Annotated in this window: 226 protein-coding genes, 4 tRNA genes and 6 pseudogenes (2 of these 236 cut by a window edge); 135 read left to right on the top strand and 101 right to left on the bottom strand. The window is 68.8% G+C overall.

Annotated elements, in window-relative coordinates; genetic code table 11:
• Together ACWEIJ_RS08670 and ACWEIJ_RS08675 are read left to right on the top strand one after the other, a co-directional pair.
• On the top strand, positions 1–125 hold the end of the coding sequence (locus ACWEIJ_RS08670) for a sensor histidine kinase (protein ID WP_449836560.1). It extends 1,051 nt beyond the left edge of the window; only the last 125 of its 1,176 coding nucleotides appear in the window; the start codon falls outside the window, past its left edge; its stop codon occupies positions 123–125.
• Positions 126–134: 9 nt separating this feature from the next.
• Entirely contained in the window at positions 135–791 is a 657-nt protein-coding gene (locus tag ACWEIJ_RS08675) for a response regulator (protein WP_030465720.1), read from the top strand.
• On the opposite strand, the gene ACWEIJ_RS08680 is transcribed toward ACWEIJ_RS08675, so the two are convergent.
• Genes ACWEIJ_RS08680 through ACWEIJ_RS08690 form a run of 3 tightly spaced genes read right to left on the bottom strand, consistent with a single transcriptional unit; the run spans position 788 to position 2,698 of the window.
• Entirely contained in the window at positions 788–1,708 is a 921-nt protein-coding gene (locus ACWEIJ_RS08680) for an SDR family oxidoreductase (RefSeq protein WP_449836561.1), read from the bottom strand. The two genes, ACWEIJ_RS08675 and ACWEIJ_RS08680, sit on opposite strands and share 4 nt — an antisense overlap.
• Positions 1,692–2,171 (bottom strand): pyridoxamine 5'-phosphate oxidase family protein, encoded by a 480-nt coding sequence (locus ACWEIJ_RS08685; protein WP_449836562.1) that lies wholly within the window; start codon positions 2,169–2,171, stop codon positions 1,692–1,694. Before ACWEIJ_RS08685 ends, ACWEIJ_RS08680 begins: the two co-directional genes overlap by 17 nt.
• Positions 2,171–2,698 carry a TetR/AcrR family transcriptional regulator gene (locus ACWEIJ_RS08690; RefSeq protein ID WP_449836563.1) on the bottom strand — a complete coding sequence of 176 codons (528 nt, stop codon included), beginning with the start codon at positions 2,696–2,698 and terminating at the stop codon, positions 2,171–2,173. Before ACWEIJ_RS08690 ends, ACWEIJ_RS08685 begins: the two co-directional genes overlap by 1 nt.
• A gap of 48 nt (positions 2,699–2,746) precedes the next feature.
• Here ACWEIJ_RS08690 and ACWEIJ_RS08695 point away from each other — a divergent pair, with 48 nt between their 5' ends.
• The gene (locus tag ACWEIJ_RS08695) at positions 2,747–3,529 is read left to right on the top strand and encodes an HAD family hydrolase (RefSeq protein WP_449836564.1); all 783 of its coding nucleotides are present in this window, start codon (positions 2,747–2,749) and stop codon (positions 3,527–3,529) included.
• Here ACWEIJ_RS08695 and ACWEIJ_RS08700 read toward each other — a convergent pair.
• Positions 3,474–4,376, bottom strand: a complete 903-nt coding sequence (locus ACWEIJ_RS08700) for a LysR family transcriptional regulator (protein WP_449836565.1) — start codon at positions 4,374–4,376, stop codon at positions 3,474–3,476. The genes ACWEIJ_RS08695 and ACWEIJ_RS08700 overlap by 56 nt on opposite strands.
• A 75-nt stretch (positions 4,377–4,451) precedes the next feature.
• Between ACWEIJ_RS08700 and ACWEIJ_RS08705 the strand changes: the two genes are divergently transcribed.
• On the top strand, positions 4,452–4,811 hold the full coding sequence (locus ACWEIJ_RS08705; RefSeq protein WP_449836566.1) for a darcynin family protein: 360 nt from the start codon (positions 4,452–4,454) through the stop codon (positions 4,809–4,811).
• Between the two features lie 4 nt (positions 4,812–4,815).
• Here the strand turns inward: ACWEIJ_RS08705 and ACWEIJ_RS08710 are convergent, their stop codons facing one another.
• The gene (locus ACWEIJ_RS08710; protein WP_449836567.1) at positions 4,816–5,250 is read right to left on the bottom strand and encodes a PPOX class F420-dependent oxidoreductase; all 435 of its coding nucleotides are present in this window, start codon (positions 5,248–5,250) and stop codon (positions 4,816–4,818) included.
• Positions 5,251–5,381: 131 nt separating this feature from the next.
• Here ACWEIJ_RS08710 and ACWEIJ_RS08715 point away from each other — a divergent pair, with 131 nt between their 5' ends.
• The 3 genes from ACWEIJ_RS08715 (at position 5,382) to ACWEIJ_RS08725 (ending at position 8,046) form a co-directional block, all read left to right on the top strand.
• Complete coding sequence (locus ACWEIJ_RS08715) at positions 5,382–6,293, top strand: ABC transporter ATP-binding protein (RefSeq protein WP_449836568.1); 912 nt, start codon at positions 5,382–5,384, stop codon at positions 6,291–6,293.
• Between the two features lie 6 nt (positions 6,294–6,299).
• Positions 6,300–7,049, top strand: a complete 750-nt coding sequence (locus ACWEIJ_RS08720; RefSeq protein ID WP_449836569.1) for a hypothetical protein — start codon at positions 6,300–6,302, stop codon at positions 7,047–7,049.
• A gap of 94 nt (positions 7,050–7,143) precedes the next feature.
• Positions 7,144–8,046 carry an ABC transporter ATP-binding protein gene (locus ACWEIJ_RS08725; RefSeq protein WP_449836570.1) on the top strand — a complete coding sequence of 301 codons (903 nt, stop codon included), beginning with the start codon at positions 7,144–7,146 and terminating at the stop codon, positions 8,044–8,046.
• Here the strand turns inward: ACWEIJ_RS08725 and mycP are convergent.
• Entirely contained in the window at positions 8,012–9,160 is a 1,149-nt protein-coding gene (gene mycP, locus ACWEIJ_RS08730) for a type VII secretion-associated serine protease mycosin (protein WP_449836571.1), read from the bottom strand. The genes ACWEIJ_RS08725 and mycP overlap by 35 nt on opposite strands.
• A gap of 155 nt (positions 9,161–9,315) precedes the next feature.
• On the opposite strand from mycP, the gene ACWEIJ_RS08735 reads away from it, so the two are divergent.
• The 7 genes and pseudogenes from ACWEIJ_RS08735 (at position 9,316) to ACWEIJ_RS08765 (ending at position 17,267) form a co-directional block, all read left to right on the top strand.
• Positions 9,316–9,828 (top strand): hypothetical protein, encoded by a 513-nt coding sequence (locus ACWEIJ_RS08735; protein ID WP_449836572.1) that lies wholly within the window; start codon positions 9,316–9,318, stop codon positions 9,826–9,828.
• Positions 9,829–9,896: 68 nt separating this feature from the next.
• Positions 9,897–10,541, top strand: coding sequence for a tRNA (guanosine(46)-N7)-methyltransferase TrmB (trmB, locus tag ACWEIJ_RS08740; RefSeq protein WP_449836859.1), 645 nt, complete (start codon positions 9,897–9,899; stop codon positions 10,539–10,541).
• 132 nt (positions 10,542–10,673) lie between these two features.
• A complete protein-coding gene (locus ACWEIJ_RS08745; protein ID WP_449836573.1) occupies positions 10,674–11,780 on the top strand; it encodes a nitric oxide synthase oxygenase in 1,107 nt (368 codons plus the stop codon).
• A 296-nt stretch (positions 11,781–12,076) separates the two neighbouring features.
• Complete coding sequence (locus ACWEIJ_RS08750) at positions 12,077–13,234, top strand: sensor histidine kinase (RefSeq protein WP_449836574.1); 1,158 nt, start codon at positions 12,077–12,079, stop codon at positions 13,232–13,234.
• Between the two features lie 445 nt (positions 13,235–13,679).
• The gene (locus tag ACWEIJ_RS08755) at positions 13,680–14,987 is read left to right on the top strand and encodes an amidohydrolase family protein (RefSeq protein ID WP_449836575.1); all 1,308 of its coding nucleotides are present in this window, start codon (positions 13,680–13,682) and stop codon (positions 14,985–14,987) included.
• 12 nt (positions 14,988–14,999) lie between these two features.
• Positions 15,000–15,308 (top strand): annotated as a pseudogene (locus tag ACWEIJ_RS08760) (restriction endonuclease); the annotation flags it as partial.
• A gap of 33 nt (positions 15,309–15,341) precedes the next feature.
• Positions 15,342–17,267, top strand: a complete 1,926-nt coding sequence (locus tag ACWEIJ_RS08765) for an nSTAND3 domain-containing NTPase (RefSeq protein ID WP_449836860.1) — start codon at positions 15,342–15,344, stop codon at positions 17,265–17,267.
• Positions 17,268–17,321: 54 nt separating this feature from the next.
• Here the strand turns inward: ACWEIJ_RS08765 and ACWEIJ_RS08770 are convergent, their stop codons facing one another.
• Positions 17,322–17,999 carry an SDR family oxidoreductase gene (locus ACWEIJ_RS08770; protein ID WP_449836576.1) on the bottom strand — a complete coding sequence of 226 codons (678 nt, stop codon included), beginning with the start codon at positions 17,997–17,999 and terminating at the stop codon, positions 17,322–17,324.
• A gap of 14 nt (positions 18,000–18,013) precedes the next feature.
• Between ACWEIJ_RS08770 and ACWEIJ_RS08775 the strand changes: the two genes are divergently transcribed.
• Positions 18,014–19,189: an MFS transporter gene (locus ACWEIJ_RS08775; protein WP_449836577.1), complete on the top strand. Its 1,176-nt coding sequence runs from the start codon at positions 18,014–18,016 to the stop codon at positions 19,187–19,189.
• Here the strand turns inward: ACWEIJ_RS08775 and ACWEIJ_RS08780 are convergent.
• The 4 genes from ACWEIJ_RS08780 to ACWEIJ_RS08795 all read right to left on the bottom strand — a co-directional run bounded on the left by ACWEIJ_RS08780 (position 19,162) and on the right by ACWEIJ_RS08795 (position 25,413).
• Complete coding sequence (locus tag ACWEIJ_RS08780) at positions 19,162–19,701, bottom strand: DUF3455 domain-containing protein (protein WP_449836578.1); 540 nt, start codon at positions 19,699–19,701, stop codon at positions 19,162–19,164. The two genes, ACWEIJ_RS08775 and ACWEIJ_RS08780, sit on opposite strands and share 28 nt — an antisense overlap.
• A 282-nt stretch (positions 19,702–19,983) precedes the next feature.
• A complete protein-coding gene (locus ACWEIJ_RS08785; RefSeq protein WP_449836579.1) occupies positions 19,984–22,086 on the bottom strand; it encodes a PhoX family protein in 2,103 nt (700 codons plus the stop codon).
• Between the two features lie 129 nt (positions 22,087–22,215).
• Positions 22,216–24,231, bottom strand: coding sequence for a PhoX family protein (locus tag ACWEIJ_RS08790; RefSeq protein WP_449836580.1), 2,016 nt, complete (start codon positions 24,229–24,231; stop codon positions 22,216–22,218).
• Between the two features lie 15 nt (positions 24,232–24,246).
• Positions 24,247–25,413 carry an MFS transporter gene (locus tag ACWEIJ_RS08795; RefSeq protein WP_449836581.1) on the bottom strand — a complete coding sequence of 389 codons (1,167 nt, stop codon included), beginning with the start codon at positions 25,411–25,413 and terminating at the stop codon, positions 24,247–24,249.
• Between the two features lie 67 nt (positions 25,414–25,480).
• Here ACWEIJ_RS08795 and ACWEIJ_RS08800 point away from each other — a divergent pair, with 67 nt between their 5' ends.
• Complete coding sequence (locus ACWEIJ_RS08800; RefSeq protein WP_449836582.1) at positions 25,481–26,110, top strand: HAD family hydrolase; 630 nt, start codon at positions 25,481–25,483, stop codon at positions 26,108–26,110.
• Here ACWEIJ_RS08800 and ACWEIJ_RS08805 read toward each other — a convergent pair.
• A complete protein-coding gene (locus ACWEIJ_RS08805) occupies positions 26,059–26,640 on the bottom strand; it encodes a hypothetical protein (protein ID WP_449836583.1) in 582 nt (193 codons plus the stop codon). The two genes, ACWEIJ_RS08800 and ACWEIJ_RS08805, sit on opposite strands and share 52 nt — an antisense overlap.
• 95 nt (positions 26,641–26,735) lie before the next feature.
• Between ACWEIJ_RS08805 and ACWEIJ_RS08810 the strand changes: the two genes are divergently transcribed.
• Positions 26,736–27,470, top strand: coding sequence for an SDR family NAD(P)-dependent oxidoreductase (locus ACWEIJ_RS08810; protein WP_449836584.1), 735 nt, complete (start codon positions 26,736–26,738; stop codon positions 27,468–27,470).
• Between the two features lie 41 nt (positions 27,471–27,511).
• Here ACWEIJ_RS08810 and ACWEIJ_RS08815 read toward each other — a convergent pair whose 3' ends face one another.
• Positions 27,512–28,594, bottom strand: a complete 1,083-nt coding sequence (locus ACWEIJ_RS08815) for an inositol-3-phosphate synthase (protein ID WP_355448469.1) — start codon at positions 28,592–28,594, stop codon at positions 27,512–27,514.
• 30 nt (positions 28,595–28,624) lie between these two features.
• Positions 28,625–29,170: a PadR family transcriptional regulator gene (locus ACWEIJ_RS08820; RefSeq protein WP_355448466.1), complete on the bottom strand. Its 546-nt coding sequence runs from the start codon at positions 29,168–29,170 to the stop codon at positions 28,625–28,627.
• A 165-nt stretch (positions 29,171–29,335) separates the two neighbouring features.
• On the opposite strand from ACWEIJ_RS08820, the gene ACWEIJ_RS08825 reads away from it, so the two are divergent.
• The 3 genes from ACWEIJ_RS08825 (at position 29,336) to ACWEIJ_RS08835 (ending at position 34,323) form a co-directional block, all read left to right on the top strand.
• Positions 29,336–29,734, top strand: a complete 399-nt coding sequence (locus tag ACWEIJ_RS08825; protein WP_382372346.1) for a DUF5318 domain-containing protein — start codon at positions 29,336–29,338, stop codon at positions 29,732–29,734.
• 413 nt (positions 29,735–30,147) lie between these two features.
• A complete protein-coding gene (locus ACWEIJ_RS08830) occupies positions 30,148–32,628 on the top strand; it encodes a transglycosylase domain-containing protein (RefSeq protein WP_449836585.1) in 2,481 nt (826 codons plus the stop codon).
• Positions 32,629–32,730: 102 nt separating this feature from the next.
• A complete protein-coding gene (locus tag ACWEIJ_RS08835) occupies positions 32,731–34,323 on the top strand; it encodes a glycosyltransferase family 87 protein (protein WP_449836586.1) in 1,593 nt (530 codons plus the stop codon).
• Here the strand turns inward: ACWEIJ_RS08835 and ACWEIJ_RS08840 are convergent.
• From ACWEIJ_RS08840 to ACWEIJ_RS08850, 3 genes are read right to left on the bottom strand one after another with little or no spacing between them, the layout of a single operon-like run.
• Complete coding sequence (locus ACWEIJ_RS08840) at positions 34,235–35,242, bottom strand: GDSL-type esterase/lipase family protein (protein WP_449836587.1); 1,008 nt, start codon at positions 35,240–35,242, stop codon at positions 34,235–34,237. The two genes, ACWEIJ_RS08835 and ACWEIJ_RS08840, sit on opposite strands and share 89 nt — an antisense overlap.
• A gap of 19 nt (positions 35,243–35,261) precedes the next feature.
• The gene (locus tag ACWEIJ_RS08845; protein ID WP_449836588.1) at positions 35,262–36,638 is read right to left on the bottom strand and encodes a glycosyltransferase family 87 protein; all 1,377 of its coding nucleotides are present in this window, start codon (positions 36,636–36,638) and stop codon (positions 35,262–35,264) included.
• 23 nt (positions 36,639–36,661) lie between these two features.
• Positions 36,662–37,432, bottom strand: a complete 771-nt coding sequence (locus ACWEIJ_RS08850; protein WP_449836589.1) for a deoxyribonuclease IV — start codon at positions 37,430–37,432, stop codon at positions 36,662–36,664.
• A 132-nt stretch (positions 37,433–37,564) separates the two neighbouring features.
• On the opposite strand from ACWEIJ_RS08850, the gene ACWEIJ_RS08855 reads away from it, so the two are divergent.
• From ACWEIJ_RS08855 to dnaB, 6 genes are all read left to right on the top strand, one after another.
• A complete protein-coding gene (locus ACWEIJ_RS08855; protein ID WP_449836590.1) occupies positions 37,565–38,503 on the top strand; it encodes a hypothetical protein in 939 nt (312 codons plus the stop codon).
• 101 nt (positions 38,504–38,604) lie between these two features.
• Entirely contained in the window at positions 38,605–38,913 is a 309-nt protein-coding gene (gene rpsF, locus ACWEIJ_RS08860; RefSeq protein WP_081901884.1) for a 30S ribosomal protein S6, read from the top strand.
• A 29-nt stretch (positions 38,914–38,942) separates the two neighbouring features.
• Complete coding sequence (locus tag ACWEIJ_RS08865; protein ID WP_204761238.1) at positions 38,943–39,443, top strand: single-stranded DNA-binding protein; 501 nt, start codon at positions 38,943–38,945, stop codon at positions 39,441–39,443.
• 57 nt (positions 39,444–39,500) lie between these two features.
• Positions 39,501–39,740 (top strand): 30S ribosomal protein S18, encoded by a 240-nt coding sequence (rpsR, locus tag ACWEIJ_RS08870; protein WP_030465683.1) that lies wholly within the window; start codon positions 39,501–39,503, stop codon positions 39,738–39,740.
• Positions 39,741–39,758: 18 nt separating this feature from the next.
• Entirely contained in the window at positions 39,759–40,217 is a 459-nt protein-coding gene (gene rplI, locus ACWEIJ_RS08875; RefSeq protein WP_112276253.1) for a 50S ribosomal protein L9, read from the top strand.
• Positions 40,218–40,895: 678 nt separating this feature from the next.
• A complete protein-coding gene (dnaB, locus tag ACWEIJ_RS08880; RefSeq protein ID WP_449836861.1) occupies positions 40,896–42,854 on the top strand; it encodes a replicative DNA helicase in 1,959 nt (652 codons plus the stop codon).
• Between the two features lie 349 nt (positions 42,855–43,203).
• On the opposite strand, the gene ACWEIJ_RS08885 is transcribed toward dnaB, so the two are convergent.
• The 3 genes from ACWEIJ_RS08885 to ACWEIJ_RS08895 are packed head-to-tail and all read right to left on the bottom strand — an operon-like array spanning position 43,204 to position 45,074.
• Complete coding sequence (locus ACWEIJ_RS08885) at positions 43,204–43,614, bottom strand: PPOX class F420-dependent oxidoreductase (RefSeq protein WP_449836591.1); 411 nt, start codon at positions 43,612–43,614, stop codon at positions 43,204–43,206.
• Positions 43,611–44,264, bottom strand: coding sequence for a TetR/AcrR family transcriptional regulator (locus tag ACWEIJ_RS08890; RefSeq protein ID WP_449836592.1), 654 nt, complete (start codon positions 44,262–44,264; stop codon positions 43,611–43,613). The genes ACWEIJ_RS08885 and ACWEIJ_RS08890 overlap by 4 nt, the downstream gene beginning before the upstream one ends.
• A 42-nt stretch (positions 44,265–44,306) precedes the next feature.
• On the bottom strand, positions 44,307–45,074 hold the full coding sequence (locus ACWEIJ_RS08895; protein ID WP_449836593.1) for a PIG-L deacetylase family protein: 768 nt from the start codon (positions 45,072–45,074) through the stop codon (positions 44,307–44,309).
• Positions 45,075–45,126: 52 nt separating this feature from the next.
• On the opposite strand from ACWEIJ_RS08895, the gene ACWEIJ_RS08900 reads away from it, so the two are divergent.
• From ACWEIJ_RS08900 to ACWEIJ_RS08925, 6 genes are read left to right on the top strand one after another with little or no spacing between them, the layout of a single operon-like run.
• Positions 45,127–45,597 carry an N-acetyltransferase family protein gene (locus ACWEIJ_RS08900; protein ID WP_449836594.1) on the top strand — a complete coding sequence of 157 codons (471 nt, stop codon included), beginning with the start codon at positions 45,127–45,129 and terminating at the stop codon, positions 45,595–45,597.
• On the top strand, positions 45,588–46,304 hold the full coding sequence (locus ACWEIJ_RS08905; protein ID WP_449836595.1) for an MBL fold metallo-hydrolase: 717 nt from the start codon (positions 45,588–45,590) through the stop codon (positions 46,302–46,304). Before ACWEIJ_RS08900 ends, ACWEIJ_RS08905 begins: the two co-directional genes overlap by 10 nt.
• Before the next feature lie 39 nt (positions 46,305–46,343).
• Positions 46,344–46,556, top strand: coding sequence for a hypothetical protein (locus ACWEIJ_RS08910; RefSeq protein ID WP_449836862.1), 213 nt, complete (start codon positions 46,344–46,346; stop codon positions 46,554–46,556).
• Complete coding sequence (locus tag ACWEIJ_RS08915; RefSeq protein WP_449836596.1) at positions 46,553–47,005, top strand: Clp protease N-terminal domain-containing protein; 453 nt, start codon at positions 46,553–46,555, stop codon at positions 47,003–47,005. Before ACWEIJ_RS08910 ends, ACWEIJ_RS08915 begins: the two co-directional genes overlap by 4 nt.
• Complete coding sequence (locus ACWEIJ_RS08920; protein WP_449836597.1) at positions 47,002–47,595, top strand: DUF998 domain-containing protein; 594 nt, start codon at positions 47,002–47,004, stop codon at positions 47,593–47,595. The genes ACWEIJ_RS08915 and ACWEIJ_RS08920 overlap by 4 nt, the downstream gene beginning before the upstream one ends.
• Positions 47,596–47,604: 9 nt before the next feature.
• Positions 47,605–47,961, top strand: coding sequence for a hypothetical protein (locus ACWEIJ_RS08925; protein WP_449836598.1), 357 nt, complete (start codon positions 47,605–47,607; stop codon positions 47,959–47,961).
• 71 nt (positions 47,962–48,032) lie between these two features.
• Here ACWEIJ_RS08925 and ACWEIJ_RS08930 read toward each other — a convergent pair whose 3' ends face one another.
• The 3 genes from ACWEIJ_RS08930 to ACWEIJ_RS08940 form a co-directional block, all read right to left on the bottom strand.
• Positions 48,033–51,107, bottom strand: a complete 3,075-nt coding sequence (locus ACWEIJ_RS08930) for a beta strand repeat-containing protein (RefSeq protein ID WP_449836599.1) — start codon at positions 51,105–51,107, stop codon at positions 48,033–48,035.
• Positions 51,108–51,354: 247 nt separating this feature from the next.
• Positions 51,355–52,113: a hypothetical protein gene (locus ACWEIJ_RS08935; protein ID WP_449836600.1), complete on the bottom strand. Its 759-nt coding sequence runs from the start codon at positions 52,111–52,113 to the stop codon at positions 51,355–51,357.
• A gap of 161 nt (positions 52,114–52,274) precedes the next feature.
• A complete protein-coding gene (locus ACWEIJ_RS08940; protein WP_449836601.1) occupies positions 52,275–54,452 on the bottom strand; it encodes a hypothetical protein in 2,178 nt (725 codons plus the stop codon).
• Between the two features lie 79 nt (positions 54,453–54,531).
• On the opposite strand from ACWEIJ_RS08940, the gene ACWEIJ_RS08945 reads away from it, so the two are divergent.
• The gene (locus ACWEIJ_RS08945; protein ID WP_449836602.1) at positions 54,532–55,683 is read left to right on the top strand and encodes an AI-2E family transporter; all 1,152 of its coding nucleotides are present in this window, start codon (positions 54,532–54,534) and stop codon (positions 55,681–55,683) included.
• Here the strand turns inward: ACWEIJ_RS08945 and ACWEIJ_RS08950 are convergent.
• The gene (locus ACWEIJ_RS08950; protein ID WP_449836603.1) at positions 55,680–56,876 is read right to left on the bottom strand and encodes a diguanylate cyclase; all 1,197 of its coding nucleotides are present in this window, start codon (positions 56,874–56,876) and stop codon (positions 55,680–55,682) included. The genes ACWEIJ_RS08945 and ACWEIJ_RS08950 overlap by 4 nt on opposite strands.
• A gap of 141 nt (positions 56,877–57,017) precedes the next feature.
• On the opposite strand from ACWEIJ_RS08950, the gene macS reads away from it, so the two are divergent.
• The 12 genes and pseudogenes from macS (at position 57,018) to ACWEIJ_RS09010 (ending at position 67,700) form a co-directional block, all read left to right on the top strand.
• Positions 57,018–58,178, top strand: coding sequence for a MacS family sensor histidine kinase (macS, locus tag ACWEIJ_RS08955; protein WP_449836604.1), 1,161 nt, complete (start codon positions 57,018–57,020; stop codon positions 58,176–58,178).
• Positions 58,179–58,189: 11 nt separating this feature from the next.
• Entirely contained in the window at positions 58,190–58,837 is a 648-nt protein-coding gene (locus ACWEIJ_RS08960) for a response regulator (protein WP_449836863.1), read from the top strand.
• A 20-nt stretch (positions 58,838–58,857) separates the two neighbouring features.
• Positions 58,858–59,367 (top strand): DUF1707 SHOCT-like domain-containing protein, encoded by a 510-nt coding sequence (locus ACWEIJ_RS08965; RefSeq protein ID WP_449836605.1) that lies wholly within the window; start codon positions 58,858–58,860, stop codon positions 59,365–59,367.
• A gap of 36 nt (positions 59,368–59,403) precedes the next feature.
• Positions 59,404–60,840 (top strand): annotated as a pseudogene (locus ACWEIJ_RS08970) (DUF2867 domain-containing protein).
• A 36-nt stretch (positions 60,841–60,876) separates the two neighbouring features.
• On the top strand, positions 60,877–61,908 hold the full coding sequence (gene tdh, locus ACWEIJ_RS08975; RefSeq protein WP_449836606.1) for an L-threonine 3-dehydrogenase: 1,032 nt from the start codon (positions 60,877–60,879) through the stop codon (positions 61,906–61,908).
• Positions 61,908–63,086 (top strand): glycine C-acetyltransferase, encoded by a 1,179-nt coding sequence (locus tag ACWEIJ_RS08980; RefSeq protein ID WP_449836607.1) that lies wholly within the window; start codon positions 61,908–61,910, stop codon positions 63,084–63,086. Before tdh ends, ACWEIJ_RS08980 begins: the two co-directional genes overlap by 1 nt.
• A 67-nt stretch (positions 63,087–63,153) precedes the next feature.
• Entirely contained in the window at positions 63,154–63,627 is a 474-nt protein-coding gene (locus ACWEIJ_RS08985; protein WP_449836608.1) for an RNA polymerase sigma factor, read from the top strand.
• Positions 63,612–64,625 (top strand): hypothetical protein, encoded by a 1,014-nt coding sequence (locus ACWEIJ_RS08990; protein ID WP_449836609.1) that lies wholly within the window; start codon positions 63,612–63,614, stop codon positions 64,623–64,625. The genes ACWEIJ_RS08985 and ACWEIJ_RS08990 overlap by 16 nt, the downstream gene beginning before the upstream one ends.
• A gap of 68 nt (positions 64,626–64,693) precedes the next feature.
• Complete coding sequence (locus tag ACWEIJ_RS08995; protein WP_449836610.1) at positions 64,694–65,755, top strand: alpha/beta hydrolase; 1,062 nt, start codon at positions 64,694–64,696, stop codon at positions 65,753–65,755.
• Positions 65,752–66,603 carry a LysR family transcriptional regulator gene (locus ACWEIJ_RS09000; protein WP_449836611.1) on the top strand — a complete coding sequence of 284 codons (852 nt, stop codon included), beginning with the start codon at positions 65,752–65,754 and terminating at the stop codon, positions 66,601–66,603. Before ACWEIJ_RS08995 ends, ACWEIJ_RS09000 begins: the two co-directional genes overlap by 4 nt.
• 115 nt (positions 66,604–66,718) lie before the next feature.
• A complete protein-coding gene (locus tag ACWEIJ_RS09005; RefSeq protein ID WP_449836612.1) occupies positions 66,719–67,522 on the top strand; it encodes a helix-turn-helix domain-containing protein in 804 nt (267 codons plus the stop codon).
• Between the two features lie 13 nt (positions 67,523–67,535).
• Positions 67,536–67,700 carry a DUF397 domain-containing protein gene (locus ACWEIJ_RS09010; protein ID WP_449836613.1) on the top strand — a complete coding sequence of 55 codons (165 nt, stop codon included), beginning with the start codon at positions 67,536–67,538 and terminating at the stop codon, positions 67,698–67,700.
• Here ACWEIJ_RS09010 and ACWEIJ_RS09015 read toward each other — a convergent pair.
• Genes ACWEIJ_RS09015 through ACWEIJ_RS09025 form a run of 3 tightly spaced genes read right to left on the bottom strand, consistent with a single transcriptional unit; the run spans position 67,662 to position 71,163 of the window.
• Positions 67,662–68,627, bottom strand: coding sequence for a phosphotransferase family protein (locus ACWEIJ_RS09015; RefSeq protein WP_449836614.1), 966 nt, complete (start codon positions 68,625–68,627; stop codon positions 67,662–67,664). The two genes, ACWEIJ_RS09010 and ACWEIJ_RS09015, sit on opposite strands and share 39 nt — an antisense overlap.
• Before the next feature lie 10 nt (positions 68,628–68,637).
• A complete protein-coding gene (gene ptsP, locus ACWEIJ_RS09020) occupies positions 68,638–70,269 on the bottom strand; it encodes a phosphoenolpyruvate--protein phosphotransferase (protein ID WP_449836615.1) in 1,632 nt (543 codons plus the stop codon).
• Between the two features lie 39 nt (positions 70,270–70,308).
• The gene (locus ACWEIJ_RS09025) at positions 70,309–71,163 is read right to left on the bottom strand and encodes a Dyp-type peroxidase (RefSeq protein ID WP_449836616.1); all 855 of its coding nucleotides are present in this window, start codon (positions 71,161–71,163) and stop codon (positions 70,309–70,311) included.
• A 47-nt stretch (positions 71,164–71,210) separates the two neighbouring features.
• On the opposite strand from ACWEIJ_RS09025, the gene ACWEIJ_RS09030 reads away from it, so the two are divergent.
• Together ACWEIJ_RS09030 and ACWEIJ_RS09035 are read left to right on the top strand one after the other, a co-directional pair.
• Positions 71,211–72,425, top strand: a complete 1,215-nt coding sequence (locus ACWEIJ_RS09030; RefSeq protein ID WP_449836617.1) for a right-handed parallel beta-helix repeat-containing protein — start codon at positions 71,211–71,213, stop codon at positions 72,423–72,425.
• Positions 72,422–73,102 carry a hypothetical protein gene (locus ACWEIJ_RS09035; protein WP_449836618.1) on the top strand — a complete coding sequence of 227 codons (681 nt, stop codon included), beginning with the start codon at positions 72,422–72,424 and terminating at the stop codon, positions 73,100–73,102. Before ACWEIJ_RS09030 ends, ACWEIJ_RS09035 begins: the two co-directional genes overlap by 4 nt.
• Here ACWEIJ_RS09035 and ACWEIJ_RS09040 read toward each other — a convergent pair.
• From ACWEIJ_RS09040 to ACWEIJ_RS09060, 5 genes are read right to left on the bottom strand one after another with little or no spacing between them, the layout of a single operon-like run.
• The gene (locus ACWEIJ_RS09040) at positions 73,080–73,958 is read right to left on the bottom strand and encodes a ribokinase (RefSeq protein WP_449836619.1); all 879 of its coding nucleotides are present in this window, start codon (positions 73,956–73,958) and stop codon (positions 73,080–73,082) included. The genes ACWEIJ_RS09035 and ACWEIJ_RS09040 overlap by 23 nt on opposite strands.
• Positions 73,955–74,875, bottom strand: a complete 921-nt coding sequence (locus tag ACWEIJ_RS09045; protein ID WP_449836620.1) for a substrate-binding domain-containing protein — start codon at positions 74,873–74,875, stop codon at positions 73,955–73,957. Before ACWEIJ_RS09045 ends, ACWEIJ_RS09040 begins: the two co-directional genes overlap by 4 nt.
• Before the next feature lie 31 nt (positions 74,876–74,906).
• Positions 74,907–75,812: an ABC transporter permease gene (locus ACWEIJ_RS09050; protein WP_449836621.1), complete on the bottom strand. Its 906-nt coding sequence runs from the start codon at positions 75,810–75,812 to the stop codon at positions 74,907–74,909.
• Positions 75,809–77,218, bottom strand: a complete 1,410-nt coding sequence (locus ACWEIJ_RS09055) for a sugar ABC transporter ATP-binding protein (protein ID WP_449836622.1) — start codon at positions 77,216–77,218, stop codon at positions 75,809–75,811. Before ACWEIJ_RS09055 ends, ACWEIJ_RS09050 begins: the two co-directional genes overlap by 4 nt.
• Positions 77,215–78,180, bottom strand: coding sequence for a LacI family DNA-binding transcriptional regulator (locus ACWEIJ_RS09060; protein ID WP_449836864.1), 966 nt, complete (start codon positions 78,178–78,180; stop codon positions 77,215–77,217). The genes ACWEIJ_RS09055 and ACWEIJ_RS09060 overlap by 4 nt, the downstream gene beginning before the upstream one ends.
• A gap of 103 nt (positions 78,181–78,283) precedes the next feature.
• On the opposite strand from ACWEIJ_RS09060, the gene ACWEIJ_RS09065 reads away from it, so the two are divergent.
• Together ACWEIJ_RS09065 and ACWEIJ_RS09070 are read left to right on the top strand one after the other, a co-directional pair.
• Positions 78,284–80,110 (top strand): DUF2339 domain-containing protein, encoded by a 1,827-nt coding sequence (locus ACWEIJ_RS09065; protein WP_449836623.1) that lies wholly within the window; start codon positions 78,284–78,286, stop codon positions 80,108–80,110.
• Positions 80,111–80,194: 84 nt separating this feature from the next.
• Entirely contained in the window at positions 80,195–81,274 is a 1,080-nt protein-coding gene (locus tag ACWEIJ_RS09070; RefSeq protein ID WP_449836624.1) for a YncE family protein, read from the top strand.
• Here the strand turns inward: ACWEIJ_RS09070 and ACWEIJ_RS09075 are convergent.
• Positions 81,205–83,274, bottom strand: a complete 2,070-nt coding sequence (locus ACWEIJ_RS09075; RefSeq protein ID WP_449836625.1) for an MMPL family transporter — start codon at positions 83,272–83,274, stop codon at positions 81,205–81,207. The genes ACWEIJ_RS09070 and ACWEIJ_RS09075 overlap by 70 nt on opposite strands.
• Before the next feature lie 165 nt (positions 83,275–83,439).
• Between ACWEIJ_RS09075 and ACWEIJ_RS09080 the strand changes: the two genes are divergently transcribed.
• Positions 83,440–84,153 (top strand): TetR/AcrR family transcriptional regulator, encoded by a 714-nt coding sequence (locus ACWEIJ_RS09080; protein ID WP_449836626.1) that lies wholly within the window; start codon positions 83,440–83,442, stop codon positions 84,151–84,153.
• A 45-nt stretch (positions 84,154–84,198) separates the two neighbouring features.
• Here the strand turns inward: ACWEIJ_RS09080 and leuS are convergent, their stop codons facing one another.
• Entirely contained in the window at positions 84,199–86,976 is a 2,778-nt protein-coding gene (leuS, locus tag ACWEIJ_RS09085) for a leucine--tRNA ligase (RefSeq protein WP_449836627.1), read from the bottom strand.
• Between the two features lie 249 nt (positions 86,977–87,225).
• On the opposite strand from leuS, the gene ACWEIJ_RS09090 reads away from it, so the two are divergent.
• Positions 87,226–87,630, top strand: a complete 405-nt coding sequence (locus ACWEIJ_RS09090) for an SdpI family protein (protein WP_449836628.1) — start codon at positions 87,226–87,228, stop codon at positions 87,628–87,630.
• An 18-nt stretch (positions 87,631–87,648) separates the two neighbouring features.
• On the opposite strand, the gene ACWEIJ_RS09095 is transcribed toward ACWEIJ_RS09090, so the two are convergent.
• Entirely contained in the window at positions 87,649–88,221 is a 573-nt protein-coding gene (locus tag ACWEIJ_RS09095; protein ID WP_355448331.1) for a YqgE/AlgH family protein, read from the bottom strand.
• Between the two features lie 237 nt (positions 88,222–88,458).
• Between ACWEIJ_RS09095 and ACWEIJ_RS09100 the strand changes: the two genes are divergently transcribed.
• Entirely contained in the window at positions 88,459–89,799 is a 1,341-nt protein-coding gene (locus tag ACWEIJ_RS09100; RefSeq protein ID WP_449836629.1) for an MFS transporter, read from the top strand.
• On the opposite strand, the gene ACWEIJ_RS09105 is transcribed toward ACWEIJ_RS09100, so the two are convergent.
• Both ACWEIJ_RS09105 and ACWEIJ_RS09110 read right to left on the bottom strand, forming a co-directional pair.
• Positions 89,728–89,997, bottom strand: a complete 270-nt coding sequence (locus tag ACWEIJ_RS09105; protein WP_355448325.1) for a helix-turn-helix domain-containing protein — start codon at positions 89,995–89,997, stop codon at positions 89,728–89,730. The two genes, ACWEIJ_RS09100 and ACWEIJ_RS09105, sit on opposite strands and share 72 nt — an antisense overlap.
• A gap of 81 nt (positions 89,998–90,078) precedes the next feature.
• Positions 90,079–91,515, bottom strand: a complete 1,437-nt coding sequence (locus ACWEIJ_RS09110; RefSeq protein WP_449836630.1) for a CCA tRNA nucleotidyltransferase — start codon at positions 91,513–91,515, stop codon at positions 90,079–90,081.
• 42 nt (positions 91,516–91,557) lie between these two features.
• On the opposite strand from ACWEIJ_RS09110, the gene ACWEIJ_RS09115 reads away from it, so the two are divergent.
• The 9 genes from ACWEIJ_RS09115 (at position 91,558) to ACWEIJ_RS09155 (ending at position 101,743) form a co-directional block, all read left to right on the top strand.
• Positions 91,558–92,073: an NUDIX hydrolase gene (locus ACWEIJ_RS09115; protein ID WP_449836631.1), complete on the top strand. Its 516-nt coding sequence runs from the start codon at positions 91,558–91,560 to the stop codon at positions 92,071–92,073.
• Positions 92,070–94,373: a DUF6049 family protein gene (locus tag ACWEIJ_RS09120; protein WP_449836632.1), complete on the top strand. Its 2,304-nt coding sequence runs from the start codon at positions 92,070–92,072 to the stop codon at positions 94,371–94,373. The genes ACWEIJ_RS09115 and ACWEIJ_RS09120 overlap by 4 nt, the downstream gene beginning before the upstream one ends.
• Positions 94,370–96,010, top strand: a complete 1,641-nt coding sequence (gene murJ / locus ACWEIJ_RS09125; protein ID WP_449836633.1) for a murein biosynthesis integral membrane protein MurJ — start codon at positions 94,370–94,372, stop codon at positions 96,008–96,010. The genes ACWEIJ_RS09120 and murJ overlap by 4 nt, the downstream gene beginning before the upstream one ends.
• Before the next feature lie 37 nt (positions 96,011–96,047).
• A complete protein-coding gene (locus ACWEIJ_RS09130) occupies positions 96,048–97,565 on the top strand; it encodes a protein kinase family protein (RefSeq protein ID WP_449836634.1) in 1,518 nt (505 codons plus the stop codon).
• 45 nt (positions 97,566–97,610) lie between these two features.
• Positions 97,611–98,228, top strand: coding sequence for an RNA polymerase sigma factor SigM (gene sigM / locus ACWEIJ_RS09135; RefSeq protein ID WP_449836635.1), 618 nt, complete (start codon positions 97,611–97,613; stop codon positions 98,226–98,228).
• Positions 98,225–98,968 (top strand): hypothetical protein, encoded by a 744-nt coding sequence (locus ACWEIJ_RS09140; RefSeq protein ID WP_449836636.1) that lies wholly within the window; start codon positions 98,225–98,227, stop codon positions 98,966–98,968. Before sigM ends, ACWEIJ_RS09140 begins: the two co-directional genes overlap by 4 nt.
• Before the next feature lie 78 nt (positions 98,969–99,046).
• Entirely contained in the window at positions 99,047–100,027 is a 981-nt protein-coding gene (trxB, locus tag ACWEIJ_RS09145) for a thioredoxin-disulfide reductase (RefSeq protein WP_449836637.1), read from the top strand.
• Positions 100,028–100,055: 28 nt separating this feature from the next.
• The gene (gene trxA, locus ACWEIJ_RS09150; RefSeq protein WP_382414970.1) at positions 100,056–100,385 is read left to right on the top strand and encodes a thioredoxin; all 330 of its coding nucleotides are present in this window, start codon (positions 100,056–100,058) and stop codon (positions 100,383–100,385) included.
• Between the two features lie 218 nt (positions 100,386–100,603).
• Complete coding sequence (locus ACWEIJ_RS09155) at positions 100,604–101,743, top strand: N-acetylmuramoyl-L-alanine amidase (protein ID WP_449836638.1); 1,140 nt, start codon at positions 100,604–100,606, stop codon at positions 101,741–101,743.
• Positions 101,744–101,794: 51 nt separating this feature from the next.
• Here ACWEIJ_RS09155 and ACWEIJ_RS09160 read toward each other — a convergent pair whose 3' ends face one another.
• Positions 101,795–102,427, bottom strand: coding sequence for a GNAT family N-acetyltransferase (locus ACWEIJ_RS09160; protein ID WP_449836639.1), 633 nt, complete (start codon positions 102,425–102,427; stop codon positions 101,795–101,797).
• A 135-nt stretch (positions 102,428–102,562) separates the two neighbouring features.
• Here ACWEIJ_RS09160 and ACWEIJ_RS09165 point away from each other — a divergent pair, with 135 nt between their 5' ends.
• Together ACWEIJ_RS09165 and ACWEIJ_RS09170 are read left to right on the top strand one after the other, a co-directional pair.
• Positions 102,563–103,879: an aminotransferase-like domain-containing protein gene (locus ACWEIJ_RS09165; RefSeq protein WP_449836640.1), complete on the top strand. Its 1,317-nt coding sequence runs from the start codon at positions 102,563–102,565 to the stop codon at positions 103,877–103,879.
• A 21-nt stretch (positions 103,880–103,900) separates the two neighbouring features.
• Positions 103,901–104,845: a D-alanine--D-alanine ligase family protein gene (locus ACWEIJ_RS09170; protein WP_449836641.1), complete on the top strand. Its 945-nt coding sequence runs from the start codon at positions 103,901–103,903 to the stop codon at positions 104,843–104,845.
• Positions 104,846–104,933: 88 nt separating this feature from the next.
• On the opposite strand, the gene ACWEIJ_RS09175 is transcribed toward ACWEIJ_RS09170, so the two are convergent.
• The 3 genes from ACWEIJ_RS09175 to rsmG form a co-directional block, all read right to left on the bottom strand.
• Positions 104,934–105,899, bottom strand: a complete 966-nt coding sequence (locus tag ACWEIJ_RS09175; protein ID WP_449836642.1) for a ParB/RepB/Spo0J family partition protein — start codon at positions 105,897–105,899, stop codon at positions 104,934–104,936.
• A complete protein-coding gene (locus ACWEIJ_RS09180) occupies positions 105,896–106,771 on the bottom strand; it encodes a ParA family protein (RefSeq protein WP_449836865.1) in 876 nt (291 codons plus the stop codon). Before ACWEIJ_RS09180 ends, ACWEIJ_RS09175 begins: the two co-directional genes overlap by 4 nt.
• 98 nt (positions 106,772–106,869) lie before the next feature.
• Positions 106,870–107,517 carry a 16S rRNA (guanine(527)-N(7))-methyltransferase RsmG gene (gene rsmG, locus ACWEIJ_RS09185; protein WP_449836643.1) on the bottom strand — a complete coding sequence of 216 codons (648 nt, stop codon included), beginning with the start codon at positions 107,515–107,517 and terminating at the stop codon, positions 106,870–106,872.
• Between the two features lie 209 nt (positions 107,518–107,726).
• Between rsmG and ACWEIJ_RS09190 the strand changes: the two genes are divergently transcribed.
• Positions 107,727–108,179 carry a protein-tyrosine phosphatase family protein gene (locus ACWEIJ_RS09190; RefSeq protein WP_449836644.1) on the top strand — a complete coding sequence of 151 codons (453 nt, stop codon included), beginning with the start codon at positions 107,727–107,729 and terminating at the stop codon, positions 108,177–108,179.
• Positions 108,180–108,238: 59 nt separating this feature from the next.
• Here ACWEIJ_RS09190 and ACWEIJ_RS09195 read toward each other — a convergent pair whose 3' ends face one another.
• Genes ACWEIJ_RS09195 through rpmH form a run of 5 tightly spaced genes read right to left on the bottom strand, consistent with a single transcriptional unit; the run spans position 108,239 to position 110,629 of the window.
• Entirely contained in the window at positions 108,239–108,802 is a 564-nt protein-coding gene (locus ACWEIJ_RS09195; RefSeq protein ID WP_355447936.1) for a Jag family protein, read from the bottom strand.
• A gap of 31 nt (positions 108,803–108,833) precedes the next feature.
• Positions 108,834–109,859, bottom strand: a complete 1,026-nt coding sequence (gene yidC, locus ACWEIJ_RS09200) for a membrane protein insertase YidC (protein WP_449836645.1) — start codon at positions 109,857–109,859, stop codon at positions 108,834–108,836.
• A gap of 4 nt (positions 109,860–109,863) precedes the next feature.
• Positions 109,864–110,121 carry a membrane protein insertion efficiency factor YidD gene (gene yidD / locus ACWEIJ_RS09205; RefSeq protein WP_030480223.1) on the bottom strand — a complete coding sequence of 86 codons (258 nt, stop codon included), beginning with the start codon at positions 110,119–110,121 and terminating at the stop codon, positions 109,864–109,866.
• The gene (rnpA, locus tag ACWEIJ_RS09210; RefSeq protein ID WP_355447930.1) at positions 110,118–110,459 is read right to left on the bottom strand and encodes a ribonuclease P protein component; all 342 of its coding nucleotides are present in this window, start codon (positions 110,457–110,459) and stop codon (positions 110,118–110,120) included. Before rnpA ends, yidD begins: the two co-directional genes overlap by 4 nt.
• 26 nt (positions 110,460–110,485) lie before the next feature.
• Positions 110,486–110,629, bottom strand: coding sequence for a 50S ribosomal protein L34 (rpmH, locus tag ACWEIJ_RS09215; RefSeq protein WP_090060594.1), 144 nt, complete (start codon positions 110,627–110,629; stop codon positions 110,486–110,488).
• A gap of 349 nt (positions 110,630–110,978) precedes the next feature.
• Here rpmH and dnaA point away from each other — a divergent pair, with 349 nt between their 5' ends.
• The 11 genes and pseudogenes from dnaA (at position 110,979) to ACWEIJ_RS09270 (ending at position 123,322) form a co-directional block, all read left to right on the top strand.
• Positions 110,979–112,583, top strand: coding sequence for a chromosomal replication initiator protein DnaA (gene dnaA, locus ACWEIJ_RS09220; RefSeq protein ID WP_449836646.1), 1,605 nt, complete (start codon positions 110,979–110,981; stop codon positions 112,581–112,583).
• 670 nt (positions 112,584–113,253) lie between these two features.
• Positions 113,254–114,378 (top strand): DNA polymerase III subunit beta, encoded by a 1,125-nt coding sequence (gene dnaN, locus ACWEIJ_RS09225; RefSeq protein ID WP_449836647.1) that lies wholly within the window; start codon positions 113,254–113,256, stop codon positions 114,376–114,378.
• A 41-nt stretch (positions 114,379–114,419) separates the two neighbouring features.
• Positions 114,420–115,301 (top strand): phosphogluconate dehydrogenase (NAD(+)-dependent, decarboxylating), encoded by an 882-nt coding sequence (gene gnd, locus ACWEIJ_RS09230; RefSeq protein WP_449836648.1) that lies wholly within the window; start codon positions 114,420–114,422, stop codon positions 115,299–115,301.
• The gene (gene recF, locus ACWEIJ_RS09235; protein ID WP_449836649.1) at positions 115,302–116,408 is read left to right on the top strand and encodes a DNA replication/repair protein RecF; all 1,107 of its coding nucleotides are present in this window, start codon (positions 115,302–115,304) and stop codon (positions 116,406–116,408) included.
• Between the two features lie 97 nt (positions 116,409–116,505).
• On the top strand, positions 116,506–117,039 hold the full coding sequence (locus tag ACWEIJ_RS09240) for a DciA family protein (RefSeq protein WP_449836650.1): 534 nt from the start codon (positions 116,506–116,508) through the stop codon (positions 117,037–117,039).
• Between the two features lie 228 nt (positions 117,040–117,267).
• Entirely contained in the window at positions 117,268–119,238 is a 1,971-nt protein-coding gene (gene gyrB, locus ACWEIJ_RS09245; RefSeq protein ID WP_449836651.1) for a DNA topoisomerase (ATP-hydrolyzing) subunit B, read from the top strand.
• A gap of 54 nt (positions 119,239–119,292) precedes the next feature.
• Entirely contained in the window at positions 119,293–121,848 is a 2,556-nt protein-coding gene (gene gyrA / locus ACWEIJ_RS09250) for a DNA gyrase subunit A (RefSeq protein ID WP_449836652.1), read from the top strand.
• Positions 121,849–121,881: 33 nt separating this feature from the next.
• Complete coding sequence (locus ACWEIJ_RS09255) at positions 121,882–122,814, top strand: DUF3566 domain-containing protein (protein WP_449836653.1); 933 nt, start codon at positions 121,882–121,884, stop codon at positions 122,812–122,814.
• Between the two features lie 75 nt (positions 122,815–122,889).
• Positions 122,890–122,963, top strand: a tRNA-Ile gene (locus ACWEIJ_RS09260).
• Positions 122,964–123,095: 132 nt separating this feature from the next.
• Positions 123,096–123,215: pseudogene (locus ACWEIJ_RS09265) on the top strand (DLW-39 family protein); the annotation flags it as partial.
• Between the two features lie 34 nt (positions 123,216–123,249).
• A tRNA-Ala gene (locus tag ACWEIJ_RS09270) sits at positions 123,250–123,322 on the top strand.
• A gap of 167 nt (positions 123,323–123,489) precedes the next feature.
• On the opposite strand, the gene ACWEIJ_RS09275 is transcribed toward ACWEIJ_RS09270, so the two are convergent.
• Positions 123,490–123,885, bottom strand: coding sequence for a DoxX family protein (locus ACWEIJ_RS09275; RefSeq protein ID WP_449836654.1), 396 nt, complete (start codon positions 123,883–123,885; stop codon positions 123,490–123,492).
• A gap of 92 nt (positions 123,886–123,977) precedes the next feature.
• Here ACWEIJ_RS09275 and ACWEIJ_RS09280 point away from each other — a divergent pair, with 92 nt between their 5' ends.
• The 3 genes from ACWEIJ_RS09280 to ACWEIJ_RS09290 all read left to right on the top strand — a co-directional run bounded on the left by ACWEIJ_RS09280 (position 123,978) and on the right by ACWEIJ_RS09290 (position 128,049).
• The gene (locus ACWEIJ_RS09280; protein ID WP_449836655.1) at positions 123,978–124,511 is read left to right on the top strand and encodes a DUF2020 domain-containing protein; all 534 of its coding nucleotides are present in this window, start codon (positions 123,978–123,980) and stop codon (positions 124,509–124,511) included.
• A gap of 104 nt (positions 124,512–124,615) precedes the next feature.
• Complete coding sequence (locus ACWEIJ_RS09285) at positions 124,616–125,314, top strand: hypothetical protein (protein WP_449836656.1); 699 nt, start codon at positions 124,616–124,618, stop codon at positions 125,312–125,314.
• Positions 125,315–125,439: 125 nt separating this feature from the next.
• Complete coding sequence (locus ACWEIJ_RS09290) at positions 125,440–128,049, top strand: hypothetical protein (RefSeq protein ID WP_449836657.1); 2,610 nt, start codon at positions 125,440–125,442, stop codon at positions 128,047–128,049.
• Between the two features lie 73 nt (positions 128,050–128,122).
• Here the strand turns inward: ACWEIJ_RS09290 and ACWEIJ_RS09295 are convergent, their stop codons facing one another.
• Positions 128,123–128,692 carry a hypothetical protein gene (locus tag ACWEIJ_RS09295; RefSeq protein WP_449836658.1) on the bottom strand — a complete coding sequence of 190 codons (570 nt, stop codon included), beginning with the start codon at positions 128,690–128,692 and terminating at the stop codon, positions 128,123–128,125.
• 94 nt (positions 128,693–128,786) lie between these two features.
• Here ACWEIJ_RS09295 and ACWEIJ_RS09300 point away from each other — a divergent pair, with 94 nt between their 5' ends.
• Together ACWEIJ_RS09300 and ACWEIJ_RS09305 are read left to right on the top strand one after the other, a co-directional pair.
• Positions 128,787–129,335, top strand: a complete 549-nt coding sequence (locus tag ACWEIJ_RS09300) for a peptidylprolyl isomerase (RefSeq protein WP_449836659.1) — start codon at positions 128,787–128,789, stop codon at positions 129,333–129,335.
• The gene (locus ACWEIJ_RS09305) at positions 129,332–130,255 is read left to right on the top strand and encodes a rhomboid family intramembrane serine protease (protein ID WP_449836660.1); all 924 of its coding nucleotides are present in this window, start codon (positions 129,332–129,334) and stop codon (positions 130,253–130,255) included. Before ACWEIJ_RS09300 ends, ACWEIJ_RS09305 begins: the two co-directional genes overlap by 4 nt.
• Here the strand turns inward: ACWEIJ_RS09305 and ACWEIJ_RS09310 are convergent, their stop codons facing one another.
• Both ACWEIJ_RS09310 and crgA read right to left on the bottom strand, forming a co-directional pair.
• Positions 130,256–130,651: a PH domain-containing protein gene (locus ACWEIJ_RS09310; RefSeq protein WP_449836661.1), complete on the bottom strand. Its 396-nt coding sequence runs from the start codon at positions 130,649–130,651 to the stop codon at positions 130,256–130,258. It abuts the gene before it with no gap.
• A gap of 243 nt (positions 130,652–130,894) precedes the next feature.
• Positions 130,895–131,161 carry a cell division protein CrgA gene (crgA, locus tag ACWEIJ_RS09315; RefSeq protein ID WP_355447887.1) on the bottom strand — a complete coding sequence of 89 codons (267 nt, stop codon included), beginning with the start codon at positions 131,159–131,161 and terminating at the stop codon, positions 130,895–130,897.
• Between the two features lie 433 nt (positions 131,162–131,594).
• Between crgA and ACWEIJ_RS09320 the strand changes: the two genes are divergently transcribed.
• Positions 131,595–132,551, top strand: coding sequence for a class E sortase (locus tag ACWEIJ_RS09320; RefSeq protein WP_449836662.1), 957 nt, complete (start codon positions 131,595–131,597; stop codon positions 132,549–132,551).
• Entirely contained in the window at positions 132,551–132,706 is a 156-nt protein-coding gene (locus ACWEIJ_RS09325) for a hypothetical protein (RefSeq protein WP_449836663.1), read from the top strand. Before ACWEIJ_RS09320 ends, ACWEIJ_RS09325 begins: the two co-directional genes overlap by 1 nt.
• 82 nt (positions 132,707–132,788) lie before the next feature.
• Here the strand turns inward: ACWEIJ_RS09325 and ACWEIJ_RS09330 are convergent, their stop codons facing one another.
• Together ACWEIJ_RS09330 and ACWEIJ_RS09335 are read right to left on the bottom strand one after the other, a co-directional pair.
• A complete protein-coding gene (locus ACWEIJ_RS09330; protein ID WP_449836664.1) occupies positions 132,789–132,920 on the bottom strand; it encodes a hypothetical protein in 132 nt (43 codons plus the stop codon).
• 314 nt (positions 132,921–133,234) lie between these two features.
• A complete protein-coding gene (locus tag ACWEIJ_RS09335; protein ID WP_449836866.1) occupies positions 133,235–134,551 on the bottom strand; it encodes an FAD-dependent oxidoreductase in 1,317 nt (438 codons plus the stop codon).
• A gap of 104 nt (positions 134,552–134,655) precedes the next feature.
• Here ACWEIJ_RS09335 and ACWEIJ_RS09340 point away from each other — a divergent pair, with 104 nt between their 5' ends.
• Complete coding sequence (locus ACWEIJ_RS09340; RefSeq protein ID WP_449836665.1) at positions 134,656–135,297, top strand: aminodeoxychorismate/anthranilate synthase component II; 642 nt, start codon at positions 134,656–134,658, stop codon at positions 135,295–135,297.
• Positions 135,298–135,348: 51 nt separating this feature from the next.
• Here the strand turns inward: ACWEIJ_RS09340 and pknB are convergent, their stop codons facing one another.
• From pknB to ACWEIJ_RS09375, 7 genes are read right to left on the bottom strand one after another with little or no spacing between them, the layout of a single operon-like run.
• On the bottom strand, positions 135,349–137,355 hold the full coding sequence (gene pknB, locus ACWEIJ_RS09345; protein WP_449836666.1) for a Stk1 family PASTA domain-containing Ser/Thr kinase: 2,007 nt from the start codon (positions 137,353–137,355) through the stop codon (positions 135,349–135,351).
• A 58-nt stretch (positions 137,356–137,413) separates the two neighbouring features.
• On the bottom strand, positions 137,414–138,922 hold the full coding sequence (locus ACWEIJ_RS09350) for a serine/threonine-protein kinase (protein ID WP_449836667.1): 1,509 nt from the start codon (positions 138,920–138,922) through the stop codon (positions 137,414–137,416).
• The gene (locus tag ACWEIJ_RS09355) at positions 138,922–140,397 is read right to left on the bottom strand and encodes a peptidoglycan D,D-transpeptidase FtsI family protein (protein ID WP_449836668.1); all 1,476 of its coding nucleotides are present in this window, start codon (positions 140,395–140,397) and stop codon (positions 138,922–138,924) included. Before ACWEIJ_RS09355 ends, ACWEIJ_RS09350 begins: the two co-directional genes overlap by 1 nt.
• The gene (locus ACWEIJ_RS09360) at positions 140,394–141,869 is read right to left on the bottom strand and encodes an FtsW/RodA/SpoVE family cell cycle protein (RefSeq protein WP_449836669.1); all 1,476 of its coding nucleotides are present in this window, start codon (positions 141,867–141,869) and stop codon (positions 140,394–140,396) included. Before ACWEIJ_RS09360 ends, ACWEIJ_RS09355 begins: the two co-directional genes overlap by 4 nt.
• A gap of 3 nt (positions 141,870–141,872) precedes the next feature.
• Positions 141,873–143,318, bottom strand: coding sequence for a PP2C family protein-serine/threonine phosphatase (locus tag ACWEIJ_RS09365; protein ID WP_449836670.1), 1,446 nt, complete (start codon positions 143,316–143,318; stop codon positions 141,873–141,875).
• Positions 143,315–143,776, bottom strand: a complete 462-nt coding sequence (locus ACWEIJ_RS09370) for an FHA domain-containing protein FhaB/FipA (RefSeq protein ID WP_030465595.1) — start codon at positions 143,774–143,776, stop codon at positions 143,315–143,317. The genes ACWEIJ_RS09365 and ACWEIJ_RS09370 overlap by 4 nt, the downstream gene beginning before the upstream one ends.
• A 51-nt stretch (positions 143,777–143,827) precedes the next feature.
• Positions 143,828–145,060, bottom strand: coding sequence for a DUF3662 and FHA domain-containing protein (locus ACWEIJ_RS09375; protein WP_449836671.1), 1,233 nt, complete (start codon positions 145,058–145,060; stop codon positions 143,828–143,830).
• A 117-nt stretch (positions 145,061–145,177) separates the two neighbouring features.
• Between ACWEIJ_RS09375 and ACWEIJ_RS09380 the strand changes: the two genes are divergently transcribed.
• The 4 genes from ACWEIJ_RS09380 to ACWEIJ_RS09395 all read left to right on the top strand — a co-directional run bounded on the left by ACWEIJ_RS09380 (position 145,178) and on the right by ACWEIJ_RS09395 (position 147,763).
• Positions 145,178–145,260, top strand: a tRNA-Leu gene (locus ACWEIJ_RS09380).
• An 89-nt stretch (positions 145,261–145,349) separates the two neighbouring features.
• Positions 145,350–146,159, top strand: coding sequence for an NADP-dependent oxidoreductase (locus ACWEIJ_RS09385; RefSeq protein WP_449836672.1), 810 nt, complete (start codon positions 145,350–145,352; stop codon positions 146,157–146,159).
• Positions 146,160–146,473: 314 nt separating this feature from the next.
• Positions 146,474–147,091, top strand: a complete 618-nt coding sequence (locus ACWEIJ_RS09390; RefSeq protein WP_355447852.1) for a hypothetical protein — start codon at positions 146,474–146,476, stop codon at positions 147,089–147,091.
• Between the two features lie 15 nt (positions 147,092–147,106).
• The gene (locus ACWEIJ_RS09395; RefSeq protein ID WP_449836673.1) at positions 147,107–147,763 is read left to right on the top strand and encodes an NAD(P)H-binding protein; all 657 of its coding nucleotides are present in this window, start codon (positions 147,107–147,109) and stop codon (positions 147,761–147,763) included.
• Here ACWEIJ_RS09395 and ACWEIJ_RS09400 read toward each other — a convergent pair.
• Entirely contained in the window at positions 147,760–149,052 is a 1,293-nt protein-coding gene (locus ACWEIJ_RS09400; RefSeq protein ID WP_449836674.1) for a D-arabinono-1,4-lactone oxidase, read from the bottom strand. The two genes, ACWEIJ_RS09395 and ACWEIJ_RS09400, sit on opposite strands and share 4 nt — an antisense overlap.
• 74 nt (positions 149,053–149,126) lie before the next feature.
• Between ACWEIJ_RS09400 and ACWEIJ_RS09405 the strand changes: the two genes are divergently transcribed.
• Positions 149,127–150,308, top strand: a complete 1,182-nt coding sequence (locus ACWEIJ_RS09405) for an amino acid deaminase/aldolase (RefSeq protein ID WP_449836675.1) — start codon at positions 149,127–149,129, stop codon at positions 150,306–150,308.
• Here ACWEIJ_RS09405 and ACWEIJ_RS09410 read toward each other — a convergent pair.
• Positions 150,305–150,949, bottom strand: coding sequence for a TetR/AcrR family transcriptional regulator (locus ACWEIJ_RS09410; protein WP_449836676.1), 645 nt, complete (start codon positions 150,947–150,949; stop codon positions 150,305–150,307). The two genes, ACWEIJ_RS09405 and ACWEIJ_RS09410, sit on opposite strands and share 4 nt — an antisense overlap.
• Positions 150,950–151,031: 82 nt before the next feature.
• Here ACWEIJ_RS09410 and ACWEIJ_RS09415 point away from each other — a divergent pair, with 82 nt between their 5' ends.
• The 3 genes from ACWEIJ_RS09415 to ACWEIJ_RS09425 are packed head-to-tail and all read left to right on the top strand — an operon-like array spanning position 151,032 to position 154,268.
• A complete protein-coding gene (locus ACWEIJ_RS09415) occupies positions 151,032–152,288 on the top strand; it encodes a GH1 family beta-glucosidase (protein ID WP_449836677.1) in 1,257 nt (418 codons plus the stop codon).
• A gap of 40 nt (positions 152,289–152,328) precedes the next feature.
• Positions 152,329–153,489, top strand: a complete 1,161-nt coding sequence (locus ACWEIJ_RS09420) for an MFS transporter (protein ID WP_449836867.1) — start codon at positions 152,329–152,331, stop codon at positions 153,487–153,489.
• A complete protein-coding gene (locus tag ACWEIJ_RS09425; protein WP_449836678.1) occupies positions 153,489–154,268 on the top strand; it encodes an SDR family NAD(P)-dependent oxidoreductase in 780 nt (259 codons plus the stop codon). Before ACWEIJ_RS09420 ends, ACWEIJ_RS09425 begins: the two co-directional genes overlap by 1 nt.
• Before the next feature lie 869 nt (positions 154,269–155,137).
• Here ACWEIJ_RS09425 and ACWEIJ_RS09430 read toward each other — a convergent pair.
• Together ACWEIJ_RS09430 and ACWEIJ_RS09435 are read right to left on the bottom strand one after the other, a co-directional pair.
• Positions 155,138–155,497, bottom strand: a complete 360-nt coding sequence (locus tag ACWEIJ_RS09430) for a hypothetical protein (RefSeq protein WP_035909125.1) — start codon at positions 155,495–155,497, stop codon at positions 155,138–155,140.
• A gap of 13 nt (positions 155,498–155,510) precedes the next feature.
• Positions 155,511–155,774: a hypothetical protein gene (locus ACWEIJ_RS09435; RefSeq protein WP_449836679.1), complete on the bottom strand. Its 264-nt coding sequence runs from the start codon at positions 155,772–155,774 to the stop codon at positions 155,511–155,513.
• A 216-nt stretch (positions 155,775–155,990) separates the two neighbouring features.
• Between ACWEIJ_RS09435 and ACWEIJ_RS09440 the strand changes: the two genes are divergently transcribed.
• Both ACWEIJ_RS09440 and ACWEIJ_RS09445 read left to right on the top strand, forming a co-directional pair.
• Positions 155,991–157,373: a helix-turn-helix domain-containing protein gene (locus ACWEIJ_RS09440; RefSeq protein ID WP_449836680.1), complete on the top strand. Its 1,383-nt coding sequence runs from the start codon at positions 155,991–155,993 to the stop codon at positions 157,371–157,373.
• A gap of 153 nt (positions 157,374–157,526) precedes the next feature.
• Complete coding sequence (locus tag ACWEIJ_RS09445) at positions 157,527–157,808, top strand: hypothetical protein (protein WP_109632983.1); 282 nt, start codon at positions 157,527–157,529, stop codon at positions 157,806–157,808.
• Positions 157,809–157,890: 82 nt separating this feature from the next.
• Here ACWEIJ_RS09445 and ACWEIJ_RS09450 read toward each other — a convergent pair whose 3' ends face one another.
• Entirely contained in the window at positions 157,891–158,610 is a 720-nt protein-coding gene (locus ACWEIJ_RS09450) for an SDR family oxidoreductase (protein ID WP_449836681.1), read from the bottom strand.
• A gap of 87 nt (positions 158,611–158,697) precedes the next feature.
• On the opposite strand from ACWEIJ_RS09450, the gene ACWEIJ_RS09455 reads away from it, so the two are divergent.
• A complete protein-coding gene (locus ACWEIJ_RS09455) occupies positions 158,698–159,525 on the top strand; it encodes a LysR family transcriptional regulator (protein WP_449836682.1) in 828 nt (275 codons plus the stop codon).
• On the opposite strand, the gene ACWEIJ_RS09460 is transcribed toward ACWEIJ_RS09455, so the two are convergent.
• The 4 genes from ACWEIJ_RS09460 to ACWEIJ_RS09475 form a co-directional block, all read right to left on the bottom strand.
• Positions 159,518–160,537, bottom strand: coding sequence for a copper resistance D family protein (locus ACWEIJ_RS09460; protein WP_449836683.1), 1,020 nt, complete (start codon positions 160,535–160,537; stop codon positions 159,518–159,520). The two genes, ACWEIJ_RS09455 and ACWEIJ_RS09460, sit on opposite strands and share 8 nt — an antisense overlap.
• Positions 160,534–161,061 (bottom strand): copper resistance CopC family protein, encoded by a 528-nt coding sequence (locus ACWEIJ_RS09465; protein WP_449836684.1) that lies wholly within the window; start codon positions 161,059–161,061, stop codon positions 160,534–160,536. Before ACWEIJ_RS09465 ends, ACWEIJ_RS09460 begins: the two co-directional genes overlap by 4 nt.
• The gene (locus tag ACWEIJ_RS09470; protein ID WP_449836685.1) at positions 161,058–161,771 is read right to left on the bottom strand and encodes a YcnI family copper-binding membrane protein; all 714 of its coding nucleotides are present in this window, start codon (positions 161,769–161,771) and stop codon (positions 161,058–161,060) included. The genes ACWEIJ_RS09465 and ACWEIJ_RS09470 overlap by 4 nt, the downstream gene beginning before the upstream one ends.
• 66 nt (positions 161,772–161,837) lie before the next feature.
• The gene (locus tag ACWEIJ_RS09475; RefSeq protein ID WP_449836686.1) at positions 161,838–162,353 is read right to left on the bottom strand and encodes a hypothetical protein; all 516 of its coding nucleotides are present in this window, start codon (positions 162,351–162,353) and stop codon (positions 161,838–161,840) included.
• A gap of 58 nt (positions 162,354–162,411) precedes the next feature.
• On the opposite strand from ACWEIJ_RS09475, the gene ACWEIJ_RS09480 reads away from it, so the two are divergent.
• Complete coding sequence (locus ACWEIJ_RS09480; RefSeq protein ID WP_449836687.1) at positions 162,412–164,049, top strand: BCCT family transporter; 1,638 nt, start codon at positions 162,412–162,414, stop codon at positions 164,047–164,049.
• Here the strand turns inward: ACWEIJ_RS09480 and ACWEIJ_RS09485 are convergent.
• A pseudogene (locus ACWEIJ_RS09485) lies at positions 163,930–164,358 on the bottom strand (DUF6474 family protein); the annotation flags it as partial. The gene ACWEIJ_RS09480 and the pseudogene ACWEIJ_RS09485 sit on opposite strands and share 120 nt — an antisense overlap.
• 82 nt (positions 164,359–164,440) lie before the next feature.
• Here ACWEIJ_RS09485 and ACWEIJ_RS09490 point away from each other — a divergent pair.
• Positions 164,441–166,084 (top strand): TM0106 family RecB-like putative nuclease, encoded by a 1,644-nt coding sequence (locus tag ACWEIJ_RS09490; RefSeq protein ID WP_449836688.1) that lies wholly within the window; start codon positions 164,441–164,443, stop codon positions 166,082–166,084.
• On the opposite strand, the gene ACWEIJ_RS09495 is transcribed toward ACWEIJ_RS09490, so the two are convergent.
• Positions 166,081–166,839: an SDR family NAD(P)-dependent oxidoreductase gene (locus ACWEIJ_RS09495; protein ID WP_449836689.1), complete on the bottom strand. Its 759-nt coding sequence runs from the start codon at positions 166,837–166,839 to the stop codon at positions 166,081–166,083. The genes ACWEIJ_RS09490 and ACWEIJ_RS09495 overlap by 4 nt on opposite strands.
• Positions 166,840–167,191: 352 nt before the next feature.
• Between ACWEIJ_RS09495 and ACWEIJ_RS09500 the strand changes: the two genes are divergently transcribed.
• Positions 167,192–168,973, top strand: coding sequence for a gamma-glutamyltransferase family protein (locus ACWEIJ_RS09500; protein ID WP_449836690.1), 1,782 nt, complete (start codon positions 167,192–167,194; stop codon positions 168,971–168,973).
• On the opposite strand, the gene ACWEIJ_RS09505 is transcribed toward ACWEIJ_RS09500, so the two are convergent.
• The 3 genes from ACWEIJ_RS09505 to ACWEIJ_RS09515 form a co-directional block, all read right to left on the bottom strand.
• The gene (locus tag ACWEIJ_RS09505; RefSeq protein ID WP_449836691.1) at positions 168,970–169,182 is read right to left on the bottom strand and encodes a hypothetical protein; all 213 of its coding nucleotides are present in this window, start codon (positions 169,180–169,182) and stop codon (positions 168,970–168,972) included. The two genes, ACWEIJ_RS09500 and ACWEIJ_RS09505, sit on opposite strands and share 4 nt — an antisense overlap.
• Positions 169,183–169,270: 88 nt before the next feature.
• On the bottom strand, positions 169,271–169,615 hold the full coding sequence (locus ACWEIJ_RS09510; RefSeq protein ID WP_449836692.1) for a hypothetical protein: 345 nt from the start codon (positions 169,613–169,615) through the stop codon (positions 169,271–169,273).
• Positions 169,616–169,680: 65 nt separating this feature from the next.
• Positions 169,681–169,938 (bottom strand): hypothetical protein, encoded by a 258-nt coding sequence (locus ACWEIJ_RS09515; RefSeq protein WP_449836693.1) that lies wholly within the window; start codon positions 169,936–169,938, stop codon positions 169,681–169,683.
• Between the two features lie 73 nt (positions 169,939–170,011).
• Between ACWEIJ_RS09515 and ACWEIJ_RS09520 the strand changes: the two genes are divergently transcribed.
• Together ACWEIJ_RS09520 and ACWEIJ_RS09525 are read left to right on the top strand one after the other, a co-directional pair.
• Entirely contained in the window at positions 170,012–170,824 is an 813-nt protein-coding gene (locus ACWEIJ_RS09520; protein ID WP_449836694.1) for a helix-turn-helix domain-containing protein, read from the top strand.
• Between the two features lie 8 nt (positions 170,825–170,832).
• Positions 170,833–171,012 carry a DUF397 domain-containing protein gene (locus ACWEIJ_RS09525; protein WP_449836695.1) on the top strand — a complete coding sequence of 60 codons (180 nt, stop codon included), beginning with the start codon at positions 170,833–170,835 and terminating at the stop codon, positions 171,010–171,012.
• 7 nt (positions 171,013–171,019) lie between these two features.
• On the opposite strand, the gene ACWEIJ_RS09530 is transcribed toward ACWEIJ_RS09525, so the two are convergent.
• From ACWEIJ_RS09530 to ACWEIJ_RS09560, 7 genes are all read right to left on the bottom strand, one after another.
• Positions 171,020–171,394 carry a hypothetical protein gene (locus ACWEIJ_RS09530; protein WP_449836696.1) on the bottom strand — a complete coding sequence of 125 codons (375 nt, stop codon included), beginning with the start codon at positions 171,392–171,394 and terminating at the stop codon, positions 171,020–171,022.
• 325 nt (positions 171,395–171,719) lie between these two features.
• The gene (locus tag ACWEIJ_RS09535) at positions 171,720–173,468 is read right to left on the bottom strand and encodes a glycosyltransferase family protein (RefSeq protein ID WP_449836697.1); all 1,749 of its coding nucleotides are present in this window, start codon (positions 173,466–173,468) and stop codon (positions 171,720–171,722) included.
• The gene (locus ACWEIJ_RS09540; protein ID WP_449836698.1) at positions 173,465–173,989 is read right to left on the bottom strand and encodes a hypothetical protein; all 525 of its coding nucleotides are present in this window, start codon (positions 173,987–173,989) and stop codon (positions 173,465–173,467) included. Before ACWEIJ_RS09540 ends, ACWEIJ_RS09535 begins: the two co-directional genes overlap by 4 nt.
• The gene (locus ACWEIJ_RS09545; RefSeq protein WP_449836699.1) at positions 173,986–175,869 is read right to left on the bottom strand and encodes a glycosyltransferase family 4 protein; all 1,884 of its coding nucleotides are present in this window, start codon (positions 175,867–175,869) and stop codon (positions 173,986–173,988) included. Before ACWEIJ_RS09545 ends, ACWEIJ_RS09540 begins: the two co-directional genes overlap by 4 nt.
• Positions 175,866–176,645, bottom strand: a complete 780-nt coding sequence (locus ACWEIJ_RS09550; RefSeq protein WP_449836700.1) for a class I SAM-dependent methyltransferase — start codon at positions 176,643–176,645, stop codon at positions 175,866–175,868. The genes ACWEIJ_RS09545 and ACWEIJ_RS09550 overlap by 4 nt, the downstream gene beginning before the upstream one ends.
• Entirely contained in the window at positions 176,642–178,231 is a 1,590-nt protein-coding gene (locus tag ACWEIJ_RS09555; protein ID WP_449836701.1) for a methyltransferase, read from the bottom strand. Before ACWEIJ_RS09555 ends, ACWEIJ_RS09550 begins: the two co-directional genes overlap by 4 nt.
• Entirely contained in the window at positions 178,228–179,397 is a 1,170-nt protein-coding gene (locus tag ACWEIJ_RS09560) for a hypothetical protein (protein WP_449836702.1), read from the bottom strand. Before ACWEIJ_RS09560 ends, ACWEIJ_RS09555 begins: the two co-directional genes overlap by 4 nt.
• A gap of 273 nt (positions 179,398–179,670) precedes the next feature.
• On the opposite strand from ACWEIJ_RS09560, the gene msrA reads away from it, so the two are divergent.
• The 5 genes and pseudogenes from msrA (at position 179,671) to ACWEIJ_RS09585 (ending at position 182,655) form a co-directional block, all read left to right on the top strand.
• Positions 179,671–180,330 (top strand): peptide-methionine (S)-S-oxide reductase MsrA, encoded by a 660-nt coding sequence (gene msrA, locus ACWEIJ_RS09565; RefSeq protein ID WP_449836703.1) that lies wholly within the window; start codon positions 179,671–179,673, stop codon positions 180,328–180,330.
• Positions 180,331–180,421: 91 nt separating this feature from the next.
• Complete coding sequence (locus ACWEIJ_RS09570) at positions 180,422–181,138, top strand: DUF433 domain-containing protein (RefSeq protein ID WP_449836704.1); 717 nt, start codon at positions 180,422–180,424, stop codon at positions 181,136–181,138.
• Positions 181,139–181,148: 10 nt separating this feature from the next.
• On the top strand, positions 181,149–181,565 hold the full coding sequence (locus ACWEIJ_RS09575; protein WP_449836705.1) for a PIN-like domain-containing protein: 417 nt from the start codon (positions 181,149–181,151) through the stop codon (positions 181,563–181,565).
• A gap of 25 nt (positions 181,566–181,590) precedes the next feature.
• Positions 181,591–181,704, top strand: a pseudogene (locus tag ACWEIJ_RS09580) (peptide-methionine (S)-S-oxide reductase MsrA); the annotation flags it as partial.
• Positions 181,705–182,655, top strand: a complete 951-nt coding sequence (locus ACWEIJ_RS09585; protein ID WP_449836706.1) for a hypothetical protein — start codon at positions 181,705–181,707, stop codon at positions 182,653–182,655. It abuts the pseudogene before it with no gap.
• Positions 182,656–183,093: 438 nt separating this feature from the next.
• On the opposite strand, the gene ACWEIJ_RS09590 is transcribed toward ACWEIJ_RS09585, so the two are convergent.
• Genes ACWEIJ_RS09590 through ACWEIJ_RS09605 form a run of 4 tightly spaced genes read right to left on the bottom strand, consistent with a single transcriptional unit; the run spans position 183,094 to position 187,376 of the window.
• A complete protein-coding gene (locus tag ACWEIJ_RS09590; protein WP_449836707.1) occupies positions 183,094–183,450 on the bottom strand; it encodes a septal ring lytic transglycosylase RlpA family protein in 357 nt (118 codons plus the stop codon).
• 45 nt (positions 183,451–183,495) lie between these two features.
• Positions 183,496–183,888 carry a contact-dependent growth inhibition system immunity protein gene (locus tag ACWEIJ_RS09595; protein ID WP_449836708.1) on the bottom strand — a complete coding sequence of 131 codons (393 nt, stop codon included), beginning with the start codon at positions 183,886–183,888 and terminating at the stop codon, positions 183,496–183,498.
• 28 nt (positions 183,889–183,916) lie between these two features.
• Positions 183,917–184,546, bottom strand: a complete 630-nt coding sequence (locus ACWEIJ_RS09600) for a hypothetical protein (protein ID WP_449836709.1) — start codon at positions 184,544–184,546, stop codon at positions 183,917–183,919.
• Positions 184,547–184,586: 40 nt separating this feature from the next.
• Complete coding sequence (locus tag ACWEIJ_RS09605; RefSeq protein WP_449836710.1) at positions 184,587–187,376, bottom strand: BTAD domain-containing putative transcriptional regulator; 2,790 nt, start codon at positions 187,374–187,376, stop codon at positions 184,587–184,589.
• Positions 187,377–187,755: 379 nt separating this feature from the next.
• On the opposite strand from ACWEIJ_RS09605, the gene ACWEIJ_RS09610 reads away from it, so the two are divergent.
• Complete coding sequence (locus tag ACWEIJ_RS09610) at positions 187,756–188,475, top strand: cytochrome P450 (protein WP_449836711.1); 720 nt, start codon at positions 187,756–187,758, stop codon at positions 188,473–188,475.
• Here the strand turns inward: ACWEIJ_RS09610 and ACWEIJ_RS09615 are convergent.
• From ACWEIJ_RS09615 to ACWEIJ_RS09625, 3 genes are all read right to left on the bottom strand, one after another.
• Positions 188,450–188,878 carry an OsmC family peroxiredoxin gene (locus ACWEIJ_RS09615; RefSeq protein WP_355447752.1) on the bottom strand — a complete coding sequence of 143 codons (429 nt, stop codon included), beginning with the start codon at positions 188,876–188,878 and terminating at the stop codon, positions 188,450–188,452. The two genes, ACWEIJ_RS09610 and ACWEIJ_RS09615, sit on opposite strands and share 26 nt — an antisense overlap.
• 144 nt (positions 188,879–189,022) lie before the next feature.
• A tRNA-Gly gene (locus ACWEIJ_RS09620) sits at positions 189,023–189,095 on the bottom strand.
• Between the two features lie 32 nt (positions 189,096–189,127).
• A complete protein-coding gene (locus ACWEIJ_RS09625; protein WP_449836712.1) occupies positions 189,128–189,526 on the bottom strand; it encodes a DUF7674 family protein in 399 nt (132 codons plus the stop codon).
• Between the two features lie 173 nt (positions 189,527–189,699).
• On the opposite strand from ACWEIJ_RS09625, the gene ACWEIJ_RS09630 reads away from it, so the two are divergent.
• The 3 genes from ACWEIJ_RS09630 (at position 189,700) to ACWEIJ_RS09640 (ending at position 192,442) form a co-directional block, all read left to right on the top strand.
• A complete protein-coding gene (locus tag ACWEIJ_RS09630) occupies positions 189,700–191,028 on the top strand; it encodes a sigma-70 family RNA polymerase sigma factor (protein WP_449836868.1) in 1,329 nt (442 codons plus the stop codon).
• Between the two features lie 94 nt (positions 191,029–191,122).
• On the top strand, positions 191,123–191,560 hold the full coding sequence (locus ACWEIJ_RS09635) for a DUF983 domain-containing protein (protein WP_449836713.1): 438 nt from the start codon (positions 191,123–191,125) through the stop codon (positions 191,558–191,560).
• 15 nt (positions 191,561–191,575) lie between these two features.
• On the top strand, positions 191,576–192,442 hold the full coding sequence (locus tag ACWEIJ_RS09640; protein WP_449836714.1) for an Fpg/Nei family DNA glycosylase: 867 nt from the start codon (positions 191,576–191,578) through the stop codon (positions 192,440–192,442).
• On the opposite strand, the gene ACWEIJ_RS09645 is transcribed toward ACWEIJ_RS09640, so the two are convergent.
• From ACWEIJ_RS09645 to ACWEIJ_RS09655, 3 genes are read right to left on the bottom strand one after another with little or no spacing between them, the layout of a single operon-like run.
• Positions 192,435–193,013, bottom strand: a complete 579-nt coding sequence (locus ACWEIJ_RS09645; protein WP_449836715.1) for a LutC/YkgG family protein — start codon at positions 193,011–193,013, stop codon at positions 192,435–192,437. The genes ACWEIJ_RS09640 and ACWEIJ_RS09645 overlap by 8 nt on opposite strands.
• Positions 193,006–194,424, bottom strand: a complete 1,419-nt coding sequence (locus ACWEIJ_RS09650) for a LutB/LldF family L-lactate oxidation iron-sulfur protein (protein WP_449836716.1) — start codon at positions 194,422–194,424, stop codon at positions 193,006–193,008. Before ACWEIJ_RS09650 ends, ACWEIJ_RS09645 begins: the two co-directional genes overlap by 8 nt.
• Entirely contained in the window at positions 194,406–195,113 is a 708-nt protein-coding gene (locus ACWEIJ_RS09655) for a (Fe-S)-binding protein (RefSeq protein WP_449836717.1), read from the bottom strand. The genes ACWEIJ_RS09650 and ACWEIJ_RS09655 overlap by 19 nt, the downstream gene beginning before the upstream one ends.
• A 111-nt stretch (positions 195,114–195,224) precedes the next feature.
• Here ACWEIJ_RS09655 and ACWEIJ_RS09660 point away from each other — a divergent pair, with 111 nt between their 5' ends.
• Positions 195,225–196,487: a sensor histidine kinase gene (locus ACWEIJ_RS09660; RefSeq protein ID WP_449836718.1), complete on the top strand. Its 1,263-nt coding sequence runs from the start codon at positions 195,225–195,227 to the stop codon at positions 196,485–196,487.
• A gap of 212 nt (positions 196,488–196,699) precedes the next feature.
• Here ACWEIJ_RS09660 and ACWEIJ_RS09665 read toward each other — a convergent pair whose 3' ends face one another.
• Complete coding sequence (locus tag ACWEIJ_RS09665; RefSeq protein ID WP_166048541.1) at positions 196,700–196,867, bottom strand: hypothetical protein; 168 nt, start codon at positions 196,865–196,867, stop codon at positions 196,700–196,702.
• Positions 196,868–196,965: 98 nt separating this feature from the next.
• Here ACWEIJ_RS09665 and ACWEIJ_RS09670 point away from each other — a divergent pair, with 98 nt between their 5' ends.
• The 14 genes from ACWEIJ_RS09670 to ACWEIJ_RS09735 all read left to right on the top strand — a co-directional run bounded on the left by ACWEIJ_RS09670 (position 196,966) and on the right by ACWEIJ_RS09735 (position 208,008).
• Positions 196,966–197,826, top strand: a complete 861-nt coding sequence (locus ACWEIJ_RS09670; RefSeq protein ID WP_449836719.1) for a S49 family peptidase — start codon at positions 196,966–196,968, stop codon at positions 197,824–197,826.
• 63 nt (positions 197,827–197,889) lie between these two features.
• A complete protein-coding gene (locus tag ACWEIJ_RS09675) occupies positions 197,890–198,759 on the top strand; it encodes a LytR/AlgR family response regulator transcription factor (protein ID WP_449836720.1) in 870 nt (289 codons plus the stop codon).
• Positions 198,756–199,184 (top strand): hypothetical protein, encoded by a 429-nt coding sequence (locus ACWEIJ_RS09680; protein WP_355447722.1) that lies wholly within the window; start codon positions 198,756–198,758, stop codon positions 199,182–199,184. Before ACWEIJ_RS09675 ends, ACWEIJ_RS09680 begins: the two co-directional genes overlap by 4 nt.
• Position 199,185: 1 nt before the next feature.
• A complete protein-coding gene (locus ACWEIJ_RS09685; protein ID WP_449836721.1) occupies positions 199,186–200,985 on the top strand; it encodes a sodium/solute symporter in 1,800 nt (599 codons plus the stop codon).
• A gap of 258 nt (positions 200,986–201,243) precedes the next feature.
• The gene (locus ACWEIJ_RS09690) at positions 201,244–201,594 is read left to right on the top strand and encodes a DUF485 domain-containing protein (protein ID WP_449836722.1); all 351 of its coding nucleotides are present in this window, start codon (positions 201,244–201,246) and stop codon (positions 201,592–201,594) included.
• A complete protein-coding gene (locus tag ACWEIJ_RS09695) occupies positions 201,591–203,183 on the top strand; it encodes a solute symporter family protein (RefSeq protein WP_449836723.1) in 1,593 nt (530 codons plus the stop codon). The genes ACWEIJ_RS09690 and ACWEIJ_RS09695 overlap by 4 nt, the downstream gene beginning before the upstream one ends.
• A gap of 118 nt (positions 203,184–203,301) precedes the next feature.
• Positions 203,302–203,808, top strand: a complete 507-nt coding sequence (locus ACWEIJ_RS09700; RefSeq protein ID WP_449836724.1) for a SigE family RNA polymerase sigma factor — start codon at positions 203,302–203,304, stop codon at positions 203,806–203,808.
• Positions 203,805–204,620, top strand: a complete 816-nt coding sequence (locus ACWEIJ_RS09705; protein WP_449836725.1) for a hypothetical protein — start codon at positions 203,805–203,807, stop codon at positions 204,618–204,620. Before ACWEIJ_RS09700 ends, ACWEIJ_RS09705 begins: the two co-directional genes overlap by 4 nt.
• A 59-nt stretch (positions 204,621–204,679) precedes the next feature.
• Positions 204,680–205,018 (top strand): rhodanese-like domain-containing protein, encoded by a 339-nt coding sequence (locus tag ACWEIJ_RS09710; protein WP_449836726.1) that lies wholly within the window; start codon positions 204,680–204,682, stop codon positions 205,016–205,018.
• A 2-nt stretch (positions 205,019–205,020) separates the two neighbouring features.
• Positions 205,021–205,926 carry a DUF4328 domain-containing protein gene (locus ACWEIJ_RS09715; RefSeq protein WP_449836727.1) on the top strand — a complete coding sequence of 302 codons (906 nt, stop codon included), beginning with the start codon at positions 205,021–205,023 and terminating at the stop codon, positions 205,924–205,926.
• Positions 205,927–205,988: 62 nt separating this feature from the next.
• A complete protein-coding gene (locus ACWEIJ_RS09720) occupies positions 205,989–206,168 on the top strand; it encodes a hypothetical protein (protein ID WP_449836728.1) in 180 nt (59 codons plus the stop codon).
• Positions 206,165–206,818, top strand: coding sequence for a DUF5753 domain-containing protein (locus tag ACWEIJ_RS09725; protein WP_449836729.1), 654 nt, complete (start codon positions 206,165–206,167; stop codon positions 206,816–206,818). Before ACWEIJ_RS09720 ends, ACWEIJ_RS09725 begins: the two co-directional genes overlap by 4 nt.
• A 12-nt stretch (positions 206,819–206,830) precedes the next feature.
• A complete protein-coding gene (locus tag ACWEIJ_RS09730) occupies positions 206,831–207,016 on the top strand; it encodes a DUF397 domain-containing protein (protein WP_449836730.1) in 186 nt (61 codons plus the stop codon).
• A gap of 23 nt (positions 207,017–207,039) precedes the next feature.
• Positions 207,040–208,008 (top strand): glycerophosphodiester phosphodiesterase, encoded by a 969-nt coding sequence (locus ACWEIJ_RS09735; protein WP_449836731.1) that lies wholly within the window; start codon positions 207,040–207,042, stop codon positions 208,006–208,008.
• Here ACWEIJ_RS09735 and ACWEIJ_RS09740 read toward each other — a convergent pair.
• The gene (locus ACWEIJ_RS09740) at positions 208,005–208,211 is read right to left on the bottom strand and encodes a hypothetical protein (protein ID WP_449836732.1); all 207 of its coding nucleotides are present in this window, start codon (positions 208,209–208,211) and stop codon (positions 208,005–208,007) included. The two genes, ACWEIJ_RS09735 and ACWEIJ_RS09740, sit on opposite strands and share 4 nt — an antisense overlap.
• A pseudogene (locus ACWEIJ_RS09745) lies at positions 208,208–208,450 on the bottom strand (prealbumin-like fold domain-containing protein); the annotation flags it as partial. The gene ACWEIJ_RS09740 and the pseudogene ACWEIJ_RS09745, both read right to left, overlap by 4 nt.
• A gap of 236 nt (positions 208,451–208,686) precedes the next feature.
• Between ACWEIJ_RS09745 and ACWEIJ_RS09750 the strand changes: the two are divergent.
• On the top strand, positions 208,687–211,605 hold the full coding sequence (locus ACWEIJ_RS09750; RefSeq protein WP_449836733.1) for an NACHT domain-containing protein: 2,919 nt from the start codon (positions 208,687–208,689) through the stop codon (positions 211,603–211,605).
• Here ACWEIJ_RS09750 and ACWEIJ_RS09755 read toward each other — a convergent pair.
• Entirely contained in the window at positions 211,565–212,749 is a 1,185-nt protein-coding gene (locus tag ACWEIJ_RS09755; protein WP_449836734.1) for a cytochrome P450, read from the bottom strand. The genes ACWEIJ_RS09750 and ACWEIJ_RS09755 overlap by 41 nt on opposite strands.
• A gap of 89 nt (positions 212,750–212,838) precedes the next feature.
• On the opposite strand from ACWEIJ_RS09755, the gene ACWEIJ_RS09760 reads away from it, so the two are divergent.
• The 9 genes from ACWEIJ_RS09760 (at position 212,839) to ACWEIJ_RS09800 (ending at position 219,496) form a co-directional block, all read left to right on the top strand.
• Positions 212,839–213,582: a glycerophosphodiester phosphodiesterase family protein gene (locus ACWEIJ_RS09760; RefSeq protein ID WP_449836735.1), complete on the top strand. Its 744-nt coding sequence runs from the start codon at positions 212,839–212,841 to the stop codon at positions 213,580–213,582.
• Between the two features lie 28 nt (positions 213,583–213,610).
• Positions 213,611–214,546, top strand: a complete 936-nt coding sequence (locus ACWEIJ_RS09765; protein WP_449836736.1) for a DUF5926 family protein — start codon at positions 213,611–213,613, stop codon at positions 214,544–214,546.
• A gap of 38 nt (positions 214,547–214,584) precedes the next feature.
• A complete protein-coding gene (locus tag ACWEIJ_RS09770; protein ID WP_449836737.1) occupies positions 214,585–214,920 on the top strand; it encodes a DUF952 domain-containing protein in 336 nt (111 codons plus the stop codon).
• 164 nt (positions 214,921–215,084) lie between these two features.
• Complete coding sequence (locus ACWEIJ_RS09775; RefSeq protein ID WP_449836869.1) at positions 215,085–215,531, top strand: SigE family RNA polymerase sigma factor; 447 nt, start codon at positions 215,085–215,087, stop codon at positions 215,529–215,531.
• 3 nt (positions 215,532–215,534) lie between these two features.
• Complete coding sequence (locus ACWEIJ_RS09780; RefSeq protein WP_449836738.1) at positions 215,535–216,335, top strand: hypothetical protein; 801 nt, start codon at positions 215,535–215,537, stop codon at positions 216,333–216,335.
• Between the two features lie 198 nt (positions 216,336–216,533).
• Entirely contained in the window at positions 216,534–217,133 is a 600-nt protein-coding gene (locus ACWEIJ_RS09785) for a hypothetical protein (protein WP_449836739.1), read from the top strand.
• 149 nt (positions 217,134–217,282) lie between these two features.
• Complete coding sequence (locus ACWEIJ_RS09790; protein WP_449836740.1) at positions 217,283–217,837, top strand: hypothetical protein; 555 nt, start codon at positions 217,283–217,285, stop codon at positions 217,835–217,837.
• Between the two features lie 103 nt (positions 217,838–217,940).
• On the top strand, positions 217,941–218,378 hold the full coding sequence (locus tag ACWEIJ_RS09795; RefSeq protein ID WP_449836741.1) for a YciI family protein: 438 nt from the start codon (positions 217,941–217,943) through the stop codon (positions 218,376–218,378).
• Positions 218,351–219,496 carry an RNA polymerase sigma factor gene (locus tag ACWEIJ_RS09800; RefSeq protein WP_449836742.1) on the top strand — a complete coding sequence of 382 codons (1,146 nt, stop codon included), beginning with the start codon at positions 218,351–218,353 and terminating at the stop codon, positions 219,494–219,496. The genes ACWEIJ_RS09795 and ACWEIJ_RS09800 overlap by 28 nt, the downstream gene beginning before the upstream one ends.
• Before the next feature lie 49 nt (positions 219,497–219,545).
• Here the strand turns inward: ACWEIJ_RS09800 and ACWEIJ_RS09805 are convergent, their stop codons facing one another.
• The 4 genes from ACWEIJ_RS09805 to ACWEIJ_RS09820 form a co-directional block, all read right to left on the bottom strand.
• Positions 219,546–220,106: a ferritin gene (locus ACWEIJ_RS09805; protein WP_449836743.1), complete on the bottom strand. Its 561-nt coding sequence runs from the start codon at positions 220,104–220,106 to the stop codon at positions 219,546–219,548.
• Positions 220,107–220,206: 100 nt separating this feature from the next.
• Complete coding sequence (locus ACWEIJ_RS09810; protein ID WP_449836870.1) at positions 220,207–221,394, bottom strand: arginine deiminase; 1,188 nt, start codon at positions 221,392–221,394, stop codon at positions 220,207–220,209.
• 147 nt (positions 221,395–221,541) lie between these two features.
• Positions 221,542–222,240 carry a CPBP family intramembrane glutamic endopeptidase gene (locus tag ACWEIJ_RS09815; protein ID WP_449836871.1) on the bottom strand — a complete coding sequence of 233 codons (699 nt, stop codon included), beginning with the start codon at positions 222,238–222,240 and terminating at the stop codon, positions 221,542–221,544.
• A gap of 85 nt (positions 222,241–222,325) precedes the next feature.
• On the bottom strand, positions 222,326–223,090 hold the full coding sequence (locus ACWEIJ_RS09820; protein ID WP_449836744.1) for a DUF2470 domain-containing protein: 765 nt from the start codon (positions 223,088–223,090) through the stop codon (positions 222,326–222,328).
• A 78-nt stretch (positions 223,091–223,168) separates the two neighbouring features.
• On the opposite strand from ACWEIJ_RS09820, the gene ACWEIJ_RS09825 reads away from it, so the two are divergent.
• Positions 223,169–223,633 (top strand): hypothetical protein, encoded by a 465-nt coding sequence (locus tag ACWEIJ_RS09825; RefSeq protein WP_449836745.1) that lies wholly within the window; start codon positions 223,169–223,171, stop codon positions 223,631–223,633.
• Entirely contained in the window at positions 223,630–224,094 is a 465-nt protein-coding gene (locus ACWEIJ_RS09830; RefSeq protein WP_449836746.1) for a hypothetical protein, read from the top strand. The genes ACWEIJ_RS09825 and ACWEIJ_RS09830 overlap by 4 nt, the downstream gene beginning before the upstream one ends.
• Positions 224,095–224,154: 60 nt before the next feature.
• Here ACWEIJ_RS09830 and ACWEIJ_RS09835 read toward each other — a convergent pair whose 3' ends face one another.
• The 3 genes in view from ACWEIJ_RS09835 to ACWEIJ_RS09845 are tightly spaced (each overlapping or abutting the next) and all read right to left on the bottom strand, a layout consistent with a single transcriptional unit that may run on beyond the window.
• Complete coding sequence (locus ACWEIJ_RS09835) at positions 224,155–225,297, bottom strand: VWA domain-containing protein (RefSeq protein WP_449836747.1); 1,143 nt, start codon at positions 225,295–225,297, stop codon at positions 224,155–224,157.
• Positions 225,294–225,926: an IclR family transcriptional regulator gene (locus tag ACWEIJ_RS09840; RefSeq protein WP_449836748.1), complete on the bottom strand. Its 633-nt coding sequence runs from the start codon at positions 225,924–225,926 to the stop codon at positions 225,294–225,296. The genes ACWEIJ_RS09835 and ACWEIJ_RS09840 overlap by 4 nt, the downstream gene beginning before the upstream one ends.
• Positions 225,926–226,813 carry the 3' portion of a fumarylacetoacetate hydrolase family protein gene (locus ACWEIJ_RS09845; RefSeq protein ID WP_449836749.1) on the bottom strand. The gene runs 276 nt beyond the window's last position, so the window shows 888 of its 1,164 coding nt (coding positions 277–1,164); its start codon lies beyond the right edge, outside the window; its stop codon occupies positions 225,926–225,928. Before ACWEIJ_RS09845 ends, ACWEIJ_RS09840 begins: the two co-directional genes overlap by 1 nt.

Genomic DNA, 226,813 nt, shown 5'->3' on the forward strand with positions numbered 1-226,813 from the left:
TGTCCGGCGGCAACGGGCTGATCGGCATGAGGGAAAGGGCTGCGGTGCTGGGCGGCGAGTTCGAGGCGGGCCCCAACCCCGGCGGGGGCTGGCGTGTGCGCGCGAGCTTCCCCCTGGCCGCATAGGGTGATCGAGTGATTCGGGTGCTGCTGGTCGACGACCAGGAACTCATGCGCATGGGCTTCCGCATGGTGCTGGGGGCGCAGGAGGACATCGACGTCATCGGGGAGGCCGCCGACGGCCTCGACGCGGTGCAGATGGCCGACAAGCTGCGCCCCGACGTCGTGCTGATGGACGTCCGCATGCCCGTGCTCGACGGTGTGGAGGCGACCAAGCGGATCACCGAGGCCGACACGGCCAAGGTGCTGGTCATGACCACGTTCGACATGGACGAGTACGCGTTGTCCGCGCTGCGCAACGGCGCCAGCGGGTTCCTGCTGAAGGACACCCCGCCGTCCGACCTGGTGTCGGCGTTGCGCGCGGTGGCCTCCGGTGACGCCGTGGTGTCGCCGTCGGTCACCAAGCGGCTGCTGGGCCGGTTCCTCGGCGACGGCGGCGGTGAGCTGCGGGACGCCACCGTGCTGGACGTGCTGACCGAACGCGAGCGCGAGGTGCTCGTGCTGATCGCGAAGGGCCTGTCCAACACGGAGATCGCCCGCAAGCTCTTCCTGTCGGAGGCGACGGTGAAGACGCACGTCGGACGGATCCTCGCCAAGCTGGAGCTGCGAGACCGGGTGCAGGCCGTGGTGCTCGCCTACGAGACCGGTCTCGTCCGCCCCGGCGACGCCTAGCGGTAGTCCGCGGGGTCCGCGGCCACGACCGTCCCCGCGATCCGCGGCTTCACCACGTCGTCCCACCACCGGCCCCAGTCCGGCTGCGAGCCGTCGAGGTCGGTGAACCCGTACTCGCGCTTGAGCCGCCACGACGACAGGCACTGCCCGGCGAACCTGCGGCGGTCCGGGTCCGCGGCGAGGTGTGCGATCCCGCGGCCGAGGTAGTGCGGCGTCTCGGACAACGCGTAGTCCGGCACCTTCTCGATCGCGTCCCGCCAGTTCTCCTCGGTGACGCCGAACGTCTCCAGCATCTGCTCGGACCGCAGGAACCCCGGCGTCGCGGCGACCGCCGTCACGTTCGGGAAGTCCTTGAGGTCCTTCGCGAGCACCTCGCCGAACCGCCGCACGGAGTTCTTCACGGCGTCGTAGGTGAGGTTCACGAAGTAGGCCTCGCCGTCCTCGCCGTCGGTCACCTCGACCACGAGCCCGTCGTCGGAGCGGATCAGGATCGGCATCAGCCTGTGCAACGTGACGAGGTGGGTCTCGATGCCGTTGCGCCACATGTGCAGCTGCCGGTCGAGGTCGTGCTCCCAGAACCTGCCCCACTCGACGAGGCTCTCGCCGCCCCACGCGTTGTCGACGAGGACGTCGAGCCGGTCGAGGCGCGCCGCGAAAGCGTCCACATCGGACGGATCGGTGAAGTCGCACCGGATGGCGATGCCCTTGCCACCGGCCTTGGTGACCAGGTCCGCGGTGTCCTCGATCGTCTCCGAGCGGCCCACCTCGGACTGCTGTTCCCGCGTGGTCCGGCCGCCGACGAACACGGTCGCACCGGCCGCGCCGAGCTCGATCGCGATCGCCCGGCCCGCACCGCGCGTGCCACCCGTGACGACGGCGACCTTGCCGCTCAGATCCGGTTCACTTCTTGGCGACACGTCGAGTGCCCCTTCCCTCGTGCCAGGACAGGACGACCATCTCGTCGCCCTCGACCGTGAGCGACACGACCTCGGTGACGTTCAGCCGGAACAGGTCGAGCTCGCCGCCCTCGGGCATCCACCCGGTGCGGTCGTAGAGGTCCTTGAGGTAGTCGTCCTTCTCCAGCCAGAACTCGGCCGTCCCGCTGATCTTCGCGTCGCCCGCCGCGGTCATCGAGGCCGTGGTCGTGGTGCAGTGCAACGAAAAACGCGGGTCGCGACGCAGATCGCGCGACTTCAGCGAGTCGAGCATCATGCCGACCCACAGCTCACCGCGCGCGAAGTCCGGCTCCACGCCGCTGATCCGCGGTGAGCCGTCCTTGCGCAGCGTCGCGATCAACGCGTGCCGGTCCGCCGCGAACCGGCCCTGCGTGAACGCGGCCAGGTCGGGCTCCTCCGCCGCGAACTGTGCCCAGGTAGCCATCAGCGCATCCCCTTCAACACCAGGTCGATGTCTTCCTCCATGCGTGCCAGCAGCTCTCCACGTGGTCGTACCGACCAGTCCATCGCGATCCCGTACACCAGCGCGGCCAGCACGCGAGCCGCGTTCGGTGGCAGCTCCTCGGCCGCGCACAGGACTTCCAGCTCCGTCTCCAGCACCGCGTAGTGGCGAGCCAGCAACGCCCTCAGCTCGGGATCGATGAGGTCGACACCGAGCTGCGCGAGGTTGTTCGTCGCGACCACCGGGTCGGCCAGCCGGTCGAACCAGGTCAGCAACGCCTCGCGCACCGAGCCGGCCGCGCGCATCCGGCGCGTGACCTCCTCGCTGCCCGCCCGGGTCAGCGCCTGCAGCAGGCCGCTCTTCGACCCGAACCGCTTCGCCACCGCCCCGACCGACACCCCGGCCTCCGCCGCCACGTCCGCGACCGTGAACTCCGGTCCGCGCCGGTCGATGACCGTCGCGGTCGCACTGAGGATCCGCTCGTCGGAGATGGTGCGAGGTCGTGCCACCCCATTAGTGAACCACAATTCACTAACCTTCGCCTAGGGTGGTGTCACGTGAACTGGAGACCCCGGCTGGTAGCGCTGGACATCGACGGCACCCTCACCCACGTCGGCTCGAACGACATCTCACCCGCCGTGAAAGCGGCCGTCACGCGCGCTGCCGAACATGGCGCGCACGTCGTGCTCTGCACCGGCCGCAGCCTGGTCGGCACGACCCCGATCACCCCGCAGGTGCCCGTGTCGCTCGCGCTGTGCTCGAACGGCGCGGTGTGGTGGGACCCGGCGCGGGACGAGATCACCAAGCGCACGACGTTCGACCCCGGCCCGACGATCAAGACCCTGCAGGCGCTGCTGCCCGGCTCGGTGTTCGCGGCCGAGCAGACCGGCGTCGGCAGCCTCTCGCTCGGCCGGTTCCTGCCGAACGACCTGTGGGGCGTGGCGACGGACGCGACGTTCGACGAGATCGCGGCCACGCCGACACCCCGGCTGGTCATGCGCTGGCACGACCGCACACCCGCCGAGCTGGCGTTCGCGGTGCGGGAGCTGGAACTGCCGGGTGTCTCCTGGACGGTCGACCACACCGAGGCGTGGCTGACGGCGGTGCCGCAGGACGTGACGAAGGGGTCGGCGCTGGAGGAGCTGCGGGTGTCGCTGGGCGTCAGCGCCGACGACACGCTCGCGATCGGCGACGGGTCCAACGATGTCGAGATGCTGCGGTGGGCGGCGTGCGGCATCGCGATGGGTCAGGCGCCGGCGACCGTGCAGGCGGCCGCCGACGAGGTCACCGCGACCGTGCTGGAAGACGGTGCGGCGCAAGCGCTTTCGCGGTTCTTCTGACCACGTCCCGCAGCCAGCGCTGGGCGGGATCGACGTCGAGGCGCGCGTGCCAGTGCATGCGCACGTCGACCTCCGGCAGATCGGCGTCGACCGGGAACCACCGCAGCGTCCGATGATGCTCTTCCGCCAGCCGCTGCGGGATCAGTCCGATGTGGTCGGTCGATCCCACCAGCGCTGCCGCGGCCGCGTAGAACGGGACGACCGCGCCGACGTGACGTTGCAGGCCTCGCGCCTGCAACGCCACGTCCAACGGCCCGTGCGTGCGGCCGCGCCGCGAGACGCTGACGTGCGGGTACTTGCACAGCTGGGCCAGCGTGGCCTTCTTCAACGGATGGCCGATGCGCACCACGCCGACCATCCGTTCCGTGAAGAGCGCCTCGGACCTGATGTCGGCGTCGACGTCCGACCCAGCGCCGAGGTCCAGGTCGACCGTGCCGTCCCTGAGCGGCTCGACGCTCTCGTCGCCCTCGGCCACGAACCGCAGCACCACGTGCGGCGCCGCTTCGGCCACCGCCCCGACCAGCGGCGTCACCACCCCGTCGCCGACGCGGACGGTGAACGTGCGGCGCAACCGCGCGACATCGAGTTCTTGGTCGTTGACCAGCGCCGACGCCTCGTCCAGCAGCGAGCGCACCCGCGGGGCCGTCCGCAGGGCGAACGGCGTGGGCACGAGGCCCCGGCCGGCCCGCACGAGGATCGGGTCGCCCATGGCACGCCGCAACCGGGCGAGCGCCCTGCTGGTCGCGGGGACGGACAGGTGCAACAGCTCGGCGGCATCCGTGACGCTGCCTGCCCGCAGCAGCGCGTCGAAGACGCGGAGGAGGTTCAGATCGAGCTGATCAGGCACCTTTGCATCGTACGCAACTGTGTCTTGCCGAAGTTGCGTGGCGAGCAAGGGTCGCGCGTTTCTAGCGTTGCCGTCATGACAACCTTCGAGGCCAACCTGACCGCGTTCATGCTCGTCAAGACCACCAGGAAGTGGCTGGACCTGACCCTCGCCCAGCGGATCGAGGTGCTGGAGACGCGGGTGCTGCCCGCCATCAAGGAGAGGACGGAGGGCGTCCGCTCCCGCTTCTACGACACGGAGTTCTACTCGGCGCGGGTGACCGACATCTGGGTGTGGGAGGCGCGTGACCACGAGGCCTACCAGCAGCTCGTCGAGGCGTTGCGGGACTCGCCGTTCTGGGACGACTACTTCGAGGTGGTGGAACTGCTCGTCGGGGTGGAGAACGGGTACGCGCGCAACAACAACGTGGACCCGCTCGCCACCATCGAGGTCTAGCGCCCTAGTCCGAGACGTTCACCTTGGCGACGACCTTGTCGACCTTGACCCGGACGACCATCTCGCCGGGCACGCCGTTGCGCTCGGCGAACTCGTCGGCGCGGTCGGCGCCCATGTAACGAGCGGCGGTGCGCCCCGCCCAGTACTTCAGCTGGTCCGGATCCTCGTCGACCTGGGCCTGGCCGGTGATGGTCACGAAGCTGAAGGGCGGGGCCTCGTCGTCGAAGCACAGGGCCACGCGGCCGTCGCGCAGGATCGACTTGCCCTTGATCGTGTCGCGCGAGGTCAGGAAGACGACGTCCGGGCCGTCGAGGTCCACCCACACCGGGGCGACGTGCGGCGAGCCGTCCTTGCGGGTGACCGCGAGTTTGCCGGTGCGGGCGGGCGTGGCCAGCACGAACTCGCGCCACCAGCCTTCTGGAGCTTCGGTGTAACCCATGAGCAGCATTCAACTACGACTGAGGTAGGGGCACCGGACGACTGAAGTTGACGGTGGCCGCAGACCGCAGGGCGATGTGGCAGACCCCCTCGGCGCAGGAGAGTTGTCCCCGACACCGAGAGGGGACGCTGATGATCGAGGCAATCGGCCTCACCAAGAGATACGGCAGGACGGTCGCGGTCGACGACCTGTCGTTCACCGTCCAACCTGGACGGGTGACCGGGTTCCTCGGTCCGAACGGCGCGGGCAAGTCCACCACGATGCGGATGATCCTGGGGCTCGACCGACCGACGGCAGGCCGCGTGCTGATCGACGGGAAGCCCTACACCGAGCTGAACCGTCCACTGCGGACGGTCGGCGCGTTGCTCGACGCGAAGTGGGTGCACCCCAACCGGTCGGCGCGGGCCCACCTGAAGTGGCTCGCGGTCTCGAACGGGCTGCCGGCCGAGCGCGTGGACGCGGTGCTGGAGGCCGTCGGTCTCACCCAGGTCGCCAACAAGAAGGCCGGCGGGTTCTCGCTCGGCATGTCGCAGCGGCTGGGGATCGCCGCGGCACTGCTGGGCGACCCGCGGGTGCTGCTGTTCGACGAGCCCGTCAACGGCCTGGACCCCGAGGGCATCCTCTGGATCCGCACGTTCATGCAGAACCTCGCCGCCGAGGGCCGCACGGTCCTGGTGTCGAGCCACCTGCTGTCCGAGATGGCGCTCACGGCGAGCGAGCTCGTGGTGATCGGCAAGGGGAAGCTGATCTCGCAGGGCAGCACGTCGGAGTTCATCGACCGCTCGACGGGCAACTCCGTGCTCGTGCGCAGCCCGCAGCTGTTCAAGCTCGGGCCGTTGCTCGTCGACAAGGGATTCACGGTTCGTGACGGCGCGGACGGGGCATTGTCCGTATCGGGTGCGACGAGTGACCAGATCGGGGACATCGCCGCAGCGAACGGTGTCGTCCTGCACGAACTGAGCCCGCAGCGCGGCTCGCTCGAAGAGGCGTTCATGCAGTTGACCGGCGATGCTGTCGAGTACCACGCAGAGATCGGGAAGTGAGTGGCGATGACCCTGTTGGCAGTTGAGAGAATCAAGCTCTTCTCGACCCGCTCGCCGTACTGGTGCACGGCGCTCGCGATCGCCATGTCGGTCGGCTTCGCCGCGCTCCTCGCGGCGAACGCGGACCAGGTCGGCGTCGGCCTCACGCAGGCGGGCACGCGGCTCGCGCTCGTCGTCGTGCTGGTGCTCGGCGCGCTCGCGGTCACCACGGAGTACCGCTTCAGCACGATCCGGGCGACGTTCCTCGCGGTACCGGGCCGCACGTCGGCGCTCGTCGCCAAGACCGTCGTGGTCGCGCTGGTCGCGGGCGTGATCGGCGAGATCGCCGCGTTCGGCTCGTGGGCCATCGCGAAGGTGATCAAGCCGAGCGCCGACCTCGCGATCAACACCTCCGCGGAATGGCGGACCGTCGCCGGCGTCGGCCTGACGTTCGCGATCGGCGCGATCCTCGCGATCGCCGTCGGCATCCTGGTCCGCCAGACCGCGGGCGCCGTGGCGATCCTGCTGGTCTGGTCGATGCTCGCGGAGAACCTGGTCGGGCTCATCCCCAAGGTGGGCGTCAAGATCCAGGCCTGGCTGCCTTTCATGAACGCCGACAACTTCCTGGCCGGGGACAGCCCCGCCGGGGCGGACGGCGAGGCCGCCGGTGGTGTCGTCTTCAAGCTGAGCCACTGGGGCTCGCTCGGCTACTTCGCCGGCATCGCGGTCGCGCTGCTGGTGGTCGCGCTGGTCGTCGCCAAGCGCCGGGACGCGTGACCGGTTCTCAGATGAAGGGGGAGCGGGGCGTGGGTCATCCATCGGGGGGATGACCCACGTCCCGATCAGTTCTTTCGAGCAGGCGGGAGAGGCCATGATCCAGGCAGTGCGGTTGCGCAAGGACTACGGCAGGACGAAGGCGGTGGACGACCTGTCGTTCGTCGTCAAACCCGGCCGCGTCACGGGCTTTCTCGGACCGAACGGCGCCGGGAAGTCCACGACCATGCGGATGATCCTCGGCCTCGACACCCCCACCGGTGGCGACGTCACGATCGACGGCAAGTACTACGCCGAGCTCAAGCACCCGCTGCGCAAGGTCGGCGCGTTGCTCGACGCGAAGTGGGTGCACCCCAACCGTTCCGCGCGCTCGCACCTGAAGTGGATGGCCGTCTCCAACAAGATCCCGGTCAGCCGGGTCGACGAGGTGCTGGCGATCGTCGGCCTCACCGAGGTCGCGCACAAGAAGGCGGGCGGCTTCTCGCTCGGCATGGCGCAGCGGCTCGGCATCGCGGGCGCGCTGCTCGGCGATCCCGAGGTGCTGCTGTTCGACGAACCGGTCAACGGCCTGGACCCGGAGGGCATCCTCTGGATCCGCCAGTTCATGCACCGGCTCGCGGACGAGGGCCGCACGGTGTTCGTGTCGAGCCACCTGCTCTCGGAGATGGCGCAGACCGCCCAGGACCTCATCGTCATCGGCAAGGGCCGGCTGATCGCGCAGACCACCACCGAGCAGTTCATCAGCGACGCCACCCAGGACCACGTGCGGGTGCGGTCACCACAGGCCGTGCAGCTGCGCGAGATCCTCGCGGCACACGCGACGGTCACCGAGGACGCGGTCGACGGAGCCCTTGTGGTGCACGGGATTCCGGCGCCGCAGATCGGTGAGATCGCGGCGGAGAACCGGATCGTGCTGCACGAGCTCAGCCCTCAGCGCGGTTCGCTGGAGGAAGCCTTCATGCAGCTCACCAAGGAGTCGGTGGAGTATCACGCGCACTGACGACGGGCTTGGGCCGCCGTGACCTGATGGCGGGCAGCGCGATCAGCAGCGCCGTCAGCAGGGCGGTTCCGCCCGCGACACCGGCGACGAACGGCAGCCGGTCCCCGATCTGGGCGACCGGCCGCACCGGACGTTGCGCGGCGAGCGTCGGTGTCGGTGGCGTGGTCGAGGGCTTCGGCGGCGGCAGCAGCGGGTTCCGCTCCACCGGCGGGAACTGCGCGGTGAGCGCGCCCATCGGGTTGACCATGCCGAACCCGGTCGTGGCGTCGCGGCCGGGTTCCGCCATGTCCTTCGCCGTCCTGATCAACGTGTTGACCACGTCCTTGGCGGCCATGTCCGGATGCTTCGCACGTACCAACGCGGCGACACCGGACACGATGGCCGACGCCGCGCTCGTACCGTCCATTTCGGCGTAACCGCTGGCGTAGACGCTTTCCGGCGCGGCCGTGACGATGCCTTCCGCCGGCGCCGCGAGCACCGTGTCCGCGCCGACGTTGGACGACTTCCACGGCTTGCCCTCGCGGTTGGTGCCCGCGACCGCGATCACCCCTCCGATGTTGGCCGGCGCGGAGACCTCCTTGCCGTCGTTGCCGGTGGCGGCGACGAGGACGACGTCCTTGTCGATCGCGTAGTTCACGGCCTTCACGAGCGTCGGCGTCATCGAGCTGGAGAAGCCCAGCGACATGTTGATGACCTTGGCCCCGTGGTCGGCGGCCCACCTGATGCTCTCCGCGACGACGTCGAGCGAGAACTGCTCGTTCTCGGCGCTCGCGATCGGGAGGATCTTCGCGCCGGGCGCGATGCCGAGCGCGCCGCCGTTGCGGCCGGTGGCAGCGATGATCGCGGCCATCCCGGTGCCGTGCCCGTCGGGGTCGGTGGTGCCGTCGGTGCCCTTGGAGCTGCCGAAGCCCGTGCCGGGTAAGACCCGTCCGGCGAGGTCGGGGTGCTTGGCGTCCACTCCGGAGTCGATCACCGCGACGACCACTCCGTCACCGCGCGACTGGTCCTGCGCCGAGTAGATGTCGAGCGCGTTGAGATGCCACTCCTGCTCCTCGATCGTCTGCGCGGCGAGCAGCAACGGCAGCACGACAGCGAGCGCTGGGAGCAGAGGCACGTCACGTACATCGTGTTTCCACCCCGCGGCGCAACGTGCCCGGGGTCACACGTTGCGTAAGTTTGCTGTTAACAAGCCGTGAAACGCCCCTTTCAGGACAACACAGGCGTTTGAAATCCCGTTCAATTGGGTCATCCCCGTGCCGGAGGTGGCCTGTGGCGGTCCGTGTCGAAGCAATGCTCAGCCTCGAGTGGTCTGATGCGCTCGAAGTTCCGAACTCCCCTGATCTGGCCAGCGCACCGGCGGAAGCTCGTCGTTCCTGGGTCAACAAGGCCAACGAAAAGCAGGTTCTCGCGACTTATCGCGCCGTGAAAGCGGTGGGCAATGCGCCCGCGCCGTGGTGGCTGCGCGCATTGGATCGCGGAAAGCTCACTTCCCGTGCCGAAGGTCACGCGATCGAGGACGCGGTGACCGAACTGCTGTCGTCCCGTCCGGGCTGGGTCTACGTGCCCTGGGTCGACCCCGGCGAGGTCGGTTACTGGGAGTACGTGCCCTCCGAGAGCGGTGTCTACGGTCCGGCGACGCCGACGACCGTGCAGTTCACCGACTCGCACCGGGGCTGGATCCACCTGGTGCCCGCCCACCGCGGACCTGGCAGGCCGCAGCCCATCGACTTCACGGTCGCCGAGCTGCGTGCGCAAATCGAGGACATCGAACTCATCGCCTAGGCTGTCGGGTCGTGACCAGGCCTGAGTTCCACCGTTCCATCGTCAGCTTCGTGCAGCGCGGCGAGCGCATGACCGTGGGACAGGAGCGTGCCTGGGACACGTACTGGGAGAAGATGGGCAACGACGTGAAGTCGTTGCCCGAGGGCCCGCTGGACTTCACGTCGTGGTTCGGCCGGTCCGCGCCCGTGCTGCTGGAGATCGGTTCCGGCATGGGCGAGACCACCTCGCAGCTCGTGGCCGCCGCGCCCGAGCTCAACTACGTGGCCGTCGAGGTCTACAAGCCGGGTCTCGCCCAGCTGCTGCTGCGCGCCGAGCACCTCGGCGGGCTGGACAACCTCCGCGTGCTGCGCGGTGACGCCGTGGATCTGCTGACCGACCACGTGGCGCCCGCGTCGTTGCACGGCGTGCGGATCTTCTTCCCGGACCCGTGGCCGAAGAAGAAGCACCACAAGCGCCGGCTCGTGCAGCCGGAGTTCGTGGCGCTGCTCGCGTCCCGGTTGGAGCCGGGTGGCGTGCTGCACCTCGCGACGGACTGGGAGCACTACGCGGAGCAGATGCTCGAAGTGTGTTCCGGCGAGCGGTTGCTGACCAACATGTACGACGGCTGGGCACCGCGGCCGGACTGGCGGCCCGTCACGAAGTTCGAGCAGCGCGCGGTGAACGAGGGCCGTGTTTCCCACGATCTGATGTTCAAGCGGAACGACCTCACCTGATCGAGGTCTCAAGCTTGGGGTTCGGCCACTACGGGTCTAAGTCTCACCCAATTGGGTGGCGGGTGTTGATCACCCGAAATGCCCCGAGTGGCAGTGACGCGTGAAGCCGTTCCGGCCTTAGGTTTCCGCTCCGTGACCCCCGACGTCCTCCCCGTCGCGGAGGAGTTCGTCCGCATGTACCACGCGGCGCACTCCGACGCAGGCTCGCTGTCCGCCCGCATCGCCCAGGTGCGCGCCGAGATCGCCGAGACCGGAACCTACCGCCACACCACCAACGAGCTCGCGTACGGCGCGCGGATCGCGTTGCGGGATTCCGGTTGGTGCACCTCAGGTGTTCCGTGGCGACGCCTGAAAGTCCGCGATCTGCGCGGCTACCGCAACGCCGCCGCCGTGGCGGGCGAGTGCGTAGAACACCTGCGGCTCGCGACCAACGGCGGTGAAATCCGGCCGCTGGTCACGGTTTTCGCGCCCGACGCGCCGGGTTCGCCCGGCCCGGTGATCTGGAACGAGCAGCTGATCCGGTACGCCGGGTACGCCGACGGGATGGGGGACCGTCGCTACACCCAGTTCACGGAAACCATGCAGGGCATGGGATGGCGGCCACCGGCCCGGCGGTCGCGGTTCGACCTGCTGCCGTTGGTGGTGGAGACCCAGCACGAGGGACCGCGGCTCTTCACGCTGCCGTCCGAGATCGTGCACGAGGTGCCGCTGGAGCACCCGACGCTGCCGTGGTTCGGCGAGATGGGCCTGCGCTGGCACGCGGTCCCGGTCATCGCGAACATGCGGCTGTCGATCGGCGGCGTGAGCTACCCGGCGGCGCCGTTCAACTCGTGGTTCGTCGGTGCCGAGATCGGCACGCGGTCACTGGCCGAGGAAGGCGCGTACGGCGTGGCACGCGAGGTCGCCGACGCGTTGGGTTTGGACACGACGTCCGAACGCACGCTGTGGCGGGACTTCGCCACCGTTCACCTGAACGCGGCAGTGCTGCACTCGTTCGACAAGGCGTCCGTCACGATCACGGACCACCACGCGGAAGCCCTGCACCGCCTCGCGTGGTTGCGCTCCCGCCAACGCCCTTCCGCGGCCAGGCCCTCGTTCCGCCTGGACCCGGCCGCCGCCGCTCGCGCCCGCACCGGTGCACCGGCCCGGTTCACCGCCGCGCTGGACGAGACCCGTCCTCAACCGACCAGCAGGCTGGCCGAACTGCTCCGCCAGCAACATTCCCTGACCAGCGTCTGACTTCCCCATCACACGCTGATCGCCGGCGTTCCTACCGGTGAGAGTCGACCATCACGCCCGACAGGGCCATGAGCGCAAGGACCAACAGGCCGACCACCGCGGCGGCCCAAGTGAACACAACTGACAACATGGCGTCCTCCGTTTCCCCGACTGCTCCTCCAGAGTCCGTGACCGGCGCGTGATCCGGCATCCGCCGGGAGGGTATTTCCGCAGGTCGCTCACTCAGCCTTCTGGCTGATGCCGGGTTAGCCCCTGGTCGGACGCGGGGTAGGACTTCCGGCTTTACTGTGTGTCGGGTGGAGAGCACGGATCTGAGCTGGCGGTTGCTCGCCAAACGCCAGTGGCCGCTGGCGCTCTCGCTCACCGGCATCGTCCTGGCCGAGACCGGGTCGATCACCACCGCGCACGGCTGGTGGCAGATCCCCGGTGTGCTGGTCATCTGCGTGATCTCGGTGCTGGCCCCGCGCCGGCCGTTCGACGCCGCGCTGGCACTGGCGTTCGCCGTCGTGTGCACGGCGCTCTACCTGCGGTTTCTCGGTGTCGCGTTCGAACCGCACTTCTTCGTCAGCGGTGTCAACATCTCGATCACCGGCGCCGCGATGGCGACGATCGCGATCCTCGTGCGGGAGTCCTCGCGGCTGCGCGCGATCGGCGGCACCGTGCTGATCGTCGCGGCGGTGATCACCGCGGAGGTGCTCGGCTGGCCGGTCGTGGCAGCCGTCGAGTACCGGGAGTGGACGCCGGACCCCACGTCCTACCTGGTCGGTGCGGTCATCACGCTGGTGCTGGCGGTCGGCACCGGACTGTACTTCCGGGCACGTGACGCGGAACGCGCGTCCCAGCTGGCGGCTTCCGTTGCGGCGGCCCAGAACGCGGAACGGATGGCGTTGGCGCGGGAGCTGCACGACGTCGTCGCGCACTACGTGACGGCGATCGTCGTGCACGCCCAGGCAGGTCAGCTGAACCGCGAGGTCGACGTGCTGCCGTCCATCGCCGCCTCCGGCACCGAGGCGCTGACCGCGATGCGGCGGCTGGTGGGGACCATGCGGGACGGCACCTCCGCCGGACCGGCCGCGTCCTCGTCGCTGGTGGACGACGTGCGCGAGCTGGTCAGCGAGTCCGGTCTGCCCGTGCACCTCTCGGTGGACCTGCAGGACGCCGTGCCGCAGGAGCTGGCGCGCTCGGTGCTGCGCCTGGTGCAGGAGTCGTTGACGAACACCCAGAAGCACGCGGTCTCGGTGTCCTCAGTGGACGTCGCACTGTCCTCTGGCGACGGTGTGCTGCGACTGTTCGTGGCGGACGACGGCGTCGCGTCCGGTGTTCCCGTTGGCGGCTCGGGAGGTTACGGGCTCGTGGGCATGCGCGAGCGCGTCGAACTGCTGGGCGGCACGTTCTCCGCAGGCCGGCGCGAACCGACCGGGTGGACGGTCCGCGCCGAACTGCCTCTTGCCTAGCTCAGTTCTCGTCCCGGATGACTTCGAACTCCTGCGTCATCTCGACATCGCTGAACTGGTCGTCGTTCTGAGGGTCGATGTCGGCCACTGATGCCTCCGCATGATCACGCCCGTACCCGTGCGGATGTGATCATGCCAACTCAGCGCCGCGTCGGCGGCTTGGGGGTGGCGGGCTTCTGCGCGCGCCGGAAGTCTCCACTGGACGTGCACGGCTTCTTCGACATGATCATGTGACGTCGTCCCCGTCGCTCTGGTTGCCTGCCGGTTTGCCCACGGGTGCACAAAGGGCCCGCCGGTTCGTGCTCGACGGGCCCCTCGGTTGGGGAGAAGTTGGCGGCCGGGGGCGGACCCTGGGGGTCGGCCCGCTCCCGACGGGCGCAGGATTCCCCTCCGCCGCCGACCTATGCATCCTTGTGTCCGGCATCACAGTGGCAGGATCCTCCGCATGTCACTGCGCCTCCACGCCCCGGTGGTCCTGCCCTGCGACCCGTCCTGCTCCGTGCTGCGCGACGCGGTCGTGGACGTCGTCGACGGCCGAATCACCCATGTGGGCGCCGCCGCGTCCGCACCCGCGTTCGACGGCGAGGTCCGCCACCTGTCCGGAATCCTGCTGCCCGGCCTGGTGAACACCCACGCGCACAGCCCGATGACGGTGCTGCGCGGCCTGGGTTCGGACCTGCCGCTGCTGCGGTGGCTGCAGGAGGCCATGTGGCCGAACGAGGCGCGGATGACCGCCGAGGACGTCGGCACGGGCATGCTGCTCAGCGCCGTGGAGATGCTGCGGCACGGCGTGACGACGTCCGCCGAGATGTACTTCCACGGCCCTGAGCTGGTGTCGTCGGTGCTGGCCGCCGGCTCACGGGTGGTGTTCGGCGGGGCGATCCTCGACGTGCCGGGCATGGACTGGCGGTCGCTGACCGACTCGATCTCCGCGTGGATCGACACCGACGGTCGCGTCTTCGGGCCCGGCGAGCGGATCGAGCTGGCGTACGGCCCGCACTCCGCCTACACGCTGTCGGCCGCCCAGCTGACCGCGGTGGCCGTCGAGGCGCGGTCGCGCGGCGCGTTGCTGATGGTGCACGTGGCCGAGTCGCCGTTCGAGGACGAGGCGCAGCGGGCCGAGTACGGGTCGGTCCCGGCCCTGTTGAAGGCTTCGGACGTGCTGGGCGGGCGGGTGCTGTCCGCCCACTCCGTGCACCTGTCCGACGACGACATCGCGCTGTACGCGTCGTTCGGTGTCGGTGTGGCGCACTGTCCCGGTTCGAACGCGAAGCTCGCCTCCGGCATCGCGCGAGTCTCGGAGATGCTGGCCGCCGGCGTGTCCGTCGGGTTGGGCACGGACGGGCCCGCGTCCAACGACGACCTGGACCTGTTCGAGGAGGCGCGGCTGGCCGGGCTGTTCGCCCGCGTGTCGAAGATGGACGCGACCGCGCTCGGTGCGGCGCAGGCGTTGCTGATGGCCACGCGGGGCGGGGCCGACGCCCTGGGACGCTCCGACATCGGTTCGCTGGAGGCCGGGCGGTGGGGCGACGTCGTGCACATCGCCGCGGACGACCCCGCGTTCGCGACCGGGCTGGACGCACCGGACTCGCAGCTGCTGGCGAACCTGGTGTGGGGGTCCGGGTCTCGTCGGGTGACGGACGTGTGGGTGGCCGGGGACCACGTCGTGGCCGGTGGGGAGTCGACTCGGGTGGACCGGCAGGAGGCCCAGGCGGGGGTCGCGGCGGTGGCACGGCGACTGCGGACCGCGTAGGGCCTGGCGCCGATGTCGCGACGCAACTACGAGTACCTGTCGTCGTACGACTTCGAGTGCCTGGTCCGCGACCTCCTTTCCAAGGAGTGGCAACTGCGCCTCGAGACGTTCGCGGCAGGTCGCGACGGCGGTGTGGACGTCCGGTTCCTCAACACCGAACAGCAGAAGCAGATCACGGTGCAGTGCAAGCACTCACCGAACAGGAGCTTCTCCGACGTCAAGTCAGGACTGGTCCGAGAAGCGACGAAGCTCGCTGGGCGCCGCGATCTCGGTGAGTACTGGCTGGCGACCAGCGCGAACCTTTCGCCGGGCGCCAAGGACAAGATCGCGAGGATCTTCGCCGACCAGGGGCTCGTGCCCGAACGCGTGCTCGGCAGAGACGATCTGGAAGCGCTGCTCAACGACCATCCGGAGGTGGAGCGCGCGCACTACAAGCTCTACATCACCAGCACGGCCGTTCTGGAGATGCTGCTCAATCGCGATCTCTTCGTCCACGCCCAGGACCTGCTCGACGGGATCGAGGAGCGACGCAGGCTCTACGTCCAAGGCGAGGCCCTCGGCGAAGCACAGAACATCCTCGCCGAGAACGGGGTCCTGATCATCAGCGGCCCTCCCGGCGTCGGCAAGACCACCCTGGCCGAAATGCTCGCCCTCAACCTCCTCGCCGAGGGCTTCACCCCGTACTGGATCAGCGAGGACGCTCGCGAGGCCGACGCGCTGTGGAACCCGTCCGAAAAACAGCTCTTCCTGTACGACGACTTCCTCGGACAGAACGCGCTCGCCGAGAAAATGGGGAAGAACGAGGACAGCCGGCTGCTGGCGTTGATGCGACGGGTGCGGCGAAGCCCGCACCACCAGCTCATCCTCACCACTCGCGAGTACATCCTGGAAGGCGCTCGACAGACCTACGAACGACTGCGCGACCCCTCGATCGCCCACTCGAAACTGGTCCTGAACCTCTCCTCCTACAGCAGGGCCAACCGCGCCCACATCCTGTACAACCACGTCTACTTCTCCGAGCTCGGAGAAGAAGCGCGGGCCGCGTTGAGGCTCAAGCGCAACTACTCCGCGATCATCGATCACCCGAACTACAACCCGCGGCTGATCAAGCTGATCATCGACACCGCGGTGCGCGCCGGGAGCTGCGAAGCAGGCGCCGGGTTCCCCGATTTCGCGCTGAAGAGCCTCGCGAACCCGAGCGAGCTGTGGGACCACATCTTCAACCACCAGCTCCGGGAAGCGGAGCGGGACGTTCTTCTCACCTTGTCCACTTTGCCTCCGACGGTGGAGGTCAACGAGTTCAAGAGAGCCGTCGTCGCGTTCCGCTCGAAGGCTCACGGGCGCCGCAGCACTGCCGAGGTCCACAACGCGCTCGCGGTCCTCGACGGCCTGTTCCTCAAGTTCTCCGGCCATTACGACACGTCGGTCTCGTTCGTCAATCCAGGCGTGCGCGACTTCGTCGTCGAACAGCTCGGCCTCAACCCGTCCGTCTTCACCGATCTGGTCTCCGCGGCAACTTCACCAGCACAGATCACGGCGTTGTGGAGATTCATCGACACCAACCAGCAGGTCGATCTTTTCAGCGCCTACCACTACCTGCCCGAGGCCCGCCGGGAATTTCTGGCCGAGCCCGGCACATTCCTCGACGCGGCTCTGCGCCAGCTGGATTCCGGCGTGCACACGAACGTCCCTCTCATCGTGCTGGAGATCTCGGGCCGGCACGTACCGTCGCGGTTCGGTGAAGTGCTCGACAGACTGGCAACAGTTCTGCCGCCCGTGTGGCGGGAGGGGTACCTACCGCTGTCGATCGTGCACGATGTGTGCACCACGATCGGACGGAGATTTCGAGAACTTTCCGAAAATCATTCAAAGGCCGTGAAAGAACTGCTCGACGCGGCTATTTCCATGTTCGAATCCGAGCTTTTCGAACCTCAGGACTACGTCCACCTGTACGACCTCCTGACCATGCGAGGAAGGCAGGGAGCGAGGGCACAAGCCGATGTTCAGGACAGCTTCGTCGAATACGCGACCGATGTCCTCACAGGCCTGATCGACGTGCCTGCCGATCGTGACGTCGCGCAGGCGGAGATCGACGAGATCGAAAGTGCGGCATCCGATCTGCACATCGGCGATGAGCTCGACGATCTCCTCGACGAAGCACAGGAAGTGGTGGAGAAACTCCCCACGACCTCCAACCGCGAACCTTCTGAACCGGCTCAGGGGCATCCGCGCTGGGAGCCTGACGCCGACGAGGACCTCTTGTTCTCCAGCCTCACCTGACGGTCACATTGCGTCAACAACTAACCACATGCTGTTGATGAACCTGTGGACAACTCACCTCGGCCGCGGGCGCACGATCAGTTCGGTGATGTGGGCGTCGGGCGTCGCCAGCACGGCCGACGCCACGGCGCGGCCCACCGAGGCCGGGTCCAGGTACTGGGTGGCGTCGTAGGAGCCGCCCTCCTGGCGCCGCACGTCCTCCTGCATCGGCGTCGCGGTCCGGCCGGGGTACACCGAGGTCACCCGCAACGACGGCTCGTCGCCGCGCAGGGCGTCGGCGTAGGCGCGCAGGGCGAACTTCGAGGCCGCGTAGACGCCCCAGCCCGGGTTGGCGTTGCGGCCGGCGCCGGAGTTGATCAGCACCACGTGTCCGGAGGCGGCCCTGAGCTGCGGCAGCACCAGGTTGGTCAGTTCGGCGACGGCGAAGACGTTCACCTCGAACGTCTTGCGCCAGTCGTCCGGGGTGGCGTCGCCGAGTGGGCCGAGCAGGGCGATGCCGGCGCTGTGCACGAGCACGTCCAGGCGTTGCAACGGGCCGAGGTCGGCGGCGGCCGCGTTCGTGAGGTCGAACGGCCAGGCGGTGGCGCCGGGCAGTTCCGCTGCCAGCAGGGACAGGGACGTTTCGTCGCGTCCGCCTAGCAGGAGATCGTGGGTTGGGGCCAGACTGCGGGCGATGGCCGAGCCGATTCCACTGGATGCCCCGGTGACGAGGGCGACCGGACGATCACTCATGGGAGAACCGTAACGTGCCCAGGAAGTTGATCCTGCCGTATCTGTGCCTGCTCTACTTCATCAACTACCTCGACCGGGTCAACATCGGGTTCGCCGGGCCCAACGGGATGTCGGAGGAGCTCAAGCTCTCGGCGACCGTGTTCGGGTTCGCGTCCGGGGTGTTCTTCATCGGCTACCTGATCCTGGAGGTGCCCAGCAACCTGGCGTTGCACCGGTTCGGGGCGCGCAGGTGGATCGCGCGGATCATGATCAGCTGGGGGATCGTCGCCTCGGCCATGGCGTTCGTGCCCAACGGGACCGTGCTGGTCGTGCTGCGGTTCCTGCTCGGCGTGGCGGAGGCCGGGTTCTTCCCCGGGATCATCCTCTACCTGACGTACTGGTTCCCGGAGAAGGACAGGGCGCGGATCGTCGCGCTGTTCATGGTGGCGGTGCCGGTGTCCACGGCGCTCGGGTCGACGCTCAGCGGGTTGCTGATCCAGTGGACCGACTGGCGCACGATGTTCCTGATCGAGGGGCTGCCGGCGATCGCGCTGGCGTTCGTGACGTGGTTCTGGCTGCCGGACCGGCCCGCCGAGGCGGTCGAGGAGCCGGAGAAGGAGCACTGGCCGCTCAAGAAGGCGCTGACGCACCCGCGGGTCCTGGCGTTGAGCTTCGTGTACTTCGGGATCGTGTACGGGCTCTACACGCTCGGGTTCTTCCTGCCGACGATCATCAAGGGGCTGGCGCCGCGGGCGAACATCGTCGAACGCGGGCTGATCAACGCGATCCCGTACGTCCTCGGTGCGGTCGCCATGATCCTGTGGGCCAGGCACGGCGACCGCACCGGAGAACGGAAGTGGCACGTCGCCGCGCCCATGTTGCTCGGCGGAGCGGCCATCCCCGTCGCGCTCTACCTGGACAACCCGGTTGCGGCGATGGTCGCCGTCTCGGTCTGCGCCATCGGTGTCTGCGCCGCGCTGCCCACGTTCTGGGCGCTGCCCACGAGCTTCCTGGGCGGCACGGCCGCGGCGGGCGGGATCGCGTTGATCAACTCGCTGGGCAACGTGAGCGGCTTCGTCGCGCCCTACGTCACCGGGTGGCTGCGCGACCTCACCGGCACCCAGAAGACCGGGCTCTGGGTCGTCGGCGTCACGATGATCACGGCAGCCGTGGTGGCGCTCGTTCAGCGCGCCGGTGCGGAGAAGGCGTAGACGGCCTCGTAGCGCACGGAGGTCTGGGCGCCTTCCTGGCACCCGCCCGCCGGTGCGACGCCGCCACTGGTCGAGAGGCGCTGCACGTAGCTGACCTTGGCGAACACCCCGTCACCCCTGGTCGACTTCGCCTTCAGCAGCAGCTCGGGGACCGCGCCGGGAACGTCGTTGCGGGCGCCGTCGACCGGGGCCGCCTCGACCGCGCTGCCGTCGACGGTGGAGACCCAGATCGGACCGCGGGTGTGCAGCGCGACCGCCCGGCCGAGCCGGTCCGCCAGGGTGGCGGCGGGCTCCAGGCTCTTCCACGCCCCGGCCGTGCAGGTGTAGGTCTGCACGCCCTTGGCGTAGAACTTCGCGACGGGCTTGTTGCCCGGTGGAACCTGAACCGCGGAGGCGACCGTCGCCTCCGCGGTGTCCATCACCTGCGGCGTCGGTGCCGCGGTGGAACCGGCGCCTCCCACGGCGACGCCGAGCAGAGTGGTGGAAACCAGCACAAGACCAGCACGCTTCATTACTCACTCCAAAGCAGACAGTGCGACGTGTCTCTCGTTGAGCGGTGCAGCCATCAGGGCCTACGGACCGATGACCGCACCGGTTCAAACGACTTCATGGAGTGAGCCAGTGATTGCGGTAGGTCAGGACGCCGGAGTGAAGAAGGCGTGGAGGGCCTTGCGGGGCACGGGGTCGCCTCGACCGCGCTTCACGGTTCACTCCAAAGTAGACGGCCATTGTGGACGCTCCGGTCGGCTGTCCGCGGTTCACATCAGGTGGACGAGCCGAGCCGCATCGGCAGGTCAGCTGCCGATGCGGCCGTGGTCGGACTTCCACACGCAGACGACGGCGGGCCGCGGCTGCGAGGTACCGCCGTCCGGCCAGTGCGACGCGGGCTTGTCCGCGCTCGCGCCGTCGAGCTCGCCGGGGTGCTGCACGGACACGAGGACGAACCGGTCCTGGATCACCGGGCCGCACGTCTCCGCACCGAGCGGAACGGACAGGAAGGCCTTGACGTGTCCGCGTTCCTCGCCCTCCAGCGGAACGACGTACAGGCCGTCGTTGATGTTGAGGGCGTAGAGGCTGTCCGAGGCGATCCACAGGTTGCCGTACGAGTCGAACGCCAGGTTGTCCGGGCAGGTGATCGGGCTGACCTGGGTCTTGTCGTAACCGCCGAAGTAGGTGTCCGGCGAGTTCGGGTCACCGCAGACCAGGAGCAGGCGCCACGCGAAGGTCGTCGCCGTCGCGTCGTTGCGCGCCTCCTCCCACTCGAGGACGTGGCCGTGCTTGTTGTTGATGCGCGGGTTGATCTCGTCGACCGCGGGCTGGCCGGCGGCACCACGACGGCTGTTGTTGGTCAGCGCGGCGTAGACGCGGCCGGTCTTCGGGTTCGGCTCGATGTCCTCCGGGCGGTCCATCTTCGTCGCACCGACCTTGTCGGCCGCGAGACGCGTGAAGACGTAGACCTCCTCCGCGGTGAACCCCTCGACCAGGGACTTGTCGCCCGACACCAGCGGGATCCACTCGCCCTTGCCGTCGAACTGACCGTCCAGGGGCAGCTTGCCGCTGCCGTCGATCTCGCCCACCGGGCTGTTGCCGGTGAACTTCGCGACGTACAACGTGCCCTCGGTGAGCAGCTTCTTGTTCTGCTGACGGGCACGACGGCTGTGGCCGTGCACGATCTTGTTCTTCGAGACGAACTTGTAGATGTAGTCGAAGCGCTCGTCGTCACCCATGTAGACGACGACCCGGCCGTCGTGCGCGACCCGGATGTTGGCGGCCTCGTGCTTGAACCGGCCGAGCGCGGTGTGCTTGACCGGCGCGGAGTTCGGCTCGTGCGGGTCGATCTCGATGACATAGCCGAAGCGGTTGCCCTCGTTCGGCTCCTGGGCGAGGTCGAAGCGCTTGTCGAACCGCTCCCACTTGCGTTCGGACGCCTTGCCGGTGAGGCCGTAACGGGCGTTGCGCGCCTTCGCCACCGGGTCGGTGACGAGGTCGCCGTTGCCGAAGTAGCCGTTGAAGTTCTCTTCGCAGGTGAGGTAGGTGCCCCACGGGGTGACGCCACCGGAGCAGTTGCCGAACATGCCGACGGGCTTGCGGCCGCTCGGGTCCGCGGAGGTCCTGAGGTACTTGCTGCCCGCGGCCGGGCCGTCGAACTCGAACTGCGTGGTGACGGTGATGCGGCGGTTGTACTGGCGGTCGATGACCGGCTTGAGCGAACCCTTGCGCTCGCGCTCCACGACGACCACGGAGAAGCCGTGCGCCGCCCACGCGATCTTGACCTGTTCCTCGGTCGGGTTGGCCGAGTCGTAGCCCTTGAAGAGGAACGGTTCGGTGGTGTACTCGTGGTTCGAGCCCATGAACCAGCGGTCGCAGGCGCCGTCGATCTCGATGAGGCCGCAGTAGTCGTTGTTGTAACCGAACTGCTTGGCCTGCGCGGCCGCGGTCTGCTTGTCGAAGTCGAACGCGGGTGCGCCGGGGAGGACCGGGTCGCCCCAGCGGATCACGACCTGCTGCTCGTAACCCTTGGCCGTGATGAGGCGGTCTTCCTTGTTCGGCTTGACCGGCTCGAAGTTGGTGCCGTTCGGCCGGCCGTGGCCGGGCCGGTGCCGCACGTCGACGTCGACACCCAGGTCCACCCCGACGGGCGCCGCCGCGGCCGTGCCCGCGAACGCAGCGGCACCCGCACCGGCGACCGCGAGAACGGCGCCGGCCTTGAGCATGCCGCGCCGGTTGACGACCTCGCGCACGACATCACCGAAGTAGGCGTTGTCCGAGGTGTTCGGGGCGTCGTGGCTGCACGCGTTGTTGCAGCGGTACTGGCACGTGATCGCCGCGCGCCCGAGCGGGTGGTTCGTCGCGAGCAGGGGCAGCAGGCGGCGGCCCCGATCGGTGGTTGAAGACACGCAGGCCTCCGAGATCGGTCAGTGTGGGAACTGGCCGAACCTAAGAGCCGAACTAGATCGCCAGCCGTCCACAGGATGAACGGCAGGCGAACACGTCCTGCATCCGAACGATCGGGGCACGCCCTGTGATCAACCGATCTCACCCAGTTGACGACGGCCTTCCCGCCACACCGCCACCACCGACGGCCTGGGTTGCGAGGTGCCGCCGTCCGGCCAGTGCGAGGCCGGCTTGTCCGCACTCGCCCCGTCCACCTCGCCGGGGTGCTGCACGCAGACCGTGATCACCCGCTCGCCGACGATCGGGCCGCACGTCTCGGCACCGCGCGGGACCGTGAGGAAGAGCTTCAGGTGGCCGCGTTCCGGACCCTCCAGCGGCACGCCGTACAGGCCGTCGTTGAGCCCGTTCAGCTTGCCGTCGGCATCGGTGGAGATCCACAGGTTGCCGTGCGGGTCGAACGCCAGGTTGTCCGGGCTGGAGATGGGGCTGACCTGCGACTTGTCGTAGCCGCCGAAGTAGGTGTTCGGGTCGTCCGGGAAACCGCACACCAGGAAGAGGTTCCAGCTGAACGTCAGCGCGAGCGCGTCGCCGCGGCGTTCGGTCAGCTCCAGCACCTGGCCGTGCCGGTTGTTGTGCCTGGGATTCGGCTCGGTCGCGCCTTCCTTGCCGGGCGTGACACCGCGCTCGACGTTGTTGGTGAGCGCGCAGTAGACGACGCCGGTGCGCGGGTGCGTCTGGATGTCCTCGGGACGGTCCATTTTGGTCGCGCCGGCCTTGTCCGCCGCGATGCGCGTGAAGACGTAGACCTCTTCCGCGGTCATGCCCGGCACGAACGACTTGTTGCCGCTGGCCAACGGGATCCACTCGCCACTGCCGTCGAACTTGCCGTCGCTGGGCAGCTTTCCGGTGCCGTCGATCTCACTCGCCGGGCTGTCGCCGGAGAACCGCGCGACGTAGAGCGTGCCGTCGTCGAGCAACGTCATGTTGTGGCGGCGGGCCGCCTTGCTGTTGCCGTGCTTGACCTTGCCGTTCGAGATGAACTTGTAGATGTACTCGAACCGCTCGTCGTCACCGGAGTAGGCGACCACGCGGCCGTCGTCGGCGATCCGCACGTTCGCGGTCTCGTGCTTGAACCGGCCGAGCGCGGTGTGCTTGACCGGGGTGGAGTCGGGGTCCCACGGGTCGATCTCGACGATCCAGCCGAACCTGTTGACCTCGTTGGGTTCCTGCGCGAGGTCCCAGCGCTTGTCGAACCGCTCCCACTTGCGCGTGGTGGCGGTGCCGGTGACGCCGTAGCGGGTGAGGCGCGGGTCGTTGCGGCCGGCGGCGTTGGCGAAGTACTGGTTGAAGTTCTCCTCGCCGGACAGGATCGTGCCCCACGGCGTGACGCCGCCGGAGCAGTTGTTGATCGTGCCGAGGACCTTCCTGCCGGTCGGGTCCGCCGAGGTCTTGAGCAGGTCGCTGCCCGCGACCGGACCGCGCACCTCGAACGGCGTGTTCAGGGTGATCCGGCGGTTGTACCGGCTGAAGCGCGGCCGGTAGTGGCCGGAGAACATCGACCTCTTGATCATGAACACCGAGAGGCCGTGCGCGGCCCAGGCGATCTTCACCTGTTCCTCGGTGGGGTTGTTCGCGTCGTAGCCGCGGAACATGAACTTCTCGCTGGTGTACTCGTGGTTGGTGACCATGAGACCCGTGAGCTCCAACGGGTCCAGCGGCAGGATCGCGGCGAAGTCGCAGTTGAAGCCGAACTGCTTCTCCTGCTTCGCGGCGGTCTGGTGGTCGAAGTCGAACTCGGGGACGCCGGGGAAGAGCGGGTCGCCCCAGCGGATCACGACCCCCTGGCGGTAGCCCTCGGGGACGACGACCTCGTCCTTGGTGTTGACCTCGACGGGCTTGAAGCCGAGGCCTCTGGCTGTTGCTGCTGTTGCTGCTGTCGGCGCGGCCGCCGCTGTCGCGCTGGGAAGCGCTGCCGTTGCCGCGACCACCGCACCGGCCTTGAGCGCGGTGCGGCGGGTGATCAGGTCACCGAAGTAGGCGTTGTCCGAGGTGTTGGGGACGTCGTGGAAACACGCGTCACCACAGCGGTACTCGCAGGTCACCGCAGCCCTGCCCACGCGGTGGTTGACGAGCGGCAAATTGATCATGTGTCCATTTTGCCGCTAAACAACCAATTGTTCACCTGCCAGTACCGCATCTTCCGGCACCAGATGCGTGTCGGTGCGGTTGAACGTCAGCAGCACCGCCGCGACCGCGCAGAGGACCGCCGCCACGACGAACGGCTGCGCGAGGTGGCTCACGAACGTCGCCGCCAGCGCACCACCGAGCCACCGCAGGAAGTTGTAGCCGGCGCTCGCTACCGGCCGCGGCGCGTCGCTGACACTCATCGCGGCACCGGTGAACAGGGTGTTCAGCAGGCCGCTGACCAGGCCGCTCACGATCACCGCGACCACCAGCAACGGCTTGCCCGGCACCGCCATCACCAGCATGAGCAGTGCGAACGCCAGCACCGACCCGATGATCGCGCTCTTCTCACCGACGCGTTCCGCGAGCCGCGGCGCGAGGAAGACGCTGGAGACCGCCACGCAGACGCCCCAGCCGAAGAAGATCAATCCGATCTCGACAGCACCCCACCGCAGCACGAACGGCGACCAGGCGAGAACCGTGAAGAACGCGGCCGTGTAGAGCGCGGCACCGATCGAGGTCCGCAGCAGAACCGGGTGCTTCAACGCCCTGAGCGGGTCGAGCAGGCCGATCCGGGGACGTTCGTGGTGCGCGTCCCTGGCCAGGAAGACTGCACAAAGGATCAACGCGACGGCCATCAGGATCGCCGTGCCGAGGAACGGCCCGCGCCACGAGAAGCTGCCGAGCAGTGCCCCGAGCAGCGGCCCGACGCTCAGGCCGAGTCCGAGCGCGGCCTCGTAGAGCAGGATCGCGCCCTTCTGCCCGCCGCTGGCCGCGCCGACGATGACGCTGAGCGCGGTGGCGATGAAGAAGGCGTTGCCGAGCCCCCAGACGGCCCGCAGTCCCACGAGCTGGCCGATGCTCCCCGCCGCCGAGCACGCCAGCGTGGCGATGACGATCAGCGCGAGCCCGCCGACGAGCGTGCGCTTGGCCCCGAACCGCGCCGTCGCGGCACCCGTGAAGAGCATCGCCACGACCTGAACGCCGAGGTAGGAGGAGAAGAGGAGGGTGACCTGCGCGGGTGTTGCGTGCAGACCCTCCGCGATGGACAACAGGATCGGGTCCACGAGCCCGATCCCCATGAAGGCGATGACCGCGGCGAACGCCGTGATCCACACCTGCTTGGGCTGAGCCTTGAAATTCACTTAGCTAACCTAACAGATTTTGATTAGCATAGCGAAGTATCGTCCGCCACAGGGTACGGTGCAGGGCGTGGCAGCGGTGATCTTCGACCTCGACGGCGTGCTGATCGACTCCGAGCAGGTGTGGGACGAGGTGCGCCAGGGCTTCGCCCGGTCGCACGGCGGCGTCTGGACCCCTGAGGCGACTCGCGCGATGCAGGGCATGTCAACGCCCGAGTGGGGCGCGTACCTGGTGTCCGAGGTGGGCGTTCAGCTGACGCCGGCAGAGACCTCCGCCGGCGTGATCGCGGCGATGGAGCAGGCGTACGCGGCGCACCTGCCGGTCATTCCGGGTGCTGTGGAGGCCGTGCGCGCCGTGGCCGCGCGGTTCCCGGTGGCGATCGCGTCGTCCGCGCCGGCCGTGCTGATCAAGGTCTTCCTGGACGTGACCGGACTGCCCGTGCCCGTCGCGGTGTCGTCCGAGGAGTGCGCCGCGGGCAAGCCCTCACCCGACGTGTACCTGCTCGCCGCGTCACGGCTCGGGGTTGCACCTGCGTCCTGTTACGCCGTCGAGGACTCGACGAACGGGCTCCGCGCCGCCCTGGCCGCGGGGATGACCGTGCTGGCCGTGCCGAACCCGCACTTCCCGCCTGACCCGGAGGTGCTGGCTCAGGTGCGCGTGCTGTCGTCCGTCGCGGACCTGCCGGATGCGCTCACGTAGCTGGTCGCGGCCATGCCGAGCGCGATGCACGTGCAGGCGATGACGCCCTTCGGCCAGTAGATGTGGCTGTCGAGGAACAGGAAGCTGCCCACGAGCAAGAACACGGCGCCCGGGATCGCCTTGAGCCTGTGCTTGAGCAGCGCACAGACCGCGATCGCGATGCTGGCGGCGAAGAAGCACCACGCACCGAAGGTCCCGAGCTGGTTGCCGATCTTGAAGATCGGCGCGTCGGCGTCGCTGCGGCCGTTGTTCGCGATGGTCATCGCGCCACCGCCGATGCCGGCCAACGCGTCGAGCGCGCCGTAGTAGACGACGAAGCCGAACGCGGCGACGCGGGCGGGGTAGCGCACGTACTTCGGGCTGTCGGCGAGCAGCACCCACTGCGCGGCGCCGAGGAGCGGGAAGATCGCCGCCAGGATGATGTGCATGTTCTGCCACCACTGGGCGGTCGAGGCGTCCAGGTGGTGCGGGTGGGTCAGGCCGATGCCGGCGAGGACCAGGCCGGGGAGGGCGACGAGCAGCGTGCGCACCGCGCCGAACCTAGCGGAAGCAGGTCTGGTGCTGAGACTCCAAACACACGAACGTGGCTGTCCCTGAACGGCGGTACGTCCTTAGCGTGGCGCCCATGACGCAACGAGTTGCTGTGGTCACCGGCGCGGCGCAGGGCATGGGGCTGCGCATCGCGGACGTGCTGCGCGAGGACGGGTTCGCCGTCGTCGGGTTCGACCTGCGGGAGAGCAAGGACGGGATCGTCGGCAACGTCGCCAGCGCCGCGGACGTGCAGCGCCTGACCGATCACGTCACCAGCACGCACGGCCGGGTCGACGTGCTGGTCAACAACGCCGGGATCGCGGGCATCGTGCCGTTCGAGGACACCAGCCTCGAACAGTGGGAGCGGATCATGGCGGTCAACCTGACCGGGCCGTTTCTGCTCACGCAGGCGCTCGGCAGGGTCATGCTCGCCCAACGGCAGGGCTGCGTCGTCAACATCGCGTCCGTGGCCGGGCTGCAGGGGGTCGCGGACCGGGCCGCGTACAACACGACCAAGCACGGGCTGATCGGGTTGACCCGCACGCTCGCGGTCGAGTGGGGCGGCCGGGGGATCCGGGTCAACGCCGTGTGTCCCGGCTGGGTCAAGACCGAGATGGACGTCGAGTCGCAGGCCGGTGGGTACTACGTCGACGAGGACATCACGGACCACGTGCCGGCCGGCAGGTTCGCGGTGCCGGACGACATCGCGCAGGCCGTTCGGTTCCTCGCGAGCGACAACGCCCGGTACGTCAACGGCGTGGCGCTGCCCGTCGACGGCGGGTGGACCGCGGACGGCAGCTGGCAGAAGCTGCGGCTCTCGAAGCGCTGAAAGAAGGGCCGCCCTCGACCGGAGAGGGCGGCCCTGTCAGTTCACTCGCCGCGGATGAACGCCTCGACGGCCGCGTGGGCCTCGGGGTCCGAGTACTGCACGGGCGGGGACTTCATGAAGTACGACGACGCCGAGAGGATCGGGCCGCCGATGCCCCGGTCGAGGGCGATCTTCGCCGCGCGGACCGCGTCGATGATGATGCCCGCGGAGTTCGGGGAGTCCCAGACCTCCAGCTTGTACTCCAGGTTCAGCGGCACGTCGCCGAACGCGCGGCCCTCCAGCCGGACGTAGGCCCACTTGCGGTCGTCGAGCCACGCCACGTAGTCGGACGGGCCGATGTGGACGTTGTCCTTGCCGATGTCGCGGCTGAGCTGGGACGTCACGGACTGGGTCTTGGAGACCTTCTTGGACTCCAGTCGCTCCAGCTCCTTCATGTTCAGGAAGTCCATGTTGCCGCCCACGTTCAGCTGCATGGTGCGGTCGAGCTGGACGCCGCGGTCCTCGAACAGCTTCGCCAGCACGCGGTGCGTGATGGTGGCGCCGACCTGGGACTTGATGTCGTCACCGACGATCGGCACGCCGGCCGCGCGGAACTTCTCCGCCCACTCCGGGTCCGAGGCGATGAAGACCGGCAGGGCGTTGACGAACGCCACACCGGCGTCGATGGCGCACTGGGCGTAGAAGCGGTCGGCCTCTTCCGAGCCCACCGGCAGGTACGAGACGAGCACGTCGACCTCGGCGTCGCGCAGGGCCTGCACGACGTCGACCGGCTCGAAGTCGGACTCCTCGATCGTCTCGCGGTAGAAGCGGCCGAGGCCGTCGAGGGTGTGCCCGCGCTGCACGACCACGCCCAGCGGCGGCACGTCCGCGATCTTGATCGTGTTGTTCTCGCTGGCCACGATCGCCTCGGCCAGGTCGACGCCGACCTTCTTCGCGTCGACGTCGAACGCAGCCACGAACTCGACATCGCGCACGTGGTAGTCACCGAACTGCACGTGCATCAGACCGGGCACGCGGGTGCTCGGGTCGGCGTCCCGGTAGTAGTGGACGCCCTGCACCAGCGACGCCGCGCAGTTGCCAACCCCGACGATGGCCACTCGAACGGTGCGGCGATTTCCGCCCATTGCCGAGTCCTCCTTGATCAAAGATGAGTACTACTCGTCCTGCTCGGACTGTTCGTGCTGCTCGTGCGCGATGAGCTCGTTGAGCCACCGCACCTCGCGCTCCGTGCTTTCCAGCCCCTGCCTGTGCAGCTCGCGGGTGTAGCGGTCGATCTGCTCACCCGTGCGCGTGAGCCGCTCGCGAAGCCCCTCCCTGCGTTCCTCGACACACCGCCGCCTGCCTTCCAGGATGCGCATCCTGACGTCGGCGGGCGTGCGGGAGAAGAACGCCAGGTGGACTCCGAACGAGTCGTCGTCCCAGGTCTGCGGACCCGCGTTGGCGAGGAGCTCGGCAAATCTCTCCTTGCCCTCCGGAGTCAGCTTGTAGACCTTGCGCGCCCGACGTCCCCAAGAAAGAGCCGATTCCTCCGGCCCCTCCTCCACGATCAGGCCCGCACGTTGGAGTCGCCGCAAAGTTGGGTACAGCGATCCGTAGGAGAACGCGCGAAACGCTCCGAGCAGGTCGTGCAAGCGCTTGCGCAGCTCGTAGCCGTGCATGGGCGCCTCGTGCAGCAGGCCGAGCAGCGCGAACTCGAACACGAGTCACCTCCTCGCGCCTGCACCGATAGGTGAGGTGATTATATCGCCGCGATACATCGATGGCCCCTCTTCAGTGTGGGATGTGGCACACCGTGATACCGCTTCGGACTCCGCTGCCCTGAACGGCCCATCATCGCCAATGCGGTCGGCACGTACTCTGGTCACGTGTTGACCCAACGGCAGGTGGTGGACTACTCGCTGCAGCGGCGTGCGCTGCTGGCGGAGGTCTACGCCGGCCGCACGGGCACCATGGAGGTCTGCGACGCGTCCCCGTACCTGCTGCGAGCTGCGAAGTTCCACGGTACGGCGACGGAAGTGCCATGCCCGGTGTGCCGGAAGGAACCGCTCACGAACGTCTCGTGGGTCTACGGTGACGAGCTCAAGCACGCGACCGGTTCGGCGCGGACACCTGAAGAGCTCGTGAAGATGGCAACCCTCTTCGACGAGTTCACCGTGTACGTCGTTGAAGTTTGTCGCACATGCAGTTGGAACCACCTGGTGCAGTCATACGTCCTGGGGAAGCGTGGGCTGGAAAAGCCACGCAGGAGGACTGCGGCGGAATGACCCACAGGTGACACTGCTCCGAACGAAGTACGACCACCGAACCGCGTGCTGATGCGCGCCGGTCTGGGAGGCCTTTTCACGTGAACGACCAGCATGATGACCGGCAGCGCGGAGGCGAGCCGCAATGGCCGACCGGGGACGACCCGGACGGCGGCGGCACGAGACGTGATGTCCCGAATCAGCCGCGACCGGGCACCCCGCCCGGCGGTTTCGCGCGCCCTCCCCAGGGTGGCACGCCACCCGGTGGTTTCCCACAGCAGCAGCCCCCACGCCGCCCGAACGGACCAGGGCCGCAGGGTGCCGCAGGCGCGCCGGGAGGCCCCCAGGGCGGTCCCGGACGCCCGCAGGGTCCCGGTAGCCCTCAGGGCGGTCCTGGCGGGCCCGGCGGGCGTCCCCCGACACCGCCCGGCGGCATGCCGGTCGCGCCACCTCCCGGTGGTCGCCGGCCCGGCGGTCCCGCGGGCGGCCCTGGCGGTCCCGGCCGTCCCGGCATGCCTCCGCGCAAGCCCGGTGAGGAGCGGACCACGCAGCTGCCACCGGTCAACCGGCCGCCGCAGCGCGAGCCCGACCTCCTGACCCACCGCGAGCCCGAGGACGAGTTCCTCCTCGCGGGTGGCATCGACGACGAGGACGACGAGTACTACGACGACGAGCCGGAGCTCACCGAAGAGGAGGAGCGCCGCCTGCGCAAGAAGAAGATCTGGAAGCGCGTCCGCATCGGCGCGTTCGTCGCACTCGGCCTGATGATCCTCGGCCCGGTGATCGCGGTCGCGGTCGCGTACCCGCTGGTCGACTGGCCGAAGCCGGAACAGATCGCGGCCGGCCAGAACAAGACGATCACGCTGCAGTACGCCGACGGCAGTGAGATGACCAAGATCACCTCACCCGGTGAGAACCGGTCGATGCTGACGTACGACGAGATTCCGGATAACGTCAAGCACGCGGTGCTCGCGGCGGAGGACGCGGACTTCTACGACAACCCCGGCTTCGACGCCAAGGCGATCCTGCGCGCCGTCTGGATCCAGGTGAGCGGTGGCTCCAGCGGTGGTTCCGGTCTGACGCAGCAGTACATCAAGAAGGCGACCGGCAACGAGGCGCCGACGCTGACCCGCAAGTTCACCGAGGTCGTCAAGGCCTTCAAGATGAGCAACGAGTCGGATCACAACACGATCCTGACGGCGTACCTCAACACGGTGTACTTCGGCCGCGGCGCCAACGGCTTCAAGGCCGCCGCGCAGGTCTACTACAAGAAGGACATGAAGGACCTGACGCCGTCGGAGGCCGCGCTCATCGCCGGCATGATCCAGACGCCGTCGTGGTCCGAGGACAGCGAGTACGCGACCAAGCGCTGGAAGTTCGTGATGGGGCAGATGCTCCAGAAGCACTGGGTCGACCAGGCGTACGTCGACGCGCAGCAGTTCCCGAGGCCGCTGCCGTTCGCCGAGACCCAGCCGAAGTCGCTCGACGGCCCGCGCGGCCTGATCATCGACCAGGTCCAGGAGGCCCTGGAGGCGGAGCAGACCGGCGTCTCGTTCGAGCAGGCGCAGAAGACCGGCGTCACCATCCAGACGACGATCGACCCGAAGATGCAGACCGCGGCCGAGCAGGCCGTGGACGACATCATGATCAAGGGCGGTCAGCCGGAGATGCTGAAGACGTCGCTGACGGCCATCGAGCCCGCCTCTGGTGCCGTGCGGGCCTACTGGGGCGGCCGCGGCGGCCGCGGCAGCTACGACTACGCGAAGGGCACGCTGCAGGAACCCGGCTCGTCGTTCAAGCCGTTCGACCTGGTCGCGGCGCTGCAACACGGCCGGGGCATCGGCACGACCTACGACGGCTCGTCCCCGCGCCAGTTCGGCAACGGCAACACCAAGGTGACGATCCGCAACGCCACCGCGGCGCCCAACTGCCAGAAGGAATGCCCGGTCAAGGAAGCGATGATCCTGTCGCTGAACACGGTGTTCTACGACATGGTCCTCAACGACATCGGCATCCGGCCGACCGTCGAGGCCGCGCACCAGGCGGGCATCCCGAACGAGGTGGACCTCCACGACGGTCAGGGGCCGCGCAAGCTCCTGGTCGGCGAGGACGGCGGAACGCCGAACGCCGGTATCGCCATCGGTGGTGACCAGGCACGGGTCCGGCCGTTCGACATGGCGTCCGCGTTCGCGACGTTCGCCGCACGCGGTGTCTACCGCCAGCCGTTCTTCATCGTGAAGATCACCGGCCCGGACGGCGGCGTGCTCTACCAGCACGCGGACAAGCCGATCTCGGCGTTCGACCCCGACCAGACGAAGAGCCAGGACATCGCCGACAACGTCACCGAGGTGCTGAAGGAGATCCCGAAGCGCTCGTCGATCCCCTGCGCGCAGGGCCGGGAGTGCGCCGGCAAGACCGGTACCCACGAGCTCGACCCGAACGTCGCGCCGGGCGGCAAGATCGGCATGAACTCCAAGGCGTGGATGGTCGGCTACACCCCGTCGATCTCGGCGTCGGTGTGGGTCGGCCGCGACGAGGGCTCTCAGCCGATCACGGACAAGAGCGGCAGCAACATCTTCGGTTCCGGCGTGCCGGGCAGGATCTGGCAGGCGTTCATGGACAAGGCGCTGGCCGGGACGCAGATGGAGAAGTTCGCGAAGCCCAAGCCGCTCAACCAGTTCAACCCGCCGACGAAGTCGGAGGCGCCGACGTCGAGCCAGCCGTCCAACACGCCGGACAAGCCGACTGAGCCGAGCAGGACCAGCGACCCGAAGCCGACCGGCCCGACGGAGCCCTGTGAGGGCTTCTTCTGCCCGAACCCGACGACGACGACGGGCGGCAAGACGACCACGACGAAGCCCGGCCTCCCGGGAGGCAATCCCGGGGGAGACGCCCGAAATCCCGGCGGCGGGTGACACCCGTCAGAGCTGAGGGCCCGGTGCGCAACGCACCGGGCCCTTTGCTTTGGTCGGGGATGTTGACCACGGCGAAACGGTCTTGGCCGTAACATCCGCCACGTGCCCAGCAGCCCTGCCGAGCTTCCCGCCGAGGACACCGACTCGCTCACGCACTCCGAGCGGGTCGCCCCCACCTGGACCGAGTCGCTCGCCCGCACCCTGAGCAGACCCTTCGGCGGTCCGCTCGGTGAGCACGCGCAGGTCGGCAGGCACTGGTTCTGGACGGCGGCGCGGGTGATCCTGCTGCTCGCCGTGCTGACGCTGCTGGCCGGCTGGGTGCAGAAGTCGCCGTGCATCCAGCAGTACGTCGACGAGAAGGGCCAGGTGCAGCTGGACTGGCGGGGCAGCAGGCAGTTCACCGCGCTCTGCTACTCCGACACCGTGCCGCTCTACACGGCGGAACGGCTCGACCAGCGCGGTTCCTTCCCGTACATCACGTCGTGGAAGGACGACGAGGGCAAGCCGACCGAGCACATTCGGTACATGGAGTACCCGGTCATCACCGGTCTGTTCATGTGGCTCAACGCGCGGGTGGCGCAGGGGCTCGTGGCGCTCGTTCCCGGGCTGCCGATGACGGTGATCGTGTTCTTCGACGTCACGGCGTTCTGGCTGGCCGTGGCGTGGCTCATCACCGTGTTCTCGGTGGCGCGAATCGCGCGCAGGCGCATGTGGGACGCGGCGATCGTCGCGGTGTCCCCGCTGGTGATCGTGCACGCGTTCACGAACTTCGACACGATCGCGACCGCGTTCGCCACGGCCGGTCTGCTGGCGTGGGCGCGGAAGAAGCCGATGCTCGCCGGGGTGCTGCTGGGGCTGGGCGGTGCGGCGAAGCTCTACCCGTTGTTCCTGCTCGGGCCGCTGCTTCTGCTGTGCTGGCGCTCTGACCGGTTGAAGGCTGGGCTCACGGCCACCGTGTCGGCCATCGGGGCGTGGGTGCTCGTCAACGCGCCGATCGCGTTGAACCCGACGTCGCACATCGGGTGGAAGGAGTTCTTCCGCCTCAACACCGAGCGCAACGCCGACCCGGACACGCTCTACAACGTGCTCGTGCAGTGGACCGGGTGGCAGGGCTTCGACCCCGGGCTGCAGCAGGGGCAGGCGCCGACGGTGCTCAACACCGTGAGCTCGGTGCTGTTCCTCGTGTGCTGCGCAGGCATCGCGTACGTGACGCTGTCCGCGCCGACCAGGCCGCGGCTCGCGCAGCTCGGGTTCCTCGTGGTCGCGGCGTTCCTGCTGACGAACAAGGTGTGGAGCCCGCAGTACTCGCTGTGGCTGGTGCCGCTGGCGGTGCTCGCGCTGCCGCGCTGGAAGCTGTTGCTGGCGTGGATGACGGTCGACGCGCTGGTGTGGGTGCCGCGGATGTACTTCTACCTCGGCACGGAGAACAAGGGCCTGCCGATCGACTGGTTCCTCGGCGCGGTGCTGCTGCGCGACGCCGCCGTCATCGGGCTGTGCGTGCTCATCATCAAGGAGATCTACCACCCGGAGCGCGACCTCGTGCGCCTCTCGGGCGACCAGGACCCGTTGGCGGGCGTGCTGGCCGACGCGCCGGACCGCCGGCTCGTCAGACCCGCACGAGGCGAGCCATTGCACCGAATGCGGCCCCGTTCGGATGCAGGTGATCACCGGAGTCGAACTCCGGACGCAGTCTGAGCGGGTCGGCCGGGTCGCGCACGGCGGCCTCGAAGTCGATCGCGTCCGGGAAGGTGGCGCGGATCCAGGCGTTGGTCCGCTGGCGCTGCCGCTCGCGCTCCTCGGTCCAGCTGACCCAGCCGCGCCACGGCGTGAGCGTGCCGACGAGCACCTGCACGCCCTCGTTGCGGCAGCGCAGGAGCACCGTGCGGATGCCGGCGATGACGTTCTCCGCGCTGACGTCGTGCTGGATGTCGTTGATGCCGCCGAGCAGGACGACCTTGCGCACCTCGCGGCTGTACAGGACGTCCCGGTAGACGCGGGTGATCATCGGGGCGTCGCCGCTCAGCACGCCGTTGCCGTTGATGCCCGCGTTGAGCACGGCGTAGTCGGTCTGGACGAGGGACGGCCAGGTGCCCTCCGAGAAACCCTCGGTGATCGAGTCGCCGAACATCACCACCGCACCCGGTGCCGTGAAGCCCGCGACCTCGACCGCCGAGACGAGGCAGACGTAGGACCGCGCGGACGTGATCGTGCGATGTGCGCGCGCCTGACACGGTGTGCCGGCCGGGGCGTACGTGCTGATCTCCAGCGTGCTCGTCACCTTCAGCCGCACGGCGTCGCTGTAGACCTCGTCGCGCGGCCTGATCGTGACGCCGCGGGCACGTCCGAACGTCAGCTGCCGCGACTCGCCGTTCGCGGTCACGGTGACCTGCTCGACGCGGACCGGTTTGGTGCCCATCAGGTTCGACAGCCGCACACGAACCGATGTGCCGCTCGCGGTGAGGTCGACCGTCGTGCGCACGCTCTGGTCCGGCACGGAGGCGGAGAGCGTCGGCACGGCCTGCCACACGGGCAGCCAGCGGACCACCTCCGACCGCACGGGCACGCCGGAGGCGCCACAGGCCAGCAGCAACGCCAGCACGATGATCACCCTCACGGGTGCAGTCTGCGGCCGGTCAGGCCTTCGCGGCTACGGCTCCGCGGATGAACTTCAGGTCCTCGCGGTCGTCCTCGGTCACGTCACGGGCCTGCAGGAACGCCACGAACAGCGCGACGAGCAGCGCCGCACGGCCCCACACGCCGATCATGACGGCCTGCGCGGAGAAGCTGTCGTAGATCCCGGCGGGCTTGCCGAACTCGATCGCCCAGAACCAGCGGAAGATCCCGATGCCCATCGCCAGGTCGACCACGAAGTACGCGAACGCCCACATCAGCCGCACGCGCAGCAGCACGAGGAACGGCACCAGCCACAGCGTGTACTGCGGCGAGTGGACCTTGTGCAGCAGCATGAACCCGCACAGCATCGCCCCGGACACCGCGATCCACGGGTAGGTGCCCTCGCGGCGGTACCGCAGCCAGCCGTAGCCGGCGGCGATCGCGAACGAGATCAGGATCGTGATCGGCGAGATGACGCTGACCAGCGACTGCATCGCGTCGTCGCCCATGAACGGCCGCAGGCCCCAGTACCAGATCGAGTTCGTGGTGATGTCGACCCGGCGCAGCTGCTGGAACTCGAACGACGCCGCCCAGCCGTCGTAGCCGGCGAACGCGAACGGCAGGTTGACCAGCACGACCGTGATGATCGAGGCGAGGCCGACCTTGATCGCACCGGCGACGTCGGCCTTCTTGCCCTCCGGCAGCTCCTGGCCGCGCCAGCCCCCGGTGCCGACGAAGAGCATCAGCGGCAGCACGAAGATCGCCGGGTAGACCTTGAACGCGAACCCGAGGCCGAGCAGGACCGACGCGACCGTCGCCCGTTCGACCAGCGGCCGGTTCCAGCGGTGCACCACGTAGACCGCGGCCGCCGAGCACAGCACGACCGGCAGGTCCCAGTTGTGGAACGCGTACAGGACCAGCGGCGGGCCGATCGCCCACAGCAGGGCGCGCCAGCGGGCGAGCTTGCCCAGCAACCAGCCGGTGAGCAGGCCGAACGGTGCCATCAGCAGCGACGAGAAGAGCAGGTACTCCGCGTCGTTGTGCGCGAAGATCGCGCCCGCCCAGATGATCACGCCGGTGAGCACCGGGTACTCGACGGAACCGCCGACGAGGACGCCCTTGTCGTTGATGCCGCCGTCGACGTACGGGAAGACGTGCCGGTCGATGTCGCGCCCGATCCAGAGGTGCTGGATGTCGGAGTAGCAGACCTCTTCCTTGTTCCGCTCGTCGTAGTTGGGCTGCGTGCGGCCCCACTGGTCGAACTGCGGACCCGTGCAGCGGTCCTTGTTGATGAAGCCCAGCAGCAGCGTGAGCCCGCACAGCAGCACGAGCACGGCGGCGGCGGATTTGCCGAAGCGGGTCGCGAAACGCCCGGAGTCACCTCGCTCGGGCGTCACGCTCACCACCTCGTGCACGGTCTTCACCGGCCGGCGCGGTCGCGCAGGAACGCGATGTCGTCGGCCTGGCCCTCGTCGGGTGTCTCGACCACGACGGGGCATCCGGCGCTCGCGGCCACCGCCACGAGCTGATCGGCGTCGATGGTGCCAGTGCTGATGTTGTCGTGCCGGTCGCGCGAGGAACCGAACTCGTCGCGCGAGCTGTTGAGGTGCACGAGGTCGATGCGGCCGGTGATCGCTTTCACCCGGTCGACGATGCCGACGAGGTCCTCACCGGCGGCGAACGCGTGGCAGGTGTCGAGGCAGAAGCCCGCGCCGAACTCGCCGACCGCGTCCCAGAGCAGCTTGAGGGAGTCGAAGGTGCGGGCCATGGCGTTGTCGCCGCCCGCGGTGTTCTCGATCAGGACCGGGACCGCGAAGCCGCCCTCGGCGACCTGGCGCTCGAAGAACTTGCGCCAGTTCGCGAAGCCCTCCGCCGGGTCCTCACCCTTGGTGACGTGGCCGCCGTGCACGATCAGGCCCTTCGCGCCCACGGTCGCGGCGGCCTCGGCGTGCTGGATCACGTTCTTCCGGCTCGGAATCCGGATCTTGTTGTTCAGCGACGCAATGTTGATCATGTACGGGGCGTGGACGAACACCTCGAGATCGGAGGCGAGCAGGGCCTCCGCCTGGGGGTGCGGCTTCGGCTTCTTCCAGCCCTGTGGATCGGACAGGAAGAACTGGACGACCTCGGCCCCGCGTTCGGCCGCGGCGCCGACCGGGTCGTCGTCGCGTACATGGGCCCCGATGCGCATGAACTAGGAGGGTAGTCGGAGTCCATAACGCCATCGCAGCCGCCGCCGATAGGAGTAATTGCAAAAACTGGGGATGGCCTGCGTCACGACCAGGACCTACGGTCGTTACTTGAGAGTAGGAAAGGGGTTCACATGCGACTGCTCAGCGTCACCGCCGCGACGCTTCTGGCGCTGGCCTCCGCCTCCGTGGGAGCTGTACCCGCCACGGCGGCCGAGCCCATCGTCGTGGGCAGTTGCGCGACATCGGTGCAGGGCACGCCTGGGACCCCGGTCTCGCTCAGCCCCGCCGCCGTCACTCAGCCCATCACCGACCTGATCCGCGCGATCCCCCTGCTCGGACCGCCGATCGCCGATCAGTTCAAGCCGCTGTTCTCGCAGGGCAAACCGATTCCGATCGGTGCGGTGCAGGCCGGCACGACCACGATCAGCGGTGCCACGATCGCGAACGCCGTGGTCGCCGAGCTGCAGAAGCTGCCGTTGCTCGGACCGGTCATCGGCACGCTCGACAAGTCCGTGCGCTCGACGCTGACCAGCGGCTGCGGAGTCGTCGTGACGGGCGTGAACCAGGTCGCGGCGCCGATCCAGGACGGCAGCAAGGCGATCGCGGACGCCTCGCAGAAGCTCACGCCGCAGTTGCCCGGCCAGCCCCAGGCGCCGGGCCAGCAGCCCCAGCCGCAGCAGCCCGGCACGTCTCCGGGCCAGCAGCCGGGTGTGAGTCCCGGCACACCGGGGACGCCGCAGAGCGCCCCGAGCAACCGCGACTTCTCGCTCTACGCGCTCGGGTCGAACTTCGGCCGCGTGCCGCTGTTCAGCTACGGCTCGCTGCCGTTCGCGATGCCCGGCCTCTACTCGCCGTCGCCCGGCGTGCGCTACGGCTCGCAGGTTCCCCGTGCCTCCAACGGAACCGGCCTCGACACCGACCAGGTGCTGGCGGCCGGTCGCGCGACGGCGCTGCCCAGGCTCGGCGGTCCCGGCGGCGTCGGCCTGCCGGTGCTGCTCGCGGTGCTGATGCTGGCCCTGGTGACGGGCGCGCTGGTGCGGACCTGGGTGCTCCGCCGCACCCCTGCGTAGTCACCGGACGCGCTCTGTTAACCTTCTTCAGTTGCTGACGCGACGACCCTCCTGCCACGGAAAGCCCGTGGCCGCGAGTCCACAGGAGGTGAGTGGTCCTCATGCGTCATTACGAAGTGATGGTCATCCTCGACCCCAGCCTTGACGAGCGCACGATCGCGCCGTCTCTCGACACGTTCCTCAACGTCATCCGCACCACGGGCGGCAACGTTGAGAAGGTCGAGGTGTGGGGCAAGCGCCGGCTGAGCTTTGAGATCAACAAGAACACCGAGGGTATCTACGCGGTGCTCGACCTGACCTCGACTCCCGACGCGGTGAAGGAACTGGACCGCCAGCTCGGTCTGCAGGAGACGGTGCTCCGGACGAAGGTCCTGCGCCGCGAGCCCGCCAAGTCGGCCGTCAAGGCCTGACGAACCTCGATTAGGGGAGCTCCCAAGACATGGCTGGTGAGACGACGATCACGGTGGTCGGGAACCTGACCGCCGACCCGGAACTCCGCTTCACCCAGAGCGGTGCCGCGGTGGCGTCCTTCACGGTCGCTTCCACGCCCCGCACCTTCGACCGCCAGTCCGGCGAGTGGAAGGACGGCGAAGCGCTGTTCCTGCGGTGCAACGTGTGGCGGCAGGTCGCCGAGAACGTGGCCGAGTCGCTCACCCGCGGTTCGCGAGTGCTCGTCACCGGGCGGCTGCGCCAGCGTTCCTTCGAGACGAAGGAAGGCGAGAAGCGCACCGTCGTGGAGCTGGAGGTCGACGAGATCGGCCCCTCGCTGCGCTACGCGACCGCGAAGGTCAACAAGGTCAGCCGTGGAGACGGCGGCGGTGGCGGCGGCTTCGGCGGCGGTCCCTCGCAGTCTCGTGGCGGTGGCGCACCCGCTGACGACCCGTGGGGTTCCGCCCCGCCGGCCGGCTCGGGTGGCTTCGCCGACGAGCCCCCCTTCTAGACCGCTGCACCGGTCATCCAGAACCTGATCACTGCGTATTCCAGGAGTTAGAGACACATGGCCAAGCCGCCTGTGCGCAAGCCCAAGAAGAAGGTCTGCGCCTTCTGCAAGGACAAGAGCGCGAACCTGATCGACTACAAGGACACGACGCTGCTTCGGAAGTTCATCTCCGACCGCGGCAAGATCCGTGCCCGCCGCGTCACGGGCAACTGCTCGCAGCACCAGCGCGACGTCGCTGTTGCCGTGAAGAACGCCCGTGAGATGGCCCTGCTGCCCTACACCTCGACCGCTCGCTAAGAGAAGGGAACATTCGCGATGAAGCTCATCCTCACCGCTGACGTTTCCGGCCTTGGCGCGCCCGGCGACATCGTCGAGGTCAAGGACGGCTACGGCCGCAACTACCTGCTCCCGCGCGGTCTCGCGATCGTCGCGACCCGCGGCGCGCAGAAGCAGATCCAGGTCATCCAGCGCGCGCAGGACACCCGCCGCGTGCGCGACCTGGACCACGCCAAGGAGCTCAAGGCCAAGCTCGAGGGCCTGGGCGGCGTGACGCTGACCGCGAAGGCTGCGGCCGGCTCGAACAAGCTGTTCGGCTCGATCACCACCGCCGACGTGGCGGCGGCCGTGAAGAAGTCCACGGGCGGCCTCGTCCTGGACAAGCGCGCCATCGAGCTGCCGGGTCACATCAAGACCACCGGCAAGCACTCGGTGACGGTTCGCCTCCACCCGGAGGTCACCGTCGCCCTGCCGCTCGTGGTGACCTCGGCCGAGTAAGCACCGCGTCGTAGTGATCCCGTCGGCGTTACCGCCGACGAGTGAGCACCGCAACGCGAAACTCGTGACGTGACCTCCTCGGGGGCACTTCACGCTGGCTGCGATTGCTGAAGCGCCGCCTACCCGGAATGCTCCGGGTGGGTGGCGCTTTCGCTCGTTCGGACCAGTGCCATTCTGTCCACGTCCTGTGGATAACCTGCGTGCACGGCCGGGTTGCGACACGCCGAAGAGGGTGTTTTCCGCGACACGCCGAGGCTGTGGCGCACAACTTTTTCCACAACTTGTTCACAGCCTCTGAGCTGCAGTTACTTCTGTCACTCCACCGGTTGTCAACAGGTTGTCCCCAGCGCCTCCGCCCCTGTGCGCAACCATCCACAGGTTGTCCCCCAGTTGTCCACAGGGCGATCCACACGCTGGTTTGCTTGCTCCGGACGGGTCCCTCTAGCGTCGCGACTCGGGCGGCGACCATCGCACAGCGTGGCCGCCCGGAATTGTCGGTGCCGCGCGGTACAACTAGGGCCTGGATCGAAAGGTCCTGACGGACAGGGGCACCGGCTCTCGACTCTTCGCAGGGGTGATTTGGCAGTGGCGCTGGTGGACGACCGGGGTATGGCGGAGCCCGGATTCGAGCGTCAGCCGCCGCAGGACCTCGCCGCCGAGCAGTCCGTGCTGGGCGGCATGCTGCTGTCCAAGGACGCCATCGCGGACGTCATCGAGGCGCTCGCGCCGAACGACTTCTACCGGCCCGCCCACCAGGCGATCTACGACTGCATCCTCGACCTCTACGGCCGCGGCGAGCCCGCCGACCCGATCACCATCTCGGCCGAGCTGGAGCGGCGCGGCGAGCTGCTGCGCGTGGGTGGCGCGCCGTACCTGCACACGTTGATCGCGACGGTGCCGACGGCCGCGAACGCCGGCTACTACGCCGAGATCGTCGCCGAGAAGGCGGTGCTGCGCCGTCTCGTCGAGGCGGGCACGCGGATCGTGCAGCTCGGCTACAACGGCGCGGAGGGCGCGGACGTCGACGAGGTGGTCGACCGCGCGCAGGCGGCGATCTACGAGGTCACCGACCGCCGTACGACCGAGGACTACGTGGCGCTGGAGGATCTGCTCCAGCCGACGATGGACGAGATCGACGCGATCGCGTCGCGCGGCGGCATCTCGCAGGGCATCCCGACGGGCTTCGCCGACCTGGACGAGCTGACGAACGGCCTGCACGGCGGTCAGATGATCATCGTCGCCGCACGGCCGGGTGTCGGCAAGGCGCTCGCGCTCGACACCCCGCTGCCCACCCCGTCCGGCTGGACCACGATGGGCGAGGTCGCCGTCGGCTCCCACCTGATCGGCGCGGACGGCCGCCCGACGCGCGTGGTCGCCGCGACCGAGGTGATGACGGGCCGCCCGTGCTTCGAGGTGGAGTTCTCCGACGGCACGGTGATCGTGGCCGACGCGGAGCACCAGTGGCTGACCGAGTCGTGCAGCGAGACCGGTGGTTTCTGGGCGATCCGCACGACGGCGCAGCTGTTCCAGCGCGTCGGCGTGTGCCGCGTGTTCGTGCGCATGTCGGCGGCCTGGGAGCTGCCCACCGCCGCGCTGCCGCTGTCGCCGCGCGCGCTGGGCCTGTTCCTGTCCGGCCTGGGCGACCTCGAACTGACCGACGACGAACTGCGCGTGGCCAAGGACCTCGACCTGGCCGACGACCCGCACATCCCCGCCGCGTACCTGCGGGCGTCCCGCAAGCAGCGCGCGGAACTGCTGGCGGCCCTGCAGGTGGACGGCCGGTTCGCGCGCCTGCGCCGGGACGTCGACGAGCTGGTCGCCAGCCTGGGCAGGCACGACCAGGTGGAGATCGTGGCGGTGCGCCCGGTCGCGTCGGTGCCCGTGCGCTGCGTGGAGGTCGACAACCACGACCACCTGTACCTCGCGGGCGAGACGATGATCCCGACGCACAACTCGACGCTGGGCCTGGACTTCGCCCGTTCGTGCTCGGTGAAGCACGGCCTGACCAGCGCCATCTTCAGCCTGGAGATGAGCCGCACCGAGATCGTCATGCGCATGCTCTCCGCCGAGGCCCGCATCCGCCTCGGCGACATGCGAGGCGGCAAGATGAGCGACGACGACTGGACCCGCCTGGCCCGCCGCATGAGCGAGATCAGCGAGGCGCCGTTGTTCGTCGACGACAGCCCCAACCTGACGATGATGGAGATCCGCGCCAAGGCCCGTCGCCTCAAGCAGCGGCACGACCTCAAGCTGATGGTCGTCGACTACCTCCAGCTGATGAGCTCCGGCAAGAAGTCCGAGTCCCGCCAGCAGGAGGTCTCGGAGTTCTCCCGATCGCTCAAGCTGATCGCCAAGGAGCTGCACGTCCCGGTCATCGCGATCTCCCAGCTGAACCGCGGTCCCGAACAACGCACCGACAAGCGCCCGATGCTCTCCGACCTCCGCGAGTCCGGCTCGCTCGAACAGGACGCCGACATGGTCATCCTGATCAACCGCCCGGACGCCTGGGAACGCGACGACCCGCGCGCCGGCGAGGCCGACCTGATCATCGCCAAGCACCGTGCCGGCCCGACCGCCACCATCACGGTGGCGCACCAGCTGCACTACAGCCGCTTCACCGACCTGGCCCAGGCCTAGGTGTACCTGGTCAACCCGGTTGGTGACGTGTGTCGGCTTGATCATGGGTGAGACACGCTGACGCCCGTCTGACAGTGCATGGACGCCTGCTCCTGGTCTCACGGGCCGCTTCCGGCAGGCCGGTCGCGCAGCGAGCTGCGTTGCGGACCGGCTCGGATCAGCGCCCCTGCGGGCGTGCCCGCCCGCACCGTGTCGCGGGTGCTGGCCGGGCATGGCGTGCCGAGGCCGGCCGAGTGCGATCCGCTGACCGGACAGCGGATCCGCGCCCGCCCATCAGCCGCTTTCAGTCACCAACCTCATGACCAGGTACACCTGGGCGCAGCCGCCTTGGCGGAGCCCGCCGAGCAGGTCACGCGTCGCTCACCGTGGACTTTTCTGGCGCGGCTGCGCCGTGGGCGGTCAGCCCGAAGCCGAGGACGCGGTCGGGGTGGATGCGGATCAGTTCGGTTGAGAACCCCGGTCGGAGGGGTTCAGCGCCGGTGAGTGTTTCGGCGCGCCCGCGGATTTCCAGGCAGCGCACGCGCCACGGTCGATACGAGGCGATGTCGTCGACGACGAAGGCCACCTGGTCGTTGCCGGCCAGGTTGCGGAACTTGCGGCTGGCACCGAGGTCGTGTCCGCCGATGTCGATGGTGCCCAGTTCGGGGTTGTAGTGGAACGTGACCGGGTTGTTCTGCGGAGCGCCGTGCCGGTCCACAGTGGCCAGCCGTCCGAGCGTCTGGCTGTTGAGGTACTCGACCTGTTCCGGCGTGAACGTCATCGTTGGTCGTCCTGTTCTTCCGGGCCGCGCAGGGCACGCAGAATCCGCTGCAGGCCGTCGCGGTAGCGGTTCTCGAATTCGGGCTCGCCGGGGTGGATGCCGAACAACCGATGGGCGACGTCGCCGAACACGACCGGGGCGGCGACCGCGCCGAGCAGGACGAGCTGCAGCGTTGCCGGGTCGAGGTCGCGATCGAGCTCACCGCGTTCTTGTCGGCGGCGCAGACTGGCCGTGTCGGGGTGGTCGGCGTCGGTGCTCGCGTCGGGCGGGCTCTGCCCGACGCCGGCCAGTCCTCGCCAGGCCAGCAGCCGCATCGGCCGCGGGTCGCTCAACGCGTCGTGCAGGTAGCGCGCCAGGCTCTCGGCCAGCGGCAGATCGGGTTCGGCGAACCCGTCACGGCGTTGCAGCCAGGCCCGTTGCACCGCCTGGTACAAGCCCTCCTTGCCGCCGAAGTGGTAGGCGATGAGGTCCTTGCTGACCCCGGCGCGCTCGGCGATGTCCCGAACCCGAGCCCCCGCGAACCCCTTCTCGGAGAACTCCTGCAACGCCGCATCGAGCAACGCCGCACGGGTGCGCTCGGCATCGACCATCCGCTCCTGCGGCTCAGGGGCACGCCGTCGAGCCGAGCCGGACCCATCGCGCAGGTTCATAGACAACAGTCCAACCGAATCAGACAAGTGTCTAACAGGGTGTCACACGTGAGGCTCTTCGGTGTCCTGGTCGAGGGCCAGGTCGGGCGGTGCGTGCAGGTCACGGGCCTGGAACAACACGGCGTGCTCGACCCCCATGACCTTGCCGCCCATCGCGGCGATCACCGGGATGAAGTCGGCCGGGGCGGGATGGCCGGGAATGGCGGCCAGGTAGGCGGCGTGCGCCTCCAGCGAGAGGACGCCGCGGCGCAGCGCCTCACCCGTGACGTCCACACCGTGGGTCGCACCGCCCAGACCGGGGACGAGGTACCAGCGCGCGGAGTGCGGTTCGAGGCCCTCGTCGTCGATCTGCTCCGGGAAGATCCACCGGTTGCCCGCGTCGCGGACGGCGTCGAGCGTCGCGAGTCCGACCGCGCGGTGATCGGCCTGCTCGAAGCCGTGCGGCGTGTCGATCGCGTAGTTGCACCCGAGCACGACGTCGGGCTTGAACCGCCGGATCTCCCGGCAGATGTCCCGGCGCAGGTCGAGGCCGTAGACCAGCACGCCGTCCGGATGGTCGAGGACGGTCAGGTGAGTGACGCCGACGGCGGCGCAGGCGGCCTGCTGTTCGGCGAAGCGCAGCCGTGCCGTCTCCTCCGGCGGGTTCGGCATGCCGGCCTCGCCTCGGGTGAGCAGCAGGTAGCCGACCTCGATGCCGCGCGCGGTCCAGCGGGCGACCGCCGCGGACGTGCCGTACTCCATGTCGTCGGGATGGGCGACGACGCAGAGCACCCGGTGAAAGGACTCCTCGGGGAGGGCGGGCAGTGTCATGGCGGCATCCTGCCCGGTTTCCGGACTGCCGGTCAGGTGAATCATTGCGGAGGTGAGTCCCTCGATCCGCCCTGCCGAACGCCGCGACGTCGCCACCCTCGTCCGGCTGCGCCTTGCCAACGCCGAACGCCACGTCCAGCTGGCGCCAGAGCTCTTCCGCATGCCCTCGCCGGACGCCGTGCGCCGTCACTTCGAGCAGGCCGTCGGGTCCGCGCTGATCTCGGTCGCCGAGGTGGACGGCGAGGTGGTCGGCATGGCGGAGGTGGTGCTCCTGGCCGACCCGCCCGACCACCAGATCCTGGTGCCGCGCCGTGCCGCCGACGTCCACACCGTGGTGCTGGACGGGTATCGCGGCCGCGGCATCGGCCGCGCACTGGTGGTGGCGGCGGAGCAGATGGCCGCCGATCGTGGTGTCGTGATCGTGTTCGCCACCATCTTCGCCACGAACGACGACGCCGTCGCCTTCTACTCCTCGGCCGGTTTCGGGCCGCGCGGAATCGTGTTGAGCAAGCCGTGCGGCTGACGGTGCTCGGCAGCTGCGGTGCCTTTCCGGAGCCGGGCCGCGCGTGCAACGGGTTCGCCGTCGAGGAGTCCGGCCTCCGCCTCGCGCTGGACCTCGGCTACGGGACCTTGCCCCGGCTGCTGGACCTGTGGCCGACGGGGCCGGACGCCGTGGTGATCACTCACGAGCACCCCGACCACTGCGCTGACCTGCACGGGTTGTTCCGCATGCGGCACTACGGGCGGCACGGACGGCTGCCGTTGTACTGCCCGCCGGGCGTGCTCGACCGGTTGCAGGGGCTCGAACCCGACGTGTCGCTGCACGAGGTGTTCGACGTGTTCGCGTTGCCGGGCGAGTGGACCGTCGGTCCGTTTCGGTTGACCGGGATCGACCTGCCGCACTTCGTCCCGAACGCCGGCATCCGGCTGGAGGCGGCACGGGTGCTCGCCTACACCGGCGACACGGGACCGTCGCCGGCGCTGGCGGAACTGGGCCGGGACGCGGACCTGTTCATCGTCGAGGCCACGGACCGGCCCGGCGACACCTCCGGCCTGCTGATGACGGCCAGAGCCGCCGGTTCGTGGGTGCGCGAGGCCGGGGCGCGACGACTGATGCTGACCCACTTCTGGCCGGGCAACGACCGCACGGCCGCGGTGGCCGCAGCCCGCGAGTCGTTCACCGGAGAGATCTTCAAGGCCGAAGAGGGCGATGTTTACGCACTTGGATGACGTCAGGCCACGTTGACGCGCCACGTGTGTCAGCCTAGCCTGACAAACGTGGACGAGCTCACGCGCCAGATCAACTCCGTCGACCCCGCCGTCGGACTGCGTGCCGTCGGGGCGTTGCGCCGCCTCGCCGAGCAGGTCGAGGCGACCTCGGTGGCCCGTGCCAGGGAGCAGGGCTGGTCGTGGGAGCAGATCGGCGACGCGCTGGGCATGTCCCGTCAGTCGGTGCACGCCAAGTACAGGGGGACGTCGTGAAGCAACCAGCCAAGTCGGTCAGAGCGCGCGTGATCATGGCGGCGCAAGCGGAGGCACAGCGCCGTGGCGACCGTCGGCTCTCCACCGAGCACCTGTTGTTGGGTGTGCTGCACGAGCCGGAAGCGGTGACGGCGCTGGGGGTCGACCTCGCTGCCGCACGGGAGGGGCTGGACGGTCTCGACCGGGAGGCCCTCGCCGCCATCGGCATCAACACCGGGGAGTTCTCGCCGGCCGCGGTGCCCGCCGCGACCAAGCGGCCGCCGTTGACCACCGCCGCGAGGGCGACGCTGCTGCGTGCGATCAAACCGGCGCCGCGCGCCAGGGCGGTGCACCCGACCGCCGGGCAGTTCGTGCTGGCGCTGCTCGCCAACGATCGGCCCGACCCGGCCGCTGACCTGCTGGCCCACCTCGGCGTCGACACCGCCGCCGTACGCGCGCGCTTGTCATGAACAGGCTGGTGGTCTGCGGTGTGCTCGCAGGGCCGCTCTTCGTCCTGACGTTCCTCGTCAACGGTGCTGTCACCACCGGGTACTCGGCTCTGCGGCATCCGGTCAGCTCGCTGCAGCTGGCGAGTTGGGTGCAGACCGCGAACTTCCTCGTCACCGGCGTGCTCGTGGTGGTGTTCGCCCTGAGCGCCCGCCCCGGCTTCTGGGGCACGCTGCTGATCAGCTGCATCGGCCTCGGCCTGATCGGGTCCGGCGTCTTCACCACCGACCCGGTCAACGGCTATCCGCCCGGCAGCCCGGCGGTGTCCGAGTACACGTGGCACGGTCTGCTGCACGACCTGTTCGCCATCCCGACGTTCGTGGGCTGGCCCATCGCCTGCTTCATGCTGGCCCGCCGCTTCCGGCCGTGGTACTCGATCGCGTCGGGTGTGGCGTTCGCCGTGATGTTCGTCCTCACCAACGCCGCGTTCGCGCAAACCCCGGGCCTGGTGGAGTTCGGTGGCCTGCTCCAGCGCCTGACGATCACGATCGGATTCACCTGGCTGACGGTCGTCAGCGCGGCAATGCTGGTCAACCGGCGTGAGCTCGGCTAAACACGATTCGTGCTGCACGACCCGCTCACGGGCCTGCCCGGACACGCGCTGCTGCTCGACCGCCTGGAGCAGTCGCTGATCCGCGCCCGCACCCGCGGCACCCTCGTCACGCTGGTGCTCGTCACGGCGCCGGACTCGCTGCTGGAGGCGGCGCGGGTGCTGCGGCAGAACCTGCGACCGGACTTCACCGTCGCCCGGTACCGCGACACGGTGCTGGCGGTGCTCGCCGAGCACGACTTCGGGGACGGTTCGCCGATCTCGTCGCTGATCAGGCAGCTGGTCGGCGACAGCCCGCAGATCCACTGGGTCACGAGCGACGGCGACACCACGCCCGACGACGTGCTCGCGACCGCCGAACAGCACTGAGCCCCGGCGACACCGTCGTGTCGCCGGGGCTCAGCTTCTTACCGGAGGAGGGTGTTACAACCTGCGAGGTGTTACAGCGAACCGGTCACCGTCTGGAACAGGTTGGCCGGGTCGATCATGGCGAGCGCCGGGGCGTTCACCGGGAGCTGCGGCAGCGAGCGCTCCTCAGCGTGCGGAACCAGGCCCTGGGTCGGGTTCAGGTTGAGACCCGAGATGGAGGCCGGGCCGTCCAGCGGCAGACCGGGCAGCGAACGCTCGGTCGGCAGAGCCGGCAGCTGCACCGGAACCGGCAGGGCCGGGGCGGTCAGCGGCAGGGACGGCAGCGAACGCTCGGTCGGCAGCGCGGGCAGCAGCGGCAGCGCCGGGACACCCGGCAGCGAACGCTCGGTCGGCAGCGCGGGCAGCGCGGGCAGCAGCGGCAGCGCCGGGACACCCGGCAGCGAACGCTCGGCCGCGGCACCGGGGAGCAGGCCCTTGGCCGCCTCCAGCACCTGGCCCAGGGGCAGGCCCTGGACGTTCGGGTTCACGTTCGCGACGCCACCAGGGCCGGTGGGCAGCTCGGCGCGCTCCTGGGCGAGGGCGGGCAGCGCCGGGGTGGGCAGCTGGCCGGTCATCGCGGCCAGGTCGGCCGGGTTCGGCAGGGCGTTCACCGGCAGCTTGTCGAGGCCGTGGAACGCCGGGACCTCGTCGGCCTTCATCAGGCTGTCCACGCCCTTGGGGAGCTGGATGCCCTTGAGCTGCGTGGCGCGCAGCGCGCTCGGGGCTTCCTCACCGGTGAGCTGGGTGTCGTTGTCCGTGCCCGCGGTGGTCGCCTGGCCGAGGACCTCGACGGGGATGCGCGCGACGTTGGCGGCCACCTCGGCCGGGACGGTCATCTCGCGGGCGGACAGCGGGCCGCTGCCCACCGTCTCCATGTTGCCGCCGGCCTGGGTGTGCGACACCTTGTCGGTGACCGTGGAGGCCTGGCCCGCGGCGGCGATCGCGTCCGCGTAGACGCCGGCGACGGCGTTGGCGGGGACGTGGATCAGGTTGCCGGAGACCGAGGAGTCCTTGCCGGTGGTGCTGCTGTCGCCGCCGGCCACGACGTTGGTGTCGCTGACCACGTCGGACGTGGTGATGCCCGCGGCGGAGATGGTGTTGCCCGGCAGCGTGACGAACGGCGTGGCCTGCGCGCCGATCAGGTTGCCCGAGACCGAGCCCTTGTCGCCGTTGCTGTCGACGTTGCCACCGGCGACCGAGTCGAGGTCGTTGGTGGACGCGGCGTCGACGTTGCTGCCGCCACCGACCGACCAGCCCATGAGCTGGGTGCCGGACGCGACCGGAGCCGAGATGACGTTGCCGGCGATCGAGCCCGCCTCACCGGTGGTGAGAGCGTCGCCGCCCGCCTTCATGTCGGTGGCGTTGTCACCGACGGCAGTGTTGTTGCCGACCAGGGTGAAGCCGTTGCCGAACACCTGGGCCGGCGTCGACGTCGGAGCCTGGACGATGTTGCCCGACACCGAGCTCTTCTTGCCGGTGGCGTGCGGCGGCTGACCGGCCTTGACCGACGTGTCGTTCGACGTGTCGGACACGGTGTTGCCGACGAGGCCGGCCGTGGTGCCGAAGACCTGCGCGGCGGCCACGGTGGGCGCGGTCACGATGTTGCTGGAGACCGTGCCGTGGTCGTCCTGCGTGTTCGGCTGGGCGCTGGAACGGACGTCCTTGGTCTCGTCCGTCGAACCGGCGGCGGTGCCACCGAGCGCGCCGGCCAGGCCGTAGGTCTCGACCGGAGCCGCGACGGGGGCCTGCACGACGTTGCCGGCGGCGACCGAGTCGTTGCCGGTCGTGCCCTGGTAACCCGCGGTGCCCGACTTGACGTCGTTCACGCAGGTGCCGGCCGCCTGACCGGCACCGGCAGCACCGTTGCCGCACACGTCCACGGCGGTGGCGGGCGGGGCGTCGACGATGTTGCCGGACAGGACCGACTTGTCGCCGAGGGTGTAGCCGGGGCCACCCGCGATCGACGTGGCGTCGTTCTTGTGGTCGGTCAGCGCGTTGCCGATGGCCGCGACGCCGTTGCCGCCCACGGCGGTGGGCAGCGAGATCGGGGCGTCGGCGATGTTGCCGGAGCCCGTGGAGCCCGAACCGTTGGTGTTGTTCTGACCACCGGAGATCGACTCGTTGGTCGTGTCGCTGACCGCGGTCGAGTTGCCGCCGCCGGCGACCGAGTTGTCGTCGACCGTGATGGGGCCGGAGAGCGCGGGCTCCACGATGTTGCCGGCGAGCGTGGCGGGGTCGCCGTTGGTGTGCGTGATGCCACCGGCGTTCGCGGTGCCGGTCTGCGTCGACTTGGTGGTGGAGTTGGCCGCACCGGCGACCGCGTTGCCGTTCACCTCGACCAGCGGGGCCAGCGGGATCGGCACGGCGTTGCCGGAGATCGAGCTGTTCTTGCCGCTGGTGACGACGTCGCCGTCGGAGGTGGCGACCGTGTCGGCGGTGGACTTCGCGTCGGCGATGCCGATCCCGCCCACGCCGTTGCCGGTGATCTGGATCGGCGTGGCGCCCTGCTCGGCGACGACGTTGCCGGAGACAGCGCCCTTGTCACCGTTGGTGGTGATGTCGCCGCCGGTCGTCGAGACCTGCTCGGCGGTGGTGTTGGTGGCGGCGTTGCCGCCTGCCGCGATGGCGTTGCCGGTGATCTGGATCGGCAGCACGTGGTTGACGGCGACGACGTTGCCGGCGAGTGCCTGGCCCGCGCCGTCCGTGACGATGGTGCCGTCGCGGTGCGTTTCCTGCGTGCAGTCGCCGGCCGCCTCGGAGTTGCCGAGGACCGCGATCGCGTTGCCGCAGATGTCGATGGGCACGTCGACGTGCGCCTGGACCGTGTTGTTGCGGAACAGGCCCTGCGCGGCAGTGCCCTGCAGGCGTCCGGCGGCCTGCTTGATCAGGGGGTGCGCGACCGGAGCGGCCGAGCGAACGGGCACCGCGCTGGTGACACGGTCCGTGCTGATCGTGCGGTCGATCTTGGGAACGTTCAGGCTCTTGACGGGGGTGCCCAGGTTGTTCTGGTCCACCTTCACCGGAACCGAAACGCCCGCGTCAACGGGGGACGGCGCTGCGTCGGGGTTGACGTTCTCCTGGGCAGAAGCGATGCCCGTACCGAGCATCAGCAAACCACCAGTGACAAACGCGGACTGAATTCCGCGCTTTGCCCAGGTCTGCATTGGGTCTCCTTCCAAAATCCCCTGCGATCAGGGGGGTTCATGGGGGTGGGGCCGGAACGCGCTTGGGGAAGGGCGCGTCATCACCGGGGGAGTCGCACGCGGTGATCGACCGGAAGGAGCGCAAGAAAAAAGCGCGACGGTCGACTTCCGGACAGCCGGGGAGGTGGCTGCCGCGGACCGCGCGCTGAAATCAGTCGGGGTTGATACCGGGCTGCTTGCCCGGCGTCACGGTCACCTCGTCGGTGGACGGCGCGAGGGCGCGCGTCACCGAGGTGCCGTGAGCGTTGCCGGACGCAGCGAGAGCAGCGATGGTGCTGCCCTTGGCCGAACCAGGACCGTCGGAGCACGAAGTGCACTGCACCGGCGCGGGGGCCGGGACGGGCAGCTTCGGGAACGGGTTGGTCGGCAGGGACGGGTGCTGCTGCGAGGGCACGACGAAGTCGTTGTGCCCCAGCAGATCCGTCCACGAAGCACCGGACGGGCCGGTGTGCTGCGAAGCCTGCGCGACCGGCGACTGTCCGGTCTCGGAGGCGGAAGCCGGGATCTCCGGGAACGTCACGTCCATCGACCGCTCGGTGGCGGCCGCCTGGTCCTGACCGATCCTCGTGACCTGGGGCAGGACCCGTGCGGCGATCTGCTCGACCGCCTGCTGGACCCGCACCTCCGGCAGCGCGGCGCGAGCCTTCTGCTGCTCGGCGCGCAACGTCTCGTCGATCTCGTGCACTGCGTTGGCAGCAGGGGCGACGACCGGCAGCTGCTCGTCAACATTGACGATCTTGGTGACGACGTCGAACTGCTGCACGTCTTCGGCGGCCTGCGCCGAGGACGTGGAGAGCACCCAGGCGACGGCCGTACCCGCGATCGCACCACCGACGGCGAGCAGCGCTCGGGTGGCGAACCGGCGGATGCCGTTCGCTCCCGTCTTCGCTCGCAGATCGGCAGAGGACAACGCGGAAACCTCGCTACTCGGTGGCGCTCAAGGGATTCGCCGACGATCAAGGTGATCAAGTCGACGCCGGGGACTCTGCCAGTCCCGGCACCCCGAATGCACGCTGAGAGCGCTCGGTTAACTACATCGTGTGAACGCTCCCCCGAAGTCGGACCCTGGCATCAGACCCGCTTGAGCACGCGTGCCGCACCGGCCGCCGCGGTCGACGCCAGCACCCAGCCCACGGCGACGAGCAGCGACGAGATCCACTGCGACGCGCCGGTGAACCGCCACTTCCCGTCCTGACCGAAGTCGATGATCGGGATCAGCAGGTCGAGCGCGAGCAGCCAGGCGTTCCACACCGGGTCCTGGTCGGTGTTGAGCTTCGCCATCGGGTGCCAGTTGAACCACAGCGCGCCGCCCAGCCAGAACACGCCGAGCCAGCAGATCGCGAGCCACGGCCGGTAGCCGTATCCGACCGTCCACCGCTGCACCGCGCCCCAGACCCGCCCGGCCCGGCCGAGCTCCGAGTAGCGGCGGCGTTGCTTCTCCAGCTGGACCTTCTGCGCGAGCTCCTCCTCACCGCCCTGCTGGTAGACGGCGGCGAGCTGCTCGTACGGTCCCGGCGCGAAGTCGGGCTGCACCTTGAGCAGCCACTTCAGCCTGGTCTCCACCGGCACCTCGGGGTCGGCGGTGATGCCGGCGAACTCGAAGTCGTCCACGGCGACGCCGCCCTCGGCGTCCCACAACCCCGGCCCGTCGGTCACCGAGACCGCCTTGAGCCTGCTGAGCACGACCTTGCCCTTGGGCTGCTGCCCCTCCGGGATGTGCAGGCGGAACTGGTGCACGGTGAGGCCGTACGCGTTGAGCGCGATGTCGGCGGCGGTCGACCCGAGGTGCGAGTCGCTGAACGTGGCCATCTTGCCGACCTCGCCCAGCCGGATCCGCACGCCGCCGACCGCGGTGAACCCGCGGCTGCACAGGAGGTCCTTGCCGATGGTGATGGCACGGGCGTCCAGCGACGGTTTCTGCGTGCCGTTGGCGCGCAACCGCGGCAGGGTCAGCTCGGCGCCGGACATGTCGAGGGTGGAGCCGATGTTCGCGTTCTGCAGGCGGACCGAGCCCTTGGCCCTGAGCTCGCGCAGGAACAGCGTGCCGCCGACCTCCAAGCGGTCGGCGAACAGCACGTCGATGCCCGGCCCGTGCAACGACACCCCGGACATGCTGGCGCTGCCCATGATGTGCGCGTTCGACAACCGCACCTGGCCGTAGGTCTGCAACGGCAGCGACCGGACGCCCGCGCCGTTGATCGCGCTGCGGGCCTCGACGTCGCCGCGGACCTGCATGCCGTCCGCGTGCAGGGCGACCGGGATGCGGTTGGTGACGTCACCGGCGAGCTCCTCGGCCACCTCGCGTGGACCGATGACCGCGCCGGAGAGCCTCAGGTACCCGCCGATGCTCGCGTTGGGCAGCCGGACCGTGCCGGTGCTGGTGAAGCCGTCGTCGAGCTCGACGTTGCCCTCGACCCGGAGGCGGTCGGCCACCAGCGTCGCGGCCTCGTCGGCCAGGCCGTGCGGCAGGACGAGCACCTGGTTGTCGACGCGGTGGGTGGAGTGCAGCCGGGCACCGGTGAACTCGAGGTTCCCGCCGACGCGCGCGCCATCGAACAGCACCCGTCCGTCCGCGGTGAACCGGCCGCCCTCGGCGTTGCAGAAGACGTTGCCCGCGACCACGATGCCGGACGCCTCCAGCGCGTCCCGGCCGGTGTTGATCAACCGCGCGCCGCCGAGGTGGACGCTGCCGCCGATCGCCGCACCCCTCAGCCGCACCTCGCCGTTGGCGCGCATCGCGATGGCCTGCACCGAGCCGCTGACCCGCAGGCGTGCGCCGAGCAGGGCGTGCGAGGTGTCGCTGCGCAGCACCGAACCGGCCAGGCGCAGCGTGCCGTCGACGGCGGCGTCGGTGAGGTCGACCGTGCCGGTGCAGGTGAACCCGGCTTCGAGGACCAGGTCGCTGAAGACCCTGAGGTTGCGGCCCTGCAGTCCGGGCACGCGGGTGCCTCTCAGCCGCAGGCCGATCAGGCGGGCCATGCGCAGGTCGAGTGCTTCCTCGAACGCGCAGTGGGTGAGGTCGATGACGCGCGTGACGCGGGTGCCTTCGAGCTCGAACTTGCCGGTGATCCGCGCGTTTCGCAGCCGCAGAGCGGGCAATCCCTTGCGCGGCACGCGGTACATGCCGGTCAGCAACCCGGTGAGCACCTCACCGCGCACGCTCTGCCCGGTCAGGTCGATCTCGGTGCCGCCCGCGTAGGCCCCGGCGACCTGGCGTTCGACGTCGGTCAAGTCTTCCGGCTTGATCACTATTCGCCCTCCCTGACGAATCGGATCATCCCGATCAGCCTCCGGCTTGACCAGGGTCTGAACAGTTAACGTGAGGTACGTGAGCGCACCGGAGTCGGAGATCAGCAGCCGCGTACCACTGCTGCTGCGGGTAAGTGCCGCGCTGAGCTGGCGGTTCGTCGTCGTGGTGGCCGCGTTGTACGTGGTCGCGTATGTGCTGGGTTTCCTCGCCTCGATCGTGATCCCGGTCGCAATCGCCCTGCTGCTCGCCGCCCTGCTGTCGCCCGGCGTGGCGAAACTCGTCGAATGGCGGGTGCCGCGCGGCGTGGCGACGACCGTGATGATGATCCTCGGCATCGGTGTGCTGGGCGGCGTGCTGACGTTCGTGATCAGCGAGTTCTCCCGCGGTCTGCCCGAACTGCAGACGCAGGTGTCGGCGTCGCTCGACACCATCCAGCGGTGGCTCAAGGACGGGCCGGCGCACCTGTCGGACCAGCAGCTGCAGAACTACCTCAACGACATCGTCAAGACGATCAAGGACAACCAGGCCGAGATCACGTCCGGCGCCCTGACGACCGCCGCGACGCTGGGCGAGGCGCTGACCGGGCTGCTGCTGGCGCTGTTCACGCTCATCTTCTTCCTGCACGACGGGGACGGGATCTGGCGGTTCGTGATCCGTGCGGTGCCACGAGACGTGCGGTCCCGTGTGGACGTTGCCGGGCGTCGCGGGTTCGGCTCTCTCGTTTCCTACGTGCGCGCGACTGCGGCTGTCGCGGTCGTCGACGCCGTGGGCGTGGGCATCGGACTGGCGATCATCGGGGTGCCTCTTGTGGTGCCGTTGTCCGCGTTGGTGTTCCTCGGCGCGTTCATTCCCATCATCGGTGCGGTGTTCACCGGTGCTGTCGCGGTGTTGATCGCGTTGGTGACCAACGGGCCGATTGCCGCGCTGGTGGTGTTGGCCGTGCTCATCGGCGTGATGCAGCTGGAGTCGCACGTGCTGCAGCCGCTGCTGCTGGGACGGGCGGTGAAGCTGCACCCGCTGGCGGTGGTGCTCGCGATCGCCGGCGGGTTGGTCGTGGGCGGGATCGCCGGGGCGCTGCTCGCGGTGCCGTTGCTGGCGGTGCTGAACTCCGGCATCCGGTCGCTGGTGTCGGACTCGGACGCCGAGGAGGACCCGTCGCAGGTCGACGTGCTGGATCCGCAGGACACCGCACCGAAGGACGACACCAGCGAACGGGTCAAGGACCTCTAGGCCATCGACACGAGGTTGCGGCCGTAGGCCTTGGCCGCCAGCAACGCCGCGTCGGCCGCCACCAGCAGGTCCGGCAGCTCGTAGCCGAACCGCGTGGTGGTGGCCACGCCGATCGACACGGTCAGGCCGCGCAGCTCGTGCGGCTTGCCGTCGGTGGCCATCGTCGGCACCCGCAGTGCCGCCACGGCCTTGCGCACCCGTTCCGCCACCGACTCGGCCTCCTCCGGTGAGGCCTCGGGCAGCAGCACGACGAACTCCTCGCCGCCGAACCGTCCCACGAGGTCGCCGCGGCGGACGGTGCCGCGCAGCAACAGGGAGATGGCGGCCAGCGCGGCGTCGCCCGCCAGGTGGCCCACCTCGTCGTTGACCCTCTTGAAGTGGTCGAGGTCGAGCAGCATGACGGCCATCGGCCGCAGGCGGGTGGAGGCCTTGGTCAGTTCGTAACGGGCCCGGCTGTCCCAGTGGACGGCGTTGGCCAGCCCGGTCTTGGCGTCGCGCTGGGCCGAACGGCGCCACTGCGGGAGCTGCGCGGCGCGTTCCAGCAGGGCCAGTGGCGGGCCGGCGATCAGGGCGTGGATGGCGTTCGACTCGGCCACACAACCCATGAGACCGCCGATCGACACCGCGACGATGCCGAGCACCACGTCGATCGGTTCACCGACGTTCTCCTCGAAGCTCGCGCTGGGACGGCGGAGTTTGAGGCCGACCGCGATCAGGGCCGCGCGCAGGGCCAGCAGCACGGTCGCGCCGAGGATCATGACCACGAGCATGGCGTGCGGGTTGGTCCAGCCGAGCAGGTAGCGCGTGGCGAAGACGGCGAGCGTGGTGGCGCTCAGGGTGAACAGCCAGCGGTGCGTTTCCGGGCGTTGCGCCAGCAGGCAGTGCAGCGCGGGGCCGAAGAGCAGGAGCACCAGGAGGTTCGGCGGCAGGGCGAGGATTCCGGCGGTCAGGTAGGAGAGGTGGGCCGCCCACGGGTTGCGCTCGGTCTCGCCGAGGCGGTGGCTGTAGATCGAACTGCCGATGATCACCGCGCCCGCCGTACCCGCGATGGCGGCGAAACGGCCGATCTCGGACGGTGACGGGGTGGGGGTGGAGATGATCACGTAGGTGACGAGGACCAGCGCGGCCAGGTCGATGATCAACCAGTAGCAGAGCGCGGGCCGCCGCAAAGTCCACACCGGCCAGTCCCGCACCTGTATTGCCCTCCCCCCAACCGGGAGCGCTGCCCCGAACCCGGAGAGCGTCGCACATTCCTCCGTTCGGCAGAAGACGGCCACCTGGGGGTTAGCCAGCGCACGTTCACGCGGCAGGATGGTGGCCGAAAGGAGCACAGCGTGCCCGAACTGCCTGCCGAACGTGTGACGAAGGTGATCGACGACCCGGCCACGCCGCTGTGGCGCGGGGCTATTGCGCTACGCATAGTCACATTTCTGTTCGCGGCGGCGAACGTGATCGCGAACCAGTCCGGCTACCTCCGGCCCGATCTCGCGTGGACGACGCTCGGGATCATGGCGCTGTGGTCGGTGTTCACCAGCCGCGCGTACAGCACGACGCGGGGCAGGAACTGGCCGCTCGTGCTGATCGACCTGGCCGTGACGTGCGGGCTCATGTCGTTGTCGCCCCTGATCATGTCCGACCACCAGCTGCTGACCCTGAACGTTCCGCTGATCACCACGATCTGGGCGTGCGTGCCCGCGGTCGTGCTGGGCGCGGTGGGCGGACCGACCGCGGGGTTCGCCGGTGGGCTGGTGGTGGGTCTCTTCACCTATCTGTCCAAGAGGGTGCCGAGTCTCGACATGCTGCGCGACGTCGTGCTGCTGGCCGGTGCCGGCATGGTCGTGGGCATGGCGTCGGCGACGGCACGGCGATCGGCGGTGCTGCTCGCCCAGGCGTTGCGCGCGGAAGCGGCGACGGCGGAACGGGAACGGCTCGCGCGTTCGATCCACGACAGCGTGCTGCAGGTGCTCGCCCGCGTCCGCAAGCGCGGGCTCGAAGTCGGTGGCGAGGCCGCGGAACTGGCCAGGCTCGCCGGCGAGCAGGAGGTGGCGCTGCGCAACCTGGTGGCCGCCGCACCGACCGACTCCACAGTGGACGGAGAGATCGACGTGCGGCCGGGCCTGCAGCTGCTCGCGACGCCGCGCGTTCAGGTGTCGACGCCGGCGACCCAGGTCATGCTGAAGGCCGCCGTGGCCGGTGAACTCCACTCGCTGGTCCGCGAGGCACTGTCCAACGTGGACAAGCACGCCGGTGCCGACGCACGGGCGTGGGTGCTGCTGGAGGACCTCGGAGAGGAAATCGTGCTCAGCGTCAGGGACGATGGTCCCGGCATCCCGGAAGGCCGGATCGCCTCCGCGGCCCGAGAGGGCAGGATGGGCATCGCGAAGTCGATCAAAGGCCGTGTGGAGTCGCTGGGCGGCACGCTGGAACTCCAGACCGGGCCGGGGGAGGGCACGGAGTGGGAGGTTCGGGTGTTCAGGAAGGGGGCGGCAAGGTGACGGTCTCGGTGATGGTCGTGGACGACCACCCGATGTGGCGCGAAGGCGTGGCACGGGATCTGCAGGAGCGGGGCTTCGAGGTCGTGGCGACCGCGGGAGACGCTGCCTCGGCCGTGCGCATCGCGAAGGCGGTGCGCCCGAACGTCGTCCTGATGGACCTCAACCTCGGCGAACTGTCCGGCGTCGACGCGACGTTGATGATCACCAGCGAGCTGCCGGACACGCGCGTGCTGGTGTTGTCGGCGTCCGGCGAGCACGACGACGTGCTGCAGGCCGTCAAGGCGGGCGCGTCCGGCTATCTGGTGAAGTCCGCGTCCTCCGACGAACTGGTCGAGGCCGTCTCGCGCACCGCCGCCGGTGACGCCGTGTTCACCGCGGGCCTGGCCGGACTGGTGCTCGGCGAGTACCGGCGCATGGCCGCCGCGCCGGACGACTCGAAGGAGAAGCCGGAGCTCACCGACCGGGAGACCGAGGTGCTCCGTTTGGTGGCCAAGGGCCTGACGGCACGACAGATCGCGAACCGCCTGGTGATCTCCCACCGCACGGTCGAGAACCACGTCCAGTCGACTTTGCGCAAACTGCAACTGCACAACCGGGTGGAGCTGGCGCGTTATGCCATCGAGCACGGTCTCGACAGCGAACCGGAGGCAGAGAAATGACCGACCCCAGAGACTTACGCGTGTCCGACCCCGAGCGCGAGCACGTCGTGAGCCTGCTGAACAAGGCGGTGGGCCGCGGCATGATCACGCTCGACGAGTTCACCGCCCGCACCGACACCGCGCTGGCCGCGGTGACGCGCGCCGACCTGAACTCGGTGCTCATCGACCTGCCCGGCATGGTCAACAACGAGGTCGCGCACGCGCGGACCGAGCTGAAGAACACGATGGGCACCACGGTCCGCAAGGGTCACTGGGTGGTGCCGCGCGAGCTCGTCATCCGCAACACCCTCGGCACGACGAACCTGGACTTCACCGGGGCGGAGGTGCCGCCGGTCGTCAACATCGATCTCGACGTGTCGCTGGGGTCGGTGAAGCTGGTGCTGCCACCGGGGTCGTCGCTGAACGTCGACGCCGTGGAGATCACGGCCGGTGAGCTGAAGGACAAGGTCCACAACCCCGTCGGCTCTCCGCACTTCCAGGTGCGCGGTCACGTGCGCGGCGGGTCCGTGGTGATCAAGCGCAAGCGCTGATCTGCACCCGTTCGCCGGAGCCCGCAGGATCAGGGCATGCGGTGTCTCGTGACCGGCGCGACCGGGTACCTCGGCGGACGGCTCGTGCCCAGGCTGCTGGCCTCCGGACATCAGGTGCGGTGCCTCGTGCGCTCGCCTTCGAAGCTGCGCGACGTGCCGTGGGCCTCTGACGTCGAGATCGTCCGCGGTGACGTGCTCGGCGATCTCGACGTGCCCATGCACGAGGTCGAGGTCGTCCATTACCTCGTGCACTCGTTGCACTCGAAGGACTTCGCGGACGCGGATCGGCGCGCTGCCGAGAACACGGCCCGCGTCGCCGAACGCGCCGGCGTGCGGCGGATCGTCTACCTGGGCGGGCTGCATCCGCGTGGCGGACCGCTGTCACCGCACCTGGCCTCGCGCAAGGAGGTCGGCGAGGTGTTCCTGCGGTCGTCGGTGCCCGCGGTGGTGCTGCAGACCGCGGTGATCATCGGATCCGGGTCGGCGTCGTTCGAGATGCTGCGATACCTGACCGAACGGCTGCCGGTCATGGTGACGCCTCGGTGGGTGCACAACCGGATCCAGCCGATCGCGGTCAGGGATGTGCTGCGGTACCTGGTCGACGCGACGACGCTGGACGCGAACCGGACGTTCGACATCGGCGGCCCGGACGTGCTGACCTACCTGGAGATGATTCACCGGTATGCGCTGGTCGCCGGGCTGCGCAAACGATTGGTGTTCCCCGTGCCCCTGCTGACTCCGCACTTGTCCGCGTACTGGGTGTTCCTGGTGACGCCGGTGGCCGGGTCGATGGCGGGGGCGTTGATCGAGTCACTGGTGCACGAGGTGGTCTGCGGCGAGCACGACATCGAGAGGGCTCTGCCGGGCGAGAACGTCGGCTACGACCACGCGGTCGAGCCGGCGCTTGCCAAGACCTGCAGAACTGAGGCGGCGCGCTGGTCGGAAACTCGGCACCGGGTGCGCTGAGGGAACCGCTGCCGACCGCATCCGCCGGGTCCGACCGCGCCGCGTCCGCCGACAAGCGCGATCACCGAACCGGCGAGACGCCCGAATGTCCGCGGTGAGTCGTCGATGCAAACGCGGAGAGCGCAGCCCCCACCCTCCCGGGGGGCGTCCCCGTTCCAGAATATCAGGGTTTGCGCTGGTCAAGCGGCCATTCGGCGATCTGTGGACAACTCGCGATCTTGAGACAATGCCAGTGAGGCGCTCGGCCGATACCGGGACGAGGAGACCGAACGCGGCAGGCTGCTGCGTTGCGCGCGGAGATGAAAGTGCCCAGGGCCGGAGCTTCGAGTGGCGGGTACCCGCGACGGCGGGTCCACTTACCGCCAACGCGCCGTGTTCGTGCCCAAAGGGCTCGCCGGACACCTCTACTGGGCGGTGGTCTGGCCGTTTCACGGCGTGGTGTTCGGCGGCATGGTGCGCAACATCGCCAATGAAGCTGAGCTGCACAAGAACTTCAGAAAGTCCTGATGGACTGCACAAGCAGCAAAGGGTGAGACTTCCCGCATGAAGGCTCTCGTCAAGGTCGCCGCTGGGCCTGGCCTGGAACTGACCGACGTCCCCGACCCCACGCCGGGTCCGACGGACGTGCTGGTCAAGGTGCTGCGCACCGGTATCTGCGGCACCGACCTGCACATCGACTCGTGGGACGACTGGGCTGCGGCCAACATCAAGGCGCCCCTCACGCTCGGCCACGAGTTCGTCGGCGAGGTCGTCGAGACGGGCGCGAGCGTCACCGGCGTCAAGGTGGGCGACCTGGTCAGCGGCGAGGGCCACCTCGTGTGCGGGACGTGCCGCAACTGCAAGGCCGGACGCCGCCACCTCTGCGCCAACACGCGCGGTCTCGGCGTGCACTCCAACGGTGCGTTCGCGCAGTACGTCGTGTTGCCCGAGCAGAACGCGTGGGTGCACCGCACGCCCGTGGACCTGGACGTGGCCGCGATCTTCGACCCGTTCGGCAACGCCGTGCACACCGCGTTGAGCTTCCCGGTCATCGGCGAGGACGTGATCATCACGGGCGCCGGGCCGATCGGCATCATGGCCGCCGCCGTCGCCAAGCACGCGGGGGCGCGCAACGTCGTGATCACCGACGTGTCCGAGCACCGGCTGGACCTCGCGCGGAAGGTCGGGGTCGACCTCGCGGTGAACGTCGCCGAGAAGACGATCGAGCAGGCTCAGCACGAACTCGGCATGGCCGAGGGCTTCGACGTCGGCATGGAGATGTCCGGCAAGCCGTCGGCGCTGCAGAGCATGATCGCGAACATGGCGCACGGCGGTCGCATCGCGATGCTGGGGCTGCCGGCGGAGGAGTTCCCCGTCGACTGGAGCAGCGTCGTGCTGAAGATGCTGCACATCAAGGGGATCTACGGCCGCGAGATGTTCGAGACCTGGTACTCGATGACCGTGCTGCTGCAGCGCGGCCTCGACCTCGCGCCGGTCATCACGCACCGGTACGACCACACGCAGCACGCGGAGGCGTTCGCCACCGCGCGCGAGGGCAAGTGCGGCAAGGTCATCCTCGACTGGACGGGAGCCTGATGTACGGCGAGCTGAAGAACGACCTGGTCAGGACGATCGGGGAGATCCGGGAGGCCGGGCTCTACAAGTCCGAGCGCGTCATCGGCACCCCGCAGAACGCCGCCGTGCGGGTCGGGCAGGGTGACGAGGTCCTGAACTTCTGCGCCAACAACTACCTCGGGCTCGCCGATCACCCGAAGCTCATCGAGGCAGCCAAGACCGCGCTCGACGAGTGGGGCTTCGGCATGGCGTCCGTGCGGTTCATCTGCGGCACGCAGGAGCCGCACAAGGAACTGGAGCGCAAGCTCAGCGAGTTCCTCGGCACCGACGACACGATCCTCTACAGCTCGTGCTTCGACGCGAACGGCGGCCTGTTCGAGACGCTGCTCGGCGCCGAGGACGCGATCATCTCCGACGAGCTGAACCACGCGTCGATCATCGACGGCGTGCGCCTGTCCAAGGCCAAGCGCTATCGCTACAAGAACCGCGACATGGACGACCTGGAGCGTCAGCTCAAGGACGCGGCCGACGCGCGGTACCGGTTGATCGCCACCGACGGCGTCTTCTCGATGGACGGCTACCTCGCGCCGTTGGACGAGATCTGCGACCTGGCCGAGCGGTACAACGCGCTGGTCATGGTCGACGACTCGCACGCGGTGGGCTTCACCGGACCGACCGGCCGCGGCACCCCGGAGCTCTTCGGCGTGCAGGACCGGGTCGACATCGTCACGGGCACGCTCGGCAAGGCGCTGGGCGGCGCGTCCGGCGGCTACACGTCCGGCCGCAAGGAGATCGTCGAACTGCTGCGCCAGCGCTCACGCCCGTACCTGTTCTCGAACTCGCTGGCGCCGTCGATCACCGCGGCCGCGATCGCCGCGCTGGACCTGCTCTCCGGTTCGTCCGAGCTGCTCACCCGGCTCAGGGAGAACACCGAGCTGTTCCGCCGCCGCATGACCGAGGAGGGCTTCGACCTGCTCCCCGGCGAGCACCCGATCATCCCGGTGATGATCGGTGACGCGGCCGAGGCGGCCCGGCTGGCCGACCTGCTGCTGGAACAGGGCATCTACGTGATCGGCTTCTCGTACCCGGTGGTGCCGCACGGCAAGGCCCGCATCCGCACGCAGATGTCGGCGGCTCACTCGCTGGACGACGTGAACCGGGCGGTCGACGCGTTCGTCGCCGCACGCGCCAAGATGTGACCCGAGTCACACAACGGTAAGAATCCGAGCGATCCGCGCACTACCTCGTGAAGAGGGAGGGGCGATCGTGGAGGACTTCTCTGCCGTCTACCGCGAGTGCTACCCGCGCGTGCTCGCCTATGCCGCGAGCCATGCGGGTGCACAGCGAGCGGAGGACATCACCAGCGAAACCTTCACGATCGCCTGGCGCAGGCTCGACCAGATGCCGTCGAACGCGCTGCCGTGGTTGCTCGGCATCGCCCGCAACCTCGTGCGCGCGGCCCGCCGCCAGGCCACGCACATGGAGCTCATCGAGCTTCCGGCCGACGACGACTTCGCGTTGATCGAACTGCGGGTGGCGCTCGCGACCCTGTCCGAGGCCGACCAGGAGGTGCTCACGCTGATCGCGTGGCACGGGCTGGGCGCGGCGGAGGCGGCGCAGGTGCTCGGGTGCACGACGGCGACGTTCTTCGTGCGGCTGCATCGAGCGCGACGACGGTTGCAGGCCGTTCTCTCGACATCGAACTTCGACCGTGCGAGGGAGTCATGGAAGACCTCATGAAGGACCTCGCCAGGGTCAGGCCGGCCGTGCCCGAGGTCGACCGCGACCGGATGGAACGCGACCTCGCCCGCATCACCGCGCTGCCGCGGGCGCGTTCGGCCAGGACGCGGCTGGTCAGGCGGTTCGCTCCGGTGCTGGTCGTGGCCGGGGTGATCGCGCTGGTGGTCGTGCTGCTGCCGAGGCCCACCCAGCCCGCGCAGCCGGCCGCGCCGCGACCGTGGTGGCACGCGCTGACGCAGCAGTGGTCGTTGATGGTCGTGGGCGATCCGGCGAACCCGTTCGTCGTGATGATCTCCTCGAAGACCGACCAGTGGCTGACGGTCAACAGGCAGGTCACGGTCGTCCAGAAGGACGGTTGGGTGCAGCCCTTCACCTCGGACGACGGCATCAAGTGGGAGTTGACGGGCAAGCCCGCGACGGTGCCTCAGGTCGGAGGAAGCCACTCGGTGCGCATGGGCCCGATGAAGCCGTCCGTGCAGAAGACCAACGTCGCCGGGTTCCAGATGTCCCTGCACAGCAAGGTGCGGTTCGACTCGTTCGACTCGCTGCCCGCGGACCCCGCGGAGCTGAGGAAGTCGTTGGAGACGATCAGCGGTAAGGACACCTACAAGACCGCGACTCTCGCCATGGAGGTGATGACCGCGAACGTGCGCGACGACCAGCGACGCGCGGCGTTCGAGCTGCTCAAGAGCCTCGACGGAGCGCGCTTCCTCGGCGAGGTGCCGCTGTCCGACGGCCGTTCCGGCATCGGCGTGGCGATCCCCGCGCCGTCGACGTTCCAGTTCTCGGGCGTCGAGACGCAGTTCGTGGTCAACCCGGAGACCGGTCTGCCGATGGTCAAGCGGGACATGATCAGCACGTCGCAGCACGGCGTGCCGGCGGACTTCCCCATCTCGGAGGAGCAGTACCTCCTGCTCGACAGCACGTCCATCGACCCGATCGTGCCTCAGGACGTCCCGGTGAACGGCCCGGTCGAATCTCCCGTCGTGGAACGGTGAGTTTCCGAGTTCTTCGGAAAGTCCATTTGAGACTCACAGCCGTAATGGGGTCGCCGTACGCTGTTCGGGTGAGACTGAGCCTCCGCCTGGCCACGCTCGCAGCCAGGGCCGCGTTGTCCCTTCCGGACCGGGTGATCCGCGCGATCCTCGGCCCGCCGGTCGAGGTCGAGGGGGCCCGGCTGAGCCCCACCGCCCAGCTGCTGATCGCGTTGGAACGGTTCGTGCCGAGGTCCGAACCGCAGGCGGTGATCGACCTGACGGCGGCCCGCAGGGACTACGACATCGTGTCGTCCGTGATGCACGCCGGCGTCGCGTCCGAGGTGCACGTGCGCGACACCTTCGTGACCGGTGCGCGCGGTCCGCTCGCGGCACGGGTGTACAGCCCGCCCGGCGCGTCCGGTCCGCTCCCGGTGCTGGTGTTCTTCCACGGCGGCGGTTTCGCCGTCGGCAGCGTGACCAGCCACGACGGCATCTGCCGGTTCCTCAGCCTGCACGGTGGCGTGCGGGTCGTGTCGGTCGAGTACTCCCTCGCCCCGGAACACCCGTACCCGGCCGCGGTCGACGACACCTACGCGGCGTTCCTGCACGTCGTCGCGAACGTGGAGCGCTTCGGCGGCGAAGGTCTCGCGGTGGGCGTCGGTGGCGACAGCGCGGGTGGCGCGCTCGCGGCCGTCGTGGCGCAGCGGTGCGTCGACGACGCGGTGACGAAGCCCGCCTTCAACCTCATGCTCTACCCGGCGGTCGACGGGATGGGCGAACACCCGGCACGGGAGCTCTTCGGGCGCGGCTTCTTCATCGAGACCGACACGATCGACTGGTACCGGTCCTGCTACTCGCCGGAGCTGGAGCGGTTGTTCGAGCCGTACGCGTCACCGTTGCGCGCGCCCGACTTCCACGGCCTGCCACCGACCTGCGTGGTCACGGCCGGGTTCGACCCGCTGCGGGACGAGGGCACCGAGTACGTGGAACGACTGCGTGCCGCCTCGGTGCCGGTGACCCACCTGCACTGCGACGGGCTGGTGCACGGGTTCGCCTCGTTCATCTCCTGCGACCGGCACGCGCGGCGCGCGATGCGGAACATCGCGACGGAACTGCGTCGCCTGGCCGCTGCGTCCATCATGAGCGGGTGATCGACCCACGACGGCTCCGCGTGCTGCGCGCACTCGCCGACCACGGCACCGTGACGGCCGCGGCTGCCGCGTTGCACCTCACGCCGTCAGCGGTGTCGCAGCAGCTGGCCGCCTTGGAGTCGGAGGCCGGACATCCTTTGCTGCTGCGGAAAGGACGCCGCGTCTCGCTCACCCCGGCCGGTGAGCTGCTCGTCGCGCACGCCCATGTCGTCGCCGCGGAACTGGAACGCGCACAGGCCACTTTGGACGCTCTCGCCTCCGGCTCGTCCGGGCGGGTCGCGGTCGCGGCGTTCGCGTCGGCGATCACGCAGGTCGTCGCACCGGCGCTGGCCGCGTTGCGGGAACGGTCGATCGAGCTGTCGGTGCGCGACGCCGAGGGCCACGAGAGCGTACGGCTGCTGCTGGACGGCGAGATCGACGTGGCGATCACCGAGGAGCACCGCGCCACCGAGCGCTTCACGCGATTTCCGCTCTACACCGAACCTTTCGACGTCGTGCTGCCACCGGGACACCCGCTCACCGGACCGGTGGACCTCACTGCGCTGGCCGACGAGGACTGGGTCGTGACACAGCCCGGCAACCCGTTGCGGGACGTTGTGGAGATGGCGTGCGCCCAGGCCGGGTTCACCCCGCGGATCCGGCACACCTCTGACGACTTCCGCGCGATCGAGGCACTGGTCGCGGCGGGCGCCGGCGTGGCGTTGGCGCCCCGGAACGCGGTGCGCGGAATTCCAGTTGCCGGTGTGGCGCCATTGCGACGAGTGGTGGCGGCTGTGCGCAGAGGGTCGGAAGACCATCCGTTGGTGCGCATCGTGCTTGATGAACTCCACTTAGTGGCACAAAGGTAGGACTTGTACCGGCTCCAAAAACTACTTCCTTCAGGGAAATTCGGGCGGAAACGATGGAGCCGAAGGGAGTCGTACTTCTAGCTTCACTGCCATGCCACGACGAAAGTCCAGTGTGGTGGGACGGGAGTTCGGCGAGGGCCTCCGCAACGCCATCGAACAGACCAAGCTGACCCATCGCAAGCTCGCCGAAGCACTCGGCTGGGACGAAGCCAAACTCTCCGATCTCGTGCGCGGCAAGGGCGGGGTCGACGAGGGCGATCTCAAGCACCTGCTCGGGTTCTGCCGGGTCAGCCCGGAAGAGGCCCGCCACCTGGTCGCGTTGTTCCGCGAGACGCGCGAAAGCGGCTACCTCAAGATTCCCGAGGACGGGCCGCCGGATCAGGTCCCCCTGCTGCTCAACCAGGAACGTCTCGCCAACGAGATCACGGTCTGGTCGGCGAATCTCATCCCCGGACATCTCCAGACCACTGACTACATGCGTGCTGCACTCGAAGGAGTTGTCCGCAAGGCGGTCGACTACGAAAAGCTCATCGAGGCGAAGCTCGAACGCCGCAAACTTTTCCACTGGAGCCGCAAGTTCGTGTTCTTCATTCACGAACACGCGCTGCGTCTACCGGTGGGCGGGCCGAACGTGATGAAGGACCAGTACATCCACCTTTTGATGATGGCGCAGCGTTCCTACATCACCCTGCGGGTCGTGCCGACCGCCATCGGCGCACACGCGGGCATATCCGGATCGTTCCTTCAGCTCGGCTACGAAAAGTTCGAGCCGGTCATCTTCCTCGAAGGCGAGACGTCCGGCCTCTTCCTCGAAGACGCGAAATCAGTCGCCGTCTACACCTCCCTGCTGAAGCTGCTCGACGATCAAGCGTTGGATCCGGAACAATCGAAGGAGCTGATCACCGGCATCCTGATCTGAGGAGGCGTCCCGCATGTCGACCTGGCGCAAGAGTTCTCACAGCCCAAACTCGAGCGACTGCGTCGAGATCGGTCGTGGCATCGGCGTCCGCGACAGCAAGGCACCGGCCACGCACCTGCCGGTGTCTGCGCAGGCGTGGTCAGCGTTCCTCGGCGCGGTCAAGGCCGAGCGCCCGTAGCCGGGCGAGGTTGTCGGCGAGGTAGCCCCGGCAGAACGTCAGGTGGTTCTCGTCGGTGTAGCCGCGCGGACTGCACTCGATGGTGAGCAGCAGGCTCAGGTAGAGGTGGTAGAGCGCCAGCCGGTGCTGGAACGCGGGCGTGAAGTCGAGGACACCGCCCGCCTCGACGTATCCGCGCACGAGATCGCTGTCCTGGCCGACGTCACCGCCGAACGCCAGGGAGACGAGCTCGGCGGCCGGGTCGCCCCAGAACGCCCGTTCGTGGTCGATGAGTCCGATGATCCGGGTGCCGTCGATGAAGATGTTGCCCGGCCAGAGGTCGAAGTGGATCAGGGCAGGCCTGGTCACCTCGTCGAGCGCGTAGCCGCCGGCCGCGACCAGCGCCCGGATCTCGGCGGGCGTGGTCTGCAGGTCTGACTGCCACCGTTCGGCGTCGTCGAGGAGTGCGTCGACCATGGCGGTGAAGGCCGTCTTCCAGTCCGGCGCGGACAGCCCCGACTCCGCGGCCGGGTAGCCGAACTCGTCCGAGGTCAGGGTGTGCAGGCGTGCGGTGATCGCGCCGAGTTCGCGGCGCAACGCCCGTTGGGTGGCGTCGGGCAGGTCCGTGGCCTTGTCCCAGGGAGTGCCCTCCAGCAGGGAGATCGCCAGGAAGTCCGGGCCCTCGCGGAGCAGCTCGGGCGCCGGAACGTCCGGTAGCACCGCGAGCCGCCGATAGACCATGGCCTCCGTCGCCATGATGCCGCGTTCGTAGCGCAGGATCGGGACGTCGGCCGGTGGCGCGAGCTTCACGACGGCGGCACGGCCGTCGTCGAGGACGACGCGGTAGGCCGTGTTGAACCAGCCGTCGGTCAGCTCGCTCTCCAACCGATACCCGATCAGGGCGTTGAGCTCTTCTTCAGACAGGCGACGCTTCGTCTGGCTCTGCACGAACCCAACGTTAGTGCGGTGCGCGTGCGGCGAGCTTGGCCGTTCCCGGATCTCCTGCCGCCAGCGCGCCACGGGCGGCGAGCTGGCAGATGTCCATGCTCGACGTCGCGAGCTTGGCGCCGACATCCGCGAGAGCCGTGTGGTTCATCGACAACGACGTCACGCCCATGCCGATGAGCACGCACGCGAGCAACGGATCGGCTGCGGCCTCACCGCAAACGCCGATCGGCTTGCCCGCCGCCGTGGCCGCCTCGCCGACCTGGGAGATCAGCCGCAGCAACGCGGGCTGCCACGGGTCGTTCAGCGCGGCCACGCCACCGAGCTGGCGGTCGGCGGCGAAGACGTACTGGGCCAGGTCGTTGGTGCCGATGGAGATGAAGTCGACGACCTGGAGGATCTCGCGGGCCGACAATGCGGCCGACGGAACCTCGACCATCACACCGGCACGCTTGATCCCCGCCTGGCGGGCGCGTGCGACGAACCACGACGCCTCAGCAGCCGTGGCGACCATCGGTGCCATGACCGACACGTCGGCGCCGGAAGAAGCGGCCGCGGCGGCGATGGCCTGGAGCTGGCGGTCGAGCACCTCGGGGCGGTCGAAGGCGACGCGCAGACCGCGCACACCGAGGGCCGGGTTGGGTTCGGGGTCCGGGTTCAGAAACGCCAGCGGCTTGTCCGCGCCCGCGTCGAGGGTGCGCACCACAACCGGCTTGCCCTTGAACGGCGCCAGCACAGCCTCATAGGCAGCAGTCTGCTCAGCAACACTCGGCTCCTCCGCCGCGTCGAGGAAGCAGAACTCCGTCCGGAAGAGGCCGACGCCCTCGGCGCCGGCGGCAGCGGCGGCGGCCGCGTCCGCGGGCGAGCCGACGTTGCCCAGCACCTTCACGCGGTGGCCGTCCTTCAGCACGCCCACGCCGTTCCAGACGGCCTTCTTGCCGGTGCCGGCCGCGCGGACCTTGCCGTCCGACTCGCGCACCTGGCCGGTGTCGCCGTCGACCTCCAACGCCTTGGCGTCGAACGCCAGGACGCCCCGGCACGCGACGACGGCCGGAATACCCAGCGACCGCGCGAGGATCGCCGTGTGCGAGGTCGGACCGCCCTCCTCCGTGACGAGGGCGAGGACCTTCGACGGGTCGAGACCGGCGGTGTCCGCGGGCGCGAGATCACGCGCCACCAGCACGGACGGCGAGGTCAGGTCCGGTACGCCGGGGGCGGGCAGGCCCAGCAGCTCGGCCACCACGCGGTCGCGGACGTCCTGGACGTCGCGGGCGCGTTCGGCCATGTAGCCACCGGCGGCCTGCAGCGCGGAGATGAATTTCGCGGCGGCCTGGTGCACCGCACGGGCGGCGGGCAGGGCCTCGTCCACGACGAGCTTCTCGGCCGACTTGATGAGCGACGGGTCGCCCGCCATGGTCGCGGTCGTCTCCAGGACGGCCCTGGCCTCGCCCTCGACCGTCTTCGCGCGCTCCATCAGGCGCTGCGCCACGACCTCGGTCGCCGGGCGGATGCGGGAGGCTTCTTCCTTCGTATCCGCAGGTCGCGGACCAAGCGGAGGTTCCGGCAGGGCCTCGGCGACCCTGACCACGGGACCGGACGCCCGGCCGCTGCTGACACCGACACCGCTCAGCCGCGTGCTCGACATGGTCTAGACCATACCCTTCCACCGGGAACCGACGACAGCTCAGTGTGACCAATTCCGGGGCGGAATGCGGAAAGCCGCCGAGCTGGTCGTCGTGGCGTAACGCAGAAGTGCGTCTCCCTCGACCATCCGATACATCGTGTTCACAAACGTCTTCAGCTCGCGCTGGTAGGAGATGAAGAGCAGGCCCTCGGCGTAGTTGTAGGAGCGGCGCAGCATCAGGCCGGCGCCCGCCATCAGCGGATGCGCGCGCCGGACGTGCGCGTCGGCCGGGATGACGTACTCGCCGTCCGGTGTCTTTGCCGACAAATCGACCTCCTCGCCGCCGGACAGCGGCACTGCGTCGTGCTTGCGCCGCCCGAACACCCGTTCCTGGTCGGCCACCGGCAGAGCGGTGAACGCGGCGACGTCGAGCTTGATCCGGCGCACGACCGCGATGGTCGACCCGTCCGGCAGCCAGACCTCGGCGTCGAACTCCTCCGGGGTCTTCGGCACGACGATGCCGTCCTTGAAACCCAACCCGTTCGTGCCGTCGGGGTTGCAGAAGCCCTGCTCACGCCACCGCAGCCGGCCGTCGGGCCGCAGCCGTGCAGCCGCGTCGCGCACGGCCTCGGCGTCGTCCCCGCAGATCTGCAGGAACAGCTTTCCGCCCAGCTCCTGCGGCGCGACCGCGTCGCCGGGGAACTCCGGCAGGCCGTCGATCCCGTGCCCGTACGTCACCGTGACCGACGCGCTGACCTGCGCGGACGGCACCGCGGCCGCGTCCCAGACGGAGATGTCGGCGTACCGCTGCTGGGGCGTGGTGATGCCCTGCTGACGGTCCGGAGAACCGCAGCCACCCAGTAGGCCGATGGCAGCAGCGCCGTAGAGCAGACGGCGGCGTGAGATGGCGACCACAGGGGCAGTGTGACACTAGGCCGAACAGAGCAGTACGGTGACCGGCTGTGCGCGCTCCGTACACCTTCGCAGCGGTATTGCTGGTCGCCGGATGTTCGTCGGCGGCGTCACCGAAGCTCGGCCCCGAGATCACCGTCCCGGCGCAGCTGAGCACCATCCAGGCGGCCGTGGACGCGGCGCGGGAGGGCGCGACCATCGTCGTCGCGCCCGGCGTCTACAAGGAGTCCGTGCAGGTCAGAACCAAGGGCCTCACGATCAGGGGCACCCAGCGCGGCAGCGTGATCATCGACGGCGAGGTCAAGCGCGCCAACGGGATCGTGGTCACCGCGCCGGACGTGTCGATCCAGAACCTGACGGTCCGCAACCACACGTTGAACGGCGTGCTGGTCACCGGGCTGAACGAGAACGGCGGGATGGGCCGCGGCAGCACCGGCTACACCAAGCTCGACCCGGCGAAGTTCCCGCCGTTGCAGGGCTTCCGCATCTCGTACGTGACGGCCAGCAACAACGCGTTGTACGGCATCTACGCGTTCGACGCCCAGCACGGCGTGATCGAGCAGAGCTACGCGAGCGGCAGCGCGGACTCCGGGTTCTACGTCGGTCAGTGCAAGCCGTGCGACATCGTCGTGCGCGGCAACGTCGCCGAGCGCAACGCCGTCGGTTACGAGGGCACGAACGCGTCCGGCCAGATGTACGTGCTGGGCAACAGGTTCAGCGGCAACCGCGTCGGCGTGACGTCGAACTCCGACTACCAGGAGGCGTTCGTGCCGCAGGAGGACGCCGCGCTCGTCGGCAACCTCGTGTCGGACAACGACGAGGCGCTGTCCCCGGCGCAGGCCGACGGCGCGTTCGGGCTCGGCGTCGGCATCGCGGGCGGGACGCGGAACGTGGTGTCCCGCAACCGGATCACCGGCAACCCCGGTACCGGCGTCGCGCTCGGGTCGAGCGAGGACCTGCCGCCGCTGGACAACCGCTTCGAGGACAACGTGATCACCGGCAACGGCCAGGACGTGCTGTACGTGGCCTCGAAACGCGCGCCCGGCAGGCACAACTGCTTCGACGGCGGCCGCTGCTACGACGGCGTCGGCGACCCGATGCCGAAGCCCGCCGCACCGCGCGGAATCCCGTTCAACCAGGTCGCCGCCCCGCCGGTGCAACCGGAGATGCCGAGCGGCCCGTTGCCGGACAAGGCACCGAACGTGGAGAAGTACGGCGTGCCGGCCGAGGATCTCTTCGGAGACCGCGCGGCGGTGCGGTCATGAGGAAGACCGTGCTGGCGCTGGCACTGGCGTTGACCGCCTGCAGCTCGACGCCTGACCCGCGCCCGCTCTCGATTCCCGAGGCCGAACGCCTGGCGCTGGTCCGGTTCTCCAACTACACCAGCGGGATCAGGGCGTTCACGGCGTCCGTGCCGTCACCCGGCGGCAAGCTGGTGCTGGACGGCCGGGTCGACTTCGTGAACCACGTCGGCTACGCGGGCATGCGCACCGACGGCCGCAACGACGAGTTCTCCCAGGGTCTCGTGCAGTGGAACCCGGGCAGGATGGCGTTCGCGATGAACCAGTCCACCAAGCCGGTCGACCCGGTGCCGGTGGTCGACTGGCAGGTCCGCAACCTGCAGGAACGCGGCTCCGAGCTGGACGGTGCGCTGCGGTTGCTGGTGAACCTCGGCGCGGACCGGCCGGAGAACTCCCAGCTGCTGCTGCAGAGCTCGGCGCGCTGGCTGCGGTCGGACCGGATCGGCGACACGACCGTCGACGTCTTCGAGGGCCCGAAGCAGAAGGACGCGGCGGAGGCGCGGCTGCGCTACTGGCTGGACGCCGACGGCAAGCTCCGCAGGCTGGAGGCCAAGCTGGGCAACTCCGAGGAGCTCGCCGTCTTCGACTTCGCCACGGCCAAGGAACAACCGGTGCAGGTCATTCCGCCGCTGCGGAGCTGACCTCGGCCGCGGTCGGGTAGGACGGCTGCGCGCCGGCCTTCGTGACGGACAGCGCGGCGACCTTGGCGGCGTACCTCGCGGCGGCGGCGAGCCCGTCGCCGTCGGCGAGCCGGGCGGACAGCGCGCCCGCGAACGCGTCACCGGCACCGGTCGTGTCGACGACCTCGGCCACCTCGATCGACGGCACCTCGGTGATGCCCTCGTCGGTCACCACGGCCGCACCGCGCGCGCCGAGCGTGACGACCGCCGACTTCGGGCCGAGCCGCAACAGGTCCGCGAAACCGGGTGCGAGCTGCGCGGCCTCGTGCTCGTTCACGATCAGCACGGTGAGCTGTTCCAGGGTCCGTGCGGGCAGTTCGGCGACGGGCGACAGGTTCAGCACAGTCCGCACGCCGGCCTTCGCGGCGACGTCGATCGCGTGGGTCACCGTCTCCAGCGGCACTTCCAGCGAACACGTGAGCACCTGCACGCCCTCGAACGACAGAGCGTCCACATCGGACTCAGTGACGTCGGCGTTGGCGCCGGGCGAGACGACGATGGAGTTCTCGCCGTCCGGGGTCACGGTGATGTAGGCGATTCCGGTCGGCCGCGCGGACGTCTTCACCAGCGCCGTGTCGACGCCGGACGACTCCAGCGACTCGCGCAGCAGCGAGCCGTACCCGTCACCACCAACGGCACCGACGAGCGCAACGGATCCGCCGACCCGTGCGGCGGCAACGGCGGTGTTCGCGCCCTTGCCTCCGGGGAGCACGACGGTGTCGCCGCCGAGCACGGTCTCACCGCCGCCGGGCCGCCTGCCGACCTCGACCACGAGGTCGGCGTTGGCGGACCCGAGGACCAGCAGAGTGTTCGTCACTTGAGGAACTCTGCCACGTTCTGCTTGGTGATGACCTTGACCTCGACGTCCACGACCTGCTGGACGACCTCGCCCTTGGCGGCCTTGACCGCCTGCTCGACGGCCTTGGAGCCGAGCAGCTTCGGCTGCTGCGCGATGGTGGCGGCGAGCGTGCCGTCCTGGATGGCCTTCAGCCCGTCCGGCGTGCCGTCGAAGCCGACGACCACGACGTCCTTGCCGGCACGGGCACCGAGCGCCTTGATCGCGCCGAGCGCCATCTCGTCGTTCTCGGCGAAGATGCCCTTGATGGTCGGGTGACCCTGCATCAGGTTCGTGGTCTCGTTGAGGGCCTTGGCGCGGTCGAAGTCCGCGACGGCGGTGGCGGCGACCTTGATGTTGCCGCTGTTCAGGCCCTGCTCGAAGCCCTGGCCGCGGTCACGCGACGCCGACGCGCCCGGGATGCCCTTGAGGTGCGCGACCTCGCCGGAGGTGGCGCGGCCGAGCTCGATGGCCGCGAGGCTGCCGCCGGAGACGTTGTTGGAGGCGACCTCGGCGGCGACCTTGCCGCCCTCGACCGAGCGGTCGACCGAGATCAGCGGGATGTTCGCCATCTCGGCGGCCTTGGCGGCGGGCGCGGACTGCTTGGAGTCGACCGGGTTCAGGATGATCGCCTTGACGCCCTGGGTCACCAGCGTCTGCACCTGGTTGACCTGGTTCGTCGCGTCGTTCTGCGCGTCGACCACGGTCAGCTTGGCACCGAGCTGGTTCGCCATCTCCTGCGCGCCCTGCTGCAGTTCCACGAAGAACGGGTTGTTCAGCGTGGACACCGCGAGGCCGATGGTGATGCCGCTGCCTCCGGACGCCCCTGTTCCGCTGCACCCGGTCGCCAGAAGAGCTGCGGCACCGAGCGTCAGCGCGATCCGTCGGGTCACCTTCATTGGTGTCTTCCTTACCTGTTGCGGTTGGTACTCAGCGACGGCGAAGTGAGTCGAGCAACGCGGCGAGAGCGATCACCACGCCGATGACGACCTGCTGCCAGAACGGCGGCACCTGGAGCAGGTTGAGGCCGTTGCGCAGGACGGCGAGCACAAGTGCGCCGACCAACGTCCCGGTGGCGCGGCCAACGCCACCGGACAACGACGCACCGCCGATGACGACCGCGGCGATGGCGTCGAGCTCGTAACCGACCGCTGCCTGCGGACCGGCCGACCCGAGCCGTCCCGCGAGCACGAGGCCCGCGGCGGCGGCGAACAGGCCGCTCAGCGCGTAGATCCAGAGCTTCTGCCTCCGGACGTCGATACCGCTGAGCTTCGCGGCTTCCTCGTTGCCGCCGATGGCGTACATGCGGCGGCCGAGGTTGGTGCGCGTGAGGATCAGGCCGGTGATGCCGAAGAACAGCAGCATCAGCAGCAGGGGCAACGGCAGCATCGGCGTGAGGTTCGAGCCGAGGAAGGTCACCGGTGCGTCGGTCTCGTGCGGCTGGCCTGCCGAGAACACCAGGGTGAGACCGCGCGCGACGCTCAGCATGGCCAGCGTCGCGATGAACGGCGGCAGCTTGCCGTAGCTGACCAACGCGCCGTTGATGAGGCCGCAGAGTGCGCCGACCACCAGTCCGACCGGCCCCGCGGTCAGTGCGCCGACCATGGCGGCGAGCGCGGCGATGCTGCCCACCGACAGGTCGATGCCGCCGGCGACGACCACGAACGTCATGCCGAACGCCATGATCGCGATGACCGCGGCCTGCACACCGACGTTGAGCAGGTTCTGTGTGTTGAGGAACGCCGGCTGCATGATCGCGATCACCAGCGCGAGCACGAGAAGCCCTGCCAGCGCTCCGTTCTCACTGGCGTACTTGCGAATGCTGATCGTGGTCATGCCGAAATCTCCTGCACGGCGAGTGCCATCACCTGGTCTTGAGTTGCGCCCTTGGGCAGCTCACCGGCCACCCGGCCGTGCGCCATCACCACGACGCGGTCGCTCATCCCGATCACCTCGGGCAGGTCGCTGGACACGAGCAGCACGGCCCGGCCCTGCGCGGTCATGCGGTTGATGAGCTCGTAGATCTCGACCTTCGCGCCGACGTCGACACCGCGCGTGGGCTCGTCGAGGATCAGCACCTTCGGGTCGGCCAGCAGCCACTTGCCGATGACGACCTTCTGCTGGTTGCCGCCGGAGAGCTCCTTCACCGGCTGCTCGACCCGGCCCTTGATCCGCAGCTTGCCCGCGATGTCGTGCAGGCGCTGCTGGTCGCGGTTGGCGAGCGTGGCCAGTTCGAGATTGCGCCCGACGGTCGCGGTCAGCACCAGGCCCTGACCCTTGCGGTCCTCCGGCACCAGCCCGAGCCCGGCCTTGATCGCGGCCTGGACGTCGTTGCGGCGCAACGGCTTGCCGTCGACCTCGACCTTGCCGTAGTCGTAGTCGTCCACGCCGAACGCGGCGCGCGCGACCTCGGTGCGCCCGGCGCCGACCAGGCCCGCGATGCCGACGACCTCGCCCGCGCGGACCTCGATGTTGATGTCGCGGAACACGCCCCGCCGGGTGAGGTTGCTGATCTTCAACAGCGGCTTGCCGCGGCGCTGCCTGGCCCGCGGGTACTGCTCCTCGATCGACCGGCCGACCATCAGCTCGATCATGTGCTGGGTGGTGGCCTTGGGTCCGAGGACACCGACGGACCGGCCGTCGCGCAGGACCGTGATGCGGTCGGCGACGCGCTGGATCTCGTCGAGGTGGTGGGTGATGAAGACGAGCCCGACGCCGTTCTCGCGGAGCTGGCCCATGATCTCCAGCAACCGGTCGGTCTCGGTGTCGGTGAGCACCGCGGTCGGCTCGTCGAGGATCAGCACACCGGCGTCCTTGTCGAGCGCACGGGCGATCTCGATCATCTGCTGTTGCGCGATGCCGAGGTCCTTGACCTTGGCGTTCGGGTCGACGTCCAGCCCGACGCGGTCGAGCAGTTCCGGTGCCCTGCGGCGCATCTCGGCGCGGTCGACGAACCCGAACCTGCGCGGGAGGCGGTTCAGGAACAGGTTCTCCGCGACGCTCAGCTCCGGCACGAGCGCGAGCTCCTGGTGGATGACCGCCAGGCTCGCGTTGCCCTCGATGGTGCCGGCGTCGTGGCCGTGGATGCCCGCGAGCACCTTGACCAGAGTGGACTTCCCGGCACCGTTCTCGCCGAGCAGGACGTGCACCTCGCCGGCGTTGATGTCGAGGTCCACGCCGTCCAACGCCTTGGTGGCGCCGAAGTGCTTGGTGATGCCACGGGCGGTGATCAGCGTCTTCACAGCTCGGCCTCCCCGCACGAACCGCGCAGCACGAGCTTCGCGGTGAGGCGGACGTCGTCGGGCTGCCGGCCGTTGATCAGGGCTAGCAGACTGCGGGCGGCGGCACGGCCCATCTCCACGGTCGGCTGCGCGATGACCGTGATCGGCGGGTCGAGCAGCGGGAACCACGGCTGGTCGTCGAACACCGCGAGCGCGATGTCGTGCGGGATGTGCAGGCCGCGGGCCCGGATCTCGCCGAGCGCGCCGAGGCCCATCAGGTTGTCCATGGCCACGAGCGCGGTGGCGCCGTCGTCGATCAGCTTGGCGGCGGCCTGGCTGCCGCTCTCCTGCCGGAAGTCGCCGTGCACGACCTGCGCCGCGCCACCGAGCACGCTGGTGAACACGTCGCTACGTTCTCTCCCGGTGGAGGTGTCCGGCGGTCCCGCGATCACACCGATGCGGGAGTGGCCGGCGCCGACGAGCCGCCGGGCGAGCGCGGTCAATGCCTCGCTGCCGTCGGCGCGGACGACGGGGCATGTGGCGCCCCTGACCGTCCGGTCGAGCAGGACGAGCGGAACGCCGCCTGCGCTCACTTCGCGAACCAACTCAGGGTCGTCGGTCGCGGGGCACAGCAGGAGGCCGTCCACCCGGCGGTCGAGCAGGGTGCGCACGTAGGTGGCCTCCTGCTCGGCGCTCTCGTCGGCGTTCCCGATCACGACGCAGTAGCCGTGTGACCGGGCCTCGTCCTCGACCGCTCGCGCGATCTCGGCGAAGAACGGGTTCAGCAGATCGCTGATGACCAGACCGAGGGTCTGGGTGCTGGTGGTCCGGAGGGACCGCGCCAGCGCGTTGGGCCGGTAACCGAGCTCCTCGATCGCGGCGAGCACCCGCTCACGGGTCTCGGGCGTCGGCGCGGCATGGCCGTTGAGCACGCGCGACACGGTGGCCGTGGACACGCCCGCGTGCTGCGCGACGTCCTTCATGGTCGTCACGAGGGCGTAGTTAATCGATTACACATGTATGTAGTCAAGCTGGATGAGTAGGTGTACGGATGTCACCGGGCGTGCTCTGCCTCACCCTGATCACATGGACGGACAGGATCGCCTCGGGTACGAGCAGCGCCTCGCACTGGAGCTCGCGGCCATCGGGCAGCGACTGGTGACGCTCAGCGCGGAGATGCGGGAGCACTCGGCTTCGGCCGCGACCGCGCCACCACAGCAGAGCCCGTGGGCGAACCAGGCACCGGTCCCGGCGACGATGCCCGTTCAGTCACCGCCTCCGCCCCAGCAGGCCTGGCCGCAGCCTCCGCCACCGCAACCGTGGCCGCAGGCACCTCAGCAGTGGCCTGCTCCAGCGCCCCAGCCGCGCGAGACCCTCTTCGAGAAGCTCGGCAAGGACGGCGCGGGCTCCAAGCTGCTGGCCTGGGTCGGTGGCGCGATCACCGTGCTCGGGTTCGTGCTGCTGCTGATCCTCGCGATTCAACGCGGGTGGCTCGGGCCGATGCCGCGCGTCATCGGCGGTGCGGTGTTCAGCGGCGCGTTGGTCGGCATCGGCATGTGGCTGCACCGCAACCCGCACGGCCGCACCGGGGCGTTCGCGCTCGCGGCGACCGGTTTCGCGGGCCTCTACCTCGACGTCATCGCCGCCACGAGCCTCTACGAGTACCTGCCGCCGGCGGTGGGTCTGGTGGTCGGCCTCGCGGTCGCGGCGGCCGGTGTCGTGCTCGCGCTGCGGTGGGACTCGCAAACGCTCGCGGTCGGCGTCGTCGCAGCGTGCGCCATCTGCTCGCCGATCTTGACCGAGGGCTTCACGGTGCTGCTGGTCGGGTTCCTGCTGGTGCTCAAGATGGCCGGCACGCCGGTCCAGCTCCAGCGCCGCTGGCCCGGTCTCGCGGTCGCCGCCGGGTTGCCGCCGATCATCGCCTCGCTGCTCACCACCGCGCGGGCCGTGCCCGCCGACTTCGAGTGGACCGTGGTCGGCGTCGCGGGTGCCACCACCGCGGTCGGCATCGTGGTCGCGCTGCTGACGGTGTGGAAGCGGCCCGGCGACGTCGTGGCGGTCGGGCTGGTCGCCGGTTCGGCGCTGCCCGCGATGTTCGCGACGACGTTGCTGAAGGACCCGGCCGACTCGATCCTCGCCGGCGCGGTCGCCGCGGTGCTGCTGGCGATCTGGATGGTCCCCGACCTGCCCCGCGCGTTCACGACGGCGGCCGGTGCGGCGGGCATGCTCGCGTTGTTCCAGACCACGGTGATCGCGCTGGACGGCAACGCGCGGACAGCGGTCGTGCTGGCCGAGGCGGTGCTGCTGGCGTTCCTCGCGGCGCGGCTGACCAAGAAGAGCGCGCTGGTCGGGTCGATCGTGTTCGGCGTGGTCGGGTTCCTGATGACGGTCGTCCAGGCCGTGCCGATCTCGTGGCTGGTCGAGGAGCCCCGGTACGTGACCGTCGGCTCCGGCGACTACGCGGCCGGTCTGGTCACGGCGCTGGTGCTGGGCGTGTTCGCGGCGACGGTGCCGTGGGCCGCGCTGAAGATGCAGGTGCTGCGCGAGCCGGCCAGGCACCCGTTCCCGTGGATCGTCGCTGGGCTCGTGCTGCTCTACGGCGCGGCGGGTGCGGTGCTGTGCGCGGCGCTGCTGGTGTCGCCGGACGAGAGCGGATTCCTCTTCGGACACTCGGTGGTCACCGTGTCGTGGACGATCGCCGCGTTGTTCCTGCTGGTCAAGGGGATCAACAACAAGGCGCTGCGGATCTCCGGGCTGATCCTGGTCGGCGCCGCGGTGCTCAAGCTGGTGCTGTTCGACCTGGCCGCGCTCGACGGCATCGCCCGCGTGCTGGCGTTCCTCGGCGCGGGTCTGGTGCTGCTCACCGCCGGCACCCGCTACGCGAAGCTGGTGGCCGGCGCGAAGAACCCCTGACCAGTACTACGACAAGGCAAAGATTTCGCTCGACCGGGTGACGGAAGTAGATCGATAGCACCCGGAAGTGGTCCCATCGGGCGTATGGCAAAGCCACGCCTCGTGGCCGCGGTTCTAGCGCTCTCAGCGGCCATCGCGGCGATGGGTGTCGAGCAACGGCACGACTTCACGACCACCTCCGCAGCCGCGGCTCCGCGCGCCTACGTGGTGGGCAGGACCGGACTCGTCCAGGTCGTCGACACCAGAACCGGCACGATAGTCGCGCACGCGGACACAGCGGGCCACGCGACAGGTGTCGCCGTGTCGCCGGACGGCGGGCGCGTCTACGTGGTCAACGGGTGGACCGGCACGATCGCCGAGGTCGACCCGAACACCGGCGCGGTGCTGGACCGGATCTTCACGCAGGTCCAGCTCTCGCAGGCGGCGATGCGCCCGGACGGCAAGCGCCTGTACGTGTCGGCCAGCGGCGGCATCGCGGTCGTCGACCCGGAGCACTTCCAGCTGGTGGCCGCGGTGAAGGTGCCCGGCCAGCCGCTGGGCCTCGCCGTGCACCCGAACAACCAGGTCCTCTACGTGGCCAACGCCCAGGACGGCACGGTCGGCGTGGTCGACACGGCGACCGCGTTCCAGACCTCGACCATCCAGGTCGGCGGTCTGCCGCAGCACCTGGCGATCTCACCGGACGGCAAGCGCCTGTACGTCAGCAGCATGGAGCTGGGCGAGCAGACGCCGGGCACGCTGTCGGTGATCGACACGACCACGAACCAGGTCGTCGGCTCGCTGCGGGCCGGCAGGGGAGCGGGCAGCATCGCCGTCACCCCGGACGGCACCACCGTCTACCTGACGCTCACGAAGGAAAGCGCGGTCGTGGTCGTCGACGCGGCGACCATGACGTTGCGCGAACGCTTGCCCATCAACGCGCCGGGCGTCGCCATCGCGCCGGGTGACCCGAGGGTGTTCCTCGCGACCGGCACGACGACGACGGTGCTCGACAGCTCGAACGCGGTGCTGGCCACGTTCGCGATGAAGTCGGGCGAGCTGGAGGACCAGAGGCCGCGCCAGTTCGACGCGGCCATGATCGCCTTCCCGCCCGGTCAGCCGACCGCGACGGGCTCGCGGATCTCGTCGTCCCAGTCGTCGAAGTCGTCGACCGGCTCGTCGTGAAGCGCGAGGCGTTCCTGGACCCGCTTGAGCGGCCCAGGTGACCACCACGCGGCGTTGCCGAGCAGCTTGAGCACGGCCGGCACGAGCAGCATCCGGACCACGGTGGCGTCGAGCGCCAGCGCGAGGATCATGCCGACACCGACGAACCGCATCATCGCGACCTGTGAGAACGCGAACGCACCGGTCACCACGATCAGCAGCAATGCGGCCGAGGTGATCACCCGGCCGGTCTTGGCCAGACCGGTGCTGACGGCTTCCTCCGTGGTCGCGCCGTGACCGCGGGCCTCGACCATGCGGGAGAGCAGGAAGACCTCGTAGTCCGTCGACAGACCGAACACGATGGCGGCCATCAGCACGACGATGCCGGACTCCAGCGGCCCCGGCGTGACACCGAGCAGGTCGGCGCCGTGACCCTCCTGGAAGATCCACACCAGCACGCCGAACGTGGCGGACAGCGACAGCGCGCTCATGACCACGGCCTTGATCGGCAGCACGACCGAGCCGAACGCCAGGAACATCAGGATCAGCGTCGCGCCGACCAGCAGCCCGATCATCAACGGCAGCCCGTCGGAGATGGCGTCGAGCGAGTCGCTGACCATGGCGGTGTTGCCGCCGACCAGCACCTCGGCACCGTTCGGCGGGGTGAGCGCGCGGACGTCCTTGAGCGCCTGCTTCGACTCCGCGCTCAACGCGTCGTGCTCCAGCCCGGCGGCCGCGGCCGTGACGCCCTTGTCCGAGCCCATCGGCCGGACGTCGCCGATGCCGGGAACGTCCTTGACCTTGTCCAGGTACTGCGCGACCGCGGCCTGGTCACCGCCCTTGACGACGATCTTGAGCCCGGTGTTGGAGAGCGCGGAGAAGTTCTGGTTGATGTTCTCGGTGGCCACGCGCACGGCGTTGCCCTCCGGCAGGACCTTCTCGGTGACCTGGCCGAACTGGACGTTCAGGAACGGCGCGCCGAGCGCCGCGAGCACCGCGATCAGCGGGACGGCGAACAACAGCGGCCGCTTCATGACCTTGCCGCTCAGGCCGCGCCAGCCGCGTTCGCTCGGCTCCTTCTTGCGCCACGGCATGGCGAGCTTGTCGACCCGGTGGCCGAGCACGCCCAGCAATGCCGGCAGCAGCGTCAGCGACACCAGCGCCGCGATCGCGACCGACGACATGCCGCCGTACGCGAGGGACTTCAGGAAGCCGTGCGGGAAGATCAGCAGTCCGGCCAGCGCGATGACCAGCAGCGTTGCGCTGAACATCACGGTACGGCCCGCGCTCGCCACCGTGCGGCCGACCGCCTGCTCGGTGGTGCGCCCCTGGGCGAGCTCCTCGCGGAACCGGCCGACCATGAAGAGGCCGTAGTCGATCGCCATGCCCAGCCCGAGCAGCGACGCGACGTTGACGGCGAAGGAGTTGACGCTGGTGAAGGTGGCGATGCCGTGCAGCACGCCGAGCGCGCCCATGATCGCGAGCCCGCCGACGACCACGGGAAGACTGGCGGCCACGAGACCGCCGAAGATGACCACGAGCAACAGCAGGACCAGCGGCAGCGAGAACATCTCCGCGCGCGTCAGGTCCGACTGCGACATGTCGTTGATGGCCTTCTGGGTGGGCACGAGCCCGCCGACCTGCTGCGTGAAACCGTCGATCGGCAGCTGCGACTGGACGTCCTCGAACTGCTTGATCTGCCCGTTCGAGTCACCGCTGGTGAGCGTGATGGCGACCAGCGCCTGCTGCTTGTCGTCCGACGGAACCGGCCCGGTGACCTTGAGAACGTCGTTCTTCGGGAACCCGCTGATGTGGTCGGCGACCTTCTTCAGCTCCAGCGGGTTGGCGAAGTCGCCGCGGTAAATGACGATCACGTCACCGTTCTGCCGCCCGAACGCCTCCTCGGCTACCTTGTCCGCCCGCGCCGCCTCGCTGGAAGGAGCCTCGTAACCACCCTGGCTGAGCTTGTCGAACACGCCCAGTCCCCACACACCGCCGAGCACGGCGAGCAGTACGGTCATGATCAACACCACCCACCGGCGGCGATATGCGACAGATCCCCACTTCGCGAACATCGACGACGGCCTCCTGGGTTACCGTGCTGTGAATACCGTGAACTCTTGTAAACACCGTTCACTAAAACCGTACGGGCGGTGGACGGGGTCTACAACCCGATGGAGTGACATATGACCGAGGCCACTCGCCGAGAACGGCTTCGCGCTGAGACCGAGCGTGAGATTCGGCAGGCGGCCCGCGCTCTTTTGGTGGAACGCGGCCGCGACGCGGTGACTCTGCGTGCCATCGCACGCGAGCTAGGCATCACCGCGCCCGCCTTGTACCGCTACTACGACTCCCACGAAGCGCTATTGCGACAGCTCTGCGACGACATCTGCGCCGACATGGCCGCAGTGCTCTACGCGGACCTGGCCGCGGACACGTCCGGACACGTGGGATGCCAGGTCAGGGCGGTGTGCCGAGGCTTCCGCCGCTGGGCCCTGGCGCACCCGCAGGAGTTCGCGCTGGTGTTCGCCTCGCCCCGCGACCCGCTGGGCGCCGACCAGTTCGGCGCGGTGTTCCTGTCGCTCGCGGGACGGCTGATCGCGTCCAACCTGGTGGCGAACCACGCGGACGACGACGTACCCGAAGTGCTGCACGAGGACCTGGTGAGGTTCCAACAGGTCCTGATGGACGCGGTGTCGGTGCACGGCGTCACGGTCGAGGACGACGTCCTCAACCTGGGGAAGATCTACCACGTGGTGCAGTCGTGGGTGCGGCTGTACGGGCACGTGGCGCTGGAGGTGTTCGGGAGGTTCCCGTTCGCGGTGAGCAACCCGGAGCCGATGTTCGACAGCATGCTCGACCAGATGCTGTCGGACATCGGCTTCCAGGAGAACGACTGAGGGGCGCCGCACCGAAGCGCAGCGCCCCTCCAGGTCGAGTGGTTCCTACAGGACCACGTTCACCAGGCGGCCGGGAACCACGATCACCTTGCGCGGCTCGCCACCGGCGACCAGCTCGGCGATCTTCTCCTCGGCCAGCGCGGCGGCCTTGATCTCGTCCTGCGACGCGGACGCCGCCACGACGACCCGCGAGCGGACCTTGCCGTTGACCTGGATCGGGTACTCGACGGTGTCCTCGACCAGGTACTGCTCGTCCGCGGCCGGGAACGGGCCGTGCGCCAGCGAGCCGTCGTGGCCCAGGCGGGTCCACAGCTCTTCGGCCACGTGCGGGGCCTGCGGGGCCAGCATCAGCACCAGCGGCTCGGCCAGCGCGCGGGGCGTGCCGGAGGCGTAGTGCTTGGTGATGTAGTTGTTCAGTTCGATCAGCTTCGCGCCTGCCGTGTTGTAGCGCAGGTTCGCGTAGTCGTCGTGGACGCCGGCGATCGTCTTGTGCAGCAACCGCAGTGCCTCGACCGAGGGCTCCTCGTCGACCACGCGCAGTGAGCCGTCGGTCTCGTCGACCAGGTTGCGCCACAGACGCTGCAGGAACCGTTGTGCGCCGATGACGTCCTTGGTCGCCCACGGGCGGGAGACGTCCATCGGGCCCATGGACATCTCGTAGAACCGGAAGGTGTCCGCGCCGTACGTCTCGCACATCTGGTCGGGCGTGACGACGTTGTTCAGGCTCTTGCCCATCTTGCCGTACTCCCGGTTGACCTCCTGGCCGTTGTGGAAGAACTTGCCGTTCTCCTCGACGACCTCGGCCGCGGGCACGTAGACGCCGCGGGCGTCGGTGTACGCGTACGCCTGGATGTAGCCCTGGTTGAACAGGCGGCGGTACGGCTCGTCGCCGGTCAGGTGGCCCAGGTCGAACAGGACCTTCTGCCAGAAGCGCGAGTACAGCAGGTGCAGCACCGCGTGCTCGACGCCGCCGATGTACAGGTCGACGCCGCCGGGGTCGGTCGGGCCGTGCTCGGCCGTGCGCGGGCCCAGCCAGTACTTCTCGTTCTCCGGGTTGACGAACCGCTCGGTCTCCACCGGGTCGACGTAGCGCAGCTGGTACCAGCACGAACCCGCCCAGTTCGGCATGGTGTTCGTGTCGCGGCGGTACGTCTTCAGACCATCGCCCAGGTCCAGCTCGATCGTCGTCCAGTCGGTGGCGCGCGACAGCGGCGGCGACGGCTCGGTGTCCGCGTCCTCCGGGTCGAACGTGCGGGGGGAGTAGTCGTCGACGTCGGGCAGCTCGATCGGCAGCATCGACTCGGGCAGCGCGATCGCGGTGCCGTTCTCGTCGTAGACGATCGGGAACGGCTCGCCCCAGTAGCGCTGGCGGCTGAACAGCCAGTCGCGCAGCTTGAACTGGACGGTGCCGTGGCCGTGGCCGTTCTCCTCCAGCCACCCGATGATCGTCTTCTTGGCGTCGTCGATCGCCATGCCGTCCAGGAAACCGCTGTTGATGGCGGGTCCGTCGCCGGTGTACGCCTCGCCCTCGAAGCCGTCGGACGGCTGGACGGTGCGGATGATCGGCAGGTCGAACTTCTTCGCGAAGTCCCAGTCGCGCTGGTCCTGGCCGGGCACGGCCATGATCGCGCCGGTGCCGTAGCCCATCAGCACGTAGTCGGCGATGTAGACGGGGATTTCCTTGCCGTTCACCGGGTTCGTGGCGTACGCCCCGATGAAGACGCCGGTCTTCTCCTTGTTCTCCTGACGGTCCAGTTCGGACTTCAGGGACGCAGCCCGTCGGTACGCCGCGATGTCTGCCACGCGATCGGGCGCCGCAATCTGGTCCACCAGCTCGTGTTCCGGTGCCAGGACCATGTAGGTCGCGCCGAACAACGTGTCCGGACGGGTCGTGAAGACCTCAATGTTCTCGTCTCCCACCGCGAATCGGACTCGGGCACCGTGCGAGCGCCCGATCCAGTTGCGCTGCATGGCCTTCACCTTGTCCGGCCAGTCCAGCCGGTCCAAGTCGTCGATCAGCCGGTCCGAGTACGCGGTGATGCGCATCATCCACTGGCGCAGGTTTTTCCTGAACACCGGGAAGTTGCCACGCTCACTGCGTCCGTCGGCGGTGACCTCCTCGTTCGCCAGCACAGTACCCAGTCCGGGACACCAGTTGACGGGCGCCTCCGACAAGTAGGCCAGCCGGAAATCGCCCAAGATCCTTTGCTGGTCGGCAAAAGACAGCTCAGACCACTTGCGACCGCCGGGAACGTCCCGCTCGCCAGACTCGAACTGAGAGATCAGCTCGGCGATCGGACGAGCCTTGCGCGCGTCCGGGTCGTACCAGGAGTTGAAGATCTGCAAGAAGATCCACTGGGTCCACTTGTAGTACTCGGGGTCGATCGTCGAGATGCGGCGACGCTCGTCGTGGCCCAGCCCCAGCCTGCGGATCTGCCGCAGGTAGGTGTTGATGTTCTCCTCGGTGGTCTTGCGCGGGTGCTGCCCGGTCTTCACCGCGTACTGCTCCGCGGGCAGGCCGAACGCGTCGAAGCCCATCGTGTGCAGGACGTTGCGGCCGTTCATGCGGTGGTAGCGCGCGAACACGTCCGTGCCGATGAAGCCCAGCGGGTGGCCGACGTGCAGGCCGGCGCCGCTCGGGTACGGGAACATGTCCTGCACGAACAGCTTGTCCGCGGGCACGTCACCCTTGAGCGCGCCAACGGGGTTGGGCGCGTAGTAGGTGCCGTGCTCCTCCCAGTACCGCTGCCACCGCTCCTCGATCTGGTTCGCCAGCTCCGCGGTGTAGCGGTAGGCGGGGATCTCCGCCGCGTCCGTGCTCATGTTGATGAGTCCCTCTCCATCGATCCTGCCCCTGACATGACGAAACCCCCCAGCCCAGATGGGCATGGAGGGCTGCCGCGCCGACCGTCTTCCGATCAGGTCGTCGCGGCTAACTAAGGAGCAGGCGGGCCGTGCTCATGCCCTCAACGGTATCAGCGCACCGCAAGCGGCCTGCACGGGCGGTGGCCTGCGGCACATCGGACCGGGGTGAGCGCGAGGTGACCGGCGCGCCAGCCTTACCCTCATGGGGTGAACATCGTGCTGTCGGTCGTCCTGGGTGTGCTCGGCGTCGCTCTCGGCGCGATCGGTCTGCTGGGTCTGCAGGGCAAGCTGCGCCGCAACCGCTTCGTCGGCGTGCGCACGGCGGCGGCCCTCCGCGACGAGGAGACGTTCGCGCTGGCCAACCGCGTCGCCGGGGTGCCGAACGTGGCAGCCGGTGCCGTGGCGATCGTGTCGGGCGCGATGGCGTTCGTCATGGCCGACCTGGCCGTCACCGCTGGGATCATCGGACTGGTGGGCGCGCTCGCGATCGCCTTCGCCGGCGGGATCGTGGGCAGCCGGGCGGCCGCGCTGCTGCCGGAGCCGGTCAAGCCCAAGGGCTGCGGTGGCTGCGCGTGCGGCGGTGGCGGTTGCTCGCCGCTCGCCGGTCTGTAGCCGCACGTTTCACGTGAATCAGTTCTCGCGGACGTCCTTGGGGTAGGTGGACAGCAGCGCCAGCGGCATGCCCTGCCGGCGCAGCACCCGCCCCCACAGGTCGACGTTCGCGCCGACCAGCACGTCGTCGGCCAGTCCGGTGACGACGATCCAGTCGCCGCGCTCGATCTCGCCCGCGAGCTGGCCCTCGCCCCAGCCCGAGTACCCGGCGAACACCCGCAGGCCGCGGACCAGCGGCATCAGGTCGTCCGGCTCGGCGTCGAGGTCGATCAGCGCGACCGGGCCCTGCACGCCGACCAGGCCCTCCACCTTGGACGGATCGGTGCCCGCCTTGAGAGCCGCCAGGCACAACGCCGTCTTCTGCTCGACCGGGCCGCCGATGTAGATGCACTGCGGCTTCGTCACGTGCGGACCCCACGGCGGCAGGACGTCGTGCACCGCCACCTCGGACGGACGGTTCAGCACGACGCCGAGGGTTCCCTCTGGACGTTGGTCGATGATGTAGACGACCGTGCGCGTGAAGTTCGGGTCGTTCAGGCTCGGGGCAGCAACCAACAGGGAGCCTGGCTCGACCTCGGCATCGGGACGCACGTCACCATGAAATCATCCGTGATCGCCGGAACAACTCAGGGCCGCTCCCCGTTAGACTCAGGTGTCGGATGTCTTTGTGTCCCCCGGGCTCAACAGACAACCGCCTTCGCGGAATACCGTACGGCTGGAGCCGCGTAGTGCATCGCGCCGTGAGGCGACCTGGCATCCGATCCAGGGGAGCCGGACCGTGAGGTCCGGCTTTCGTGGTTTTCACCCGAACACGCATAGAGTGCAACGGTGACAACGCTTGCGGTGGAGAAGCACCACTGGGGATCACGCCGGTTCCTCGGCATCCCCGAGTACCGCAGGCTTCTCGCCACCAGGCTCACGTCGCAGTGGGGTGACGGACTCTTCCAGGCCGGGCTCGCCGGCGCGGTTCTCTTCAACCCCGAGCGGCAGGCCGATCCCGCGGCCATCGCGGCCGGGTTCGCCGTGCTCCTGCTGCCGTACTCGCTCGTCGGGCCGTTCACCGGCGCGTTGCTGGACCGGTGGGACCGCAAGAAGGTCATCGTCGTGGCGAACGTCTCACGCGCGGCGTTCGTCCTGCTGACCGCGCTGGCGGTCGGTGCCGGGCTCAGCGGGTTACCCCTCTACGTCTCCGCCCTCGTCGTCATGGGCATCGGCCGGTTCGTCGGTTCCGGGTTGAGCGCCTCGCTGCCGCACGTCGTCGACGAGAACCACCTGGTCGAGGCGAACGCGCTGGCCACGACGGCGGGCGCGATCACGGCGGTGTTCGGCGCGGCGTGCGCGATCGGGTTCCGCACGGTGCTGGGCGCCGGGGACGGCGGTTCCGGCTGGACCACCAGCATCGCGCTGACGGGCATGCTGGCCAGCGCGTTCATCGCCAGCCGGTTCAAGGCCGGTGTGCTCGGGCCGGACCGGGTCGACGAGCCGCACAACGCGATCAAGGCCGTCGCCCGCGGTCTGCTCGACGGCGCGAAGGCCACCTGGCACACCCCGAACGTCACGGCCGCGCTGGCGGCGGTCCTCGCGCACCGGGCCGCGTTCGGCGTGAGCCTCATGGTCACGTTGCTGCTGATGCGCTACAGCCTGCACGACGTCGGCATCCTCAAGGCCGGCATCGGCGGGCTCGGCGAGGTCGCCGTCGCGGGCGGTGCGGGCATCCTGCTCGCCGGCATCCTCACCGACCGGATCGTCGACAGGTTCGGCGTGAAGACCACGATCTGCGGCGCGATGGTGATCACGGCCGCCGCGCAGATCGGGCTCGGGCTGCCGATGACGCTGATCAGCATCCTCGCGGCCGGCTTCGTGGTCATCTTCGCCGGTCAGGTCGTCAAGCTGTGCGTGGACACCGCGGTGCAGCGCGACGTCGGCGACGAAGTGCGCGGCCGAGTGTTCGCGCTCTACGACACCCTTTTCAACATCGCGCAGGTCACCGCGGTGACCATCACCGCGACGGTGGTCCCCCTGGACGGGCGTTCGCCCGGTCTCATCCTCACCGCCGCGAGCCTCTACCTGGTCGGGCTGGGCGCCTACCTGCTCCTGCTAACGCGGAAACGGCAGGTGCAGCATCCCGGCCTCGTGGGCGAAGACGACAGCAGCAACCCGATCGGGTAGATCCAGGCGCCGCAGGATGTCGGCCACCTCGTCGGCCACCCGCTGTTGCCCGATGCCGAGCACCCGCGCGATCTCGTGGTCGGCGTGACCACGCGCGAGACACCGCAGCACCGCTCGTTGGTCGTCGGTCAGCTCGTCCAGGTCGTGTACCGCAGGACCTGCGGAAAGTCCCCAGGAGAACATCTGCACCACCCCCATGCGCTCCCCTAGCGCACCACCTATGGTGCATCCCCGCGCTGTCAGTTCGCTAACGCGGGGATTTCATCCGCTCACAATGCGTCACCGAGATGGCGGAGTGATGCCCTGCTCGCGCGCCCAGTCGAGCAACGCGGCCTCTGCCTCGTCGCGGTCCAGCGGTCCGCGGTCCAGGCGGAGCTCCTTGAGGAACTTCCACGCGGCGCCGACCTGCGGGCCCGGCGGCAGGCCGAGCAGCTTCATGATCTCGTTGCCGTCGAGGTCCGGGCGCACGCGCGCGAGGTCTTCCTCGGCCGCGATGCGTGCGATGCGCTCCTCAAGAGAGTCGTACGTCCGCCGCAGCAGGTTGGCCTTGCGCTTGTTGCGGGTCGTGCAGTCCGCACGGACGAGTTTGTGCAACCGCGTCAGCAGGTCTCCCGCGTCCGTCACGTACCGGCGCACGGCCGAGTCGGTCCACTCGCCGTTGCCGTAGCCGTGGAAGCGGAGGTGCAGGTAGACGAGCTTGGCGACGTCCTCGGTGATCTCCTTCGAGTACCGCAACGCCCGCAAGCGCTTGCGGACCATCTTCGCGCCCACGACCTCGTGGTGGTGGAACGAGACACCGCCGCCGGGCTCGAACCTCCTGGTCGCCGGCTTGCCGATGTCGTGCAGCAACGCCGCGATCCGCAGCACCAGATCGGGTGATTGATCAACATCTTCAAGATCAATCGCCTGTTCCAGCACAACCAGCGAGTGGTCGAAGACGTCCTTGTGCTGATGGTGTTCGTCGATTTCCAGCTTCATGGCCGTGAGCTCGGGCAACACGATGTCGGCCAGCCCGGTCTCCACCATGAGCTCGATGCCGCGGCGCGGGTGCGCGCCGCACAGGAGCTTCGAGAGCTCCACCTGCACTCGCTCCGGCGTGATGCGGGCGATTTCGCCTGCCATCGACCGCATGGCCTCGACCACCCGAGGCGCGGCCGTGAAGCCGAGCTGGGAGACGAACCGGGCGGCGCGCAGCATCCGCAACGGGTCGTCGCCGAACGACTCCTGCGGGGTCGCCGGTGTGTCCAGCACGCCGTCACGAGCGGCCTGAAGGCCTCCCGTCGGGTCCACGAACGCGCGGGCCACGACGTCGAACGCCATGGCGTTGACCGTGAAGTCACGCCGGACCAGGTCGCCGTCGATGGTGTCGCCGAAGGTCACCTCGGGGTTGCGGGTGACGCCGTCGTAGACGTCCGCGCGGAAGGTCGTGATCTCGAGGATCTCGCCCTTCTTCGAGGCACCGACGGTGCCGAACGCGATGCCGGTGTCCCATTGGGCGTCGGCCCAGCCGCCCAGCAGCTTCTGGATCTGGGCAGGTCGCGCGTCCGTGGTGAAGTCGAAGTCGTTCGTCGGGCGCCCCAGCACGGCGTCGCGCACACTGCCACCCACGAGGTAGAGGCGCTTGCCCTCGGCGGCGAACCGGGCGGCGAGCTCGGCGACGACTGGTGTGATGGTGGGCTCTTCCACCACCGCATTCTCCTGGAGCGATCGAGACACGAGAAACCAGCGTACTTAAGGTTCGTAAGTACGATCGGCCGTATGCCCCCGTCAGCCGCACGTTCCGGAGGTTCCAAACCGGGGCGCCGCAGGCGGCGCCGGGGCCGGCGGCTGAAGACTGTCGACGAGACGTCGGCTGGTGGCCTGGTGCTCGACGGCGAGCAGCGGGCCGCGGTGATCGGCAGACTTGACCGGCGCGGCCGGTTGCTGTGGTCTTTGCCGAAGGGTCACATCGAGGCCGGCGAGACCGCGGAACAGACCGCGGTGCGCGAGGTCGCCGAGGAAACCGGTATTCATAGCAGGGTGCTGCGCCCGTTGGGGTCGATCGACTACTGGTTCGTCGCTGACGACCGCCGGGTGCACAAGACGGTTCACCACTTCCTCCTCGAAGCGCTGGGGGGAGAGCTTTCCGACGAAGACGTGGAGGTCACCGAGGTGGCGTGGGTGCCACTCGGCGAGCTGGACGGGCGACTGGCATATGCCGACGAGCGCCGTCTGGTCCGCCGAGCCGCCGAACTGCTCGCCGACCGCTGCCGCAACGGGGCGGAGTCGGCGTGAGCGTGAGGAAGCTCGTCTGCACAGCCGCTGTCGCCGCGTTCCTGCTGACCGCGACGGCGCCCGCGGGCGCCGTCGAGCAGTCACAGCCGGACCAGGCCGACGCGCTGCCGTTCATGCCCGCTCCCGCCACCCAGGTGTGGGCGACCAGAACCCTCTCCGCCCAGCCGGGCCAGCAGCAACCGCAGTTCCTGCGACTCGACATCGCCCAGCTCACACCCCGGTTCGTGACGAGTGACTCACCGGGCACCGTCAAGATCACGGGCAAGATCGTCAACGTCGGCGACCGCAAGGTCTCCGACATCGTGCTGCGCCTGGAGCGCGGCGAGTCGCTGGACACCGAGGACGACCTGCGCAAGGCGTTGCGCGAACCGGCGGCCGCCGAGTTCGTCCAGCCGAACTTCACCAAGGTCGCCGACCACCTCGAACCCGGCCAGCAGAAGGACTTCACCCTCGAGGTGCCGCTGCGCGGGTCGGAACCCACCTCGCTCGCGATCGATCAGCCCGGCATCTACCCGGTCCTCGCCAACATCAACGGCCGCCCCGACTACGGCGGCCAGGCACGGCTCGCGGCCCTGTCGACGTTGCTGCCCGTGCTGGGCGTGCCCGGCGGCGAGACCAGGGGCAAGCCCGGCGCTCCGGCCAAGCTCACGGTCCTGTGGCCCATCGCGGACCGGCCGCGGCTGGTCAGCCTCGGCGGTCCCGGGCAGTCCGAGCTGGTCGACGACGAACTGGTGACCTCGCTCTCGGCCACCGGCCGGCTGTACGGCCTGCTGCAGGCCTACGAGCAGGTGATCTCGTCCATGAGCACGGCCATGTGCCTGGCCATCGACCCCGACCTGCTGCGCACGGTTCAGGCGATGAGCACGGGCTACCAGGTCCGCGGTGCCGGTGAGGGCAAGGGCAAGGCCGAGGCGAAGCTCTGGCTGGACCGCCTCGGACTCGCCGTCAAGGGCCGTTGCGTCGTGGCCCTGCCGTCCGCCGACGCCGACCTCGTGGCGTTGAACAGGGCGAAGCTCGCGAACATGCGCACGCTCGCGCTGACCGACGGCCCGAAGCTCATCCAGCAGGTCCTGGGCGTGCAGCCGCTGCCGGACTTCGTCTGGCCGGAGGACGGCGTGCTGGACCAGCCGACGTTCGACGAGCTGGTCACGCCGCAGCCGGAGCAGAAGTACGCGGGCATGAAGTCGGTCCTGCTCGACCCGACGGGCCTGGCCGACGCGCCGGGCACCGCTCCGGTCGGCGTCGCCGGCCAGCACCCCGTGACGGCCGTGAAGATCGACTCGATGGTCTCGGACGCGCTGCAGGGCAGTGCGTCGCGGCCGCGCACCCTCTCCGGCGTGACCACGCCGGTCGAGAGCCAGCCGGTGTCCGTGCAGAACGCGCTGTCCGTGCTGGTGTTCCGCGCCGGCTGGCAGGGCGACGGCCGGAACGTGGTGGTCACGCCGCCGCGCCGGTGGAACGCGCCGCTCTCGGAGATGACCGAGTTCCTCAACGCCGCCCAGCGGTTGCTCAGCAGCGGTTACGCGACCCAGCTCAGCCTCGAGGAGCTGACCAGGACCACGCCGTCGGTGACGAACGCCAAGATCACCTACCCGCCGGAGGCCGGTGCCAGGGAGATCGCGCCGGCCATCGCCGACTCGGTGACCCAGCAGAGCGTCGAGCTCAACGGCATGGTCGCCTCGATGCAGCAGGAGGACAGCGAGCACGCCGCACCCGCCGACCTCGCCGACCCGCTGTGGCTCGGCCTGCTGCGCGCGATGTCCGGCGCGTGGCGGTCGAACGAGGAGGGCGCGCGGTCCGCCGCGTACATCAGCCAGGGCGAGCTGAACTCGCTGACCGGCATGGTGGGCGTGACGCCGCCGTCGAGCCCGATCCTGCTCGGTTCCGGCGACAGCCCGATCCCGGTGACGATCACGAACAAGCTCGACGTCCGCGTCACCGTGCGGATCGTGCTGGCCGACACGCCGGGCATCCGCAAGCTCGACCTGCCTGACCAGGTGCTTCCCGCCCGCGGCGAGCGCGTCGTGCGGGTGCCGGTCGAGGTGCTGCGGTCGGGCCGGTTCCCGGTCAACGTCCGGCTGACCACTCCCGAGGGCGTCGCTCTGGGTGACACTGTCAAGCTGGAGGTGTCGTCGTCCGCCTACGGCACCATCACGGTGATCGTCACCGTGATCGCCGCGATCGCGCTCGTCCTGCTCTCGGGACGTCGCATCTACAAGCGGGTCCGTGCTCGCAACGGCGAGAACGGCGGCGAGGCACCGTCCATCGAGAACGTGACACCGGAGAAGTCGAGCGCGTGAGCGAGACAGCCACGACCACCGAACCAGAGCAGCAGAAGCAGGCACCGTCGGTCGCCAAGGCCAGCGGCTCGATGGCGATCGCGACGATCGTCAGCCGCGCCACCGGCCTGCTGTCGAAGGTGATGCTGATCGCCGCACTGGGCGCCGAGCAGCTGAACACCTCGTACCAGGCGGCCACCACGCTGCCGACGATGATCAACGAACTGCTCCTCGGCGGCGTGCTGACCAGCGTCGCGATCCCGCTGCTGGTGCGCGCGGAGAAGGAGGACAGCGACGGCGGTGAGTCGTACGCCCAGTGGCTGATCAGCATGGGCACGCTGATCCTCGGCATCGGCACGGTCGTCGCCGTGGCCTGCGCTCCGCTGCTCACCGACCTCTTCATCGCCGACTCGCCCAAGGCCAACCCGGCCCTGGTCACGGCGTTCGCGTACCTCGTGCTGCCCGGCATCGTCTTCTACGGCCTGACCGCACTGCTCGGCGCGGTGCTGAACGCCAGGCACGTCTTCGGCCTGCCCACCTGGGCGCCGGTGCTGAACAACGTCGTCGTGATCGTCGTGCTGGTCGTCTACTGGCTCATGCCCGGCGAGATCTCGCTCAACCCGGTCCACATGACCGACGCCAAGCTGCTGGTGCTCGGCATCGGCACCGCGCTCGGCGTGGCGGTGCAGGCGGTCGTGCTGATCCCCGCACTCGTGCGGACCGGCTTCCGGTTCAAGTGGCGGTTCGGCTGGGACTCGCGGTTGTCGGAGTTCGGCGGCCTGGCGTTCTGGGTGCTGCTCTACGTCGGCCTCGGCTTCGCGAGCATGACGGTCCTGACGAACGTGGCCACCCACTCCGACACCGCGCTGGTGGCGTTCAACTACCAGTGGCTGATCGCCCAGGTGCCGTACGGCGTCCTCGGAGTCTCGCTGCTCACCGCGCTGATGCCGAAGATGAGCCGCGCGGCCGCGCACAACGACAACGACGCGATCGTGCGCGACCTGCTGTTCGGCAACCGGATGTCGTCGATCCTGCTGATGCCGTTCAGCGTGTTGATGACGGTGTCCGGTGTCGCCATCGGCGTCGCCGCGTTCGGCTTCGGCAAGTCCGGCGTCGCCGGCGGTACGGGCATCGGTGTCGCACTCGCGCTCTCGGCGTTCGGCCTCGTGCCGTACGCGATCACGTTGCTCCAGCTGCGGGTCTTCTACGCCATGAAGGACGCGCGCACGCCGACGTACATCCAGGGCCTGATGGTGGCGGTCCGGATCGGTCTGCTGTTCTTCTTCCTCAACGTGTCGTCGCCGGAACAGCTCGCGGTCGGCGTGTCGCTCGCGATGTCGCTCAGCTTCGTCTTCGGCGCGGTCGTCGGTCAGGTCTGGCTGCGGTTCCGCCTCGGACGTCTGCGCACCGGCTTCACCATCTGGACGGTCTGCCTCACGGTGGTGGCGTCCGCACTGGCGTTCGCCGTGGCCAAGGGGGCGAACCTGCTGGTCCAGAGCGCGATCGGGTTCTCGAACCCGGTTGTAGCCGCTTGGGCCGAGGTCATCCTGGTGACGTTGATCGGTTTGCCGCTCTCGTTCGGCCTTTTGGCGGCTTTCCGGGTACCCGAGATGAAGCCGGCGATCGACAAGATCAACCAATTGGTGCGGCGCCGGTGACCCCGGTCGGTGAGCGTCGTCCCGTACTCTCGTGCCCGTGAGTAGCGGAGTTCACGCCGCCCTGGTCCCCGGCGGCGTCATCGGCAACGGCCGCTACCGCCTGCTCGCGAAATCCGGTGCGGACGCCCGGTCCAACGCCGAACTGTGGCGCGGCCGCGACGGTCAGCTGAACCGGGACGTGGCGCTCACGGTGCTCCTGGGCGACCTGTCCGACAACGAAGCCGCCGCACGCGCCCGCCGCACGGTCGAACGCGCGATGCACGCGGCGTCGTTCACGCACCCCGGTGTCTCCAGGGTCATCGACGTCCTCACGCCCGGCACGGGGATCCGGCCGGACGAGGGCATCCTCGGCATGGTCGTCGCCGAGTGGACCCAGGGCACCGACCTGATGGACCTGATCGCGGAGGGCCCGCTGCCCGCGGGCGCCGCGACCCGTCTGCTCGAACCGCTGGGCGCCGCCATCGAGGGCGCGCACCACGCCGGTCTCGTGCTGGGCGCCGACCACCCGCAGCGCATCCGGGTCACCTCGGACGGCCGGCTGCGCCTCGCGTTCCCCGGTCCGCGGCCGGACGCGATCGCGCGCGACGACGTCAAGGGACTCGGCGCGATCCTGTACCTGCTGCTCACCGGCCGGTGGGCGCTGCCGGGCGGCCCGAGCAACGTGCCGATCGCCCCGACCGGGCCGGACGGGTCCGTGGTGGCACCGAACGCGTTGCACCCGTACCTGCCGCACGAGCTGTCGTCCGTCGCGGTGCGTTCGCTGGAGGACACCTCGGTGGGCGGCATCCGCACGTCCGCGGCGATCCTCCAGGTGCTCGACCAGATCGCGGCCGAGGAGGCCGAGACCGCGCTGATCCCGTCCGTGTCGTCCCGCGACGACGATGACGACCAGGTCGTGTGGACGACGCAGCGCCCGGTGCAGGACAAGCAGCAGAAGAAGAAGCTGTGGATCAGCGTCGGCGTGCTGGCACTGGCGACGGTGGCCGTGATCGTGTGGCTGAGCGTGCAGATCGTCGGCTTCTTCAGCGACGAGCCGTCCAGGGGCGGCGGGCCGACCGTGGTGATCAACCAGCCGGGGTCGAACGGTCAGTCGGCACCCGCGCCCGCGCCGGCCGGACCGGTGCAGCCGGGGCAGATCGGCGTCTACGACGTCACGAACCAGCCGGACAACGCGAACCAGGCGAGCCGGGCGGTCGACAACAACGCGAACACGTTCTGGCGGACCGACAACTACTTCCAGCAGTTCCCGGCGCTGAAGCCGGGCATCGGGCTGATGGCGTCGTTCGCCGAGCCGGTGAAGCTGGCCTCGGTCACGATCACCTCGCCCAGCAAGGGCACGCACGTCGAGATCCGGGTGGCGTCGTCGCTGGACGCGCCGCTGGAGGAGACCAAGGTCATCGGGATCGCGGACCTGTCCGACGGGCAGACGCAGATCCAGCTCAACGACCACGAGCCGACGTCCCACGTGCTGATCTGGATCACGCAGCTGACCAACGCCGGCGGCGGCAAGAACCAGTCGGAAATCCACGAGATCCTCTACACGAGGGCCCAGTAGACCTGTCCAAGTGATCTGTGATCACGCTCGCTATCCTCCGTAGCCGTGACCGCCGCAGCCAGCTCGGACGCCGAACTCATCTCGGCCCACGCCGCAGGTGACCCCTACGCGTTCTCGGAGCTGGTGAAGCGGCACCGCGACCGGATGTGGGCGGTGGCGTTGCGCACGCTGCGCGACCCCGAGGAGGCTGCGGACGCGCTGCAGGAGGCGTTCATCTCGGCCTTCCGCGCGGCCTCGTCGTTCCGCGCCGAGTCGCAGGTGACCACCTGGCTGCACCGGATCGTGGTCAACGCGTGCCTCGACCGGATGAGGCGACGACAAACAAGACCGACAGTGCCGCTGCCCGAGGCCGGTCCCGGCGAGCCCGTCGCGCCCCGTGACGCGATGAGCGACCGCGAGACCAGCCTGATGGTGCAGGAAGCGCTGATGGAGCTGCCGGAGGAGCAGCGGGCGCCCATCGTGCTGGTCGACGTCGAGGGCTACTCCGTCGCCGAGACGGCGCAGCTCCTGGGCATCGCGGAAGGCACGGTCAAGAGCCGCTGCGCGCGTGGGCGCGCCAAGCTCGCCAAAGTTCTCGGGCACCTCAGGAACCGAATCGCAGATGCGAACGTCCCAGCTGACGGTGTGAATGTGCAAGAGCAACGTCAGTGGGAGGGCCGATGACCGGCATGGAGCGCGTGCCGATGGGTCCGCCGTGGTCGGTAGACCTCATCGCGGACCTGCACGCGGGCGTGCTGCCCCCTGAGGTCGCCGCACAGCTGCGCCCGAGGGTCGAGGCGGACCCTGAGGCCGGTGAGATCCTGCGGGCCCTGGACGCCACGCTGGAGGACCTGCAGGCGCTGCCGCCGATCCCGATGCCCGACCACGTGGCGGCCCGCATCGACGCCGCGCTCGCCGCGGAGGCCCGTCCCGCCGCTCCGGTCGTGTCGCTCGACGAGGCCCGCAAGCGGCGCAACCGCAGGCTGGGCCTGGGTGGCGCCGGCGTGCTGGTCGCGGCCGCCGCCGCGTTCGGCATCGTCCTGGCCGTCTCTCCCGGTGGACAGCAGGCGAAGAACCCGCCGGCGGCCCAGGAGACCCCGAAGACCAGCTCGAACACGGCCGCCCCACCGCTCGCCCTGAAGCGCGACGAGCTGGGCTCGGCGGTCGGTGACGTGCTCAAAGCGCAGAACTTCGGCCCGCTGGAGACCCCGGACCGCCTCGCCGGCTGCCTCAAGGGCGGCGGCATCACCAGCTCCGGCAACCCGCTCGGCATCAGCCCGATCACGCTCGACGGCAAGGACGCGGTGATGGCGATCCTGCCCGCCGGTCTCGGCCAGTACCGGCTGGTCGTGCTGGACCCGAAGACCTGCGGGCCGGACAAGCCCGAGGGCGTGCTGGCGGACACCACCATCAAGCCGAGGTAGTCGCTCAAGTCACGGAATTAGCGACACCTACGATCCGTTGAGCCAGTCAGACGACGAGATCGAGGAGTTGCTGGGGCCGTGAGCGTGCGCAACGTGATCATCATCGGATCAGGGCCTGCGGGCTACACCGCGGCGGTCTACGCCGCCCGTGCGCAGCTCGAACCCCTGGTCTTCGAGGGTTCGCAGTACGGCGGCGCCCTGATGACGACGACCGAGGTGGAGAACTACCCCGGTTTCCGCGAGGGCATCATGGGCCCCGAGCTCATGGAGCAGATGCGCGAGCAGGCCCAGCGCTTCGGTGCGGAGCTGCGCGCGGAGGACGTCGAGTCCGTCGAGCTGACCGGTGAGATCAAGAAGGTCGTCGCCAACGGCGTCGAGTACTCCGCCCGCGCGGTCATCCTCGCGATGGGCGCGGCCGCCCGTTACCTGAACATCCCCGGTGAGCAGGAGCTGCTCGGCCGCGGTGTGTCGGCCTGTGCGACCTGCGACGGCTTCTTCTTCCGCGACCACGACATCGCGGTCGTCGGTGGCGGTGACACGGCGATGGAGGAGGCGACGTTCCTCACCCGGTTCGCCAAGTCGGTCACGGTCATCCACCGCCGCGAGGAGTTCCGCGCCTCCAAGGTCATGCTCGAACGCGCCCGCGCCAACGAGAAGATCAAGTGGCAGCTGAACACGCAGGTCACCGACGTGCTGGGTGACGGCACCGTGTCCTCGATCAAGGTCAAGGACACCGTCACGGGCGCCGAGTCCGAGCTGCCCGTCACCGGTTTCTTCCTCGCGATCGGCCACGACCCGCGCTCGGCGCTGGTGAAGGGCCAGGTCGACCTCGACGAGGAGGGCTACGTCCTCACCAAGGGCAAGACCTCGTACACGAACCTGGACGGCGTGTTCGCGGCCGGCGACCTCGTCGACCACGAGTACCGCCAGGCCATCACCGCCGCCGGCTCGGGTTGCAGCGCCGCGATCGACGCGGAACGGTGGCTCGCCGAGCACGGCGAAGAGCACGCCGAGATCGCCGCCGAGGCTGTCGGCGGCGGCTACGGCAAGAGCAACTGAAGTTTCTTTACGGCTTTAGGGAGAGAACATGGCAGGCGCCACCGTCACGGTGACCGACAAGTCGTTCGCGGACGACGTGCTGACCAGCGAGAAGCCCGTGCTGGTCGACTTCTGGGCGACCTGGTGCGGCCCGTGCAAGATGGTTGCGCCGGTGCTGGAGGAGATCGCCGCCGAGCACGGCGAGAAGCTCACCATCGCCAAGGTCGACATCGACGCGAACCCGTCGATCGCCCGTGACTACCAGATCATGTCCGTGCCGACCCTGATCCTGTTCCAGGGCGGCCGTCCGGTGAAGCAGATCGTCGGCGCGAAGCCCAAGGCGGCGCTGCTCAACGACCTGCAGGACGTTCTGGCCTGACGCAAGAAGTTGCATCGGCTAAGAAATCCGGTGCAACGCGCAACGTGACCCGCCCGTCTATCGATAAGACGGGCGGGTCACGCTTGTTCGGTACCGGGAACGTGATCCCGGTGCGACTGTGAGTAGCCCTGCATCGATCACTCTGCGGAGCAGGGCACAATGAAGGCTTCCCAACTAACGCGCCGATCAAGTTCGGCGCCCTAGTCGAGCGAGGGTGCATGCAGCTGCTCCGCCGCGGGGACGTCGGAAGTGATGTTGCCGAGATCCGGTCGACCCTGACCAGGCTCGGACTGCTTCCGCCGACCGACCCCCAGGCGCCGCCGGTGTTCGACCAGCAGGTCGAGCACGCCGTGCGAGCGTTCCAGCAGCAGCGGGGGCTGATCATCGACGGCATCGTCGGCCCGGCGACCTACCGAGCGCTGCGCGACGCGACGTTCCGGTTGGGGGACCGGCCGCTCGCGTACCTGATGTCGCAGCCGACCACCGGTGACGACGTGCTGATGCTGCAGGAACGCCTGCTGGAGCTCGGATACGACGCCGGCCGCGCGAACGGCGTGTTCGGCCAGCAGACCGAGCAGGCGCTGAAGAACTTCCAGCGCGACTACGGCCTGATCGTGGACGGCATGTGCGGTCCCGACACCGTGCGCGCGTTGCGTCAGTTGCAGCCGAAGGTCCGCGGTGGCCGCCCTGTGCTGCTGCGTGAGCAGGAACGGGTCCGCAGCGCGGGTTCGCGCCTGTCCGGCAAGCGGATCGTCATCGACCCCGGTCACGGCGGCCAGGACCGCGGCGTGGTCGTGGACGGCGTGTCCGAGGCCGATCTGATGCTGGACCTGGCCCGCCGTCTCGAAGGCAAGATGGCCGCCACCGGCATGGAGGCATTGCTCACACGCGGTCCGGCGAACTGCCCGGACGAGGCGGAGCGCGCCCGGTTCGCCAACGAGGCGGGTGCCGACCTGATCCTGTCGCTGCACGCGGACGGCAACTCCTCGCCGCATGCGCAGGGCGTGGCGACGTTCCACTACGGCACCGGCAACGGCACCTCGTCGACCGTGGGAGAGGCGCTGGCCGGTTTCATCCAGCGCGAGGTCGCCGCCCGCACGTCGATGCGCAACTGCGGTTCGCACCCGAAGACGTGGGACCTGCTGCGGCTCACCCGCTGCACGGCCGTCCGCGTCGAGGTGGGCTACCTGACGAACGCCGAGGACCGCGCGCGCCTGGCCACGCCCGGCTTCCGCGACATCGTGGCCGAGGGCATCCTCGTGGCCGTGAAGCGGCTCTACCTGCTCGGCAAGGACGACCAGCCGACGGGCACCTTCACGTTCAACGACCTGCTGCGCTACGAGATGGCCAAGGGCTGATTTCCTGCTGACGAAAAAGGGCCCCTCGGCGAGGGGCCCTTTTTCGTGTGGTCAGACGGGGCGGAAGCTCGGTTCCGCGGTCGAGACCGTGACGCTGTTGAGGAGGCGTTCGAGGGCTGCCTCGACGTCTTCCTTCCAGGTGATGGCGCTGCGCAGCTCCAGACGCAACCGGGGCCAGCGGGGATGCGGCCGCACGGTCTTGAAGCCCACGCTCGTGAGGAACTCCGCGGGCGTGACACAGCTGCGCTCTTCTTCGTCCGGACGCATGTCGCCGAACGCCTCGATGGCCTTCACGCCACGACGCGTCAGGTCCTTCGCCACGGCCTGGACGAGCACACGCCCGAGTCCTCCCCCTCGGAACTCCGGGAGGACCTCCAGCGACGTCATGAGGACGGCGTCCGGGCTCACCGGGGACGTGGGAAAGGCCGAGCTGCGCGGAACCGCGGCAGGAGGTGCGTAGAAGACCGACCCGGCGGGAATCCCGTCGCAGTAGATGAGGCGACCGCACGAACCCCATTCGAGCAGGACGCTGGAAACCCAGGCTTCCTTCTCGAACTCGGTGTCGCCGTACTCCTCGGCCTGTTCACGCAGGTGAGGGGCGAGCTCCCAGAAAACGCACGTCCTGCTGTGCTTGGAGAGATGCTCCAGGTTGTCCAGCGTGACGCCCACAACGCGTCGCGACACCCCGACCTCCACCCCTTTGGCACGCACAGTAGACCCGTACGAGGGTAGGCGAATGTGACGGAACCGGGAAGGCACGTGCCCTGAACGGGACGACGGTTACACTCGCTCGGGACATTTCCCATTCAGGAGTCCCACATGACGATGCCCGGACAGCCCGCCAAGCAGGGCCCCAGAAGCCTGGACCCCCACCTCCGCCGCTACGCAGCGCGCACGGCAGGGATGACGGCATCGGAGATCCGGGCACTCTTCGCGGTGGCATCGCGTCCCGAGGTGGTCTCGCTGGCCGGCGGCATGCCGCACCTGGCCGCGCTGCCGTTGGAGTCGCTCTCCGCCGAGATCGGCGATCTGGTGGCCTCCGAGGGCCTGGTGGCGCTGCAGTACGGCTCCGCGCACGGCGTTCCGTTGCTGCGTGAGCAGATCTGCGACGTCATGGCGCTGGAAGGCATCAACGGGCACCCGGACGACGTGGTGGTGACCGTCGGCTCGCAGATGGGCCTCGACATGGTCACCAGGATCTTCTGCGACCCCGGTGACGTGGTGATCGCCGAAGGGCCGTCGTACGTCGGCGCGTTGGGGTCGTTCACCGCGTACCAGGCGCAGGTCGTCCACGTGGCGATGGACGCCGACGGGCTCGTGCCGTCGTTGCTGCGCGAGGCTCTTGAGGCTTGCAAACGCGCTGGTCAGCGCGTCAAGTTCCTCTACACGATCCCGAACTTCCACAACCCGGCCGGCGTGACGCTGGCGGTGTCGCGGCGGGCCGAGATCCTGGAGATCTGCCGGAGCTACGGCGTGCTGGTCGTGGAGGACAACCCGTACGGGCTTCTCGGCTTCGACGGGCAGACGTACCCGGCGTTGCGGTCGATGGACCCGGACAACGTCGTGTACCTCGGGTCGTTCTCGAAGACCTTCGCGGCCGGCCTGCGGGTCGGCTGGGTGCTGGCGCCGCACGCGGTGCGCGAGAAGCTGGTGCTGGCGGCCGAGTCGGCCACGCTGTGCCCGCCGACGCTGAACCAGATGATCGTGTCGCGGTACCTCTCGACCCAGGACTGGAAGGGTCAGATCAAGACCTACCGCGAGGCGTACCGGGACCGCCGGGATGCGGCGATCTCGGCTCTCGAACAGCACATGCCGCAAGGTTCCACGTGGAACATTCCCGACGGCGGCTTCTACGTCTGGGTGACGGTGCCCGAGGGCATCGACACCAAGGCGATGCTGCCCCGGGCCGTCACGGCCCGCGTGGCCTACGCGTCCGGCACCGGCTTCTACGCGGATGGCTTCGGTTCGCGTCAGCTGCGGATCTCCTACTGCTATCCGACACCGGAGCGCATCCGTGAGGGCGTCCGCCGCCTGGCGAACGTCATCGAGGACGAGATGCAGCTGCACGCGACGTTCGGGGCGACGCCGGGCCGTCAGCTGTCCGGTCCGCAGACCCCGTCGCCCGACACCGCCTGATCTTTCTCTTGGAGTTGTGCTGTGGCTGACCGCATGGTCGCTGTGCTGTCCGGTGGGCTGTCCCACGAACGCGAGGTCTCGATCCGCTCCGGTCGCCGCCTGTCGGCCGCCCTGCGGTCGGTGGGCGTGACGGTGGAGGAGTGGGACGCAGACTCGTCCTTGCTGACCCGCCTTCGCGCTTCACGTCCGGACGCCGTCGTCGTCGCTCTGCACGGTGGCGAAGGCGAGAACGGGTCGGTGCAGGCGATCCTGGAGATGTTCGGCGTGCCGTACGTGGGCACCGACTCGCGGGCGTGCCGTCGTGCGTGGGACAAGCCGACCGCGAAGGCCGAACTGGCCCGTGCCGGGCTGGCGACGCCGGAGTGGGTCGTGCTGCCGCACGCGACGTTCCGGGAGCTGGGTGCGCAGCCGGTGCTCGATGCGATGGTGTCGACGCTCGGACTGCCGCTGATGCTGAAGCCGGACCAGGGTGGTTCGGCGCTCGGCGCTCAGGTGGTCCGCGACGCCGCCGATCTGCCCGCGGCGATGGTCGGGTGCCTGGCGTACGGCGACACCGTCCTGGCCGAGCAGTTCATCGCCGGGGTGGAGGTGGCGGTGACGGTCGTCGACGGTGAGGACGGGCCGACGGCGCTGCCCGCGGTCGAGATCGTGCCGGAGACCGGTGTGTACGACTACACCGCTCGGTACACCGCGGGGCTGACCGACTTCCACGCGCCGGCTCGGTTGGACGCGGCCGCCGCCAAGGCGGTCGGGGAGCTCGCGGTCGCGGCGCACCGGTTGCTCGGGCTGCGGGACGTGTCGCGGACCGACGCGGTCGTGGCCGAGGACGGGACCGTCTACTTCCTCGAAGTGAACGTGTCGCCGGGACTGACCGAGACGTCTCTTCTGCCGATGGCCGTCGAGGCGGCGGGGCAGTCGTTGGGCGAGATTTACGCCGGTTTGATCGAGCGCGCAGTCGCTCGTTGATCTCTTCTCATAGGTGACGCCCCGTAGCCATTCGGCTGCGGGGCGTCATCGTCACCGTGACATAAGACCCGTGGGTGATCCTATGGGCCTACTCCGATGTCCGAATTGCCGTTTCTGGGCTCATCAGTCCGATGATCCGTTCAAGATCGTCAACTGACCCGAATTCGACGACGATCCGGCCCTTCCGCTGCCCGAGTTCGACCTTCACGCGGGTGTCGAAGTTGTCCGAGAGGCGCTCGGCGAGCTCCTGCAGACCGGGCGCGTGCATCTGCTTGCGCGGCGCGGCCTTCTCCTTCTTCGGCCGCTCGTTCTTGGCGAGCGTCACCGCTTCCTCGGTCGCGCGGACCGACATGCCCTCCGCGACGATCTTGGCGGCGAGGTCCTCCTGCGCGCCGGCGTCGTCCAGCCCGAGCAACGCCCGTGCGTGACCCGCGCTCAGCACGCCCGCAGCGACCCGTCGCTGGACGGGGAGGGGGAGCTTGAGAAGGCGGATCGTGTTCGTGACGACGGGACGGCTGCGGCCGATGCGGTCGGCGAGCTCCTCATGCGTGACGCCGAACTCCTCCAGCAGCTGCTGGTAGGCCGCCGCCTCTTCGAGAGGGTTGAGCTGGACGCGGTGGATGTTCTCCAGCAACGCGTCTCGCAGCATGACGTCGTCGGCGGTCTGCCGCACGATCGCCGGGATGGTCTTGAGCCCGGCCTGCTGCGTGGCCCGCCACCGGCGCTCGCCCATGACGAGCTCGTAGGTGTCGTTGCCGAGCTCGCGCACCACGATCGGCTGCATGAGCCCGAACTCCTTGATGGAGAACGACAGCTCGTCGATCGCGTCCTGGTCGAACACCTGGCGCGGCTGCTTGGGGTTGGTCCTGATCGCGGTGACCGCGACCTCGCGGTACACCGCCCCCGCGACCTCACCGACCGGCTGGGTCTTCGTCGCCGCCGCCCCGTTGCCGGCCGCGGCGGGCCGGATGGTGCTGGGCGCACCGGGCGGAGGACCCTGCGGGATCAACGCGGCCAGGCCGCGCCCGAGTCCGCCCTTGCGCTGCTCCGTCATGCGCCCTCCTTCTTCGCCCCGCGCACAGCAATCTCCTTGGCGGCATCGAGGTAGCTCATCGACCCGCGCGAGCCCGGGTCGTACGTCAACACCGTCTGCCCGAATCCTGGCGCCTCGGAGACCTTCACGCTGCGCGGAATCACCGTCTTCAGGGCAACGTCGCCGAAGTGCCCGCGCACCTCGCTGGTCACCTGGTCAGCGAGCTTCGTCCGGCCGTCGTACATCGTGAGGAGGATCGTCGAGATGCCGAGGTCCGGGTTGAGGTGCTGCTGCACGAGCTCGATGTTGCGCAGCAGCTGGCTCAGACCCTCCAGCGCGTAGTACTCGCACTGGATCGGGATGAGCACCTCCTGGGCCGCGACCATCGCGTTGACGGTCAGCAGACCGAGGCTCGGCGGGCAGTCGATGAAGACGTAGTCGGGCTGCAGCTGGTCGAGCGCCTCCGGGCTCAACGCCTCCTTGAGCCGCGACTCGCGGGCCACCATCGAGACGAGCTCGATCTCGGCGCCGGCGAGGTCGATCGTGGCCGGGACGCAGTAGAGGTTCGGTGACGTCGGGCTGACCTGAGCCGCCTCCGCGATCGAGATCTCGCCGATCAGCACCTCGTAGACGGACGGCGTCCCGGAGCGGTGCTCGACCGAGAGCGCGGTGCTGGCGTTGCCCTGTGGGTCGAGGTCGATCACGAGCGTCTTGAGCCCGTGGATCGCGAGCGCCGCGGCGAGGTTCACCGTGCTCGTCGTCTTGCCGACGCCACCCTTCTGGTTGGCGACGGTGATGACCCGCCGGTGGGTAGGTCGGGGGAGAAGCGACTCGTCGGGGTGCAGCACGCTTGCCGCACGAGCCGCCTCTTCTGCAATCGGGGTCCACACCACGGCGCTGTCATCTCCGTTGTTGGTCGGCTTCGAGTTCTGCTTCTGCTGGGGTTCGGTTTCACGTGGAACATCGGCGGCCTGAAACTCCGGATACACGCTCACCGATCCCTCCTCGTCTGGCGCTCGACGATCAGCACCGTCGTAGGCACCTCAAGTACGTCCGCTCCCACGACGACCACCTCACCGTTGACGCCCCCCAAGCGCGCCACAGCGGCCCCGTCGCGGTCGAGCTCCTCCTGCGCGCGCTCGCCCTTGAGCGCCACCATCCGCCCGCCGCCCTTGAGGAGCGGAAGGCACCACTTCGCCAGCTTCTCCAGTGGAGCCACCGCACGAGCGGTGACCACATCGCAATTCTTCAACTGAGCCCGAACCGGTCCCTCCTCGGCACGCCCGCGGAGCACGGTCACGTTGTCGAGACTCAGCCGGTCCTTCACTTCCTCGAGCCACGCGATGCGCCGCGCCATCGGCTCCAGCAGCGTGATCCGGAGATCCGGCCGCGCGATGGCCAGGGGGACACCTGGCAGTCCCGCCCCGGAACCCACGTCGGCAACGCGCGCGTTCGGCTCGATCACTCGCTCGACCACGGCCGAGTTCAGCACGTGTCGATCCCAAATCTTGTCGACCTCGCGAGGACCGATCAGTCCGCGCTCGACGCCGTGCTCCTCCAGGAGCCAGACGAACTCGGCAGCACGATCCAAGTGCTCGCCGAATACGAGCTTCGCGTTGTCGGGCAACTCCCCGGCCATGTTCTCCGTCCGTGAGCGTTTCACGTGAAACCACGCGGCGGCGACGTTCCGGCGGCCGGTGGAAAAGCTGGCGAATGCCAGGGGACCATCATGACGGATCAACCGTGCGCTTCGCCAAATCCTGAGCGCTGTTTCACGTGAAACTTGGGGGAAAGTTGCGTCCAACCATCTACACCGCCGCTCACGACGGACCGGGGCTCGTTTCAACGATGGCCCACCCGGCCGGCGGCGCACTCCTCGAAGGGAAGGTTCGCGGGCTGCGGCAGCTCGGCGTCGATGTTCTGGTGTCGGCGCAGACGGATGAGGAGCGGGCCGAGTGCGACCTTCCGCACGAGGCGGCTGTGGTCACCGCTGCGGGGATGCAGTTCGTCAGCTTTCCGATCGAGGACCGCGGCGTGCCTGAAGTCGCCGACGCTGTTGCGGTGGTGGAGCCGCTCCACGAGATGTACCGCCGCGGGGCCCACGTGGTGTTCCACTGGTGGGCCGGGATCGGCCGGTCCTCGTTGTTGGCCGCGTTGCTGTTGGGGATGGACGGGGTGGCGCCCGCGCCGGCCTGGCGGTTGATCGCGGCGGCTCGGGGCTTCGAGGTCCCGGACATGGCTGAGCAGAAGAGGTGGTTGGAGGAGTGGTGGACCGGGCGGGTGTTTCACGTGGAACAGTGACCCAAGACAGCAAACGGTCCCTGGCTCCGAGTGGAACCAGGGACCGTTAGAGGAAAGCGTCAGGGCTTGGGGAAGATGATGACCCGCCGCTGCGGCTCCTCGCCCTCGCTCTCGCTGTGCACGCCCGCGATGGCGGCGACGGCGTCGTGAACCACCTTGCGCTCGAACGGGGTCATCGGGTGCAGGCGGGCACGCTCCCCGGACGCCAGCACCTTCTCCGCGGTCGAGCGGCCGAGCTCGGCCAGCTCCGCGCGACGGCCCGCACGCCACTGGGCGATGTCGAGCATCAGGCGGGAGCGGACGCCCGTTTCCTGCTGCACGGCCAGGCGGGTCAGTTCCTGGAGGGATTCGAGGACGTTGCCTCGCGGGCCGACCAGCTTGGACAGGTCCTCGCCGCCGTCGATGCTGACGACGGCACGGCCGCCTTCCACGTCCAGGTCGATGTCGCCGTCGTAGTCGAGCAGGTCCAGCAGGCGCTCGAGGTAGTCGCCCGCGATGTCGCCTTCCTGGACGAGCAGGTCTTCGGTCTTGCTCTGCGACTGCGGCTCGGCCGAGGCGTCGGCCTCAGCTTCGGCCGGCGACGACGCCTCCACGTCGTCGGTCGCCTGCAAGGTCTCCGACACGATGTCTCCTCTCCGGGGCAGAAGCCCGAACTCAGCGGCGCTTCTTGTTGCCCGGCTTCTTGCTGGTGGATCGGCCTGAGATCAGGCCGGGAATCTCGGTGTTGGAGCTGCTGCCGTTCGTCCCCGCGGAAGCGGAGGGGCCACCGGGGCCCGCGGTCGGCATGCGCTTGGCTCCGTTGGCCGGCTTGGCGCCGGGGGCGGGCTTCTTCGGGTTGACCGGCTTGGCGCCCGGCTTCGGAGCGAGGGCCTGGCGGGTCTCGACGGCCGCGGCCTTCTTCGTCTCGTCCTCGGCGTCGATCTTCTTGTAGACGATGTGCTGCTGGCCGAGGGTCCACGCGTTGTTGGAGAGCCAGTACAGCAGGATCGCGACGGGGAAGAAGAAGCCACCGACGAGGACGCCCAGCGGGAAGATGTAGAGCGTCAGCTTGTTCATGATCGCCGTCTGCGGGTTGTCCAGGGCGGCCTGGTTCTGACGGGCGACCGAGTGGCGGGCCGTGAAGTGGGTCGCGATGGACGCCACGATCATCAACGGCACGGCGACGAGGACGACGTTCAGCCGTTCGGTGCCGAACTGCGCGAGCTTGTCGGCGGGCATGGTGATGAAGGTCGACAGGTTCGTGCCGAAGAGCTTGGCGTTGACGAACGAGTCAACGCCCGCCTTGTCGAAGAAGTAGACCTCGCCCCAGCCCGGCTGGAACGAGCGCAGCACGTGGAACAGACCGATGAACACCGGAACCTGCACCAGCATCGGCAGACAGCCCCCGAGCGGGTTCACGCCGTGCTCGGCCTGGAGCTTCTGCATCTCCTGCGCCTGGCGCTGGCGGTCGTTCGGGTACTTCTTCTTGATCTTCTGCATCTCCGGCGCGAACTCCTGCATCCGCCGCATGGAGCGCACCTGGCCGACGAACGGCTTGAAGAGGATGGCACGGAGGGTGAAGACCAGGAACATCACCGAGAGCGCCCAGGCGAAGCCGCTCGACTCACCGAAGATGTGGCCGAAGACCCAGTGCCAACACCACAAGATGAAGGACACCGGGTAGTAGATGAAGTTGAGCACGGAGCTACTCCTCGGTGGATACGTCGGGGACCTGCCGCCTCGGCGGAACGGGGTCCAGGCCTCCAGGGTGCCAGGGTCCGCAGCGCAGCAACCGGCGGATGGTCAGCCAGGTGCCTCGCAGCGCACCGTGGACGGTCAGGGCTTCCACCGCGTACGCGCTGCAGCTCGGGTAGAAGCGACAGGTCGGCGGCAGCAGCGGTGAGATGAACTTCCGGTAGAAGTGCACCGGCAGCAGGGCGACCTTCGCGGGCAACGTCGTCATCGCAGCACCTTGCGCAGGGCGGAGGAGAAGTCGGCGGCGAGCTCCGAGCTCGACGCCTCGGCTGCCGGTGCCAACGCCCGAACCACGACGAGAGTTCCCGGTGGCATGTCTGCCAGGCAGGGACGCACGATGTGGCGCAGGCGCCGGTAGACGCGGTGGCGGACCACCGAGTTGCCAACTGCCTTGCTCACGACGAAGCCCACCTTGGACGAATCCAAGGTGGGCACGTCAGGCGTCAAGGCGTGGACGACCAACCGGGGTCGTCCGGCGCGGCGGCCTCGGCGGACCACCAGGCCGAAGTCCTGGCTGCGGGTGAGCCGGGCGGCCGGTGGGAGCACGACGACGCTGCGCTTACCAGCCGCGATCAGGCGGACAGGCGGGCACGGCCCTTGCTGCGGCGCGCGGCCAGAATGGCGCGGCCCGCGCGGGTGCGCATGCGCAGCCGGAAGCCGTGCGTCTTCGCGCGGCGGCGGTTGTTGGGCTGGAAGGTGCGCTTACCCTTGCTCACGGTCGGTTCTCCCGTTGCTTCACTGCTGACAAAGCCTGTGTGGTTGTCTCCGATGGCAGTGGACGTAGGCGCGCGAAAGGCGCCCGTCGCAAGCGGGAGACTCGTACGAGGGTACGCACCCCCGGGTGCGCCGACCAAATCGGGGTGCCCGGTGCCACGTCTTGTGAGGCGTGCCGGGCCTTGTTACCGTTCTTCCCTCGCGCGTGCCGGGCCGGCGTGGGAGCCGCCATCGCACCGGCAACACAACGCACCGTTTAGTGCACAGTTGTGGATAACTCTGTGGATGCCTCTATTCTCCGTGTCCACATGTGGAGTCATGGGCTCCAGTGGAGGGGAGGGGAGCGCGGAGGTGTCTAGCCAGCAGGTCGACCTTGGTCTCGTGTGGGCCGAGGTGGTGCAGGAGCTCGCCACGAGCCACCTGTCCCCTCAGCAGCGCGCGTGGATGAGGGTCACCCGTCCGATCGGTTTGCTCGACGGAACGGCCCTGCTCGCGGCCCCGAGCGACTTCGCGAAAGAGGCGATCGAACGCGCGCTGCGCGACCCGATCACCGACGCCCTCTCCCGCAGGCTCGGCCGCACGGTCTCCCTCGCGGTGAAGGTCGACTCGCCGGAACCGGTGAGCCCTCCGACCACGCCCATCCCGGTGCAGACCGTCCAGCCGGTGCCGAGCATCCCCAAAGGCGACACGCCCGTGTCCGTGATCACGGACGACGCGGTCGCGACCGTTGCGGGTGTTGCGACGAACGTTGACACAGTGACGGACAACGCGGACTCGGACGAGGTCGACGAAGCCGGCGACGCGCTCGCCGCCGTCACCGAGATCTGGCCGACGTTCAACACCGCCAACACGGCGGGTGCCGCGACGCCGAACGCGAACCTCCCGTACACCAGGCCGGCCAACCCGTCGCCCTCGCAGACCCGGCTGAACGAGAAGTACAACTTCGACACGTTCGTCATCGGCGCCTCGAACCGGTTCGCGCACGCCGCGGCCGTCGCGGTGGCCGAGGCTCCCGCCAGGGCGTACAACCCGCTCTTCATCTGGGGTGAGAGCGGCCTCGGCAAGACGCACCTGCTGCACGCCGTCGGGCACTACGCCCAGCGCTTGTTCCCCGGCATGCGCGTGCGGTACGTGTCGACCGAGGAGTTCACCAACGACTTCATCAACTCGTTGCGCGACGACCGCAAGGTCGCCTTCCAGCGCCGCTACCGGGACATCGACGTGCTGCTCGTCGACGACATCCAGTTCCTGGAGGGCAAGGAAGGCACGCAGGAGGAGTTCTTCCACACGTTCAACACGCTCCACAACACGAACAAGCAGATCGTGGTGTCGAGCGACCGGCCGCCGAAGCGGCTGGAGACGCTGGAAGACCGCCTGCGCACGCGGTTCGAGTGGGGTCTGATCACGGACATCCAGCCGCCCGAGCTGGAGACCCGCATCGCGATCCTCCGCAAGAAGGCGGCGCAGGACCGGCTCGCGGCCCCGGCCGAGGTGCTGGAGTTCATCGCCGCCCGCATCGAGCGCAACATCCGCGAACTGGAGGGCGCGCTCATCCGCGTCACCGCGTTCGCGTCGCTCAACCGCCAGCCGGTCGACGTCCAGCTCGCCGAGATCGTGCTGCGCGACCTGATCCCCGACTCGCACGCGCCGGAGATCACCGCGCCGACGATCATGGCGGTCACCGCCGAGTTCTTCGGCGTCACGATCGACGACCTCTGCGGCCCGGGTAAGACGAAGGCGCTCGCGCAGGCGCGGCAGATCTCCATGTACCTGTGCCGCGAGCTGACCGACCTGTCGCTGCCGAAGATCGGGCAGACGTTCGGCGGCCGCGACCACACGACGGTCATGCACGCGGACAAGAAGATCCGCAAGGAGATGGCGGAGCGCCGGCGGATCTACGACCAGGTGCAGGAACTGACGTCGCGGATCAAGCAGCGCGCCCGCCACGCGCCCTGATCCAACCCGGGTACGCCGAGGGGTCCTCCACGACGGAGGGCCCCTTCTTTTTGTTCGCAGGCAACGGGACCAACGACTCGTGATCGAGGTACGGGCCGTACGCGCGCGCTCGAACCCGGGTGGAATCGAGGGGTGCTTGGCCACGCGGAGGGGCTTACTGTTTGCCGTCCGCACTCGAAGGGGTGGGGACAACTGGAAAAGTTTGTGGCCCCGGCCACGATCTGGCCACAGAAGCCTGTTGAACACCCGGGTACAACTGCCCCGCACCCGGGGACGCACCCGGGGACAACTGTGGACGATCTGTGGATCGAGAGGTGTGCACAACCGGCTGTCCCCGGGTGCGCCGATCTGTCCCCGGGTGCCATCCCCCCTTAGTCCACATGGACGATGGGCTCCCGACCTGCGCGTTCAACGGCTGTCCCCACAATCCACAGCCCTTACTGTTACTGCTGTTGATCTCTTCCAAGAAGAACTTCAAAAGCAAAACAGCGGGGGACGGCTCCCAGGGATCGGTGCCCGAACCCCGAAGTGACGGGAAGGGCCAGGACGCTCTACGGTGGATGCTCCGCCCTCGGAGTCGAGGAGACTGACCCCGAGGGACGAGGCTCCCTAACCCCCACTGGCACGTTGCTGTGGTTGGGCTTGTCGACTGTCGAGGAAAGGACGCCTCATGAAGATCCGCGTCGAACGCGACGGCCTCGCCGACGCTGTCGCCTGGGTCGCTCGCAGCCTTCCGTCCCGTCCGCCGGTCCCCGTGCTGGGCGGCGTGCTGCTCGACGCGGAGTCGGACGAGTCGCTGACGGTCTCTGGATTCGACTACGAGGTCTCGGCTCAGGTCGGCGTCCCGGCCACGATCGCCGACGGCGGCCGCGCGCTCGTCTCCGGCCGTCTGCTCGCGGACATCACCAAGGCGCTCCCGAACCACCCGGTCGAGATCGCCGTCGACGGCGCTCGCATGATGATCAGCTGTGGCAGCGCCAGGTTCAGCCTCCCGACGATGCCGGTCGAGGACTACCCCGCGCTGCCGTCGATGCCGCAGCTCATCGGTGAGCTGCCCGGTGAGGTCTTCGGCGAGGCCGTCGCCCAGGTCGCCGTCGCGGCCGGCAAGGACGACACGCTCCCGATGCTGACCGGTGTGCGCGTGGAGATCGGCGAGGGCAAGCTGACCCTCGTCGCCACCGACCGGTTCCGGCTCGCGATGCGCGAGTTCCCGTGGGAGCCGGACGCCTCCCTCGGCGAGGTCGCCGTGCTCGTCCCGGCCCGCACGCTCGGCGACGCAGCCAAGACGCTCGGCTCGTCCGGCGGCAAGGTCGAGATGTCCCTCGCCGCGAACGACGGCCTGCTCGGCCTGTCCGGTTCCGGCAAGCGCACGACCACCCGCCTGCTCGACGCGGACTTCCCGAAGTACCGCCAGCTCCTGCCGACCGAGCACTCGGCCGCGGCGATCATCGAGGTCGACACGCTCGTCCAGGCGATCAAGCGCGTGTCGCTCGTCGCCGAGCGCGGCACCCAGGTCCGGCTCGAGTTCGTGGACGGCGGCCTGCGCCTGTCCGCCGGTGGCGACGACGAGGGTTCGGCCGAGGAAGAGCTGCCCGTCGAGTACACCGGCGATGCTGTCACGATCGCGTTCAACCCCGGGTACCTGCTCGACGGTCTCGGCGCGGTGCGGACGCACAAAGTGCATCTTTCGTTCACCACGCCCAGCCGACCGGCGTTGCTCAAGCCGGTGGACGAGGATGGGAACGTGGCGCCGGGCTACCTGTACCTCCTGATGCCCGTGCGCCTGCCCGGCTAAAACCCTTACCGGGTAACGAGAAACGTTTAGGGGAGAACACCGTGCAGCTCGGACTCGTCGGCCTCGGCAAGATGGGTTTCAACATGCGCGAGCGGGTGCGTCGTGCCGGTCACGAGGTGATCGGCTACGACCGCAACCCGGAGGTCAGCGACTCGGAGTCGTTGGCGGACATGGTTTCCAAGCTCGAGGCGCCGCGCGTGGTGTGGGTCATGGTGCCCGCCGGCGAGATCACCCGTAACACGGTGAAGGAGCTGTCCGAGCTGCTGTCACCCGGCGACCTGGTGATCGACGGCGGCAACTCCAAGTTCACCGACGACCGGATCCACGCGGACCTGTTGGCGGAGAAGGAGATCGGCTACCTCGACTGCGGTGTGTCCGGTGGCGTGTGGGGTCTCGACAACGGCTACGCGCTGATGGTCGGCGGTGACGCCAAGCACGTCGAACAGGCGCAGCCGATCTTCGACGCGCTCCGTCCCGAGGGTCCGCGCGAGGAAGGCTTCGCGCACGCGGGCAAGGTCGGTGCCGGGCACTACTCGAAGATGGTGCACAACGGCATCGAGTACGGACTGATGCAGGCGTACGCCGAGGGCTTCGAGCTGCTCGACAAGACCGACGTCGTCGACAACGTGCCGGCGGTCATCACGGCGTGGCAGCGGGGGACCGTGGTCCGGTCGTGGCTGCTCGACCTGCTGGTGCGCGCGCTGGAGTCGGACCCGGAGCTCGACGACCTCCGCGGGTACGTCGAGGACTCCGGCGAGGGCCGGTGGACCGTCGAGGAAGGCATCAACAACGCGGTGCCGCTCCCGGTGATCTCCGCCGCGCTGTTCGCCAGGTTCCAGTCGCGGCAGGACGACTCGCCCGCGATGCGCGCGGTCGCCGCGCTGCGCAACCAGTTCGGTGGCCACGCCGTTCAGAAGGCATAAGTGCACGTCAGACACCTCCAGGTCAGCGACTTCCGGTCGTGGGAGCTCGCCGACCTGGCGTTCGAACCCGGCGTGTCGGTGCTCGTCGGGCGCAACGGTCAGGGCAAGACGAACCTGGTCGAGGCGATCGGGTACGTGGCGACGCTGGGCTCGCACCGCGTCGCCACGGACGCGCCGCTGATCCGGCACGGCGCACAGCGCGCTGTCGTGCGGGCGGCCGTGGTCAACGACGACCGCGAGCTGCTCGTGGAGCTGGAGATCACGGCGGGCAAGGCGAACCGGGCGCGGATCAACCGCGGCCCGGTGCCACGTCCGCGTGACGTGCTCGGGATCTTGCGCACCGTGTTGTTCGCACCGGAGGACCTCTCTCTTGTGCGAGGCGATCCGAGCGACCGGCGACGGTTCCTCGACGAGATGCTGGTGCTGCGCGCGCCTCGGTTCGCGGGTGTTCGCAGTGACTACGACCGTGTCCTGAAGCAGCGCAGCGCGTTGTTGAAGACGGTGAAGCACTCTCGATCGGCGGACCTGTCGACGCTCGACGTCTGGGACGGGCACCTGGCCAAGCACGGCGCGGAGCTGCTGGCCGCGCGGATGAAGCTGGTCCGCGACATGGCGGACCACGTGACGACGGCGTACGCGGAGGTGGCACCGGAGTGCCGTCCGGCGCTCATCTCGTACCGGTCGAGCGTCGGCGAACTGCCGGAGGATCGGGAGAGCATCGAGGACCTGCTGCTGGCCGAGCTCGACCGGGTCCGACGGCAGGAGATCGAACGCGGGGTGTGCCTCGTCGGCCCGCACCGCGACGACCTCGACCTCACGCTCGGCGAACTCCCCGCAAAGGGCTACGCCAGTCACGGAGAGTCATGGTCGTTCGCGCTCGCGTTGAGGCTCGGCGGCTACGAGCTGATGCGTGTCGACGGCATCGAACCGGTGCTCGTGCTGGACGATGTCTTCGCGGAGCTCGACCGCGGCCGGCGGCAGCAGCTGGCGAAGGTCGCGGCCGCCGCGGAGCAGGTGCTGATCACCGCCGCGGTGGCGGAGGACGTTCCCGACGAGCTGAGCGGTGCCCGGTTTGAGGTAAGTGGCGGGGAGGTCCGACGTGTCTAACTCAGATCCCCAAGATGTAGCTCGATCGGGTGTGTCCGCCCACACATCTGGGGACAAGTCTGTGGATGGTGTGGATAACTCCGTCACAAATCCGGACTTGTCCACAGGTTCATTCACACCTGAGGGTGAGCCACTGAAGGGTTCTGACCTCGCACGGGCCGCCCTGGAGGCGGCGAAGGCCAGCGCGAAGGCCCGTGGACGCACCCCCGGCAGCAAGTCGAAGGGCCGTCCGGTCAACCGGCGGCGGCGCCGGTGGTCGGGTCCGGGGCCGGACGACCGCGACCCCCAGACGATCGGCCGGATCGCGTCGCGGATCGCCGCGGACCGGGGCTGGGTCGAGCAACTTCAGGGTGGCCAGGTCTTCGCCCGATGGGCAAAATTGGTGGGAGAGGACGTCGCCGAGCACGCGAAACCAATCGCTCTCAGTGACGGGGAACTGACGGTCCAGGCGTCATCGACGGCATGGGCCACTCAGCTGCGCCTTCTGCAGCGCGACCTGCTCAAACGGATCGCCGCGGGCGTGGGTCACGGCGTCGTGAAACGGCTCAAGATCAAGGGGCCGGACGCCCCGAACTGGCGACACGGCCCCAGGCACGTTCCTGGGCGCGGTCCGCGTGACACCTACGGGTGAGGTCCTGTCAAGGGCTCAGCGGCCGTTCTGTGGCGCAATGAGCGTTCACCAGCGGATTTGAACCCCCTTTTCGGCCGTCCTGACCCGTCCGGGACCGCGTGAGGGCCTCTGTGACCGAATCAAAGGTGTCCTTGACCCCGTTCTGTCGGTGCGCACCGGTAGAATCACGGGGAGCGTCACCCATCACCGTGCGGGCCCGGCCCGCATCAGCGAGGAGACTCCAGGCCCGTGTCAGCTAAGAAGAATGAGTACGGCGCGTCCTCGATCACTGTCCTCGAGGGTCTTGAGGCAGTGCGCAAGAGGCCGGGCATGTACATCGGCTCGACCGGCGAGCGCGGTCTGCACCACCTGGTCCAGGAGGTCGTGGACAACTCGGTCGACGAGGCGATGGCCGGGTTCGCGACGACGGTCGACGTCACCCTGCTGGCCAACGGCGGCGTCCGGGTGATCGACGACGGCCGCGGCATCCCCACCGGCATGCACCCGGTCGAGGGCGTGCCCACCGTCGAGGTCGTCATGACCAAGCTGCACGCGGGCGGCAAGTTCGACAGCGACTCGTACGCGGTGTCCGGTGGTCTGCACGGCGTCGGCATCTCGGTGGTGAACGCGCTGTCCACGGCCGTCGACCTGGAGATCAAGCACGCCGGCTACCACTGGACCCAGCGCTACGAGGCCTCCAAGCCCGCGCACGAGCTGCGCCGGGGCGAAGCCACCGACGAGACCGGCACGTCCGTCACGTTCTGGGCCGACCCGGAGATCTTCGAGACCACCGAGTACAACGTCGAGACGATCGCGCGCCGCCTGCAGGAGATGGCGTTCCTCAACAAGGGGATCACGATCGTCCTGCGCGACGAGCGGGTCTCGGCCGAGGACGAGGAGGCCGACGCCGAGGGCCACAAGGCCGCGGTGAAGGAACGCGTCTTCCACTACCCGGGTGGCCTGGAGGACTTCGTCCGCCACATCAACCACACCCGCGAGGCCGTGCACCAGAAGGTGATCGGCTTCGAGGCGCAGGGCGAGGACCTGCAGGTCGAGGTCGCGATGCAGTGGAACACCGGCTACACGCCCTCGGTCTACACGTTCGCGAACACGATCAACACGCACGAGGGCGGTACCCACGAGGAGGGCTTCCGCGCCGCGCTGACGCGAGTCGTCAACGAGTACGCGCGCGAGAAGAAGGTCCTCAAGGAGAAGGACGCCAACCTCACCGGTGACGACATCCGCGAGGGTCTCGCGGCGATCATCTCGGTGAAGCTCAAGGAGCCCCAGTTCGAGGGCCAGACGAAGACCAAGCTGGGCAACAGCGAGGCCAAGTCGTTCGTGCAGAAGTCGACGAACGAGCACCTGGCCGACTGGTTCGAGCGGCACCCCAACGAGGCCAAGACGATCGTCACCAAGGCGGTGTCGTCGGCGCAGGCCCGCATCGCCGCCCGCAAGGCCCGTGAGCTGGTGCGCCGCAAGGGCGCGCTCGACATCGGCGGCCTGCCGGGCAAGCTCAAGGACTGCCGCTCGACCGAGCCGGAGCGTTGCGAGCTCTACATCGTCGAGGGCGACTCCGCGGGCGGTTCGGCCAAGGAGGGGCGGGACTCCATGTACCAGGCGATCCTGCCGATCCGCGGCAAGATCATCAACGTGGAGAAGGCGCGCATCGACCGCGTGCTGAAGAACAACGAGGTCCAGTCGCTGATCACGGCGCTCGGCACCGGCATCCACGACGAGTTCGACCTCGCCAAGCTGCGCTACCACAAGATCGTGCTGATGGCCGACGCCGACGTCGACGGCCAGCACATCCGCACGCTGCTGCTCACGCTGCTGTTCCGCTTCATGCAGCCGCTCATCGAGCACAACCACGTCTACCTCGCGCAGCCGCCGCTCTACAAGATCAAGTGGCAGCGGGCGGAGCCGGAGTACGCCTACTCCGACCGCGAGCGCGACGCCGTGATCAAGGACGGCATCGCGTCCGGCAAGAAGCTCGGCAAGGACGACAACATCCAGCGGTACAAGGGTCTCGGTGAGATGAACGCCGAGGAGCTGTGGGAGACCACGATGGACCCGGCGAACCGGATCCTGCGGCAGGTCACCATGGACGACGCGGCCACCGCCGACGAGCTGTTCAGCGTGCTCATGGGCGAGGACGTCGAGGCACGCCGTTCGTTCATCACCCGCAACGCCAAGAGCATCAAGTTCCTGGACATCTAGTCCGGTCTTGGTCCCTAGGCCCCCTGGCGTTTCTGGCGAGAAGGAAAGAGATCAGTGACCGAGACGACGCTGCCCCCGGATCACGACCGCATCGAGCCGGTCGAGATCCAGCAGGAGATGCAGACCTCGTACATCAACTACGCGATGTCCGTCATCGTGGGTCGTGCGCTGCCGGACGTGCGGGACGGGCTCAAGCCCGTGCACGTCCGCGTCCTGTACTCGATGTTCGACTCCGGCTTCCGTCCCGACCGCGGCTACAACAAGTGCGCGCGCGTCGTCGGCGACGTGATGGGCAACTACCACCCGCACGGTGACTCGGCGATCTACGACGCGTTGGTGCGTCTCGCCCAGCCGTGGGCGATGCGCTACCCGTTGATCGACGGTCAGGGCAACTTCGGCTCGCCGGGCAACGACCCCGCCGCCGCCATGCGGTACACGGAGTGCCGGCTCTCCCCGTTGGCCATGCACATGCTGGCCGACATCGAGGAAGAGACCGTCGACTTCCGCGACAACTACGACGGCCGCATCCAGGAGCCGACGGTCCTGCCGTCGCGCATCCCGAACCTGCTGATCAACGGCAGCTCCGGCATCGCCGTCGGCATGGCGACCAACATCCCGCCGCACAACCTCCGCGAGGTCGCCGAGGGCGTCGTGTGGGCGCTGGACAACCACGAGGCCTCCGACGAGGAGACCCTCGAAGCGATGATCGCCCGGATCAAGGGCCCGGACTTCCCGACGTACGCGCAGATCCTCGGCACGTCCGGCATCGAGGACGCGTACCGCACCGGTCGCGGCTCGGTCCGCATGCGCGCGGTCGTCGAGGTGGACGAGGACGCCAAGGGCCGCACGATCCTGGTCGTCACCGAGCTCCCGTACCAGGTCAACCCGGACAACCTCGTCGAGAACATCGCGGCGCTCGTGCGGGACGGCAAGCTCACCGGCATCGCGAACATCGCCGACGAGTCGAACCGCCGCATCGGCATGCGCATCGTGATCACGCTGAAGCGCGACGCGGTGGCGAAGGTCGTGCTGAACAACCTCTACAAGCACACGCAGCTGCAGTACTCGTTCGGCGTCAACATGCTGGCGCTGGTCGACGGCGTGCCGCGCACGCTGCGGATCGACCAGATGATCCGCCACTACGTGAAGCACCAGATCGAGGTCATCGTGCGGCGGACGCGGTTCCGCCTGCGCAAGGCCGAAGAGCGCGCGCACATCTTGCGCGGCTTGGTGAAGGCGCTCGACCAGCTCGACGCCGTCATCGCGTTGATCCGCAGGTCCGAGACTCCGGACATCGCGCGCACCGGCCTGATGGAGCTCCTCGACGTCGACGAGATCCAGGCCAACGCGATCCTGGAGATGCAGCTGCGCCGCCTGGCCGCCCTGGAGCGCCAGAAGATCATCGACCAGCTGGCCGAGATCGAGGTCGAGATCGCGGACCTCAAGGACATCCTCGAAAAGCCCGAGCGGCAGCGCAAGATCGTGCGCGACGAGCTCACGGCGATCGTGGAGAAGTTCGGCGACGACCGCCGCACGAAGATCATCCCGTTCGACGGCGACGTGTCCATGGAGGACCTGATCGCGGTCGAGGACGTGGTCGTCACGATCACACGCACCGGCTACGCGAAGCGCACCAAGACCGACCTCTACCGGGCGCAGAAGCGCGGCGGCAAGGGCGTGCAGGGCGCGCAGCTCAAGCAGGACGACATCGTCGCCCACTTCTTCGTGTGCTCGACGCACGACTGGATCCTGTTCTTCACGAACAAGGGCCGCGTGTACCGCACGAAGGCGTACGAGCTGCCCGAGGCCAACCGCAACGCGCGCGGCCAGCACGTGGCGAACCTCCTCGCGTTCCAGCCGGAGGAGGAGATCGCGCAGGTCATCCAGATCAAGAACTACGAGGTGTCGCCGTACCTCGTGCTCGCCACCCGCAAGGGTCTGGTGAAGAAGTCGAAGCTGTCCGACTTCGACTCCAACCGATCGGGTGGTCTTATCGGCATCAACCTGCGCGAGGACGACGAGCTGGTCGGTGCCGTGCTCTGCTCGGCCGACGACGACCTGCTGATGGTCTCCGCGGACGGCCAGTCGATCCGCTTCCACGCGACCGACGACGTGCTGCGCCCGATGGGTCGTGCCACGTCAGGCGTGCAGGGCATGCGGTTCAACGCCGACGACGAGCTGCTCTCGGTGGGCGTCGTGCAGGAGGGCCTCTTCGTTTTGGTGGCGACCGACGGCGGGTACTCGAAGCGCACGCCGATCGAGGACTACCCGGTCCAGGGCCGTGGCGGCAAGGGTGTGCTGACCATTCAGCACGACCGCCGACGTGGCAGGCTGGTGGGCGCGCTCATCGTCGACGTCGACGACGAGCTCTACGCCATCACCTCGAGCGGCGGGGTCATCAGGACTCGAGCCGAGCAGGTGCGCAAGGCTGGACGGCAGACGAAGGGCGTGCGGCTGATGAACCTCGGCGAGAGCACCACTTTGATCGCCGTCGCACGCAACGCGGACGAGCCCAGCGACGTCACTAACGGTGAGACGTCTGCCGCAGAAGACGCAGTGGTGGACTCCGGCGCCGACCAGGCAGCCACCCCCACCGACTCGGCCGAGTAGTCGGAATCGCTAGCGAGAGGCTAAGGACAGCTCGTGACTCCACCCGATAACCGCGAAGGTCGGGACGCGGACAAGACCGCGGTGATCACCAAGCCGACTTCGAAGAAGTCTGGGGAGAAGGCGGCCGAGGCCACGCCTGCGGCCTCCGGTTCCTCGGGTGGGGACACGACCAAGCCCGTGTCGGCGGAGAAGGCGGCCGACGCGGCTGCTCCTGAGCCTCCCGCCACGCCCGCCGCTCCCGCCGAGGAGAAGACGGTCGCGATCGACACGCCCGCTCCGGCTCCCGCCGCTGAGCCGGCCGCGCCGGTCGCCGCCGAGGAACCGGTCGTCGTCTCCGCGCCGCCGCCCTGGCAGCGCGTGACGAACGACACGGACGCCGCCCAGCAGGACTCGACCGAGGCGTACGTGGCCCCGGCCGCCCCGCCCGTCCCGACCCCTGAGCCGGCGTTCCCGCAGACCGACCCGGACACCGTCAAGGTGCAGAAGCCGGTGGTCACGGGCTCGGCCGTGCCGGTGGGTCTGGGCAGCAGCCGCACGTCGGTGAACCTCGGCAACTCCGCGGCTCGTCCGGCCGCGGCCACCCCGTCGGCCCGCCGCCCCGGCCGCGGCCCGCGCCGCGCCTCGCTGCAGGTGAAGCGCGTCGACCCGTGGTCGGTGCTCAAGCTCGCCCTGGTCCTCGGCGTCGCGTTGTTCTTCGTCTGGCTCGTGGCGGTCGGCGTGCTCTACGGCGTGCTGCACGGCATGGGCGTCTGGGACAAGATCAACAGCACCGCGAACGACCTGCTCCAGGCCAACGAGCCGGGCGAACCGTTGATCAGCGCGGGCCGCGTGTTCGGCGTCTCGGCGATCATCGGCGCGGTGAACATCGTGCTCTTCACCGCCCTCGCCACGGTGGGTGCGTTCGTCTACAACGTGTCCGCGGATCTGGCCGGTGGCTTGGAGTTGACGCTCTCCGAGCGTGAGTGACCCCCGATTTGGGAGCGGCGAGGACGATCCTGTAAGGTTCTCCTCGTCGCCCCGATGAGGGTGACAGTTGATCGAGGGCCTATAGCTCAGGCGGTTAGAGCGCTTCACTGATAATGAAGAGGTCGGAGGTTCAAGTCCTCCTAGGCCCACTCGATTCGTACTTCTCTCGAATCATCATCGTTTCTGTCCGGATGTGAGTTCCGGAGCCCCGGCTGAAGACCTGAAAAGCCTGTAGGCTGGTCCGGTAGGTCGGGGCATAACAGTCTTTGGAGGGGTTCAGAGTGGCTAAGAAGATCATCGCACTCGTCGTGGTTGCCGGTGCGGTCCTGTTCTTCGTGAAGCGCAGCCGTTCGGCCAAGGCCGACGCGGACCTGTGGCGCGAGGCCACCGCTCCCACCGACTGATCTCGCGGGCGGCTTGCCGCCCCGGATCTCCGGGGACGTAGCTCAATTGGCAGAGCACCGCCTTTGCAAGGCGGGGGTTAGGGGTTCGATTCCCCTCGTCTCCACGTATGGATGGCTCGTGCTCGCGGAGAGCGCGAGCCTTTTACGTTCCGAAGTGTTTTCTGGGGGCCGAGCCCCCAGACCCCCAGCTGGGGCTGCGCCCCAGGCCCCCTGGAGGCTTCGCCCTTGGGGAAGCCCTGTTCGCGTTGTGGCGAACAGGGCTTCAGTGCGTTCAGACGTTCGCGAGCGACCGCTTCGACGACTTGTCGCGAAGTGCGTCGATGCTCCACGCGCCGGCACCCGTGAACACCAGCAGCAGGAACGCCCACGAGTAGACCGCAGCGAGCTCGCCGCCGTTCGCGATCGGCAGGAGTGCTCGGGGCTGGTGCACGACGAAGTAGGCGTAGGCCATGGCGCCGGAGCTGATGAACGCGGCCCAGCGGGTCCACAGGCCGACCAGGATGAGACCGCCGCCGATCAGTTCGATGAGGCTCATCGGGCCGGCCGGCCAGGACAGCAGGGGAGTGCCCGCCGAGATCTTCTGGACCCCGTGGATCAGGAAGAAGAGGCCGATCACGATACGGAACAGGGCAAGGGCCTGATCACGTCGTTGTTCCAGGAACTGCATCGTGGTGGTCCTTCCAGAGGCAGGGGAGGTGGTGACCAACCTAAGAATGTGCCGCCTGGAGCGTTCGAAGGATCTGGTTGACTGTTGCCCCTATGAAACGAGCACTGTTGCTGCCCCTGCTCGGTGTCCTCGCCGCGTGCGGCACCGAGGTCGTGCAGACCACGCCGGTTCCCGCTACTCCGACCAGGCAGGTCACCACCACGACCAGCGCGGCTCCGACAGTGCCGCCCGCGCCCCAGCCCGCGAAGGACGGCACCTGCCCGTACCTCGCGACGACGTTCGTGGCCGAAGCGAACGGGCAGCGTGTACCCAAAGTGAAACTGTCAACGGATGAGCCTCACCCTGCGTGCTTCTTCTACGCCAACGCGACTGAGATCCAGTTGACCGTGCGGGTCTACGTGGGTGACGAGCGCGTCGCCAAGACCATCGTGAACGAGGCGGCGCCGGACGGTTCGCAGCCCGCGAGCTCACCCGCGGGGTGGACCGGAGGGTACGTCAGCAACGACACCGGTGTCGTCTACGCCGTCTCGAAAGGCGATGCCGCGGTGGTCGTGACGAGCAACCAGAAGCAGTCGATCAAGGCTCGGCGCATCGCGGAGACCGCGATCACCAACCTCAAGCTCTGAGGAAGTTGATCACCCGTTGTGGTGATCAACTGGTGTCCGTCGCGCCGAATAGGCCATTCGGGCTACATGCTGTAGATCGTCAACTGATCTGCAGTGAGGTTTGCGTGCGCGCCGAAGACCGGCAAACGGGGAAGGACAGCCGCCTGCCGCGGCTGCTTCGCCGTGTGCTGCTGGTCGTCGGAGGAGCGATCGCCGCGGCGATCATCACGTCCGCGCCCGCGTGGGCGGACGTGGTCGGTGACGGCGTGACCGTCACCACGACGACGACCACCACTGTGATCAGCTCGGTCACCGACGCGACGACGCCCGACGAGCTGCCGAGTCACGTGCTCGACGCCGGGCGCGCTCTGGTACCGGCACCGGTCGTGCCGATCTCGCTGGACACCGGCTTCGCGCTGCTCCACGAGGTCGCCACCGACCTGCCGCTCACGTCGTCCGCCGGACTCCGGCAGGGCGACGTCGTCGCGCCCGTTCTTCCCGTCCTGAGCCTCGACGAGGCCCACGCGGGACCACCGGCGTCGAGCACGCCGGCCCTCCGGTTCAGCACCGAACCGGTTTCTCCCTCACCGGCCGCCACCGACGTCATCGTGTCGGAGGCGGCTTCGACGCTGCCGTTGTCGAACGCCACCAACGGGCAGGGGGACGACTCTTCGCCTGTCGTCCCTCGCCGGGGTGAGCTCAACGGCACGTGCCACGCCACGCGCACGACCGAAGCAGGTCAGCTGGCGTGCCGCACCTGGACGTCCGTCGTCCGCGTCATGTCGGTGCGGGTCGGGAAGCAGCCCGGCCGCACCCCTGACTGATCCGAGCGCGCGGTTCGCGGAAGCCCGCTGAGGCTTCGCCGCCCCCTCGGTCAGCGTTGTGCCAGCGCCGTCGAACCGCGCAGTTGCGACCTCTCGTACTGAGACATCCCCGAACAGGAGTAGCAATGCGCATCTGGGCCAAGCGCGGTATCCAAACCGCACTGGTTACCGGAGGAATGATCGCTCTCGGCACCGGCGTCGCGAACGCCGGCGGCTGCGACGCGACCTGCCCGCCGCAGCCGCACGTCCCCGTGGACGGCTCGGCACCGGCCGGCCTGCTCAGCGGGCCCGGCGTGGACGTCCCGATCCACGCGGCCAACAACAAGATCGGCACGCCGCTCGGCGAGATCGCGCCGCCGCCGATCCACAACGAGCAGATCAAGACCGGTCCGCTGGGCAAGCTGGTGCCGCCGCTGAAGGTGCTGCCGGCCGGCCACCCGCTGAGCGGAACCACCATCCCCGTCGACGGCATGGTGCCGATCGACATCTCGGGCAACGCGATCGGCGTCCTCGGCGACGTCGAGACGACGAACGAGTCCGAGTACTGGTACCACCGCCCGAACGCCGTGACGACCAACGGCGACAACGGCACCCTGACCGGCATCATCGCCGGCATCACCGGGTACGTGCCCACCCAGATCACCGGCAACGCGATCGGTGTCGGCGCCACCGCCAAGACGCAGAACAGCGCGCTCATGGGCGTCCACGGCGGCGGTGACTGGGAGACCAGCGGTCAGCGCGGCACGGCGAACGGCATCATCGCCGCGATCCGCCAGGCCCTGCCGGTCGGCTTCAACAACAACGCCATCGCGGGTCTCGGCACCGCCCAGACCCACGGCTGCAGCAACGACATCGCGCGCATCGACGGTGGCCTCAAGTCCGACGGCACCGAGAGCGCGGCCGGTGGGTCCATCGTGGACTTCTCGCACGGCCACCCGGTCGGCCTGAACACCGGTGCCTACAGCGCCGGTGGCAACGCGACGTCGCACTCGCACGACACCGGCATCGCTGAGGTCGGCACGCCGCTGCCCTCGCGCTCCGGTGGCGAGTACGTCCTCACCGAGGGGCGTCGCGGTGTGCTGTCCGGCCTGGTCGCGCAGCCGACGCTGGCCCTGCCCTGCGAGCTGTGCGGTGACGCCGTCACGGTCGCCGGCAACTCGGACGCGAGCGGGTCGAAGACGAAGCTGTCGACCGCGAGCCCCGGCCCGATCAAGACCGGTGGTGCCGAGAGCGCCGGATCCGGCCAGGTCGCGCAGGTGCCCGTCTCGCTGCCGCACGGTCTGTCCAGCACCGCGGTGGCGGGCGCGGGCAACGCGACGGCCCAGTACGACGAGACCAACACGATGATCTCGGGTGGTCCCGTCCAGACCACCGGCGAGAACAGCACCCTCGGCGGCAACATCGCGTCCGTTCCGGTCGCGCTGCTCGCCGAACTGTTCTCCGACGCCATCTCGGCGGCCGGCCAGGCGAACTCGAACGCCACCAGTGAGCAGCACGTCACCGCCGGTGGACCGCTTGAGACCAAGGGCACCGAGTCGGTGCTGGGCGGCAACATCGCCCAGGTCCCGGTCATCGCCGCCGCGAACGCCGTCGGCCAGGCCTACACCCTGGGCGGCATGGCCACGGCCAAGGCGCCGGACTCGGTCAAGTACGTCGCGGTCGGTGGCGACACCGTCGCGGGCACGCCGGACGGCGCCCCCGAGGGCAGCACCGCCGCCAGCAACGTCGTCAACGCGCCGGTCGTCGCGTCGTTCCTGATGGCCGACAACGCGTTGTCGGGCGTCGGCTTCGCCCAGGCCGAGGGCGACCAGCTCGCCAACTTCGTGGCCGGCGGGGACACCGTCACCAACGGCAACGGCGGCTCGCTGTCGGGCAACATCGTCGAAGGCGCCGTCACCCAGCCGCTGGTGAACCCGGCGGGCATCGCGGGCACCGTCGGCGGCAACGCGTTCGCCGAGCACGAGGGCGTCGTGAACCACGTCGCCGGCGGCGACCACATCACCGACGGTCGCGACGGCTCGCTCTCCGGCAACATCATCCCGGTCGCGTGGGCGGGTGTCGCCGAGGTCTTCGGCGTGGCCGCGTCCGTGCCGGGCATCGACGGCGCGAAGTCGTCGGTCGACACGTTCTCCGGCGCCGGTGGCGCCAGCGAGACCCACGGCGACGCCGGTTCGGTCTCGGGCAACGTCGTGCGCGCCTACGCGGCTCCGGTCGTGCAGGTCGTGTCCCTCGCGGCCACGCTGGGCGGTCAGTCCGAGGCGTGGGCGCACGACCACACCGTCGCGATGGCGGGCGGCGACGACACCACGAGCTCGAAGAAGGGCTCGGTCGCCGGCAACAGCATCGGCGCCGAGGTGCCGGCCGTGGTGAAGGTCGTGGGTGTCGCGGTCGCCGCCGCGGGCAACGCCACCGCTGTCGCGGAGACGTTCACCGCCGCCTCCGCCGAGCACGTGCACACCACGGCTCCCGCCGGCGACAAGCTGTCGGGCCGCATCATGGACGTGCCGGTCTCGGGCGACCTGATGATCTACAACCTGCCGGTCGAGCTGCTGGGCCAGGCCGTCACGGACGTGAAGGACCTGTCCGGCAGCGAGGACGAGGACATGTCGCTGACCCGCGCGCTGCCGATGGACCTGTCGTTCGCCGACGGCCTGATGGGCGCCACCGACGTGCCGTCGTTCAGCCAGTTCAACAACCTCGGTTCGGTGACCGGCATGCTGCCGATGGCGGTCTGATCGACTAGCCAGCCGAACACACGAACGGGTGGTCTTCCGTCTGGAAGACCACCCGTTCCGCTGTTCCTGCGACCTACTTGACCGGTTCCTTCTGGGTCGGCACCTGCCCGTTGAGGACCGGCTCCGGCATCGGGGCCTGCTCCTCGTCGTCCTGCAGGTGGATCTCCTCCGGCCGGCGCGTCAACGCGATGTAGCCGGCCACGGCGGCCGCGATCAGCAGACCCATCACCCACGGCCAGCGGCGGCGCTTCGGTGCGTCGGCACCGAGGTTCGCCGCGGCCTTGCGGATCTCCTTGGCGCGCGACTTGGCGTCCTTGCGCGCGTGCTTGGCCGCTTTCTTCACTTCCTTGCGCACTTCTTCGGCCTTGCTCATGAGCTCAGCGCGCTTCTTCGCGCTCTGCTTGGCGAGGCGCTTGCGGGAGCGGCGGGTCTGCTTCTCCCAGTCCTCGGCCTTGCTCATGAGCGTGTCGGCCCGCTCGACGAGCGCGCCGCGTACCTGGTCAGCCGTGATGCCACGCTCCGCGAGCTTCACCTCAGCGGCGTGACCAGCGCGAACGACACCCTGACGCGCGGCCTTCAGACCGGTGCCGACAGCCTTGCCAACGGACTCGCCGGCGCGGGTCATGACGTCCACCTCGTCCATCCTGTGCTCCACACGTTGTCGTCCGGTTATGTCATAGAGGTACCCATCGTGCCCCTTTCTGAACATCACCGCCCGTGGATGGCACGATGGGGTGGTGGCTGACAGCAACGAATCCTTCGTCGGGACCAAGGTGACGGCGACCCTGCACACCACGCAGGGCGACATCCGTCTCAACCTGTTCCCCGACCACGCCCCCAAGACGGTGGCGAACTTCGTCGGGCTCGCCGAGGGCACCAAGGACTACTCCGAGGCGAACGCGAGCGGCACGAAATCGGGCCCGTTCTACGACGGCACCCTGTTCCACCGCGTCATCGCCGGCTTCATGCTCCAGACCGGCGACCCGACCGGCACCGGCCGCGGCGGCCCCGGCTACCGCTTCCAGGACGAGTTCACCTCTGACCTGCAGTTCAACAAGCCCTACATCCTCGCGATGGCGAACGCCGGGCCGAACACCAACGGTTCGCAGTTCTTCATCACCGTGGCGCCGACGACGTGGCTGAACTTCAAGCACACGATCTTCGGTGAGGTCGCCGACCAGGAGTCGCGCGACGTCGTCGACGCGATCGGCAACACCACGACCGGCGCGGGCGACCGTCCGGTCAACGACATCAAGATCGAGCGGATCACGATCGAACGCGCGTGAGTGACAAGCTCGTGCCACCGGACGGGCCGATCGGAGCACAGCCGGAAACCCCGGTCTGCGCACGTCATTCCGATCGGCCCACCCGGCTGCGCTGCACCAGGTGCGACCGTCCGGCGTGCCCGGACTGCCTGCGCGAGGCCGCAGTCGGCCTGCAGTGCGTCGACTGCGTGAACGAGGGCAAGCGCTCGGTTCGCACCGCCCGCACGCTCGTGGGCGCCGAGGTGTCGAACGGCCGCCCGATCGTCACGCTGGTGCTGATCGCGCTCAACGCGCTGGCGTACGTGGCGACGGTCGTCCAGTCCGGCAGCCCGATGAACAACGACCGGGCAGGCCTGTTCTCGGCGACCTCGATGGTTCCGGAGCTCACCGCGCAGGGCGAGTGGTGGCGGATTCTCACCTCGGGCTTCATGCACTTCGGCCTGACCCACCTCGCGCTCAACATGGCCGTGCTCTACGTCGTGGGCCAGCACGTCGAACTGGAGCTGGGCAGGCTCCGGTTCGCCGCCGTGTACTTCCTGTCGCTGCTCGGCGGCAGCGCGGCGGCGTTCTACTTCGGCACGGTCTGCCAGGAGCTCGCCGGTGCGTCCGGTGCGGTGTTCGGCCTGATGGGCGCGCTGCTCATCCTGTGGAAGCGGCAGCGGCGTGACATCTCCACGGTCGTCGTGGTCGTCGGCATCAACCTGGTGTCGAACCTGTTCACCAACGCGTCCCTGCTCGGGCACCTCGGCGGGTTCGTGATCGGCGGCCTGCTGACGCTCGCGATGGTCAAGGCACCCGCGCAGAACCGCAACCTCTACCAGGTCGCCGCCGTGGTGGCCGCCGTCGTACTGCTCTGCGGCATGTTCTGGCTGCGCGCGACCGAACTCGACACCGCGGCCGAGGTCATCGCCGAGATCTCCCGGACGTGCCGCCCGAACTGATTACGGGCGCAGTGCGTGCAGAACTCCGGCGACTTCTTCGGGATCCGCGCCGAGGTCCAGTTTCGTGAGCACCACGAGACGGTCGTCGGCGTCGAGTTCCAATGTCCGTTGTTCCCTGCCGAGCCGGCGGGTGGTCTGCAGCTTGACCTTCACCTCGTGCCACGCCAGGTGCGTGGTGTTCGCGAACCCCCGCACGGCGAGCCCGTTCGCGTCCGCGGACAGCCGCGGCCGGGCGATCGTCGCGAACGCCGCGAGGTAGCTGACCAGCAGCGTTGCCAGTCCGACGAGGAGCCGGCCGGCGTTGTCGTCGGCGAGGATCGTGGCGACGGCGAGCAGGAGCGCGAGCACCCACGCGACCGCGACGAGCGGGGTGGGAGTCGACCAGGTGCGAGTCACACCGTCGAGTGTCCCGCATTCAACGTGGACAACTGAACGGCTCGACGTGAGGGGAAACCGTCGCTTGTGCATTTTCTCGCAAAGTTGTCCACAGGACTTGTCCCCAATGGGGATGACTTACAGCCGTGTGCTTCGGTGACGCTGAGATGAACCAGGTGAACCTGGTGAGAACAAAGGTCGGCCCGGACGTGTGACGTCCGGGCCGACCTCGACGAACAGTGAGCAGTTGAACCGCGCGAGTGGCTAGCGCCAGCGCATCGTCATCAGCAGACCGATGATCATCAGCGCGAAGCCGATGGCGAAGTTCCACGCGCCCAGCTCGAGCATGAACGGGATCTTCTCGGCCGCGATGTAGTTGACGACCAGCCACGCGAGGCCCAGCACCATGAAGCCGAGCATGATGACGACGTAGACCGGGTGAGACGGTCCCGCTGCCTTGACCTTGACCGGCGTGCGGCGGTCAGTGGGTGCGGTGTAGACCGCCTTCTTCCGGACCTTGGACTTGGGCATGCTGTCCTCGCCTGACGTGGATATCCCTGAGTGACGCAAGTTTACGTGCACTACTCGGGGAACACGTTAACGTAGCGAAGGTGGTCAGCGAACCACCTGGAAGATGCAGTTGTTTTCAGTTCACAGTCCGCGCGGAGGTTCTCAGGTGAACTCGGGACCGCAGCAGCCGCCTCCACGGCGTCCTGCACCCCGTCGTGATGACCTGCAGCACGTGCGGGCCACACCTTCACCGCGCCCGGTGCCTCCGCCAGACGCGACCCAGTTCACCAGCGCTTTCTCCGGCAGCCTGCCACCTCCCGGAGCTCCGCCGCGCCCCCAGGGACCGCCTCCCGGCGGCCTGCCGCCCGGCACTCCACCGCGCGGAATGCCGCCCGGCCCGCCTCCGGGAACCCCTCCGCGCGGAATGCCGCCGCAGGGCGTGCCGCCTCGTGGCATGCCCCCTCGTCCGCCTCGTCCCCGCCCGGTCGACCCGCCCACCGAGGTGATCCCGCGCGTCGAGGACGACTACGACGACGAGTACTACGACGATGACGACTACTACGACGAGGAAGAGGCCAAGCCCGCTCCGCTGCCGGAGAGCTTCGCGCGCAAGGCCGTGCGCGGCGTCGGCGAGGCCCTCATCACGATGGGCCTGGTCGTGCTGCTGTTCGTCGTCTACGAGGTCTACGTGACGGACCTGCTCTCCGCGGAGAAGCAGCAGGAGGCCACCGCCGCCCTCGACTCCGAGTGGGGCTCGAACACGGTGACGCCACCGCCGGCCGACCCGAACCGGCAGAACAAGCTGAACCTGATCGAGGGCAAGGCCTTCGCGAAGATGTACATCCCGATCTTCGGCAATGACTGGAAGTTCTCGGTCGTCGAGGGCACCACCGACAAGCACCTGGAGATCGGCCCCGGCCACTACGTGGACACCGCCCAGCCTGGCCAGGCCGGCAACTTCGCCATCGCCGGCCACCGCGTCGGCAAGGGTGCCCCGTTCAACGACCTCGACCTGCTCCAGTCCTGCAACGCCGTCGTCGTGCAGACGCAGACCCAGTGGTTCGTCTACCGAGTGCTCCCGATGAGCAACGAGGTGGCCGGCTGGGCCTCGAACCCGAAGTCGAAGGACCCCGCCTGCGCGGGCGTCGCCCCGCTGTCCACCACCCTCGGCGACGCCTACGCCAAGACCGTCGGCCAGGAGATCGTCGTGCCGACCCAGGGCGAGGTCATCGCGCCGATTCCGCACGCGGTGAACGCGAACGTCCCGGCGGACAAGATGGCCCGCCTGCTCACCCTGACGACCTGCCACCCGCGTTTCTCCGACCGGCAGCGCCTGATCGTGCACGCCATCGAGACCAAGAGCTACCCGGTGGCCGACGGCTTCGTGCCGCCGGAGATGAAGGAGAGCTGATGTACAGCTGGATCTGGCGGCACCTGCCGGGCCCGCTGTATCTGCGGATCATCGAGGCCGTCGTGCTGGTCGTCGGCATCGTGACGCTGCTGATGTTCGTCGTCTTCCCGTGGGTGGAACCGAAGCTGCCGTTCAACCACGTCACCACCGAATGAGCTGAGTGCGCGGTCCCGGGCCACCCGGACAGGTGACGTGCGGTGGCTTGTCCTGCCTCCCGGCCGGCTCGGTCCGCGGCAGTCAGCCCTCTAGCGAGGAACCCAGCTCTTCGTCGGCCAACCGCACGTACTCCCGTGCAAACGAGCGGAACGGGCCGGGGTCGGCGTCGTAGTTCGCGATCGCCGTGAAGACCTCGTCGCCTCCGCCGGCCAATGGTCATCGGCGTGATGCCGAGCTCCACGAGCACCAGCTTCACGAGGCTTGCGGCCTCCCGCTCGTCCAGCCGGGTCGGCGACTCTCCGGCGAGTTCGCAGAGTGCGGGTGTGTCCACGCCGTCGACCAGGAGGTCGCACGCGAGCCACACCGCCTTGCCCGGCTCGATGTCGAGGGCGGCGAACTCCGCGTTCAGGCGGCGCAGGCGGGCGCGAAGCGAGGGATCCACGGACCAAGTGTCCGCACGCGAGCCAACGGATATGTGAAGCCGCCACCGCTCCCACGCGCGGTGGCGGCTTCATGGGGAAACGGCGTCAGCCGTTGGAGATCGCGGTCATCTCCTCGCGCGACACGACCTTCACGCGCTCGCGACCGGCTGCGGTGCCTAACGCGATCTCGTGCGCGTCGAGTCGGCGCCAGCCCTCGTTCGTCACGAACGGCACGGCGCGCTGTTCGAGGAACTGGACCACCGCGTCCGGTGAAGGCGACACGGCGCGGGGGAGTGCGGCGGCGTCCTCCAGCAGGCTGGTGATGGTCTCCAGCGCGTCGCCCTTGGTGTGGCCGATGAGGCCGACCGGGCCGCGCTTGATCCAGCCGGTCACGTAGACGCCGGGCATCGGGATCTCGTCCAGGTCCAGGACGCGGCCCGCGAGGTGGGGGACGGTGCCCGAGACGTGGTCGAACGGGATGTCGGGCAGGTGGGTCGAGAGGTAACCGACCGCCCGGTACACGGCCTGGACGTCCCAGTCGGTGAAGACGCCGGTGCCGCGGACGTTGCCGTCGCCGGTCAGCTCCTGGGTTTCCGTGCGCAGGCCCACGACGTGATCGGTGCCGAGGACCTCGACCGGTGCTTCCAGGAAGTGCAGGTGCAGGCGGCGCGGGCGGGTGCCGACGTCGCGGATCGCCCACTCCTGGAGGGTTTTCACGATCATCTCGACCTGCTTGTTCGAGCGGATCTCGGCCATCGACGCCTCGTCGAACTCGATGCCCTCGGCGTGGACGATCACCTCGACGTTCGGCGAGTGGTCGAGTTCGCGCAGCTCCAGTGGCGTGAACTTCGCCTGGGCCGGTCCGCGGCGGCCGAACACGTGCACGTCGGTGACCGGGGAGGCGGCCAGCCCCTCGTGGACGTTCGAGGGGATTTCGGTCACCAGCAGCTCGTCGGCGGTCTTGGCCAGGATTCGGGCGACGTCCAGCGCGACGTTGCCCACGCCCAGGACCGCGACCGAGGTGGCGGTCAGCGGCCACGTGCGCGGCACGTCCGGGTGGCCGTCGTACCAGGACACGAAGTCCGCGGCGCCGTAGCTGCCCGGCAGGTCGATGCCCGGGATGTCCAACGGCCGGTCGGTGGAGGCGCCGGTCGAGAAGATGACCGCGTCGTAGAACTGGCGCAGGTCGTCGAGCTTGACATCGACGCCGTACTCGACGTTGCCGAAGAACCGGACCGACGGCTTGTCCAGCACCTTCTGCAGGGCGCCGACGATGCCCTTGATGCGGGGGTGGTCGGGGGCGACGCCGTAGCGGATCAGGCCGTAGGGCGCCGGCAGCTTCTCGAAGAGGTCGATCTGCACGTCGACGTCGGACTTGGTCAGGATGTCGGCGGCGTACACACCGGCCGGACCGGCGCCGATGACCGCGACGCGCAAGGGACGACTCATGACACCTATTTTAGGGAAGCCTAACCTCAACGAAGACGAGAGCTAACTCACTCGACTCGACCGACTAGGCTCTGTCCATGCGCGTGCTCGTGGTCGACAACTACGACAGCTTCGTCTACAACCTCGTCCAGTACCTCGCCCAGCTCGGGGCCGAGTGCGTCGTGCGGCGCAACGACGAGGTGGACCTCGACGAGATCAAGGGCGTCGACGGCGTGCTCGTGAGCCCCGGTCCCGGTACACCGGAACGGGCGGGGTCGAGCATCGACGTCATCAAGACCTGTGCCGACACCGGCAAGCCGGTCTTCGGCGTGTGCCTCGGCCATCAGGCCATCGGCGTGGTGTGGGGCGGAACGGTCGACCGCGCGCCCGAGTTGTTGCACGGCAAGACGAGCATCGTCTTCCACGAGGGCAAGGGTGTGCTGAACGGTGTGCCCAAGCCGTTCATCGCGACGCGCTACCACTCGTTGACGGTGCTGCCGGAGACGATCCCCGCGGAGTTCGAGGTCACCGGCAAGACCGAGACCGGCATCGTGATGGCCATGCGCCACAAGGAACTTCCGGTCGAGGGCGTGCAGTTCCACCCCGAGTCGGTGCTGACCGACGGCGGCCACCGGATGCTCGCCAACTGGCTCAAGGTCTGCGGCTACGAGGTGCCGGAGGCGACGGTCGCGCAGCTCGAGAACGGCATGCGCACGCTCGCCGCGGCCGCCCGCCGGTAAGCGAAAAGGGCGGCCTCCCCGAAGGGAAGCCGCCCTCGAAAGCACAGGACCTCAGCCGCCGCCGATGCCGAACTGGCCGACGGTCACCGCCACCGAGGTGCCCTTGGTGATCATGGTGCCCTTGGTCGGCTGCTGCGACAGCACCATGTCCCTCTGCTGAGGGTCGGTCACCGTCTTCTTGTCCACGTTGAAGACGCCGTTCCAGCCGAGCGACTTCAGCTTCTGCTCCGCGTCCTTCTGCGTCATGCCGGTCAGGTCGGGCATCTCGATCTGGTTGCCCTTCGAGACCTTCAGCGTGACGATCGTGTCCTTGGTCACCTTGCTGTTGCCGGTCGGGGTCTGCGAGATGACCACACCGGCCGTCTTGTTGCTGTCGACCTGCTGGACGTCGACCTTGAAGCCCGAACCCTGGAGCGTCTGCTTGGCGTCGTCCACGTCCTGGCCCACGACGTCCGGCACGTTCTGCTTGTCCGGTGCCTTGCCGAGCTGGATGGTGATCGTGCCACCCTTCTTCAGCTTCAGGCCGGACTCGGGGTTCTGCGTCGCGACCTTGCCCTGCAGCTTGGAGTCGTCCACCTCGATCGCGTCGGCGCTCTGCGCGAGCTTGAAGCCGCTGGGGTCCTTGTCGACGATCGCCTGGGCCTCTTGCGGAGTCTTGCCCTTCAGGTCGGGCACGGTGGCCTCACCGGCTGGCTGACCGACGAAGATCGTGACCTGCGAGCCCTTCTGCACCTGGGAGCCGTCCGGCGGATCGGTCCTGATCACCTTGTTGATCTGGTCCGACGTGCACGGGGCCGTCGCGCCGTTCGGGCCCGGTTCGCAGGCCACGTCCTGCTGCTGCGGCACCAGGCCGGCCTTGGTCAGCAGCTCTCGGGCCTCCAGGGGGCTCCTGCCGACGATCGACGGAACCGGCACCTTCTCGGAGCCCTGGCTGCTGGTGTTCATGATGTTGTTGGTGATCCACGCGGCGAGGCCGAGCACGGCCACGCACAGGATGACCACCAACGTGATCATGATGGCTTTCTTGCGCCGAGCGCGCCGCTCCTCTTCCTCGTCGGCGATCGGGTCGTACTCGTCCTCGGGCTCCGACTTCAGCGCCGCCGGGCGGTGCCTGCCTCCACCACCGGACATCACCTGGGTGCGCGGCGTGCGGGACGCCTGCTCGTTCATCACGGCGGTGCGGTCCTCGGCCGTCATCACGGCCGGCGCGGACGGGCGCTGACCCGACAGCACCCGCACCAGGTCGGCGCGCATCTCCGCGGCCGACTGGTACCGGTTCGCCGGGCCCTTCGCCATCGCCTTCAGCACGATCGCGTCCAGCTGCGGCGACACCTTCGGGTTCAGCGACGACGGCGACTTCGGGTCCTCCCGCACGTGCTGGTACGCGACCGCGACCGGGGAGTCACCGGTGAACGGCGGCTCGCCGGTCAGCAGCTCGAACAGCACGCAGCCCGCGGCGTAGACGTCGGAACGGGCGTCGACGGACTCGCCGCGCGCCTGCTCCGGCGACAGGTACTGGGCCGTGCCGATGACGGCGGCGGTCTGGGTGACCGCGGCCTGCCCGTCGTGCACGGCGCGGGCGATGCCGAAGTCCATCACCTTGACGGCACCGGACTTGGTGATCATGACGTTCGCCGGCTTGACGTCGCGGTGGACGATGCCGTGCCGGTGACTGAAGTCGAGTGCGGCCGAGACGTCGGCCATGACCTCCATCGCGCGCTTGCCGGACAGCGGGCCCTGCGTCTTCACGATGTCGCGCAGCGTCCGTCCGTCGACGAACTCCATGACGATGTACGGCAGCGGGCCGTACTCGGTCTGCGTCTCGCCGGTGTCGTAGACGGCGACGATGGCCGGGTGGTTCAGGGCAGCGGAGTTCTGGGCCTCGCGCCGGAACCGCTCCTGGAACTGGGCGTCGCGGGCGAGGTCTGCGCGCAGCACCTTGATCGCCACGTCTCTGCCGAGGCGGACGTCCCGCCCCTTGTGGACCTCGGACATACCGCCGTACCCGAGGGTCTCACCCAGTTCGTAGCGGTTTGAGAGCAGTCGCGGAGTGCTCATCGGTGCTTCGTCCCGCTCCTCGTCGACGGTGTTCCCAACTCGGTGGTTCTGGTCTGGCTCATGGCGCGCACGTCACCTTCACCTGCGAGCCGACCGGCAGCCCGCCTGTCGGCGAGATGGCGGTGACCCGGCATTTCTTCAGATCGCCCGGTGCTGTGCCCTGCGGGCTCTGCACCCTGGGCTCCAGACCGTTGTCGATCAAGTCTTTCCTGGCTTCTTCGCCGGAACGACCGATGTAGTCGTCCTCGTCGACCTGCTTCAACGCGTTGCCCGGTATCCGGTCGGCGGAGTCGGGCTTGCCCTGCTGCCCGTTCGCCGACGGCTTCGGGTTCGCCGAGCTCGAGATCGTCGTCTGCAGGCTGACCTGTCCGTTGCCGCTGTTCGGCCCCAGGACCCACTTCCACACCAGGAACCCACCGAGCGCCAGCAGCACGGCCACCAGGAGAGCGACCATAACCCAGACGACGGTCCGGTTTCTCCCCGGTGGCGTCGGCATGGGAGCGAACGTCCCGGTCTGGTGCGCCGGTTGCATGCCAGGGTGGGTGCCCTGCCGTGCCGGCCCGGTCGGGTGGTGCGGCATCTGCGGCGGAATCGGAAGTGGTTGCGACACCTGCGGCGGAATCGGAAGTGGTTGCGACACCTGCGGAGGCGGCGGCTGGGGTGGCAGCACCTGCGGCGGCACGCCCTGCGGCACCATCTGCGGCATCGTGAACCCGGACGGTGTCGGCAGCGGCTGGCCCACCCGCACCGCGCTCACGGCTGCGGCGAACTCGCCACCGGTCCGGTAGCGCTGCCGCGGGTCCTTCACCAGTGTCGCCTCGATCAACGCCCGTGCACCCGGCGGCACGTCCGGCGGCAACGGTGGCGCGATGTCGCGGATGTGCATCATCGCGACGGTCACCGCGTTGTCGGAGAGGAACGGCCGGTGCCCGGCCAGACATTCGTAGCCACAGACTGCCAACGAGTAAACGTCGCTCGCCGGTTCGGCCTCTCCACCGAGAGCTTGCTCAGGTGCGATGTAGTGCGCGGTTCCCATGACCATTCCGGATCGTGTCACGGGTGCCGCGTCCACGGCCTTCGCGATGCCGAAGTCGGTGATCTTCACCTTGCCCGACGGCGTGACCATGATGTTGCCCGGCTTCACGTCCCGGTGCACGAGCCCGCGTTCGTGGGCGGCCTGCAACGCGTTCCCGGTCTGCTCCAGCAGGTCCAGCGTCACGTCCGCGGTCAGCCGGCCGCGCGAGATGATCGTCGCGAGCGGTTCGCCCTCGACGAGCTCCATCACGAGGTACGCCGTGTCCTCCGGACCGTCGGTGACGGACGCGGTCTCGCCGTAGTCGTGCACCGACGCGATGCCGGGGTGGTTGAGCGACGCCGTCATCCGCGCCTCGGTGCGGAAGCGGTGCAGGAACTCGGGATCGCCGGAGAGCTCGGCCTTGAGGACCTTCACGGCCACCCGCCGGTCGAGCCGCTCGTCGGCGCCTTCCCAGACCTCGCCCATGCCACCGACCGCGATCCGCCTGGTGAGGCGGTAGCGGTCGGCGAGGAGCTGGCCCTTGGTGAGCATCAGCGACCCGCCAGGTACGCGTTCATCACGGCGCGCCCGATCGGGGCGGCGACCTTGCCACCAGTGGCACCCAGACCGCGGTCGCCACCGTCCTCCACGATCACCGCGATCGCGATCTCCGGCTTCTGCGCGGGCGCGAACGCGATGTACCAGGCGTGCGGCTTGGTCTTCAACGGGTCGGTGCCGTGCTCGGCGGTACCGGTCTTCGAGGCCACCTGGATGTTGTTGTTGCGGCCCTCGCCGCCGGTGTTGATCTCCGACTGGATCATCATGTCGCGCAGCGTGGCCGCGTTGTCCGCGCTCATCGCGGTCTCGACGCTGTCGGGGTCGGTCTCGTCGATCGGCTTGAGGTCCGGGCCGAGGATCTTCGACACCAGGTACGGCTGCATCCGCTTGCCGCCGTTGGCGATCGTCGCCGCCACCACCGCGTTCTCCAGCGGCGTGATCTGCACGTCGCGCTGGCCGATACCGGTCTGGTAGAGCGCGGCCTCGTCCGGGATCGGGCCGAGCGTCGAGGTCTCGACGGGCAGCGGCACCTTCAGCGTGGTGTCGTTGAAGCCGAACTTCTCCGCCTGCCTGCGCAGCTTGGCCGCGCCGACCTGGGCCGCCATCTCGCCGAACGCCGTGTTGCACGACTTGGCGAGCGCGGTCTCCATCGGCACCGTGTCACCGGGGCCGCAGGGCTGGCCGTTGAAGTTCGGGAACGGCGCGTTCGAGGTGCCGGGCAGGTTGATCGTGCCCTTGGCGGTGTACTGGGTGTCCTTGGTCTTGCCGTCCGCCAGCGCGGCCGCGGCCACGATCACCTTCAGCGTCGAGCCGGCCGGGTAGAGGGCCTGCGTCGCGCGGTTGATCAACGGGTCGTTCGCGTCCTTGGCGGTCAACTGCTTCCAGGCCGCCGCCTGCGCGTCCGCGTCGTGGCTCGCGAGCAGGTTCGGGTCGTAGGACGGCGTGCTCGCCATCGCGAGGATCTCGCCGGTCGCGGGCTTGATCGCGACGACGGAACCGGTGAAGCCCTTCGCGGTCAGCTGGTCGTACGCGACCTGCTGCACCTTCGAGTCGAGCGTGAGCTGGACGTTGCCGCCGACCGGGTCACGACCGGTGATCAACGCGGAGACGCGGCGGGCGAACAGCCGGTCGTCCGAGCCGTTGAGCAGGTCGTTCTCCGCGCGCTCCATGCCGGAGGTGCCGTAGGTGACCGACAGGTACCCGGTGACCGGCGCGTACACCTTGCCGTTGTTGTAGGTGCGCAGGTACCGCAGACGGTCGGTCGTCTCCTTGACGTCCGCGATGACCGTGCCGTCGGCGACGGTGATCAGACCGCGCTTGCGGGCGTACTCGTCGAGGAGCACCCGCTTGTTGTACGGGCTGAGGCGCCACTCGTCGGCGTTGATGACCTGCACCCACGTGGCGTTGCCCAGTAGCAGCAGGATCATGACCATCATGGCCATGCCGACGCGGCGGAGCGGTGTGTTCATTTGGGACGCTCCACCATCACAGTGTGCTGGTCGGCGATAGCCGGTTGTTGCGGTTTCGGCTTGGGAGCCCGCTGCGGGGCCCTCGCCGCGGCAGAAATTCGCAGTAGCAACGCGACCAGGACGTAGTTCGCGAGCAGCGACGAACCGCCGTAGGACAGGAACGGCGCGGTGATGCCCGTCATCGGGATCAGCTTGGTGACACCGCCGATGATGATGAACACCTGGAAGCAGAGCGCGAACGCCAGACCGCCGCCGAGGAGCTTGCCGAAGCTGTCGCGCACCGAGATGGCACCGCGCAGGCCCCGGAGCGAGAGGATCATGTAGACCAGGATCACCGCGGCGAGACCGACGAACCCGAGCTCCTCGCCGATCACGGCGGTGATGAAGTCCGAGTTGGCCTCGGGGATCATCTCAGGGCGGCCGGCACCGAGTCCTGCGCCACCGATGCCTCCGGTCGCCAGACCGAACAGCGACTGCGAGATCTGGTAGCCGCCGCCGATGGGCAGGTCGTACCGCGCGATCGGATCCTGCCAGTTCGCCACGCGCTGTTGGACGTGACTGAAGAGTTTCCACGCGATGACCGCGCCGACGGAGAACAGGCCGATGCCGAGCACGACCCATGCCGCCCGTTCGGTGGCGATGTAGAGCAGCACGAGCACGATGCCGAAGAACAGCAGCGATGAGCCGAGGTCCTTCTGCAGCACCATGACCGCGACCGTGACGCCCCACGCCGCGAACAGCGGTCCGAGGTCACGCGCGCGCGGCAGATCCATGCCGAGGAACCGGCGGCCCGCCGTGGTGAAGAGGTCCCGCTTCGACACCAGGAACGCCGCGAAGAAGACCATCAGCAGGACCTTGGCGAACTCACCTGGCTGGATGGACAGCGGACCGATGCGCAGCCAGATCTTCGCGCCGTTGATCTCGGGCGCGATGAAGCCGGGCAGCACACCGGGCAGCATCAGCGCGACGAGGCCGGCGAGGCCGAACGTGTAGCCGAAGCGGGCGAGCGTGCGGTGGTCCGACAGGAACTTCAACGTGGCCGCGAACAGCAACAACCCGATCGCGGTCCAGATGACCTGCTTGAACGCGACCGGTTCCCACGTCGAGCCGTCCGGGTACGTGACGCCCTCCAGGGCGAGGTCGATCCGGTGGATGGTCACCAGGCCGAGCCCGTTGAGCAACGCGACGCACGGCAGGATCACCGGGTCGGCGTAGGGCGCCCACCGGCGCACGGCGAGGTGCGCGCAGGCGAAGAGGCCGAGGTAGGCGAGACCGAGCCAGAGGATCGTCAGGCTGAGCGACCGCTCCTGGTTGAGTTCGACCAGGATCAGCGCCAGCGTCACGATCCCGGCCGCGAACGCGAGCATCACCAGTTCGGTGCTCCGCCGCGTCGGCGGTCGCAGCCCCGGTGACGTGCTCGTCGCCACCGACGCGCCTGGTGAACCTTCCCCGGTGGGGACGGGCGAGCCCATCAACTACGGACCCTCCCGGCATTCCACACCCGGCTTCTGCTGGGAGGGGGTGAGCGAAGGCTCGCCGGCGACGGTCTCCGTGTTCGGCGAACCGTTCCCGGGCGGCGGCGTGGTCGTCGTCGTGGTGGTGCCCGTCGGCGAGCCGGTGGTCGTGGTCGTCGTCGTCGTGGTCGTCGTCGTGGTGGTCGACGTCGACGACGTGTCCTTGCACAACGGCAGCAGGTGCTCGGTGCGCAGCAACCTGACCGCGGCGCGTGCGCCGTCGATCCCGTTGTCGCTGCGGATGCCGGCGGTGATGGTCTTGCGACCACCCTCCTGCAGGTCCTTCAGCGTGATCTCCTTGCAGCCGGTCGATCCGGGCGGGCAGGAGTCCTCGACCTTGGACGACAGCTTGAAACCGAGCACGGAGCCGTTGAGACCGCGGAAGATCGCGACCTGGCCGTCCTCGGTGGCGCCGACGTAGTACTGGGTGTTGAGCCACAGCTTGCCGCCGACCGCCACGACACCGGCGAGCAGGAGCAGCACGAAGATGATCACGAACGCCTTGATGGCGTTGCGCTTCTTGCGCTTCGGGTCCTGCGGCGGAGGCGGCGGTGCCTCCATGCGCTGCGGCATCGGCGGGCGCTGCTGCGTGAGCGCGCTCGCCCGGGAGGCCGCGGAGTCCGGCGGGGCGTTGTGGTCCTCGCTGCCGTCACCGGCCGCGCCACCGACGATCGGGTAGTCGTCGCCGAAGTCGACGTCCTCGACGTCCGCCACGATCACCGTGACGTTGTCGGGGCCGCCGCCCTTGAGCGCGAGCTCGATCATCCGGTCCGCGCAGGACTGCGGGTCGGGGATGCGGATCGCCTCGTCCAGCGTCTCCAGCGAGACGACCCCGGACAGACCGTCCGAGCACAGCAGGAACCGGTCACCGGCGCGCGCCTCGCGCACGGTGAGGCTCGGCTCGAAGTCGTGGCCGGTCAGCGCGCGCAGCAGCAACGAGCGCTGCGGGTGCGTGGCCGCCTCGTCCGGGGTGATCCGGCCCTCGTCGATCAACGACTGGACGAACGTGTCGTCGTGCGTGATCTGCGCGAACGTGCCCTCCCGCAGGAGGTACGCGCGCGAGTCGCCGATGTGCACCAGCCCGAGCCTGTTGCCCGCGAACAGGATGGCCGTGAGCGTCGTGCCCATGCCCTCCAGGTCCGGGTCGCTCGTGACCAGTTCGGAGATGGCGCCGTTGCCGGCCGCGACCGCGTCGCGGAGCTTGCCGAGGAGGTCGTCGCCAGGCTCGTCGTCGTCGACGTGGGCCAGCGAGGCGATGACCACCTTGCTCGCGACTTCACCGGCGGCGTGGCCACCCATGCCGTCGGCGACTGCGAGCAGGCGAGGGCCCGCGTACACGGAGTCCTGGTTGTTGGAGCGAACCAGGCCCCGGTCGCTGCGGGCCGCGTATCGAAGAACCAAGGTCATGAGCGCAGCTCGATCACCGTTTTGCCAATGCGGATCGGGGTGCCGAGAGGTACGCGCAGGGGTGCGGTCACCTTGGCTCGGTCTAGGTAGGTGCCGTTCGTGGAGCCGAGGTCCTCCACGTACCAGTCGGTGCCGCGCATGGACAGCCTCGCGTGCCTGGTCGACGCGAAGTCGTCGTCCAGCACGAGAGTGGAGTCGTCAGCGCGGCCGATCAGGATCGGCCTGCCGTCGAGCGAGATGCGGGTGCCGGTCAGCGCCCCGTGGGTGACCACGAGTTGCCGAGGCGCCTTGCTTCCCCTCGCCGACTTCTCGGACCTCCGGAATCCGGGCAGACCTGACGCCCGGAGCCCTGAGGCTGCGTAGAGATCAGAGCGGACCACACGTAGGGCGGCCAGCACAAAGAGCCAGAGGAGCACGAGAAAGCCCGCTCTGGTCAGCTGCATCACCAGCTCTGGCACCGGTTGTAACCGCTCCTGCCTTGAGTTGCTTACCGACGCCCGTGTCGACCTCTAGCCCGCGGTGCGGAAGACCAGTGACGAGTGGCCGATGCGGACGACGTCGCCCTCCGCGAGCTGCCAAGTCTGCACTGGCGTGCCGTTCACCGTGGTCCCGTTGGTCGAACCGAGATCAGCGAGCATCGCATTCTGCCCGTCCCAGGAGATTTCCAGGTGGCGCCTGGAGACTCCGGTGTCCGGGAGGCGGAAGTCGGCTTCCTGCCCACGTCCTACGACGTTTCCACCCTGCTTGAGGTTGTACGTGCGGTTGGAACCGTCGTCGAGGTGCAGGGTCGCGTTGAGCTGGCGGTTGGCGCCCTGGGTGGCCGGAGGGGCGTATCCGCCCTGGTTGTAGCCCTGGTCGTAGCCGCCCTGCTGGCCGTAGCCCGGCTGCTGGCCGTAACCCTGGTCATACCCGCCCTGCTGGCCGTAGCCCTGGTCGTAGCCGCCGCCCTGCTGCTGGCCGTAACCCTGGTCGTAGCCCTGCTGGCCGTACCCCTGCTGCTGCCCGTAGCCCTGGTCGTAGCCGCCGCCCTGCTGGCCGCCGCCGTAACCCTGGTCGTAGCCCTGCTGCTGCCCGTAGCCCTGGTCGTAGCCCTGCTGGCCGCCGCCGTAGCCGCCGCCCTGCTGGCCGTAGCCCTGGTCGTAGCCGCCTTGCTGGCCGTAGCCCTGGTCGTACCCCTGCTGGCCATAGCCCTGTTGCTGGCCGTAGCCCTGCTGGTCGTAGCCCTGCTGCTGCTGGCCGTAGCCGCCCTGACCATAAGGGTCCTGGCCGGGCTGGCCCTGTCCTTGTCCGTAGCCGGGTGGCTGGCTCATGGATCGGTCTCCTGCGGTGCGAGGTGGTGCTGACCGTCGGCTGGCCGCTTTCACGTCGGGGTCGACGGACGAGCTGGTTCGGAACTGTCCGGTGTGCAGCGCCTCGGAGCGCTCCAGGGAGACTACGACGTCACCATAGGTATCCCATCCGGACTCGGCCAGGTGCTCCCGCAGGCCCTCTGCGAGTAGCTGGGTGATGCGTAGTTCATCCTGCTCATCGCCCGCAAGACGCTCGTGGTCCTGGGGTCCGAGCAACACTTTGAAGTGGTTGGGGGCTAGCAGTCTGCCACCCGCGAGCTCGCGGATGTTGCTGTCACCCTCCCGTTGCAGCGCCTGTGCCACCTCTTGGGGCACCACGTTGCCTCCGAACACGCGCGCGAAGGTGTTGCCGACCAGACCTTCCAGCTTGCGCTCGAAACGTTGCAGGCCCACGTCAACTCCTTCCGCTCGGACGGGCTCCTGTGCCGATCGTATCCGGGTGCGACCAGCCCTACAGGGGGCGATTAGGAACCTGGTTTGGACGCGTGCTAGTGTTCTCCACGTCTCCAGGGGCAAGTGGCGGAATGGCAGACGCGCACGGTTCAGGTCCGTGTGTCCGAAAGGACGTGGGGGTTCAACTCCCCCCTTGCCCATCGAAAGACAGATGGAACCCCTCTCGCGGGAATCGCGAGGGGGGTTCTTTCGTTGATCGGCAGTATCGGATTCCTTGATCCAACAGGTGATGTCTGTCACTCGTTCGGGGGTCGGCATGTGGGCGATAGCGGCAGCGGACTTCGGTGCTCAGCTCGAACTCGTGGAGCTTCCCGAGCCGCAGGCGGGCCCGAACGAACTGAAGGTCCGGTTGTTCGCGGCGAGCGTGAACCCGTTCGACCGCAAAGTCGTCGACGGGATGCTTCGCGACTCCGAGACCGTGTTCCCGTTGGTTCCCGGAACTGATGGTGCCGGTGAGGTGGTTGGTTCCGGAGAGAGGATTTTCGGCACCTTCTTCCACCGTCCCGTCGGCCGCGGAACATACGCCGAGTACGTCACAGTTCCGGCCGGGAACACGTTGGCGCCGTTGCCGGAAGACCTCGATCCCGCCGTTGCCGCCGCATTGCCGACCGCGGGTATGACGGCGTGGCAGTTGGTCGAGGCGCTGGGGTCCGCGGAATCCGTGCTGATCATCGGACCGAACGGTGGCGTCGGGTCGTTCGCCGTGCAGATCGCCCGTGCGGCCGGCAAGCGGGTGATCCCCGTCGGTCGTGGCGACTCTCTCGTCGAGGCCGACGCGTTGATCGACCTCGTGAGCACCGACCGTTCGTCGTTCGAGGCGAACGCGCGCTACGCGCCGTTGGCGTTCAACACCAACTACGTCTCCGCTGACAAGGCGCAGAACTTCGGCATGAAGGGGTCGCGGGAAACGCTCGTGCGGCTCGCGTCGATGGTGCAGGCGGGGGACCTGTCGGTGCCGATCGCCCGCCGGGTGCCGTTGCGTGAGGCGACCGACGTTTTCGCAGGTCGTGGCCCTGGCAAGATCGTGATCATCATGTAGGTGGTCGTTCTGGCGCGGTGAACGGTCGACGGGCGGTGACCGGCGCCGCTGGGCGACTTTTCGTCGCCACGCGTAGTGCACCCACTCTGAGCAGGTCTTTTGGTGCGTCCATCCGGATTAACGTCACCCGGACGGCAGCACCGTAGGACCGAACTCCCCGCGCCACTCTTCGACCGGTCACCGACCGGTCGGCGCCGTCGATCGCAACAGGCTTCGCGACCTGGGGAAGGGCCGCGCGCTTACTGCTAAGCCTTATGCAGAGCACGAGTCGAATCGCGGCGGATCACCCGCCGCGCTGGCGAGGAGGCACTGGCGTGAGCAGCACCCCAGCAAGGATCGCGGCACCCGACAGCGCACGGGGACTGTCGACCACCGCGCTCCCGGTTCCGGAACTGCCCGCGTCCGTCGAGGAGTTGGCAGCCGCCGCGGCGATCCGCCTCGGCTGGCACGGCGTCGTCCTGCCCGAGATGGTCCTGATGGGCCGCAAGGTCGTCGTCGTGGCCGAACTGCTCGCCGACGCCCACGCCGAGCGCGTGTGCGTGGGTGCGGGTCCCGAGGCCGACAAGACCACCGTGTCGACGTGGGTGTGGCCGGAGATGGAAGGCCGCGTCCCGCCCGCCGCCGTGCGCATCGTCGGTGTCTTGGCCGTCGCCCGTCACTGGCGGACCGCGCTGGCCTCCGCCGTCCCCTTCTCCCGCTACGGCAACGCCGCGGTCGTGCTGCCGGAGTCGGTCGCGTTCTCGCACGACTACCTGTCGAACTGCCTGCCGCGCGTGCGCCGCTACGGCGTCTCGGTCCTGCTGGCCGACGACGAGAAGGACCTCTCGGTCGACGTCTCCGGTCGTCAGGAGAACGTGCCCGCCGAGGACACCGCCATCACCCGCTGGGTCAACGAGCTGGTCTACGAGCAGGTGCTCGCCACCGCTTCCTGATCTACGGTCGGGGCCATGCGAGTAGTCATAGCCGGCGGACACGGGCAGATCGCGCTGCTTCTCGAGCAGCAGCTGGCCACCCGTGGAGACGCGGCGACAGCGCTGGTCCGCAACCCCGATCACTTCGCCGACGTGCAGGAAGCCGGAGCCGTTCCGGTGCTGTGCGACCTGGAGTCCGCCGACCTGGACTCGGTCGCCGCGTATTTGAACGGCGCTGATGCCGCGGTTTTCGCCGCAGGTGCCGGGGCCGGCTCTGGAGCCGCCCGCAAGGACACCGTCGACTACGGGGCCGCTGCGCTGTTCGCCTCCGCTGCCGTCGAGGCAGGGGTGCGGCGGTTTCTGCAGGTCTCCACGGTGGGGATCGAGCTCGCCGACTCGCCGTCGGTGGATCCGGAGTTCGCGGTCTACCTCAAGGCCAAGAAGCTCGCGGAAGAGGACCTGAAGCCCCGGGATCTCGACTGGACGATCCTGCGGCCGGGACCGCTGGTCAACGATCCGCCGACCGGGCTCGTGACCCTGGCCGCGCCTCGGTTGCCCCGTGCCTCGGTGACGCGTGCGGACGTGGCCGCCGTGCTGGCGGAGCTGCTCACCGCGCCGCAGACGATCGGCAAGACGCTGGAACTGACGAACGGCGAGACGCCGGTCGCCGACGCGGTGAAGGCGATCCTCTAACCGAGCACGCGGTCCAGGTACGCGTTGGTGAAGGTGCGGTTCGGGTCGACCTCGTCGCGCACCCGCAGGAAGTCGTCGAAGTGCGGGTACAGCGGGCGGAGCTCGGCGGACGTGAGGTCGTGCATCTTGCCCCAGTGGGGGCGGCCGCCCACCGACTTGGCGATGCTCGCGTACGCGTCGAAGAACGCCTTGTACTGCATGCCCAACGCCTGGTGCATGGAGATGTAGGCGGTGTCGCGGCCGTTCGCCGTGGACATCCAGATGTCGTCCGCCTGGGCCACGCGGACCTCGCACGGCACGATCAGGGCGTCGCGGTCGCCGAGCCGGTCGGCCACCGCGCGGAGCTCGCCGATGACGTCCAGCAGGGTTTCGCGCGGGATGGAGAACTCCGTCTCCACGAACCGGACCCGTCGGGGCGTCACGAAGACGTTGTGGGAGTAGTCGGAGTAGGAGCGCTCGGAGATCAGCGCGCCGCACATCTCGTTGAGCTTGCGGGTGTAGCGCGGGAAGGTCTTGGCCACCTTGCACACCGCGCCGAACGCGGCGTTCTCCATGACCTCGTACTCCCAGGTCTGGCGGAGCTTGGAGAGCGGCCGGGCCGGTTCCGGAATCCTGTTGTTGCGCTTGACGATCACGCGGTCCGAGTGGGTGAACCAGTGGAACTCGACGTGGTCCTCGACGGCGCAGAGGTCGTCGAACTGTTCGAGCACGGCGTCCAGCCGGCCTGGTGCCTCGGAGGCCTGCAGCACGAACGACGGGACGCAGCGCAGGGTGAGCGTGCTGATGACGCCGAGCGCGCCGAGGCCCACGCGGGCGGCGTTGAACAGGTCCGGGCGTTCGGTGCGGGAGCAGGTGACGACCGAGCCGTCGGCCAGGACGAGTTCGAGGGACTCGATCGTGGTGGCGAGGACGCCCAGCTTCGCGCCGGTGCCGTGCGTTGACGTGGAGACCGCGCCCGCGACGGTCTGGGCGTCGATGTCGCCGAGGTTCGGCATGGCGAGTCCGAGCCGGTGCAGATCGGCGTTGAAGGCGCGCAGCTGAGTGCCGGAACGCACGGTCACCAGGCCGGTCTCCGTGTCCGCGCGCACGATTCCCGTCCAACGGTCCAGGTCGAGCGCCACTTCCGGCGCGACCGCGATGTCGTTGAACGAGTGACCGCTGCCCCGCGCGCGGACACGGCCGCCGGACGTCACGGTCGCGGCGATTTCATCCGTGCTCATCGGGTGGACGACGCGCGTGGGGTTGCACGACGCGGTTCTAGCCCAGTTCGTCCACACACGGACCTCCACGAGAGAGTGTGACCTGCGAGTAACGTAAGTGAAAGCTCTTCACGTTTCAAGGGTTGACGACGTACCGTCAGGGCATGCGCAGAACACGACTCGACGCCGCGACGAAGGACCTGGATCCTCCGTTCGCGATCGTCGATCTGGACGCCTTCGACCACAACGCGGCGGACCTCGCCCGTCGCGCTGCCGGTCACCCGATCCGGGTCGCCAGCAAGTCGATCCGTGTGCGCGACCTGGTGAGCCGGGCGCTGGAACGGCCCGGCTACCACGGGGTCATGTGCTACTCGCTGGCCGAGGCGTTGTGGTTGTCGGAGCAGAACGTCAGCGACGACCTGCTGGTGGCGTACCCGACGGCCGACCGGGCGGCGCTGCAGAAGCTCGCGGCGAACGAGACCGCACGTCAGCGAGTCACGATCATGGTCGACTCGGTCGAGCACCTGGACTTCGTGGACGCGGCGATCGGGCCGCACTCGGACATCCGGGTCTGCCTGGAGCTGGACGTGTCGTGGCGGCCGCTGCCGGGCGTGCACATCGGTCCGCGCCGTTCGTCGATCCACACCCCGCAGCAGGCCAGGGCACTGGCCGCCAAGATCACCCAACGGCGTGGCTTCAAACTCGTCGGCGTCATGGCGTACGAGGGGCAGATCGCCGGTCTGGGCGACAACCCGCCCGGTCAGCCGCTGCGGGCGCTGGGCATCCGGTTCATCCAGGCCAAGTCCGGGCCCGAGCTGATTCACCGCAGGACTGCGGTCATCAGCGCGGTCCGGCAGGTCGCCGACCTGGAGTTCGTCAACGGTGGCGGCACCGGCAGCCTGGAGCTCACCGGTTCCGACCCGTCGGTCACCGAGCTCGCGGCCGGCAGCGGGCTGTTCGGGCCGACGTTGTTCGACGCCTACCAGGCGTTCAAGCCGGAACCCGCCGCGCTGTTCGCGCTCTCGGTGGTGCGCAAGCCGACCAAGAGGGTCGCGACGCTCTTTGCCGGTGGCTACATCGCGTCCGGCACGCCCACGCCCGACCGGCAGCCGTCGCCGTACCTGCCGGCGGGGTTGAAGACGCTGGGCCTCGAAGGCGCCGGCGAGGTGCAGACGCCGGTCACCGGGAAGGCGGCGGAGCACCTGAAGATCGGTGACCGCGTCTGGATGCGGCACGCCAAGGCGGGCGAGCTGTTCGAGCGGTTCGACGAGGTGCACCTGGTGCACGGTGACCGCATCGAACGCACCGTGCCCACGTACCGCGGCGAGCGCCGCAACTTCGGCTAGGCGGGCAGGCGCGAGGACAGGTAGCCCCTGACCAGCGCCCTCGCCTCGGCCAGGATCGCCGGGTCGCCCATCGCGCTGTTGCGGAACGCCATCTTCATCACGGCGTCGGCCGCCTCGACGGCGATCGCGATCGGCAGCTGGACCTCGGTCATCGGAATTCCGAAGCGGCCGGAGATCAGCTCGGAGATCTTGTCCGAGATGACCGCGTTGTTGTCGCGGCGGTCGTCGAGCAGCCGCATGTCCACGACGTCACCGAAGTGCAGCCGCCCGAACGCGGGGATCTCGCGGTGCATCGTCACGTAGACGTCGAACACCGTGTCCACGGCGTCCCACCAGTGCTCCAGCGTCGACTGCTCGAGCCGTTCGGTGATGCCGTGGGAGAACCTGTCGACGTTGCGCAATGTCAGCGCCTGCACGACGGCTCTCTTGTCGGGGAAGAACTGGTACAGCGATCCGACCGCGACACCCGCCCTCTCCGCGATCAACGTCGTGGTGACGCCGTCGTAGCCCACTTCGTCGATGAGAGTGGCGCAGGCCTCGAGCATTCGCTCGACTCTCTTGGCGCTGCGCTGCTGGACAGGCTGACGGCGGAGCGGGGTGGTGCTCGTCACGGCGACTCCCAGTAGTTCGGGTACATCCATCTTGCCTGTTGTACGGCCTTTTCACTTCCCTGAACCTGTCAACACGCCTACGATCCGAACAAGTTTCACATTTGGAGGATCGATGAGCGACTTCCTCTGGGGAGTGTCGACGTCCGCGTTCCAGATCGAGGGCGCGTTCAGTGCAGGCGGCCGTGGTCCCTCCGTGTGGGACGACTTCGCTCCGGTACACGACAACGACAACGCGTCGGTTGCGTGCGACCACTACCACCGGTGGCGCGAGGACGTTGCGCTCATGACGCAGCTCGGCGTCAACGCGTATCGGTTCTCGATCGCGTGGCCGCGCATCCAGCCCACCGGCAAGGGGCCCGTCAACGTTGAGGGGCTCGACTTCTACGACCGCCTGGTCGACGCCCTCGTCGACGTCGGCATCGCTCCCGTGGTCACGTTGTACCACTGGGACACGCCGTTGGAGCTGGAAGCGGAGGGCGGCTGGCTCAACCGGGACATCGCCGACCGGTTCGCCGACTACACCGCGTTGGTCGCGGACCGCCTCGCCGACCGCGTGAAGCTCTGGATCCCGATCAACGAGCCCGCGATGGTGACGTTGCAGGGCTATGCGATCGGTGTGCACGCACCCGGCAAAGCGTTGCTCTTCGACGCGTTGCCGACCGCCCACCACCTGAACCTCGCGCACGGCCGTTCAGTCGAAGTGCTGCGGTCGTACAACGCGCAAGCCGTTGGTTCGGCGAACAACCACACGCCGGCGTGGGCGGAGAACCCCGACAGCCCGGCGGACCGGGCCGCGGCCGACGCCTACAGCGACATCCACAACTGGTTGTACGCGGATCCGATGCTCGCCGGCCGCTATCCGGACTCCGTGGCGGAGATGCTGCCGATCCAGGACGGCGACCTCGCCACGATCGCGCAGCCGCTCGACTTCTACGGCGTGAACTACTACAACCCCACCAGGCTGCGGGCTCCGTCCGAGGGCAACCCGCTGCCGTTCGACCTGGTCGACATCGAGGAGTACCCGAAGACCGGCTTCGACTGGCCGATCGTGCCGTCGGGGCTCTCCGAGATGATCGGTGTTCTCCGCGAACGGTTCCCGAACCTGCCACCCGTGTACGTCACCGAAAGCGGCTGCAGCTTCCCGCACGAGATCGAGGACACCGACCGGGTCTCCTACCTGGACGGACATCTCAGCGCCGCGCGGGAGGCGGACGTCTCCGGGTACTTCGTCTGGTCGCTGCTCGACAACTTCGAGTGGGAGTCCGGATACTCGCAGCGGTTCGGCCTGGTCCACGTCGACTACGAGACGCAGCGCCGCACGCCGCGCGCCTCGTTCCACTGGTACAGAAAGGTGATCAGTGGTGAGTGAGGCACTGGCCGAACCGCTCGTCCGCGTCAGACGCGGGTGGATGGCGTGGTTGTTCTGCGCGAACCTGGGACTGTGGCTGGCGGTCTACGCGCCGATCCAGGTGCTGTTGCCACAGCAGGCCGAGTTGCTGAACAAGGCGAACAAGGAGTTCGTGTTCGGCGTCGTCACCGGCGTCGGCGGGATCGTGTCGTTGCTCATCGTGCCGCTCATCGGATTCTTGAGCGACCGCACGACTTCACGGTTCGGTCGTCGTCATCCGTGGACGTTGGCCGGCGCTGTTGTTGGTGGCATCGGTCTCGCCGTTCTCGCCAACGCACCGTCGGTGCTCGTCATGACGATCGGCTGGTGTCTGGTGCAGGCGGGGATCGGCGGCATGCTCGCCGCGCTGACCGCCGTGGTGCCGGACCAAGTGCCCGTCGTGCAACGAGCTCAGGTCGGCGGGCTCATCGGCATCAGCCAGATGCTCGGCACCGTGCTGGGTGCGGTCGTCGTGACGTTGCTGGTCAGCGGGCTGAAGGCCGGCTACCTGGCGTGCGCGATCATCGTGCTCGTCGGCGCGCTCTTCTTCGTGTGGAGAACGCCTGACACGCAGCTCATCGTGAAGCCGGTGAAGCCGACGTTCTGGATCTCGCCGCGCGAGCACCCGGACTTCGCCTGGGCGTGGTGCGGTCACCTGATGATCAACCTCGGCAACGCGTTCGGCACGCTCTACCTCCTCTACTTCCTCAGCGACGTGGTCCACTACCCGTCGCCGGAGGACGGTCTGCTGGTGCTGATGGCGCTCTACGGGGTGGCGCTCGCCGCAGGAGCGGTGCTGTTCGGCGCACGAAGTGATCGTTCTGGGCGCCGGAAGCCGTACGTCTACGGTGCCGCGGCCGTGATGGCGCTCGCGGCGGTGTTGCTGGTGATCTGGCCGACCTGGGCCGCGGTGCTGGTCGCCGCACCACTGCTCGGCGTCGGCTTCGGCATCTACTGGGCGGTCGCGATCGCGTTGCTGACCCAGGTGCTGCCCGCGGCGTCCGATCGCGCCAAGGATCTGGGCGTGCTCAACGTGGCCAACGCGTTGCCGCAGGTCATCGCCCCCTTGCTGACCGCCGTGATCTTGGCCAACCTTGGTGGCTACCGCGGCCTGTTCGCGGTGTCGGCACTGGCGACGGCGTCGGCGGCGTGGTTGATGAGTCGAGTGCGATCGGTGGTCTGATGCAGCTGTCGGGCAAGAGGGTTCTGGTCACGGGAGCGTCCCAGGGGATCGGCGCCGAGGCCGCGTTCCGGTTCGCGGCTCACGGCGCGCACGTCCACCTTGTGGCACGGAGCGCCGAACTGCTCGATCTGCAGGTCAAACGGATCACCGAGTTCGGCGGCTCGGCGTCGGCCCACGTGGCCGACCTGTCGGACGCCGCGGAGATCCACACGCTCGCCGAGAGCGTTCCGGCACCCGATGTGCTCGTGAACAACGCCGGTGTCGGCCGCTGGCTGTTCCTCGACGACACCTCGGCGGACGAGCTGCAGACGATGACCTCCGTCCCGTACATGGCGGCGTTGCTGCTGACCAGGGAATACCTGGGCGCGATGCGTGCTCGCGGCTCCGGCTGGATCGTCAACGTGAACTCGCCGGTGTCGCGGCTGCCGATTCCCGGCTGCGTGGGTTACCAGTCGGCACGCTGGGCCCTGCGGGGCCTGACCGCGTCGTTGCGCCTGGACCTGCGCGGAACCGGGGTCGGGATCAGCGAAGTGGTGCCGGGCAAGGTCTCCAGCGAGTACTTCAACAACAACCCCGGTGCGGAGGAACGGATCCCGGCGATCGCCCGGCTCATTCCCACGGTGACGCCGCAGCGGTGCGCGAAGGCGATCGTCGACGCGGTGGAGCAGGAACGCGCCGAGCACCTGTTCCCGTGGCAGCTCAAGGCGTTCGAGATCTCCGGCCGGCTCTTCCCTGGCCTGACGTCGTACCTGACCTGGAGGACCGGCACACACCGCTGATCTTGTCGGTGCTGCTGAGTACGTTGAAACGCAGGGGTTCCCAGTCAGGGGGTACCCCTGCGTGAGCGTGCAACGGCCTCTTGCCTGCGGTGATCGCGCGGAAGCCGCGCGATCAGCTGAACGTCGAAACGTCCTGTGCTTGCCCGCACGCGGGGACCTTTCGTGCGCCAGGAGAGTACGAAAGCTCCCCGCGTGCGCTCGGCGAGTGTGGAAGCGCCCTTGCTCGCGGCGTTCGTGCGGTCGCCGCGTGATCAGCTGAGCGTGGGAGCGGCCTGTGCTTGCCCGCACGCGGGGACCTTTCGTGCGCCAGGAGAGTACGAAAGCTCCCCGCGTGCGCTCGGCGAGTGTGGAAGCGCCCTTTGCTCGCGGCGTTCGTGCGGTCGCCGCGTGATCAGCTGAGCGTGGGAGCGGCCTGTGCTTGCCCGCACGCGGGGACCTTTCGTGCGCCAGGAGAGTACGAAAGCTCCCCGCGTGCGCTCGTATGAGCGTGGAGCGGCCTCTTGTCTGCGGTGTTCGTGCGGTGGCTGTGCGATCAGTTGGGCGTGGGAGCGGCCTGTGCTTGCCGCACGTGGGGAGCTTTTGTGCGCTTGGAGAGTACGAAAGGTCCCCGCGTGCGCTCGGGTGAGCGTGGAAACGGCCCCTTGCCTGCGCGGGAGGTGCAGACAAGGGGCCGACGTGGTGACCGCGGACCGGTGCCGGTCGGGGAGGGAAGGTGCACGTCACCGGCCCGCGGGAATCTGTGGAGTTGTTGAGCTGACCGGGGTCCGCGATGTCGCGGTCGGGGGTTCGCACATCGCGGACCACCGGTCAGTAGGCCGTTTGCAGACCTGGTCGTGTCGGGGGGACGCCAGGTCAGTCGCAAAGGCCCGTTAGTGGGCTCGAGCCACCGCGCGGCGGGTCCGGGTGACAGGAGGGGTCACCGGAGCCTCGCGCAGGTGGCGAGCCGGGCGCGGGGCGAGTCCGCCCGCAACCAGGTGTTCGTACGCGGCGCGCCACACCGAGCAAGGTGACTTCTGCTGGCGCCAACGGCCGGAGCATTCAGGGCAGTTGCCCTTCTCGTCCGGCTCGTGCGCTGCGAGCAGAGCACGCCATCCCTCGGTCAGCCGAGGGAGCTCGGATCGAGCCACCGACAGCAGGGACGGGGCGTCCGCGCGGCTCGCCAGCTCCGTGAGCAGGTCGAGGCGTTCCCACACAGCGTTGCGAAGAACCTGTCCGAGGATCGCGTCCATCGAAACGTCACCGTCACCTTTCCGCCTGGTCGGCGGCTTCGCGTAGCGCAGCCCTGAGCTGTACGAGCTGGTCGTAGGACAAGACTGCCGTCTCTCCGGGAGGTCCGACCAGAACCACTTGGCCCTGAACGACCTTCACGGTGAGCTGGCGGTCCCGGTCGACCACGTCGCCGCAGCTGATCTGCCACGTCCGACGCTGCCCGGTCGTGCCGCGCCATGTGGATTCGGTGTCACCCGTCTCCACAATGGAGGTGGAGCTTGGGGAGGAGCTGTCCACGATCGGTCGTTCCTCTCCGTGCTCACTCGCTTACCGGAATCTAGATTGCGATGATTCATGCCGGAACGGGACGTCACAGCGCTGACCGGTGGAAGTCTTACGGTGAGCGGTAAGCGGTGTTCGGCGGGGCCGATCAGCCTCGCCGAAGAGGACTTCTCGACTCGGGGACCTGCCCCTAGTCTGCCGATGACGCCCAACGGACTGTGAGGGTGCGCGATGAACACCATGAGTTCCCAGGGCTCTCCTATTCCCGCCGAGGTGTGGGACCAGCAGGAGATGCGGGACGCACTGGCCCGACGAGAGATCAGCTCGGTCTACCGGCTGCTCCGACGGCACGGTGTGTCTCAGCGCCAGATCGCGGCGCTCACGGGTCAGTCGCAGTCCGAGGTCTCGGAGATCCTCAAGGGACGCCAGGTGATGGCCTATGACGTCCTGACGCGGATCGCCGTCGGCCTGGGTGTCCCACGTGGATACATGGGTCTCGCCTATGACGAGACAACGGCAGTGAGGGTGGCCGCAACCGCGGACTCACCCCATCCTGAGGAGGACGAGTCGGTGAAGCGTCGGAAGTTCCTCGCGCACGCCGCCGCCGTGACAGTCGGCGCGGCCGTGTTCGGAGCGGACTCCGGGTCGTGGGTTTCTCACCCCACACAGACTCCGGCTCCGGGACGCATCGGCATGACCGATGTGCGCCAGGTCGAAGCGGCGACGCGGGCTCTGCGTGCCCTCGACTACCAGTACGGCGGCGGTTCCTGCCGCGACGCGGTCGTGGCCCAGTTGTCGTGGGGCCAGCAGATGCTCGGTGCGAGCTCCACGGACGTCGTTCGCCAGCGCCTCTACGTCGCGCTGGCCGACCTGCACAACCTCGCCGGCTGGACGTCGTTCGACACGGGCCTGATGGACTCGGCCCGCAACCACTTCGGCCAGGCGCTCGACCTCGCCAAGCAGGGCGAGAACGAGGCCCTGATGGCGAACATCCTGTACCGCATGGGCCGTGTGTACTTGCACCAGAACGCCCCGGATGACGCGCTGAAGGTGTTCCAGCTGGGTCAGCTGGCCGCGCAGAACTCCGGTTCCGAACTGGCCGTGGGCATCCTGTGCGCGAACGAGGCCTGGGCCTACGCGAAGATGGGCTCCGACGAGCAGGCGCTGAAGCTGCTCGGCCGCGCGCGTGACGAGTTCTCCCGCGCGAACGTCGCCGAAGCCCCCGCCTGGGCCAAGTTCTTCAACGAGATCGACCTCTCGTCCATGATCGGCACGGTGCACACGGAGCTGGCGCAGACGGTGGACGCCAAGTACTCGCGGACCGCCATCCCGGCGCTGTCCAAGGCGATCAACAACTTCGGTGACGAGTACGCGCGCAGCCGCTCGTTCAACCTGACCTCCATGGCCATCAACCACCTGCTCCAGGGCGACATCGACCACGGTGCCAAGATCGGCCGCCAGGCCGTCGACCTGTCGGAGAGCCTGAAGTCCGTGCGCACCAAGCAGCGCATGGAGCCGCTGCGCCAGGAGGCTGAAAAGCGCCGCAACAACCCCGAGGCCCGCGAGCTCGCGGACCGCGTGGCCCGCTTCACCGGCACCGAGTCGGCCGCCTGACCTGCGTCTCGTTTGGGTCCTATAGCACCACGATTGGATGGTGTGGGACACGAACCGGTAACGCCAGGCCCTTCTCCCACGAATGCAGCATCGACGGGCGAGAAATCCACGCCTAAGGTGCGGCAGGTCGGGGCGAAGGACGAGGTGCGGCGCGTGAGCCTTACTCGGAGGTGGCGTTCCAAGAGAGCGCTGCGGTCCGCGCAGTTGCTCGACGAGGTGGTGGACACCCAGTTGCCGCTGCTCGCGGCGTTCGACGAGGAGCGACGGCGCAGGTCAGCCGACTACCTCGCGGAGCTGGTGGCCCTAGCGCAGGACTACCGCTATTACGCCAACGGCTGGATCGACAGCCGCGAGCTGGATCGGCGGGGCCAGCGGACGATGAACCGGCTGGCGCGCATGCGCGAGGAATCTTCGGCCCGACTGATCACCGACTAGCCCGTTCGTGCGCAGCTCGTCGTGCTGATCGGACCACTCGCCGAGTGCGGGCCGGATCGCGCGGATGTTTCACGTTGAACAATCACCACGGCACGGGTCCGGCGTGGTCGAACAGGCCGCCGGTCGGACCGTCGTCGGGCAGGGTGGCCAGCCTGATCGCGATCCTGGCACCCTCCGCGGGGGTGTCCCTCCCCTGGAAGCCGTTCAGATCGGTCGCCACGTAGCCGGGGCACGCCCCGTTGACCTTGATGTTCTCCAGTTCCTTGGCGTACTGGACGGTGATCGCGTTCAGGTACGTCTTCGACGGCGAGTAGGTCCCGCTGATCCCGCCGAGGGTGACTCCCGGTGTGCTCTGCAAGGTCAGCGACGCGACGTGGCTCGACAGGTTCACGATCCGCGGCCGCGGTGAGCGGTTCAGCAGCGGCAACATCGCGTTGGTGACCCGGACGACGCCGATCACGTTCGTCTCGATCACCGCCCTGATGCCCTCCGGCGTGGTGGTCGACGGCTGGTCGGGCCAGCCTCCGGCGATGGCGGCGTTGTTGACCAGCGCGTCGAGCCGGCCGAACCGCTCCTCGAACAGCGCTGCTGCCTTGGTGACGCTCTCGTCGTCGGTCACGTCCAACGGCACGAAGAACGCGTCAACGCCCTGTGCACGCAGCTTCTCCGCCGCTTCCTCGCCGCGGGTGGCGTCCCGTGCCCCCACGCCGACGGTGGTTCCCAGTGCGCCGAGTCCTGCCGCGATCTCGTACCCGATGCCCTTGTTCGCGCCGGTGACCAGCGCAATCGTCTGTTCGCTCATGCCGTTGATCGTGGTCGGAGACGCCCGCGGAACCAACATCACTTCGGTCTGGCAGCGATACCCGGCCGGTATCGATACGGTGACGCCGTGGAGACGAGAGAGCTGCGGTACTTCGTCGCGGTGGCCGAGGAGCTCCACTTCGGCCGGGCCGCCGACCGGCTCGGGATCGCCCAGCCACCGTTGTCGCGGACGATCGCCCAGCTCGAACAACGGCTCGGCGTCGCGTTGCTGACCCGGACCAGCCGGAAGGTCTCGCTCACCGAGGCGGGCGCGGTGCTGCTGGCCGAGGCACGGGCGATCCTCGGAGCGGTCGCGGCGGCCGAGCGGCGCACCCGCACCGTCGACCGGCCGTCTCTGGTGCTGGCCGCGAAGGCCGGTGGTTCCAACGAACTGCTCGCGAAGCTCCTCGACGCCTACGCCGCCGAACCCGGTGCGGTCGCCGTCGACCTGCTGTTGTGCGAGGCCCACACCTGGCAACCGCTGCTGGACGGCCGGGCCGATGTGGCGATCCTGCACGAACCGTACGACTCGACCGCAGGTCTCGACGTCGAGGCGCTGCACTCGGAGAGCCAGTTCGCGATCATGTCGTCCTCGCACCCACTGGCCGGTTCGGCGCGGCTGCGGATGGCCGACCTCATCGACCTGCCGGAGCTCGCGCGCTGGCCGGAGCCCGACGGCACGTACGAGGACGGTCCCGGGGTGGAGGTGCACAACCTGACGCAGCTGTTCCAGATGATCTCGCTCGGGCGCGCCGTCGCGGTCATGCCGGAGGTCGTCCGCGCCGGCCTGCTCGAAGGACTGGTCGCGGTGCCGGTGGTCGATGCGCCGAAGGTGACGACGGTGATCGCCTGGCCGCCGCACAGCAGGTCGCGTGCTGTCGCCGACCTGGTGCGCGTGGCGATGGGCTTCAGCTGACCGGAGCGCGGCTCAGAATCACGGCGAGGCCGAACGCCACACCCATGATGGTCACCTCCAGCACCGCCCACTGCACGATCGCGGTGACCTTGTGCTGGGAGATCTTCGGCAGCAGCCGCCACCGGATGTGCGCGCCGAGCAGTGCGATCAGTCCCGCGCACACGGCCTTGCCGAGGAACAGCAGCCCGTAGCCGGTCGTGACCAGCGACTGCGGGAACGGCACGACGGGGTTGAGGATCAGCTCCAGCAGGCCGTTGAACAGGCCGGTCACCGCGACGACGACCAGTGCGACGGTCGCGACCTTCGAGAACTTCGGCAGCGCGACCGCCAGCAGTCCCTTGCGGTAGGCGACCAGCGCCATCAACGCGCCGAGCCCGCCGGTCCAGGCCGCGGCGCCCAGCACGTGCAGCTCCATGGAGACCATCGAGTAGTCGTGGTACTTCCAGTTGGAGGCGTGCCCGGTCACCGGGATCGGCAGCAGGCCGAACATCGAGACGAGAATCCGCAGCTCAGCGGGGACCGACTCGCCGCTGCGGACGGCCATCACGCCGATGACCAGGTAGACGAACGCGCAGGCCGCGCTGAACAGCAGACCCTTGCCGGCACCGACGTTCGCGATGTAGTCGACGGCGTTGGCGATGCTCACGTTGCTGCCCGGCCGCAGCTCGGCGGCCTGCAGCACGATGGCCAGCAACGCGGTGACCACCCAGACGGCGGCGGCGATCACCGCGGCCGGGCGGGCGAGCCGCAGCACCGGTTCGGTGTGCGTGGGCCGGTCGAAGCCGAGCAGCTTCGGCAGGATCGACAACCCGACGACGACCGTCGCCGAGACGTCGAGCAGCACCCGCGTCACCGGCAGGCCGTACCGGACCACCGCCCCGGCGTCCGCGACCCCGGCGACCACGACGGGTGGTGCCAGCACGAGGCCGAGCGCGATGCCCGCGAGTGCGCCGAGCAGCAGACCGGCGAGCACGCGGTAGTGGGAGGGGGCGGCGGTCCGGACGTCGCTCATGCCTTGGCGCCCCCGCCACCGCGCAGGGCGAAGAACACGCCACCGCCGAGCAGCACCACGGCACCGACGATCCACACCCAGATGGGCAGGCCGTCGCTCGAACCGCTGTCGGACGCGTTGTCGGCCGCGACCTGGCGAGGCGTGCCGGTGCCGTCCTTCGTGAGCGTGAACGTCAGCTCACCGGAGACGGGGTGGCCGTCCGCGGACAGGATGCGGTAGCCGATCTTGTACTGCCCGGCCTTGCCGAGCGCGCCGATCTTCTGCGAGACCGCGGTGTCCTTGATCGTCGGGTCGCCCGCGACCTCGTAGTGACCGCCGCTCGCGTCGGTGACCGAGATCGCGTTGATGCCCTGGCCGCCCTGCACGTCCTGGTCGAACGTGAGCGTGACGGTCGACGGGCCGGCCTCCAGCGAGGCCTTGTCCTTCGGGTCGCTGCTGATCAGTGCGTTGTGCGCCGCCGCGGGGGCGGCCGTGGCGAGCACGGCCGCACCAGCGAACAGGAACGCGATGAGCGCGCGCTTCATGCCTTGCGCCGTGAACGCAGGATCGCGCCGACGCCGAAGCCCAGGCCGAGCGCGCCGACGGCCAGACCGGCGCCACCGAGGTAGCGGGCGGTCTGGTCCGAACCGGAGACCGACGCCTCGTGGGTGTCGCCCTCGGTGTGGCCGGTCGCGGCCGCGCCGTGGTCGTGGTCGGACTCGGCGGCCTTCTTCGGGGCAAGCTTCAGCGCGGGCGCCGGGTGCTCCGGCTCCTTGCCGTCGGCGCCGGTCGACTGGGACCAGTCCACGACCTCGCCGTTCTCGTACGTCTGCTTGGTCGGCAGTTCGAGCTTGTCCTTGCCCTCCGGCAGGGTGCCGAGCGCGACGAAGAACTCCTGGTACTCGTTGATCCCGATCTTCACGCCGGGGTCGGCGGTCCAGGTGATCGTCTTGAACGCCTCGGTGACCTCCTTGCCGGCGATCGTCACGGGCTTGTCGAGCTTGCCCTTGACGGCCTCGGCCTTCCAGCCGGGCAGCGGCTTGGTGCGCACCGACGTGAGCGGGGTGTCCTGCGGGAGCGTCACCTCGATCTTGGTGGTGCCGGCGTTGTCCCGCTCGTTCGGGACGCGGAACGCGAAGGTGGCGCGGCCGCCCTGGGTGAACTCCGCGGGCTGGGCGCTGACGTGCGCGGATGCGATGGACGGGGTGCCCAGGACGGCGAGTCCGGCAACGCCGAGGACGGCGAGCGTGCGCACGCCAAATCGATTTGTCGACATGAAGTTGTGGCTCCTGATTGCCAAGGGGATTGAGGGACTCGGGTGTCAGGAACCACAGGGCGGCCCGCGCCGCCCGTTCGCGCGCTGCACGTGCGCGTAGTGCGCGTTGGGCACGTACGGCGTGCTGGTGAACGCCCGCACCGGCTTGGTGACCGGCAGCGGCGTGAGCCTGCGGGGGATCAGGCGCGTGACCGCGGCGAACAGCCTGAACAGGGCGTTCTCCGCGTGGAACAGGAGGATCCCGGTCAGCGTCGCGGCGACGAGGTGCGCCACGAACATCCGCCAGGTGAGCGTGCCGGTGTGTTCGTGGTTGACCCACGTCAGCATGAGGTGCTGAGCGAGCTGGGCCGTGGCGAGACCGGCGATGACCGAGAGCTTCCCGGTCCGCTTGTCCGCGAGCGACGCGGCCGCGAACGCGATCAGCACGACCAGCGGCACCGCGTGGATGAACTCCGACAGCGCTCCGCCACCCAGTCCGTGCGCGGCGATCGTGAGCGAGGCAGAGGTCAGCGCGAGTGCGGCACCACGCAGGGTGCGCAACTCACTCGACCGTGTGCTCACGGCGCTGAGGGTAATCGGAGGAGTTTGCCCCGGTCTATGACCGGGTAACTAGGGCCGCATGCACAACCAATGCGACCAGCCGGGCCGTACCGACCGTGTCGTGTTCGGCGTTGCCGCTGGTCTGACGCTTGCGTTCGTGACCTGGGGAATTGTCGGCACCTCCAGCCTGGCGTCCGTCTCGAAGACGGCGCTCGGCTGGGTGATCCAGAATCTGGGATGGGCCTTCGTGATCTCGGCCTCCGGGTTCGTCCTCTTCGCCCTCTGGCTCGCCTTCAGCCGCTACGGCCGGATCCCGCTCGGCGATGACGACGAGAAACCCGAGTTCAGGACCGTCTCCTGGGTCGCGATGATGTTCAGCGCCGGCATGGGCATCGGTCTGATGTTCTACGGCGTCAACGAGCCGCTGACGCACTACGTGAAGCCGCCGCCCGGCACGTCTGGCGATCCGCTGGAGAACGCCATGGCGACCACGTTGTTCCACTGGACGCTGCACCCGTGGGCGATCTACGCCATCGTCGGCATCGCGATCGCGTACAGCAGCTTCCGCCGCGGCCGGTCGTCGCTGATCAGCGCCGCGTTCACGCCGTTGCTGGGCCGTCGCGCGGCCAGCGGCTGGGGGCGGGCGATCGACGTCATGGCGATCTTCGCGACGTTGTTCGGCTCGGCCGCGTCGCTGGGGCTGGGTGCTCTGCAGATCGGCAGCGGTCTGCAGGCCGCCGGCTGGGTGGGCGGGGTCGGCAAGGGTCTGCTGGTCGCCGTGATCGCGATCCTGACCGTGGCGTTCGTCGCGTCCGCCGTGTCCGGTGTGGCGCGCGGCATTCAGTGGCTGTCCAACATCAACATGGTGCTGGCCGTGGTGCTGGCGCTGTTCCTGTTCGTGGTCGGGCCGACGGTGTTCATCCTGAACCTGCTGCCCACGGCGCTGGGCGACTACTTCCGCGAGCTCGCCACGATGGCCGGACGGACCGCGGCCGCCGGTGGGGACGCCACCGAGACCTGGCTGTCCGGGTGGACGATCTTCTACTGGGCCTGGTGGATCTCGTGGACGCCGTTCGTCGGCATGTTCATCGCCCGCATCTCCCGCGGCCGCACCATCCGGCAGTTCGTCTCGGGCGTGATCCTCGTGCCGTCGGCCGTGTCGCTGGTGTGGTTCGCGATCATGGGCGGCACGGCGATCTTCGAGCAGCGGTCCGGCGTCGACCTCGCCGGTCAGTCCACGCCGGAGTCGCAGCTGTTCTCGTTGCTCGACCAGTTCCCGCTGGCGACCGTCGCCGGGGTCGTGGTGATGGTGCTGGTGGCGATCTTCTTCGTGTCCGGCGCGGACGCGGCGTCGATCGTGATGGGCACGCTCTCGCAGTGCGGCTCGATCCGGCCGACGAAGCCCGTGGTGATCTTCTGGGGCGTGCTGACCGGTGCCGTCGCGGCGGTCATGCTGCTCGTCGGCGGGTCGAACGCGCTGACCGGGCTGCAGAACCTGACGATCATCGCGGCGCTGCCGTTCATGGTGGTCATGATCGGGCTGTGCTTCTCGCTGGTGCGAGACCTGCGGTCCGACCCGATCATTCAGCGTTCAGCGCACGTTGAGGCGGCGCAGCAGCTCCTGCTCGATGAAGTCGAGATCGGTGCTGACGGCGCGGTGAGCGGCCTTGCGGCGGACCGACGGCATCCGCTCGGAAGCGCGCACGGCGGCAAGTAGCTGGGACAGCCGCGTCTCCGTCTTCGTCACCCAGGCGGAGTCGGAGGCGCGCAACGTCTCCATCGAGTCCGAGATCCCGACGATCCGCGCGTGCAGCCGGGCGCCGTGGCCGGAGTACTTGCCGATGTCCGCGACGTCGATGCCGAGGCGGCGAGCGCGATAGCGGTCGTACTGCTCGCTCAGCATCCCGGCACCGCGAGCGATCACCGGAGCGAGCACCGGAATGAGCGCCGGAGCCACCACCTTCGCCACGCCGACCAGGTTCTTGGCCCTCTTGGGCGTGATCAGATGCCCGGTTTTGCGCGCCATTCGGGTACACCTCCTCCGTCAGAGGAAACTTACTGCCCAGGTTGCTGACACATCGGGTCGACTCGCGACATACGCTGCATCCGTGACTTCCCAGGTGCAGCTAGACGCCGGCGTGGTCACTCGTTGTCGGCGGCGGGTGCACCTCGAAAACGATCCGGAGATGCGCGACGCTCCCAAAGCGGCGCCGGATCCGGCTTCGGAACAACGGAAAGCGGACGCGACGAACCATCGTCGCGCGGTGGCGGACGCGCTCGCCAGAATCGTCGGCTCGAACCTCTTCGAGGTGCCGAACGGGCCGGACGTGCGCAGCGCGGACCGCGAACGCGTGACGCTCGCCGCGATGGAGATGGGCGCGCCGTACATCTGGGGCGCCGCACTGCCGCGCGACCCGCGAGGCGGTCGTCGCGGCGGGATCGACCTGTTGGTCAAGGACTCCACCGGGTACGTGCCGGTGCTGGTGGTCCGGCACAAGATCACCGATCCCGGCCAGGGCGCGCGCACCAGCCCGTTGACCATGCCGTTGCCCGGTGGCAGCCGCACGGATCCGCACCGCAAGGTCCGGCCGCAGCCGCGCGACCAGCTGCGGCTGGCCCACGCGCAACGGCAGCTGCAGGCCGCCGGGTACGCCGCGCACGGGCGCGCCACCGGTGGCGTGATCGGCATGGACGCCGACGTCGTGCTGTGGCACGACCTGGAGGCGCCGACGTGGCCGGGCGGCCGCAACGCGCTGGCCGAGTACGACGCCAGGTTCAGCGACCGGCTGGCCGTGGCCCTGGCCGCGGCGAACCAGCGGGACCCGCTCGCGCGGCCGTCGCGGATCGTCGACTGCAAGACCTGCCCGTGGTGGCCGACCTGCGACGACGACCTCAAGCAGGGCCGGGACGTGAGCCTCGTCGTGCGCGGCGAGGACGCCGTGGCGCTGCGGAAGATCGGTCTGTCCACTGTGGATGCGCTGGCCGAGCTGGACCCGTCCGCCGAGGGCCCGATCCAGTTGGTGGGCATGCCGTTCGGCGACGCGGTGGTGCTGGCACGGGCGTGGCTGCGGGACCTCACGCTGGTGCGGCGCGTGCCCGAGATGAAGGTGCCTCGGGCGGACGTCGAGGTCGACGTCGACATGGAGAGCTTCGGCGATCTCGGCGCGTACATGTGGGGCTGCCTGCTGTCCGGAAAGGACATCGACGAGGAGCACGGGTACCGCGCGTTCGTCACGTGGGACGCGCTGCCGTGCGACGACGAGGCGCGTTCGTTCGCCGAGTTCTGGACCTGGCTCACGGGCATCCGGCTGCGGGCGAAGGCACGCGGCCTGTCGTTCCGCGCCTACTGCTACAACGAGCTCGCGGAGAACCGCTGGCTGCTCGCCTCGGCGGAGCGGTTCGCGGGCAAGCCGGGCATTCCGACGGTCGCCCAGATCAAGGAGTTCATCGAGTCCGACTCATGGGTCGATCTCTTCGGCATCGTCCGCGAGCAGTTCCTGTGCGCGCACGGCAAGGGCCTGAAGATCATCGCGCCGGTCGCCGGGTTCTCCTGGCGCGACCCGGAGGCGGGCGGCGAGAACTCCATGCGCTGGTACCGGGCCGCTGTCGGCATGAACGGCGACGCGCTCGACACCGACCAGCGGCGGCGGTTGCTCGAGTACAACGAGGACGACGTCCGGGCCACCCACCGCCTGCGCGAGTGGATGACCTCGGACGCGATGTCCCGTCTGCCGTTCGCGGGCGACCTCTAGCGGGGTGCCATCCGCAGGGCGCCGTCCATGCGGATGACCTCGCCGTTGAGGTAGTCGTGCTCGACGAGCGAGACGGCGAGCTGCGCGTACTCGGCCGGCTGCGCCAGGCGCTTCGGGAACGGCACGCCGGCCGCGAGGCCCGCGCGGAACTCGTCGGAGACCGTGGCGAGCATCGGGGTGTCGACGATGCCCGGCGCGATGGTGAGCACGCGGATGCCGACGCTGCTCAGGTCGCGGGCGGCCGGCAGGGTCATGCCGACGACGCCGCCCTTCGAGGAGGCGTAGGCGACCTGGCCGATCTGGCCGTCGAACGCGGCGATCGACGCGGTGTTGATGATGACGCCGCGGGCGCCGTGTTCGAGCTCCTCGGTCTTGCCCATCGCGGCGGCGGCGAGGCGCAGCACGTTGAACGTGCCGATCAGGTTGACCTCGATGATCTTGCGGTAGAGGTCGAGGTCGTGCGGGCCGGTCTTGCCGACGGTCCGGGACGACGGACCGATGCCCGCGCAGTTCACCGTGATGCGCAGCGGGTTGCCGGATCCTGCCGCGGTGTCGACGGCGGCCTGGACCTCTTCACCGGAGGTCACGTCGGCGGCCAGGTAGGTGACGTTCTCGACGGCGTCGGCCTTCTCGATGGCGCTGGGCAGGTCGAGCGCGAACACCTGCGCTCCACGCGCCGCCAGCGCACGTGCGGTCGCGCCGCCGAGACCGGACGCGCCACCGGTGACGATGGCCGCGGTACCCGAGATCTCCATGCCTTCATCCTCCTCGAAGCGGGCTGCTCGCGAGGAGGTTAACGCTCGTTACCCCAAGGGTTGATACCGCATCAACGGTCGGTCCAGTGCAGCAGTGCCACCAACGGCACCGCGGCCAGGAGCGCGAGGCCGATGAAGATGGTCGCGATCGTCAGGATTCCCATGCTCTGAACTGTGCCGTTCGACGGTGTTCGAAACATCCGCCGCACCGGTAGACCTCTGGTAGGAGTTCTGTCACGGTCAGCTACGACCAAAGTATGTCCGCACGGCCTGTGCGGACTACTCCGTTCGGGTGTGGGGCGTGCGTCACTCGGAGTCACGCAATTTAGTTAGCGTCGCATACCTTTATGGGGTGTTCACCACGCGCCCCGAACTCGTCGGCACCTTCGGCATGGTCGCTTCGACCCACTGGCTGGCCTCCGCTGCGGCGATGGCCGTGCTGGAGGACGGCGGCAACGCCTTCGACGCCGCCGTCACCGCCGGATTCGTGCTGCAGGTCGTGGAACCGCACCTCAACGGTCCGGGTGGCGAGGTTCCGATCATCTTCTCGGCGGCCGGCTCCACGCCGCGCGTGCTCTGCGGTCAGGGCGTGGCCCCCGCCGGCGCCTCCGTCGACCACTACACGTCGCTGGGTCTCGACCTCGTTCCCGGCAGTGGGCTGCTGGCCGCGACGGTGCCGGGAGCCTGGGACGGCTGGCTCACCCTTCTGCGTGACTACGGCACCAAATCGTTGCGCGACGTGTTGGATCGGGCGATCGGCTACGCCCGTGACGGCTTCCCGCTCGTGGAACGTGCCGTGCACACGATCTCGCTGGTGTCCGACCTGTTCCGCGACCACTGGCCGACGTCCGCGGCCCAGTGGATGCCGGGCGGTTCGCTGCCCGTCGCGGGCGGCCGGTTCCGCAACCCCAAGCTCGCCGACACGTGGGAGTGGCTGCTGGCCGCCGCCGAGGCCGCGGGCGCTGATCGCGAGGCGCAGATCGAGGCCGCGCGCCGGGCCTGGTCGCAGGGGTTCGTGGCGGCACAGGTCGACGAGTTCTGCCGTTCGGCGTTCCGCGACGACTCCGGCCGTGACCACGCCGGTGTGCTGACGGGTGCCGACATGGCGTCGTGGGAGGCGTCGTACGAGGACGCCGTGCTGACCGACTTCGGCTCCTGGACGCTGGTGAAGGCGGGGGCGTGGACGCAGGGACCCGCTCTGGCACAACAGCTCCGGCTGCTGGAGGGCCACGAGCTGTCCTATGTGGACGGCAAGCCCACCGCGGAGACCGTGCACCTGGCCGTGGAGGCCGCCAAGCTCGCCTTCGCCGACCGTGAGGCCTGGTACGGCGATGATCCGGACGTGCCGCTGGAGACGTTGCTGTCGCGCTCGTACGCCGCCGAACGCCGTGCGTTGATCGGCTCCGAGGCGTCCTTCGAACTTCGTCCCGGCTCACCGGACGGCCGGGAACCGTTGCTGCCCAAGCACATCATCGCCGGACCGGCGGTCTCGGTGTCCGACCCGATCGGCGCGCTCGGCGAACCGACGGTGGCCCGCTCCGGCGTGACGCGTGGCGACACCGTGCACGTGGACGTCGTGGACCGCTGGGGCAACATGGTCTCCGCGACCCCGTCCGGCGGCTGGCTGCAGTCGTCGCCGACGATCCCGTCGCTCGGCTTCTGCCTGGGCAGCCGCGCCCAGATGTTCTGGCTGGACAAGGGTTTGCCGAACTCACTGGCTCCCGGCAAGCGGCCGCGGATCACGCTGTCGCCGTCGATGGCGTTGCGCGACGGCGAACCCGCTCTCGCGTTCGGCACGCCCGGCGGAGACCAGCAGGACCAGTGGCAGCTGGGCTTCTGGCTGGCGCACCAGGCGGGCCTGAACCTGCAGGAGGCCATCGACTCGCCGATGTGGCACTCGAACGCGTTCCCGAGCTCGTTCTACCCGCGTGCCTGGACGCCCGGCGAGCTCGTCATCGAGTCCCGCGCCGGCGCGGACGTCCTGGAAGCGTTGCGTGCCAAGGGCCACCAGGTCGTGGACGCCGGCGAGTGGACCCTCGGCCGGATGTCCGCCGTGGCGAGGGATGCCTCAGGCGGACTTCTGCGCGCCGGCGCGAATCCACGCGGCGCGCAGGGTTACGCGGTCGGACGTTAGCCGCCGATCACTTCGGTGCCGTCGTGGATCATCTCCACGTTGCCACCGGTGTTGTGCAGCGTGCTGAGGCCCGCACTCCCGGCGAGGTCGCTGACCTGCTTGATCGTGCCGTCGATCTGCGGAACCGGGCTCGCGCTCGCGCTGCCCGCCATGGCGGCGACGGCACCGGCGGCGAGACCTGCGGATGCGACGATCTTCTTGATGCTCAAGGCGTTCCGCTCCGGTGAAAAGTGGAACGGCGCCCGATTCGAGGGGGAGGGAATCGGGCGCCGCCCCGGCCAGGAAGTACTGGTCAGATCAGATGTCGACGCCGGCGTTGGCGTGCGGCGGACCCTGCGGCTCGTTGAGGCCGAGCAGCGTCGAGGCCGGCACACCCATGGCACCCGCGTCGACGTTCTCGACGAGCGCGTTGACGTCGATGTCCTGCGCGTTGATCGCCTGGATCTTGCCGGCGGCGTCCTTGGTGTTCACCGACGCGAGGTCGCCGACGCTGGCGACATCGCCCAGCTGGCCGCCCAGATCGGGCGTGGTCGCGACGTTGGCGTCCGCGGTGTCCGCGTGCGCGATGCCGCCCAGGCCGAGCATGACGGTGGCGCTGCCGAGGGCAACAGCGGCCCCCGTGATGGTCTTCCTGAGGTTCATGGGCGCGAAGGTGTCGTGTTCGACCCCTCTACATCAAGCTCCGTAACTCAGGCGAGGGAACTTCTTCATCCTTTGAGGGGACGCCACTCCATCGCGACCGTGCAGACCCGCTTCTCGCCGCGCCACACCGAGATCGCGTACAGACCCGCCTGCGTTCCAGCGCGAGCCATGAAGTCCTGGGCGCACTCCACGGTGTACCGCTGCCGCCAGTCCTCGCCTTTCCTTATGTACCAACCGTGGTCGACGACCTCCTCGGCGTGCTCCAGCCTCAGCCCGCCGCCGGGCAACCGCCGGTGGTACTCGATGCGGTGGAGATGGTCCATGCGAACGACGGTCCTCACTGCACCTGCGAAGTGAGAATCTCAAACTGCGGATCTTGCCCGTACCGTTTGGACCGTGGCTGAACCCACGTTCCGGCAGCAGCGCCTGGGAGAGGCGCTGCAACTGCTGCGTGAACGCGCGGGCATGAGCCAGCAACAGGTCGCCGAGCGGCTGCTCTACAACGTCCCCAAGATCAGCCGCATCGAGAACGGCCAGGTGCCGGACATCCACGCGTTGCGAGCGATGCTCGACCTCTACGGCGTGATCGGCGACGAGGAAGCGCCGTACATCGAGATGTGGGAGCTGGCCAAGGAAAAGGGCTGGTGGAAGCAGTATCGCCTGGAGGATCAGGGCTACATCAGCTTGGAGCATGACGCGTCGGTGATCAGAGAGTTCCAGTCGAGCTATGTCCCGGGCATGGTGCAGACCAAGGGGTACATGCACGCGGTGTTCGCCGGCGCTCGTTCGCAACGGTCCAGGAAGTGGATCGACGATCAGGTCGCGGTTCGTGTGCGGAGGCAGGAGCGTCTGACCGGCGACAGCCCGGTGCGCTACCACGCCATCATCGCGGAGTCCGCACTTCGCCATGCAGATCGCGAGCAGTTGCTGCACATCAACAGAGCTGGCTTGCTCCCCAACGTCACAGTCCAGGTCCTGTTGGACGCGACCGGCCTGCACGACGGGCACAACGGGCCTTTCACCTTGCTCGACTTCCCGTTCGCCGGACATCCGCAGGTGCTCTACGTGGAGCACGCGGGAGGCTCGATGCACATAGAAGACCCCAGCCGCGTGAAGGCCACTACCCTTACCTTCAAGCACCTCTCGAAGCTGGCGTTGACCCCGGAAGAGTCCGCCGTGTGGATCGAGAGGTTGGCTGCCGAGAGGTAGGGGTTCAGGTGTGGCGCAAGAGCAGCCGCAGCAACAACGGCGGAAACGGCAACTGCGTCGAGATTGCGCTGAATGGCGCAGTCGCGCGCGTGCGCGACTCCAAGAACAAGACGAGTTCCGTCGTCGCCGCGCCCAACTGGGCAGCGTTCATCGGCGCCGTTAAGCGCGGCGACTTCGAAAAGGACTAACGGTGAACTAGGCGATCGCGCCGGGCGGCAGCTTCAGCTTGAACGGAAGCGTGGTGACCACCGCCAAATCCGAAGCGGTCGCCTTCATCAACGTCGGAGCGTTGCGCGCGCCGGGCTCAGGCAGGTCCAGCAGCCTGTCCACGGCCTCGGTCAACGGTCCCTCGTAGATCCACACGGCTTGCGCCGGGCGGGCCGAGTCGCGGACCGCGGGCAAACGCCCGGCTCGCGCCTCGGTCTCGGACCAGAACAGGATCGAGTCGATGAAGCCTCTGCGCTGCTTGAACGCCATGATGCGGTCGAGCTGCCCGGCGTCGTCCCTCAGGTGGAGGAACTGGAACCCGCTCTCGCGCAGCTCGATGACCTTGCTCAGTGCGTGGTCCATGGCGCACCTACCCCTGTGAGGTCCCCTTCGGGTGACCGTTCAGTCATACGACCCGAAAGGATCGTACGGTAAGTCAACGTTCGTCCGTAAGCCGTAGTCCGAACGAGTATCTCAATTGGTGGACGTTTGTGGCTTAGGGTAATCACTGGCGTCCTTGTTGGGGGAAACGGCCAGGAGGGCCATTACGGTTCGCGTCAGGAACGCCAAACCGCCCAATGTGACTAATGTCACGCTGATCCACATGTGTCGCCTCCGAGTGGTGACTTACACAAGTAGTAGACGTGTAGCACTCGCGGCGGGTTGCAGCTCGGACCGACTCGCGTTCTTAACAGATCGAGGCCCACACTCGTTGTGGATGGAGATCCACCGGCCTGACCGGCGGGTCCGGCAGCTGGCGTTGCAACAACACCTGCTGCACGAGTACCGACGACTCCGCCGAACGCCAGAAGACGTGGTCCTCCAGACCCTCCAGCAACGGGTCCGCCGTCCAGCCGCCCAGCTTGTCGAGCACCGGGCGGCGCACCAGGTAGCCGCAGCCGAGGTACGGGATCTGCGCCAACCGGCGCCGTTCCAGCGGCAGCGCGGCCACCAGGCCGGACTTCGGGTCGCCGATCGGGCAGTGGGCGACGTCCGCGTCGGCGGCCAGCAGGCGTTCGACCAGGTGTCGTGAGGCGCGCAGGCCCGCGTCCAGCACCAGCACGTGGTCCGCTGCCGAGCGCTCCAGCAGGCCGTTGCGGGCGACGCCACGGCCCAGCGGCATCTCGTGGTGCAGGACGGCGGTGGCATTGCTCCGCGCCGGGGCGGGTGTGCCGTCCGCGCACAGCAGGATCCGTTCCGGTTGGACCGTTCCGCCGAGCAGGTCGAGGACCAGTCCGTCCGGGTCGGGTTCGCCAGGGCGCTGCACGATCAGGACGTCCACACCGGACCCCGGCGTCACGGGCCGGTGGTCCTGCCAGTCGCGACCGGCGGCGCGTTGGGCGAACGTCGTCCGTTCCACGGCCAGCGCGCACGCCATGGCTTCGGCCTCGCTGACCGAGCGGCCGAGGGAGGCGGCGCCGGCGAACCTCGGGTCCCACGACGGCGTGTCGACGGCCAGCGGCTTCTCGGTGGGCACGGCGGCGGGTTCCGGCAACGGCGGCAGCGGCGCGACCTCGGCGCGACCGTCCACCAAGGACGTCGCCAGGGAGATCAGCGTCTGCGCCGAGCCGTGCATGTCCAGGACGTTGCGCACGAAGTCGTAGCCGGCGGCGCGCAGGTCGCGCTCACGTCCGGGGTCCGAGGCCAGCGCCGCGGCCACCGCGCCCAGCGAGGTCGCGGAAGCCACCACCAGGTGCTTTCCCGGCAGCAGTGGTTCGACGTCGGTCGACGGCTCGGTCAGCACGACGCAGCCGTTCGTCAGCGCCTCCAGCACCCGTACCCACTCCAGCGCCTTCGACTGCTCGCGGTGCAGGTTGATGAGGAAACGCGAGTTCGCGAGGTGCGCGAACTTGGCCTCGCCGGGCAGGAAGTCGATTCGCTCGGGCCCCATCGGCTCGTGCGGCGGGGTCAGCAGCCGGACGCGCAGCTCGTCGAGATCGCGCGAGTAGCCGTTGAGCAGCAGAGAGCGCCGTCGTTCCGCTGTACCCAGATAGGTGACGTCGATCGAACGGTCCGCCTCCGGGTCGCCGCCCCACCTGTCCCACAACGGGGTGTACCCGAGCTGGAAGTGCTCGACGGCCACACCCCGGCGCCGCAGTTCCTCGGTCGAGTCGACGTTGATGTCGACGGCACCCGCGAGCGAGCCGACCAGCGCGGCGGTGCGGTCGAACGTCATCGTGCCGGGGTGCTCGACGCAGAACGCGATGGTGCGGCGCAGCAGCTCCGGCGCGGGACGGTCGGCGACCGGCGTGACGTAGAAGTACTCGTGCGGGACGACGACGTACACGGTGTCGGAGTCGGGCTCGGGGAAGCGGCCACGCGCGGTGCGCGCGCGGCCACCGGCGCGTCGCACGGCGTCGGCGACGACCTCCAGCAGCTCCTCCATGAACACCGAACCGCCCACCGCCGAGACGAGGCAGAGGTCGGGCGAAGTCATCGGGACTTCCTGCGAACGGCGCGCAGCGGTGCGGTGACCCGCCAGCTGATGGTCGCGCGGGTGGCTGCCAGCTCACGGGCGAGGTGTGCGGCGCGGGCCTCGGCGGCGGCGATCCGGTCGGCGCCACTGGTGGAGGTGGTCGCCACCGGAGCGGACGGCTCACGGCCGCCCAGCACCACTTCGGCGTCGAGCAGCCGCAGCCGCAGCGCGTCCCGCTCGGCACGGGTGCCGGTCAGCTCGTTGCGCAGCGCGTCGCGTTCCTGACGAGCGGTGGCGAGCTCGGCGCGCAACGCGTCGATGCTCGCCGTCTGCTCCTCGGAACTGCGCACGGTGTCCGGCAGCTCGGCCACCTGAGCGGCGAGGCGGTCGCGGTCGGCCATCAGCTCGCGGGCCGAGTCGTCGGCCTCCCGCAGCTGGGCGAGCAGCTTTTCCCGTTCCGACACGAACACGACCCGTTCGGCGCGCAGCCTCGTCAGTTCGGCGCGCACCGGACCGGGCAGGTCGCTGAGATCGTCGTTCATCGTTCCCCCTGGTTCGCGATCTCGGACAGCACGTCGGAGTACTCGTCCGCGTACCCCGTCGGGTCCAGCCAGTCGCTGAGCTTGGCGAACGCGTTGTCCGCGAACTCGCGGCGGCGTTCGGCGGGTGTGTCGAGGGCGCGCAGCAGCGCCACCGTCAGCGCGTCGGCGTTGTTGGGCTCGAACAGCCAGCCCGTGCGTCCGTCCTCGATCATCTCGCGTGCCCCGAAGACGTCACTGGCCAGCACCGGAAGGCCGCAGCACACGGCTTCGAGGATCGAGCGCGGCAGCGACTCGATGTCGGAGGCGTTCACGAAGAGGTCGGCCGCGTGGAACCACGGCGTCGGGTCTCGCTGAATCGGCACGAGCCGGACCGACTCCTCCAGCCCACCCCGTTCGACGAGGTCGTCCAGCGCCAGGCCGTACGGCGTCGGGTGCTGTCCGACGATCGCGACCACGAGGTTCCCGACGACGTGCCGCACCCGCTCCGCGGCCGCGATCAACCCCGCCTGCCCCTTGCGAGGCTCGACGACACCCACGTTGAGGAGCAGCAACGCGTCCTGCGGTACCCCGAGCCGCTCCCGCGCCTCACGACGCCGGTGCTCGCTGATCCGCCCGCCGAAGCGGACCATCGGCGTGCCGTAGCGAATCGTGCGGCAGCGTTGCGGCGTCGAGTGGCCGACGAACATCTCCCTCGTCGCGTCCGCCACGAACAGCAGCCGGTCGACCGCGCCGAGACTGCGTTCCCACCGCTGCTTCACGGTGGGCGCGAGGCCCGCGGGACCCCAGTTCTGGAACGAGAAGTCGGGCAGTTCGAAACTCTCGTGCACGACCCACGCCGTCGGCAGGCCGGCACGCTTCGTGGCGTCCGCGGCCGAGAACGCGCCGAGGGTGTTGACCAGCGCGACTCCGGCGCCGGACGCGCGGGCGAGCAACGCCAGCTCGCTGACATGGCCTTCGTACGAGGCGATGTCGCCGATCCGGTAGTGCGACGTCAGGTGCACCGGCACGCCGAGGGCCGCGCAGTCGTCCCGCAGCGGTCCGTCGACCGGAGTCACCACGGTCGCGCGCCAGTCGTGCTTCTTCACGAGCCCGGTCAGCAGCTCCTGCAACCACAGCTGGCCGCCACCGATCGCGAGGCTGTGCGTCAGCACCAGCACGTGCTTCGGATCGCGTCGATCGCTCACGTGCTCCAGCAAGCGAGCGGTCTGCTCTTCCAGCTGGTCCGCCAGCAGTTCGTCCGCCGCATCGCCCGCGGGATTCCGCACGGTCACGAACCGCGTGGGCGAAGTCCACTCACCCGCGCCGTGCGTCGTGAGCCGTACGCGGACGGAAACCCGGCGCGCGCCCCCCGGCGGGAGGTCGACCGGTACCCGAGCCTCGAACCCGCTCACGACGGCGTCCGGGAAGTCCGGGAACGCGGCGCCGACGTCCGGCCGCGGCAGCCGGGTCCGTGCGCGCGTGACGCCACTTCCCTCGACGAAGACCTCGACCATGCTCGGCGCGCGGCTGTTCAGCATCGCCCAGCCGGTGACCAGGACCAGGTCACCGGTCACCTCGGCGTCGGGAGCCGGTCCGTCGAGCTCGACCAGCGCGAGCGGATCGTCGCCCTCGTCGCTGCCGACGATCACGACCTCCTGGGCCAGCAGCTCCCCGGCAGGTCCGATCACGCTGACGGACTGAACTCCGTTGGGCACCGGCTTCGTGGTGTGCGCGGCCCAGCCGGTCGCGCCGTCCGGGGCCTCGCCGTGCTCGCGCAGGTTCGCCACGTGACCCGCGATGTGCACGGTCACGTCGGCGAGCGCGATCCCGCGGACCCAGCCGCGCAGCTCGAACTGATGTCCGACCGACCTGGCAGGCAGTTCGACGAACGCGCTGGTCATCGCCGGACCTTCAGCACCGCGTTCGCGTCCTTGACCAGCACCATCACGTCCTGGTGCACGTCCCACGCGGCCTCGTGGTAGCCGACGAGCCGCAGGTCGGGGGTCTCCAGCGCCTTCTGGATCGCCCAGCCCGGCGAGCTCAGTGAGATGCCGTAGCCGTCCTGACCGGGGTAGTCGGCGTAGCCGAAACCGGACGCCTGGTACGTCGCCAGCACGCGGTTCGCGGCGGCGTCGGTGAGCCCGTAGCTGTAGTTGAACTGCTCGCCGTTCTCCATGCGCCACGCGACTCGGCGGCCGTGCGTCGTGAGCACGGCGACACCACCCGGCGCGAGCGCCCGCCCGACGTAGCGGAGCAGCGGAACCCACTGCGGGGCGTCGAGGTGCGTGAGCACCGAACCCGACCAGATGAGGTCGACGTCCCGCACCTGCTCGATCTCGTCCACGTCGATCGCCGCGGCGAGCGGCTGGGCGTCGTAGGCGTCCACGCAACGCTGGACGGCGGCGGGATCGAGATCGCACGCGATGAGTTCGGCCTTGGGGAACGCGGCGCGGAACGTCCGCAGCACCCGACCGTAGCCGCAACCGAAGTCGAGCACCCGCGCCGGATCCGGTCGTCCGGCGTTCTGCAACGCGCTCAGCACCGCGCGCAACGCGTCCCGCGCAACGCTGAAGTAGTGCTCGTCGTTGCCCCCGTACATCGAGTCGTTCTCGACGATCGTCCGGTCGACGTCGGCGAACACCCTGTCGACGAGCGAGTCCAGTTCGCTGCCGTTCATCCCGTACCCCCAACGAGCTCGGCGAGGCGGTTGCGCCAAGCCATCCTCAGGTAGTCCTGTTCGCGCCGCAGTCCGGCGCCCTTCGTGGCCCCGCAGATCCGCACGGCCTGGAACCGCGCCTCCCGCTCCACCGCTTCGTCCACATAGGACGGAGCGTGACCGAGCAGCACCCCCAGCCACCCGGCCAGATCCCGCACCGTCGTGCGCTCACCGGCTCCCCGCCACCCGGCGGCGGCGAGCTTGTCCGCCGTGAGCAACAACCCGCGCTGCTCCACGTCCTCGACGCTCATGCCCTCGACACACCACTCGAGGTCGATCGCCACGACCTCGTCACCGCTCACCAACAGGTTGTGCGGCAACAGGTCCCAGATCGCACCGCCGAGCTCCTGCACGCGCGCGTGCAGGACGGCCCGCCACGTGGTGAGCAGCTCCTCCACCCGCCACGGTTCCCGTGCGAGCAACGTCAGCAACGGCGTGCCCTCGACCAGCGGCTCGTCGTAGGCGCGCACGGACACGTCGTCCTCTACCTGAGCGACGAGCGGGGTGCGCCGGACGACCTGGGAGCCCAGGACCTCCGAGCGGCTGCACCAGCGCGCGGCCCTGTCCGTGTTGAAGTAGACGGCGAGCCGGTCGTCCGGCCAGAGCGGACTCTCGCCGGCACCCGTCGTGGCGATGACGAGGAAGCTGTTCCACGCCTCGGCCGCGAGTCCCGCGCCGACGAACTGGTGCCACAGCGCCGCCTCGTCGACCGGGCGCGGTTCGTCGAAACCCCAGTCGGGGCTGGGGAATCGGGGAAGTTCCGTGGCGAGCTCCGGGTGCTGGTCGGACAGCTCGGCCGACAGGACCGTGCGGGTGATCTTGTAGTCGGGGAAGCAGCCCAGCGTGCGCGCCGGCCGGAAACCCGCGCCGGACAACAGGTTCTCCAGCGGCCGGCGGGCGAAGGTCCTGGCCGGGCCTTCGCCCGGATAGCCCTGCACGCCCTCCCACCGCACACCCGTGTGGTCCTCGTGCCCGCCGGCGAGGTACTTCACGCCGAGCTGGTTCTCGATCGCGAGCACCAGGGTGCCGCCGGGCTTCAGCTTGCGCCGCAACGACTCGAGGAACGCCGGACGGTCCTGCACGTACTCGAGCACGCCGATGACGAACACCAGGTCGTACGCCGGTTCGTCCGGCACGTCCTCGACGGTGCCGACGAACACCTGCACGTTGTCGAGGCCGGCGACCCGGCGCGCACCGACGCGGGCCCGCGCCGCCACCGGCTCGACCGAGTCGACCAGCGCGAGGTTCTCGCCGAGGTAGCGGGTGACCGCACCGCAGCCGGACCCGATCTCCAGCGCCACCGCGTCGGCCGGCAGGTCGAGCGCGCGCAGCACGTTCGCACGTCCCCGGTCGAGGTGGTACTGCTCGGCCCAGGTCTCGCCGGCCGCGTGGTGGAGCTCGTCGCTCAACGAGCTCCGGTCGGACGCCTCGGCGATGATCGCGCCGACGAGCTCCTCACCGCCGTCGAGATAGGTGATCTCGCCGTGGTCACCGAGCAGCAGACAGCCGTCGCGTTCGGGCAGACCCAGCTTCCGCAGCGGGGTCATTGAGCGGGGAAGGCCTGCAGCGCGGCCTGCGTCTGCCGCTGGTAGCTGCCGCTCAGAGCCGCTTCGTTGCTCACCGGCACCTGCTGCACGTTGACCCGGACGACGTTCTTCCCGGACGCCCAGATACCGCGGTAGATGCCCGCGTCGTTGCCGACCTTCTTCTCGAAGATCAACGAGAGCGGCATGTCCGGCAGCGGTTCCTTGATGTACACCAGGCCCTGCGACTCCTGGTACGCCTTGAGCTTCGCGACCAGCGTGGTGGCGTCCTGCTCGCTCTGCGTCGGGAAGACCATCACCGAGAACTCGTCCGACGTCGGGCCGAGCTGGTCGGGTTCCTTCTTGGCGGACTTGAACGGGACGTTCGTGACGTTCGCCGCGGTCAGCAGATCGATCTCGCCCTGGTCCAGCAACTTGGTCTCGAGCAGGCGGGGCCCCTTGGCGACCTCGACCTTGAGGTCCTTCTTGCCGCCGGGCTGCGGGATCTGGTCGAGCAGGATCTCGAACGGGTCGGTCGGCTTCGGCTTGCTCGTCGTGGTGGGCGTCTGCGAGGTCGACTGCGCCTGCGTCTCCCCGCCACCGCCCTTGTTGTTGACCAGGAAGTACACGCCGGTGCCGATGCCGCCCAGCACGAGCACGACCAGCAGGACGACGAGGATCTTCTTGCCCGCGCCGGAGGACTCCTCGTCGAACACCTCCGGACCGTGCGCGACCCAGCCGGGGCTCGGCTCGGAGCCGAAGCCGTTGTCACCGGTCAGCCACGGCGGCGGAGGGACGGCGCCGCCCTGCTGCGGGGGCCCGGACTGCCAGCCGCCCTGCGGCTGCACCGGCCGGACGTACTGGGTGCGCTCGGAGTCGGGGTTGCGCGCTCCGGTGTTCACCACCTGGGTCGCATCGGGGTTCGCGGCGGCGTTCGGCGGCTGGGGCGTGACGACCTGCGTCGCGTCCGGGTTCACCACCGGCTGCGGCCCGGACTGCGGCCCCGCCGGGGGCGGCGTGGCGGTCCAGCGGAACGGTGCGTTCGCCGCGCCCTGGTTGAGCGGCGACGGTGCGGGGGTGCCGGCCGACCCGGAGAGCACCTCGTCTCGACGCCGACGGTAGTCGTCAGCGGAGATACGGCCCTCTGCGAGGGCGTTGTCCAGCTCCCGCAGTTCGTCTTGCCACGCCATTTCCGCCCCTCCAGTGATGCTCAGCGAACGTCATTGTGACTCACGGGAACAGCTCTTCGGCGTCCGCCCCGTGATGTCAGCGACCCAGGACTGTCTTGATCTTGTACAGCTGCCCGTGTGACGAGATGAGGACGGTTCCGCCCTTCGTTCCAGGCGCATCCCGGCGCCGACAAAGTACCGGTGATCACTGCCTCCCCGCCCGGGAACGGACGATTGTTACCGTTCACGCTCTGTAACGCCTCTCACGTGCGCGGCTGAGTAGCATTCGGCGACATGGCGATCTTCGGTCGTGACAAGAAACCCGCTGAGGTTCCGCTGCCGGGCCGCGCGACACCGCTTCTGCCGCCGGAGTTCCACGCGGTCTTCCCCGACCGGTCCCTGACGCCGCCCTTTCCCGGCGGGCACCGCACGATCGTGCTCGGCATGGGCTGTTTCTGGGGCGCCGAACGCCTGTTCTGGCAGACGCCGGGCGTGTGGTCGACCGCCGTGGGCTACGCGGGCGGCACCACGCCGAACCCCACCTACGAAGAGGTGTGCTCGGGGCTGACCGGTCACGCCGAGGTGGTCCTCGTCGTGTTCGACCCGTCCGAACTGCCGCTGCAGACGTTGCTGCGGGTGTTCTGGGAGGGGCACGACCCGACGCAGGGCATGCGGCAGGGTGCGGACGTGGGCACGCAGTACCGGTCGATCGTGCTGTACGCCGACGAAGGGCAGCGGGTCACGGCCGAGGCCTCCCGGGACGTCTACCAGGAGGCGTTGAGCGAGTCCGGGCTCGGGCCGATCACCACGGAGATCGTGCCGCTCGGGGAGTTCTACTACGCCGAGGACTACCACCAGCAGTATCTTTCGGCCGCAAAAAACCCATATGGGTACTGCGGCCTTGGCGGTACGGGCGTCAGCTGCCCCGCAGGACTGAAGGTCACCGGGAGCTGACTGCGACCCAGGTCACCTGATCAACGGAATCTCCGCACTTCTGTTCGAAGCAACTTGCCCCGAACAGGCTCTTCTGTGCGATCGTGGCGTCGTGGGCGAAGTAGTTTCACTGTTGGATCGACCGGTCTACACCTTCCGCGAGGTGGATCGGCTCCTCGGACTGAACCAGGACACAACACGGCGATGGGTTGACGGCTATCGCCGCGCTGGTAAGCACTACGCGCCCATTGTTAGGGAAGAGTCCACTGGAGACCGATGGGTTACCTGGGGTGAGTTCACCGAGGTTCGCCTGTTGAGCGAGTACCGGGACCTCGACCACATCAGGATCCAGAAGCTCCGCATCGTTGTTGATCACCTGCGTCAGGAGTTCGGGCACAGGTACCCCCTGGCCTATGCGCAGCCGTTCTTGCTTCCGAACGGGCGCGAGATCCTCATGCGCGCTCAGCACGCCGCCCAGCTTGAGGACGATCTCTTCGTTGTCGTGCGCACGGGTCAGCTTGTCGTGACGCCACGGGTGGAACGGTTTGTTCGGGCAGCGACTTACGAGGTAGATCCTGTTCGGCCGCAAGAGGGGAAGACCATCGCGGTGCGGTTCCAAGCCGATCCGCGATACCCGGACGTGGCGATCGACCCGGAGCACCGCAGCGGACGGCCCACGATTGTCGGGCGAAGCATCCTTGTGACGACTTTGGCCGAGATGGTGTTCGCAGGTGACCAGGTCGAAGACATCGCCGCCTGGTACGAGCTGACCCCTGACCAAGTTCAGCAAGCGGTCGACTTCACGGCCACGCACAACCTGGTGGCTTGAGGCAGTTTCGATGGAGCTCGACGACGTCCGCTTCTTCGTGGACGAGAACACCCTCGCATTGGGCAAGGCAATCGCAGGGCTGCGTAGGGACACAGCCCTGATCGGCCGACCTCCTGTGGATCAACTCGTGGACCTTGGCATGCAGGACATCGAGTGGATACCGCTCGTGGCCTCACGTGGCTGGGTGGTGATCACGATCGATCATCACCTGCGCACACGACCACACGAGGCTGCTTTGGCTCATGAACATGGCTTGAAGTGCGTGAACTTGCGGGGTGCTGGAAACCTTGATCGTTGGTCGCAGCTGGTGCGGCTGGCGATCCACTGGGACGCTGTAGAGCAATTCATCAAGGAGCGCCCTGATGGGCCGTGGTGGCTCTCGTTGACCAAGAACGCCCGCCATGAGTACCCCTACAAGCCTTCCTAGCGGTATGCAGGGTCTATGTGACAAAGCCGAGGACTACCACCAGCAGTACCTGTCCGACGCCAAGAACCCGTACGGCTACTGCGGTTTGGGCGGCACGGGTGTGTCGTGCCCGGTCGGCCTGAAGGTCGCCGGCCAGTAGGTGGGGGCGAGGACCGACTTCTTCGCCGACGTCGTGCAGACCGGCACGATCCTCGGCGTCGACGCGAACCTGAGTCCCGACGCGGTGGCCGCCGTGCTGGGCGACGACTTCGGCGAGAACCGGGACGGCCGGACGTACTGGCGGTCGTACGGACTGGTGGAGATGTCCTGGTACGAACGGAAGCGCGGCCTTGGGCTGATGGGACAGCACTGGGCGGTGCAGGCGCATCGGCTGGCGTACGACCTGCCACTCGATCGGGCGATCGTGGCCAGGTACGGACCGTTCAGCGGGCTGCAGATGTTCGACGAGCTGCGGGACGAGCTGGCCCGGCGCGGGGTCGCGCTCGTCGCGCTCGGCGGGCCCGAGTTCGGGCATCAGCGGTACTGGCAACCGGACGCGCAGGTCACGTTGTACGTGTCGGTGGAGGACGAGCCCGGCGCTGTGCGGAAGGTCTTCTCGGCGTTCGGCGAGGACCACACCATCACGTTCGAGGGCGACCACCGGGCGGTCTGGCAGCAGCTGAAAGAGGTCTGCGCCATGCCGGTGGCGCAGCGCGTTCGGTGGGCCGAGAAGAAGAGGCCGGACGACTTCCGCTCGTGGTGGCGGTACTGCGCGCGGTTGACGGCCGTGCGGACCGCGGAGGACGAGGTCGGGGACCGGGCCGCGTTCGTGGAGTTCGCCTTCTGGATGTGGGAGTACGGGCTCGCGCAGCACGTGTTCACGCCCAGGGAGGTCGCCTACCGGCGGGCCGAGTTCGCCGCCCGGCTGGACGAGCTCCACCCCGAGGTGCCGCTGCCCGGCCACGACGTGCTGGTCGACGCGTGCCTCGACCACGTCGGCGAGCTCATGACGCGGGACGACAGGAACCTCGTCGACGCGGCGAAGCTGCTGAGCCGCGGCCTGAAGGATCCGCGGAGGTTGAACGAGGTCCTGCGGATCAGCAGAAGATGATCCCGCACGGCCGGGTGGTCGTGGTCGTGGCGGGCGGAGGTGGACGCGTGGTCGTCGTGGTGACGGGCGGCGGCGCCTGAGTTGTCGTCGTCGTGACCGTGGTGGTCGTAGTGGTCGTCGTAGTCGTTGTCTTGGAAGAAGAAGACGGTGCGGACGACGAGACTGACGACACGGTCAGTGATGGCGCCTCTGTCTCAGTAGGCACGAGCGACGGCGTGTTGACCAGTGAGACGCGGGCCGGACGGTCGTGGTCCGGGGATGTCGGATCGCCCGACGCGAGCGATCCGACATGCGGTACGAGCACGTAAAACGCTGCGGCGACAGCACCGAGGAGAGCACCGGTCGCGAGCCGACCTGGGCCACTCATCGCCGCCAACACCCGGATTGCCTATCTCGTTCACTCGATTGGGTCAAGCAAAACGAAAGTTTTCTACTCAACTAGATCTTCGTGACGGTGACTCCGACTACGCCCTGTGACAGCGGGGCGATCGCCTTGAAGGCCTTCGGGGTGAGGTCGATGCACCGGCCGGTGACGTACGGGCCGCGGTCGTTGATCCGCACGGTCACGGTCTTGCCGTTGGAACGGTTCTTCACCTTCACCTTGGTGCCGAACGGCAGCGTCTTGTGCGCGGCCGTCAGCTTGTTGGGGTCGAAGGGCTCGCCGCTGGCCGTCGTGCCGCCACCGTCGTAGTAGGAGGCCTTGCACGTCTCGGCGGACGCGACGGGGGAGAAGAGCACTGCGGTGGCGGCGAGAGAGGCCAGCGTGAGGCCTGCGGCTGCGAGAGTCTTTGGCATGACGCCAGCAACTCACCGCGCGGCAAAGGGACGCCTAACGCGCGCCTAACCGGGGAACTGCTCGGCCGCGGACACCAGCAGCTGCCAGTCGCCCTCTGGCAGCGTGCGCAGCCGGTCCAGCAGAACCGACATGCGGTGCAGCAACTCAGGGTGATCGGCCCAGAAGGAGTGATCTACTCTCAGTAGAGCGGCGAGCAGGTCGCCGGGATAGAGCGCGAACGAGCGCAGCGGGTCCGACTCGACGTGCTCCAGCGCCAGCAGCGCGGTCACGTCCAGGCCCACCTGATGTGTGACGAGCAGGTGCAACGAGGTCGGCGTCAGCTCCCGCACCGGCAGGTCGCGCAGCGCGCAGAGGTCCCGGTACAGCTGGGTGGACGACGAGTCAGGTCTCAGCCAGTCGTCGTCGCTCAGGTGCGCGAGCGTTCTGTCGCGGTCCACGCACACATGGTCCCTGCCAGGGGAAGACCTAGCGTGCCGACTGGGGCAACGGTTCGGCATTGGGCGACTGCCAGCCGACCCGCACCAGCACCTCGCCCTCGTGCAGCACCGCCTGCGACGCGAGGCCCCACACGGTCGACGCCAGCAGCACGGAGCTCACGGCCTCGCCCATCCGCAGCCAGTCGTGGCCGACCACCCGCATCAGCGCGCCGTTGCGCCGCGCGACCAGTTCCAGGTCGCAGTTCTCGGCGCGGGCCGCGTGCAGCAGCCACGTCAGCGCCGAGTCCGGGACCTCGTCGGGCAGGAACGGCCGCGGGTCGGCACGGCGCAGCGAGATCGCCGCCGCGGAGGCCACCTCGCACGAGAACGGGTCCAGCTCCCACCGCGGGTGCACCGACGCGATCTGACCGTCGGAGAAGACGGACCGCAGCACGTGGCAGTCCCAGCCCATCGCCGAGAGAGCGACGCGCACGTGGTGGAGAACGGCGCCACACGCGAGGAGTGCCGTCTGGTCCGTGCGCGTCGTCAGGAGTTCGAGGCATTCGTTGCCCTTCCTCCACCGCCACGGCGGCACGATGCCGAACGACGGAGCCCGTGTGGCGAGTTTCAGCACTTCCTCGACGGTCTCGGCGTCGGGCGTGCGGACGCTGGTCCTCATTCAGCACACGTTTCTCCTCGGCGACTGCGCCGGGACTGCGTCACGATTGCGCGGCCGCGACCACCGCGGCAACGGTGAGCGCCGAGCCGCGGGCGAACTCGGCGGCGTAGGCCTCCTCGCCCAGCGCCTGCCGGCACAACGCCACGCACTGGTCGTGGGAGGCCGCGAAGTTCGCCGACCCGAACAGCGGCAGCCCGACGGACTGCCACACGCGGTCGGCGCCGCCCAGCAACAACGCGGCGTGCGACGGGGACCCGGTGACCACCGAGATCAACGCCAGCAGCTCCACCGACACCGCGATCCCCAGCAGGTCGTCGAACTTCTCCTTGATGCGCAACGAGGAAGTGGCCAGCTCACGAGCTTCGGCGACGTCACCGCGTCCCATCGCCACGAAGGCCAGGACGTACAACGCGTACGCGCGCGCCCACAGCTCTCCGTTCTCCTCGCACACGGCCCGTGCCTCTGCACAAAGGGCGGCCGCCCGGTCGAGTTCGCCACCGAACGCCACGGTGATCGCCAACGCCACCCGCGCCATGATCACGTTGCTGTCGAGGTGGCCCAGTTCGGTGTGCAGCCGGTCGGCCTCGGTCAGCAGCGCCGCGCCCAGCGGCAGGTCGTCGTTGAACACCGCCGCCGCACCCTGCACGTAGGTCGCGTAGACGTCGGCGTCCGCGTCGTCCAGCAGCGCGGCCTCCTCGCGGCACGCCTCCAGCAGCGCGGGCACCGCGGCGGTGTTGCCCTGCAACGTGGCCACGTACCCGTTGACCCACAACGCCTTGCAGCGCGCGCGTGACGGTTCGGTCTCCAGCGACAGCGCCCAGTTCAGCCAGTGCCGTCCCTCGGCGAAGCGGCCGCAGCCGACCCAGTAGAACCACAGGGTCGCCGCCAGCCGCAGTCCCGTGTCGGCCTCACCCGGGGTGGTCAGCGAGTACTCCAGCGCCGCACGCAGGTTGCCGCGCTCGGTCGTCATCGCCCCGACGGTCGCGGCCTGCCGTGGTGTGAACCAGGCCCGCTCGCCCTGCTCGGCGATGCCCGCGTACCAGTCGCGGTGTCTCATGTGGAGCCGTGCCTGTTCATCGCTCGCACGCAACCGCGTCTGCCCGTATTGGCGCATGGTCTCCAGCAACCGATAGCGCGCCACGCCCGCGTGTTCCTCGCGCTGCAGCACGGACTTGTCGACCAGTCCGTCGACCGCGTCGAACATGAAGTCGGCGGTCAGCACGTCGTCCGAGCACACCGCCTCGGCCGCGGCGAGGTCGAAGCTGCCGGCGAAGACCGACGCCCGTGCCCACAGCAGCTGCTCGCGCGGCGAGCAGAGGTCGAAGCTCCAGTCCATGGTCGCGAGCAGGGTCTGGTGCTGCGGCAGCGCGTTCCGGCCGCCGTCGGTCAGCACCCGGAACCGGTCGTCCAACCGTTCCAGCAGCTGCGAGGGCGTCAACGCGCGCACTCGCATGGCGGCCATCTCGATCGCCAGCGGGATGCCGTCCAGGCGCCGGCACAGGTCGCTGACGGCCTGCTCGTTCGCTCCGGTGATGACGAACGAGCCGGGCACCGCGGCGTCGGCGCGCTGGGCGAACAGCGTCGCCGCCGGATAAGGCACGGACAACGGCGCCACGGACAGCACCTGCTCGCCGTAGACCCTCAGCGCGCGTCTTGAGGTCGCGATCACCCGCAACTTCGGCGCGACCCGCAGCAGCGTGTCGACGAGCACCGCGCAGTGGTCGACGACGTGCTCGCAGTTGTCCAGCACCAGCAGCGCGTCCCGGTCGGCGAGGAACTCGGTGAGCACGGTCAGCTGCCCGCGCCCGGTCTGGTCGACCACGCCCAGCGCCTCCGCCACGGCGTGCGGCACGAGCGCCCGGTCGCGCAACGCCGCCAGCTCCACCAGCCACACCCCGTCCGGCGGCTGCTCACCACGCGCCACGTGCACCGCGAGCCGCGTCTTGCCGACCCCGCCGACGCCGATCAACGTCACCAGCCGGTGCTGCCGGATCAGCTCGGCGACGTGCTCGGTCTCCGGCCGGTCCACGAAGCTCGACCGGTCGGCCGGCAGGTTGCCGCGCACCGGCACCGCAACGCGTTCGGCCAGGTCGAGCCGTGGATCGGCGGTCAGCACCGCCTGTTCGAGATCGCGCAGCCGAACGCCGGGCTCGATGCCCAGCTCGTCGACCAGCACGCCGCGCGCCCGCTGGAACGCGGCCAGCGCCTCCGCCTGCCGGCCACACCGGTAGAGCGCGATCATCAGCTGCTCCCACAGCCGTTCGCGGAACGGGTGCTGCTCGACCAGCGAGCTCACCAGCGGCGCCACGGCGGCGTGCTCACCGAGCGCCAGCGAGGCCTCCATCAGGTGCTCGGTCGCGTCCATCCGCAGCTCGGTGAGCCGCGCGGACTCCTGCCGCGTCCACTCACCCGGCCGGCAGTCGGCCAACGGGTCGCCGGTCCACAACGCCAGTGCCTCGCGAAGCAGCCGTGCGGTCTCCATCGGGTCGTCACTGGCGCGTGCTGCTGCGACGAGAGTCTCGAACCGTGCCACGTCGACGGTGTCGGCCGACGCGTTCAGCACGTAGCCCGGTTCCCGCGTGGTGATCAGCTCGCCGAGCCCGGCGTCCCGGATCTGGTTGCGCAGGCGTGCGAGGAGGCTGTGCAGGGTCTTCGTGGCCGACGCCGGCACCTCGTCCGCCCAGAGCGCGTCCACGAGCGCGCTCCTCGGCACCGTTTCGCCCGGCTTCAGGGCAAGACGGGCCACCAGGGTCCGCTGTCCCGCACTGCTGAGCTGGACCAGCCCGTTCGGACCGGTGAGTTCGAGCGGACCGAGCAGCCGGATGATCACTTGAATTCGTCCTGTCGTCAGCCCCCGACAAAGGCTGGAACCGGGACAAGATACTGCAATGGAATTCGACCCGAGAATCAACGCCCAGCGGGTGACCGCCTACGCCGACCTGCGTGCCGTGCTGGCTGATCCGGTGACGTTCTCCTCCCGGAACATGGCAGGTCCGCAGGTCGCGGCCGTGGCGGCGGTGCTGCCGCCGGAGCAGCGGCGATTGCTGGAATTGATGTCGTCGCTCAACGCGGCGGACGGATCAAGGCACGCCCGAATTCGTGCGACGGCGAATCAGAAATTCACTCAAACGGCCGTGCGCCAAATGGCTGACCCAATTCGACTGCGGGCTCGGAGGCTCCTCGACGAACTGCCGTCGGAGGCCGATTTCGTGAGTGAGTTCGCCGCGCCGTTCGCGCTGGGGGTCGTCGGCGACGTGCTCGGCGTGCCGGAACGGGACTTCCCGCTGTTCCGCGAGTTCGTGGCACCGGTGCTGGAGCTGACCAGCGGTGAGGAGGTCAGCGAACGGGTGCTCGGGTCGTACTTCACCGGCATGAACGAGTTCTGCGCCTACTTCGCGCGCTCGAACGCGTTCCGGGGCGGCCAGCTCTCCGAGCAGGAACGGCTGTCGCTGTGCCTCGCGGTCGTCGTGGCCGGCACCGACTCGACCACGAATCTGCTGGCCAGCACGCTGCTGCGGCTCGACCCGCGAGAACGCCGGCTGGGCGGCGTGGTGGAGGAGGTGGTGCGGCTCGACACGCCGTTCATCGGCTTCTTCCGGACGGCCACCCGCCCGGTGACCACGGCCGGGGTCAAGATCGCCGAGGGCGACCACCTGTTCCTCGACTACGCGGCGGGCAACCGCGACCCGCGCGTGTTCACCGAGGACTTCGACCCCGGCAGGCCGGCCGTGCCGGCGCACCTGGGCTTCGGGCACGGCCCGCACTACTGCCTCGGCGCCGGCCTCGCCAGGTTGCAGGGCCGCATCGTCGCCGAGGAGCTGCTCGACCGCTCGTTCGAGGTGGTCGAGCAGCCCGTGCGCCGCCGCAGGCACCTGATCAGCAACGGGCCCGCGGAGCTGCGCTTCAGACCAGGGCGGCGTCCAGCGTGATGTTCTCGACGCCCGCGAGCGCCTTGGAGACCGGGCAGTTCGCCTTGGCGCCCTCGGCGGCCTCGACGAAGGCCTCCTGGGTGAGGCCCGGCACGTTGGCGCGCACGGTCAGGTGGATCCCGATGATGCCCTGGCCGGCCTGGAACTTGACCTCGGCCTTGGTGTCGATCGAGGTGGGCGGCGTGCCCGCGCCGGTCAGGCCGTGCGAGAGCGCCATCGAGTAGCAGGACGAGTGGGCCGCGGCGATGAGCTCCTCCGGGCTGGTCTTGCCGCCCGCCTCCTCGGCACGCGCCTTCCAGTCGATCTCGAAGCTGCCGCTCTTGGACGTGTCGAGGCTGACGTTTCCCTTGCCCTCGACGAGAGAGCCTTCCCAGTGCGCGTTTGCCGTCTGAGTGATGGCCATGGTCTCCAGGTCCTTGTCGAACGAGCTCGATCAGGTTGATACGAGCGGACGGAGACCACCTTTCCACGGCGCGGCCCCGAGATCACCTTGAGAAGTCTGAGAAACGAAGAAGGCCGGTGTCCGTGGACACCGGCCTTCTTCGAGAGCGGATGACGAGACTCGAACTCGCGACCCTCACCTTGGCAAGGTGATGCGCTACCAACTGCGCTACATCCGCACTGCCTTACGGGTAAGAACTATACAACAGCCTCAAACGGCGTCTCGACCGGGGGGTCGTAAACCGGCCAGCAGCTGATCTACCTCGTCCAACTGCTCCTTGGGCCAGCGCCACTCCCACAACGCCCGCACCTTGGGCAGCACGTCGCACGGCAGCCAGGCCGCGACCTCCTCGCGCAGGTCCCAGTCGTCGAACACGTGCTCGTAGAAGCTGATCAACGCGGCGTTCTCCAGGAACTGCTCCGGCTGGTGGAAGCACCAGTGCGCGAAGCCGTACGCGCGGCGCAGCACGTCGTCGTCCTGCTCGCGGTGCGCCTCCATGGCCAGCTGCGACAGCTCCGAGAAGAAGACGTGGCAGGACCACTCCTCGGTCTCGGCGACAGCACGAAGTTCCGGCACGAGGGCCGAAGCGCGTTCCCGCCAGTCCACCACGGCCGTGACGATAGTCGCTCGATCTTGTCGCGCCGACGGTCCGACGCCCACCTGTGACCGTCTCGTCACCGGATGCGTTGCGCTGATCAGCCCACGACCATCGGCTGGTCTTGTATATCGACCTGTTCTCATCCAGGAGCAGTTCTGGCCCCTTGTGGCATGTTGAACCCGTGATGGTCGACGAGAACGAGGTCGACCGGGACCTGCTCGCCAGAGTGCGCGAGGGAGACGACTCGGCCTACGGCGAACTGTTCTCCCGGCACGCGGACGCGATCCGCCGTTTCTCACTCAGGCACGTCCGCGAGGCGGCCGAGGCTGACGACCTCACCGCAGAGGCCTTCTTCCGGATGCTGCAGGCGATTCGGCGCGGGAGCGGTCCGACGGACCACGTCCGCACCTATCTCCTGACCGTCGCGAGGCGCGTCGCGTGGGAGTGGAGCGGCCGCAGGCGGGACGTCCCGGTGGAGGACGAGGAACTGGGGCGTCGGGTCGAGCCCGTGGGCGACAACGCGAACCGGCGTGCCGAGCACAACCTGATCACCAGAGCCTTCTCCAGCCTGCCGGAACGGTGGCGGGTCGTGCTGTGGCGCGTCGAGGTGGAGGGCGAGCGCCCCGCCTCCGTGGCACCGCACTTCGGTCTTTCACCGAACGCCATGTCGGCGTTGGCCCGTCGCGCGCGTGAGGGACTGCGTGCGGCGTACCTGCAGGCACACCTCGCCACCTACGACGAGCGTTCGTCGTGCGCGGCGATCCGGTCGAAGCTCGGCACCTTCACCGCCGGCGGGGTCCAGGGCGTCGAGGAACGCCGGATCCGGGCCCACCTGGACGGCTGTTCGTCCTGCGCGCAGCTCTACACCGAGCTGAACGAGGTCTGCGCGACCCTGCGCGCCAACGCGGCGTTCCTGGTCGTGCCGTCCACGCTCGGCCTCGCGTTCGCCGGGAAGATGCTGATCGGCAAGACGAAGATGGCCGTGGTGGCGGCCAGCGTGGCGACCGTCGGCCTGATCGGCACGATGGCCTCGGTGTTCACCGGCGGGCCCGGTGCGGCGGTGCTGCAGCCGGACCAGCGGCCGGTGATCGCGCTGAGCACGTCGGGTTCGACCAGCTCCGGGCACAGCAAGGAGCTCGTGGTCGCACCGGCGCCCGAGACCCACCAGGAGCAGGTGCAGCCGAAGCCGCAGCAGAACGTGGTCAACCCCGGCGGAGGACAGCGGCTGGAGACCGTGCGCAAGACGACGTCCTACGTGCCGCCGCCGCAGACCTCCGAACGGCGGGAGCCCCCGGCCGAGCGGGGGTTGCCGGTGGTCCAGTCGTCGTCGAGCACCACCGAGGTGGTCGTCACCACGATCATCAGCAGCTCGCGGGACATCAGGTCGCTGGACACGGCGCCGGTGTCGTCCCATCGGCCTCCGCCTCCTCCGCCGCCCTCGGATCCGTGCTCGTCGCCGCAGACCACGGCCACCACGATCACGCTCTACCCCAAACCGCTCGTCCAGAACTGACGGTGACGATCGAGGCCGGGCGAGTTCACCCACAAGGCTCGCTCCGCGTTGGGTACGGTTTGACCAGAACCGACCGAGCGTGGGAGACGGGTTTATGACGCGGCTGGTGCGCGGTGCCGACGGGCGGATGTGGACGGTCCACAGCCGGATCGAGTGGCGCAACCCGGAGTTGTCCGACGACTTCGAGCACGACGTCAGCGGCGGTGTCCTGCCCGGCGTCATGATGGCCGGGATGCTCGTGGTGATGACGGTGGTGCTGATCGCGTGGACGCCGGAGCAGGTGGTCGTGCCGGGGTGGCTCATCCTCGCGCTGATCTTCCTGTTCGCGTTCTTCCCGGTCCGCTGGGCGCTGCGCCGGCCGCACACGCTGGTCGCGGAGAGCAAGGCCACGGCCGACGAGCTGCCACCCGAACGGTGGATCGGCCAGGTCAGGGGGCCGTTGGCGGTGCGCCAGGAGGCCTCGCGGGTCGCTCGCACGATCGAGATGCACTCGCTGCCGGACGTCGAGGGCCCGCTGCAACCCGTCGACTGATGCGACACTGGACCGGTGCCCGAGCTACCCGAGGTAGAAGCACTGGTCCACCACCTGCGTGAGAACGCGGTGGGCCGAACCGTGCACCGCGTCGACGTGGCGTCACTGCAGGTGCTCAAGACGTTCGACCCGCCGTGGACCGCACTGCACGGCCAGGAGGTCGTGGCCGCCCACCGGCACGGCAAACACCTCGACCTGGAGGTCGCGGACGGCCTCCACCTGGTCGTTCACCTCGCCCGCGCCGGATGGCTGCGGTGGGCCGACACGATGTCCGCGCCGCCGCCCAAGCAGGGCCGCGGGCCGCTGGCCCTGCGCGTGCACCTCGGCCCGCCCGGCCAGGGGCCGGGCTTCGACCTGACGGAAGCCGGCACGAAGAAGGGGCTCGCGGCGTGGATCGTGCGCGACCCGAAGACCATCGCGAGCATCGCGAGGCTGGGTCCCGACGCGCTGGGTCTCACCCGCACGCAGCTGGAAGACCTGCTCAGCGGGCACACCGAGCGGTTGAAGACGGCGCTGACCGACCAGTCGCTGATCGCGGGCATCGGCAACGCCTACTCCGACGAGATCATGCACATGGCACGCCTCTCGCCGTACGCCACTTCCGGCAAGCTGAACGAGGAGCAGCTGGACCGGCTGCACGAGGCCATGATCAGCACGCTGACCGACGCCGTGGCGCGGTCGGTCGGTCAGGACGCGGCCCGGCTCAAGGGCGAGAAGCGGTCGGGACTGCGGGTGCACGCGCGCACCGGGCTGCCGTGTCCCGTGTGCGGCGACACGGTTCGTGAGGTGTCGTTCGCGGACAAGGCGTTCCAGTACTGCCCGACGTGCCAGACCGGCGGCAAGCCGCTGGCCGACCGCCGGTTGTCGCGCCTGCTCAAATGACGATCAGGACCTCCAGGGTGCGAGGGCCGTGGACGCCCTCCACCCGGTTGAGCTCGATGTCGCTCGTTGCGGACGGCCCGCTGATGAACGTCAACGGCCGCGTGGGCTCCAGCCGTGCCAACGCTTCCGGCACTGATGCGGCGATCTGGTCCGCGCGCACGACGCACAGGTGGTAGTCGGGCAGCAGGGTGAGCGCGCGGCGGCCCTGAGCCTCACCGCCGTCGAGCACGATCGTGCCGGTGTCGGCGATCGCCACCGCGCAGCCGGTCAGCACGCCGTCCGCCTGATCCAGCTCGTCGATCGACAACGGCTCGTGCAGCCACGTGACGCCGTCGATCAGCCACTCCGGCGGAACGTCCTGGGGCGCAACGATCCGCTTGCCTTTGAGACGTTCCAGCGCCGCGGGCACGTCGCCGACGGTGTGCACGATCGCGCGGTAGTCGGCGACCCGTGCGGCGAACAGCTCGACGCCGCCCTCGCCCGTCCGGTCGTAGCCGCGCACGACGGGCCTGGCCGCCGGCACCTTCGCGTTCCGGATGCGCTGGAGGATCTCTTCTTTCGCGCTAGCCACGGTTCTTCCTCCACCAGGTGCGGAACGACTCGGCCGGCGGTGCGGGCACGTCGCGTGAGGACGTCCACTTCGAACCCGGCCACGGCAGGGACGTGATCCGCCCGTCCCTGGCGAGGAACCTGGCCAGGGAACCGGCTTTCTGCGCCTTCTCGTAGCGCGAGGCCTCGCCGAAGATCCACGCGGCGGCGGCCATCGCGACCGACTCCGCGGTGCGCCCCTTGGCCTCCACGGCCTCGGCGCGCAGGTGCGTGAGGACCGACGGGATGTCGATCCGCACCGGGCAGACCTCGAAGCACGCACCGCAAAGTGACGAGGCGTAAGGAAGTGAGGCCGCCTGCGGGTCGTGCATGTCACCGACCAGCTGCGGCGTGAGGATCGCGCCGATCGGGCCGGGGTAGACCGAGCCGTACGACTGGCCGCCGGTGCGTTCGTAGACCGGGCACACGTTGAGGCACGCGCTGCACCTGATGCACCGCAGTGCCTGGCGCCCGACGGAGTCCTCGAGCGTCGCGGTGCGGCCGTTGTCGATCAGCACCAGGTGGAACTTCTGCGGGCCGTCGCCGGGCGTCACACCGGTCCACACGCTGGTGTACGGGTTCATCCGCTCCGCGGTGGACGAGCGGGGCAGCAGCTGCAGGAACACCTCGAGGTCCTGCCACGTCGGCACGAGCTTCTCGATGCCCATCACGGTGATCAGCGTTTCCGGCAGGGTCAGGCACATCCGGCCGTTGCCCTCGGACTCCAGCACCACGATCGACCCGGTGTCGGCGACGGCGAAGTTGGCACCGCTGACGGCGACCTTCGTGGTGAGGAACTTCTGCCGCAGGAAGACGCGGGCCGCCTCGGCGAGGTCCGCCGGTTCGTCGGAGACCTCGACGCCCATGCGGCGCTGGAAGATCTCGCGGATCTCCGAGCGGTTGCGGTGGATCGCGGGCACCAGGATGTGCGACGGCCGGTCGTCGCCGAGCTGCACGATCAGCTCCGCGAGGTCGGTCTCGATCGCGTGCACGCCACCGGCTTCGAGGGCTTCGTTGAGCCCGATCTCGGCCGTGGCCATCGACTTGACCTTCACGACCTCGCGCGCGTCCTCCGCGCGGCACAGGTCGAGCACGATCCGGTTCGCCTCGTCGGCGTCCCGCGCCCAGTGCACGACCCCGCCGCGTGCCGTCACCGACTCCTCGAGCTGGAGCAACAACGTGTCGAGGCGCGCCAGCACGTCGTCCTTGATCTGCTCGCCGGCGACCCGCAGCTGTTCCCAGTCGGTCATCTCGGCGACCGCGGCCGCCCGCCGACCGCGGATGGTCCCGGTGGCCTTGCGCAGGTTCTGCCGCAGCTGGGTGTCCTGCAACGCCGCCCTCGCGGCCTTGGGGAACGTCGGGCTGCCCAGCCACGTCACGGGGTTGCGCGCCACGGGTCCTCCTCCGTCGAAGCCAGGATCTCCGCCAGGTGCACCGGCCGGACGCCCGCGCGCAGCCGCGACAGGCCGCCGCCGATGTGCATGAGGCAGGAGTTGTCGCCGGCGGAGAGCACCTCGGCGCCGGTGTCGAGCACGCACCGCATCTTGTCCGCGAGCATCGCGGTGGACGTCTCGGCGTTCTTCACCGCGAACGTGCCGCCGAAGCCGCAGCACTGCGTCGCGTCCGGAAGTTCCACCAGATCGAGTCCCTTGACCGCCCTGAGCAGCGCCAACGGCTTGTCGCCGACGCCCAGCATGCGCAGGGAGTGACAGGTGGGGTGGTAGGTGACCCGGTGGGGGAACCACGCGCCCACGTCGGTCACGCCCAGCACGTCGACGAGGAACTCGGCGAGCTCGAACGTCCGCGGCGGAGCCTCACCCAGCGTGGGGTGGATCTCCCGCACCATGCCCGCGCATGACCCGGATGGCGCAACCACGTGGTCGTAGCCGCCGAAGACGTCGGTGTACTTGCGCGCCAGCGGCTTCGAATGCTCCCGATAACCCGTGTTGAAGTGCATCTGCCCGCAGCACGTCTGATCGAGTGGGAAATCCACCGAACAGCCGAGCCGTTCCAGCAGACGCACCACGGCACGTGCGGTCGACGGGAAGAACGTGTCGGTCAGGCAGGTTGCGAACAGCGCCACTTTCACGGGCACACCCTCTCCCCAAATTCATCGGATGTCTACCCGGATCGGTGGACCGTACGGGGGTACGCCGGGCGCGCCTCTTGCTATCGGGGCCACCCACAGCACAGCATGTGCAGCGTGGGCGACCTGTTGACCGAGCGCGCTGTGCTCGGCGTCATCGCGACCCTGGCCGTTCTGGGCCTCTTCGTGATGCTGTGCCGCGCTCGACGAGTCAGCACCTCCGTCGAGGATGCTGTGATGGACATGCTCGACCGCATGTCCAGGGCGTCGAGCGACCTCCGCGCGGGTTTGACGGAGGAAGCGGCGAACAAGGCCACCCCCCACCTGCGCGAGATGCTGCGGTGCGTCGCGGTCGCCATCACCGACGAGGAAGGCACCGTCCTGTCGTGGGACGGCGGCGCGAACGACCACTACGAGTACCTCCGCGACACGGTTGCCCGTGCGATCAACAACTGCCACAAGGAACACGTCGACCACCGCAAACTCGGCTGCGAGCTGCAGGGCCCGTGCTCACTGCACAGCGTTGTGGTCGTACCGCTGGTTGTCGAGGGCGACGTGGCCGGCACGTTGATCGTCGTGTCCGGCGTCGCCTCCAAGCGCCAGATCCGCATGGCGGAGGAGACCGCCCGCTTCGTCTCGACCCAGCTCGAACTGGAGGTCGTGCAGAAGCAGCGGCAGGCACTCGCCCAGGCCGAGGTGAAGGCCCTGCGCGCGCAGATCTCGCCGCACTTCGTCTACAACGCCCTGAACACGATCTCCTCGCTGATCCGGACCGACCCCTCGCACGCCCGCGAGCTGCTGCAGGAGTTCGCCGAGTTCACGCGCTACTCGTTCCGCACCGACGGCCTCTTCACGACCCTGGCCGACGAGCTCACGAACATCCACCGCTACCTGACGATCGAACAGGCCCGCTACGGCTCCCGCCTGAACGTCCGGCTGCGGATCGCCCCGGAGGTCCTGCAGGTCGTGCTGCCGTTCCTGGTGCTCCAGCCGCTGGTCGAGAACGCGGTCCGGCACGGCCTGGCCAAGAAGCCGGGCGGCGGCATGCTCACGATCACCGCGGAGGACAACGGCAACGAGGCCCTGATCAGCGTCGAGGACGACGGCGTCGGCATGGACCCCGACCGGCTGGACGACATCAAGGACGCCCACCAGACCGGCGCCCACGTGGGCATCGGCAACATCAACGACCGCATGCGCACGGTGTTCGGCGCCGAGTACGCCCTGGTCGTGGAGACCGCGCCCAACGCGGGCACCAAGGTCATCCTGAAGGTGCCGAAGTTCGCGCGGAACGTGCTGCCCAACCTGAACCTCGGCGCGCAGCTGACCGACGAGCCGATGACGAACGAGCAGCCGGTCGTCCGCGCCTGAAGTTGAGTGCGCAACGATCCTCAACTCGGACGGTCAACGTGCCGATTGTGGTGTTGACCAATGAACAGCCGGCGCTCCCTCAGGTCGAGGCCGGCCGCGAGTTAAGGGCATCATCAAATTGCAGGAACAACAGGCACCCGAGCGCGTCCGCGTCTGCATCAAGTGCACGGCCAAGGGCTTCAACAGCTGCAAGTGCTGAGAGGCACCGCAGGTCAGCGTGCGGCCACCGCCAGAGTCGTGATCAGCACGACGGCGCACACGCTCCAGCTCACCCACATCCAGTAGATGTGCATCGGCGTCGGCCCGGCGGCGTTCTGCCTGCCCCGGTCGTCCCACCACTCGACGTAGCGTTCGAGCCAGCGGATCGGGTTGAACGTCACGACCCGAACCTAGCAGCACGTGTGGAAAGTCACGCGGGAGCAACCGACATCCCAGTTGGGCTCCCGCGTGTCCGCGAAACGCACGTACTGTCGAGTACATGAGCGTCACGGACAAGATCGCGGCCCGGCTCCCCAGGGTCATGGACCGGGGTGAACGGCCACCGGTCGTCGCGGCGGTGCGGTTGCACGGGGTCATCACCCCTCAGTCCTCGCCGGTCGCGCGCAACACGATCAGCCTCCAGAACGTCGAGACGGCCATCAACCGCGCGTTCGACAACGAGCGCCTGATCGCCGTGGCTCTGCTCATCAACTCTCCCGGCGGCGCGCCCACGCAGTCCGCGCTGATCGCCGAGCGCATCCGCGAGCTCGCGACCAAGAAGCACGTGCCGGTGCTCGCGTTCTGCGAGGACGTGGCGGCGAGCGGCGGCTACTGGCTGGCGTGCGCGGCGGACGAGATCTACGCGCACGGCACGAGCCTCGTCGGTTCCATCGGCGTGGTCAGCGCCGGCTTCGGGCTCAACGGGCTGCTGGACAAGGCCGGTGTCGAGCGCCGCGTCTACACGGCCGGTGAGAACAAGGTGCGGCTCGACCCGTTCCAGGCCGAGAAGGCCGAGGACGTGGAGTGGCTCAAGGGCCTGCACGCCGACCTGCACGAGCAGTTCAAGGCCTGGGTCACCGAACGCAGGGGCGCCAAGCTCAAGACCGAGGAGGATCTCTTCAGCGGCGAGATCTGGACCGGGACGAAGGCACAGCAGCTCGGTCTGGTCGACGGCATCGGCACGCTCCGCAGCGTGCTGGCGAAGCGGTTCCCGGACGCCGAGCTGACCGTCGCCGAGCCGCGCAAGCCGTTGCTGGCCAAGCTCGGGCTCACCGGCGCATCCACCCGATCGGGCGATCTCGTGACGCAGGTGCTCGCGAGCCTGGAGGAACGTGCTCGCTGGTCCCGATTCGGGTTGTGAGCATCAGTTCGGTTTCGCAGGGCGTGTCGAGGCCTACCCCGGCGTAGACATGACCGCACATTGATGGGCAAGATGCCCGACACAGTGAGTACCCAAGACAACGCCGGTCTCCTCGTCCTCGCAGTCGATGACGAGGCTCCTGGCCTGAGCGAGATCAAGTTCCTGCTCGAGAGCAGCCCCCACATCCGGCGCGTCCTCACGGCCTTCGACGCCGCCGAGGCTCTGCGCATCCTGAGGGGGGACTACGAGCAGGAGGTCATGGCGAGGACCAAGGCCGGCCTGCCGCCGGTCGACGCGGTGTTCGCGGACATCAACATGCCCGGGCTGTCCGGCATGGATCTCGCACGGGTGCTCAGCGCGTTCCGGTACCCGCCCGCTCTAGTGTTCGTGACGGGTGTGGAGGAACGCGACGCGCTCGTCACGGCGTTCGACGTCGGTGCGCTCGACTTCATCAACAAGCCGATCAACGAAGAGCGCGTGCTCAAGGCGATCTCCCGGGTCGCCGACCGGGTGGGCCGCACGGCGGCACCGCAGGCGCCGGCCGCGGTCACGGCGCAGAGCGTTGCCGCGGAGCCCGCCGACGACGAGGTCATCCCCGTAGAGCTGGGCGGCACCATCAAGCTCGTGCCGCGCGCGTCCGTGCGGTACGTCGAGGCGCAGGGCGACTACGCCCGCCTGCACACCCAGGACGGCAGCCACCTGGTGCGCATCCCGCTGGCGCAGCTCGAGGAGCGGTGGGCCAACGCGGGGTTCGTGCGCATCCACCGGTCGTACCTGGTCGCGCTGCCGTTGGTGAGCGAGCTGCGGATGACCGCGAACGGTTACGCGGTGGTCATCGGCACCGGTGAGAGCGCCAAGGAGCTCCCGGTGAGCCGCCGGCACACCAAGGAGCTCAAGGAACGGATCGTGCGACCGCCGAAGAGCGGCTGGTGAGCAGGCACGACGCGGGAAAGCCCGAGCAGGCCGCCCGCGAGGCCTGGCTCGGCGAGCAGGCCCGCAAACCACGCAGGCGCAGGGTCGTGCTCGCGGACTCGACGAAGTCGCGCGGCAAGGCGCTGCGCACGATCATCGAGCTGGAGGAGCAGACCAGCGTCGGCGAGAAGCTGGTGCGCGACCTCATCAAGCAGCAGCTGCGCTCCGCGTTCGGGCTCGCGTTCGCGGTCCTGATCGGCATGTGCCTGCTGCCCATCACGTTCTACCTGTTCCCGCAGATCGGGGACCTGAAGATCCTCGGCATCGGCATTCCGTGGCTCGTGCTCGGCCTGGCGCCCTTCCCGGTCCTCTACGGGGTCGGCTGGGTGTTCCGCAGGCAGGCCGAACGGCACGAGCGCGACTTCGTGAACATGGTCGACCGCTGACGTGAACGCCACCATCTGGAGCCTCAGCGCAATCGTCGCCGTCGCGGCCGTGACGTTCCTGCTCGGTTACGTCGGATCGCGCAAGGCCAACACCACCCCGGACTTCCTGGTGGCGCGCCGCGCGATCCCCGCCACCCGCAACGCGGCCGCGATCTCGGGCGAGTACCTGTCCGCGGCGTCGTTCCTCGGCGTGGCCGGACTCGTGCTCAAGGACGGCATCGACGCGCTCTGGTACCCGATCGGGTTCACCGCCGGGTACCTCGCGCTGCTGCTGTTCGTGGCCGCGCCACTGCGCCGCTCCGGCGCCTACACGTTGCCGGACTTCGCCGAGGCCAGGCTGGGGTCGGCGAACGTGCGGCACTTCAGCACGTTCTTCGTGGTCTGCATCGGCGTGCTGTACCTGGTGCCGCAGTTGCAGTCCGCCGGTCTGACGCTGACCACGATCACCGGCCTGCCCGCGTGGTTCGGCGGCCTGATCGTCACGGTCATCGTGGTGATCAACGTGCTGGGCGGCGGCATGCGGGCGATCACGCTCGTGCAGGCGTTCCAGTACTGGGGCAAGCTCTTCGCGATCGCCGCGCCGACGTTCGTGCTGTTCGTGGTGTTCCTCGCCTCGCCGGACCGCGGCACGCAGCCGATCAGCGACAACGGCGTGATCAGGTTCCCGCAGGCCGAGAAGATCACCGTGGCCGAGCAGGCGATCAAGGTCAGGGTCGACGAGCCGCTGACGTTGAAGGTGCACGGCGAGATCGACGGCAGGGCGGCCGATGGCAAGGTGTTCTGGGGCCGCGGGGTGTACGAGCTCAGCCCCGGCACGGTCATGGAGTTCACCGCCGGCAGCCCGGTTCCGGTGGTCGAGGGCTCGCCGACGAACAACCACGACTGGACGCGGCCGCAGACCGGTGGCATCTCCGACCTGCTCAAGACGTACTCGCTGATCTTCGCGACGTTCCTCGGCACGATGGGCCTGCCGCACGTGCTGGTCCGCTTCTACACCAACCCGGACGGCAAGGCGGCCCGCCGCACGGCGTTGCACGTGCTCTACCTGCTCGGCCTGTTCTACATCTTCCCGACGGTGCTGGGCGTGCTGTCCCGGCTCTACCTGCCGCAGCTGCTGGTGAACGGGAAGACGGACGCGGCGGTGCTGATGCTGCCGAGCACGATGGTGCCGAACCTGGGCGGCCAGATCCTCGGCGCGATCGTCGCCGCGGGCGCGTTCGCGGCGTTCCTGTCGACCTCGTCGGGGCTCGTGGTTTCGGTCGCCGGGGTCGTCTCGACGGACATCATGCCGGGCAAGGTTCGTGACTTCCGGTGGGCGACCGTGTTCACCGGACTCGTCGCGATCGCGCTCGCTCTGCTCCTCCCGCGGTCCGACGCGTCACTCACCGTGGCGATGTCGTTCGCGCTCGCCGCGTCGACCTTCTGCCCGCTGCTGGTGCTCGGCATCTGGTGGAGGGGACTCACGTGGGTGGGCGCCGTGTGCGGTCTCGTGCTCGGCGGCGGCATGGTGATCATCGCCCAGGTGATCAGCGTGATCAGCTCCTACACCGGCCACTGGGCACCCGCGGTGTTCACCCAGCCGGCGCTGGTCACGGTACCGATCGCGTTCATGACCATGATCGTGGTCAGCAAGGCGACCAGGCGGCGTGCTCCCGCGGACGTCAACCAGATCCTGCTGCGCCTGCACGCCCCGGACCCGCTGGGTTTCATCCGGGACCGCGACGTCGCCCGCTTCGGCACCGCCGAGGAGAAGGCACGCCTGGCCGAGGACAAGCGCAGGGGAGCTAGTCGAACACGCTGAGTGGTCAGCGTTTCAAATGGGTGAAAATCGGTCACTCGAATCGGTGAACGGCGAAATCGGTCACGCAGAGTGCTGTTCACCGACGCATACTGACCGTTCGTCGCTTCACCCGACTGCCTGGCGCAACGCCTCGAACGGGGTCTTACCGAGTGACTCAGGTCTCCATACGGTTCTCGACCAAGAACAGGACCGCACCTGGAGGCATTACGTGCCCGTCACGTTGCTGACACCTACGACGAGTACCGCTAGGAGGGGACTGTGAGCACTGTTGAGCACACCCCGGCCGAGTCGTCCCCAGACGCGCAGAAGTGGGTCGACGTCCAAGCAAGTGATGACTTCGCGCAGCTCAAGCACCGGCTGCGGAAGTTCGTGTTCCCCGTCTCCGGGCTGTTCCTCGCCTGGTACGTGCTGTACGTGCTCCTCGCGGACTACGCGCACGGGTTCATGTCGACCAAGGTGATCGGCAACATCAACGTGGGCCTGATCTTCGGTCTGCTGCAGTTCGTGTCGACGTTCGTGATCACGACGCTCTACGTGCGGCACGCGAACAAGAACCTCGACCCGCTCGCGGAGAAGCTCCGCGCCGAGATCGAGGAGAGCGCGAAGTGAACAGCAGCAACCCGGCCCTGAACATCAGCATCTTCGGTGTCTTCGTCCTGATCACGCTGTTCGTGGTCATCCGGGCGAGCCGCAACACCAAGACCGCCGCCGACTACCTGGCGGCCGGACGCGCGTTCACCGGCCCCCAGAACGGCATCGCGATCGCCGGTGACTACCTGTCCGCGGCGTCGTTCCTCGGCATCGCGGGTGCCATCGCCCTCAACGGCTACGACGGCTTCCTGTACTCGATCGGCTTCCTGGTGGCGTGGCTCGTCGCGCTGCTGCTGGTCGCCGAACTGCTGCGCAACACCGGCAAGTACACGATGGGTGACGTGCTGAGCTTCCGGATGCGCCAGCGTCCGGTCCGCGCGGCGGCAGCCACGTCGACCATGGCCGTCTCGTTCTTCTACCTGCTGGCCCAGATGGCCGGTGCCGGTGGTCTCGTCGCCCTGCTGCTCGGCATCACGGGCACGGGCGGCCAGTCGATCGTCATCGCCGTGGTCGGCGCCCTGATGATCGCCTACGTGCTCATCGGCGGCATGAAGGGCACCACCTGGGTGCAGATCATCAAGGCGGTCCTGCTGATCGCGGGCGCCGCGATCATGACCTTCTGGGTGCTCGGCAAGTACGGCTTCAACCTGTCGTCGCTGCTCGGCGCCGCGGTCGAGAAGGCCCCCAAGGCCGGTGAGAAGCTGCTCGGCCCCGGTCTCGCCTACGGCAAGAACGGCACCACGCAGCTCGACTTCCTGTCGCTCGCGCTGGCGCTGGTCCTCGGCACCGCGGGCCTGCCGCACATCCTGATGCGCTTCTACACCGTGCCGACGGCGAAGGAAGCCCGTCGCTCGGTCGTGTGGGCCATCTGGCTGATCGGCATCTTCTACCTGTTCACGCTGGTCCTGGGCTACGGCGCCGGTGCGCTGGTCGGTCCGGACGCGATCAACAAGGCGCCCGGCAAGGCCAACTCGGCCGCTCCGCTGCTCGCGCTGGAGCTCGGTGGCCCGATCCTGCTCGGCCTGATCGCCGCGGTGGCGTTCGCGACGATCCTCGCGGTCGTGGCCGGTCTGACGATCACGGCGTCGGCGTCGTTCGCGCACGACATCTACGCCAACATCATCAAGAAGGGCACGGAGGAGGACAAGGACTCCGAGGTCAAGGTCGCCCGCATCACCGCGGTCGTGATCGGTCTCGTGTCCATCGGCGGCGGCATCATCGCCAACGGCCAGAACATCGCGTTCCTCGTGGCGCTGGCGTTCGCGGTCGCGGCCTCGGCCAACCTGCCGACGATCCTCTACTCGCTGTTCTGGAAGAGGTTCAACACCTCGGGCGCGCTGTGGAGCATCTACGGCGGCCTGATCGTGACGATCACCCTGATCATCCTGTCGCCCGCCGTGTCCGGCACGCCGACCTCGATGTTCAAGAATGCCGACTTCGACCTGTTCCCACTGTCGAACCCCGGCATCGTCTCGATCCCCGTCGCGTTCCTGCTCGGTTACGTCGGCACGATCCTGTCCAAGGAGAAGGCCGACCCGGTCAAGCAGGCCGAGATGGAGGTCCGCTCCCTCACCGGTGCGGGCGCCGAGAAGGCCGTCGTCCACTAACTGGGCCACTCGTCGCCGTCGTTCGGAGAACGGGCCGTCCTTCACGGGGGCGGCCCGTTCTCGTGTTCGTGCAACCCCGGCCGGGGTGACCGCGTATTGAACGTGAGGCAGCACGAGCTTGGGGGACGGAGTGCGGCGGGACGAGGAGTTCTCGGAGTTCTTCAGCAACAGGTTCGACTGGGCCCGCCGCACCGCGTACGCGCTGTGCGGCGACTGGTCGGAGGCGGAGGAGCTCGCGCAGAACGCGTTCGTGAAGGCGTACGCGAAGTGGGGGAGCGTGCGGCAGGAGAGTGCGGATGCCTACGTCCGCACGATCCTCACGCGGTTGTTCCTGGACACCAGGCGGCGCGTGCGCGGACGTGAGCACCCGGTCGCCGACGTGCCGGAACGCGGCGTCGGCGGCGGTTTCACCGAGCAGAACTCCCGGTTGCACGACGCGTTGCAGCGGGTTCCGCCCAAGCAGCGGGCCGTGCTCGTGCTGCGTTATGTCCACGACCTGTCCATCGAACAGACGGCCGCTGAGCTGGGCTGTTCGCAGGGCAACGTGAAGAGCCAGACAGCCAGGGGACTGGCGACGCTCCGCGAGGCGTACGGCAGCCCGGTCAACTCGGAGAGTGTGCGATGACTGTGGAAGAAGAGCTGCGCGGGGCTCTCGACGTTCCCGCGCCACCGGCCGCCACGACGCTGGAAGGCGTGCTGAGGCGGGGCAGACGCCGGCTGTTCGTCCAGCGTGCGGGCGCGGTGCTCGGCACGCTGGCGGTCGTCGGGATCATCGGTTTCGGCAGCGTCGTCTGGAACTGGAACCAGGCCACACCGATGACACCGGGCGGCAGTCCCGGGGACTGGCCACGTGCGTCCGGGGTGGTGCGGAAGCCGGTCGACCTGAACAACACGAACGGTGAGTGCGACCCCCAGATGCCGACCGCGCTGATGGTTCGCGGGTTCGGTGCGCAGAGGTTCAGCACCGACCAGCTCCGCAGGTGGCGGGAGAAGGCGCAGGAGGTGCTTCCGTCGCTGGAGTTGGGTGCACAGGCCGTCCAGGACGACCTCAACATGTACGAGTACGAGGTCACCGATGAGCGCGGTACCGGCAGCGTGCGGCTGTCCGCCGGGGTCTTCACCGGCAGTCCGAGCAACGCGGCGGACGAAGCGCTGTGGTCGGTGGGGGGCTGCCAGGCGCCGCGTCGCGTGAGGGCTCCGGACGGCACCGTCTACCAGCTGTACGACGTGGTCTCCTCCACGCTGTGGGACACGACCTCCCAGAAGTCGGCGCCCGCGAAGATGCAGACCCTGCACGTCTACCGGCCGGACGGTTCCGCCTTCCGGATCGACCAGCTCAGCGTGGTCACGACGAACCTCGACAAGAGGCGGGAGTCGCTGCCGCTGACCGAGAGTCAGCTCGTGAGGCTCGGGCCCGCCATCGCGGGGGTGGCCTGAGGTGGACCCGTGCCGGAGGTTCACGTCCGTGCAACCTCCGGCATGGGAACATCTACGGCGTGACTGTTCCAAGCGTGGAGATCGCCGACGTGCCGGCCCAGCTGCCTGAGGACGCCGTCCTGCTGGACGTGCGCGAGCAGGACGAGTGGGACGCGGGCCATGCGCCCGGCGCGCTGCACATCCCCATGAGCGAGATCGGCGCACGGCTCGACGAGGTGCCGAACGACGTGCAGCTCTACGTCGTGTGCCGTGCCGGTGGCCGCTCCGCCCGCGTGACCCAGTACCTCAACGAGAACGGCTGGGAGGCCGTGAACGTCGAGGGCGGCATGCAGCACTGGGAGGCCTCCGGTCGTCCGCTCGAAGGCGGCGCCGACGGCATGGAACCCGAGGTCATCTGATCGTGCAGCCGTTGCAGCCGATGCGCGTGGACTGGGTGGCGACTCCGCCGCCCGGTGCGTACCCGCAGCCCTCGCGGCGGTCGCAGCGGCTGACCTACGGCGGCCCGCCGAACTACCCGGTCCCGCCGCGCTGGGGTTTCCCGCTGCTCGCGTGGCGCTGGCCGACGGCCGTGCCCGGCACCGTCGAGCAGGCCGACTCGGTCGACGGCGTGCGCCGCCTCGGCAAGACCGCGCAGAACTCCCTCTGGCTGCTCGCCGCCGTCGCGGTGTGGGGCGTGTTCGCCGAGATCTGGCGCTACGTCCTGGTCGCGATGAGCCGTTACGGCGCGCTCTCGGCCGGCGTGGTCAGCGCGTCCGACGCGATGGTGGTGACCGCCTCGGCGATCACGCTCGTCGGCTGCCTGCTGTCGTTGGTGCTCACGCTGCTGTGGGTGCGGCGCACGCGGAACGTGGCCGCGACCCTGGTGGGCTACGGGCCGTCGCGCTCGGACGAGCAGGCCCTGATCGGGTTGATCGTGCCGGGCGTGAACCTCGTCGTGCCCGGCTCGGTGCTCGCCGAGCTCGAACACGCCGTCACCCGCAGGCCCGCCGGCGAACGGCCTCGGCCGTCGAAGCTCCTGCGCTGGTGGTGGGGCCTGTGGGTGGCGTCCGGTCTGCTGTTCGTGATCACGATCCTGTGGTCGTTCCGCAGCAGCACCCAGGCGCTGGCCGACGGCGTGCTGCTGCACGCGCTCAGCGACCTGGTGCTGGCCGCGGTCGCGGTGACCACGGCACTGGTCGTCCGGCGGATCACCACGCTGCTGCTGCCGGTGGACGCCGCGTCGGTGCGGCTGATGCGCGTGCTCGAGGTGAAGGACGCTCCCGAACCGCCGTTGCGGACGTTCCGCGCGTCCGGGTCGCCGAGGTAAGCCTTTCGTGTGATCTTTCGTGAGATTCTCACTTCAGCGATCTCACTGACGATCATCGAAGGATGCGCAAGCGTCAGCCGCCTTTCCGCCGCCGCAAGCTGGCCAAGAAGCTGCGGAAGATGCGCCTGGACGCCCGGATGAGCATCCAGGAGGCGGCGAAGGCACTCGACAAGGACGTCCAGCGCTCTACCGCATCGAGGCTGCGGAGACCCGCGTCGACGTCCACCTGGTGCGGTCGATGATGGACCTGTACGACGCTTACGCTCCCGATCTGCTCGACCAGGTGCGCGATGCGCTGAAGGCAGGCTGGTGGCGCGCCTTTGGTGTGGACGACCAGGGGTATCTCGATGTCGAGACCGAAGCAGCGATGATCAGAGAGATCGCTCTGCTGACGATCCCCGGGCTGCTCCAGACGGAGGCTTACACACGGGCGCTCTTCGACGCTTACCACCGCGAGCACAGCAAGGAGTGGCAGAACAACCAAGTCGCGGTTCGGCAGTTCCGGCAGCGGCGCCTCACCGACCCCGACAATCTGCTGGTACTCGATGCCGTCATCGACGAGGCGGCGTTGAGAAAGCTTGTGGGAGGGCCTGTTGTGATGCGGGCGCAGCTTCGCCACCTGATCGACATGGCTGCATTGCCCAACGTCACGTTGAGGGTGCTCCCGTCCAATCTGGGCGCTCATGACGGGATGAGTGGCGGGTTCACCCTGCTGAGCTTCCCCGACCATGATGATTCCGATCTCCTCTACATCTCCTACGCAACCGGTGCGATGCATATTGAGAACGAGGAGGAGCTGAAGGCGGCTAGGCTGACGTTCGACCACTTGGCGGCCAGGGCGTTGTCGCCCGCCGAATCGGTGGCCTTGATCGAGCGGACGCTGGCCGAGTGAAGGGTGTCCACTGTGGACTTTTCTGGTGCCGAATGGCGCAAGAGCAGCCGAAGCGGTGCCGCGGGCAACGACAACTGCGTCGAGGTGGCGTTCGCAGGCCCGGCCGTAGGTGTGCGTGACTCGAAGAGCCCCGGCTCCGGCGTCCTCGTGTTCTCCGCTGTTCAGTGGGCGTTCTTCCTCAGGGGCTTCCAGGCCTGACCCATCGGTGCCAGGTTGGGTGGATGCGGACACTCATTGGGGCTCTGGTGATCGCAATGGTCACACCGGGCGCCGCTCAGGCCCACCACCGCGACTTCGACCTGCAGGCCCACCGCGGCGGCATCGGCCTCACCGTGGAGAGCACGCTCAAGGCGTTCGGCAAGGCGCTCGAGCTGGGCGTCACGACGCTGGAGCTCGACCTGCAGATCACCAGGGACGGCCGCGAGGTCATCACCCACGACCGCAAGACGAACCCGGCGAAGTGCCTCGACACCAAGCCGGCGTTTCCCGGTGACCCCGAGTTCCCCTACGCCGGCAAGTACGTGAAGGACCTGACGTTCGCGCAGGTCCGCACCCTCGACTGCGGCAGCACGAGGTGGTCGCAGTACCCGGACCAGGAGCTCTCGCCCGGCGCGAAGATGCCCACCCTGGCCGAGCTGTTCGACCTGGCGCGCAGGCACCGCGCGTGGGGGATCCGCTTCAACGTCGAGACCAAGGTCGAGGCCGCCGCGCCGGACGAGACCGCGCCGCGCGAGCAGTTCGTGCAGCGCGCGGTCCGCGAGATCAGGCGCAGCGGCTTCCTGCCCAACGTGACCATCCAGTCGTTCGACTGGGGCACGTTGATGCGGATGCGCGAGGTCGAGCCGCGGCTGCCGCTGGTGGCGTTGACCCAGCCGGAGTTCCTGCGGCCCGGTTCGCCGTGGACCGGTGGGCTGAACCTGGACGACTTCGGTGGCAGCGTGGCCAAGGCGGTGAAGAGCTTCGGCGCGAAGGCCCTGTCCCCGGTGCACACGATGACCACGGAGGAACTGGTCACCGAAGCCCACGAACAGGGCCTCGTCGTCATCCCGTGGACCGTGGACGACGAGCTGCGGATGAACGAGCTGATCGACGTCGGGATCGACGGTCTGATCACCGACTACCCGGACCGGTTGCGGAAGGTGCTCGGGGAGCGCGGGCTCAAGCTCCCCAAGCGGTATCCCAGGTGTTAGTTGATCGCGATTGGGTTGGCGGAGTGGTTGCCGGTCTGGAGACCACCGCGCTGTCCGGTCGTGATGCCGCACAACGGCGCTTCGCTCAACCCTACGGACGATTCCTGCGCCGCGGACAGCGAGTTGCCCGCGGCCTGGCCGTCGACCGTGACGCCGCTCGGGTAGCGCTTGCCGTTGGCCTCACGGCAGACCAGCACGATCACCTTAAAGGTTCTCGGTTCGTGAACGAGAGGTTCTTCGTCTCGCCTCGGGTCACGCTGAAGGTCAGCAGCAGCGTCGCGTCCTTCACGTAACCGGTCGGGGTGGTCGTCTCGTCGATCGTGTACGTGCCCGCGGGCAGGTTCGCGAACGGTAGCTGGCAGACGCCGGTGGCGTCCGTCGTGCACGTGCCGATCACGGTCGAGCCCTGGGAGAGCGTGAAGACCGCGCCCGGCACGGCTGCTCCGGCGTCGTCTTCTTCTGCACATTCACGGCCGCAGGGCGGCCTGGGGCGTCCGGGCGGGGGGTTGGTGCGCGATCAACGGTCGAGCGGAGCCGAACCATCAGGGTAAACATGCAGGTCAGCAACTGCTCCGCCGCTGACTCATTAGAGGCCCGATGTACTGGCCGAAGCGCTCGGGTCATCTGGTTACGCTCTGTTACCGTAACTTTTGGTCGTTCCGGCCCGAAGTTCCTGTCATGGCACAGGATCTGGGATCGGTGAGCGATCCGCTGAAGGTGCTGATCGACGCGCTCAAAACCCATTTGTCGCCAGGCACCACCACGATCGTCGCTGCTGCAGTCGTCGTGCTGATCCTGTTCAAGTACTTCGGTCTGGGCAAGCAGGTCGTCACACTGTACCGATGGCTTACCACCCGCACCGACAAGCGCAGAGCGGCCAGGCGGGCGCGGTTCGCCGACCACATCGAAAGCCAGATGCGCAGGCTCGGTGAGAAGGAGGAGTGGCGCGATCACCGCTACGCCGAGCTTGAGGCCGAGCTGGAGATCACCGGCCGCCAGCGGGTGCGGTTCCTACGCCGCACTCCCATGAACTCGCTGAAGCGGGTGCCGTCGCTGTCGAAGGCGCTGGAGGAGTGCGAAGACCGCATCGTGCTGCTCGAGGGGGAACCGGGTGCGGGCAAGAGCGTCGCGATGCGGCACCTCACGCAACGCATGGCGGGCAGGGCCATGCGCAAGCCGAGCGAACACAGCGTCATCCCGATCTACGTGAACCTCAAGACGTTCAAACCTCCGGGCCTGCCAACGGCAGACGACGTCCGCGCGTTCGTGATCGAGTCCATCAACGCGGTGCGCGACCGCGACGTGGAACGGTTCCTCGAGGAAGAGTTTGACCGCGGCATGCGCGAGGGCACGTGGCTCTTCCTCTTCGACTCCTTCGACGAGATCCCGGAGATCCTCAGCGCCACCTCGGCGAACCGTGCCATCGAGGCATACGCCGACGCCGTGCACACTTTCCTGCACGCCATGAACGCCTGCCGCGGTGTCGTGGCGAGCCGTGAGTTCCGCGGTCCCGGACGTGCGGCCTGGCCGACGTTCCGCGCTGTGCCGCTCTCCGGCAAGCGCAGGACGCAGCTGGTCCGCAACGCCGAACTTCCGCCAGAGATCGAGGACCGGCTGCTCGGTGAGCTTCCGAATGCCGAGTCCGGAGTGCTGCAGATGTCCGGCAATCCGCTGTTCCTGGGGCTCCTTTGCGAACACATGCGAGGCGGTCATCAGTTCCCCACCAATGTGCACGCCGTGCTGGAGACCTATGTCAGCCACCGTCTCGCACGTGACACGGAACTCGTGCGCAGCCTTTTCGGCGTCACCGGCAACGAGGTGCGCTCGGTGGCGGAAGAGTTTGCGTTCCTGATCGCGGATCGTCAGTCGCTCGGTCTCGAAGTGCGGATGGAGCAAGCGGTCTCGCTACTGGCCGAGACTCTCGGCTGGCCCGCCGAGCATCTGGAACGTGCGGTGAAGGCGTTGATCTACACCAAGATCGCACGCACTGACGACCGGAACGTGAACGTGACCTTCTCCCATCGTCGGTTGCAGGAGTACTTCGCCACCTGCGTGGTCATCAGAGAACCTGATCGCGTTCCTGTCCGGACGTTGCTCACGAGCGGCAGGTGGCGTGAGACCGCCGTGACGATTCTGCAGGCCCAGCGAGCGGATCAGGTTGTGCCGCTGCTCACCGACGCGCTGGCACTGCTGTGTGAGGCGTCGCCGGAGACTTCCGATCACGGGTTCCAATGGCCGCCTGGACTGTTGTACCTGCTGGGGTTGCTGGCGGAAGGCGGGTCACCGTCCCTGCTCGCGATGGTCCCGGAGATTCCGCGGCGGGTGGGTGTGTTGCTGCGGAAGGCATGGGAGAGCGGCCGTCACTTCGACCGGAAGTGGGCGTTGGAGGTCAGTTCGGTCGCGGACACCGACACCTGCCGGGAGCTGCTCGGTTTTGCGTTCGCCGCCGACAGCGAGTGGCTCCGCCAAGAGGCGTTCGCGCAGCTGCGGAGGGTGCCGGCGCTCGCAGGTGGGTTCGGCCACGAGATCCGCAAGACCCTGGTGGATCTCAGCATCGGCGGCCGGCTGAGGCGAGAGCGCATGTCCGTGCGCGCACAGTTGCGGCGCATGCCGAACCCCGCGCCTTACGAACGCGCGATGCGGCTCCTGATCTGGGGCCCTTACCTGTACGCTGTCATCGCGTGTCCAGCGGTCTTTGTGCTTGCCACGACCATGACTGCTCATTGGTGGGTCGGGTTTGTCGCGTTTCTGCTAGCCCTGCTGTACTACTTCAACTTCAGGCTGGCTACGGCCCGTGAGAGCGCTTCGTCTGCGCGGTTTCGGGCACTTGTCCCGTGGCTGAAGCCCAGTGAGGCCAGCATGCTGCTGTTGCTACCTATTACGTTGGCCGCGATTCCTCTTATCGGCTGGTTTTACACCGCGTGGAACGCGGACAGGCGCGCCTTTGTAGTGGCCGCACTTGTCACCGCCGTTCTGCTGTTGGCGCCGAGCCTGATCTTGACGTCGGCGGAAGGTGTGACCCAGAAGGGAATGAGAGATGACCTGAAGGAGATCAAGAAGCTCTGGATGGAACTGCCCAAGCGACGCCTTCTCTTCATGGCTATCGGTCTGGGCGTGGTGCTGAGCGCAGACCTGTTCGATAACCGGGTGCTGGTCGGGGGTGTGATCGTGGTGTACCTGTTGATCTTCGGGTTGATCGAGGCCATCGCGTTCGTCGGAACGACCGGAAGGCGCATCGGTCAGTGGCGACGGTTGCGCGCCTTTCGCAAGATGCTCTTGGTGGAGATTCCGTCGACGCTAGTGCTGCGCAACCACCTGTTCCGCGTCCGCGACGCCAACGTGGCCTGTCAGTTCTTCATCGCGATGTACCAAAAAGACATCGTGTGGCCAGCTGATGTGCTCGCGTTCCTGGACCGGGTGGCAATCGCGCTCGAGACGCGTGACTACCGCAGTGCGGATCTGCCACCGAGGGCGAAACGGCGAGCATGGGTGCGCAGCCCCGAAGTGCTCGACCAGCTGAGCATCTTCCTCGGCGCTCAGCGCAGGAAGACTGAGGCTACTTCGCGCCGAGCGGCAGGGAGTGCAGGCCGCGGATGACGAACTCCGCGCGCCGGTCCGGTTCCTCCGCCAGCACCGCGCCGGGCAGCTTGCGGTGCAACGACGACAGCGCCGCCTCCACCTCGATCCGGGCCAGCGGTGCGCCCAGGCAGTAGTGGATGCCCATGCCGAACCCGAGGTGCTGGTTCTTCTCGCGGCCGACGTCGAGCGTGTCGGGGTTTTCGAACACCAACGGGTCGCGGGCGGCGGCACCGAGCAGTGCGGCGATCTTCTCTCCCGGCTCGATGACGTGGCCCGCGATCTCGACGCGTTCGGTGGCGGTGCGTTCGAAGAGCTGCAACGGCGAGTCGTAGCGGATGAGCTCCTCGACCGCCGTGGGCATGATCTCCGGCGAGAGGCGCTCCCACTGCGAGCGGTGCCGCATGAGTGCGTAGACGCCGTTGCCGATGACGTTGACCGTGGCCTCGTGGCCCGCCATCAGCAGCAGCACGGCGGTGGCGACGAGCTCGTCCTCGGTGAGCCGCGCGCCGTCCGTGTCGGTGACGGCGACCAGGTCGGACACGAGGTCGGAGCCGGGGTTCGTGCGGCGCAGCGCGATCAGCTCGCGCAGGTAGGCGACGAACTCCGCGGCGGCGCGTTCGGCGGCCTGCTGCTGTTCGGCGGACAGGCCGTACTCGTACATCTTCACGATGGCGTTCGACCACGGTTGCAGCAGGTAGCGGTCCTGGCCGGGCACGCCGAGCAGCTCGGCGATCACCTCGACCGGCAGCGGCGCGGCGACGTGCGCGAGCAGGTCGGCCTGGCCCTGGTCGTCGATCTTGGCGACCAGTTCGTCCACCAGCCGGTCGGCGAGCTCCGCGACCCACGGGCGGAGGCGTTCGACGTGCCCGCGGCCGAACGCGGCGGCGACCAGGCGGCGCAGCCGGGTGTGCGTGGGCGGCTCGTTCTCCAGCAGCGAGTTGCGGTGCAGCAGGTTGAACGCCATGAACTGCTCGACCGGCTTCACGTCCGACCAGATCCGCCCGAGCGAGCGGTGCCGCAGGACGGCGGAACAGGCCGCGTGCGACACGGCGACGGCGACGCCCATCTGCTCGTGGTGATGCACCTCACCGGCTTCGCGCAGGGCGGCGAAGACCGGGTACGGGTCGGCGATGAACGCGGGATCGCGCTGGTCGAACGTCACAAGGCGGGACGGTAAGTCGCGATTCGCGTTTCGTCCACGTCCATTTGATTGATGACTCAAATTGTTGCGCAGGAACTATCGTTCGGCTTGTGCAGCAGCTGCCATCGATCGTCGCGCACCGCGGCGCGTCCACGGACCGTCCCGAGCACACCATCGGCGCCTACGAGCTGGCCCTGAAGGAGGGTGCGGACGGGCTGGAGTGCGACATCCGGCTGTCGAAGGACGGCGAGATCGTGTGTGTGCACGACCGCACGCTCACCCGCACGTCCAACGGCCGTGGCACGGTCAGCGCTCTCACGCTGAGCGAGCTCCAGCAGTACGACTACGGCAGCTGGCACCGCCATGGCCGGCCGGCCGAACTGCTGGTGCTCGACCAGCTGCTGGAGCTGGTCAAGGGCACGAACGTGCAGCTCTTCATCGAGACCAAGCACCCGGTCCGGTACCGCAACGAGGTCGAGCGCAAGCTCGTCGAGGCGCTGAAGAAGCACGGGCTGGACAGCCAGATCGTGATGATGTCGTTCTCGCCGACCGCGGTGAAGGCGTTCCGCGAGCAGGCGCCGGACATCCGCACGGTGCTGCTGCTCGACCGCCTCGGCCGCTACCGCAGCGGCGCGCTGCCGTCGTTCGCCGACTACACCGGACCCGGCGTGCACGTGCTGCGCAACGACCCCGGATACGTCGATCGGGCGCGCCGGGCGGGCCACGAGACGTACGTGTGGACCGTGGACAGCGCGGAGGACGTCGCGCTGTGCCGTGACCTGGGGGTCCGCTACCTGGCGACGAACGCCCCGGCGAACAGCCGCCGCCTGCTGACGGCTAACTTGGCGACCTGACAAGCCTGGAACACGAGGAGGGCCAAAGGTGGCCAAGCGGACCGCGGTCAAGGACGCCCCGAAGGACGGGATCAACCCGAAGCAGCCCTGCCCGTGCGGGTCCGGCAAGCGCTACAAGGCCTGCCACGGCGCTCCGGGTGGCGCGACCGACGTGATCGTGTCCCGGCCGTTCGAGGGGCTGGCCGCCGAGTGCGAGCTGATCGCGCTGCGCGAGTTCGTCCCGTCGGCGGTCGCGAAGCTGCCGGTCAAGGACGGCCGCGAGGTCACGCTGGCCACGGTGCTGCCGATGGCCGCCGCCGGGCTGATCCGCGGCGACGACGTGCCGTTCGTGGGCCTGCAGGTGCAGACGCGGTCCGGCGACATCAGCCGCGATCTGGCCCGTGCGCTGCAGTGGGCGCAGCAGGCGAAGACCGGTGACGTGCTCCCGGTCGTCGGCCCCGACAACGGCGAGAACCCCGGCCGTCTGCAGGACCTGCTCGACGTCGACGCCGAGATCGTGCCCGAGCTGCACACCGACTTCCTCTGGTGGATGCCGGAGGGCACCGAGCCGACCGGTGACGTGGCGTTGTCGCTGGAGCGCGCGAACGCCGCGATCCTGCCGACCGAACGCCTCGACGCCCCTGGCGTGAAGGCCGCCTACTGGGTCGACGCGGGCGACAAGGCGCACCTGCGCTGGGTCCGCCCGGAGCCGGAGGAGAAGCTGCTGCCCGCGATGGCCCGGCTGGCCGCCCGCGGCGAGCTGGACCTGGGTGAGGGCTCCCGCTACGCCGGTTCGTTCCGCGCGCACGGCCTGCTCGTGCCGGTCTGGGACCTCGACCGCGAGATGCACGCCCGCGAGTGGGCCGAGCCGGCCGAGGCGCTGGGCAAGCGCCTGCTGGAGGCGCTGGCGTCCGACGAGCCGCTGACCGACGCCGAACGCCGGGCCCGTGACGGCCTGCGCGGCCGTCAGATCACGCTCCGGTGACGTTGTCCACAGGGTTGTCCACAAGGAGCTGTGGATAAGTGTTGTTGCACATCATCTCGAAGGCCGACTGGGCCGCTGCCCAGTCGGCCGGCTCGATCGCGCCCGCGGACGAGGGGTTCGTGCACTGCTCCGACCGTGGCGTCGTGCACGTGACGGCGGGCAAGTTCTTCCGCGGGCAGAGCGGGCTGTTGCTGCTCGAAATCGAGCCGAAGCTGCTCGGCGTGCCGGTGCGGTGGGAGGCGGTGGCGGACTCGCCGCTGTGGTTCCCGCACGTCTACGGCCCGATTCCGGCCGACGCCGTTGTCCGGGTGCACGAGTTCCCGTGTGCGTCCGACGGTTCGTTCGTTCTGCCCGAGGCCGTTGCGATTCTGTGATTGAGTAAGGCAACCGTTCCGCCCACTCGGGCGTGAACTCCCCGAAGCCAGTTGTTGCTTCGGGGAGGGAGCGTGCCGTGGCGGCGGTGCTGCAGCTGGAGTTGGCCGCCGAACGCGGCGGGGGAAGAGCGGAAGCCGTGGGGGACTTCGCGGAGTTCGTGCGCATGTCGATGCCCGGACTTCTGCGTTACGGGCATGCCCTGACCGGAAACCCGCACGACGCCGCCGACCTCGTGCAGTCGGTGCTGGAGAAGGTCGGATCGCGCTGGATGACGGTGCAGCGCAAGGGGGACGACCCGCTCGCCTACGTCCGCAGGGCCATGGCCAACACGCACATCAGCATCTGGCGCCGTCGTCGCCGCGAGAACCTCGTGGCCGACCTCCCCGACAGCGGAGTCCTGGCTCCCGAGCTGAGCAGGCTCGACAACGAACCGCTCTGGCAAGCACTGCGTGACCTGCCGCCGCGGCAGCGCGCGGTGATCGTGCTGCGCTACTACGAGAACCTCTCCGAAGCCGAGATCGCGAACGCGCTCGGCATCTCGTGCGGCACGGTCAAGAGCCAGAGCAGCAAGGCGATGGCGAGTCTGCGGACACGCCTGGGAAAGGACTGACCGGTGGACGACGACCTCGACGCCGAGCTGCGCAGGCTCTTCAGCGACGATCGGCTGGACGTTCACGCGACTCCGGACGCGACCGACGCGGTGGTTCGCGGTGCCAACCGCCGACGCCGCCGCCGCACTGCGGTGACCACGGCGTTCGCCCTCGTGACGCTCGTCGGTGCCGGGATCGGGCTGACCCAGCTGCGTGCGCACGAGGACAACACGGCCGGAGAACTGCTGCCGACGTCCAGCTCCAGCTCCTCCGCACCACCACCGCCGTCGGTCAGCACGGTCACCCTGACCACCACCGTGACCGTCGACGCACCGCCCCCTGGTTCCACTGGCAGCGTTCCCGGCAACGGCGGGACGTCCACGCCCGGCTCGGTCAAACCCACCACGACCACCCCGCCGCCCGCGCCACCCGCGGAAGCGGGCAAGGTCGGCAAGCTGGCGCTGGCGATGGCCGAGGCCGACGCGCTGAAGACCGGCTCTCTGGTGGAACCGGGCACGCCCGCCAACGGGTGCACCACCTACGCCACCACGACGGTGGCCGACAGCGACGCGGTGATCATCTCGCCGGCCAGGGGAATCGTCCGGCTGACGTTGCCGAGCTACGTCAAGACGCAGCGGAACATCAGCGTGGGATCGAAGGTGGCCGACGTGAAGACCGCCTATCCGACCGCCACGCAGAACGGTTCCACACTGCTGGTGGAAATGGCGGCGACGCCCCAGTGGACGTACGTCTTCGAAACGGACGGAGCTGCGGTGACGTCCATCCGAATGCGTTTGGCCGCCAACGACTGTCCGTCCGCCTGACCATTTGATCTTGCTGGGATCCCGCCGCTCTTGGGGGTGCGGCGGGATCCCGGCATCCATTCTGAGCTGTTCACCGCCGTGACTTCTTCGTGACGATCGGCTTCGCAACCCCAGTGCGCAGATGACGTCTTATGGGTGTCCGAAACGGAAATGAGAACTCATCCTTTCGGGCCTGTGGAAAACAATCTGGGGGTTACCGTGAACAGCTCTGTCAAGATCGCATTCGTCGCCGCTTTCGCCGCCGTCGGAATTGCCGCGTGCACGGCTGCGCCCGCCGTGCGGAACAACGCCGCGCCGCAGACGTCCTCCTCCACTCCGACCTCGGAGACGTCGACGCCACCACCCTCCGTGGTGACCGAGGTGGTGACCGCCACGGTCACCAACCCGCCCAGGCCGGAGGCGGTGACGAAGACCGACGACCGCGTCGGCTACGGCCCGATCAAGCTGGGCATGACCCTCGACGAGGCGAGGACCGCCGGGCTCACCGACCTGACCTGGGAGAGCGACGGCGACGGCCTCTGCGTGGGCGACGACAAGATCGCGGTCTCGAAGAAGTACGGCGTCGTCCGCATCTCGCTGCCGCGGGACGCCAAGACGGCCAAGGGCATCGGCATCGGCTCGACGTTCGGCGACGTGAAGCGCGCCTACCCGCAGGCCGCCGAGTACCGCGGCGGCTGGTCCGCGGTCGTCGGCAGCGCCATCTACTCCTTCGTCGGCACTCCCGGCAGCGACGCGAACAAGGTCGAATTCATGAAGCTCGGGTCGACCCCTGCCGACTGCGCGATGTTCCTCCTCTGAGCTGCCGTACCCGCCCCGCTGGGAGGTGGGGCGGGTACGGCGTCGTCCTGCAGGTGGCGTGCAGGCGGTTTGGAGATTCCTTGAAGGCGGGCCGGGCAGAGTCCTGATCGTCAGAAGTCCACGAACCGAAATCCTCAGAAAGCTGCGAAATGAACCGTTCAGTCCTGCTCGTCTCCGCTCTCGCGGCTTTCGCCCTGACCGCCTGCACCGCCACGCCGGCCCCGGACCCCACGTCCACGCCGACGCCCGACCCCACCACGTCGCTGGTCACCGAGATCATCACCCACACCGTGACCAACCCGCCCAAGCCCGACGACCGGCTCGGCTACGGCGCCCTCAAGCTGGGCATGACGCTGGACGAGGCCAAGGCCACCGGCCTGGCGGGCACGGACTTCCACGAGGACCGCGGCTGCCGCTTCAACGACACCATCACGGTCACCGACAAGGGCGGTGTCGAGCGGATCGTGCTGCCGAAGGACGCCAAGACCTCGGCCGGCATCGGCGTCGGCGCCACGCTCGCGGACGTCAAGAAGGCCTACCCGAGCGCCACCGAGGACGGTCTCGGCTACTTCGCCGACATCTCCGGCGACGCGCGGTTCCTGTTCGAGACCGGCGACACCCTCGTGCCGCGCAAGCTCACCGACCAGGTCACCAAGATCAAGCTGTTCAAGCGCAAGCTCGAGTGCATGGCAGCCGTTTTCTAGAACGAAAGTTTCTGAGAGCGGTGTCGAGAAGCGGCGAACGGCTCCGTCCCCGTGGTGCAAGCGGCCAAGATGGGTCGCAACAGGACTGAGGGAGACACCCGAGATGGCCAAGTACCTGCTGCTCAAGCACTACCGCGGCGCACCGGCGGCGGTCAACGACGTGCCGATGGACCAGTGGACGCAGGACGAGATCACCGCGCACGTCCAGTACATGCGGGACTTCGCCGCCAAGCTGGAGGACAGCGGTGAGTTCGTCGACGGCCAGGCGCTCGCGATGGAGGGCACGTGGGTCCGGTACGACGGTGAGGGCAAGCCGCCGGTCACCGACGGGCCGTTCGCGGAGACGAAGGACCTCATCGCCGGGTGGATGATCGTCGACGTCGACAGCTACGAGCGGGCGATCGAGCTGGCCGGTGAGCTGTCGGCGGCACCGGGCAAGGACGGCAAGCCGATCCACGAGTGGCTTGAGGTCCGCCCGTTCTACGGCACCCCGCCGACCATCCCGGAGGTGACATGGACTGGGCACTGCTCAGGAGCCTGACGCCGGGCGTGATCGGGATCCTCGTCCGCCGCGGAGCAGGCTTCGCGGCGGCCGAGGACGCCGTCCAGGACGCGCTCGTCGAGGCGGTCCGGGTGTGGCCGGACGATCCGCCGCGGGATCCGAAGGGCTGGCTGGTCACCGCGGCCTGGCGCAAGTTCCTCGACGCGACCCGAGCCGAGACGGCCCGCAGGCGCCGCGAGGAGCACACCGAACCGGAACCGGGACCCGTGCCCGACACCGACGACACGTTGCAGCTCTACTTCCTGTGCGCGCACCCGTCGTTGACGCCGTCATCGGCGGTGGCTCTCACCCTCCGCGCGGTCGGTGGCCTGACCACCCGGCAGATCGCGGAGGCCTACCTCGTGCCGGAAGCGACGATGGCCCAGCGGATCAGCCGCGCCAAGAAGACGGTGGGCGACGTGCGGTTCGACCAGCCCGGCGACGTCGCGACCGTGCTGCGCGTGCTCTACCTCGTCTTCAACGAGGGCTACTCCGGCGACGTCGACCTCGCGGCGGAGGCCATCCGGCTCACCCGGCAGCTCGCCGCGGTGATCGACCACCCCGAGGTGGCCGGTCTGCTCGCCCTCATGCTGCTGCACCACGCCCGGCGCGCCGGGCGGACCGCGGACGACGGCAGCCTCGTCGCGCTCGCCGACCAGGACCGCGCGAAGTGGGACACCCGGCTGATCGCCGAGGGCGTCGAGATCCTGCAGAACGCGCTGGCGAAGGACCAGCTCGGCGAGTTCCAGGCGCAGGCGGCCATCGCGGCGCTGCACGCGGACGCGCAGACGCCCGAGGAGACCGACTGGGTGCAGATCGTCGAGTGGTACGACGAGCTCGCGAAGCTGACCGGCAGCCCGATCGTGCGGCTCAACCGCGCGGTGGCCGTCGCGGAGGCGGACGGGCCGCGGGCCGGCCTGAAGGCACTGGCCGAACTCGACGACTCGTTGCCCCGCCACACCGCCGTGGCCGCATATCTCCACGAATGCGACGGTGACGAACAAACGGCCGCGCGGCTCTACGTCGAGGCGGCCGGGAAAGCGGCGAACCTCGCCGAGCGCGAATACCTCACGCGTCAGGCCGCGCGGCTCAACCGAAAAAGCCCGCCTCACCGGTGAGGGTGAGGCGGGCTCGAAAATCAGGCACTCGAGCGTGCGGTGGAAAAACTCAGAGGGCGCCACCCGCGGCGGTCGGAGCGCTGGAGTCGCCACCGGTGTCGCCCACGGTTTCGCGAGTGAGGAACGTCTCCACGTAGAACATGTTGCCGTCCGCGCGGTCCATGATCGTCAGGAGCGTCTTCATCGAGGAGACCTCCTCGACCTGCTCCTTGAGGAACCACTGCATGAACTGCTCGCCGATGTAGTCGCCCTCCTCGCGGGCGGCCTTGGCGAGCGCCACGATCTGGTCGGTGACCTGCTGCTCCTGGCGCAGGGCGAGGTCGACGAGGTCGCGCGGCGCCTTGAAGTCGTTGATCGGCGTGTCGGTGCCGGGAATGGCGACCGGGATGTCGTTGTCCATCAGGAACTGGACGATCATCATCGCGTGGTTGCGCTCTTCGAGAGCCTGCTTGTAGAAGTGCGCGGCGAGACGCGGGAGGTCCTCGTTGTCGAACCACACGGCGAGCGCGATGTACTGCTGCGAAGCAGAGAACTCGTTGCCGACCTGGGACTGCAGGAGCTCGTGGAACTTCGACTTCTTCGGGGCAATCTTCTTCACGTTCGAGGCCATGCGGAGTACGTTAACCCAAAGCGGGCATACCCGCATTCCAGGAAAAGCTAACCTTTGTTTGGAAAGGTGATCCAAACAAAGGTTAGGCGTTCCTAACGGTTCAGACCAATGGTGCGCGGTCGATCGGGCACGACATGCACCGCGGCCCGCCGCGGCCGGAGCCCAGTTCCGAACCGGCGATCCGCAGCACCTCGATGCCGGCCGCCTCCAGGCGTTCGTTCGTCTCGACGTTGCGCTCGTACGCCACGACCAGACCTGGGCCGACCGCCAGCGTGTTGTTGCCGTCGTCCCACTGCTCGCGCTCGGCGGTGACCGGGTCGAGGCCCGTGTCGATCACGCGCAGCCGCTCGATGCCCATCGCCTCGGCCGCCGCCTCCAGGAACGGCACCGGGCCGTCGACGCGCACGCCGCCGTCGCCGTCCAGGCGCATCGGGTACGCGGACAGGCTGTCGCTGATCGCCGGGTACATCACCACGGCGTCGCGGTCGACCATGGTGCAGACGGTGTCGAGGTGCATCGTGGCGCGTTCCTGCGCGATCGGTACCGCCAGCACCGTGTGCGCGAGGCCGTCCGCGAGCGCGGAGCGGGCGAACGACTCCGCGCCCGCGGGGGTCGTGCGCTCGCCGACGCCGATGGCGATCACGCCCGGCGCGAGCAGCAGCACGTCGCCGCCCTCCAGCGGGGCCGAGTGGGCGCCGTACGCGCGCCCGGTGCGGCGGAACCGCGGGTGGTAGGCGTAGATCAGGTCGGTGAGCGTCGTCTCGCGGTCGCGAGCGGGCAGGGCGAGCGACGTGATGGCCACGCGGTCGCCGACCCACACCGAGGAGTCGCGGGTGAAGAGCAGGTTCGGCAGCGGGTCGACGGCGAAGTCGATCGGCAGGTGCATCTTGCGCACCAGCGACGCGCCCTCGGCGGCGGGCAGTTCCTCGAACGTCATGCCGGTCATCAGCGCCTGCGCGAGCTGAGGGGCCGGCAGTGACGTGAGATGGCTGCGCAGCGCGTCGGCCAGGTCGATGCCGAGGCGGCGTTCGTTGACCGCGCTGTGGATGCCGGCGATGCGCGCGCGGTTGTCCTCCAACGCCTGCGTCAGCACGTCCGCGAGCAGCAGGACCTCGACGCCGCGGGCGGTCAGCGTCGCGGCGAACGCGTCGTGCTCCTCCTGCGCGCGGCCGACCCACGGCACGCCGTCGAACAGCAGCTGGTCGTTGTTGCGCGGCGTGAGCCTCTTGAGCTCGTTGCCCGGCCGGTGCAGCAGCACCGTGCGCAAGGGGCCGACTTCGCTGTCCACGCGGGGCGAAGCGTCGGGGAGTGCTTCCGTCTCGGCGATCGTGTGCGCAGTCACCGGACGAGCGTAACCCTGAACAGCACAAATCGCCGCTGCGGAGCCTGAACTCGCAACGAACAGTGTGGAATATCGGCGTCTACGGCTGAATCATTAAGGCAACCAGCTCACTTTGCCGCGCAACATTGTGTAGCCGATGAACGCAACGACGTCGAGGATCGTGTGAGCGATCACCAACGGCCACAACCGCCTCGTGCGCTGCCAGTGGAAGCCGAACACCAGGCCCATCACCAGGTTGCCGATGAACCCGCCGAAGCCCTGGTAGAGGTGGTAGGACCCGCGCAGCACGGCCGCCGCGAGCAGTGCCGTGTACTTCCGCCACCCGAGCTGTTCCAGGCGCGTGATCAGGTACCCGACGACGAGCACCTCCTCCGCCCACGCGTTGCCGGCGGCGGCGAGGATCAGCGCCAGGCTCATCCACCACTGGCTGTCCAAAGTGGACGGCTGTACGGCGAGGTTCAGGCCGAGCCCCCACGCGGCGAAGTAGAACGCGAGGCCGGGGATGCCGATGATCGCCGCCAGCCCAAGCGCGCCGAGGGAGTCCGCGCGCTTGCGGGTGCCGTCCAGGCCGATGACCTTGAGCTTGATCCCGGTGCGCCACAACAGGTACAGGCCGATGCCGCCCCACGCGGCGAGCTGCAGCACGCCGAGCAGCTGGGCCACCAGGTCCAGCAGGTCCGCGCGCGCCTGCGGGACGTTGATCGCGACCGACTGCTGCTTGAGCGGGGTCGGCTGCAGCAGGCTGTCGATCAACCGGACGAGGCTGCGCAGACCGGACAGCCCGAGCGTCATGCTGAAGACGATCAGCAGTTCGAGCTGGTAACCGCGCTTCTCTTCGGCTGGGATCTCGGGGGCAGTCAAGGTCACCCGCGCGAGGCTACCTCTGGGACAGGAACGGGCAGCCCATCAGCCGCCGCAGCTCACCGGCGAGTTCCTGGGCCGTGCTCACCGGCCTGGCGAACGCGATCCGCACGTCGTGGTCGTCGCACTCGGCCTCGACCCGCAGCCGCAGTCCGAACCGGTCGAGCCCGAGCGGCCGGACGTGACCGTTCCGCAGCTCCTCCGGCAGGTGCCTGGCGAGCTGGCCGACGACGTCGCGGTGCGCGACCTCCAGGTGTCGCAGCCAGTGGTCCTCGTTGCGGCAGAACGGATCGGGCGTCGCGCTCGCGAACTGCTCGGTCCGGATCGACGACGTGCCCTCGGCGTCCGCGATCACCATGGACGCCGGGGTGAGCCTGAGCACCGAGGCGCCGTGACCCGCGTCCAGCAGCCGGTGGTCCGGGCGCGCGTCGGCGACCGCGAGGATCTCGTCGCGCGCCTCCTGGCCGTCCAGCGCGGTGACCCAGCCGGTGAGCCACAGCAGGCCGCGGACCGGTTCGCGCAACGGCAGCGGGGCCTGGTCGGCGATCTCCAGCATCGCCGTCACCTCGGTCCGCGGGGACTGCCAGAGCTGTCCGACCAGCGGGTGCTCGTCGGCCAGCAACAGGATCGTGGTGCCGCACGGATGCACGTGGTGGAACAGCGGACTGGTGCGGGTTCCGGCCTGGGGGAGCAGGGCGGCGAGACCACCGCGAGCCGCGATCGTGCGGGCGCGCTCGGCGGCGTGCGGCGCGGGTGGGCGCCTGGTCTGGGTGTCGGTCACCGCTCCACCTCCTTGAAGGTTAGGCAAGCCTAACTTGATTTTGCTCCTGATGGGAAGCGTCACCTGTACGGTGGACGCGTGGTCGTGCCCAACAAGCCGTCCACCGAGGTGACGGCGTTAGACGATCGGTGGACCCGGCACTGCCTCGACCGGGCGAGCCGTCGTGCCCTGGCGTGGACCGTAGTGGCGGGCGCGGCCTTCGTCCTCCAGTTCGTGCTGGTACTCGTGTGGTCGTGGTCCTCACCGGTGGCGCTGGTCCTGCTCTTCTTCGCCGCGGCCGTGCTGTGGGTGGTGACGCGTCGCCGTCCGGTGCGTTTACCGGAAGGTGAACCGTGGCATTTCGCCCATGTGCAGTGGGAAGGAGGGCGTCTGGTCGTGCTGTCTTCGCCGCCGCTTCTTTTGACTCTCCGCGTCGGTCCGCTTCTGCGTGGACGGATCGCGCGCCATCGGCGCGTGTGGTTCGTTCCGCCGGATTCCGCGGGGAACACGGTCGTCACGTTCCGCGGGGTGCCGCAGCTGATCTCGGCGCGTGTGCAGAGATGATCCCGAAAATCGGCATTGAGAACTGGACCGAGCTCTGCCTGGCGCGGGCGGACCGCCGCGCGGTGGGGCACATCATCTTCGCCCTGGTGGCGCTCGCGCTCGTGTTGATGATCGGCTGGTTGTGGCTCACCGTGCTGTCCGTCCCGGTGGTGCTGGAGCTGGCGACGCCGGGGTTGCGGCACTTCTTCACCCGGCGCGGCACGCTGCAGCTGATCGAGCGGTTCCCGTTCCGGCCGGTGTCGGCGAGCTTCGTGCCCGGCCGGCGCATCGGGCGTCAGGCGTACCTGAAGGTCGACGGCTCGGAGAACAACCTGCGGTTGCCCGAGCTTCCCGAACGGGCGCGCGTGCTGGTGCGGCACACGGGTCGCATCTGGATCGCCGGTCCGGACGAACGCGGGCGGCTCGTGGCGATGACGCGCGGGCTGGCGTTCCTGGTTCGCGGACGGGTCGTCGAGCGATAGTGGCACCACGATGCACCCGTCTGACCGCGAACTCCCCCGGCAACGTTCCGAGCCACACCACTAACGGCCCGTGGCGATGCCCTCGGACTCGGCCCACTGCGTGAGGTCGTCCTTGCGCAGCGCGGCCGCCAGCAGCTCGGGGAACTTGTCCGGCGTGCACGCGAACGCGGGCGCGCCGAGGGCGTGCAGCTTCGCCGCGAGCTCGTGGTCGTAGGCGGGCGTGCCGGAGTCGCTGAGCGCCAGCAGGTTCACGACCGTGACGCCGCTCGCGACCAGTTCGCGGACCCGGCGTTGCAGCTCGGTCTCCGAACCGCCCTCGTACAGGTCGCTGATGATCACGATGACCGTGTCGGTGGGCCGGCGCACCTGGGTCTGCGCGTAGGCGACCGCGCGGTTGATGTCCGTGCCGCCGCCGAGCTGGGCGCTGAACAGCAGGTCGACCGGGTCGCTGAGCTGGTCGGTGAGGTCCGCGACCTCGGTGTCGAACACGACGAGCTTCGTGGAGATCGAGCGGATGCTCGCCAGCGCCGAACCGAGCACCGCCGCGTGCACCAACGAGTCCGCCATCGAGCCGGACTGGTCGACCAGCAGGATCACGTCCCGCATCGCGGCCGTGCGGCTGCGCCTGCGGTGGCCGATCAGGTCCTCGACGATCACGGTCTTGTGCTGCGGCTGGTAGTTCTTGAGGTTCGCCTTGATCGTCGTCGCCCAGTCGACGTCCGGCAGCAGCGGGCGGTGGGTGCGCTTCGAGCGGTCGACCGCGCCTCGGACGGCCTCGACGAGCCGGTCCTTCAGGCGCTTCTCGATGTCCTCGACCACCTTTGCCACCACGGCCTTCGCGGTGTCGCGGGTGCGGGCGGGGATGGCTCTCGACAGTTGCAGCAGGGTGCTGACGAGGTTGACGTCCGGCTCGACCGCCTGCAGCAGCTCGGGTTCGAGCAGGAGCTGCTTGAGGCCGAGCTTCTCGACCGCGTCCCGTTGCATGACCTGGACGACGGAGGTGGGGAAGTACTTGCGGACGTCGCCGAGCCAGCGGTGCAGCTGCGGTGAGCTGGCGCCGAGACCGGCACCGCGGTCGCCGCCACCGCCGTAGAGACCCGTCAGCGCGCCGTCACGGCGTTGGTCGTCATCGCCGAGCTGCGCCACGTCCTCCGCGCTCGGGCCGAGGAGCAGCCGCCAGCGCCGCAGCCGTTCGTCCGTCATCTGAGGGCTGCCGCCACTTCTTCGGCCGCACGCACGACATGTGGGCCGATCACGTCCGCGTCGAGCCTTTCCAGCGCTACAACGCCAACGGAGGCTCTCAAGCCGGGAACGCCGCGGACGGGAGCCGCGACGCCGTACGCGTTCGGCTGGAGTTCGCCGGTGGAGACGACCCAGCCGTCCACGGGCTGCGAGATGGCCTTGCCGGCGGCCCCGCGGTGCACCGGGTGACGGGAACCCACCCGGTACGCCACGTGGAAAGCGGTCCACGACGGTTCGACGACGGCGACGGCCTGGGCCTCGCTGCCGTCCGCGACGGTCAGGTGCGCGGTGGCGCCGACCTTCTCGGCGAGCTCGCGCAGCGCCGGGTTGGCGGCCATCCGCAGCTGCGGGAGGACGTTGGAGGCGAGCCTCAGCACGCCGAGGCCCAGCCGGACCTTCGAGCCCTCCCTGCGCACGAGACCGCGCGCCTGGAGGGGGACGAGGAGCCGGTAGACCGCGGCCCTGGACGCGCCGATGGCCGTGGCGAGCTCCGAGATCGACGGTGCCTCGGACTCCGCCTCAGCGACAGCCTGGAGGAGCGCCAGACCCCGTTCCAGGGTCAGCGAACTCTCCTTCGTCGCTCCGACCATCACGCACTCCGAACTGTGCCCACCACCTCGGCCAGGCCCACCACCGAGCCTCCTTCACCGGGGGCCGTCGCGGTCAGCCTGACCGTGTCGCCGTCCTCCAGGAAGGACCTCGTGGAGCCGTCGTCGAGCTTGAACGGTTCCTTGCCACCCCAGCTGAGTTCGAGGAACGAGCCGCGCTCGTTCTTCTCCGGTCCCGAGACCGTGCCGGAGGCGAACAGATCACCTGGGCGCACGGTAGCCCCGTTCACGGTCATGTGCGCCAGCTGTTGCACAAATGACCACGACATCTCGCGGAACGGAGGCCTCGCGACGATGGTGTCGTTCAGCTCCACCGTGATCGTTATGTCCAGGCCCCAGGGCTGATCGGTGGTCAGGTAGTCGTGCAGCTTGTTCGGCAGCGGCGGCGTCGGGACGCGTGCAACTGAGAACGCTTCGAGCGGCGTGATCCACGCGCCGATCGACGTGGCGAACGACTTCGCGAGGAACGGGCCGAGCGGCTGGTACTCCCACGCCTGGATGTCGCGGGCGGACCAGTCGTTGACCAGCGCGACGCCGAAGACGTGCTCGGCGGCCCGGCTCGTGGACACGTTGGCCGCCTGCGGGCCGCCGCAGACGAACCCGACCTCGGCCTCGATGTCCAGGCGCTCGGACGGGCCGAACTTCGGGCCCTCGCTGCCGCGCTTCTGGCCGTTCGGGCGGACGATGTCCGTGCCCGAGACGTACACCGTGCCGGCGCGGCCGTGGTAGCCGATCGGGAGGTGCGTCCAGTTCGGCGTGAGCGGGTCGCCGTCGGGGCGGAACATCCTGCCGACGTTCTCGGCGTGGTGCCTGCTCGAGTAGAAGTCCACGTAGTCGCCGACCGTGAACGGCAGCTTGGCGGACTCGAT

The organism is Lentzea sp. NPDC004789, from assembly GCF_053601075.1.

Coding starts and splice junctions, on each gene's coding strand:
- ACWEIJ_RS09635 (WP_449836713.1), top strand. CDS start 191,123: ATGACGCGGCTGGTGCGCGGTGCCGACGGGCGGATGTGGACGGTCCAC.
- ACWEIJ_RS09575 (WP_449836705.1), top strand. CDS start 181,149: ATGGAGCTCGACGACGTCCGCTTCTTCGTGGACGAGAACACCCTCGCA.
- ACWEIJ_RS09410 (WP_449836676.1), bottom strand. CDS start 150,949: ATGGATGTACCCGAACTACTGGGAGTCGCCGTGACGAGCACCACCCCG.
- dnaN (WP_449836647.1), top strand. CDS start 113,254: ATGAAGATCCGCGTCGAACGCGACGGCCTCGCCGACGCTGTCGCCTGG.
- ACWEIJ_RS09275 (WP_449836654.1), bottom strand. CDS start 123,885: ATGCAGTTCCTGGAACAACGACGTGATCAGGCCCTTGCCCTGTTCCGT.
- ACWEIJ_RS09420 (WP_449836867.1), top strand. CDS start 152,329: ATGGCGTGGTTGTTCTGCGCGAACCTGGGACTGTGGCTGGCGGTCTAC.
- ACWEIJ_RS08710 (WP_449836567.1), bottom strand. CDS start 5,250: ATGGGTTACACCGAAGCTCCAGAAGGCTGGTGGCGCGAGTTCGTGCTG.
- ACWEIJ_RS09035 (WP_449836618.1), top strand. CDS start 72,422: ATGAGGAAGACCGTGCTGGCGCTGGCACTGGCGTTGACCGCCTGCAGC.
- ACWEIJ_RS09425 (WP_449836678.1), top strand. CDS start 153,489: ATGCAGCTGTCGGGCAAGAGGGTTCTGGTCACGGGAGCGTCCCAGGGG.
- ACWEIJ_RS09115 (WP_449836631.1), top strand. CDS start 91,558: ATGCCCCCGTCAGCCGCACGTTCCGGAGGTTCCAAACCGGGGCGCCGC.
- leuS (WP_449836627.1), bottom strand. CDS start 86,976: ATGAGCACGGACGCGGCGGAGATCCCCGCCTACCGCTACACCGCGGAG.
- ACWEIJ_RS09590 (WP_449836707.1), bottom strand. CDS start 183,450: ATGCCAAAGACTCTCGCAGCCGCAGGCCTCACGCTGGCCTCTCTCGCC.
- ACWEIJ_RS09735 (WP_449836731.1), top strand. CDS start 207,040: ATGCGGACACTCATTGGGGCTCTGGTGATCGCAATGGTCACACCGGGC.
- ACWEIJ_RS09775 (WP_449836869.1), top strand. CDS start 215,085: ATGTCGATGCCCGGACTTCTGCGTTACGGGCATGCCCTGACCGGAAAC.
- ACWEIJ_RS09725 (WP_449836729.1), top strand. CDS start 206,165: ATGATGGACCTGTACGACGCTTACGCTCCCGATCTGCTCGACCAGGTG.
- ACWEIJ_RS09060 (WP_449836864.1), bottom strand. CDS start 78,180: ATGAAGGACGTCGCGCAGCACGCGGGCGTGTCCACGGCCACCGTGTCG.
- dnaB (WP_449836861.1), top strand. CDS start 40,896: ATGCTGCTGTCCAAGGACGCCATCGCGGACGTCATCGAGGCGCTCGCG.
- ACWEIJ_RS09600 (WP_449836709.1), bottom strand. CDS start 184,546: ATGAGGACCAGCGTCCGCACGCCCGACGCCGAGACCGTCGAGGAAGTG.
- ACWEIJ_RS09325 (WP_449836663.1), top strand. CDS start 132,551: ATGTACAGCTGGATCTGGCGGCACCTGCCGGGCCCGCTGTATCTGCGG.
- ACWEIJ_RS09395 (WP_449836673.1), top strand. CDS start 147,107: ATGCGAGTAGTCATAGCCGGCGGACACGGGCAGATCGCGCTGCTTCTC.
- ACWEIJ_RS09560 (WP_449836702.1), bottom strand. CDS start 179,397: ATGGCGTGGCAAGACGAACTGCGGGAGCTGGACAACGCCCTCGCAGAG.
- rpsR (WP_030465683.1), top strand. CDS start 39,501: ATGGCCAAGCCGCCTGTGCGCAAGCCCAAGAAGAAGGTCTGCGCCTTC.
- ptsP (WP_449836615.1), bottom strand. CDS start 70,269: ATGTCGAGCACGCGGCTGAGCGGTGTCGGTGTCAGCAGCGGCCGGGCG.
- ACWEIJ_RS09070 (WP_449836624.1), top strand. CDS start 80,195: ATGGCAAAGCCACGCCTCGTGGCCGCGGTTCTAGCGCTCTCAGCGGCC.
- ACWEIJ_RS09190 (WP_449836644.1), top strand. CDS start 107,727: ATGGCCCACCCGGCCGGCGGCGCACTCCTCGAAGGGAAGGTTCGCGGG.
- ACWEIJ_RS09615 (WP_355447752.1), bottom strand. CDS start 188,878: ATGGCCATCACTCAGACGGCAAACGCGCACTGGGAAGGCTCTCTCGTC.
- ACWEIJ_RS08850 (WP_449836589.1), bottom strand. CDS start 37,432: ATGCGCATCGGGGCCCATGTACGCGACGACGACCCGGTCGGCGCCGCG.
- ACWEIJ_RS09555 (WP_449836701.1), bottom strand. CDS start 178,231: ATGACCCCGCTGCGGAAGCTGGGTCTGCCCGAACGCGACGGCTGTCTG.
- ACWEIJ_RS09405 (WP_449836675.1), top strand. CDS start 149,127: ATGCGCAGAACACGACTCGACGCCGCGACGAAGGACCTGGATCCTCCG.
- ACWEIJ_RS09830 (WP_449836746.1), top strand. CDS start 223,630: ATGATCCCGAAAATCGGCATTGAGAACTGGACCGAGCTCTGCCTGGCG.
- ACWEIJ_RS09320 (WP_449836662.1), top strand. CDS start 131,595: ATGCCCCCTCGTCCGCCTCGTCCCCGCCCGGTCGACCCGCCCACCGAG.
- ACWEIJ_RS08790 (WP_449836580.1), bottom strand. CDS start 24,231: ATGATCAATTTGCCGCTCGTCAACCACCGCGTGGGCAGGGCTGCGGTG.
- ACWEIJ_RS08855 (WP_449836590.1), top strand. CDS start 37,565: ATGCGACTGCTCAGCGTCACCGCCGCGACGCTTCTGGCGCTGGCCTCC.
- ACWEIJ_RS09385 (WP_449836672.1), top strand. CDS start 145,350: ATGTCTGTCACTCGTTCGGGGGTCGGCATGTGGGCGATAGCGGCAGCG.
- ACWEIJ_RS09705 (WP_449836725.1), top strand. CDS start 203,805: ATGACTGTGGAAGAAGAGCTGCGCGGGGCTCTCGACGTTCCCGCGCCA.
- ACWEIJ_RS08815 (WP_355448469.1), bottom strand. CDS start 28,594: ATGGGCGGAAATCGCCGCACCGTTCGAGTGGCCATCGTCGGGGTTGGC.
- ACWEIJ_RS08890 (WP_449836592.1), bottom strand. CDS start 44,264: ATGAACCTGCGCGATGGGTCCGGCTCGGCTCGACGGCGTGCCCCTGAG.
- msrA (WP_449836703.1), top strand. CDS start 179,671: ATGGCGATCTTCGGTCGTGACAAGAAACCCGCTGAGGTTCCGCTGCCG.
- ACWEIJ_RS08930 (WP_449836599.1), bottom strand. CDS start 51,107: ATGCTCGGTACGGGCATCGCTTCTGCCCAGGAGAACGTCAACCCCGAC.
- ACWEIJ_RS09045 (WP_449836620.1), bottom strand. CDS start 74,875: ATGAAGGTGACCCGACGGATCGCGCTGACGCTCGGTGCCGCAGCTCTT.
- ACWEIJ_RS09155 (WP_449836638.1), top strand. CDS start 100,604: ATGCAGCTGCTCCGCCGCGGGGACGTCGGAAGTGATGTTGCCGAGATC.
- ACWEIJ_RS09795 (WP_449836741.1), top strand. CDS start 217,941: ATGGCCAAGTACCTGCTGCTCAAGCACTACCGCGGCGCACCGGCGGCG.
- ACWEIJ_RS08685 (WP_449836562.1), bottom strand. CDS start 2,171: ATGGCTACCTGGGCACAGTTCGCGGCGGAGGAGCCCGACCTGGCCGCG.
- crgA (WP_355447887.1), bottom strand. CDS start 131,161: ATGCCCAAGTCCAAGGTCCGGAAGAAGGCGGTCTACACCGCACCCACT.
- ACWEIJ_RS09440 (WP_449836680.1), top strand. CDS start 155,991: ATGAACACCATGAGTTCCCAGGGCTCTCCTATTCCCGCCGAGGTGTGG.
- tdh (WP_449836606.1), top strand. CDS start 60,877: ATGAAGGCTCTCGTCAAGGTCGCCGCTGGGCCTGGCCTGGAACTGACC.
- ACWEIJ_RS08705 (WP_449836566.1), top strand. CDS start 4,452: ATGACAACCTTCGAGGCCAACCTGACCGCGTTCATGCTCGTCAAGACC.
- ACWEIJ_RS09540 (WP_449836698.1), bottom strand. CDS start 173,989: ATGAACGACGATCTCAGCGACCTGCCCGGTCCGGTGCGCGCCGAACTG.
- ACWEIJ_RS09465 (WP_449836684.1), bottom strand. CDS start 161,061: ATGAAGCGCGCGCTCATCGCGTTCCTGTTCGCTGGTGCGGCCGTGCTC.
- ACWEIJ_RS09080 (WP_449836626.1), top strand. CDS start 83,440: ATGACCGAGGCCACTCGCCGAGAACGGCTTCGCGCTGAGACCGAGCGT.
- ACWEIJ_RS09840 (WP_449836748.1), bottom strand. CDS start 225,926: ATGGTCGGAGCGACGAAGGAGAGTTCGCTGACCCTGGAACGGGGTCTG.
- ACWEIJ_RS09495 (WP_449836689.1), bottom strand. CDS start 166,839: ATGGAGATCTCGGGTACCGCGGCCATCGTCACCGGTGGCGCGTCCGGT.
- yidD (WP_030480223.1), bottom strand. CDS start 110,121: ATGACGACGTTGCCCGCGAAGGTCGCCCTGCTGCCGGTGCACTTCTAC.
- ACWEIJ_RS08810 (WP_449836584.1), top strand. CDS start 26,736: ATGACGCAACGAGTTGCTGTGGTCACCGGCGCGGCGCAGGGCATGGGG.
- ACWEIJ_RS09360 (WP_449836669.1), bottom strand. CDS start 141,869: ATGGGCTCGCCCGTCCCCACCGGGGAAGGTTCACCAGGCGCGTCGGTG.
- ACWEIJ_RS09450 (WP_449836681.1), bottom strand. CDS start 158,610: ATGAGCGAACAGACGATTGCGCTGGTCACCGGCGCGAACAAGGGCATC.
- ACWEIJ_RS09365 (WP_449836670.1), bottom strand. CDS start 143,318: ATGACCTTGGTTCTTCGATACGCGGCCCGCAGCGACCGGGGCCTGGTT.
- trxA (WP_382414970.1), top strand. CDS start 100,056: ATGGCAGGCGCCACCGTCACGGTGACCGACAAGTCGTTCGCGGACGAC.
- ACWEIJ_RS09340 (WP_449836665.1), top strand. CDS start 134,656: ATGCGCGTGCTCGTGGTCGACAACTACGACAGCTTCGTCTACAACCTC.
- rplI (WP_112276253.1), top strand. CDS start 39,759: ATGAAGCTCATCCTCACCGCTGACGTTTCCGGCCTTGGCGCGCCCGGC.
- ACWEIJ_RS09105 (WP_355448325.1), bottom strand. CDS start 89,997: ATGGGGGTGGTGCAGATGTTCTCCTGGGGACTTTCCGCAGGTCCTGCG.
- ACWEIJ_RS09050 (WP_449836621.1), bottom strand. CDS start 75,812: ATGACCACGATCAGCATTCGCAAGTACGCCAGTGAGAACGGAGCGCTG.
- ACWEIJ_RS09800 (WP_449836742.1), top strand. CDS start 218,351: ATGGACTGGGCACTGCTCAGGAGCCTGACGCCGGGCGTGATCGGGATC.
- ACWEIJ_RS09675 (WP_449836720.1), top strand. CDS start 197,890: ATGGGCAAGATGCCCGACACAGTGAGTACCCAAGACAACGCCGGTCTC.
- ACWEIJ_RS08780 (WP_449836578.1), bottom strand. CDS start 19,701: ATGAAGCGTGCTGGTCTTGTGCTGGTTTCCACCACTCTGCTCGGCGTC.
- ACWEIJ_RS09140 (WP_449836636.1), top strand. CDS start 98,225: ATGACCGGCATGGAGCGCGTGCCGATGGGTCCGCCGTGGTCGGTAGAC.
- ACWEIJ_RS09550 (WP_449836700.1), bottom strand. CDS start 176,645: ATGAACGGCAGCGAACTGGACTCGCTCGTCGACAGGGTGTTCGCCGAC.
- ACWEIJ_RS09415 (WP_449836677.1), top strand. CDS start 151,032: ATGAGCGACTTCCTCTGGGGAGTGTCGACGTCCGCGTTCCAGATCGAG.
- ACWEIJ_RS09280 (WP_449836655.1), top strand. CDS start 123,978: ATGAAACGAGCACTGTTGCTGCCCCTGCTCGGTGTCCTCGCCGCGTGC.
- ACWEIJ_RS08755 (WP_449836575.1), top strand. CDS start 13,680: ATGTCACTGCGCCTCCACGCCCCGGTGGTCCTGCCCTGCGACCCGTCC.
- ACWEIJ_RS09545 (WP_449836699.1), bottom strand. CDS start 175,869: ATGACCAGCGCGTTCGTCGAACTGCCTGCCAGGTCGGTCGGACATCAG.
- ACWEIJ_RS09835 (WP_449836747.1), bottom strand. CDS start 225,297: ATGACGGACGAACGGCTGCGGCGCTGGCGGCTGCTCCTCGGCCCGAGC.
- ACWEIJ_RS09355 (WP_449836668.1), bottom strand. CDS start 140,397: ATGAACACACCGCTCCGCCGCGTCGGCATGGCCATGATGGTCATGATC.
- ACWEIJ_RS08770 (WP_449836576.1), bottom strand. CDS start 17,999: ATGAGTGATCGTCCGGTCGCCCTCGTCACCGGGGCATCCAGTGGAATC.
- ACWEIJ_RS08865 (WP_204761238.1), top strand. CDS start 38,943: ATGGCTGGTGAGACGACGATCACGGTGGTCGGGAACCTGACCGCCGAC.
- ACWEIJ_RS08715 (WP_449836568.1), top strand. CDS start 5,382: ATGATCGAGGCAATCGGCCTCACCAAGAGATACGGCAGGACGGTCGCG.
- ACWEIJ_RS09515 (WP_449836693.1), bottom strand. CDS start 169,938: ATGGACCATCTCCACCGCATCGAGTACCACCGGCGGTTGCCCGGCGGC.
- ACWEIJ_RS08960 (WP_449836863.1), top strand. CDS start 58,190: ATGGTCGTGGACGACCACCCGATGTGGCGCGAAGGCGTGGCACGGGAT.
- ACWEIJ_RS08990 (WP_449836609.1), top strand. CDS start 63,612: ATGGAAGACCTCATGAAGGACCTCGCCAGGGTCAGGCCGGCCGTGCCC.
- ACWEIJ_RS09350 (WP_449836667.1), bottom strand. CDS start 138,922: ATGCTCACCAAGGGCCAGCTCCTCGCCGACCGCTACCGCCTCACCAGG.
- ACWEIJ_RS08895 (WP_449836593.1), bottom strand. CDS start 45,074: ATGACACTGCCCGCCCTCCCCGAGGAGTCCTTTCACCGGGTGCTCTGC.
- ACWEIJ_RS09460 (WP_449836683.1), bottom strand. CDS start 160,537: ATGAGCGACGTCCGGACCGCCGCCCCCTCCCACTACCGCGTGCTCGCC.
- ACWEIJ_RS09670 (WP_449836719.1), top strand. CDS start 196,966: ATGAGCGTCACGGACAAGATCGCGGCCCGGCTCCCCAGGGTCATGGAC.
- ACWEIJ_RS09065 (WP_449836623.1), top strand. CDS start 78,284: ATGGACGGACAGGATCGCCTCGGGTACGAGCAGCGCCTCGCACTGGAG.
- ACWEIJ_RS09535 (WP_449836697.1), bottom strand. CDS start 173,468: ATGACTTCGCCCGACCTCTGCCTCGTCTCGGCGGTGGGCGGTTCGGTG.
- ACWEIJ_RS08920 (WP_449836597.1), top strand. CDS start 47,002: ATGAACAGGCTGGTGGTCTGCGGTGTGCTCGCAGGGCCGCTCTTCGTC.
- ACWEIJ_RS09815 (WP_449836871.1), bottom strand. CDS start 222,240: ATGACGCTCGGGCTGTCCGGTCTGCGCAGCCTCGTCCGGTTGATCGAC.
- ACWEIJ_RS09750 (WP_449836733.1), top strand. CDS start 208,687: ATGGCACAGGATCTGGGATCGGTGAGCGATCCGCTGAAGGTGCTGATC.
- ACWEIJ_RS09430 (WP_035909125.1), bottom strand. CDS start 155,497: ATGGACGCGATCCTCGGACAGGTTCTTCGCAACGCTGTGTGGGAACGC.
- ACWEIJ_RS09075 (WP_449836625.1), bottom strand. CDS start 83,274: ATGACCGTACTGCTCGCCGTGCTCGGCGGTGTGTGGGGACTGGGCGTG.
- ACWEIJ_RS09295 (WP_449836658.1), bottom strand. CDS start 128,692: ATGGACGAGGTGGACGTCATGACCCGCGCCGGCGAGTCCGTTGGCAAG.
- ACWEIJ_RS09165 (WP_449836640.1), top strand. CDS start 102,563: ATGACGATGCCCGGACAGCCCGCCAAGCAGGGCCCCAGAAGCCTGGAC.
- ACWEIJ_RS09175 (WP_449836642.1), bottom strand. CDS start 105,899: ATGACGGAGCAGCGCAAGGGCGGACTCGGGCGCGGCCTGGCCGCGTTG.
- ACWEIJ_RS09480 (WP_449836687.1), top strand. CDS start 162,412: ATGCACAACCAATGCGACCAGCCGGGCCGTACCGACCGTGTCGTGTTC.
- rsmG (WP_449836643.1), bottom strand. CDS start 107,517: ATGGCCGGGGAGTTGCCCGACAACGCGAAGCTCGTATTCGGCGAGCAC.
- ACWEIJ_RS09010 (WP_449836613.1), top strand. CDS start 67,536: ATGTCGACCTGGCGCAAGAGTTCTCACAGCCCAAACTCGAGCGACTGC.
- ACWEIJ_RS09805 (WP_449836743.1), bottom strand. CDS start 220,106: ATGGCCTCGAACGTGAAGAAGATTGCCCCGAAGAAGTCGAAGTTCCAC.
- ACWEIJ_RS09290 (WP_449836657.1), top strand. CDS start 125,440: ATGCGCATCTGGGCCAAGCGCGGTATCCAAACCGCACTGGTTACCGGA.
- ACWEIJ_RS08725 (WP_449836570.1), top strand. CDS start 7,144: ATGATCCAGGCAGTGCGGTTGCGCAAGGACTACGGCAGGACGAAGGCG.
- ACWEIJ_RS08830 (WP_449836585.1), top strand. CDS start 30,148: ATGCCGGTCGCGCCACCTCCCGGTGGTCGCCGGCCCGGCGGTCCCGCG.
- rpsF (WP_081901884.1), top strand. CDS start 38,605: ATGCGTCATTACGAAGTGATGGTCATCCTCGACCCCAGCCTTGACGAG.
- ACWEIJ_RS08720 (WP_449836569.1), top strand. CDS start 6,300: ATGACCCTGTTGGCAGTTGAGAGAATCAAGCTCTTCTCGACCCGCTCG.
- trmB (WP_449836859.1), top strand. CDS start 9,897: ATGACCGTGGGACAGGAGCGTGCCTGGGACACGTACTGGGAGAAGATG.
- ACWEIJ_RS09530 (WP_449836696.1), bottom strand. CDS start 171,394: ATGGACCACGCACTGAGCAAGGTCATCGAGCTGCGCGAGAGCGGGTTC.
- ACWEIJ_RS08885 (WP_449836591.1), bottom strand. CDS start 43,614: ATGACGTTCACGCCGGAACAGGTCGAGTACCTCAACAGCCAGACGCTC.
- ACWEIJ_RS09510 (WP_449836692.1), bottom strand. CDS start 169,615: ATGAACCTCAGGAAGACCATCACGGGGGCCGCTGTTGCCCTCGGCAGC.
- ACWEIJ_RS09720 (WP_449836728.1), top strand. CDS start 205,989: ATGCGCAAGCGTCAGCCGCCTTTCCGCCGCCGCAAGCTGGCCAAGAAG.
- ACWEIJ_RS09660 (WP_449836718.1), top strand. CDS start 195,225: ATGTGCAGCGTGGGCGACCTGTTGACCGAGCGCGCTGTGCTCGGCGTC.
- pknB (WP_449836666.1), bottom strand. CDS start 137,355: ATGAGCACTCCGCGACTGCTCTCAAACCGCTACGAACTGGGTGAGACC.
- ACWEIJ_RS09630 (WP_449836868.1), top strand. CDS start 189,700: ATGGTCGACGAGAACGAGGTCGACCGGGACCTGCTCGCCAGAGTGCGC.
- ACWEIJ_RS08980 (WP_449836607.1), top strand. CDS start 61,908: ATGTACGGCGAGCTGAAGAACGACCTGGTCAGGACGATCGGGGAGATC.
- ACWEIJ_RS09790 (WP_449836740.1), top strand. CDS start 217,283: ATGAACCGTTCAGTCCTGCTCGTCTCCGCTCTCGCGGCTTTCGCCCTG.